The sequence below is a fragment of the Actinoplanes sp. NPDC051388 genome (assembly GCF_055586225.1).
Genome location: NZ_JBVJIP010000005.1, coordinates 110,514 through 295,497 on the forward strand (window position 1 = coordinate 110,514; position 184,984 = coordinate 295,497).

At 72.5% G+C, this 184,984-nt stretch carries 157 protein-coding genes and 3 pseudogenes (1 of these 160 running past the window's edge); 80 read left to right on the forward strand and 80 right to left on the reverse strand.

Annotated elements, in window-relative coordinates; translation table 11 throughout:
• The 7 genes from ACZ6TI_RS14770 to ACZ6TI_RS14800 all read left to right on the forward strand — a co-directional run.
• On the forward strand, positions 1-972 hold the 3' portion of the coding sequence (locus tag ACZ6TI_RS14770; RefSeq protein ID WP_465345560.1) for a GTP-binding protein. 852 nt of this gene lie to the left of the window's left edge; 972 of the gene's 1,824 nt are visible here — the last part of the coding sequence; its start codon lies beyond the left edge, outside the window; it ends in the stop codon at positions 970-972.
• Positions 969-1,496, forward strand: coding sequence for a maleylpyruvate isomerase family mycothiol-dependent enzyme (locus ACZ6TI_RS14775; protein ID WP_465345561.1), 528 nt, complete (start codon positions 969-971; stop codon positions 1,494-1,496). Before ACZ6TI_RS14770 ends, ACZ6TI_RS14775 begins: the two co-directional genes overlap by 4 nt.
• Positions 1,497-1,564: 68 nt before the next feature.
• On the forward strand, positions 1,565-2,488 hold the full coding sequence (locus ACZ6TI_RS14780; RefSeq protein ID WP_465345562.1) for an ABC transporter ATP-binding protein: 924 nt from the start codon (positions 1,565-1,567) through the stop codon (positions 2,486-2,488).
• Complete coding sequence (locus ACZ6TI_RS14785) at positions 2,488-3,264, forward strand: ABC transporter permease (protein ID WP_465345563.1); 777 nt, start codon at positions 2,488-2,490, stop codon at positions 3,262-3,264. Before ACZ6TI_RS14780 ends, ACZ6TI_RS14785 begins: the two co-directional genes overlap by 1 nt.
• Before the next feature lie 21 nt (positions 3,265-3,285).
• Positions 3,286-4,362 (forward strand): sensor histidine kinase, encoded by a 1,077-nt coding sequence (locus tag ACZ6TI_RS14790; protein WP_465345564.1) that lies wholly within the window; start codon positions 3,286-3,288, stop codon positions 4,360-4,362.
• Positions 4,359-4,970 carry a response regulator transcription factor gene (locus ACZ6TI_RS14795; RefSeq protein WP_465345565.1) on the forward strand — a complete coding sequence of 204 codons (612 nt, stop codon included), beginning with the start codon at positions 4,359-4,361 and terminating at the stop codon, positions 4,968-4,970. The genes ACZ6TI_RS14790 and ACZ6TI_RS14795 overlap by 4 nt, the downstream gene beginning before the upstream one ends.
• A 128-nt stretch (positions 4,971-5,098) precedes the next feature.
• Positions 5,099-5,968, forward strand: a complete 870-nt coding sequence (locus ACZ6TI_RS14800; RefSeq protein WP_465345566.1) for a sigma-70 family RNA polymerase sigma factor — start codon at positions 5,099-5,101, stop codon at positions 5,966-5,968.
• Positions 5,969-5,977: 9 nt separating this feature from the next.
• Here the strand turns inward: ACZ6TI_RS14800 and ACZ6TI_RS14805 are convergent, their stop codons facing one another.
• Positions 5,978-6,454, reverse strand: coding sequence for a heme-degrading domain-containing protein (locus tag ACZ6TI_RS14805; protein ID WP_465345567.1), 477 nt, complete (start codon positions 6,452-6,454; stop codon positions 5,978-5,980).
• A 45-nt stretch (positions 6,455-6,499) separates the two neighbouring features.
• On the opposite strand from ACZ6TI_RS14805, the gene ACZ6TI_RS14810 reads away from it, so the two are divergent.
• Entirely contained in the window at positions 6,500-7,282 is a 783-nt protein-coding gene (locus tag ACZ6TI_RS14810) for an endonuclease/exonuclease/phosphatase family protein (RefSeq protein ID WP_465345568.1), read from the forward strand.
• On the opposite strand, the gene ACZ6TI_RS14815 is transcribed toward ACZ6TI_RS14810, so the two are convergent.
• On the reverse strand, positions 7,283-7,744 hold the full coding sequence (locus tag ACZ6TI_RS14815; RefSeq protein ID WP_465345569.1) for a GNAT family N-acetyltransferase: 462 nt from the start codon (positions 7,742-7,744) through the stop codon (positions 7,283-7,285). It lies immediately after the preceding gene.
• 118 nt (positions 7,745-7,862) lie between these two features.
• On the opposite strand from ACZ6TI_RS14815, the gene ACZ6TI_RS14820 reads away from it, so the two are divergent.
• Positions 7,863-8,303: a MarR family winged helix-turn-helix transcriptional regulator gene (locus tag ACZ6TI_RS14820; protein WP_465345570.1), complete on the forward strand. Its 441-nt coding sequence runs from the start codon at positions 7,863-7,865 to the stop codon at positions 8,301-8,303.
• 14 nt (positions 8,304-8,317) lie between these two features.
• The gene (locus ACZ6TI_RS14825; RefSeq protein WP_465345905.1) at positions 8,318-8,737 is read left to right on the forward strand and encodes an organic hydroperoxide resistance protein; all 420 of its coding nucleotides are present in this window, start codon (positions 8,318-8,320) and stop codon (positions 8,735-8,737) included.
• 1 nt (position 8,738) lies between these two features.
• On the opposite strand, the gene ACZ6TI_RS14830 is transcribed toward ACZ6TI_RS14825, so the two are convergent.
• The 3 genes from ACZ6TI_RS14830 to ACZ6TI_RS14840 form a co-directional block, all read right to left on the reverse strand.
• A complete protein-coding gene (locus tag ACZ6TI_RS14830) occupies positions 8,739-9,719 on the reverse strand; it encodes a tyrosine-type recombinase/integrase (protein WP_465345571.1) in 981 nt (326 codons plus the stop codon).
• 22 nt (positions 9,720-9,741) lie between these two features.
• On the reverse strand, positions 9,742-10,089 hold the full coding sequence (locus ACZ6TI_RS14835; protein ID WP_465345572.1) for a TfoX/Sxy family protein: 348 nt from the start codon (positions 10,087-10,089) through the stop codon (positions 9,742-9,744).
• Positions 10,090-10,230: 141 nt separating this feature from the next.
• Positions 10,231-10,845, reverse strand: a complete 615-nt coding sequence (locus ACZ6TI_RS14840) for a hypothetical protein (RefSeq protein ID WP_465345573.1) — start codon at positions 10,843-10,845, stop codon at positions 10,231-10,233.
• A gap of 42 nt (positions 10,846-10,887) precedes the next feature.
• Between ACZ6TI_RS14840 and ACZ6TI_RS14845 the strand changes: the two genes are divergently transcribed.
• Both ACZ6TI_RS14845 and ACZ6TI_RS14850 read left to right on the forward strand, forming a co-directional pair.
• Positions 10,888-11,439: a cadmium resistance transporter gene (locus tag ACZ6TI_RS14845; protein WP_465345574.1), complete on the forward strand. Its 552-nt coding sequence runs from the start codon at positions 10,888-10,890 to the stop codon at positions 11,437-11,439.
• A gap of 278 nt (positions 11,440-11,717) precedes the next feature.
• Positions 11,718-12,404, forward strand: a complete 687-nt coding sequence (locus tag ACZ6TI_RS14850; protein ID WP_465345575.1) for a VOC family protein — start codon at positions 11,718-11,720, stop codon at positions 12,402-12,404.
• Here ACZ6TI_RS14850 and ACZ6TI_RS14855 read toward each other — a convergent pair.
• Positions 12,382-12,834 (reverse strand): P-loop nucleotide/nucleoside kinase family protein, encoded by a 453-nt coding sequence (locus tag ACZ6TI_RS14855; protein ID WP_465345576.1) that lies wholly within the window; start codon positions 12,832-12,834, stop codon positions 12,382-12,384. The genes ACZ6TI_RS14850 and ACZ6TI_RS14855 overlap by 23 nt on opposite strands.
• 105 nt (positions 12,835-12,939) lie before the next feature.
• On the opposite strand from ACZ6TI_RS14855, the gene ACZ6TI_RS14860 reads away from it, so the two are divergent.
• A complete protein-coding gene (locus ACZ6TI_RS14860; RefSeq protein WP_465345906.1) occupies positions 12,940-13,593 on the forward strand; it encodes a hypothetical protein in 654 nt (217 codons plus the stop codon).
• Positions 13,580-14,344 (forward strand): annotated as a pseudogene (locus tag ACZ6TI_RS14865) (lysophospholipid acyltransferase family protein); the annotation flags it as partial. The gene ACZ6TI_RS14860 and the pseudogene ACZ6TI_RS14865, both read left to right, overlap by 14 nt.
• Before the next feature lie 15 nt (positions 14,345-14,359).
• Here the strand turns inward: ACZ6TI_RS14865 and ACZ6TI_RS14870 are convergent.
• The 10 genes from ACZ6TI_RS14870 to ACZ6TI_RS14915 form a co-directional block, all read right to left on the reverse strand.
• On the reverse strand, positions 14,360-14,824 hold the full coding sequence (locus tag ACZ6TI_RS14870) for an AtzH-like domain-containing protein (protein WP_465345577.1): 465 nt from the start codon (positions 14,822-14,824) through the stop codon (positions 14,360-14,362).
• Positions 14,825-14,826: 2 nt separating this feature from the next.
• Positions 14,827-16,431, reverse strand: a complete 1,605-nt coding sequence (locus ACZ6TI_RS14875; protein ID WP_465345578.1) for a regulator — start codon at positions 16,429-16,431, stop codon at positions 14,827-14,829.
• Complete coding sequence (locus ACZ6TI_RS14880) at positions 16,428-17,111, reverse strand: cysteine hydrolase family protein (RefSeq protein WP_465345579.1); 684 nt, start codon at positions 17,109-17,111, stop codon at positions 16,428-16,430. The genes ACZ6TI_RS14875 and ACZ6TI_RS14880 overlap by 4 nt, the downstream gene beginning before the upstream one ends.
• A 2-nt stretch (positions 17,112-17,113) precedes the next feature.
• Positions 17,114-17,806, reverse strand: coding sequence for a biuret amidohydrolase (gene biuH, locus ACZ6TI_RS14885; protein WP_465345580.1), 693 nt, complete (start codon positions 17,804-17,806; stop codon positions 17,114-17,116).
• Complete coding sequence (locus ACZ6TI_RS14890) at positions 17,803-19,350, reverse strand: allophanate hydrolase (RefSeq protein ID WP_465345581.1); 1,548 nt, start codon at positions 19,348-19,350, stop codon at positions 17,803-17,805. Before ACZ6TI_RS14890 ends, biuH begins: the two co-directional genes overlap by 4 nt.
• A gap of 61 nt (positions 19,351-19,411) precedes the next feature.
• The gene (locus tag ACZ6TI_RS14895) at positions 19,412-20,038 is read right to left on the reverse strand and encodes a GntR family transcriptional regulator (protein ID WP_465345582.1); all 627 of its coding nucleotides are present in this window, start codon (positions 20,036-20,038) and stop codon (positions 19,412-19,414) included.
• A gap of 70 nt (positions 20,039-20,108) precedes the next feature.
• A complete protein-coding gene (locus tag ACZ6TI_RS14900; protein WP_465345583.1) occupies positions 20,109-21,293 on the reverse strand; it encodes a neprosin family prolyl endopeptidase in 1,185 nt (394 codons plus the stop codon).
• A gap of 128 nt (positions 21,294-21,421) precedes the next feature.
• Positions 21,422-22,255, reverse strand: coding sequence for a phosphotransferase (locus ACZ6TI_RS14905; protein ID WP_465345584.1), 834 nt, complete (start codon positions 22,253-22,255; stop codon positions 21,422-21,424).
• Between the two features lie 2 nt (positions 22,256-22,257).
• Entirely contained in the window at positions 22,258-22,788 is a 531-nt protein-coding gene (locus tag ACZ6TI_RS14910) for a LuxR family transcriptional regulator (RefSeq protein ID WP_465345585.1), read from the reverse strand.
• On the reverse strand, positions 22,785-25,187 hold the full coding sequence (locus ACZ6TI_RS14915) for a LuxR C-terminal-related transcriptional regulator (RefSeq protein WP_465345586.1): 2,403 nt from the start codon (positions 25,185-25,187) through the stop codon (positions 22,785-22,787). The genes ACZ6TI_RS14910 and ACZ6TI_RS14915 overlap by 4 nt, the downstream gene beginning before the upstream one ends.
• Positions 25,188-25,373: 186 nt before the next feature.
• Here ACZ6TI_RS14915 and ACZ6TI_RS14920 point away from each other — a divergent pair, with 186 nt between their 5' ends.
• From ACZ6TI_RS14920 to ACZ6TI_RS14940, 5 genes are read left to right on the forward strand one after another with little or no spacing between them, the layout of a single operon-like run.
• Positions 25,374-26,864: a dynamin family protein gene (locus tag ACZ6TI_RS14920; protein WP_465345587.1), complete on the forward strand. Its 1,491-nt coding sequence runs from the start codon at positions 25,374-25,376 to the stop codon at positions 26,862-26,864.
• On the forward strand, positions 26,861-28,645 hold the full coding sequence (locus ACZ6TI_RS14925) for a dynamin family protein (protein WP_465345588.1): 1,785 nt from the start codon (positions 26,861-26,863) through the stop codon (positions 28,643-28,645). The genes ACZ6TI_RS14920 and ACZ6TI_RS14925 overlap by 4 nt, the downstream gene beginning before the upstream one ends.
• Positions 28,642-29,175 (forward strand): hypothetical protein, encoded by a 534-nt coding sequence (locus ACZ6TI_RS14930; RefSeq protein ID WP_465345589.1) that lies wholly within the window; start codon positions 28,642-28,644, stop codon positions 29,173-29,175. The genes ACZ6TI_RS14925 and ACZ6TI_RS14930 overlap by 4 nt, the downstream gene beginning before the upstream one ends.
• Positions 29,176-29,197: 22 nt before the next feature.
• A complete protein-coding gene (locus ACZ6TI_RS14935; protein WP_465345590.1) occupies positions 29,198-30,580 on the forward strand; it encodes an MFS transporter in 1,383 nt (460 codons plus the stop codon).
• Positions 30,580-30,945: a GntR family transcriptional regulator gene (locus tag ACZ6TI_RS14940; RefSeq protein ID WP_465345591.1), complete on the forward strand. Its 366-nt coding sequence runs from the start codon at positions 30,580-30,582 to the stop codon at positions 30,943-30,945. Before ACZ6TI_RS14935 ends, ACZ6TI_RS14940 begins: the two co-directional genes overlap by 1 nt.
• 15 nt (positions 30,946-30,960) lie before the next feature.
• On the opposite strand, the gene ACZ6TI_RS14945 is transcribed toward ACZ6TI_RS14940, so the two are convergent.
• The 4 genes from ACZ6TI_RS14945 to ACZ6TI_RS14960 form a co-directional block, all read right to left on the reverse strand.
• Positions 30,961-31,860 (reverse strand): DUF3626 domain-containing protein, encoded by a 900-nt coding sequence (locus tag ACZ6TI_RS14945; RefSeq protein ID WP_465345592.1) that lies wholly within the window; start codon positions 31,858-31,860, stop codon positions 30,961-30,963.
• A gap of 68 nt (positions 31,861-31,928) precedes the next feature.
• Positions 31,929-32,765 carry an undecaprenyl-diphosphate phosphatase gene (locus ACZ6TI_RS14950; protein WP_465345593.1) on the reverse strand — a complete coding sequence of 279 codons (837 nt, stop codon included), beginning with the start codon at positions 32,763-32,765 and terminating at the stop codon, positions 31,929-31,931.
• Positions 32,766-32,821: 56 nt separating this feature from the next.
• Positions 32,822-33,736, reverse strand: coding sequence for a tyrosine-type recombinase/integrase (locus ACZ6TI_RS14955; RefSeq protein WP_465345907.1), 915 nt, complete (start codon positions 33,734-33,736; stop codon positions 32,822-32,824).
• Positions 33,737-33,755: 19 nt separating this feature from the next.
• Positions 33,756-35,282, reverse strand: a complete 1,527-nt coding sequence (locus ACZ6TI_RS14960) for an ABC-F family ATP-binding cassette domain-containing protein (protein ID WP_465345594.1) — start codon at positions 35,280-35,282, stop codon at positions 33,756-33,758.
• Positions 35,283-35,488: 206 nt separating this feature from the next.
• On the opposite strand from ACZ6TI_RS14960, the gene ACZ6TI_RS14965 reads away from it, so the two are divergent.
• Positions 35,489-36,466, forward strand: coding sequence for an NAD-dependent epimerase/dehydratase family protein (locus ACZ6TI_RS14965; RefSeq protein WP_465345595.1), 978 nt, complete (start codon positions 35,489-35,491; stop codon positions 36,464-36,466).
• Positions 36,463-37,413 carry an NAD(P)/FAD-dependent oxidoreductase gene (locus tag ACZ6TI_RS14970; protein ID WP_465345596.1) on the forward strand — a complete coding sequence of 317 codons (951 nt, stop codon included), beginning with the start codon at positions 36,463-36,465 and terminating at the stop codon, positions 37,411-37,413. The genes ACZ6TI_RS14965 and ACZ6TI_RS14970 overlap by 4 nt, the downstream gene beginning before the upstream one ends.
• Here ACZ6TI_RS14970 and ACZ6TI_RS14975 read toward each other — a convergent pair.
• The gene (locus ACZ6TI_RS14975) at positions 37,406-38,695 is read right to left on the reverse strand and encodes a pyridoxal-phosphate dependent enzyme (RefSeq protein ID WP_465345597.1); all 1,290 of its coding nucleotides are present in this window, start codon (positions 38,693-38,695) and stop codon (positions 37,406-37,408) included. The two genes, ACZ6TI_RS14970 and ACZ6TI_RS14975, sit on opposite strands and share 8 nt — an antisense overlap.
• Before the next feature lie 326 nt (positions 38,696-39,021).
• Here ACZ6TI_RS14975 and ACZ6TI_RS14980 point away from each other — a divergent pair, with 326 nt between their 5' ends.
• Entirely contained in the window at positions 39,022-39,966 is a 945-nt protein-coding gene (locus ACZ6TI_RS14980; RefSeq protein WP_465345598.1) for a phosphotransferase family protein, read from the forward strand.
• Positions 39,967-40,223: 257 nt separating this feature from the next.
• Positions 40,224-40,772: pseudogene (locus ACZ6TI_RS14985) on the forward strand (DUF4158 domain-containing protein); the annotation flags it as partial.
• Between the two features lie 145 nt (positions 40,773-40,917).
• Here ACZ6TI_RS14985 and ACZ6TI_RS14990 read toward each other — a convergent pair.
• A complete protein-coding gene (locus tag ACZ6TI_RS14990) occupies positions 40,918-41,619 on the reverse strand; it encodes a FadR/GntR family transcriptional regulator (RefSeq protein ID WP_465345599.1) in 702 nt (233 codons plus the stop codon).
• A 121-nt stretch (positions 41,620-41,740) separates the two neighbouring features.
• On the opposite strand from ACZ6TI_RS14990, the gene ACZ6TI_RS14995 reads away from it, so the two are divergent.
• Genes ACZ6TI_RS14995 through ACZ6TI_RS15005 form a run of 3 tightly spaced genes read left to right on the forward strand, consistent with a single transcriptional unit; the run spans position 41,741 to position 45,812 of the window.
• Entirely contained in the window at positions 41,741-43,048 is a 1,308-nt protein-coding gene (locus tag ACZ6TI_RS14995) for an SLC13 family permease (RefSeq protein ID WP_465345600.1), read from the forward strand.
• Between the two features lie 6 nt (positions 43,049-43,054).
• Positions 43,055-44,464, forward strand: a complete 1,410-nt coding sequence (locus ACZ6TI_RS15000; RefSeq protein WP_465345601.1) for an acyl-CoA synthetase — start codon at positions 43,055-43,057, stop codon at positions 44,462-44,464.
• A gap of 25 nt (positions 44,465-44,489) precedes the next feature.
• Positions 44,490-45,812 carry a carboxyl transferase domain-containing protein gene (locus ACZ6TI_RS15005; protein ID WP_465345602.1) on the forward strand — a complete coding sequence of 441 codons (1,323 nt, stop codon included), beginning with the start codon at positions 44,490-44,492 and terminating at the stop codon, positions 45,810-45,812.
• A 244-nt stretch (positions 45,813-46,056) separates the two neighbouring features.
• Here the strand turns inward: ACZ6TI_RS15005 and ACZ6TI_RS15010 are convergent, their stop codons facing one another.
• The gene (locus ACZ6TI_RS15010; protein WP_465345603.1) at positions 46,057-46,839 is read right to left on the reverse strand and encodes a class I SAM-dependent methyltransferase; all 783 of its coding nucleotides are present in this window, start codon (positions 46,837-46,839) and stop codon (positions 46,057-46,059) included.
• A gap of 224 nt (positions 46,840-47,063) precedes the next feature.
• Between ACZ6TI_RS15010 and ACZ6TI_RS15015 the strand changes: the two genes are divergently transcribed.
• Genes ACZ6TI_RS15015 through ACZ6TI_RS15025 form a run of 3 tightly spaced genes read left to right on the forward strand, consistent with a single transcriptional unit; the run spans position 47,064 to position 51,470 of the window.
• Entirely contained in the window at positions 47,064-48,761 is a 1,698-nt protein-coding gene (locus ACZ6TI_RS15015) for an IucA/IucC family protein (protein WP_465345604.1), read from the forward strand.
• A complete protein-coding gene (locus tag ACZ6TI_RS15020) occupies positions 48,758-50,362 on the forward strand; it encodes an IucA/IucC family protein (RefSeq protein ID WP_465345605.1) in 1,605 nt (534 codons plus the stop codon). The genes ACZ6TI_RS15015 and ACZ6TI_RS15020 overlap by 4 nt, the downstream gene beginning before the upstream one ends.
• Positions 50,349-51,470 carry a type III PLP-dependent enzyme domain-containing protein gene (locus tag ACZ6TI_RS15025; protein WP_465345606.1) on the forward strand — a complete coding sequence of 374 codons (1,122 nt, stop codon included), beginning with the start codon at positions 50,349-50,351 and terminating at the stop codon, positions 51,468-51,470. The genes ACZ6TI_RS15020 and ACZ6TI_RS15025 overlap by 14 nt, the downstream gene beginning before the upstream one ends.
• On the opposite strand, the gene ACZ6TI_RS15030 is transcribed toward ACZ6TI_RS15025, so the two are convergent.
• The 12 genes from ACZ6TI_RS15030 to iolC all read right to left on the reverse strand — a co-directional run bounded on the left by ACZ6TI_RS15030 (position 51,457) and on the right by iolC (position 63,920).
• Positions 51,457-52,110, reverse strand: coding sequence for a class I SAM-dependent methyltransferase (locus ACZ6TI_RS15030; RefSeq protein WP_465345607.1), 654 nt, complete (start codon positions 52,108-52,110; stop codon positions 51,457-51,459). The genes ACZ6TI_RS15025 and ACZ6TI_RS15030 overlap by 14 nt on opposite strands.
• Positions 52,103-52,960, reverse strand: coding sequence for a sugar phosphate isomerase/epimerase family protein (locus tag ACZ6TI_RS15035; RefSeq protein ID WP_465345608.1), 858 nt, complete (start codon positions 52,958-52,960; stop codon positions 52,103-52,105). Before ACZ6TI_RS15035 ends, ACZ6TI_RS15030 begins: the two co-directional genes overlap by 8 nt.
• On the reverse strand, positions 52,957-53,967 hold the full coding sequence (locus ACZ6TI_RS15040; RefSeq protein WP_465345609.1) for a Gfo/Idh/MocA family oxidoreductase: 1,011 nt from the start codon (positions 53,965-53,967) through the stop codon (positions 52,957-52,959). Before ACZ6TI_RS15040 ends, ACZ6TI_RS15035 begins: the two co-directional genes overlap by 4 nt.
• 2 nt (positions 53,968-53,969) lie before the next feature.
• Positions 53,970-54,785 carry an ATP-binding cassette domain-containing protein gene (locus tag ACZ6TI_RS15045; RefSeq protein WP_465345610.1) on the reverse strand — a complete coding sequence of 272 codons (816 nt, stop codon included), beginning with the start codon at positions 54,783-54,785 and terminating at the stop codon, positions 53,970-53,972.
• Between the two features lie 6 nt (positions 54,786-54,791).
• Positions 54,792-55,856: an ABC transporter permease gene (locus ACZ6TI_RS15050; protein ID WP_465345611.1), complete on the reverse strand. Its 1,065-nt coding sequence runs from the start codon at positions 55,854-55,856 to the stop codon at positions 54,792-54,794.
• A 68-nt stretch (positions 55,857-55,924) separates the two neighbouring features.
• Entirely contained in the window at positions 55,925-56,920 is a 996-nt protein-coding gene (locus tag ACZ6TI_RS15055) for a sugar ABC transporter substrate-binding protein (protein WP_465345612.1), read from the reverse strand.
• Positions 56,921-56,953: 33 nt separating this feature from the next.
• Positions 56,954-57,853, reverse strand: coding sequence for a TIM barrel protein (locus tag ACZ6TI_RS15060; protein WP_465345613.1), 900 nt, complete (start codon positions 57,851-57,853; stop codon positions 56,954-56,956).
• Entirely contained in the window at positions 57,853-59,349 is a 1,497-nt protein-coding gene (locus ACZ6TI_RS15065) for a CoA-acylating methylmalonate-semialdehyde dehydrogenase (protein WP_465345614.1), read from the reverse strand. The genes ACZ6TI_RS15060 and ACZ6TI_RS15065 overlap by 1 nt, the downstream gene beginning before the upstream one ends.
• A gap of 18 nt (positions 59,350-59,367) precedes the next feature.
• Positions 59,368-61,218 carry a 3D-(3,5/4)-trihydroxycyclohexane-1,2-dione acylhydrolase (decyclizing) gene (gene iolD / locus ACZ6TI_RS15070; protein WP_465345615.1) on the reverse strand — a complete coding sequence of 617 codons (1,851 nt, stop codon included), beginning with the start codon at positions 61,216-61,218 and terminating at the stop codon, positions 59,368-59,370.
• Entirely contained in the window at positions 61,215-62,111 is an 897-nt protein-coding gene (iolB, locus tag ACZ6TI_RS15075; RefSeq protein WP_465345616.1) for a 5-deoxy-glucuronate isomerase, read from the reverse strand. The genes iolD and iolB overlap by 4 nt, the downstream gene beginning before the upstream one ends.
• Positions 62,108-62,977: a Cgl0159 family (beta/alpha)8-fold protein gene (locus ACZ6TI_RS15080; protein ID WP_465345617.1), complete on the reverse strand. Its 870-nt coding sequence runs from the start codon at positions 62,975-62,977 to the stop codon at positions 62,108-62,110. The genes iolB and ACZ6TI_RS15080 overlap by 4 nt, the downstream gene beginning before the upstream one ends.
• Positions 62,970-63,920 carry a 5-dehydro-2-deoxygluconokinase gene (iolC, locus tag ACZ6TI_RS15085; RefSeq protein ID WP_465345618.1) on the reverse strand — a complete coding sequence of 317 codons (951 nt, stop codon included), beginning with the start codon at positions 63,918-63,920 and terminating at the stop codon, positions 62,970-62,972. The genes ACZ6TI_RS15080 and iolC overlap by 8 nt, the downstream gene beginning before the upstream one ends.
• Positions 63,921-64,045: 125 nt before the next feature.
• Here iolC and ACZ6TI_RS15090 point away from each other — a divergent pair, with 125 nt between their 5' ends.
• The 5 genes from ACZ6TI_RS15090 to ACZ6TI_RS15110 all read left to right on the forward strand — a co-directional run bounded on the left by ACZ6TI_RS15090 (position 64,046) and on the right by ACZ6TI_RS15110 (position 69,277).
• Positions 64,046-64,810: a GntR family transcriptional regulator gene (locus tag ACZ6TI_RS15090; protein WP_465345619.1), complete on the forward strand. Its 765-nt coding sequence runs from the start codon at positions 64,046-64,048 to the stop codon at positions 64,808-64,810.
• A 46-nt stretch (positions 64,811-64,856) separates the two neighbouring features.
• A complete protein-coding gene (locus tag ACZ6TI_RS15095) occupies positions 64,857-66,116 on the forward strand; it encodes a DUF1800 domain-containing protein (RefSeq protein ID WP_465345620.1) in 1,260 nt (419 codons plus the stop codon).
• Positions 66,117-66,126: 10 nt separating this feature from the next.
• Positions 66,127-67,362 carry a DUF1501 domain-containing protein gene (locus ACZ6TI_RS15100; RefSeq protein ID WP_465345621.1) on the forward strand — a complete coding sequence of 412 codons (1,236 nt, stop codon included), beginning with the start codon at positions 66,127-66,129 and terminating at the stop codon, positions 67,360-67,362.
• Positions 67,363-67,412: 50 nt separating this feature from the next.
• Entirely contained in the window at positions 67,413-68,183 is a 771-nt protein-coding gene (locus ACZ6TI_RS15105) for a dioxygenase family protein (protein ID WP_465345622.1), read from the forward strand.
• A gap of 83 nt (positions 68,184-68,266) precedes the next feature.
• A complete protein-coding gene (locus ACZ6TI_RS15110) occupies positions 68,267-69,277 on the forward strand; it encodes a TerC family protein (RefSeq protein ID WP_465345623.1) in 1,011 nt (336 codons plus the stop codon).
• 65 nt (positions 69,278-69,342) lie between these two features.
• On the opposite strand, the gene ACZ6TI_RS15115 is transcribed toward ACZ6TI_RS15110, so the two are convergent.
• The 7 genes from ACZ6TI_RS15115 to ACZ6TI_RS15145 all read right to left on the reverse strand — a co-directional run bounded on the left by ACZ6TI_RS15115 (position 69,343) and on the right by ACZ6TI_RS15145 (position 79,475).
• Positions 69,343-69,582 carry a hypothetical protein gene (locus tag ACZ6TI_RS15115; RefSeq protein WP_465345624.1) on the reverse strand — a complete coding sequence of 80 codons (240 nt, stop codon included), beginning with the start codon at positions 69,580-69,582 and terminating at the stop codon, positions 69,343-69,345.
• 206 nt (positions 69,583-69,788) lie between these two features.
• Positions 69,789-71,699 (reverse strand): M4 family metallopeptidase, encoded by a 1,911-nt coding sequence (locus tag ACZ6TI_RS15120; protein WP_465345625.1) that lies wholly within the window; start codon positions 71,697-71,699, stop codon positions 69,789-69,791.
• 67 nt (positions 71,700-71,766) lie between these two features.
• Positions 71,767-74,511: a helix-turn-helix transcriptional regulator gene (locus tag ACZ6TI_RS15125; RefSeq protein WP_465345626.1), complete on the reverse strand. Its 2,745-nt coding sequence runs from the start codon at positions 74,509-74,511 to the stop codon at positions 71,767-71,769.
• 97 nt (positions 74,512-74,608) lie between these two features.
• A complete protein-coding gene (locus tag ACZ6TI_RS15130) occupies positions 74,609-75,025 on the reverse strand; it encodes a hypothetical protein (protein ID WP_465345627.1) in 417 nt (138 codons plus the stop codon).
• Positions 75,026-75,162: 137 nt separating this feature from the next.
• Positions 75,163-76,239, reverse strand: coding sequence for a class I SAM-dependent methyltransferase (locus ACZ6TI_RS15135; RefSeq protein ID WP_465345628.1), 1,077 nt, complete (start codon positions 76,237-76,239; stop codon positions 75,163-75,165).
• Between the two features lie 55 nt (positions 76,240-76,294).
• The gene (locus tag ACZ6TI_RS15140; protein ID WP_465345629.1) at positions 76,295-79,069 is read right to left on the reverse strand and encodes an AfsR/SARP family transcriptional regulator; all 2,775 of its coding nucleotides are present in this window, start codon (positions 79,067-79,069) and stop codon (positions 76,295-76,297) included.
• A gap of 40 nt (positions 79,070-79,109) precedes the next feature.
• Positions 79,110-79,475 (reverse strand): hypothetical protein, encoded by a 366-nt coding sequence (locus ACZ6TI_RS15145; protein ID WP_465345630.1) that lies wholly within the window; start codon positions 79,473-79,475, stop codon positions 79,110-79,112.
• Positions 79,476-79,614: 139 nt separating this feature from the next.
• Here ACZ6TI_RS15145 and ACZ6TI_RS15150 point away from each other — a divergent pair, with 139 nt between their 5' ends.
• The gene (locus tag ACZ6TI_RS15150) at positions 79,615-81,597 is read left to right on the forward strand and encodes a sensor histidine kinase (RefSeq protein ID WP_465345631.1); all 1,983 of its coding nucleotides are present in this window, start codon (positions 79,615-79,617) and stop codon (positions 81,595-81,597) included.
• Positions 81,588-82,244 (forward strand): response regulator transcription factor, encoded by a 657-nt coding sequence (locus ACZ6TI_RS15155; protein WP_465345632.1) that lies wholly within the window; start codon positions 81,588-81,590, stop codon positions 82,242-82,244. Before ACZ6TI_RS15150 ends, ACZ6TI_RS15155 begins: the two co-directional genes overlap by 10 nt.
• 21 nt (positions 82,245-82,265) lie before the next feature.
• Here ACZ6TI_RS15155 and ACZ6TI_RS15160 read toward each other — a convergent pair whose 3' ends face one another.
• Entirely contained in the window at positions 82,266-83,258 is a 993-nt protein-coding gene (locus ACZ6TI_RS15160; RefSeq protein ID WP_465345633.1) for a LacI family DNA-binding transcriptional regulator, read from the reverse strand.
• Between the two features lie 94 nt (positions 83,259-83,352).
• Here ACZ6TI_RS15160 and ACZ6TI_RS15165 point away from each other — a divergent pair, with 94 nt between their 5' ends.
• Positions 83,353-85,779, forward strand: a complete 2,427-nt coding sequence (locus tag ACZ6TI_RS15165; RefSeq protein WP_465345634.1) for a beta-glucosidase — start codon at positions 83,353-83,355, stop codon at positions 85,777-85,779.
• Here the strand turns inward: ACZ6TI_RS15165 and ACZ6TI_RS15170 are convergent.
• Positions 85,754-86,638: a LysR family transcriptional regulator gene (locus ACZ6TI_RS15170; RefSeq protein WP_465345635.1), complete on the reverse strand. Its 885-nt coding sequence runs from the start codon at positions 86,636-86,638 to the stop codon at positions 85,754-85,756. The genes ACZ6TI_RS15165 and ACZ6TI_RS15170 overlap by 26 nt on opposite strands.
• 92 nt (positions 86,639-86,730) lie before the next feature.
• On the opposite strand from ACZ6TI_RS15170, the gene ACZ6TI_RS15175 reads away from it, so the two are divergent.
• Complete coding sequence (locus tag ACZ6TI_RS15175) at positions 86,731-87,618, forward strand: SDR family oxidoreductase (protein WP_465345636.1); 888 nt, start codon at positions 86,731-86,733, stop codon at positions 87,616-87,618.
• Here ACZ6TI_RS15175 and ACZ6TI_RS15180 read toward each other — a convergent pair.
• The 9 genes from ACZ6TI_RS15180 to ACZ6TI_RS15220 all read right to left on the reverse strand — a co-directional run bounded on the left by ACZ6TI_RS15180 (position 87,615) and on the right by ACZ6TI_RS15220 (position 98,147).
• The gene (locus tag ACZ6TI_RS15180; protein ID WP_465345637.1) at positions 87,615-88,184 is read right to left on the reverse strand and encodes a histidine phosphatase family protein; all 570 of its coding nucleotides are present in this window, start codon (positions 88,182-88,184) and stop codon (positions 87,615-87,617) included. The genes ACZ6TI_RS15175 and ACZ6TI_RS15180 overlap by 4 nt on opposite strands.
• A gap of 28 nt (positions 88,185-88,212) precedes the next feature.
• A complete protein-coding gene (locus ACZ6TI_RS15185; protein WP_465345638.1) occupies positions 88,213-88,791 on the reverse strand; it encodes an FMN reductase in 579 nt (192 codons plus the stop codon).
• Positions 88,788-89,873 (reverse strand): LLM class flavin-dependent oxidoreductase, encoded by a 1,086-nt coding sequence (locus ACZ6TI_RS15190; RefSeq protein ID WP_465345639.1) that lies wholly within the window; start codon positions 89,871-89,873, stop codon positions 88,788-88,790. Before ACZ6TI_RS15190 ends, ACZ6TI_RS15185 begins: the two co-directional genes overlap by 4 nt.
• 82 nt (positions 89,874-89,955) lie before the next feature.
• Entirely contained in the window at positions 89,956-91,782 is a 1,827-nt protein-coding gene (locus ACZ6TI_RS15195; RefSeq protein ID WP_465345640.1) for a glycoside hydrolase family 76 protein, read from the reverse strand.
• A 27-nt stretch (positions 91,783-91,809) separates the two neighbouring features.
• Entirely contained in the window at positions 91,810-93,654 is a 1,845-nt protein-coding gene (locus tag ACZ6TI_RS15200) for a CehA/McbA family metallohydrolase (RefSeq protein WP_465345641.1), read from the reverse strand.
• Positions 93,655-93,664: 10 nt separating this feature from the next.
• A complete protein-coding gene (locus tag ACZ6TI_RS15205; protein WP_465345642.1) occupies positions 93,665-94,984 on the reverse strand; it encodes a carbohydrate-binding protein in 1,320 nt (439 codons plus the stop codon).
• A gap of 31 nt (positions 94,985-95,015) precedes the next feature.
• Complete coding sequence (locus tag ACZ6TI_RS15210; protein ID WP_465345643.1) at positions 95,016-95,789, reverse strand: alpha/beta fold hydrolase; 774 nt, start codon at positions 95,787-95,789, stop codon at positions 95,016-95,018.
• 40 nt (positions 95,790-95,829) lie between these two features.
• Positions 95,830-96,453 carry a response regulator gene (locus ACZ6TI_RS15215; RefSeq protein WP_465345644.1) on the reverse strand — a complete coding sequence of 208 codons (624 nt, stop codon included), beginning with the start codon at positions 96,451-96,453 and terminating at the stop codon, positions 95,830-95,832.
• The gene (locus ACZ6TI_RS15220; RefSeq protein WP_465345645.1) at positions 96,450-98,147 is read right to left on the reverse strand and encodes a sensor histidine kinase; all 1,698 of its coding nucleotides are present in this window, start codon (positions 98,145-98,147) and stop codon (positions 96,450-96,452) included. Before ACZ6TI_RS15220 ends, ACZ6TI_RS15215 begins: the two co-directional genes overlap by 4 nt.
• Before the next feature lie 168 nt (positions 98,148-98,315).
• Between ACZ6TI_RS15220 and ACZ6TI_RS15225 the strand changes: the two genes are divergently transcribed.
• The 3 genes from ACZ6TI_RS15225 (at position 98,316) to ACZ6TI_RS15235 (ending at position 100,433) form a co-directional block, all read left to right on the forward strand.
• Complete coding sequence (locus ACZ6TI_RS15225; protein ID WP_465345646.1) at positions 98,316-98,801, forward strand: hypothetical protein; 486 nt, start codon at positions 98,316-98,318, stop codon at positions 98,799-98,801.
• A gap of 64 nt (positions 98,802-98,865) precedes the next feature.
• Positions 98,866-99,204 (forward strand): YciI family protein, encoded by a 339-nt coding sequence (locus ACZ6TI_RS15230; RefSeq protein WP_465345647.1) that lies wholly within the window; start codon positions 98,866-98,868, stop codon positions 99,202-99,204.
• Positions 99,204-100,433 carry an RNA polymerase sigma factor gene (locus ACZ6TI_RS15235; protein ID WP_465345648.1) on the forward strand — a complete coding sequence of 410 codons (1,230 nt, stop codon included), beginning with the start codon at positions 99,204-99,206 and terminating at the stop codon, positions 100,431-100,433. The genes ACZ6TI_RS15230 and ACZ6TI_RS15235 overlap by 1 nt, the downstream gene beginning before the upstream one ends.
• On the opposite strand, the gene ACZ6TI_RS15240 is transcribed toward ACZ6TI_RS15235, so the two are convergent.
• From ACZ6TI_RS15240 to ACZ6TI_RS15250, 3 genes are read right to left on the reverse strand one after another with little or no spacing between them, the layout of a single operon-like run.
• Positions 100,378-101,295 (reverse strand): hypothetical protein, encoded by a 918-nt coding sequence (locus tag ACZ6TI_RS15240; RefSeq protein WP_465345649.1) that lies wholly within the window; start codon positions 101,293-101,295, stop codon positions 100,378-100,380. The genes ACZ6TI_RS15235 and ACZ6TI_RS15240 overlap by 56 nt on opposite strands.
• Positions 101,296-101,354: 59 nt before the next feature.
• A complete protein-coding gene (locus ACZ6TI_RS15245; protein WP_465345650.1) occupies positions 101,355-103,562 on the reverse strand; it encodes an ABC transporter permease in 2,208 nt (735 codons plus the stop codon).
• Positions 103,556-104,281 carry an ABC transporter ATP-binding protein gene (locus ACZ6TI_RS15250; RefSeq protein ID WP_465345651.1) on the reverse strand — a complete coding sequence of 242 codons (726 nt, stop codon included), beginning with the start codon at positions 104,279-104,281 and terminating at the stop codon, positions 103,556-103,558. Before ACZ6TI_RS15250 ends, ACZ6TI_RS15245 begins: the two co-directional genes overlap by 7 nt.
• Before the next feature lie 156 nt (positions 104,282-104,437).
• Between ACZ6TI_RS15250 and ACZ6TI_RS15255 the strand changes: the two genes are divergently transcribed.
• Both ACZ6TI_RS15255 and ACZ6TI_RS15260 read left to right on the forward strand, forming a co-directional pair.
• On the forward strand, positions 104,438-105,574 hold the full coding sequence (locus tag ACZ6TI_RS15255; RefSeq protein ID WP_465345652.1) for a sensor histidine kinase: 1,137 nt from the start codon (positions 104,438-104,440) through the stop codon (positions 105,572-105,574).
• A complete protein-coding gene (locus tag ACZ6TI_RS15260) occupies positions 105,571-106,275 on the forward strand; it encodes a response regulator (RefSeq protein WP_465345653.1) in 705 nt (234 codons plus the stop codon). Before ACZ6TI_RS15255 ends, ACZ6TI_RS15260 begins: the two co-directional genes overlap by 4 nt.
• Here ACZ6TI_RS15260 and ACZ6TI_RS15265 read toward each other — a convergent pair.
• The 3 genes from ACZ6TI_RS15265 to ACZ6TI_RS15275 form a co-directional block, all read right to left on the reverse strand.
• The gene (locus ACZ6TI_RS15265; protein ID WP_465345654.1) at positions 106,242-107,315 is read right to left on the reverse strand and encodes a winged helix DNA-binding domain-containing protein; all 1,074 of its coding nucleotides are present in this window, start codon (positions 107,313-107,315) and stop codon (positions 106,242-106,244) included. The genes ACZ6TI_RS15260 and ACZ6TI_RS15265 overlap by 34 nt on opposite strands.
• Positions 107,302-108,927 carry a glucose-6-phosphate isomerase gene (gene pgi, locus ACZ6TI_RS15270; RefSeq protein WP_465345655.1) on the reverse strand — a complete coding sequence of 542 codons (1,626 nt, stop codon included), beginning with the start codon at positions 108,925-108,927 and terminating at the stop codon, positions 107,302-107,304. The genes ACZ6TI_RS15265 and pgi overlap by 14 nt, the downstream gene beginning before the upstream one ends.
• Positions 108,928-109,277: 350 nt before the next feature.
• On the reverse strand, positions 109,278-110,213 hold the full coding sequence (locus tag ACZ6TI_RS15275) for an SDR family NAD(P)-dependent oxidoreductase (protein WP_465345656.1): 936 nt from the start codon (positions 110,211-110,213) through the stop codon (positions 109,278-109,280).
• A gap of 103 nt (positions 110,214-110,316) precedes the next feature.
• Between ACZ6TI_RS15275 and ACZ6TI_RS15280 the strand changes: the two genes are divergently transcribed.
• Positions 110,317-110,868 carry a TetR/AcrR family transcriptional regulator gene (locus tag ACZ6TI_RS15280; RefSeq protein WP_465345657.1) on the forward strand — a complete coding sequence of 184 codons (552 nt, stop codon included), beginning with the start codon at positions 110,317-110,319 and terminating at the stop codon, positions 110,866-110,868.
• A 64-nt stretch (positions 110,869-110,932) separates the two neighbouring features.
• Here the strand turns inward: ACZ6TI_RS15280 and ACZ6TI_RS15285 are convergent, their stop codons facing one another.
• A complete protein-coding gene (locus tag ACZ6TI_RS15285; RefSeq protein ID WP_465345658.1) occupies positions 110,933-112,600 on the reverse strand; it encodes a CBM96 family carbohydrate-binding protein in 1,668 nt (555 codons plus the stop codon).
• 160 nt (positions 112,601-112,760) lie between these two features.
• Between ACZ6TI_RS15285 and ACZ6TI_RS15290 the strand changes: the two genes are divergently transcribed.
• Positions 112,761-113,957, forward strand: coding sequence for a dipeptidase (locus ACZ6TI_RS15290; RefSeq protein ID WP_465345659.1), 1,197 nt, complete (start codon positions 112,761-112,763; stop codon positions 113,955-113,957).
• Positions 113,958-113,965: 8 nt separating this feature from the next.
• On the opposite strand, the gene ACZ6TI_RS15295 is transcribed toward ACZ6TI_RS15290, so the two are convergent.
• The 4 genes from ACZ6TI_RS15295 to ACZ6TI_RS15310 all read right to left on the reverse strand — a co-directional run bounded on the left by ACZ6TI_RS15295 (position 113,966) and on the right by ACZ6TI_RS15310 (position 120,507).
• Positions 113,966-115,696, reverse strand: a complete 1,731-nt coding sequence (locus ACZ6TI_RS15295) for a substrate-binding domain-containing protein (protein ID WP_465345660.1) — start codon at positions 115,694-115,696, stop codon at positions 113,966-113,968.
• Positions 115,697-116,409: 713 nt separating this feature from the next.
• Positions 116,410-117,579 carry an AI-2E family transporter gene (locus tag ACZ6TI_RS15300; RefSeq protein ID WP_465345661.1) on the reverse strand — a complete coding sequence of 390 codons (1,170 nt, stop codon included), beginning with the start codon at positions 117,577-117,579 and terminating at the stop codon, positions 116,410-116,412.
• A 271-nt stretch (positions 117,580-117,850) separates the two neighbouring features.
• Entirely contained in the window at positions 117,851-118,552 is a 702-nt protein-coding gene (locus tag ACZ6TI_RS15305; protein ID WP_465345908.1) for a response regulator transcription factor, read from the reverse strand.
• Between the two features lie 707 nt (positions 118,553-119,259).
• A complete protein-coding gene (locus tag ACZ6TI_RS15310; RefSeq protein ID WP_465345662.1) occupies positions 119,260-120,507 on the reverse strand; it encodes a sensor histidine kinase in 1,248 nt (415 codons plus the stop codon).
• A gap of 131 nt (positions 120,508-120,638) precedes the next feature.
• Between ACZ6TI_RS15310 and ACZ6TI_RS15315 the strand changes: the two genes are divergently transcribed.
• From ACZ6TI_RS15315 to ACZ6TI_RS15325, 3 genes are all read left to right on the forward strand, one after another.
• A complete protein-coding gene (locus ACZ6TI_RS15315) occupies positions 120,639-121,538 on the forward strand; it encodes an ABC transporter ATP-binding protein (RefSeq protein WP_465345663.1) in 900 nt (299 codons plus the stop codon).
• Positions 121,535-122,341, forward strand: a complete 807-nt coding sequence (locus tag ACZ6TI_RS15320) for an ABC transporter permease (protein ID WP_465345664.1) — start codon at positions 121,535-121,537, stop codon at positions 122,339-122,341. Before ACZ6TI_RS15315 ends, ACZ6TI_RS15320 begins: the two co-directional genes overlap by 4 nt.
• A gap of 1,135 nt (positions 122,342-123,476) precedes the next feature.
• Positions 123,477-125,390: a peptidase M6 immune inhibitor A gene (locus ACZ6TI_RS15325; protein ID WP_465345665.1), complete on the forward strand. Its 1,914-nt coding sequence runs from the start codon at positions 123,477-123,479 to the stop codon at positions 125,388-125,390.
• On the opposite strand, the gene ACZ6TI_RS15330 is transcribed toward ACZ6TI_RS15325, so the two are convergent.
• On the reverse strand, positions 125,387-126,082 hold the full coding sequence (locus tag ACZ6TI_RS15330; RefSeq protein WP_465345666.1) for a cyclase family protein: 696 nt from the start codon (positions 126,080-126,082) through the stop codon (positions 125,387-125,389). The genes ACZ6TI_RS15325 and ACZ6TI_RS15330 overlap by 4 nt on opposite strands.
• 62 nt (positions 126,083-126,144) lie before the next feature.
• Between ACZ6TI_RS15330 and ACZ6TI_RS15335 the strand changes: the two genes are divergently transcribed.
• A complete protein-coding gene (locus ACZ6TI_RS15335) occupies positions 126,145-126,789 on the forward strand; it encodes a MerR family transcriptional regulator (protein ID WP_465345667.1) in 645 nt (214 codons plus the stop codon).
• Positions 126,786-129,212 carry a VIT domain-containing protein gene (locus ACZ6TI_RS15340; RefSeq protein WP_465345668.1) on the forward strand — a complete coding sequence of 809 codons (2,427 nt, stop codon included), beginning with the start codon at positions 126,786-126,788 and terminating at the stop codon, positions 129,210-129,212. Before ACZ6TI_RS15335 ends, ACZ6TI_RS15340 begins: the two co-directional genes overlap by 4 nt.
• Before the next feature lie 75 nt (positions 129,213-129,287).
• On the opposite strand, the gene ACZ6TI_RS15345 is transcribed toward ACZ6TI_RS15340, so the two are convergent.
• On the reverse strand, positions 129,288-131,006 hold the full coding sequence (locus tag ACZ6TI_RS15345) for an alpha/beta hydrolase (protein ID WP_465345669.1): 1,719 nt from the start codon (positions 131,004-131,006) through the stop codon (positions 129,288-129,290).
• 60 nt (positions 131,007-131,066) lie between these two features.
• On the reverse strand, positions 131,067-131,333 hold the full coding sequence (locus ACZ6TI_RS15350; RefSeq protein WP_465345917.1) for a hypothetical protein: 267 nt from the start codon (positions 131,331-131,333) through the stop codon (positions 131,067-131,069).
• On the opposite strand from ACZ6TI_RS15350, the gene ACZ6TI_RS15355 reads away from it, so the two are divergent.
• The 4 genes from ACZ6TI_RS15355 to ACZ6TI_RS15370 all read left to right on the forward strand — a co-directional run bounded on the left by ACZ6TI_RS15355 (position 131,220) and on the right by ACZ6TI_RS15370 (position 133,966).
• The gene (locus ACZ6TI_RS15355) at positions 131,220-131,720 is read left to right on the forward strand and encodes a GGDEF domain-containing protein (protein ID WP_465345909.1); all 501 of its coding nucleotides are present in this window, start codon (positions 131,220-131,222) and stop codon (positions 131,718-131,720) included. The two genes, ACZ6TI_RS15350 and ACZ6TI_RS15355, sit on opposite strands and share 114 nt — an antisense overlap.
• The gene (locus ACZ6TI_RS15360) at positions 131,624-132,103 is read left to right on the forward strand and encodes a hypothetical protein (protein WP_465345670.1); all 480 of its coding nucleotides are present in this window, start codon (positions 131,624-131,626) and stop codon (positions 132,101-132,103) included. The genes ACZ6TI_RS15355 and ACZ6TI_RS15360 overlap by 97 nt, the downstream gene beginning before the upstream one ends.
• Before the next feature lie 18 nt (positions 132,104-132,121).
• Complete coding sequence (locus tag ACZ6TI_RS15365) at positions 132,122-132,967, forward strand: DUF4097 family beta strand repeat-containing protein (RefSeq protein WP_465345671.1); 846 nt, start codon at positions 132,122-132,124, stop codon at positions 132,965-132,967.
• Positions 132,968-133,087: 120 nt separating this feature from the next.
• On the forward strand, positions 133,088-133,966 hold the full coding sequence (locus ACZ6TI_RS15370) for an alpha/beta hydrolase family protein (protein WP_465345672.1): 879 nt from the start codon (positions 133,088-133,090) through the stop codon (positions 133,964-133,966).
• A gap of 13 nt (positions 133,967-133,979) precedes the next feature.
• On the opposite strand, the gene ACZ6TI_RS15375 is transcribed toward ACZ6TI_RS15370, so the two are convergent.
• The gene (locus ACZ6TI_RS15375; RefSeq protein WP_465345673.1) at positions 133,980-134,417 is read right to left on the reverse strand and encodes a CBS domain-containing protein; all 438 of its coding nucleotides are present in this window, start codon (positions 134,415-134,417) and stop codon (positions 133,980-133,982) included.
• 139 nt (positions 134,418-134,556) lie between these two features.
• Between ACZ6TI_RS15375 and ACZ6TI_RS15380 the strand changes: the two genes are divergently transcribed.
• Positions 134,557-135,678 (forward strand): lipase family protein, encoded by a 1,122-nt coding sequence (locus ACZ6TI_RS15380; protein ID WP_465345674.1) that lies wholly within the window; start codon positions 134,557-134,559, stop codon positions 135,676-135,678.
• Here the strand turns inward: ACZ6TI_RS15380 and ACZ6TI_RS15385 are convergent.
• Positions 135,668-136,174: a class I SAM-dependent methyltransferase gene (locus ACZ6TI_RS15385; RefSeq protein ID WP_465345910.1), complete on the reverse strand. Its 507-nt coding sequence runs from the start codon at positions 136,172-136,174 to the stop codon at positions 135,668-135,670. The genes ACZ6TI_RS15380 and ACZ6TI_RS15385 overlap by 11 nt on opposite strands.
• Positions 136,175-136,337: 163 nt before the next feature.
• Between ACZ6TI_RS15385 and ACZ6TI_RS15390 the strand changes: the two genes are divergently transcribed.
• Complete coding sequence (locus ACZ6TI_RS15390) at positions 136,338-137,264, forward strand: ricin-type beta-trefoil lectin domain protein (RefSeq protein ID WP_465345675.1); 927 nt, start codon at positions 136,338-136,340, stop codon at positions 137,262-137,264.
• 15 nt (positions 137,265-137,279) lie between these two features.
• Here the strand turns inward: ACZ6TI_RS15390 and ACZ6TI_RS15395 are convergent, their stop codons facing one another.
• The 6 genes from ACZ6TI_RS15395 to ACZ6TI_RS15420 form a co-directional block, all read right to left on the reverse strand.
• Entirely contained in the window at positions 137,280-138,539 is a 1,260-nt protein-coding gene (locus ACZ6TI_RS15395; RefSeq protein WP_465345676.1) for an ABC transporter permease, read from the reverse strand.
• Positions 138,536-139,225 carry an ABC transporter ATP-binding protein gene (locus ACZ6TI_RS15400; protein ID WP_465345677.1) on the reverse strand — a complete coding sequence of 230 codons (690 nt, stop codon included), beginning with the start codon at positions 139,223-139,225 and terminating at the stop codon, positions 138,536-138,538. The genes ACZ6TI_RS15395 and ACZ6TI_RS15400 overlap by 4 nt, the downstream gene beginning before the upstream one ends.
• Entirely contained in the window at positions 139,222-140,220 is a 999-nt protein-coding gene (locus ACZ6TI_RS15405) for an efflux RND transporter periplasmic adaptor subunit (protein WP_465345678.1), read from the reverse strand. The genes ACZ6TI_RS15400 and ACZ6TI_RS15405 overlap by 4 nt, the downstream gene beginning before the upstream one ends.
• 86 nt (positions 140,221-140,306) lie before the next feature.
• Positions 140,307-142,406, reverse strand: a complete 2,100-nt coding sequence (locus ACZ6TI_RS15410; RefSeq protein WP_465345679.1) for a ricin-type beta-trefoil lectin domain protein — start codon at positions 142,404-142,406, stop codon at positions 140,307-140,309.
• A 68-nt stretch (positions 142,407-142,474) separates the two neighbouring features.
• Complete coding sequence (locus ACZ6TI_RS15415) at positions 142,475-143,650, reverse strand: alginate lyase family protein (protein ID WP_465345680.1); 1,176 nt, start codon at positions 143,648-143,650, stop codon at positions 142,475-142,477.
• 136 nt (positions 143,651-143,786) lie between these two features.
• The gene (locus ACZ6TI_RS15420) at positions 143,787-144,161 is read right to left on the reverse strand and encodes a YciI family protein (protein WP_465345681.1); all 375 of its coding nucleotides are present in this window, start codon (positions 144,159-144,161) and stop codon (positions 143,787-143,789) included.
• Positions 144,162-144,339: 178 nt separating this feature from the next.
• Between ACZ6TI_RS15420 and ACZ6TI_RS15425 the strand changes: the two genes are divergently transcribed.
• From ACZ6TI_RS15425 to ACZ6TI_RS15465, 9 genes and pseudogenes are all read left to right on the forward strand, one after another.
• Complete coding sequence (locus tag ACZ6TI_RS15425) at positions 144,340-146,547, forward strand: ATP-binding protein (protein WP_465345682.1); 2,208 nt, start codon at positions 144,340-144,342, stop codon at positions 146,545-146,547.
• A 281-nt stretch (positions 146,548-146,828) separates the two neighbouring features.
• Positions 146,829-147,512 (forward strand): nucleotidyltransferase domain-containing protein, encoded by a 684-nt coding sequence (locus ACZ6TI_RS15430; RefSeq protein WP_465345683.1) that lies wholly within the window; start codon positions 146,829-146,831, stop codon positions 147,510-147,512.
• A 20-nt stretch (positions 147,513-147,532) separates the two neighbouring features.
• Entirely contained in the window at positions 147,533-148,531 is a 999-nt protein-coding gene (locus tag ACZ6TI_RS15435; protein ID WP_465345684.1) for an alpha/beta fold hydrolase, read from the forward strand.
• Between the two features lie 25 nt (positions 148,532-148,556).
• Positions 148,557-150,176 (forward strand): hypothetical protein, encoded by a 1,620-nt coding sequence (locus ACZ6TI_RS15440; protein WP_465345685.1) that lies wholly within the window; start codon positions 148,557-148,559, stop codon positions 150,174-150,176.
• Between the two features lie 57 nt (positions 150,177-150,233).
• A complete protein-coding gene (locus ACZ6TI_RS15445) occupies positions 150,234-151,040 on the forward strand; it encodes an FAD binding domain-containing protein (protein ID WP_465345686.1) in 807 nt (268 codons plus the stop codon).
• Positions 151,037-153,649, forward strand: coding sequence for a molybdopterin-dependent oxidoreductase (locus tag ACZ6TI_RS15450; RefSeq protein ID WP_465345687.1), 2,613 nt, complete (start codon positions 151,037-151,039; stop codon positions 153,647-153,649). The genes ACZ6TI_RS15445 and ACZ6TI_RS15450 overlap by 4 nt, the downstream gene beginning before the upstream one ends.
• Positions 153,650-153,857: 208 nt before the next feature.
• Positions 153,858-155,039 (forward strand): annotated as a pseudogene (rho, locus tag ACZ6TI_RS15455) (transcription termination factor Rho); the annotation flags it as partial.
• A gap of 100 nt (positions 155,040-155,139) precedes the next feature.
• Positions 155,140-155,370, forward strand: a complete 231-nt coding sequence (locus ACZ6TI_RS15460) for a PspC domain-containing protein (protein ID WP_465345688.1) — start codon at positions 155,140-155,142, stop codon at positions 155,368-155,370.
• Between the two features lie 85 nt (positions 155,371-155,455).
• Positions 155,456-157,432 carry a HelD family protein gene (locus ACZ6TI_RS15465; RefSeq protein WP_465345689.1) on the forward strand — a complete coding sequence of 659 codons (1,977 nt, stop codon included), beginning with the start codon at positions 155,456-155,458 and terminating at the stop codon, positions 157,430-157,432.
• Here ACZ6TI_RS15465 and ACZ6TI_RS15470 read toward each other — a convergent pair.
• Entirely contained in the window at positions 157,344-157,616 is a 273-nt protein-coding gene (locus ACZ6TI_RS15470) for a hypothetical protein (protein WP_465345690.1), read from the reverse strand. The two genes, ACZ6TI_RS15465 and ACZ6TI_RS15470, sit on opposite strands and share 89 nt — an antisense overlap.
• Before the next feature lie 615 nt (positions 157,617-158,231).
• On the opposite strand from ACZ6TI_RS15470, the gene ACZ6TI_RS15475 reads away from it, so the two are divergent.
• A complete protein-coding gene (locus ACZ6TI_RS15475; protein ID WP_465345691.1) occupies positions 158,232-160,811 on the forward strand; it encodes an AfsR/SARP family transcriptional regulator in 2,580 nt (859 codons plus the stop codon).
• On the opposite strand, the gene ACZ6TI_RS15480 is transcribed toward ACZ6TI_RS15475, so the two are convergent.
• On the reverse strand, positions 160,784-162,022 hold the full coding sequence (locus tag ACZ6TI_RS15480) for an ATP-grasp domain-containing protein (RefSeq protein WP_465345692.1): 1,239 nt from the start codon (positions 162,020-162,022) through the stop codon (positions 160,784-160,786). The two genes, ACZ6TI_RS15475 and ACZ6TI_RS15480, sit on opposite strands and share 28 nt — an antisense overlap.
• Positions 162,022-163,263 carry an ATP-grasp domain-containing protein gene (locus ACZ6TI_RS15485; RefSeq protein ID WP_465345693.1) on the reverse strand — a complete coding sequence of 414 codons (1,242 nt, stop codon included), beginning with the start codon at positions 163,261-163,263 and terminating at the stop codon, positions 162,022-162,024. The genes ACZ6TI_RS15480 and ACZ6TI_RS15485 overlap by 1 nt, the downstream gene beginning before the upstream one ends.
• 125 nt (positions 163,264-163,388) lie before the next feature.
• On the opposite strand from ACZ6TI_RS15485, the gene ACZ6TI_RS15490 reads away from it, so the two are divergent.
• The 10 genes from ACZ6TI_RS15490 (at position 163,389) to pulA (ending at position 178,703) form a co-directional block, all read left to right on the forward strand.
• Entirely contained in the window at positions 163,389-164,360 is a 972-nt protein-coding gene (locus ACZ6TI_RS15490) for an ATP-grasp domain-containing protein (RefSeq protein WP_465345694.1), read from the forward strand.
• Positions 164,361-164,370: 10 nt separating this feature from the next.
• The gene (locus ACZ6TI_RS15495; protein ID WP_465345695.1) at positions 164,371-165,591 is read left to right on the forward strand and encodes an AMP-binding protein; all 1,221 of its coding nucleotides are present in this window, start codon (positions 164,371-164,373) and stop codon (positions 165,589-165,591) included.
• The gene (locus ACZ6TI_RS15500) at positions 165,588-166,844 is read left to right on the forward strand and encodes an MFS transporter (RefSeq protein WP_465345696.1); all 1,257 of its coding nucleotides are present in this window, start codon (positions 165,588-165,590) and stop codon (positions 166,842-166,844) included. The genes ACZ6TI_RS15495 and ACZ6TI_RS15500 overlap by 4 nt, the downstream gene beginning before the upstream one ends.
• A complete protein-coding gene (locus ACZ6TI_RS15505; RefSeq protein WP_465345697.1) occupies positions 166,841-167,617 on the forward strand; it encodes an SDR family NAD(P)-dependent oxidoreductase in 777 nt (258 codons plus the stop codon). The genes ACZ6TI_RS15500 and ACZ6TI_RS15505 overlap by 4 nt, the downstream gene beginning before the upstream one ends.
• Positions 167,618-167,686: 69 nt before the next feature.
• Entirely contained in the window at positions 167,687-169,090 is a 1,404-nt protein-coding gene (locus ACZ6TI_RS15510) for an amino acid adenylation domain-containing protein (protein WP_465345698.1), read from the forward strand.
• Entirely contained in the window at positions 169,087-169,308 is a 222-nt protein-coding gene (locus tag ACZ6TI_RS15515; RefSeq protein ID WP_465345699.1) for a phosphopantetheine-binding protein, read from the forward strand. The genes ACZ6TI_RS15510 and ACZ6TI_RS15515 overlap by 4 nt, the downstream gene beginning before the upstream one ends.
• Positions 169,305-170,687 (forward strand): flavin monoamine oxidase family protein, encoded by a 1,383-nt coding sequence (locus ACZ6TI_RS15520; RefSeq protein WP_465345700.1) that lies wholly within the window; start codon positions 169,305-169,307, stop codon positions 170,685-170,687. The genes ACZ6TI_RS15515 and ACZ6TI_RS15520 overlap by 4 nt, the downstream gene beginning before the upstream one ends.
• On the forward strand, positions 170,684-172,390 hold the full coding sequence (locus ACZ6TI_RS15525; RefSeq protein ID WP_465345701.1) for a class I adenylate-forming enzyme family protein: 1,707 nt from the start codon (positions 170,684-170,686) through the stop codon (positions 172,388-172,390). Before ACZ6TI_RS15520 ends, ACZ6TI_RS15525 begins: the two co-directional genes overlap by 4 nt.
• Complete coding sequence (locus ACZ6TI_RS15530; protein WP_465345702.1) at positions 172,377-173,162, forward strand: DUF3050 domain-containing protein; 786 nt, start codon at positions 172,377-172,379, stop codon at positions 173,160-173,162. Before ACZ6TI_RS15525 ends, ACZ6TI_RS15530 begins: the two co-directional genes overlap by 14 nt.
• Positions 173,163-173,252: 90 nt before the next feature.
• Positions 173,253-178,703, forward strand: a complete 5,451-nt coding sequence (gene pulA / locus ACZ6TI_RS15535) for a pullulanase-type alpha-1,6-glucosidase (RefSeq protein ID WP_465345703.1) — start codon at positions 173,253-173,255, stop codon at positions 178,701-178,703.
• A gap of 166 nt (positions 178,704-178,869) precedes the next feature.
• On the opposite strand, the gene ACZ6TI_RS15540 is transcribed toward pulA, so the two are convergent.
• Complete coding sequence (locus ACZ6TI_RS15540; RefSeq protein WP_465345704.1) at positions 178,870-180,480, reverse strand: FAD-dependent monooxygenase; 1,611 nt, start codon at positions 180,478-180,480, stop codon at positions 178,870-178,872.
• A gap of 105 nt (positions 180,481-180,585) precedes the next feature.
• On the opposite strand from ACZ6TI_RS15540, the gene ACZ6TI_RS15545 reads away from it, so the two are divergent.
• Positions 180,586-180,999, forward strand: coding sequence for a hypothetical protein (locus tag ACZ6TI_RS15545; RefSeq protein WP_465345705.1), 414 nt, complete (start codon positions 180,586-180,588; stop codon positions 180,997-180,999).
• 23 nt (positions 181,000-181,022) lie between these two features.
• Positions 181,023-181,601 (forward strand): TetR/AcrR family transcriptional regulator, encoded by a 579-nt coding sequence (locus ACZ6TI_RS15550; protein WP_465345706.1) that lies wholly within the window; start codon positions 181,023-181,025, stop codon positions 181,599-181,601.
• Positions 181,602-181,633: 32 nt separating this feature from the next.
• On the opposite strand, the gene ACZ6TI_RS15555 is transcribed toward ACZ6TI_RS15550, so the two are convergent.
• A complete protein-coding gene (locus ACZ6TI_RS15555; protein WP_465345707.1) occupies positions 181,634-182,533 on the reverse strand; it encodes a dioxygenase family protein in 900 nt (299 codons plus the stop codon).
• Between the two features lie 122 nt (positions 182,534-182,655).
• Between ACZ6TI_RS15555 and ACZ6TI_RS15560 the strand changes: the two genes are divergently transcribed.
• Together ACZ6TI_RS15560 and ACZ6TI_RS15565 are read left to right on the forward strand one after the other, a co-directional pair.
• On the forward strand, positions 182,656-184,014 hold the full coding sequence (locus ACZ6TI_RS15560) for a cytochrome P450 (RefSeq protein ID WP_465345708.1): 1,359 nt from the start codon (positions 182,656-182,658) through the stop codon (positions 184,012-184,014).
• Positions 184,014-184,859, forward strand: coding sequence for an LLM class flavin-dependent oxidoreductase (locus ACZ6TI_RS15565; RefSeq protein ID WP_465345709.1), 846 nt, complete (start codon positions 184,014-184,016; stop codon positions 184,857-184,859). Before ACZ6TI_RS15560 ends, ACZ6TI_RS15565 begins: the two co-directional genes overlap by 1 nt.
• Positions 184,860-184,984: the final 125 nt, after the last annotated feature.

Here is a 184,984-nt window from a genome sequence, read left to right on the forward strand (position 1 = left end):
GGCATCGCGGTGTTCGGCGGCGGCGCGGCGACCCGGCGGCCGGAGCTGACGGCCGGTGAGATCGGGCTGGTGCGCGGGCTGACCGCGGCGCGGATCGGCGATCCGGTCGGCGCCGCGCGAACCGGCCGGCAGGAACATTTCTCGCCGCCGTCGCTGGCCGCGGTCGTGGAGGCGGTGGACCCCGCGCAGAAGGGTGCGATGCACGCGGCGCTGGCCCAGCTCGCCGAGCAGGATCCGCTGATCGACCTGCGGCCGGACGACACCGTCTCGCTCTACGGCGAGGTGCAGAAGGAGGTCATCCAGGCCACCCTCGCCGACGAGTACGGCGTGCGCGTCACCTTCCGGGACAGCACCACGATCTGCATCGAGAGGCCGGTTGCGGGCGGGGCCGCGTACCGGATGATCGGGGTTGATCCGAATCCCTATCTCGCGACCGTCGGTCTGCGGGTGGAGCCGCTGCCGCCCGGTTCCGGGGTGACCTTCGCGCTCGGGGTGGAGCTGGGGTCGATGCCTTATTCGTTCTTCCGGGCGGTGCAGGAGACCATCCCGCTCGCCTTGCGGGACGGGCTGCACGGCTGGGAGGTGACCGACTGCGCGGTGACGATGACGCATTCCGGGTATTGGGCGCGGCAGAGTCACGCGCACGGCACGTTCGACAAGAGCATGTCGAGCACGGCCGGGGACTTCCGCCACCTGACGCCGCTGGTGCTGCACGAGGCGCTGGTGGCGGCCGGGACGCGGGTGTGCGAGCCGATCCACGCGCTGCGGCTGGAGGTGCCGGCGGACACGGTGACCGCGGTGCTGCCGGTGCTGGGTCAGCTGCGCGGGGTGCCGCTGGCGACTTCGTCGCGCGGGGTGATCGACGGTGAGGTGCCGGCGGCGAAGGTGCACGAATTGCGGTTGCGGCTGCCGGGGCTGACCCGCGGCGAGGGTGTGCTGGAGAGCGTGTTCGAACGATGGGAGCCGGTGTGATCCGTGAAGCCGCAGGCGAGATCTCGGCGGTGCTGCGCCCGCTGACCGGCCGGGACTGGTCGGTGCGCGCCGGGAAGCTGGAGTGGACGTGCCGGGCGACGGGCATCCACATCGCCCACGACCTGATCGCCTATGCGCATCAGGTGGCCGGGCGGGTGACCGGCGAATACCTGCCGCTGGACCTGACCGTGCGCGACGAGGCGACGCCGGCGCAGATCGTCACGATCATCGAGGCGAGCGCCGAGCTGCTGGCCCGCGCGGTCGACGCCGCGGATCCGGCGGACCGGGGCTGGCACTGGGGGCCGACCGACGCGGGCGGGTTCGCCGCGCTGGGCGTCAACGAGATGCTGGTGCACACCTGGGACATCACCCAGGGCCTGGGCGTGCCGTGGGAGCTGCCGGCCGCGTTGTCGGAGGCGGTGCTGGCGCGGCTGTTCCCGGACCAGCCGGCGGATCTGCTGTGGTGCACCGGCCGCACCGAGCCGGGCCGCGAGAACTGGATCGTCAAGGCCGCCCGCACCTGACAGATGTCATGGGCGAGTCGTGACGACCGGACCAGCCCGGCGGGCCCGGCGCGGCTGACCATCGATACATGACCCTTACAGCTATCTCTCCGGCGACGACCGCCGGTCAGCTCGCCGTCGACCTGGACGGCGTGGTCAAGCGGTTCGGCGCGGTCACCGCCGTGGACGGGATCAGCCTGACCATCCGCCCCGGCGAGGTGGTCGCCCTGCTCGGCCCGAACGGCGCCGGCAAGACCAGCACCGTCGACATGCTGCTCGGCCTGTCCCGGCCCACCGACGGGCAGGTGCACGTCTATGGCCGCGCCCCGCAGGAAGCGGTCGCGCTCGGCCTGGTGTCCGCCGTGATGCAGACCGGCGGGCTGCTCAAGGACTACACGGTCGAGGAGACCGTGCGGGTGACCGCGGTGTTGTTCGGCCGTGGGCCCGCCGAGGTGTCCGCCGCGCTCGAGCGGGCCGGGCTCACCGAGATCCGCAAGCGGCTGGTCGGCAAGTGCTCGGGCGGGCAGCAGCAGCGGCTGCGGTTCGCGATGGCGCTGTTGCCCGACCCGGAGCTGCTGATCCTGGACGAGCCGACCACCGGCATGGACGTCAGCGGCCGGCACGACTTCTGGACCGCGATCCGGCAGGACGCGGGCGGCGGCCGCACCGTCATCTTCGCCACGCACTACCTGGAGGAGGCCGACGCGTACGCGGACCGGGTGGTGTTCGTGCGCAAGGGCCGGGTGGTCGCGGACGGCACCGCGGCCGAGGTCAAGGCGCTGGCCAGCGGCCGGACGATCCGGGCCACCTGGCCGGGGGCGTCGACCGAGATCCTGTCGAGAATCGAGGGGGTCGAATCCGCCGAGGTTCGCGGCGACACCGTCTATCTGCACGCGCGGGACACCGACCCGGTCGCCCGGCACCTGCTCACGTCGACACCGGCGCGAGATCTTGAAATCACGTCGCGGAACCTCGAAGAGGCCTTCCTGACGCTGACCGCCGAGGAGGCGTGATGACCGTTCTGCCCGCACGGACCCTGCCGAGAGCCGGGGGCTTCTCGCCCGCCCTGATCAGACTCGAACTGCGCCGGATGATCCGCAACCGGCGCACCGTGATCTTCACGCTGGTCATGCCGGCGGTGTTCTTCCTGCTGTTCGGCACCAACGCCTCATCGCGGGCGGAACGGGTCGGCGGCGGCAACGTCACCGGCTACATCCTGGTCAGCATGGCCGTCTACGGCGCGATGCTGGCCACCACCAGCGGCGGCGCGATGGTCTCCATCGAACGGGCGGCCGGCTGGTCGCGGCAGCTGCGGCTGACTCCGCTGCGCCCGGTCGCGTACATCGCGGTCAAGCTGGTGCTGGCCATGGTGATCGGCCTGGTGTCGGTGGTGGTGGCGTTCGCGGTGGGTGCGCTGGCCGGCGCCGAGCTGCCCGCGGCCGCGTGGGTCGAGTGTGGCGTGCTGGCCTGGGTGTGCGCACTGGTGTTCGCGGCGTTCGGCCTGTTCATGGGCTACCTGCTGCCGAGCGAGAACGTGATGCAGATCCTGGGCCCGGTGCTCGCCGTGCTGTCCTTCGCCGGTGGCCTGTTCGTGCCGGTCGACTCGCTCGGGCACACGTTCGCGACGATCGCGAAGTTCACCCCGGTGTACGGGGTCGGCGAGATCGCCCGCTACCCGCTGACCCACGACGGCAACCTGTGGCTCGCGGCGCTGAACGTGGTGGTGTGGACCGGGTTGTTCGCCGCCGGCGCGATGTGGCGCTTCCGCCGCGACACCGCCCGGGTCTGAGCGCTTGTAGGTTCTGTAGACATGCGCGAGTTCCGCTACGGCTGGCTCTTCGCGGCGGTGTGGCTGTTCTATCTGAACGAGAGCCTCTCCGCGCTGCTGCGCCGCCCGGACGGCTGGGAGCGGGACGTCGGGCTGGTGGCGCTGGCCGGGTTCGCGGTGGCGTACCTGGGCGGGCTGGTCGTGCTGCGCTCGGTGCGCCGCGGTGCTCCCCGGTCCCGGGTGGGGCTGGTGCTGCTGGTGCAGCTGGCGTTGTTCGGGGCGCAGGTCCCCGGCGCCGGCTTCCACGCGCTGACCTGCATCACCTACATCTCGGCGACCGCCGTGGCGTCGCTGCCGCTGGCGGTCGCCGCGCCGTTCGCCGGTGTCCTGGTGATCGGCACCGAGCTGCTGTCGCGGTTCGTGCCGGGCTGGGAGGACAACGGCTACGGCCTGGCCGCCCTGCTCGGCGCGCTGGCGACCTACGGCATCCGGCTGGCCGGCGAACGGCAGCGGCGGCTGATGGTCGCGCAGGAGGAACTCGCCACCCTGGCCGTGCAAAATGAGCGCGCCCGGATCGCCGCCGACCTGCACGACATCCTCGGCCACTCGCTGACCGTGGTGACCGTCAAGGCCGAGCTCGCCCAGCGGCTGCTCGACGTCGACCTGGACCGCGCCCGCATCGAATTGCGTGACCTGGAGGGCCTGGCCCGCGACGCCCTCGCCGACGTGCGGGCCACCGCGCTGGGCGTGCGCGGCATCTCGCTGCCCGGGGAGATCGCCGCCGCCCGCGAGGCCCTCGCCGCGGCGAACGTCGAGGCGGACCTGCCGGGCGCGGCCGACGAGGTGCCGACCCGGGTGCGCGAGCTGTTCGCCTGGACCATCCGGGAGGCGGTCACCAACATCGTCCGGCACGCCCGCGCCACCCGCGCCGAGGTGCGTCTCGGCCCGGGCAGCGTGGAGATCCTCGACGACGGCGTGGGTTCCGGCGCGGACAAGAACGACGGCCAGGGCCTGACCGGCCTGCGGCGCCGTGCGGAAGAGCTGGGCGGCACCCTCACGGTGGGCGCCCGCAAGGACAAACCCGGTTTCCGGGTACGCGTGGAGGTGCCGTCATCGTGATCCGCCTGCTGCTCGCCGACGACCAGGCCCTGGTCCGGGGCGCGATGGCCGCCCTGCTGGACATGGAACCCGACCTGCAGGTGGTCGCCGAGGTCGGCCGTGGCGACGAGGTGGTCGCCGCCGCGCAGGCCGGCGCCGTCGACGTCGCCCTGCTCGACGTCCAGATGCCCGGCCTGGACGGGGTGGCCGCCGCCCGCGCGCTCAAGGCCGCCGCCCCGGCCGTGCGGATCCTGATGGTCACCACCTTCGGCCGGGCCGGCTACCTGCGACAGGCGATGGCCGCCGGGGCGGGTGGGTTCATCGTGAAGGACACCCCGGCCCGACAGCTCGCGGACGCCGTCCGCCGCGTCCACGAGGGCCTGCGGGTGGTCGACCCGGCGCTGGCCGCCCAGTCCCTGGCCCAGGGCGACTCCCCGCTGACCGAGCGCGAGGCCGACGTGCTGCGCTCCGCGTCGGACGGCGGCACGGTCGCCGACATCGCCCGTGACCTGCACCTGTCCGAGGGCACCGTGCGCAATCACCTGTCCTCGGCGATCGGCAAGACCGGCGCCCGCACCCGGGCCGAAGCGGTCCGCCTGGCCGGCGACAACGGCTGGCTCCTCGCTTAAGAACTTCTGCTCGGCAATTTCGAGTGCAACCAACCGGCAACCATCCGTAACCGGTAGCTGCACCCTGCGCAACGAAAAGTTCCCTCCGTCAGCCGGACAGCGGCGACGACCACGAGGGGGAACCAGCCATGACCGCAACGACCGCCACCGCCAGGACCGTCACCCGCGAGCAGGAGACCCTGATCCGCGACAACATGGCTCTGGTCGGCCACATGGTCCGCGAGATGCTGTTCAAGGTTCCCGCCCACGTGCACCGCGACGACCTCGCCTCGGCCGGCTACGCCGCCCTGGTCACCGCCGCCCAGGGCTTCGACCCGCAGCGCGGCATCCCGTTCGGCCGCTTCGCCGCCATGCGGGTCCGCGGGGGCCTGCTCGACGAGCTGCGCTCGATGGACTGGGCCACCCGCTCGGTCCGGGCCCGCGCCCGCCGCGCCGACACCGCCCGCCAGGAGCTCACCACCAAGCTGGGCCGCACCCCCACCCAGGAGGAGCTCGCCGAGCTGCTCGGCGTCGGGGTCAACGAGCTGGCCGGCGTCGACGACGACGTGCAGCGCGCCGCCGTCCTGTCCCTGCAGGGCTTCACCACCGGCGCCGCCGAGGACATGGTCACCGACGCCTCCATGAACCCGGAGGAGATGCTGCTGCACCGCGAGCGCATCGGCTACCTGCACGACGCCGTCGCCGTGCTGCCCGAGCGGCTGCGCTTCGTGGTCGAGGCCTCCTTCCTGCAGGAGCGCCCGCTCTCCGAGGTCGCCGGCGAGCTCGGCGTCACCGAGTCACGCGTGTCGCAGCTGCGCACCGAGGCCCTCGCCCTGCTCAAGGACGGCCTCACCACCCACATGGAGCAGCAGGAGAACGACGCCGCCAAGAACGACGGCTGCGTCGCCCGCCGCCGCGCCGCCTACGCCGCCCAGATCGCCGGCCGCAGCACGATGGCCTCCCGCCTCGCCGTCACCGACGTGCAGGGCGCCAAGCTCTCCCAGGCCTACGCCGCCTGACCCACGGGGTCAGTCGTCCGACAGGTACGCCTCGATCGCCTCCACCACCAGGGCGTGATCGTCGGCCTGCGGCAACCCCGACACGGTCACCACACCGACCACACCCACATGCGGCACCCGGATCGGGAACGCGCCACCGTGCGCCGCGTAGTCCGCCGGATCCACGCCCATGCCGGCATCGAGATCCTTGCCCTGCGCGGCCAGCCGCCGCCCGACCAGATAGGACGACGCCCCGTACCGCTCCACCACCCGCACCTTGCGCCGGATCCACTCGTCGTTGTCCGCCACACTGCCCGGCAACCCGGCATGGAACAGTTGCTGAGCGCCCCGGCGGATGTCCACCGCGACCGGCAGGTCCCGCCCGGTCGCCAGGTCCACCAGCAGGCAACCCAGCGCCCACGCGTCGCCGTTGTCGAAGCGGTCGAACGTCAGCCGACGCTCCTGCTCCGCCAGCCGCCCGATCAACTCCGCCAGCTCGTCACTCATGCGCCCATTCTTACCCCTGGATCCGCAACCGCTAGGGTCGAGGCCGTGCGCCTGGCGACCTTCAACCTGCTGCACGGCAGATCCCTCTCCGACGGCGCCGTGCACGCCGAGCGTGTCGCCGCAGCGGTCGCCGGCCTCGACGCCGACATCCTCGCCCTGCAGGAGGTCGACCGCGCCCAGCCCCGCAGCGGCCACCTCGACCTGACCGCGATCGCCGCCGAAGCCCTCGGCGCGCCCGTGCACCGCTTCGCCGCCGCCGTGGTCGGCACGCCGGGGGAGACCTGGCAGCCCTGGCGCAGCGACGACGACAACGCCCACCCGCTCTACGGCATCGCCCTGGTCAGCCGCTGGCCGGTGCGCCGCTGGCAGGTCACCCAGCTGCCCGCCGCGCCGGTCCGGTCACCGGTCTACATCCCCGGCCGCGGCCTGGTGCTGCTCAAGGACGAGCCACGGGTGCTGATCGCGGCCGTGGTGGACAGCCCCGCCGGGCCGGTCACCGTGGCGTCCACCCACCTGTCCTTCGTGCCCGGGTGGAACGTGCGCCAGCTGCGCGCGGCCGTCCGCGCACTGCGGATGCTGCCCGCGCCCCGGGTGCTGCTCGGCGACCTGAACATGCCCTCCGGGCCGGTGCGGGCGTTCACCGGCTGGAAGCCACTCGGGCGGCTGCCCACGTACCCGAGCACCACGCCGAAGGCGCAACTCGACCACGTGCTCGTGGACCCGCGCGGCGCGAAAGCGCTCGGCGAGGTCATCGACGTGCGCAACCCGGAGGCCGGCATCTCCGACCACCGGCCCCTGGTCGTGCACGTCCGCCAGCCCGGCCTGTAATCACGCGGGCCGCTGGAAGACGTGCTCCAGGCCGTCCTCCGGATCCCACTGCTCACCGATCTTGCGGAACCCGAACCGGGCGATCGTGGCCAGCGACCCCACGTTGTCCGGCCGGATGCTGGCCCGCACGAGCCGCACCCGCGGATCCGCCTCCGCCCGCGCCAGCAGCGCCGCCAGCATCGCCCTGGCATAACCGCGCCGCCGGAACGCCGGATCGACCGTGTACGCCACCTCCACCGTCCCGTCCGCCTCGGGCGGCCCGTGGAACCCGGCATGCCCGACCACCACACCCGTGGCGGCGTCCTGCACCGCCCGCGCGACCCACTCGGCGGCCGTGGGATCCCGGGCGATGTCACCACGGCGGATCCGCCACAGCCACGCCTCGTCCACCAGAAAGGGGGAGAGGGGAGTGCCGGCCGCGGCGCTCGCGGCGGCCAGGTCACCGTTGATCAGGGCGGTCATGGCGGCAGGGTCCAGCTGCACAAATCGGATGTCCGGCACAAACGGATGATCACATGCCCCTGTGTCTCGCGCCACCGTTCAGTTGTGCACAACTGAATTGCGGACTACCGTTCCCGTCATGGCCACCGACACCACCGGACTCGAACGGATGGTCTGCTTCGACCTCTACGCCGCCTCCCGAGCCATGACCGCGCTCTACCGGCCCGCCCTCGACACCCTCGGCCTCACCTACCCGCAATACGTCGCCATGACCGTCATCTGGCACCGCGCCACCATCACCGTCCGCGACCTCGGCCACGCCCTGCACCTCGACAGCGGCACCCTCTCACCCCTGCTCAAACGCCTCGAAACCCAAGGCCTCGTGCACCGCACCCGCGGCACCCACGACGAACGCACCGTCTGGATCGCACCCACCGAACAGGGCCGCCAACTCCAGCGCCAGGTCGCCGACCTCCCCGCACGCCTGGCCTGCGCCGTCGACCTCACCATCGACGAATTCACCCAACTGCACCACCTGCTCAGCCGCATCCGCGACTCCGCGGACACCAACTCCCTGTGAAAGGGGACCTCACCATGCAGGTCGTCTACACCGCCTCAGCCACCGCCACCGGCGACGGCCGCAGCGGGCACGTCCGCTCCAGCGACGGCGTCCTCGACTTCGACCTCGCCGTCCCCAAGCAGATGGGCGGCCCCGGCGGCGCCCTGCCCAACCCCGAGGAACTCTTCGCGGCCGGCTACGCCGCCTGCTTCCACAGCGCCCTCAAACTCGTCGCCCGCAGCAAGAAGATCGAACTCACCGACACCGCCATCACCGTCGACGTCGGCATCGGCCCCAACGGCCAGGGCGGCTTCGGCCTCACCGCCACCATCGAAGCCGAACTCCCCGGCGTCACCCCCGAGCAGGGCCGCGAACTCCTCGAAGCCGCCCACCAGGTCTGCCCCTACTCCAACGCCACCCGCGGCAACATCGACGTCGCCCTCAATCTGGCCTGACTCAATCCGGCCTGACCCCACCCAGACCACCCAGCGCGCGGTTGGTGCGGTTCGCCCGCACCGCCGCGCGCTGCTGCTCCGAGGTCACCTCGATGTAGTTCTGCGACGTCGTCAACGACGCATGCCCCAGCAACCGCATGATCTCCGACGCGTTCGCACCGTCCTCCGCCAACCGCGTCGCGAACGTGTGCCGCAACGCGTGCAACTGCGCACCCCGCGGCACCCGATCACCGATCCCCGCCCGCCGATAACACGACGACACCAGATATTGCAGCCCACCCCGCCGCAACGGCTCACCACGACGATCCACCAGCAACGCGTCCGTGCCCCGCCCGGCCCGCAACCGCCGGCTCGCCAGATAAACCTCCACCACCGCGTCCAGCTCCGGCTCCACCGGCACCGACCGCGGCCGCCCACCCTTGCCGGCCACCTCCACCCGCCGCTCACCGGGCCGCCCCTGAAACGACCCCACCCGCAACGCCAGCAACTCCGACAACCGCAACCCCGCACACAGGCCCAGCGCCAGCACCACCAGATCCCGCTCCGGCCACGGATCACGCACGCGCTCGTCGGCCGCCGCCACCGCACTGAGCAACCGCTCCGGCGTGTCCTCACCCCGCAACGGCTTGGGGGAGTGCGCCGCCACCCGCGGCTTGTCCACCGCCGACATCGGGTTGCCCGGCAGCACCCCGTCGGTCACCAGGAACGTGAAGAACGCGTTCCAGCTCGACCAGGCCCGGTGCACCGACGCCGGCGCCCGGTCCGCCGCGAATCGGGCGAAAGCCGCCCGGAGCACGCGAGGGGAGAGGTCGGCCAGGGGGAGTGCCGCGGCGTCCCGCCCGTCGGCGACCAGGTCAAGGATCAAATGCAGATCCCGCCGGTACGCCTGCAGCGTGTGCACCGACGGCTTGCGCGTCGCCCGGGCCGCCAGAAACTCACCGATCAGGCCGGCCACCGTCTCGTCGCCTGTTTCATGCTGCATAAGACATATTATGCAGTAAATGTCACCTTGGGGTAATATCGTCCAGATAGCGATATGCCTCGTCGAGCAGTTCGCGCCAGGCGGGCTCACCGGCTTCATATGGCATCGCGACCCATTCGCGCATGACCCGTCCGGCCATCTCGACGCGTTCCAGGGAACCGCCGGCGACCAGCTGGTCCGCCCGGGCCGCGGGGATCTTGACCATGAGCTGTCCCGAGTGGTTGACCAGACCGAAAATCTTTCCCCGCACGCGCAGGCCGACGGTGGAGAACATCCGGCCCCAGTCGACGCCGTCCTTCTTCAGATAGTCCACGGCGATGGCGTCCAGGCGGATGTCACCGCGTTCCATCGCTTTCGCGTCCTTGGCCATGCCCACCCGCTTTACTTGACATAATGTTGATTATCGACCTGGAAGATGGTCGATGCGATGCACGACCTCATCGTCTCTGCGCAGCTCGCCCGAGAGCAGCACGCTGATCGTGCCGCACCGACACCGGCAGCGGAACCACATCTATTGCTGCCAGAGGAACTTCGCGGTGCTGTGTTCGGTGCAGCGGAAGGCGTAGCCCAGGCCGCCGCCGAAGTTCATCGCCGTCTTGTGGTCGTGGCCTTCTTCGAGGTGTGCCACGAAGGTCATCGGGGGCCCGTCGTCGGCGCACTGCCCGCACTCCGGTGTCTCGTCCATCTGGATCCACGCGGGTTCGCCGCCGAGGCTGCCGAGCACCGTGCGGCCGGATGCACCGCCGCCGATCCAGGCGGCGCGGGCCTGGTTGTAGTCCTCCTGGTCGACCTCGTGCCGGTCGATTCTGGAGACCTCTTCGAGCCGGGTCTCGCCGTGCTCGGGAACGGTGGCCGGGGTGAGGTCGCCGTGGAAGACGTAGGCGCGGTTGCCGCCGGCGTCCGGGTCCCATTCCTCGCAGAGGCCGGGGTCGTTCTGGCACATGAACACCGACAGCAGTGCCGCGTCGTCGTCGAGGGCGAGCTGCCCGAGGAACTGCATGTTGCCGTCGCACACCGAGCAGACCGGCCAGGTGAAGCCGGCGGGCGCCAGGGGTGTGCCGCCGGTGCGGGTGCCCCCGGCGTCGGGTGCCGTTTCGCCGCCGTAGATCATCAGCACGGTTGTCATGCCGGGGAGATTATCGGCCGCCCGCCACCGGAGGTAGTCGCCATGTCGTGGTCGCTGGTGGGTCAGGCGGTGGGCATGTTCGCGGTGACGAACGTCGACGATCTGCTGGTGCTGGCGGTCTTCTTCGCTCAGGGCGGCCGGTGGCGGGTGGTGGCCGGTCAGTATCTGGGGTTCCTGGGCATTCTGGTGGCGGCGGTCGCCGGGGCGCTGGGCGCGGGCTTGCTGCCGGAGTCGGTCATCCCGTTTCTGGGGCTACTCCCCCTGGCGCTCGGCATAAAAGCCGCGTTTCGTCGCTCGGACGGTTCGGTGGAGGCGGCGGGTTCGCCGGGGATTCTTCAGGTCGCGGCGGTGACGTTCGCGAACGGCGGGGACAACGTCGGCGTCTACGTGCCGGTGTTCACGGTGGCCGGCGTGGGTGGCATGGCGGTGTTCGTGACCGTCTTCCTGATCGGGGTGGCGGTGTGGTGTGCGGCGGGCTGGTTCCTGGCGACGCGGCCGCCGATCGCCCGGACGTTGTCCCGCTGGGGTCATGTGGTGCTGCCGGTGGTGCTGATCGGGATCGGTCTGGTCATTCTGGCGCCAGCAGTGCTGTGAGGGTGTCGTGGGCGGTGGCGGCCATCCGGGGGTTGGTGCGCTGGCAGTACCAGAGGGCGCCGATGCCTGCACGAGGGTCCAGCCGCGGCCGCGTTGCCAGGCGGTCCAGTATCCGGCGTACCCCTCCCCTGGCTCGCCGAGGGCGAGTGGTTCGGGGGCCTGGACCGGCACGTGGGGTGCGATGCGGCGGGATGTCGACCTGGTCGTCGTGCATCTTCACGGGTGGGGCATCCTCAGGGACTCGGCCTCGGGTTTCGGGAGGGAACATGCTCGCATGGGTGACCGGTTTCATCGACTCGCCGGACCGCGGCGCTGAGGGGTTCTGGCAGGCGGTGACGGGGTCGTCGTTGTCGGCGCGGCGTGACGAGGGCCGGTTCGCGACGCTGGTGCCGGCGGACGGTGACGCGTTCCTGCGGGTGCAGGTGGTCGGGGACGGTCCCCCGCGCAATCACCTGGATCTGCATGTGGATGACGTGGTGGCGGCGGCCGCGGCGGCGCGGGAGCTGGGTGCGGTGGTGGTGCTCGCGGAGGACGGTCTGGTGGTGTTGCGCTCCCCCGCCGGTCTGCCGTTCTGCCTGGTGCGGTGGCACGGCGAGCACGTTCGGCCGCGGCCGGTGCGCGACAGCGTGGTGGATCAGGCGTGCCTGGACATCCCGGAGGCGGTGTTCGACGGTGAGACGGGCTTCTGGGCGGCGTTGACGGGGTGGGCGCGGCGGCCGGTGGATCGTCCGGAGTTCGAGGGTCTGGTCCGCGGTGCGGGTCAGCCGTTGCGGTTGTTGTTCCAGCGCACGGGCGGCGCGGTGGCGGGCGTGCATCTGGATCTGGCGGCGGCCAATCCGGCCGCGACGGTGGCGTGGCACGAGTCGCTGGGTGCTGAGGTGGTGCGCCGGGTGCCGGGCAACTGGACAACGTTGCGGGATCCGTCGGGCCGAGAGTATTGCGTCACCCACCGATGGCCGGGCTAGGCAGCGGGTCGTAGGTGCCGAGCTCTGCCGCGGTGGGCGCCTCGAACATGGTGGTGAACTCGTCGATCAGGGCCGGGTCGAGCCGGTGCCGGACGCGTTCCTTGAGGGTGTGGGCCGGCGCGTCGAGGTAGACGAGACTGACGCGTGCGTGCAGGGTGCGGGCGGTGTCGCGGTAGTGGTCGCGTTCGGCGGCGGACCAGAAGCCGTTCTCCAGGATGACGGTCTGCCCCAGTCGCAGGAGTTCCTGGGCGTGCTGCCACAGTTTCTGTTCCGTGCGTTCTCGGGCGGGACCGTCGAAGATGCTCATGCCGAGTGCGGTGAGCCATTCGTCGGGGCTGAGCCGCACGGCGGGCAGGGTGTCGGCGAGTTCGCGGGCGGTGGTGGTTTTGCCGGCGCCGGGCAGTCCGCACATCAGGATCAGGTGGGTCATCGGGTTCCTGTCGGTGGGTGCTGATAGAAAGACCACAGCATTGATACAGACGTTCGAACGTAGGGGGTTGTGGTGGCCGGCTTGTCCGAGGGTGACGTGGCGACGATGCGCGAGGGGCTGGCGGCGGGGCGCAGGCCCAAGGTGGTGTTCACCGATTCGGCGGGGCAGATCGCGGGGCAGCTCGGGCAGGTGGTGGGGCTGACCGATCCGGCGGAGTCCGACGAGTGGGTGGTGGTGAAGTTCGGGCGTGACGAGTTGCCGTTCGCCCCCGCCGATCTTCGGGTGGCGCCGCGGGGTGCGACGGCGGCGTCGCGGCGTAAGCCGGAGCCGCCGCCGGTGCCGGAGCCGCGGGTGGAGCCGGAGTTCGTGATCGACAAGCCGCCGCCCGCGCGTCGTCCGTCGCCGCCGGTGCCTTCCGGGCAGGCTGAGGTGGTGACCGAGGAGAAGCCGCCGCCGCGCAAGCAGGCGCGGCCGGCAAAGGCGAAGACGCCGCCGGGTTTGACCGTGACGCTGGCCTATGCCGAGGGTGAGTGGACGGTGTCCGCCGCGCAGGGTTCGAAGACGCTGGCGAAGCCCTATGTGATTCGCCCGGCCGAGGCGATGCGGATGGTGTCGCTGGTCGACGTGCCGGGGGTGCAGGAGGCGGTGGAGCACATCGTGTCGGCCGAGCGGGCCGAGGCGGAGCAGGAGGCGGAGCGGCTGCGTGCGCAGCTGGCCGAGATCGAGTCGCGGCTGGCGGAGTTGCGTGACGCCGGCTGACGACGCGGTCTGGCGGGCACCGCGGGTGTGGCGGTTCCTGTTGTCGATCGCGCCGGGGCTGGTGTTCCCGTTCTGCCGGCTGCGGGTGTCCGGGTCGGTGCCCGAGGCGTTGCGGCGTGGCCCGCTGATCCTGGCGGCCAACCACGTGAGCCCGGTGGATCCGGCGATCGTGTCGGCGGCGTGCCGGCGGCTGGGTCTGCAGCCGCGGTTCATGGCCACGGGTGGGGTGTTCCGGGCGCCGGTCGCGGGGTCGATCATGCGCCGGTCCGGGCACATCCGGGTGGATCGAAACACGTCTCGGGTGGCGGAGGCGTTGCCGGCCGCGGCGGCGGCGCTGCGGGAGCGGTCGATCGTGGTGGTCTATCCGGAGGGGCGGATCGGCCTGGATCCGTGGATGTGGCCGGAGCGCGGCAAGACCGGGGCGGCGCGGCTGGCGGCGTTGTCGGGGGCGCCGGTGCTGCCGGTGGCGCAGTGGGGCACCCATGCGGTGATGCCCTACACGGCGCCGAAGGGGTCGTTGCGGGCGCTGGCGCGGGCGTTGCTGCGCCGGCCGGTGGTGCACGTGCGGTTCGGGGAGGTGCTGGATCTGTCCGGGGTGTCCGGCACATCGGGCGCGCAGGCGTTGCAGGCGACCCGGCTGATCATGGAGGGCATCGACCGCACGCTGGCGCCGTTGCGGGCGACGGAGATGCGGGAGCCGCATTTCGTGGACCGCACCCGGGCGGTGGACATGTCCCGGGTGCGGTCCAGGTCTGACGGGTTCGGCTCAGCGCTGGGGTCCGGTGAGGTGCTCGGGTCCGGCGAGGTGCTCGGGTCCGGCGAGGTGCTCGGGTCCGGCGAGGTGCTCGGGTCCGGCGAGGTGCTGGGGCTCGGAGACGTGGGCGGTGACGATGCGCCAGCCGGTCGGGGCCAGGCGGACCCAGGTCTGTGACTGGCGTCCGAGCACGTCGGCGCCGGGGTAGCCGAAGAGGGTGGTGACCACGGCGAGGTCGGTGCCGAAGGTCTGCACGAGGGTGTCCTTGAGGCGGCGGCCGGGTGGCAGCGGGTCCTGGGCGTGCCGCCACCGGGCCTGTTCGGCGAGGCCGTTCTGCTGGTCGGCGATGCCGTAACGCACCGCGTCTCCGGTGAAGAACCCGAGGATGCGGTCCACGTCGTTGGTGACCAGCGCGTGCTCGTAGGCCTCGAACGCGCTGGTCACCTCCGCGACGACCGAGGGCATGTCGCGTTCCATGGTCAGGACGCCGCCGCGGTGGCCGGGACCTTGGCGTCGGGGGCGGGCTCGTCCTCGCCTTCGAAGGACGGCGGCTCGCCGGGCTCGGGCACCCGCGGGGTGGGCTTGCCGAGGGCGAAGAGCACGCAGACCACGGTGAGGAAGAGATATCCGAGGGTGACCTGCCCGTCGGCGTTCCACTGGACCTTCTCGGCGTGGATGAGCCCGACGAAGGTGAGCAGCGCCCCGGTGGCGGAGAAGATCGCGGCGCGCCAGAACCGTTTGTCGATGATGAAGACGACGATCGCGCCGAGCACGAGTCCGGCGAGGATGGCGCCGGAGCCGAGCACTTTGAGGCCGTCGTAGACGACGCCGGCGCCGGCCAGCGCTTCGTTGCCGACGGCGGCGGCTGTGGTGCCGGCGGCGGCGAGGGTGTTGTCCATCTGCCCGGTGGCCCAGGCGGCGATGTTGGGTATCAGCGCGGCGACGACGGCGGCGGCGTGTGCTCGTGGGGTGGCCTGGAACGCCTGGGCGCCGATGAGCAGGCCGATGTAGAGCAGGATGGGCACGATCGCGGGGGTCGGGAAGATCGCGCCGAGCAGGCCGAACATTCCGAAGAAGCAGAGCAGGGCGATGACCGCGCCGGTTGCCAGGGAGTAGCCGGTGCGGCCGCCGGCGGCCTTCCAGCCGGGGTGCCCGACGTAGACGGCGGGCGGGAAAGGCGAGCCGAGGCAGGAGCCGATGACCGCGCCGGCGCCGTCGGCGAGCAGGACGCTGCGCAGGTTGTAGCGGTCGCCGGCGGTGGCGGCGCTTTCCACGTTGGTCATCGCCTCGGTGAAGTTGTAGACGCCGAGGGGGATGGCGGTGGCCAGCAGGGGCGCCATGTCGCGCAGTCCGTCGAAGAGCAGGTCGAATTTGAGGTGCGGGAAGGCGAAGGCGATGTCGCGGGCGGCGGCGGTGACGTCCGGCACGGACATGGCGCCGCCGATCCAGCCGATCGCGGTGCCGACGAGCAGCGCGGCGAGGCCGATCGGGATGTTGTAGGGCAGTTTGACGTCGGTGAGCAGGCCGACGAGCAGCATGCCGAAGACGGGCAGGGCGATCCAGGCGGCTCGCCACATGTTGCCGGCCGGGTTCATCGAGATGAACGTGATGGAGATGCCGGCGAGGGTGCCGAGCAGTGCGGCGCGGGGGGCGTATTTGCGGATGTAGGGGCCGACGAACGCGCCGATGAGCACGATGACGCCGATGATGAACGCCCAGGCGATGCCGGCCGTCCAGGCCCGGAGGGGGTCCTTGGTGGTGAGGTAGATCGGCAGCATGATCACGAAGATGACGATGAACATGTGCGGGACGCTGGGCCCGTACGGCATGGCGGTGACGTCGTCGCGGTTCTCCTTCTTGGCGAGCCGCCGGGCCAGGTGGGTGTAGTAGAGGTTGCCGAGCACCAGGGCGATGCCGAGGGCGGGCAGGATGACGCCGAAGACGTCGGACGCCGGCATGTTGATCACGCCGATGCACAGTCCGGTGAGGGTGAGGACGTTGACCAGCACGTTCACGCCGAAGCCGAAGAACGCGTTGGTGTCGCCGCGCACCCAGTAAGGCAGTTTGGCTGCTTCTACGCTCATTTCTTCTCCTGGGAGGCGAGCTGGAGGGCTTCGATCACTGCGGGTGATTCCGCGATCCAGCCGAAGATGCCGCCCTGCGCGGCGATCATCTCCAGCCCGACGCGCTGGAACTCGGGGAAGTAGGAGCCGACGCAGTCGGCCGGCACGAGGCATTCGTAGCCGCGGTCGTTGGCCTCGCGGACCGTGGTGTGCACGCACACCTCGGTGGTGACGCCGGTGACGATCAGGCTGGTGATGCCGTCCTTGTCGAGCAGGTTCTGCAGTTCGGTGGCGTAGAAGGCGCCCTTGCCGGGTTTGTCGACGACGGCTTCGCCGGGCAGCGGCTGGAGTTCGTCGACGATGTCGTGGCCGTATTCGCCGCGGATCAGGATGCGGCCGAACGCGCCGGGGTCGCCGATGCGTTTGCTGGGGGCGCCGCGGTGGAGTTTGGCGGGCGGGCAGTCGGAGAGGTCGGGCAGGTGGCCTTCGCGGGTGTGGATCAGCGGCAGGCCGGCGGCCCGCCAGGCGGTCATCAGGGCGGCGAGCGGCTCGATGGTGCGGCGCAACCGGCCGACGTCGTTGCCGAGGCTTTCGCCGAAGCCGCCGGGCAGCAGGAAGTCGCGTTGCATGTCGATCACGACCAGGGCGGTCGTGGCGGGGTCGAAGGTGAAGGGTCCGGGTGTGGCGTCGATGGTCGGCATCGCTATTCCTCCGTGGCCGCGATGACGTCGTCCGAGGTGGCGACGCATCCGAAGACGCCGCCCTGCATGGTGACCATGTGCAGGGCGGCGGTGTGGTTGGACGGGTCGGTGGCGCCGGTGCAGTCGCTCAGGATCAGGCATTCGTAGCCGCGGTCGTTGGCTTCGCGCATGGTCGTGTGGACGCACACGTCGGTGGTGATCCCGGTGAGGATCAAGTGCGTGATCCCATGGGTACGCAGGACGAGGTCGAGGTTGGTGGCATAGAAGGCGCCTTTGCCGGGCTTGTCGACGATCACCTCTCCGGCGACGGGGGCGACCTCGGGCACGATCTCCCAGCCCGGCTCCCCCTTGACCAGGATCCGGCCGCACGGTCCCTGTCCGCCGATCTCCGCGCCGATCTGGGCGGAGCGCCAGCGTTTGTTGGCGGGCAGGTCGGACAGGTCGGGGTCGTGGCCTTCGCGGGTGTGGACGACCAGCATGCCGAGCCGGCGGGCGTGGGCGAGCAGGCGCTGGGTGGCGGGCAGCCCGGCGCGGGTGAGGCCGATGTCGTAGCCCATCGACTCGACGTAGCCGCCGGGTCCGCAGAAGTCGGTCTGCCAGTCGATGCAGAGCAGGGCGGTGCGCTCGACCGGCGCCGTGCCGTCGTAGGGCCAGAGGTAGGGGGTGGCTTTGACCGGGCCGATGCTGACTGTCATGGGCGTCCTTCCAGGTGGTTGCGCCAGCCGCCGCTGGCGGTGATGTCCTCGGCGCCGTCGGTCGCGTACGCCTCGCAGAGGAAGCCGGTGACCGCGGTGCCGTCGGCGAGGGCGACCCGGCCGAGTGTCAGCGGGGCCGGGATGCCGGTCATGAATCCGCCGACCCGGCCGGCCGGGATGGTCCACAGTTCGACGGCGATGCCGTGGTCGGGCCGGTCCGGTCCGTCGGGGTGCCGGACGAGGCCGGGGGTGCCGCCGGGGAGCCGGTAGAGCCGGTAGCAGGGCGCGGTGACGGCCTCGCGGACGAAGCGGGCGCCGCGTGACACGAGTTCGGTGTTGCGGGGTTGCCCGCGCAGGTGCAGCCCGACGACGGCGACGGTGACCGGCTCGTGGAGTGACGCGGCGAGCAGGGCGAGGGTCTCGTCGCTGAACGCGGGTCCGAACAGGGTGAGGCTGGCCGGGCGGCCGTCGGCGGTGAACCCGTTGGGCACGGTCACCGCGGCGAGGTCGAGCAGGTTGGTGAACTGGGTGTAGCGGCCGAGGTCGAGGTTGCGGCCGATCGGGTCGGCGGCGATCTCGTCGTGCGTGTAGGTGGTGCCGACGGTGGGCAGGACCAGCACGTCGATGGTTGCGAACAGCCGCTCGGTGAAGGCTTTGAGCTCCTGCAGCCGGTGCTGGGCGCGCCACGCGTCGACCGCGGTGAACCGGCGCCCGCTCTCGAGCACGGCCCGGGTGACCGGCAGCACCGAGTGCGGGTGGGTGGTGAGGAAGTCGTCGAGGTCGGCGAGCCGCTCGGCCACCCACGGCCCCCGGTAGAGCAGGTCACCGGCTTCCAGCAGTGGCCCGGCCTCGACGGTGGTCGCGCCGGGGAATCGGGAGCGGGCGGCGGCGTACGCCTTCTCCTGCCCGGCGTCGCCGAAGAAGTCCAGCCCGTCGGGCAGCCCGATCCGCGGCGCGGTCTGCACGGCCATCGGCGCGGATCGGCCCCACGGGTCGCCGGGCGCCCGGCCGCGGGCGATGCGGGCGACTTGCGCGGCCAGGGTGACGTCGCCGGCGAACACGGACACGCAGTCCAGGGATCTGCAGGCGGGCACGACGCCGAGGGTGCTGAGCAGGCCGCGGGTGGGTTTGACGCCGGTGATGCCGTTGAACGCGGCGGGCACCCGCCCGGACCCGGCGGTGTCGGTGCCCAGCGAGAAGTCGACCTCGCCGGTGGCGACCGCGACCGCGGACCCGGAGGACGAGCCGCCGGAGATGAGGCCGCCGCCGAAGACGCTTTCCGGTGTGCCGTAGGGCGAGCGGGCGCCGGTGAGGCCGGTGGCGAACTGGTCGAGGTTGGTCTTGCCGGTGAGCACCGCCCCGGCGTCGAGCAGCCGCTGCACGACCGGCGCGGTGGCGGTGGGCAGGTAGGCGAAGTCGGGGCAGGCCGCGGTGGTCGGCACGCCGGCCACGTCGATGTTGTCCTTCACCGCGAACCGCAGGCCGGACAACGGGCCGGCCGAGCCCTCCCGCTCGGGGATTCTGCTGATCCAGACACCACTCATTCTGTCGATTGTCGACAGAATCGTTACGGCGGAGGGCGGGAATGATTACAGGCTGATGTCGTCAGCTGAGGTAGGTGCGGGCGCCGTGCGCGCTCAGCGCCTCGCCGGCCCGCCCGGACTCGACGGCGGCGAGGACCTGCGCGTGGCGGTGCACGGCGTCGGCCGCGTCGGCGATGTCGGCCTCGCGTTGCAGGTTCACCGCCATGTACAGCTGCAGGCGTACCAGGATCGACTCGTACAGGGCGGTGAGCTGCCGGTTGCCGCTGCGGGCCACCACCTCCACGTGGAAGCGGCGGTGCGCGTCGGCCACCGCGAGCCGGTCACCCGACTCGGTGGCCGTGCGCAGCTGGTCGAGGGCGGCGCGCAGCCCGGTCAGGTCGGCGTCCGGCGTGGTGATCGACACGGCGTGGCGTTCGAGGACGTCGCGCACCTCGTACAGCTCCTGGACGTCCACGTCGGACAGCGTCGCCACCCGCACCCCGCGGCGTGGGGTGTGCTCGACCAGGCCCTGCTGGGCGAGCAGCCGCAACGCCTCGCGCAGCGGGCCGCGGCTGATGCCGAGCTGCCGGGTGAGCTGCTCCTCGACCAGGCGCTCCCCCGGCTCGGTGCGGCCGCTCAGGATCTCCCGGCTCAGCCGCTCGACGGCGAGCTCGACGAGGCTGTAGGTGGTCAGTTCCCCGTCTCTCACGTGACGAGTGTGCCAGGAGAGCGCGCGTCGCCCTCCTGGCACACCGGTTCGTTGCGAAAGTCGGCCGGGATCAGCCCGCCTCGGGGACCGGCAGGCGGCCCTTCGGCGGCTCGACACCGTTCGGCACGGCCGGGTCGCCGGCCGTCTTGCAGTTGGCGCCGCCGCCACCCCAGCGGAACGCGGGCGTCTCCGCTTCCAGCTTGGTCGCGTTGTAGAACGTCGGCGTCGGCGCGGTCATCTCGGGTTCGGCGTCGACGTGCTCGGACGGCTTGGCGCCCGTCGCGTGGTATTGCACCTGGTCCATCTTCGCCGCGCCGGTGGCCGGCGGCAGCGCCCCGGAGCCCATGTCGGTGCACGGGGCGGAGGAGGTCGAGGCGACCTCGCCGAACCACTGCGCCAGGCCGACCTGGTTGAAGTCCTTGACGCCCTCGTCGATCCAGCGGCTCTCCGGGAAGTAGCCGAGCCAGTCGCCGGGCGCGTCGTCCTTGAGGTCCGCGTCGAGCCACAGCCACCACGCGCCGGAGCCGCTGCTGGCGTCGTAGAGGATGCGCATCTCGGTCTGGGTGCCGGAGTCGAACGCCGTGCCCAGGTCGACGGGGTTCTTCGCATAGTCGACGAAGCCGACCCCGTATCCCTGCTGGACGCCGTTGATCCAGTGGTAGCCGAACAGGCACGACCTGCTGGTGTCCTTGCAGACGTTGGCGTTCTTGGTCCAGCCGATCTCGACGATCTGCCGGCCGTCGGTGGACTGCGCGGCCAGCTCGCCGAGCGAGTGGAAGTCGTAGGCGGACACGTACGGGTTGTTGACCCCGACGTTCGCCCGGATGCCGTCGGAGGTCCCGTCGCGGAAGTACTGGAACCCGCCGGAGTAGTAGTAGTTCACCGGCATCTGGTAGCTGGACGCCCAGTTGTTGTTGGCGGCGGGCAGGTTCGCTCCGCGCTTGAGGCTCTGCGCGACGCTGTAGGACGTGCCCTTGCAGGCGACGTCCTGGTAGAGGGTGATGAAGTAGCCGGTGTTGTTGACGACCGAGGAGGCCAGGTCGTTGAAGTTCGGCTTTGTGGTGGTCAGGTTGATGCAGCGGCCGACCGGCGCGAGGTCGACCCGGTCACCGGTGCCGTCAGCGCCGTCGAACAGGCAGATCTTGTTCTCCGGACACTCCGAGTATGCGGCGTCCGCGCGCGCGGCGGTCAGGCCGACCACGGTGAGGGCCACCACCACGGTGGCGGCCAGCAGGGAGCGGGTCCTCTTGCCCACGGACGGTCCTTTCCTCATGGGTCGCCGGCACGCGCGAGCAGCTCTCGGCTGTGACGACGGTGGAGCTTAACCTGCTCATCCGGATCGATACAGCTGCTCATGTGGATAGATGCGGCTGGCCGAAAGGGTCAGTGCATGCCCGGCTCGGCGACATCGAGCCAGCGCTCCACGAGGGACGCGTCGTGGTGGCGGATGCACCAGTCGACCTGGCGCAGGCTCATGTGCGCCCAGAACGCGCGCAGCCGGTCGGGTTCGATGCCGGTCAGCGCCTCGTCCACCGGGCGGGTCAGCGCGGGCGCCAGCAGACCCAGGGTGAAACGCAGCGTGACCAGGTCGAACCGTCCGTCGTAGCGGCCCGCGCCGTCCCAGTCGATCACGCCGGTGACGACGCCCCGCTCGGTGAGCACGTTGCCCGGGTGGTAGTCGAAGTGGACCAGGTCGTCGCCGCTGATCGGCAGGGTGGCGGTGCCGACCTCGTGCACCCAGTCGAGCAGGCGGGCGGCCCGCCCGCCGTACTCGCGCAGTGGCTTGTGGAGGCAGAAGCCCGGACCGTCGGTGTTCAGGTGGAGTTCGACGGGTTTGCTCGGCCGGGCCCCGGCGAGCAGACCGGCGAGGCGGGCGTTGATCGCGATCATCTGGGCGACCACCCGTGCGTCCGGCGGCGCGGGCGGGTGGCCGGGCAGCCGCTGCTGCACGATCACCCGTTCCCCGTCGACGTGCGCGGCCAGCTCCTGCCGGGCGGTCGGCACCCCGGCCGCGCGGGCCAGGTCGACCAGCGGGCCGGTGCGGGAGTGGCCCTGGCTGAGCACCGACCGGCGCCCGTCCGGCCAGCGCACATAGGCGGCGCCGACCTCACCGCCCGGGCACGGCCCTTCGACCACCAGCCGCACGCCGGTGATGTCGGCGATCCGGTCGACCAGGTGGGGCGCGTCGAGCCGGGCGCTGCGCGGCCAGTCGGTCATGGCTATTTCTGGGCGCGTTGCCGCAGGTAGGCCAGGACCGCCTCACGGGTGGTGCGGACCCCGAAGATGGCGCGGGCCTCGGCGATCCGCCGGTTCGCGGTGCGCAGGGACAGGAACTCGGCGGCCGCCGCGGCCGCGATGGTGTCGCCGGCGGCCAGCCGGTCGAGCAGCGCCCGCTGCTCGGGCACCAGGTCGGCGAGCGCGTCGCCGGGCTCCTCCGGGCCGCCCGGGCCGTGACTGACCGGTCCCAGCCGGGCCAGGTCGTCGACCAGCGCCCGGCCCAGTGTGGACTCGGTGTCGCAGACCGCCACGATGCCGGCCCCGCGGGCCGCGGCCAGCACCGCCAGCTGCAGATTCTCCTCGTCCGCGATGCGGCCGTGCAGCACCAGCCGGGGTGGCGCGCTCCAGCCCTGCACGGGCAGCGCGAACCCTTCCTGGGTGTCCCAGCCGTCGCGGACCAGCCGGCGCAGCACGGTCTCCGCGTCGGTGCTGGACGCGACGACGTGGCGGGGGGCGTCGGGCTGCCGGGTCACGGGGTCACCTCCGCGGCGTCGGCGTTCGCGACCCCCAGCGCCGCCGCCTCGGTGCGGGTGCGCGCGCCGAGCTTGCGCATGCCGGCCCGGATGTGGGTGTCCACGGTCTCCGCGGAGATGCCGAGCTGCCCGGCGATCCGGCGGGTCGGTTCGCCCGCCGCGACCAGCCGCAACACGTCGGTCTCCCGATTCGTCAGCGTGTTTCCGGACCGCGGGCTGCGGCTGTCCCGGTGCACGTGGTGTTTACGCAGGCCGCGCCGGGCCCGTCCGGCGAGCACGGTCAGCCCGGCCGTGTCGGCGAGCTGCTCCGCGGCCAGCAGGGCGTCGACCGCCCGGGCGGGATCGTGGTCGTAGAGCCCGGCGGCGAGCAGGCAGCGGATCTGCTCGCGCAGCGCGGTGCTCGCCCACGCGTCCGCGGCGGCCGGGAAGCCGGTGCCGGTGGCCCAGGCGAGCAGGGTGCGCCGGGCCGCGTCCGGGATGCCGGCCGGGATCGGGTCGGCGCCGGCGGTGCCCAGGTCGTGCGCGGCCCACCGGGCGGTGATGTGGTCCAGCCCGGCCAGCAGGCCGGCGCCGGCGCCGGTCGCTCCGGTGGCCCGGTCGGGTTGCCCGTCCAGCCAGGCGGCTTCGCGAGCCACCCAGGTGGTGGCGGGGTGCCCCGGCGCGGCGGCCGACAGCCGCCCGCGGGCGGCGGCGAGCAGCCCGGTGTCGGCCTCGACCAGGGCGGTCGCCGCGGTCGCGTAGGCCCGCGCCTCCGCCGGCAGGGACCGGTCGGCCAGGTTCGCCGCGCGCCGCTGCACGTCGTCCGCGGGGTCGGCGGTGGTGGCGCCGTGCAACGCGAGGGCCCAGTCGGCGGCGGCCAGGAAGCGGGTCTGCCAGCCGTAGGACAGGTCCTGCGCGCACACCGCGGCGGCGGCCGTGGCGGCCTGCGCGGACTCGGTGAGCAGGCCGTCCGCGGCCAGGGTCTCCACCAGCAGCCACGCGGCGGCCCGGGCGGCCGGCCGGTCGCCGGCGTCGGCGGCCGCCGCGGTCAGGGCCTGCGCCCAGCCCGGGCGGCGGTGGGCGGCGGCGACGGTGGCCAGCGCGGCGGCCACCCCGGCCGGCGGCTGCGGATAGGCGGCCGCCACCTTCGCCGCGGTGTCCAGGGCGGTGTCCGGGTCGTCGGCGAGTTCGGCGAGCAGCAGCACCCGGTCGCGGGCCGCCACCACCGACGGTGGCGCCGCGTCGGGCACCGGCTGCACGGCGGCGCGGGCCTGGCCGGGCAGACCGGCCTGCAGCAGGGCTTCGCCGCGCAGCACGTCGGCCTCGACGCCGAGCGGGGACGGCGAGGTCAGCACCGCCGCGGCGGCGCGGGGCCGGCCGGCGGTGAGGGCGGCGTCGGCGGCGGCGAGCCGCACCCGCGGGTCCACCGGGACGGGCAGTTCACAGGCGAACAGCAGGATCGCCGCGCGGTCGCCGCCGGTGGACCGGTCGGCGGCGCTCAGGGCCTGCCGGAACGCGCCCGGGTGGTCGCCGGCCGCGGCCAGGTGCCGGGCCGCCTCCGCGGGCGGGGTCAGCTCGGCGAGGCGTTTGTGCAGGTCGGTGCGGGCGGGCGCGTCGAGCAGGCCGGCCGCGGTCTCGGCCACATAGGTGGAGGTGGGCAGCAGCCCGTCGCCGGCGTCCATCACCAGGCCGGCGGCGAGCAGGTCACTCGCGCCGGCGCCGAGCAGCTCCGCCGTCGCCGGCCGGCCGAGCAGCCCGAGGGCGGCCAGGGCGGTGCGGGCCGGGCGGGGCAGGTCGGACAGGGCGGTCGCGATCGCGTACGCCACCTGGTCGATGTCGTGCCCGGGGGTGCCGCGGCCGGCGCCGGCCTGGCGGGCCAGCGCGGTGACCGCCAGGGGGTTGCCGCCGGCCCGGTCCACGACCGCCGCCAGCGTGGCCGGGTCGAGCTGCGCGGCGGTGGAGCGGGCCAGCTCGAGCGCGGCGTCGCGGCTCAGCGGCGGCACCTCCAGCACGGTCGCGTCGCCGAGAGCGGCCGGATCGAGCCGGTGCGGGGTGCGCAGCGCGGCCAGGACCCGGCAGTGCGCGGCGATCAGCGGCAGCGCGGCCAGCGTCGCCGGGTCCGCGTATTGCACGTCGTCGAGCAGCAGCAGGCCGGCCCGGACGCGGGATCGGACCGCCTCGGCCAGCAGGTGCACATCGTGACCCGGCAGCCTCGCCCGCACCGCGCGTGACAGCGCCAGCGCGGGCACCGTCCGCAACATCGCCAGTCCCCCGCCGGCGTGCACCGGTCCGCGGAACTGCCCGGCGACGGCGTGCAGCAGACTGCTGCGGCCCGCGCCGGGCGGCCCGGTGACGATCACCAGGCCGGGCGTCTGCAACTGTGCGGCGGCGGTGGCTGCCAGGTCGTACGCGTCCGCCAACGCGCACCTCCCTCTCCCCCGTCGTGGCACGAACACGGGATCCCTCGCCCCGCACCCGGCCGTAGTCTTTGCTGCGGCAGGCGTCCCGCCTGCCCGAGCCCACCTCGGAAGGCGAGCGCAGAGCATGTGGACCCCGGCCACGGTCAGGCCATTGTCGCTGACAGTGTGCTCGACTGACGAGTCGTCGTGACCGGACCGCTATCGTCGCGGCTCGCCACCCTGTGTGACGAGATCGTCGCCAGGGTCGGTCCCGAGGTCGGTGGCCAGGTACGGAACATCGGCGACCGTCTTCATGAGCCGTTGCGGGTGGCCATCGCGGGACGCCTGAAAGCCGGAAAGTCGACACTCGTCAACGCACTGATCGGCCGCCGGGTGGCGCCCACCGCGGTCGGTGAGTGCACCCGCGTCGTCACCCGGTTCCGCTATGGGCCGGCCGACCGGGTCGACGTGGTGTGCCGCGACGGCTCGACGCACAGCCTGCCGCTGGACGCGGACGGCATGATCCCGCAGCGGCTCGGCGTCCCGGCGTCCACGGTCGCCTGGGTCGACGTCACCCTCACCAGCGACAAGCTGCGGGAGCTCACGGTCGTGGACACGCCCGGGCTGGCGTCCACCGACACCGCCGTCTCGGCCCGCGCCGAGGAGGCCGTGGGCACCTCCACCGCACCGTTCGACCAGGACATCGACGAGGACTCCGCGCACGAGGTCGCCGCCGCCGAGGCCGTGGTCTACGTGTTCACCCAGGCGGTCCGCGCCGACGACGTCCGCGCCCTGGAGGCGTTCCGCGCCTCGTCGGCGCGGCTGTCGTCGAGCCCGATCAACGCGCTCGGCGTGTTCGGCAAGGTCGACACGCTGGTCGGCGGCGCCGGCGATCCGTGGCCGGTCGCCGGGCCCCTAGCCGAGCAGCAGGCCGGGCTGCTGGCGCGCACCGTCAGTGAGGTCGTCCCGGTCGCCGGGCTGCTCGCCGAGACCGGCGAGACCGGCAGGCTGACCAGCGCCGACTGCGAAGCGTTACGCACCCTCGCGGCCGCACCCGACCTGGGGGTGCTGCTCGCCTCGGTCGACCTGTTCCGCAGCCGGCCCAGCGCCGTCTCCGCCGAGCACCGCGAACGGCTGCTCGGCCTGCTCGACCTCTACGGCCTCGGCTACGCCATCGCCCAGCTGCACGCCGACCCGCAGATGGGCGCCGGTGAGCTGGTCAAACGGCTGCTCGCCGCGTCCGGGTTCCCGCGGCTGCGGCGCACCCTCGACGACGTGATGCGCTGGCGGTCCGACGCGATCAAGGCCGGCTGGGCCCTCGCCCGGCTCGAGCGTCTCGCCGGGCACACCACCGACCCGCACGACCGGGAGGCGGTCCGCGACGCCGTCGAGCAGCTGCTCCGCGAACCCGGCTACCACCGGCTGCGGCTGCTGGAGGTGGCCCAGAAGGTCGCCACCGGCGCGGTGCCGATGCCGGTCGAATGGGAGCAGGAGCTGATCCGGCTGGCCACCTCCGACGACGCGTCGTGGATCCTGCGGCTCCCGCACGCCGGGCCGGACGAGCTCGCCGACGCCGCCCTCGCCGCGGCGAACCGGTGGCGGGTCTATGCGGTGGCCGGCGCCGGGCCCGCCCAGTCCCGCGTCGCGCAGGTCGCCACCCGCGGCTTCTTCCTGCTCAGCAAGCAGGTGCGGCCGTGAAGGACCTGGACAAGACGGTCGCGGACGTGCTGGCGTTCGTGCGGACGAAGGACCCGGACGCCGGTGCGGAACTGGCCGAACTGCGCCGCCGCAAGGTGACCCGCCCGTCGATCGTGCTGGTCGGCGAGACCAAACGCGGCAAGTCGTCGCTGATCAACGCGCTGCTCGGGGTGCCCGGCCTGTCCCCGGTCGACGCCGCGGTCGCCACCAACACCTATCTGAGCTTCATCCCGGGCCCGGTCGCCGGCGCGCGGGCGGTGCTGCCCGGCGGCGAGATCGTGGACGTCGAAGACCTGACCGCGTGGGCCACCGGCGAGCAGCGGGCCCGCCGCATCGAGGTCACCCACCCGGCGCCGCTGCTGCAATATGTGGGGCTGCTCGACACCCCCGGCGTCGGCGGCCTCGACCCGGCGCACACCGCGGTCGCCCTGGACGCCGTGGACCGGGCCACCGCGCTGCTGTTCGTCGCCGACGCGTCCGCGCCGCTGTCCCGGCCCGAGCTGGGGTTCCTGGTGGCCGCCAGCGAACGGGTCAACAACGTGGTGTTCGCGTTGACGAAGGTCGACGCGTACCCGGGGTGGCGCCGGATCTGCGACGACAACCGTGCCCTGCTGCAGGCGCACGCGCCGCGGTTCGCCGCGGCGCCCTGGTTCCCGGTCAGCGCGCGCCTCGCCGAGCTGGCCCTGACCGTGCCGCCGGCCGACCAGGCCGCCCTGGTCGAGGCCTCACACATCGCCGGCCTGCAGCACGCGCTGGTCGACCTGGCCGGCCGCGGCCACCAGCTGCAACTGGCGAACGTGCTGCGCGCCGCCCGCGGCGAGCTGGCCCGCCTGGAGGCCGCAGCGCACGTGCGGGTGGAGGCCGCCGAAGCCGACCCGGCGCAGGTCGCGAAGGTCCGCGCCGACCGGGCCGCGCTGGCCGCCCGCAAACGCACCGAGTCGCGGCACTGGACGCTGCTGCTGGCCAGCGAGACCCAGCGGGCCCGGGTCGAGGTGGTCGGCAAGCTCCGCACCCGCATCTCCGGCGTCCAGCAGGACCTGAGCGCCCGCATCGACGCGGCCCGCCGCGACGGCCTGAACGCGCTGCCGCAGCAACTCGACGCCGAACTGCAGGCGGTCGCGGTCGGGCTGTCGCAGGACCTGGAGGTCACCTTCCGCCAGGTCGGCGAGAACGTGCTGTCGGAGGTGTTCGACGACGCGGAACTGGCCGACATCCTGGGCCGGCTGAACGCGACGCTGCGGCACACCCTGGAGTCGTCGCCGCCGCGCGACTCCTCGTCCGACAACGCGCTGATCGCGCTGTCCGCGGGCGGCATCGCGTTCATGGCCGGCCGCGGCGCGATGCTCGGCGCGTCCGTCCTCGGCGCCGCCGCGGGCGGGCTGCTGGTGCCGGTCGCCGGGATCGGCCTCGGCCTCGCCGCCGGCGGGTACGTGCTGTACCGGCGGCGGGTCCAGTCGGACCGGCAGCAGGCGCGGACCTGGCTGCGGGACGTGCTCGGCGAGGCCCGGGCGGCGCTGTCCGACGAGATCTCGTACCGGTTCACCGACCTGCACCACGCGCTGTCGGTGGCGGTGGACGACGCGGTCGAGCGGCGGCTGCGGGAACTCGACGCGCACATCGCCGACATCGACGCGGCGGCCGCCGAGGACGCCGCCGGACGGGCGAAGAGACGAGCCGGCGCACAGCAGGAGCGCGACGCGGTGCGGCAGCGGCTGACCCGGGTCGACGAGGTTCTGAGCCGGGCGGCGGCACTGTCCCCCGTCCCTAAGGAGCAGTCATGAGCGAGCACGGCTGGCCGCACGACGACCACCACGACGACGGGCACCTCCCCGACGGGGAACAACCGATCGACGACCTCGGCACGCCCGAGGAGTCGCTGGACGTGCCGCCGCACGAGTGGGACGAGCCCGGCGACGATCACCAGCCGACGTGGCAGGACGCCGAGCACCACGAGCAACCGGCCGCCCCGACGGCCGCGGACGCCGCCTTCGAACCGCAGCACGACGAGGTCGCGGCGGACGAGGAGCAGGCGCCGGTCTCCGACGAACCGGCCGACCTGTTCCCGCCGCCGGTCGACGTCGGCCCGCTGCCCGAGCCGGTCGACGGGTTCCCGTGGATCGACACCGGCAGCCTCGGCCTGGCCCACGCCGGCATCGTCGAAGCCCTCGACAACGACCCGGAACCGGCCGAACTCGCCGAATACGCCGCCGAGGAACTGCCCCCCGCGGTGGATCCGTGGGCCGCTCTCGCCGAGTCGGAGGACCCGGCCACCGCCGCACTCGCTAAGTTCTACCGGCCGGATCAGATCTGATACCCGCTGGGAGCACAACCGCATGGCCGCAACCGAGACGACGCCCGCGGGCAGCACCCGCCGGGAACGCACGGGCTGGTACTTCTACGACTGGGCGAACTCGGCCTTCTCGACCACCGTCATCACGGTCTTCCTCGGCCCGTTCCTGACCACCGTCACCGAACTCGCGGCCGGATGCGAGCTCGGCGCGGACACCTGCGACGGGCGGGTCCACCCGCTCGGCATCACCATCGCCGCCGGGTCCTACTACCCCTACCTGGTGTCGCTGTCGGTGTTCCTGACCGTGTTCGTGCTGCCGATCACCGGCGCCATCGCCGACCGGGCGCCCCGCAAGAAGCCGCTGCTGGCCGCGACCGCGTTCACCGGCGCCGCGGCGACCATCGCGATGGCGTTCGTGACCGGCGACCGCTACCTGCTCGGCGGGCTGCTGTTCCTGATCGCGAACATCTCCGGCGGCGCGTCCATCGTCATCTACAACTCGTTCCTGCCGCGCCTGGCCGGCCCGGACGACCGGGACAAGGTGTCGTCCCGCGGCTGGGCGCTCGGCTACCTGGGCGGCGGGCTGCTGCTCGCGCTGAACCTCGTCGTCGTCACCAGCCTCACCGTCGACGGCGACCCGCAGCGCACCCTCGACCTGGCCCGCTGGTGCATCGTGTCGGCCGGCGTGTGGTGGGGGCTGTTCACCCTGGTGCCGCTTGCCTGGCTGAAGGAACACCCGGCGGCGGCCGTCGCCGACGATGCGCGGCCGGGCGGCAACGTCCTCACCGACGGGTTCAAACAGCTCGGGCACACCATCCGCGGGCTCCGGGCGTACCCGATGACCCTGTATTTCCTGCTCGCCTACCTGGTCTACAACGACGGCATTCAGACCGTGATCGCCCTGGCCAGCCAGTTCGGCACCGAGGAACTCAACCTCGGCCAGTCCACCCTGATCGTCACCATCCTGATCGTGCAGTTCCTGGCCTTCGGCGGGGCGCTGCTGCTCGGCGCGCTCGCCACCCGCATCGGCGCCCGCAAGACCATCCTGCTGTCACTGGTGCTGTGGCTCGGCGTGGTGCTGGCCGCGTTCTGGCTGCCCGAAGGCAAACCGATCCCGTTCATGCTGCTCGGCGTCGCCATCGGCCTGGTGCTCGGCGGCAGCCAGGCCCTGTCCCGCAGCCTGTTCTCGCAACTCATCCCGGCCGGCAAGGAAGGCGAGTACTACGGCTTCTACGAGATCAGCGACAAGGGCACCAGCTGGCTCGGCCCACTGCTGTTCGGCCTGGTGTTCCAGCTGACCAGCAGCTACCGCATCGGCATCGTCTCACTGGTGATCTTCTTCGTGGTCGGCGCGATCCTGCTCGCCCTCGTCCCGGTCCGGCAGGGCATCATCGCGGCCGGCAACAAACCCCCCAAACTCATCTGATGGACCACATCGCCATCGACCACGACTCGCCGGTCCCGCCCTACGAGCAGGTCCGGCTGCGGATCGCCGAACTCGCCGCCGCCGGAGAACTCGCCGCCGGGCACCGCCTGCCACCGGTCCGCACCCTCGCCACCGACCTCGGCCTGGCCGCCAACACGGTGGCCCGCGCCTACCGCGAACTGGAACAGGCCGGCCTCGTCGAAACCCGCGGCCGGGCCGGCACAGTGATCACCGCACGCGCCGCGAAAACCCCGGCCGAAGCCCAGAAAGCCGCCGAACGGTACGCGGACACGATCCAAAAACTCGGCTTGCCGCTCAGCACGGCCCTCGACCTGGTCAAGGCCGCACTGCGGCCGCCGGGCTGACCCGACCGGCCCGGTTCACCGCCGCGCCGCGCCGCCCCGCAGCACCAGGATGTGCCACACATACTTGAGCAGCTGCAGCACCTCCGGGGTCGAACCGAAGCGGGACCACTCACCCGGGTCGCGGATCGCCGCCACCGTGGCCCGGCCGACCACCTCGGCGTGCAAGGCGTCGACGCCGAACCGGGACGCCACGAACGCCGCGATCCGCGGAGTGTCCGGGCCACGGAGCTCGTCGGGAAACGCGGCCGGCTCCAGCGCGAAACCCTGGTGGTACTCCAGCCTCGGGGCCAGACGAGACAACAGGGCCGCGGTCGGCGTACCGATGAAGGACGGGTCGGCGACCACGGCCTGAACGTCCGCGCCCAGCGCGACACCCCCGTGCACCTGGGTCTCGACATAGCCGTCCAGGCACCGACCCGCGGCCGTGCGCGGCTCGCCGAGCGCCGCCACCCACGCGGCCGGCGACGACGCCGGCAGACGCAGCGCCGACCCGGTGCGCCCCACCTCATCCAGCAACGCCGCCCAAATCCCACCGAACGTGTCGATCGTCCCCACCACCGTGGGTTCCGTGACACTGTCACCGTGACTGAACGTGGCCCGCGCCGACACCGCCGGCGCCAGCCGCAGATGACAACTCCCGAACCGCGGCGACGCCCCATCCGGGTGCCCCGCCAGGTTCAACGCCCCATACACCGGCCGATCCACCCGCACCCGGGACGGGTACGCCCCGGCGAACATCCGCTGCTCCCACACATCCCGATCACCACCCGGAAACGCGGTCAGCCCACCGTTGGAGATCCCCGTCTCGAACTGGCTGCGATACCGGCCCTCCGCCACCAGACGCTCCGCCACCGTCGTCCCGTCCGCCAGCAACCGATCCGGGTGGAAACTCACCGTGATCGACGCGGCATGCACGAGAGGTGGCACCTCACCGGCGACACCGAGCGACCGCACATGCGCGAGCGCCCGATCGGCCGGCGACGTCACTGCGGCTCGAGGATGTTCGTCGCCAGCAACACCATCAGCAGCGCACCCAGCACCAGCCGGTAACCGATGAACAAACTGTACGAATGCTTCGAGATGAACCGCAGCAGCCACGCCACCGCCGCATAACCCACCACGAACGACACCAGCGTCGCCACGATCGTGTTGGCCCAGCCCACCCCGCCGGAGATGTTGTCATATTCGGTCACCGACTGCAGCACCGTCGCACCCAGCAATGCCGGGATCGACAGGAAGAACGACAACTTCGTGACTGTCACCCGATCGAGGTCACGCAACAGGCCGGCGGACATCGTCGCCCCCGACCGAGACACCCCGGGAATCAGCGCCAACGACTGCACCACCCCGATGATCAACGTGTCCTTCCAGGTCACATCGTCCTCATGACGGATCTGCGTGGCCGCCCGATCGGCGAACCACATCACCCCCGACCACAGGATCAACGCCGATGCCACGAACCACAGACTGCGCAGCGTCGTCTCGATCGCATCCTGGAACAACAACCCGACGACACCGATCGGAATCGACCCCAGGATGATCGCCCACCCGTACCGCCAATCCGGGTTCTGCCGCGCCTGCGCGTTGAACAACCCCCGCAACCACGCCGGCACGATCCGCGCGATGTCCTTCCGCAGGAAGATCACCGTGGCGATCACCGCACCCGACTGGATGATCGCGGTGAACGCCGTGATGTCCGGATCGTCGATCGAATAACCCAGCAGCTTCTCCGCGATGGTCAGGTGACCGGTGCTGGAGATCGGCAGGAACTCCGTAACCCCCTCGATCGCACCCAGCAGCACCGCTTCGAAGATGTTCAACCTGACCCCTGATCCCATCCGTGATCGACCCGCGGCGTCCGACAATAGGCGGTCGGTCAGCCCGCCCGGCGCCTGGCCCGCGCCGCCGCGATCGTGTACGCCGGATCCCGGTCCAGGTTGTGCCGATCCCGGTCATAGCGGCGCGTCGTCCGCGGGTCCGCGTGGCCCATCGCGTCCTGCACGTCCTCCAGCGCCACCCCCTCGTCCCGGGCCGCGGTCGCGAACGCGTGCCGCAGCGAATGCGGCGACAACCGCGCCCACGACTCGATGCCGGCCTCCTTCGCCAGCCGCCGGACCAGCCGGAACACCGCATGCCGGTCCACCCGGCCACCGGTCGACGTGACGAACAACGGCCCGTCCTCACGACCCTGCAGATAGGCGTCGACCGCCGCACCGGTCCCCGCCGTGAGGACCCGGCGCCGATGCCGGCCACCCTTACCGACGAACCGGATGCTGCGGTGCCCGCGCTCCCAGCCGAGATCCGCCACATCCAGACCGACCAGCTCACCCACCCGCAAACCGAGATCGGCCAGCATGGTGATCATCGCCCGGGTCCGCGGCGTGTCCGCCGCCTCGATCAAGGCGTCCACCTCGTCCGGAGTGAGGCCCACCGTGGCCGAGTGATCGCGACCCACCGCCGGCCGGTCCGCGCCGCCGACCGGATTCACCTCGACCGCCCGCAACTTGACCAGAAAGTCGTACCAGCTCGAGATGCCCGACAACTTCCGCGCCACCGTGGTCGCGGCCAGCTCATCCGCCTCCAGCGACCGGGCATAAGCGTTCACATCCAGGAACGTCGCCCGCAACGGATCCAGGTCCCGCCGCACACACCACGCCAGCCACCCACGCACATCACGCCGATACGCCGCCCGGGTGTGCTCCGACAACCGCCTATTCGCCAGCCACGCCTCAACGACCTGCTCGGCAGGCCGCAACACGTCGAGCGCGGCAGCCGTCTGCCGCGGAACCAGGGACACCCCACCGATCTTGTCAGGCAGCCGTCACTTCACCGTCCACGACATGCCAGCGGCCGGTCAATCCGGCCGCCTTCGCGAAATACCGGTCATGCGTCACCACCAGCAACGTCCCCCGATAACGCCGCAACGCCTCCTCCAGCACGTCCAAAGCGTCGAAATCCAGAAAATTCGTCGGCTCGTCCAGCAACAACACCCGCTGCGGGCTGTTCACCATCACGGCCAGCAACAACCGGCGCAACTCACCCGCCGACAGCGTGTGCAACGGCGCGTCCCACATCTCCTCGTCGAACTGATGCCCGGCCAGCAGACGCTCCGCGTCATCCACATAGACCGGCACCTGCGACCGGAAGAACTCCACCACCGACGCATCCGTCCGCAAACCGTCCGACGTCTGCGGCAACAACCGCGTACCCTCACCCGCCAACCGATGCAGCAACGTCGTCTTCCCCGCACCGTTACGACCGGTCACCAGAATCCGATCCCCGCGCCGCACCCCCGGCAACACCAACTCGCCACGATCACCGTCGTCATCCGGAAACGCCAGCGTCAACGCCGGCCGAGTCCGCGGCTCCGCCACCCACCGCATCGACTCCATCTGCCGGCGCAACCGCCGCTCCCGCACCTTCGCCTTCCGCGCCACCTTCCGCGCGATCCGCCGCAGATGCGGCGCCTCCGCCCCAGACCGCACCGTCAACTCGACACTCAACGACTGCCGCTTGGTCAACTCGATGTCCTGCTCCCAGCGCACCCGGTCCTTCTCCTGCGCCTCGAAATCGAGCACCCACCGGCGCCACCGCCGCGCCTTCTCCTCCCGATAGGCCGAATAACCACCACCCGGGAAATCCTGCGGCACGTCATGCACACCATCGAGCTCGATCACCCGCGACACCGTGGCATCCAGAAACGCCCGATCGTGGCTGACCGCCAGCACCGCACCCGCGAACTCCGCCAGCCACCCCTGCAACCAGGCGGCGCCCTCCTCATCCAGATGATTCGTCGGCTCATCCAGCAACAACACATCCGGCGCGGCCAGCAACGCCCGGGCCAGCAACAAACGCGCCTGCTCGCCACCACTGACCCGGTTGAGCGGCCGCTCGTCCGGCAGCTGAACCAGCCCCAGCCGCTGCCGCACCTCGGCCAGCCGCGACTCCGCGGTCCAGCCCTCCAGCGCCGTCCACCGCTCCTGCACCCGGCCGTACTCGTCCAGCACCCCGGAATCACGGGTCAGCTGCTCCTCCAGCGCACGCATCCGCCGGGTCACCTCGGCCAGCTCACCGAGACCCCCGAGCAGGAAATCACCGACCGTGCCCTCCGGATCCGGCACCTGCTGCGGCACATGAGCCACCCGCGTCCCCGGGCCACGCGTGACCACACCCGACGACGGCGCCAGCTCACCGGCGAGCACACGCAACAACGTGGTCTTCCCGGCGCCGTTGGGACCCACCACACCGATCCGGTCACCGTCACCCAGCACCAGATCGAAACCCTCGAACAGCAGGTCACCGTCGTGGGCACAACCGACAGAAACAGCCTTGAGCACGGAAAACCTCCAGAGGACACACCGACATCGGGACGCACACACAAGTCGGCAGTCACATCACATGGAGGCAGACACTCCCAGCATCGACAACAGATCCGCCCGCAACCCTGCCCCCACACCAACGCGCCCGCAACCCCAATACCGGTTACGCCCCCCGCGTAACCGAGAACATTGCCGCGCCCACCGGCGGACGGCATCGTCAGAGCATGCGTCTACTCCTGCTCGGCGGCAGCGGATTCGTCGGCCGCACCATCGCCGAACTCGCCGTCACCGACGGCCACCACGTCACCGCACTCAACCGCGGCCGGCGACCCGCACCGGACGGCGTACACACCCTCACCGGCGACCGCACCACCACCGCCGGCCTCGCCACCCTCGCCGGACAGGACTACGACGCCGTCATCGACACCTGGTCCGCCGCACCCACCGTCGTCCGCGAAGCCGCCCGCGCACTCTCCGGACACGCCGGGCACTACACCTACATCTCCAGCCGCTCCGTCTACGCCGACGGCGAATTCCTCAACGAGGACGCGCCACTGGTCGACGGCGACCCCGACGCCCCCGCCACCGACTACGCCGCCGACAAACGCGGCGGAGAACTCGCCGCCGACCAATTCGACGGACCCGTCCTGCACGCCCGCGCCGGACTCATCCTCGGCCCCCACGAAGACATCGGCCGGCTCCCCTGGTGGCTCAACCGCCTCCACCGCGGCGGACCCACCCTCGCCCCCGGCCCCGCCGACCTCCCCCTGCAATACATCGACGCCCGCGACCTCGCCGCCTTCATCCTCCACGCCGCCACCCACCGGCACACCGGCCCGTTCAACCTGGTCGGACCACGCGGCCAAACCACCACCGGCGAACTCCTCACCACCGCCAACGACATCACCGGCAACCACGCCCAACTGCACTGGACCGACCCCGAAACCATCCTCGCCGCCGGCATCCAACCCTGGACCGACCTGCCCATCTGGCTCCCACCAGGCCCCGTGCACACCCAACTCCACCAAGGCGACATCACCCGCGCCCTCACCGCCGGCCTCACCATCCGGCCCACCCACGACACCATCGCCGACACCTGGACCTGGCTCACCGCCATCGGCGGCACCGCACCCCAGCGCACCGACCGCCCCACCGTCGGCCTCGACCCCGCCCTCGAACAAAAAGTCCTCCGAGCCTCATGACCGACATCGCGGTGGTCGGCGCCGGCATCGTCGGAGCCGCCATCGCCAACTACGCCACCCGCAGCGGCGCCACCGTCACCCTCATCGACCCCGCACCACCCGGCTCCGGCGTCACCAGCCGCTCCTTCGCCTGGATCGGCGAATCCGTGCTCCCCGGCGGCGTCATGCACGAATGGCAACGACTCGAAAAAACCGTCCTCGGGGTACGCGTGCGATGGACCGGATCGATCACCTGGGGAAACGCCGACCGCCCCCACGGCGGCCACGTCATCACCGCCGACCGGATCGCCGCCCTCGAACCCCACCTGCGCCGGCCCCCCGACCACGCCGTCCACCGGCCCGACGACGCCGCCGTCGACCCCGTCGCCACCACCCGCGCCCTCGCCGCCGGCATCCCCTACCAGCAGGCCGCCGTCACCTCCGTGCACACCGGCGGCGTCGAGACCACCGCCGGATTCATCGCCGCCGACACCGTCGTGGTCGCCGCCGGCACCCGCACACCGGCACTGTGCGGACCCCTGCCCGTCACGTCCTCACCCGCCGTGCTGCTCCGCTACCAAGCACCACCCGGCCTCGTCAACACCGTCATCGCCGGCCCCGACATCGAAGTCCGCGAAACCGGCGACGGAGAACTCCTCGCCGCCGCCACCCTGGTGACCCGCGACCTCGACCACATCGCCCACCGAGCCACCGCCGCCATCAAAGCCTCACTGCGCGGCGCCGACACCATCCGCCTGCGCACCATCGACATCGGCGACCGACCCATGCCCGCCGACGGCAAACCCATCATCGGATTCCTCCGACCAGGGCTCTACGTCGCCGTCATGCACTCCGCCGTGACCCTCGCCCCGATCGTCGCCCGCCTCGTCACCGCGGAACTCTCCGGAACCGGACCGATGGCCGCACTCGACGCCTTCCGCCCCGCCCGCTTCGACAGGCTCAACTGACCAACTCCGCGAAACGCCGCCAGCCGACATTGCCACCCGACAGAATCACACCCACCCGCGCCCCCGCCGGCACCTCCACCCGCCCCGCCAGCAACGCCGCCAGACCCGACCCGCCACTCGGCTCCAGCACCGACTTCAACCGATCGAACGCGAACCGCAGACCCGCCACGATCTCCTCATCCGACACCAGCACGATCTCGTCCACCAACTCCCGGTTGATCGAGAACGTGAGCTCCCCCGGAACGCTCGCCGCCTGCCCGTCCGCGATCGTCCTCGGCACCGGGATCGACACCCGCTCCCCCGCCGCCAGCGACCGGCGTGTGTCATCACCCGCCACCGGCTCCACGCCGACCACCCGCACCCGATCACTCAACCCCTTGGCGACGGTCGCCGAACCAGCCATCAGACCACCACCACCCACCGGCACCACCAGCACGTCCAGATCGCCGACATCCTCGAACAACTCCAACGCCGCCGTGCCCTGACCGGCGATCACATGCGGATGCTCATAGGGCGGAATCAGAGCCAGACCACGATCGGCCGCCAGCTCCGCGCCGATAGCCTCACGATCCCCGGTGTACCGGTCGTAGAAGACGATCTCGGCGCCATAACCGGCCACCGCGTCGAGCTTCGACCTCGGCGTGTCCTCCGGCATCACGATCACCGCGGTCGAACCGAGCTCCGCGGCCGCCAGCGCCACCGCCTGCGCGTGGTTGCCCGACGAATAGGCCGCGATGCCCTTGGCCCGCTGCTCATCGGACAGACGCGACACCGCGTTGTAGGCGCCACGGAACTTGAACGCCCCGACGCGCTGCAGGTTTTCGCACTTCAGGAACACCGAACCGCCGACCAGGGCGTCCAACGTCCGCGAGGTGACGACCGGCGTGCGATGCGCCACCCCGGCGATGCGCACCGCCGCCGACCGTACGTCATCGAGCCCGACCCGAACGTCCCCGGACACGGTCACCCCTTCCCGCCGGCTCACACCGGCCGTCGCCTTCACGCCCCCGCCATCCTCCCCTGCCCCGGCCTGCCGAAGCCCGGTGACTTGACCGGCGTCACATCTGATTTCGGGGATGTCGTTGATTCCTTTTTGGTTTTGGGGTGATGCGTGCGCGGAGCCAGGTGGCGCACACCCTGTAAGGCGTCCTAGGATGTTTGTGGTGACTGCGGGACACGACTGTTTCGTGCAGATCGGCGCCGTCTGGCGAAGGTCGCCGAGAGCACCCTGGTGGCTTCGATGCCGGCCTGGGCGATCGCGAACTGGCTGGTCAATGCTCACCCTCCCCGGACTGTGCATCGGCGTGGTCAACCTGGCAGCGGCGCCACATGCCGCGCTGCACGACGGAGCGCGCTTGGAAGCCTGGGCCGAGGCGATGAGCGGCGTCACCGAGAAGTCGGCCCTTTGCCTCCGGTCGACCGCGCGATCTGTGGAGAGCCAGAGAGACGGCCGATCCTTGGGAGGCCGACAATGTGCGAGCCGCCTCGAAAAGGCTGCAGCGGAAGGCCGCGGCCGGCAGCCCCTCCCCCGAGGCGCTCACGATCCTTCCTAGCGGGCGGCCTTCGGCTGCTCGGCGGGCCATCGGCTGGATGGGTCATCCTGATCGGATGGGACTGGGTTGGCTGAGCGAGCCGACTGTGGACGCGTTGCGGGGCGCGCTGCGCACGGTGGCGCCGGACCTGGCCGACGGCACGATCGAGCCCCGCGGGCTCGAGCCGAGCGACGACCCCGAGTGGTGCGCGGCCACCGCCGTGGTCGACGGCCGGTTCGTGGTGAAGTTCGCCTGGGCCGAGCCGCCCGCACTGCGAATCTGCCATCAGGCGCGGCTGATGGACGCGCTGCGCGCGGCCGCGGCGCCGTTGCCGCTGCCCGAGGTGGTCGCGGTGTCCCGTGACCCGGCGATGCTGATCACGCGCCGGGCCGACGCGGTGCCGTTCTTCGAGGCGCGGCACCTGATCGCTCCGGACGATCGGGAGCCGGCCGCGCGTGACCTGGCCGCGGTTCTGGCGGGTCTGCACCAACCGCACGTCCTGAAGTCCGTGTCCGACACGATGGGACGGTTGCCCGGACCGACGGCCGACGCCACGACGGACGCCCTGCGGGACCGGTTCGGGGCACTGATCAGATCCGACCAGCGGGCCCGGGTGTCGTCCTGGTGCGACTGGGCCGACCGGGCACTCGCGACGCCGGGCCGGACCGTTCTGGTCCACGGCGACTTCCACGGCGACAACCACCTCTGGGACCGGAAGTCACTGCGGCTGAGCCTGGTCGTCGACTGGGAGACGGCGGGCACCGGCGAACCCGAGTTCGACCTGCGATGCCTGCCCGCGGACTGCGGCATCGAACTGTTCACCGCCACGGTGGCTCACTATGAGCGGATGTCCGGCACCACCCTGGACGTGGACCGGATCATGGCCTGGCACCTGCGGACCGTTCTGGGCGACGCGCTCTGGCGGACCGTGGCCGGGTTCCCGTTGCCGGACCATCGCACCCCGGCGGAATGGGTCGATGACCTGGACGCCAGATTCACCACGCTGGGGACTTTCGGCTGATGGGTGTCGCCACACCCAACCACCAAGCCCTCCGCCGGCGAACCGGCTCGGCTGCCCACGCCACCACATCCCTCACGACGAAGCACCGCCCGGCCGGGTGGGCCGGCTGGGTGGGCCGGCCGGGTGCTCACCACCGATAGGGCCGGCTGTAGCTTCCAGCGAAAAAACAACGCTAAGAACCTGGCATTGAATCTTGGTCTGACCGGCCCGTAACCTGCCGTCCGTTTGGTGACGGTCGATGGCGGGGTGGTGAGTTCGTGGCGACTCGGGATGTGTTCTCCGAGGACGAGATGGCGCGGTTGCGGTCGTTCCCGGAGATCGGCCGGGTGGAGTTGATTCGGCATTTCACGCTCACGGACGCGGACGAGGCGTTCCTGCGCAAGTTCCGGACGGGCCGCAACGTGCTCGGCGCGGCGGTTCAGCTGTGCGCGTTGCCGTGGCTGGGTTACGTCGATGGGCGAGCTGCGCGATTACGGCGCCCGCCGTCAGACCCGTACCGATCATCTGCGGGAGATCGCCGCGTACGCGGGGTGGCGTAGACGGATGCCGCCGGGTGGAAGGAACTGGACGAGTTCCTGTTCGCCCGGGCGATGCAGCACGACTCCCCGAAGCTGTTGTTCCGGCGCCGCCTCGACGCGCACACGATGGACCTGTCGGACCTGCCCGCAGAACGGCGCCGGTTCCTCGCCGGGGTCGGGCGCCGGCTGACTCCGCAGGCGTTGCAGCACCGGGAGCCACAACGGCGGTACCCGATCCTGCTGACGGTGCTGGCGCAGTCCGCCGTTGACGTCCTGGACGAGACCATCGGCGCCGACGTGCCCGGCGGCTACCGCCAACGCGGGGTGTGCGAGCACGTCACCACGGTGGTGACATCACCGCGGAATCCGTTGGGCTGGGCAAGGGGGCAACTTTCACCCTGCGCCTACCGTAGGTGGCGCGACCCGATTCGGCTCAGGCCTCTGGCTCCCAGGTCAGCAGCCGCACCTTCGCGACGGTGCGGACGTGTTTGCGCATGGCGGCGGCCGCCTTTTTCGGCTCGCCTGCGGCGATGGCCTCGTAGATGGCTGTGTGCTGGGCGAGCGAACGGGGCGGGCGGCCGGGCTGGCGCAGTGACTCGGTGCGGCTCTCGGTGATCTGGCCGGCGATCGACTTCATGAACTCCGCGAGCAACGAGCTGTGCGCGGCTGCCGTGACCGCGGCGTGGAACCGCCGGTCGCCCTCCATGCCGAAACCGCCCTCGGCGACCTCGTCGCGCATGAAGTCGAGTGCCTGCCGGATGTCCTCCAGTTCGTCCGCGGTGCGGCGTTCGGCGGCGAGTTCGGCGAGTTTTGTTTCCAGCGCCTCCCGCGCCTCCAGCACGTCCGGGAGGCGTTTGCGGCGTTCGACAAGCTGCTCGACCGGTTCCACGTCGAGGGTGCCGCGCACCAGGTAGGTCCCGCCGCCGTGGCGCGTTTCGATGAGGCCTTGGACCTCGAGCACCACGATCGCCTGTTTCACCGACGCGCGGCTCACCCTGAGGCGAGCGGCCAGATCGCGCTCGGCGGGCAGGCGGTCGCCCGCGCGCAGGCCCGCCTCCGCCACGTGTGCGCGCAGGCGTTCCAGGACCTGCTCGTACAGGCGGGGCTTGGCCATCGGCCGAAGTGCCTCTGACATCGGTCCATCGTATCCCGTGAAGTGGCTCAGCCATTAGACCACCTCTTGACAGTTCCCGGGCCGCAGAGGGAAAGTGGCTGAGCCACTGCGCCACTGGGATCCCCAACGACGGGAGCGCCCGATGTCCCCCGAACTGATTTCGATACTCGTGCTGGTCGTGGTGTTCGTGATCGCCACGACCCGGTCGATCAACATGGGCGCGCTCGCGTTCGCCGCGGCCTTCGGTGTCGGCACGCTCGTCGCGGACATGGAGACCGACGACATCTTCGAGGGCTTCCCCGGCTCGTTGTTCGTCGTGCTGGTCGGCGTGACGTTCCTGTTCGCCATCGCGAGGGCCAACGGCACCACCGACTGGTTGGTGCACATGGCGATCCGGCTGGTCGGTGGGCGGATCGCATTGATGCCGTGGGTGATGTTCGCGATCACCGGTCTGCTGACCGCGATCGGTGCGGTGAGCCCGGCGGCGGTCGCGATCGTCGCGCCGATCGCGATGGGCTTCGCCGCGAAATACAAGATCAGCCCGCTGCTGATGGGCGTGATGGTGGTGCACGGCGCGCAGGCGGGCGGGTTCTCCCCCATCAGCATTTACGGCACGATCGTCAACGGCATCGTCGCCGAGGAGGGCCTGCCGGGCAACGAGATCGTGCTGTTCCTCGCAAGCGCCGTGGTGAACCTGGTGATCGCGGCCGTGGTGTACGTGGTACTCGGTGGCCTGAAACTGGCCAGGCATCCCCTGGACGCGCCCGCGCTCGTCCGCACCGGCGGCGGAGGCGACGGCAACGGCGACGCGGCCGAGACCGAGGCCGAGACCGAGGCCGAGGAGCGCGTCACCCTGACCGCACCGCGCATCGCCACCTTGGCCGGCCTGGCCGCGCTGGTGGCGGCGACGCTGGTGTTCGACCTCGACGTCGGCCTCGCCGCCATCACGGTGGCGGTGCTGCTCAGCGTGGTGTGGCCGGAGCAGAGCAAGCAGGCGATCACCCAGATCACCTGGCCCACCGTGCTGCTGATCTGCGGCATCCTCACCTACGTCGGCGTGCTGCAGACGATGGGCACGATCAAGTGGGCGGGCAACTCCGTCGCCGACGTCGGTGCCCCGCTGATCGCCGCGCTGCTGATCTGCTACATCGGCGCCATCGTGTCCGCGTTCGCCTCGTCGGTCGGCATCATGGGCGCGCTCATCCCGCTCGCCGTGCCGTTCCTGCTGCGTGGTGACGTCAGCGCGGTCGGGCTGATCGCGGCGCTCGCGGTGTCGGCAACGGTGGTCGACGTGAGCCCGTTCTCCACCAACGGCGCGCTGGTGCTGGCCAGTGCGCAGGACGTCGACCGCGACCGGTTCTTCAAGCAGCTCATGGTCTACGGCGGGATCGTGGTGGCGGCGGCGCCGCCGCTGGTGTGGCTCGCCCTTGTCGTCCCCGGAGTCTGGTGAGCCGTCTTGCTTCTCGCATCGCCTTCGAACCGCGTCGCGCTTCGCTTCGGCGATCGCACCCTCACCCACGCCGAGTTGGCATCCTGCGCGGGAGCCCTGGCACAGCAGTTGGTGGGGCTGCCTCGGGTGGCGGTCTGGGCGACGCCGTCCCTCGAGACGTGCGTGGCGGTCGTCGCCGCCTGGTTCGCCGGGGTGCCCGCCGTGCCGATCAACCCGAGAATCGGGGAACGGGAACTCGCGCACATCGTGGCGGACAGCGCGCCCGCCGGTGTGCTCGCGGCTCCCGGCACACGACTGCCGGAAGGCCTGCTGCCGGTGGCCCGCCGGGATGTCACGCTCGACCCGGGAGGGGCCGAGCTGCCACCGGAGCCGGATGCCGGGGCACCCGCGTTGATCGTCTACACCTCAGGCACCACGGGAGCGCCGAAGGGCGTCGTGCTGCCGCGCCGAGCGATCGTATCCACATTGGACTCAGTGGCGCAGGCATGGCAGTGGACCGGGGACGACGTGCTGGTGCACGCGTTGCCGTTGTTCCACGTGCACGGGCTCATCCTCGGCGTGCTCGGTCCGCTGCGCCGCGGAGGCACGCTGCACCACCTCGGCGGTTTCTCCACAGATCAGGTGGCACGGGCGCTCGCGGACGGGGGCACGATGCTGTTCGGCGTGCCGACGATGTACCACCGCATCGCGGACGAGGTGAACGGCAACCCGAAACTCGTCGCGGCGCTGCGGCAGGCACGGCTGCTCGTGTCGGGTTCGGCGGCGTTGCCGGCGACCGACCACGAGCGCATCGCCGCGGCGACCAGCCAACTGGTCGTGGAGCGGTACGGCATGACCGAGACACTGATGAACACCAGCACCCGCGCGGACGGCGACCGCAAGCCCGGCTCGATCGGCGTCCCGCTGCCGGGAGTCGAGGTGCGGCTCGTCGACGACAGCGGTTCGCCGATCCAGGAATCCGGTGCGATTGGCGAGATCCAGGTACGCGGACCGAACCTCTTCACCGAGTACCTCAACCAGCCCGGCGCCACAGCCGAGGCGTTCGTCGACGGCTGGTTCCGCACCGGGGACATCGGCATGCGCGACCCCGACAGCCACTACCGAATCGTCGGCCGCAAAGCCACCGACATCATCAAGAGCGGCGGATACAAGATCGGTGCGGGCGAGATCGAGAACGCGCTGCTGGAGCATCCGGGCGTAGCGGAAGCGGCGGTGACCGGCGAGCCGGACGACGACCTCGGTGAGCGGATCGTCGCCTGGGTCGTGCCGGTCGGCGCCGCGCCGGAGGAACGCGAGCTCGTCGACCACGTCGCACGACTACTCACCCCGCACAAGCGCCCCAGAATCGTCCGTTTCGTCGAATCCTTGCCGCGCAACGAGATGGGCAAGGTCGTGAAGCGAGCGCTCCGTGCGTGAGCCCGCACGCGCCATGATCAGTCGAGTGGCCAGGGCGTTCACCGAACTACCCGACGCGAGTGAACCGCCCGCAGTGGACGGCCCGCTCGGCTGGCCCGGCTACGACGAGGCGCTGGCACGCGCGCGCGATCGCACCGGCGAACCCGAGTCGGTCGTCTGCGGTGTCGCCGACATCGGCGGTGTCACAGCCGTACTGGTGGCATTCGAATTCGGTTTCCTCGGCGGCTCGCTCGGCACCCGGACCGGCCGGCGGATCGAGCAGGCGTTCACCAGGGCGCGCGAGCTCACCGTGCCGGTGGTGTCGTTGATCGCGACCGGCGGCAGCCGGATGCAGGAGGGCACGCCGGCGCTGACCCAGCTGCAACGCATCGCCCGTCAGCTCGCTCTCACCCGTGACGCAGGGCTTCCGCACATCGCAGTACTGCGCGACCCGGCGACCGGCGGTGGCTGGGCCACGCTCGGCGCCGGCGCGGACGTCATCATCGGACTGAACGGAGCGCAGGTCGGCTTCGCCGGATCGCGGGTGCGTCCGCCCGGGTACACCGTCGCGGAGCAATTCGCTGCGGGGCAGGTCGACCAGGTCGTATCCCACCCTGAGTTGAGGGGCCGGCTGGAGCGCTGGCTGCGGCTGCTGACAACGCCCTCGGCAGCGCCCGCCTTCGTGCCGGGTGCGCTGGGCTCGGCGACGCTGCCCGAGACCGGCTGGGATGCCGTACGACGCGCACGCGCACCCGATCGTCCGCGCGCGCAGGCGTACCTCGACGAGTGTTTCGACTGGCGCGAATCGATCAGCGGTGACCGGTGCGGCGGCGTCGACCCCGGAGTGCTCTGCGGGTTCGGCCATCGTGACGGCGTCACCGTCGCCTATGCCGCGCAATGCGGAACGGTGACGCGGCCCGCCGGGTTCCGCACGGCGGCACGGCTGGTCCGCCTGGCCGACAGAATGGGCATCCCCGTGCTGACCCTGGTCGACACGCCGGGCGCGGCCAACGACCGGGAAGCCGAGCAGACCGCTGCGGGCGCCGCCATCGCGGACATGTTCACCGCGATCGCGTCAGCCACCATGCCGGTCACCACAATGCTGATCGGCGAGGGCGGCTCCGGCGGTGCGCTCGCGTTCGCCGCCCCGGGCCGGATGTGGGTCACGCCGGACAGCTACTTCGCGGTGATCTCACCCGAGGCGGCCACGGCCATCCTCAAGCGGCCGCCGTCCGAGGTGCGGGTGACCACCGAGCGATTGCGGCTGCGGCCCCAGGACCTGGTGGAGCTCGGCATCGCGCGGGGAATCGCCGAGAGCGCAGATCTCGATCGCCCTCCGCGCGACACCTCAGGATCTGCCCGGCAGTGAGAGCGCCGGAACGGTCAGTCGTGGCGCGGGCGGTGGCGTTCTCGGCGGCGCGTTGTGCGCAGGTGCCGCAGATGGTCACGCGGGGGCCGCGGACCAGGGGCCGGGCGGGGTGTCGGCGGCGCCGCAGAACGAGCAGGCCTTAGATCAACTTCTTAGCGTTGTTTTTCGCGGGAAGCTACAGCCGGCCCCGATACGCCACCACCGGCCGGCCCTCGAGAACAACTGGCGGCGAACGAGCGGGCCGTCAGCCCACCGACGCGGAGCCCAGCCGTCCGGCGCCGTCGCGATAGGCGGCGGTGAGCCGTTCGAACTCCTGCCGGATGCGGGCGAGCAGGTGCGGCGGCTGGTGTTCCATCAGCATTCCCAGGGCGCCGATGCCGTTCGCGGGTCCACTCCACCAGTCCTCGGGGTCGGTGCGGTGGGTCCAGCTGAGGGTCTCGCAGCGGGCGTCGGTGAGGCCGGCCCGGGTCAGCAGGCCGCAGAGTCCGTCGGGAGTGCGCGGGAAGTCCTTGTCCGCGTCCAGCCGCGGTGTCTCGGCCGGGCGTTCGGCCCCGGACGCGTCGAAGATCTCCCCCCACAGCCGTTGCAGGGGCGGTTGGGGGTAGGGCCAGATGGTGACGGCCACGCGTCCGCCGGGCCGAACGACCCGCCGCAGCTCGGCGATGGCGGCCGCGGGATCTCCGACGTGATTGATCACGAAGTTGGCCACCGCCGCGTCGAAGGAGCGATCGGCGAAGGGCAGCCTCGGCAACGTCGCCTGGTGAAACTCGGCCGGAACCCGTCGGCGTGCCACGTCGAGCATGTCGGGTTCGGCATCGACCGCCACGACGTCGGCGCCGCGGCGGCACGCCAGGGCGGCGACGGTGCCGGGTCCGGTGCCCGCGTCCAGCACGCGGTCGCGCGCTTCGACACCTGCCGCGTCGAGGAGGGCGTCGGCGGGATGCGCGCACAACGTGGCGAAGCTGCGCTGATACGCCGCCGCGCGCCCGGCCCACCGCGACCGCTCGTGGTCGTCGAAAGATGTCATCGGCCCCCGCCCGATCGCCCGAGCGGCAAAGGTAGCGGACCCGCTCGATCAGGCGTCGTTGATTCCTGTTTGTCTTTGACCTCAGCCGGCCGGAGGGAGGTCGCGCACACCCTGTAAAGCATCCTAGGATGTTGCCTGTCGTCGCCGAGTCCGAGCCGAGCGGCGCACACCGCCTGGCGCGTCCTAGGATGATGGTCATCCCGCGGTCGCCGGACAATGGTCGGATGGCACCGTCCCTGAGCCGGTTCGTGAGCGCGACCGGAACCCTCCCGGACGTCGCGCAGACCCGCGCCGATGTCGCTCGCCTGCGGCCCGACCTGCTGGAACGCCTGGACACCGCGGTCCCGGAAGCGACCGCGGCCGTGCTCGGCCGGCTTCTCGGCGCGCTCGATCGCGAACCGCTCCCCGGCCTGGTGAATCGCGAACCAGGCGGCGGGCTCGGTCTCCTGCGGGTGACCTTCGCCGACGGATCGGAGGTGATCTTCCCCACCGACGCCGCGCGGCCGTTCGCGACGCCGCTGCTCGCGGAGGTGCGGGTGCGCAGGCCGGGTGAGCCGGCGGGCACCCACCTCACCGATCCCGGTGCGCTGGCGCGAATGCTCTGGCCCGACGCCGCCCTGGCCGCCGAACTGGACAACAGCGTCGCCAACCTCGCCCTCGCCCTGGCGAGAGGACAGGCCCAGCCGAAAGTCAAAGCCCGGCCCAAAGAGGAAGCCCGGCCCAAAGAAGAGGCCGGGCTGGACGAAGACGCCCGGCGGAAAGCCGGCGAGCCCACCCGCCCGGAGACCGGCTGGACCCTGGCCGGCGCCGAAGGCGACCCCGACGGCCTGGCCCGCCTGGAACAACTGGTCCTCGACGGACACCCCCTGCACCCGTGCTGCCGCACCCGCGAGGGCATGACCACCGCCGACGTGCTGGCCTACGCCCCGGAGCACCGCCCCCACCTCCAACTCCACAAGCTGGCCGTCCCCCCGGACCGGTGGATCGGCGACGGCCCACCGGTCCTCTACGCCCACCCGTGGCAGTCCGCCCGCCTGCGCGCCGAACACCCCTGGCTCACCGACGCCGGCCGCACCGCCCCCGGCCGCCCCCTCATGTCCCTGCGCACGATCGCGATCCCCGGCGAGCACATCAAAACCGCTGTCGACGTGCGGATGACCTCCGCGATCCGCACCGTCTCCCCCGCCGCCATCCACAACGGACCCCGGCTGTCCGCCCTGCTCACCGAGCTGACCCGCGACCTGCCGCTGGACATCCTGGCCGAGCACGGCGCCGGCGCCGTGCTGGTCGGCGGCGAGCCGCAACGCCGGATGGCACACCTGCGCCGGGCCGCGCCACGCCCGGCGCGGGACGAGGCGATCGTCCCGCTCGGCGCCTTGAAGGCCGGCACGCCGCCGCTGATCAGCCAGGCCGTCGCGCGGGCGGGCGGGGACCCGTACCGGTGGTTGGCGGATCTTGCGAAGATCCTCTGGCCATCGCTGATGGTGGTCCTGGACCGCGGGGTCGCGCTCGAGGCGCACGGGCAGAACACGCTGGTCGGGCTGACCAGGGGCCGGCCGACGCGGATCCTCTATCGCGACCTGGGCGGGGTGCGGGTCCGCAGGGCGCGGGCCGACGACACGGATCTGCGCGGTGACCTGCCCTGCGACGACCCCGCCGAGCTGCGCGCCAAGCTGGCCGCCGCGTGCCTGGGCACGGTGGCCGCCGAACTGGTCGCCCTGCTCGGCGAGCACCACGACGCCGACCCCTTGCGGCTGTGGGGAATCATCGCGGAGTCGATCACACGGACCGGGACGGAGGACGCCGAGGCGATGCTGCGCGAACCGCTGCCGCTCAAGGCGACCACCGCCATGCGGCTCGCCGCCGATCCGCTCGACGACGTGTGGTGCCACCTGGACAACCCGATGGCGGGAGCCCGATGACCTACAGCCTGACCGGCGGACGGCTGGCCGTGTCCGCCGCGCACGCCGAGGCGGCCCTGGCCGTGCACGCTCCGGAGCTGGTGAGCGCCTATGCCGCGGCGCTGCCCCGGGCGGCCGACACGGTGGGCCGCAGACTGCGCGGCGCGCTCGTCCGCGAGGACATCGGGGATGCCCGGGCGCGCCATGCCGGGCAGGGGGTGGCGCACGGTTTCGACCGGGTGGAGTTCGCCGAGGCGGGCGCCGACGACCCGGTCGACCTGCTGGCCGGCCTGGACGCGCCGGGGTTCGCCCAGGAGCTGCGCAACGCGGTGGTGAACCTGGCGATCGCGATGGCCCGGCAGCGCCGCGGCGACCTCGCGACCGACGCGGACGAGCGGGCCATCCAGCTCGAGCGGCTGGCCGTGGCCGGGCACAACCTGCATCCGTGCGGGCGCACCCGGCTGGGATGGGACACCACCGACGTGCTCGCGCACGACCTCGAGGCCGGGTACACCACGATCGGTTTCGTCGCGGTCCGCGACGACGGGCATGTCGGCGACGACGTCGGGGCGGCGCTGACCGCGGTCTACCCGTGGCTGCCGGACCCGCCGCCGGGCTACCGCCTGCAGCCCGTGCACGAGTGGCAGCGCGACACGATTCTGCCCACCCGCTACCGGGACCTGCTGCGCGACGGCGCCCTGCGGATCGTCGACGGCACTCTGGACGCGGTGCCCACGGCCGCGCTGCGCACCCTGCTGCTGCCGCCGGGAGCGGACGGCCGCCGCCGCTACCTGAAGGTTTCGCTGGACATCCAGGTGACCTCGACGCGGCGCAGCATCAGCGTGGCCAGCACCCGCAACGGCCCGGCCGTGTCGACCCTGCTGCACCGGCTCGCCGCCGACGACCCGGAAGGCCACCGGCTGATCCTGCTCGCCGAGACCGCGGGAGCCGCGGTGCCCGCCGGTTCGGGGCGCGACCTGTCGGCGATCCTGCGCGACGGGCTGACCGGGCGGCTCGCCGACGGCGAGGAGGCGATCCCGGGCGGGGCGATCGGAGCGCGGCTGCCGGAGTTGCTCGCCGCGTCCGGGCTGACGCCGGCGACCTGGCTCGAGGCCTATGCGCGGCTGCTGCTGCCCCCGCTGCTGCGGCTGACGACCAAAGGTGTCGCGTTCGAGGCGCACCTGCAGAACTGCCTGCCCACCTTCGTCGGTGGCGCGCCGGCCCGGCTGGTGCTGCGGGACTTCGCCGGGCTGCGCCTGCACCTGCCGCGGCTGGCGGCGGCCGGCTTCGCGGTCAACCTCTGGCCGGGCTCGGTGGTCGGCACCGACGACGAGAGGGTGCTGCGCGCCAAGATCGGTTACACCGCCCTGCAGGCGCACCTCGGCGAACTGGTGATCCGGCTCGGTGAGACGCACGGCCTGGACGAGGCGACGGCCTGGCGGGCCGTGCGGAGGGTGATCGACGAGACGTATGACGCGCTCGGCGGCAATCCGGCCGCACGCCGCGACCGGGCCGCCTTCACCGCGCCGATGGTGCCCCACAAAGCCCTGGTCCGGATGCGTCTGGGCGGCGACGGCGACGCCTATCTGCCGGTGCGGAACCCGCTGCATGCGCCCGCCTGACGCGATCGCCGCGGCGCTGCTGGCGGTGCCGCGACCACGCTGCGCGTTCGTCTACGACACCTCCGCGTTGCGCGAGCAGGCAGTCCGGGTCCGGGCCGCGTTCCCCGCGAAAACCATCCTGCTGTACGCGGTGAAGGCGAACAGCCACCCCTCGGTGGTCCGCACCCTGGCCGCCACCTGCGACGGCCTGGACGTGGCCTCCCGCGGGGAGCTCGATCTCGCCGTGGCCTCCGGCGCCCGCCGCATCGTGGTGAGCGGCCCGGCCAAGACCGACGACCTACTCGCCGCGGCAGTGGCGGCGGGCGCCCAGATCAACGTGGAGAGCCTGCACGAGCTGCGCCGGCTGCCCGCGGACGCGCGCATCGCGATCCGGGTGAACCGTCGCTCCGCCACCCTTCCCGGCTCGCACACGATGACCGGCGCACCGACGCCCTTCGGCGTCGACGAGTCGGATCTGGCCGATCTGCTCCGGACCGGCCGCCGCATCGAGGGCTTCCACCTGCACGCCGTCTCGAACAACCTGGACGCCGCCGCGCACGCCGCCTTCATCGCCGACAGCCTCGACTGGTCCCGGCGGACCGCCGCCGCGCACGACATCGACCTGCGCCTGGTCAACGTCGGCGGCGGCCTCGGCGTCGACTACCTGAGCGACGACACCATCGACCTGGACGCTCTGCGCGCGGCCGTCCCCGATCCGCCGCCCGGCGTCGAACTGCTCACCGAACCGGGCCGCATCCTCGCCGCCGACGCCGGCTGGTACGCCGCCGAGGTGCTCGACCTGAAACGGACGCACGGCCGCTGGTTCGCGGTGCTGCGCGGCGGCACCCACCACTTCCGGCTCCCGGCGGCGTGGGGCTACAGCCACCCGTTCACCGTGCTGCCGGTGGACGAGTGGCCGCACCCGTGGCCGCGCCCCGAGGTGGTGGACGCCGAGGTGGACGCGGTCGGTGAGCTGTGCACCCCGCGCGACGTGCTGGCCCGGGCCCGGCGGGTCGACCGGCTCCGGATCGGCGACCTGCTGGTGTTCGGCCGGGCCGGCGCCTACGGCTGGGACATCTCGCACCACGACTTCCTGCGGCACGAACCACCGGCGTTCATCGTCGTGTGAACACCGCACGCCAGCGCAGGCTCAGCGGGTCGTCCGCCGCGGGATGCTCCTCCAGCGACTCGCGGATCAGGCCGCCGGTGGCGAACGCGGCGACCTCGTCGCGGGTCAGCGGCCACGGCGGCCCCTCGTCGCTGGGCTCGGCGATCGCGGCGGCCAGCACGAGCAGCGTGCCGCCCGGCGCCACCAGGGTGCCGACCGAGGCGATCGCCCGCGCCCGCAGCTCGCGCGGCAGCGCCTGCACGTTGTTGCTCTCCACCACCAGGTCGTAGCCGTGCCGCCAGGACACCGGCGGGTCGAGCAGGTCGGCGACCACGTAGGTCACCGGCGAACCGGCGTGCCGCGCGCGGGCCGTGCGTACCGCGGTCGGGGAGATGTCGAAAGCGGTGGTCGCGAAGCCCAGCCCGGCCACGAACTCGGCGTCGCGGCCCAGCCCGCAGCCGACCACCAGGGCGCGCCGGCCCTCCCCCTTCAGCCCGAGGTCGGCCGCCCAGGCGGAGAGCAGCGGCGTCGCCGCCGGGCGGTCCCACGGCACCTCGGCGACGCCCTGCTCGGCCTCGGCATAGAGCCGGTCGAACCAGCCGGTCGGGTCGCCCGCCGACAACGATTCCCTGGCCAGTCTGTTCGCGTCCTGCTCACCCATGCTTCTGACGATATTCGTTGATCCGGGTCAGGTTGACGCGGGCGCTGTCCTCGGCGCGTTCCTCCCAGGCGAAGACGCACACCGTGGCGATGCCGTCGAAGCCGACCTCGGTGAGCGTGCGGAAGAACAGGTCCCAGTCCACCTCGCCCTGGCCGATGTCCAGGTGCTGGTGGATCCGGGCGGCCGAGCCGGGCGGGTTGACGATGTAGCGCAGGCCGGACGAGCCGCGGTGGTCGAACGAGTCGGCCAGGTGCAGCTGGGTCAGCAGCGGCCCGGCGTGCTTCATCACCGCGGCCAGGTCACCGCCCTGGTGGAAGGTGTGCGGCGCGCAGTAGAGGAAGCTGACCAGGTCGGAGTTGATGCCCCGGACCATGTTCACGCCGGCGATGCCGTCCTCGATGAAGTCGTCCGGGTGCGGCTCGAGCACCAGCCGCACGCCCTCGCGCTCGAAGATAGGCAGCAGCTCCTCCATCGAGCGCCAGAACTGGGACTCGCTGCGGGCGGCCTGCTCGGGGCGGCCGTTGAACTCGGAGTTCATCACTGTCACACCGAGGTCGACGGTGATCTCGATGGCCCGCTTCCAGTAGCGGACCGCCGCCTGCCGCTCGTCCTCGTCCGGGCCGGACCACCGGTAGAGCGGCAGCACCGACGCCACCTCGACCTCGGCGTCGGCGAGGGCCTTCTTGAACGCCGCCACCCCGGCCCGGTCCACCCGCGGATGCAGGAAGAATGGCAGGAAGTCGTCGCGCGGCGACATCTCGATGTGCCGGTAGCCGAGGTCGGCGACCAGGCGCGGCAATTCGAGCAGCGGCACCTTGCGCATCATGTAGGGGTCGAGCGCGATCTTCACGACGCCTCCAGATAGAGCTTCGGCTTCTCGGCCAGGGTGGCGGCGACCCGGTCGCCCGAGAGAAGTGCCGCCACCGCCGCGTCCGACACCACCGCGGCGGCGTAGCCGTCCCAGGCGCTCGGCCCGACCGGCGCGCCGCCGCCGCTGATCGACGCGATCCACTCCTGGAACTCCACGTCGTAGGCGGCCAGGAACCGTTCCCGCCAGTCCACCGGCACCGGGGTCGCGTGCCGGCCGGCCGCGCGCACCGACACCGGGCTCAGCTCGCCCAGCGCCGCGGTGCCGCTCTCGCCCACGACCTCGCCGCGGATGTCGTAGCCGTAGCGGATGTTCACCGAGATCTCGACGTCGACCAGCGCGCCACTCGCCATCTCGAGGATCAGGAACAGCGGATCCTGCAGCTCGCCGCCGTTCGCGCTGCGCCGGGGCACCAGCACCCGAGCCGCGGTGATCTCCTCGCCGAACATCCACCGCACCATGTCGATCTCGTGCACCGCGGTGTCGGTGATCGCCATGTCCTTGGTGTAGTGCGGCGGCACGGACGCGTTGCGGTGCGCGCAGTGCATCATCAACGGCGCGCCGAGCTCGCCCGAGTCGACCACCCTCTTCAAGGCCCGGTACGCCGCGTCGTACCGCCGCATGTAACCCACCTGGACCAGCCGGCTGCCGTGCGCGACCTCCGCCTCGACGATCCGCAGGCAGGCCTCCTGCGTGGTGGCCAGGGGCTTCTCGCAGAAGACCGGCTTGCCGGCCGCGATCGAGGCGAGCACGTACTGCTCGTGGGTCGGCCCCCACGAGCAGACCACCACCGCGTCCACCTCCGGGTCGAGGATCAGCTCCTCACCGGTGGCGTGCACGGTCGCGCCGATGGGGGCCGCGACGGCCGCCGCGGCACCGGCGTTGACGTCGGTGACCGCCGTGACCCGCACTCCGGCGAGCACGTGTGTCATGCGCCGGATGTGGTCCTGACCGATCATGCCGGTGCCGATGACTCCCACTCGCACCATGGCTACCGCTTCAGCTCGTGGGACAGTTCGGCCAGTTCGTCGGCGCCGGCCATCTGGGCGGTCAGCTCGTCGAGCGTGACGTCGTCGCGCTTGCGGTCGAGCGTGGTGCGGCCCAGCTTGAGGATCACGAAGTGGTCGCCGACCAGGAACGCGTGGTGCGGGTTGTGGGTGATGAACACGACGCCGAGGCCGGCGTCCCGGGCGGCCGCGACGTACTTGAGCACCACGCCGGACTGCTTGACGCCGAGCGCCGCGGTGGGCTCGTCGAGGATCAGCACACGCGCGCCGAAGTAGACCGCGCGGGCGATGGCGACACACTGGCGCTGGCCGCCGGAGAGCGTGCCGATGGGCTGGTCGATGTTCTTGACGACGATGCCCATCTTGCGCAGTTCCTCGTCGGCGATCCGCTTCATCTCCTTGACCTTGAGCGCGGCCAGCGGATACTTGCCGGCCCGCAGCTCGGAGCCGAGGAAGAAGTTGCGCCAGACCTCCATCAGCGGCACCACGGCGAGGTCCTGGTACACGGTCGCGATGCCGTGGTCCAGGGCCTCTCGCGGGGACGAGAAGTGCTGGTCGGCGCCGTCCACCTTGAGGCTGCCCTCGTTGTGCGCGTGCAGCCCCGAGATGATCTTGATGAGGGTGGACTTGCCGGCGCCGTTGTCGCCGAGCACGCAGGTCACCTCGCCCGCGTTGACCCGCAGGTTGATGCCGCGCAGGGCGCGGATCGCGCCGTACGACTTGCCGACCTCGGTCATCTCGACCAGCGGCTCGCCTTTGACCAGTTGGCTGTCGGCGTGGTCCGCAAGGGTGTCAGTCATCGCCGATCAGCCCACTTTCCGGGTCGTGGAGAGCCGCTTGATGTAGAGGTTGACCAGCACGGCGAGCAGCAGCATCACGCCGAGGAAGGCCTTGAACCAGTTCGGGTCCCAGCCGGCGTAGACGATGCCGAGGCTGGTCATGCCGAAGATGAAGGCGCCGATCGCGACGCCGATCGCGTTGCCGAAGCCACCGGTGAGCAGCGTGCCACCCACCACCGCGGCGATGATGTAGAGGAACTCGTTGCCCACACCGTTGCCGGCCTGCAGCGTGTTGAACCGGTAGAGGGTGTGCATGCCGACGAACCAGCCGAGGAACGACACCGTCATGAACAGGCCGATCTTGGTCTTGATCACCGGGACGCCGACCGCGCGGGCGCTGTCCACCGCTCCGCCGACCGCGTAGAACCAGTTGCCGGTGCGGGTGCGGGTGAGGATCCAGGCGGCCAGCGCCACGAACAGCACCCACCAGATGACCGTGCCCCAGACCGTCACGCCGCCGATCTTGAAGCTGGAGGCGAACAGCGACTGCAGCGAGCTGAACCCGTCGATGTCGGAGATCGAGGGGGTGGACACCTGGTTGGTGACCAGCTTGGTGACGCCGAGGTTGGCGCCCTGCAGCACGAAGAAGGTGCCCAGCGTGATCAGGAAGCTGGGGATGCCGGTCTTCATCACCAGGTAGCCGTTCAGGAACCCGATGGCCAGGCAGAAGATCAGCGAGACGATCGCGCCGATCCAGAGATTCATGCCGAAGTACCAGCACATCATCGAGTTGACCAGGCCCGCGGTGGTGACGATGACGCCGGCCGACAGGTCGAACTCGCCGCCGATCATCAGCAGGCCGACGGCGACCGCGACGATGCCGATGGTGGACGACTGGTAGAGCACGGTGAAGAACGACTCGGTCGAGCGGAACGCGGGGGCGACCGCCAGGAAGAAGATGAAGATGATGATCGCCGCGACCAGGGCGCCCACCTCGGGGCGCGCCAGGATCCGGTTCGAGAGACCGAGTTTGACGCGGTTCGACGGCTCCGAGGGGGCAGCTGCCGGAGCCGTCTGGACGGTTTGGCTCATGGCTGGAACTCCGATCACTGCTGCCGGTGGCCGCCGGCCCGGGGGTGGGCCGGCGACCGCCGAGGGGACTACCGGGTGTTGTTCTTGGTGAACGGGAGGATCGTGGCGATGTTGTTGGCGTCGACGATGGACGGGCCGGTCAGCACCGCCTTGCCGCCGCCGATGTCGTTGCCGTTCTTGAGGTTCAGGTAGAGCGACGTGACCGCCATGTAGCCCTGGACGTACGGCTGCTGGTCGATGGAGAACTCGATCTTCTTGTCCGAGATGCTCTGCGCGACCTCGGCGTTCAGGTCGAAGGTGACCACCTTGGCCTGGCTGCCGGCCGCGTCGATGGCCTTCAGGGCGTCGACGGCGATCGGGGCGCCCAGGGTGACGATGTAGTCGATCGACTTGTCCGCCGCGAGCTTGGCCTGCAGCGTCGACACGACGGCCGCGTCGTCGGCGCCGTTCACCTGGAGGTTCTCGGTGGCGGCGGCGCCGGTCTTCACGCCGGCGCAGCGCGCCTCGAGGGCGACCGAGCCCTGCGCCTGGATGACGCAGAGCGGCTTCTTGCCGCCCGCCGTGGTGATCTTCTCACCGGCGGTCTGCCCGGCCAGGGTCTCGTCGGAGCCGAAGTACATCAGGGCGCCGAGCTGCTTGTACTGGTCGATGCCGGAGTTGAAGCCGACCACCGGGATCTTCGCGTCGCTGGCCGCCTTCACCGAGCCGGCCAGCGCGTCCGGGGTGACCAGGGTGGTGGCGATGCCGTTCACCTTGGAGTCGACCGCGCTCTGGATCAGCTGGGCCTGCTTGGTGGCGTCCGGGTCGTTGGAGTACTTCAACGTGACGCCGGTGTCCTTGGCGGCCTGCTGGGCGCCGTTCTTCACCTTGTCCCAGAACGTGTCGCCCGGGGTCTCGTGGGTGATGAAGGCGATGGTGTAACCGGAGCTGCCGGCCGCGTTGCCGCCGCCGGTGGTGGAGTCGTCGGTCTCTTCCCGGCCGCCGCCGCTGCAGGCGGTGACCGCGAGGGTCACCACCGCCGCCACGGCGAGGAGCTTGGCTCCCCGGCTGCGATTGATCGTCATTACGGTTCCTTCCAATGGGGGCGGGTCAGACCGTCAGCGCGAGTGCAGGCCGACGGAATTGAGGTACTGCCGGGTGCGTGTGGCGATCGGCAGGGGAAGATCGAAGCCGACGGGATACATGTCCTGTTCGACCACGACGAAGAGTTCGGCGTCCAGCTCGCTGAGCGCCTCGAGGACTGCGGGGACATCGGGCCGGCCGGCCGGTGGCTCGACGCTCGCGCCCCGCGCCACGGCCTGCCCGAACGGCAGGTCCTCCCGGACGGCCAGATCCGCGATCGCCGGGTCCATCTGCTTGATGTGGACATAGCCGATGCGGGACGGATATTTGCGGATGATCGCCGGGACGTCCGCGCCGCGGTAGGCGAGGTGCCCGGTGTCGAGGCAGAGCGACACGAAGGCCGGGTCGGTCTCCTCCAGAAAGAGCGAAGTCTGCGCCTGGGTCTCGACGTGGTAGTCGGCGTGCGGGTGGAAGCGCATCGCCAGGCCGTACTCCTCGGCGAGCATCCGGCCCAGGGTGTTGCTGTTGGCGATCAACTCCGCCCACTGGACGGGGTCCAGCTCGGCCGGCTGGTGGTAGGCGCCGGTGACATCGTCGCGGTAGCCGGGCACCGGCACGAAGATCAGATTCTTCGCTCCCAGCGCGGCGGTCAGCTCGGCCACCTTCCGGGTCTCGGCCATGACCGCGGCGAAGTCCTTGTGCGGGCCGCCGACGCCGGCGACGGTGCCGCCGGCGCAGGTCAGCTCGCGCTTCGCGAGCTCATCCTTCAGCTGCGAGGGGTCGGTCGGCAGGTAGCCGTACGGGCCCAGCTCGAGCCAGCGGTAACCGGCCCCGGCCAGCTCGTCCAGGAACCGCTGCCAGGGCGTCTGCCGCGGGTCGTCGGCGAACCAGACGCCCCACGAGTCGGGGCAGCTGCCCAGTTGGAGGTGCCGCATCAGGACGCCGTCGGGAAGTGCAGGCTGGCGCCGTGCGCCTGCTCGACGTGCGGCCACCGGGAGGTGACCACCTTGGCGCGGGTGTAGAACGAGACGCCCTCCGGACCGTGGATGTGCTTGTCGCCGAAGAGTGAGTCCTTCCAGCCGCCGAACGAGTAGTAGGCCATCGGCACCGGGATCGGCACGTTGATGCCGATCATGCCGACGTTCACGCCGCGCTGGAACCGCCGGGCCGCCTCGCCGCTGCTGGTGAAGATCGCCGTGCCGTTGCCGTACGGGTTGGCGTTGATCAGGTCGATCGCCGCGTCCACCGAGTCGCTGCGGACGACCGACAGCACCGGGCCGAAGATCTCCTCGGTGTAGACGTCCATCTCGGCGCCGACCTGGTCGATCACCGTCGGGCCGACGAAGAACCCGTCCTCGAAGCCGGGGACCTTGAGCCCGCGCCCGTCGACGGTGACCTTCGCGCCCTGCCGCTCGCCGGAGCCGATCAGCGACTCGATGCGCTCCTTCGCGGCGGCGGTGACCACCGGGCCCATCTCGCTCTTCGGGTCCCGGCCCGAGCCGACCACGACCTCGCTCGCCTTGCGGTTGACCAGCTCCATCAGCGGGTCGCCGGCGCCGCCCACGGCGACCGCCGCGGAGATCGCCATGCACCGCTCGCCGGCCGAGCCGAACGCCGCCGCGGCCAGGTGGTTGGCGGCGAACTCGAGGTCGGCGTCGGGCAGGATGATCGCGTGGTTCTTGGCGCCGCCGAGCGCCTGCACCCGCTTGCCGTTCGCGGTGCCGCGGGTGTGGATGTACTTCGCGATCGGCGTGGAGCCGACGAAGGAGACCGCGGCGATGTCCGGGTGGTCCAGGATCGCGTCGACCGCCACCTTGTCGCCGTGCACCACGTTGAAGACGCCGTCCGGCAGCCCGGCGCGCTGCCACAGCTTCGCCACGAAGTTCGACGCCGACGGGTCGCGCTCGCTGGGCTTGAGCACGAAGGTGTTGCCGCAGGCGATGGCCACCGGATGCATCCACATCGGCACCATCGCGGGGAAGTTGAACGGGGTGATGCCGGCGACCACGCCGAGCGGCTCGCGGAAGCTGAACACGTCCACCCCGGTGGACGCCTGGTTGGAGAAGCCGCCCTGCAGCAGCGTCGGGATGCCGCAGGCGAACTCGATCACCTCGAGGCCGCGCTGCACCTCCCCCGCCGCGTCCGACAGCACCTTGCCGTGCTCGTCGGAGATGATCTCCGCGAGTTCCTTCACGTTGGCGTTGACCAGCTCCCGAAAGGCGAACAGCACCTTGGTACGCGCGCTGAGCGACGCGTCGCCCCAGGTCTGGAACGCCTCCTTCGCGGTCGCCACGGCGGCGTCCACGTCGGCGATCTCGGCCAGCACCACCTCGTGCTGGGCCCGCCCGGTGGCGGGGTTGAAGACGGTGCCGCGCCGGCTGGAAGTCCCGGCAGTCGTGCTGCCGCCGATCCAGTGCTCGATGGTTGCCACGGTGCTGTTCCTTCTCCCTCAGAGGTAGTCGCGCTGGGCGCGCTTCGCGTCGTCGTACGCGGCCCGGGCCGCCCTGGTGCTGTCGAGCGTCGAGACCTCCGACACCGGCACGTCCCACCAGCTCTCGCTGGACGGCACCGGGCTGAGCGGGTCGGTCTCGATGTGCACGACGGTGAGCCGATCGGCGTCGCGGGCCTGCTTGAGCCCCTCGGTCAGCTCGGCGATGCTCCGGCAGCGGATCACCGCGGCGCCTAGGCTCTCCGCGTTGGCCGCCAGGTCGATCGGCAGCTTCCCGCCGTCGTAGTCGTCGTCCGCGCCCCGGAACTGGTAGCTGGTCCCGAAGCGCTGCGAGCCGAGCGACTCGGACAGCGCGCCGATCGAGGCGAAGCCGTGGTTCTGCACCAGCACGATGATCAGCTTGATCCGTTCCGAGACCGCGGTCACGATCTCCTGGCTCATCATCAGGTACGAACCGTCTCCGACCAGGGCGAACACCTCACGACTGGGGTCGGCCATGCGGATACCGAGCGCGCCGGCCACCTCGAAGCCCATGCACGAGTAGCCGTACTCGACGTGGTACTGCTTCGGATCCCGCGCGCGCCACAGCAGCTGCAGGTCGCCGGGCATGCTGCCGGCCGCCTGCACCACCACGTCCCGCTCGCCACAGGCGTCGTTGACCGCCCCGATGACCTCGGCCTGCGACGGCAGCGGCCCGTGCCCGGAGTGGTAGGCCCGCTCGACCGTGCGCTGCCAGGCGGCCACGTCCTCGGCGTACGAATTGTCCCATTCGCGCTTGATCGTGGCCGTGAGGGCGGCGATCCCCTCGCGGGCGTCGGCGACCACCGCCGTGGCGCTCTGCTTCGCCGCGTCGAAGGACGCCACGTTGAGGTTCACGAACCTGACGTCCGGGTTCTGGAACTGGGTGCGCGACGCGGTGGTGAAGTCGCTGTAACGGGTGCCGATGCCGATCACCACGTCCGCCTCGCGGGCCAGGCGGTTGGCCACCGGGGTGCCGGTCGAGCCGACGCCGCCGACCGAGTTCGGGTGGTCCCAGGACAGCGCGCCCTTGCCGGCATGGGTGTCCGCGACCGGGATGCCGGTTGCCCGGGCCAGCGCGTCCAGCTCGGCCGCGGCCTCGGAATAGACGACTCCGCCGCCGACCACGATCAGCGGGCGCTCGGCGGCCCGGATCACCTCGACCGCGCGGCCCAGAGCGGCCGGCTCCGGCACCGGGCGGGCCACGTGCCACACCCGCCTGCGGAACAGCTCGTCCGGGAAGTCCCACGCCTCGGCCTGCACGTCCTGCGGCAGGCAGATGGTCACCGCGCCGGTCTCCACCGGATCGGTGAGCACCCGCATCGCGCCGAGCAGCGCGGACGGCAGCTGCTCGGGCCGCCAGACCCGGTCGAAGAACCGCGACAGCGGCCGGAACGCGTCGTTCACGCTGACGTCGTAGGACCGCGGGTCCTCCAGCTCCTGCAGCACCGGCGCGGCCACCCGGGTGGCGAAGACGTCGCTGGGCAGCAGCAGCACCGGCAGCCGGTTGACGGTGGCCAGCGCGGCGCCGGTCAGCATGTTGGTCGAGCCGGGCCCGATCGACGCGGTGCAGGCCATCGTGGACAGCCGGTTCTTCATCTTGGCGTAGCCGCTGGCGGCGTGCACCATGCCCTGCTCGTTGCGGGCCAGGTGGTAGGGCAGGTCGTCCGATCCGGTCCGCTGCGCCTGCAGCAGGGCCTGGCCGAGGCCCGCGACGTTGCCGTGCCCGAAGATGCCGAAGCAGCCGGCGATGGTGCGCTGCTCGCCGCCGTCGCGCTCGGTCCACTGGTTGGCCAGGAACTTCACGACGGCCTGGGCGACTGTCAGCCTCACGAGCGCTTTCCTTCCGTTACGGAGGTCATCGGGAGCCGCGGATCCATCTGCTGATTGGCCCACAGGCCGCGGACCCAGCCGTGCGCCGGGTCGTCGCGGATCAGCCAGGCGCGGTCGCCCGGACCGGCCATCACGTTCAGGTAGTAGAGGTCGTAGCCGGGCGCCGCCATCGAGGGGCCGTGCCAGCCGTACGGGATCAGCACCACGTCGCCGCTGCGCACCTCGGCGCAGACGTCGATCGGGCGGTCCGCGTGGCCGTACACGCGCTGGTAGGCCGAGCCCGGCGTGCCGGCCGGCGCGGACGCCACCTCGAAGTAGTAGATCTCCTCGAGGGACGACTCGCCGTCGGACTCCTCGTCGTGCTTGTGCGGTGGGTAGGACGACCAGTTGCCGCCCGGGGTGAGCACCTCGCAGGCGATCAGCTTGTCGCAGTCGAAGGTGTCCGGGGTGCAGAAGTTGTTGACCTGACGGCTGGCCTGCCCGGCGCCGCGCAACTCGACCGGCACGTCCTCGGCCGGGCCGTAGCGGAACGGCAGCCTGCGGGTGGCCCGCGCGGAGGGCAGCGCGAACCGGCCGCCGCTGGGCGCGCGCACCGTCACCTTGGCGTCGCGGGGCACGTAGGCGAAGTCGGTCACCCGGCTGAACACCGAGCGCCGGCCGGTCAGCGTCATCCGCTCGTCGTCGCAGGTCACGTCGCAGCCGCCGGACAGCGGCAGGACCAGCATCTCGTCCTCGCCGGTGTGGAAGGTGGCCCGCGACCCGATCGGCAGGTCCAGCACGCGCAGGCCGCTGTATCCCCAGCCCGCGTTCTCCGGCGTCACCACCAGCTCGAACGGCTTGTCCGCGGTGCTGCCCTTCGGCATCAGCGGGTTCACCCGCGCAGTCGGATTCACAGCAGGCTCACCGCCCGGTCCACCGCGTCCGCCACGTCACCGTTCGGCGGGTAGAGCAGGCTCCGGCCGATCACCAGGCCCTGCACGGTCGGCAGATCAAGAGCCTTCGACCACTGCGCGTACGCCGCGTCGGCATCCGCCGTGACCTCACCGCCGAGGATGAGCGCGGGCAGCGTGGTGGCCGCCATGACCCGTTCCATGTCCTGCACCACCGGCACCTTGAGCCAGGTGTAGGCGGACGTGGTGCCGAGCCCGGCGGCGACCGTCATGGCCCGGATCATCGCCTCGGCGGACAGCTCGTTGCGCACCCGGCCGTCGACCCGGTGCGAGATGAACGGCTCGACCATCGCCATCAGGTGCTCGCCCGCGAGCTCGCCGACCGCCCGCCCGCAGGCCTCGAGCGTGGTCACCGTGCCGGCGTCGTCCGGGTCGATGCGCAGCAGCATCTTGCCGCCCTCGAACCCGGCCGCGGCCAGCGACGGCGCGTCATATGCGGTGAACCGGTCGTCCATCTCGAACGTGGTGCCGGCCAGCCCGCCGCGGTTCATCGAGCCGATCACCACCTTGTCGTCGAGCACGCCGAGCAGCAGCAGGTCATCGAGGATGTCCGGGGTGCCGAGCACGCCGTTCACGCCGGGCCGGGCCAGCGCGGTGCAGATCCGGTCCAGCAGGTCCGCCCGGTTCGCCATGGCCAGGGGGTCGTTGCCGGCCCGCAGCGCGCCGCGCGCCGGGTGGTCGGCGGCGATGATCATCAGCCGGCCGTGGTCGCCGAGCAGGGAGGACGGGCGCCGGCGGGCGGCGGCGGCGTCCGCGATCGCGTGCGGCCGCCGGATCCGGGCCTCGACGAGGTCCCCGATGTCAGGCACGGGACGGTCCTTCCAGCAGGGCGCGAACCTCGGCCTCGGTGGGCATGGCGTCGGCGCAGGAGAGCCGGGACGCGACGATCGCGCCGGCCGCGTTGCAGAAGCGCATCAACGGCTCGAGGTCCCAGCCGCTGAGCAGGCCGTGACAGAGCGCGCCGCCGAACGCGTCGCCCGCGCCCAGCCCGTTGACCACCTCGACCGGCTGCGGCGGCACCTCCACCTCGACGCCGTTTCCGGAGGCGAGCACGCCCTTGGGACCCTGCTTGATCACGGCCAGCTCGATGCCCGCGTCGTGCAGGGCGGCGGCCGCCTTGCGGGGTTCGTTGGCGCCGACCGCGGTGAAGCACTCGTCGAGGTTGCCGACCGCGACCGTGGCATAGGGCAGCGCACGCTGGTACCACTCGCGGGCCACCTCGCGGGACTCCCAGAACATCGGCCGGTAGTCCAGGTCGAAGATCGTGATTCCACGCCTGCCGCGGGCTTCCAGCGCGGCGAGCGTGGCCGAGCGGGACGGCTCCTGGCACAGCCCGGTGCCGGTGACCCAGAAGATGTCCGCGTCCCGGATCGCGTCCAGGTCCAGCTCCTCGGTGTTGATCACCAGGTCCGGTGCCTTGGGGAAGCGGTAGAAGTAGAGCGGGAAGTCGTCCGGTGGGAAGATCTCGCAGAACGTGACCGGGGTCGGCAGGCCGGGCACCGGGGTGACGAACCGGTCGTCCACCCCGAAGCCGCGCAGCGCGTCGTGCAGGAACTCACCGAATGGATCGGCGCCGGTGCGCGAGACGATCGCGGCCCGCCGGCCGTAGCGGGCGGCGGCCACGGTCACGTTGGCTGCGCTGCCGCCGAGGAACTTGGCGAAGGTACGGACTTCCCGCAACGACACACCGACCTGCTCGGGATACAGGTCGACGCCGAGGCGTCCCATGGTCAGTACCTCGTCCGCTGGCATGCGGTTCCTTCCTCGGGCCGTGTTCATTTGTTAACGACTGTGGATGAGTTCGTTTCGATGTAATAACGTGAGGGCTTCCACGTCAATACTTTGTCATGACAAACTATCGGCTCGAAGGAGGTGCCATGACATCCGATCTCTCTCCCCCGCGCAGCCCGGTCCGCCCCGTTGAGGTCGACCGCACCAGCCCGGTGCCGCTGTACTTCCAGGTGGCGACCCGTCTGCAGGAGCTCATCGAGAAGGGTGAGATCGGGGTCGGCGCCCGGATCGAGAACGAGGTGGATCTGGCCGAGCGGCTCGGTGTGTCCCGGCCCACCACCCGGCGGGCCATCCAATATCTGGTCGAGCGCGGCATGCTGGTGCGCAAACGCGGCGTCGGCACCCAGGTCGTGCACCCCAAGGTGCGCCGCCCGGTCGAGCTGTCCAGCCTCTACGACGACCTGGTCACCGCGGACCGCCGGCCGCGCACCGAGGTGCTCGCCTTCCAGGTGATCCCGGCGACCAGCGAGATCGCGACCGCGCTGGAGATTCCGGCCGGCACCGAGGTGACCTGGTTCGAGCGGCTGCGTTATGCGGGCGGGGAGCCGCTCGCGCTGATGCACAACGCGATCCCGCTCGACCTGATCCGGATCACCCGGGAAGACCTGGCCGGGCACGGACTCTACGAATTGTTGCGGCAGGCTGGTTTCGTGCCGCGGATCGCGACGCAGGTGATCGGCGCCCGGTCGGCCGGCGCCGCCGAGGCCCGCATCCTGGCCGAGAAGCGCGGCGCCTCGCTGCTGACCATGAGCCGCACGGCCTGGGACGCGAGCGGCCGCGCCCTGGAGTACGGCAGCCACGTCTACCGGGCCAGCCGCTACTCGTTCGAGCTGAACCTTTCGGCGGGCTGACCCGGCTCTTACACAATCCTGACCTTCGATGCCTAGCTTGGCGGTCATGACGGATCGCCAAGCCGTCTCCCACCTGCTGCGCCGGGTGACGTTCGGCCCCACCGAGGCCGAGGTCGACGCCGCCGCGCGGGAGACGACGGAGACCACGCTCGCCCGGCTGTTCGCCGCCTCGGAACAACCCGGCCTGCCGGACATCGGGCCGGATCCCTTCGGCGCGCTGGCCAAGGGCGCCACCCGGGAGGAACGGCAGCAGGCGCGCCGGTCGGTGCGGCCGCAGATCGCCGAGGCCACCTGGTGGTGGCTGAGCCGGATGGCCACCGGCAGCGCCGCCGAGAAGCTGACCTTCTTCTGGCACGGGCACTGGGCGACCAGCGCGCAGAAGGTGCGCTCGGCCCAGCTGATGCTGGCCCAGCAGCAGACCTTCCGCCGCTACGGCACGCACGACACCGCTCCCCTGGTGCGCGCGATGCTCCGCGACCCGGCGCTGATCCTGTGGCTGGACGGCCAGCGCAACACCCGCCGGGCGCCGAACGAGAACCTGGCCCGCGAGCTGATGGAGCTGTTCACGCTCGGGGTCGGCAACTACACCGAGGACGACGTGAAGGCCGGCGCCAAGGTGCTCACCGGCTGGCAGGTCGACCGGGCGGCGGGAACGGCCACCCTCCAGGCGGGACGGCACGACAGGGCGGCGGTCACCCTGCTCGGCCAGGCGGGCGTGGACGATGTGGACGCCTACGCCGGCCTGCTCGTGCGGCACCCGGCGCACCTGCCCTTCATCACCGCCCGGCTCTGGCTGCGCTACGGCTCGACCGACCAGCCGGCGCCGGCGCCGATCGGTCAGCGGGACGTCACCGCGATGCTGCGGGCGTTGGTTTCCACGCCGGAGTTCGCCGGCACCCGCGGCCACCTGGTGAAGCAGCCGGTGGAGTGGCTGGTCGGCGCGATCCGGCAGCTCGGCGTCGACCCGGCGAAGCTCGACGTCGAGCAGCGCAACCAGGTGCTCGGCATGCTGCGCTCGCTCGGCCAGGTGCCGTTCCGGCCGCCGAGCGTGGGCGGCTGGCCGTCCGGCACGGCCTGGCTCACCACCTCGTCGGCGCAGGCCCGGCTCAAGGCCGGCCAGCAACTCGTCGCACTCGCCCCGGGCGCCGCCGACCGGCTCGAGGGCGGCGACCGGCTCGACGTGCTGGCCCGGATGCTCGTCGTCGACGCCTGGACCGACCGCACCCGCGCCGCGCTCACCCCGATCAGGGAACCCGCGCGGCTGCTCGCGCTGGCCCTGGCCACCCCCGAATACACCGTCCACTGAGGAGAAACGCATGGACACCCTGACCCGGCGACGGTTCCTCACCGCCAGCGGCGTGGTGGCCGGCGGCGCGCTCGCGCTCGGCGGCACGGCCTACGGGCTGCGCGACATCCTGGACTTCCGCGACGAGTCGCGCCCGTCCGGCGCCAAGACCCTGGTGCTGGTCACCCTCTACGGCGGCAACGACGGCCTCAACACCGTCATCCCGTACGCCGACCCGGCCTACGCCCAGAACCGGCCCGGACTCACCTACGACCCCGGCCAGGTGCTCGAGCTGGACGACGCATTCGGACTGAACCCGGGACTCGAGGGCCTGCACGGGCTTTACGGCCAGGACCGGCTGGCGATCGTCCGTGGCGTCGGCTACCCCAAGCCGGACCGCAGCCACTTCCGCTCGATGGACATCTGGCAGACCGGGCAGCCGGACCGCCCGGGCACCACCGGCTGGCTCGGCCGCTGGCTGGACGCGGCCGGCGGCGACCCGCGGCTGGCGGTGTCCTTCGAGCCGGTGCTGCCGCCGCTGCTGGCCGGCGCGACCAGCGCGGGCGCGACCGTGCCCGGCGGCGCCCTGAAGCTGCCCAAGGCGATCACCCCGCAGGTACTGAAGGCGCTGGCCGGCACCGAGCAGGGCGAGACCGCCGCGCAGGCCCGGGCGGCGGCCTGCTTCGCCGACCTGATCCGGGTGCAGGACCTGATGGCCGACGTGGACGCGGCCGATCACGAGGAAGGCGCGGACGAGGCGCAGGGCACGGCCACCGGCGGCGCGGCTCCCCCACTGGACACTCAGCTCGCGCTGGTCACCAGGTGCATCGAGGCGGGCGCGGCGACCCGGGTCTACTCGGTCTCGCTGGGCGGCTTCGACCTGCACGCCGACGAGAAGAGCGCGCAGGAGGCGCTGCTCGCCAAGTTGGACGAACCGCTGGCGGCGTTCGCCGAACGGATGAAGGATCGGGACGTGGTGATCGCGGTGTATTCCGAGTTCGGCCGCCGGGTGAAGGCGAACGCCTCGGACGGCACCGACCACGGCACCGCCTCCTCGATGTTCCTGCTCGGCCGGGGCGTCAACGGCGGCATGTTCGGCGACCCGCCCAGCCTCACCGACCTGGACGACGGCGACCTCGCGCACACCGTGGACTTCCGCGACGTCTACGGCACGCTGCTCGGCGAGGTGCTGGGCGCCGATCCCGAGCGGATCCTCGGCGGGTGGCGGGGCCGGGTCGCGGATTTAGTTGACGGGACAACTAATTAGGCGTACGTTGGGTCTTGTTTGTTGAAGTCTCAACCGCCGGAGGCCCTCCCATGAGCCGCATGCCCGCCCTCTTCCTCAGCCATGGCGCTCCGCCGCTGGTGGACAACGCGCAGTGGGTGGCGCAGCTGAAGGACCTCGCCGCCGAGCTGCCCAGGCCGAAGGCGATCCTGATGGCCTCGGCGCACTGGGAGTCGGCGCCGATGATGCTCGGCGCCACCGAGACGGTGCCGCTGGTCTACGACTTCGGCGGCTTCCCCCAGCATTACTACGAGGTGAAATACCCGGCGCCCGGCGCGCCCGAGCTGGCCCTGACGATCGAGAAGCTGATGCCGGACGGCGAGCGGGTGACCCGCACCGACCGGGGCCTCGACCACGGCGCCTACGTGCCGCTGACCGTGATGTACCCGGACGCCGACATCCCGGTGCTGCAGATGTCGCTGCCCACCCTCGAGCCCGACCGGCTGCTCGAGATCGGCCGCCGGCTCGCCCCGCTGCGGGACGAGGACGTGCTGGTGGTCGGCTCCGGCTTCACCACCCACGGGCTGCCGTTCCTGCGCGACTGGCGAGAGGACGCGCCCGCCCCCGGCTGGTCCCGGGAGTTCGACGCCTGGGCCGCCGAGGCGCTGGCCCGAGGCGCGGTCGACGAGCTCGCCGACTTCCGCGACCGCGCGCCCGGCATGCCCTATGCGCACCCGACCATCGAGCATTTCGCGCCGATGTTCCTCACCCTCGGCGCGGGCGAGGACCCCGAGCGGGCGCCCGAGCAGCCGATCGACGGGTTCTGGATGGGGCTGGCGAAGCGGTCGTTCCTCGTTTCGTGATTTCTCAGCAGACGTTCAGGCAGCTCAGGGACCCTGTTAAGGAAGCTCGCGCCAAATCCTGACGCCTGGAAGGTCTCTCACCCATGCCCCTGGAGGTCTCCGCGCTCGGCTGGACGCTGACCATCGCGGTCATCGTCGCCCTGCTCGCCCTCGACCTGACCCTCGGCGTGCTCCGGCCGCACGCCGTCGGCTTCCGCGAAGCGGCGGCCTGGTCAATCTTCTACATCGCCGTCGCGGTCGCGTTCGGTGTGGTCTTCGCCTCGATCGCCGGCTGGAACTTCGGCACCGAGTACTTCGCCGGCTACATCGTCGAGAAGAGCCTGTCGGTCGACAACCTCTTCGTCTTCGTGATCATCATGACCACCTTCGCGGTGCCGGAGAAATACCAGCAGGAGGTGCTCACCTTCGGCATCATCATCGCGCTGGTGCTGCGGGTCATCTTCATCGCGCTGGGCGCGACCCTGCTGTCGCTGTTCTCGTTCATGTTCCTGATCTTCGGCCTGCTGCTGATCTGGACCGCCGTGCAGCTCTTCCGGCATCGCGACGAGGATCCCGACGTCGACGACAACGCGCTGGTCAAGGCCGGCCGCAAGCTGCTGCCGGTGACCGACGACTACGTCGACGGCAAGATGATCACCCGGGTGGACGGCAAGCGGATGGTCACGCCGCTGTTCATCGTGCTGATCGCGATCGGCAGCTCCGACCTGCTGTTCGCGCTCGACTCGATCCCGGCGGTGTTCGGCGTGACCGAGGAGGCGTACATCGTCTTCGTCGCCAACGCCTTCGCCCTGCTCGGGCTTCGCGCGCTGTTCTTCCTGGTGAAGGGCCTGCTCGACCGCCTGGTCTATCTCTCCACCGGGCTGTCGATCATCCTCGCCTTCATCGGCGTCAAGCTGGTGCTGCACTGGTTGCACGAGGACGTCTGGCACGATGCGCCGCAGATCAGCACCCCGGTCTCGCTGGCCGTCATCCTCGGCGTGCTGGCGATCACCACGATCGCGAGCCTGGTCAAGGTCCGGACGAATCCGACACTCACCGCGCACGCCGGCAGCATCCGGGGGCGGTCGCGCGACGAGAAGCCGGCGGACCGCTAGAAACGAGAACCGCCCCGGCAACGGCGCCGGGGCGGTTCTTCATCTTCGCTGTTCATCGCGGGTGCTCAGGCGGCGCGGTGTCCGCCGATGCCGGACGCGAAACGCTGCCGCTCGTAGTCCTGCTGCTGCAGGATCTGCCGGATGAGGACGGTCTCCTCGGGGCTGTGCCGGCCGATCAGCTCGTCGAGCTCGGCCCGCTCCGCCGGGGTCTGGAACGCCGCCAGCTCCTGGCCCAGCTGCCGGATCTCCCGGCGCTCGACCAGCCGGTGCGCGACCGCGGTGCGGATCCTCTTGACGAAAGCCATTTCTACTCCCCTGTGCGCTTACGCTCTGTCATGGCGAAAGCGTCGTTGCTTCCGTGTTCCATGCTCCGCACCGAGGGCTAAAACTACAAATCAACCAGGTAAAACTCTGACGAGGAAAGTGACTCGCGCCACCGGAAATCTGTAGCGCGAGTCACTCTCCGTGGACTATTGGCTGGTCATTGCCACCCTGTTAGTCCGATCACGATCTAGACCGTCAGCGTCCAGGTGTTGATGTACCCGGTGTCCACCCGGTACACGTCCCTGACCTGCAGCTTCCACGCGCCGTCGGCGGCCTCGCCGGACAGGTTCGCGGTGTAGGTGGTGTTGACATTGTCGGTGCCGTCGGAGCTGCTGCTGTTCTTCAGCCGGAAGGACGTGCCGTCCGGGGCGATCAGGTCGACCACCAGGTCACCGCGGTACGTGTGCACGATGTTCACCGCCGCCGTCGAGGTCGACGAGGCGCTGCGCCCGCAGCCGCTGATCGTGATCGTGCTGGTCACCGCGGACCCGGCGTCCGGGATGGACACGTCGGTCCCGTTGGTGCCGGTGCAGCCGGTCGGCTCCGGGTCGGGGCCGCCACCGCAGGTCGGGTCGCCGCTCTGGGCGGGCACGCTGATCGCGTCCCAGGCCGCCTTGACCGTGTTGAACTCGGTGCAGCCGCTCGGGTAGAGGTTCTTCGCCGCGTTCAACGAGGCGGTGCGGATGTTCGCGTACCGCCAGCTGGAGGTCTTGGACTGCAGGGCGTTGTAGTAGATCTCGCCGGCCTTGCGGATCGAGATGCCGGTGACCGAGGAGCCGTTGCAGGTCAGGCTGGACGGCTGGCCGTTGGTCGGGCTGGAGCCCTCGGCGACCAGGTAGAACCAGTGGTTCAGCGGGCCGGCCGCGGCGTGCACCTCGGTGCTCGGGATGCCGGTCGACCAGCAGTTCGGGTCGCCCGCCAGGGACGGCTGGTACATGTAGCGGATCGGGCCGTCACCGACCAGGTCCACCTCCTCGCCGACCTGGTAGTCCGGCGGGTCCAGCGGGTTGTTCGTGTACGCCTCGGTGAGCGCCCCGAAGATGTCCCCGGTGGACTCGTTGATGCCGCCGTTCTCGTTGCCGCTGCCCGCGCCGCCCGGGGTGTTCTGGAAGATCGCGTGGCCCATCTCGTGCGCCACCACGTCGATCGGCGTGGCCTGCCGGTTGTTGGCCTGGTTGTGGCCGAAGTTCGTGTACGAGCCGTTCCAGTAGGCGTTGACGTCGTTCAGGCCGACCCGCACCGGCGGCGTGTTGCCGTTGCCGGTGATCCCGTTGCGGCCGAACCAGTCGCGCACCATGTCGGCCTCGCGCTGCACGCCGTAGAGCGCGTCCACGCAGGCGGTCTCCAGGTTGGTGCCCGCCCCGGTGCCCCACGCGTCGTCCGTGCCGGTGTACGCGGACCCGTTCTGCCCGCCGCACTTGAGCCCCGGCCGGGTGGTGTCGGTCATCGAGAACGACGAGCCGGACCCGGACGTGGTGATCGAGACGCTGCCGTAGTAGTACCCGTTGCCGCTGCCCTCGCGGACCAGGTCCACGCTGTCCACGACCTTGCCGGTCACCGCGTCCACGAAGATGTGCTGGTTGCTCGGCCGGTTCGCGGCCGTGCGCCCGGTGACGGTGACCTCGTGCACGAGCTTCGGCGTGCCCCAGGCGAGCACCTTGAGCGTGGCGCCCGACGCGGTTTCCACGCTGGCCAGTTGCGCCTTGGCGGTGGCCACGGCCTGCGCCGCGGTGACCTTGGCGGTGGTGCCGACGGTGATCGCCGCGGACTGCGCGACCGCGGTGTCCTTGACCTTGCCCGCCGCGTCGGTGGTGACGACCACGTCGCCGCCGACCACCGGCAGGCCCTGGTAGGTGCGGGCGTAGGTCACGTACTGCAGGCCGCGGGTGCCCGGCACGACGCCGGTCCGCTGCAGGGTGTCGCCGGCGCCGCGGAACAGCTCGGCGCTCGTGGCGGCGTTGTCGATGAGCTGGTCGGCCGCGGTGGCGGCCCGGCTCGCGGGCGCGGGAACGGGGTCGGGGGCCGCTTGTGCCGCGGCCGGCGCCAGGGTCAGGGAGGCGCCGGTGGCCAGGGCCAGGAACAGATGTGGTCGTCGCACGCTCGTACTCCTTTGCTCCACCCGGTAGGGCAGGCTGCTTGGGCAGAACGCTAGGCATCGACGAGCGTCACCGAATCAGGGAAACCCCTTGCAGGCGGGAGGCCAGTTGGGTGCGCGAGCGCACGCCCAGCCGGCGGTAGACCCGGGTCAGCGTCGCCTCCACGGTCTTCACGCTGAGATAGAGCTGGGCGGCGATCTCGCGGTTGCTGGCGCCGTCGCGCACCAGCGCGGCGATCCGAGCCTCGGTGGAGGTCAGCCCGAATCCGGCGGCCGGCGGCGCGGCGCCGGCCTCGGTGCCGGCCAGCGCGCGCTCGGTCTGCTCGGTCCACGGGCGGGCCTCGGCGGCCAGGAAGATGGCCAGCGCCGCGCCGATCGCCACCCGGGCCGCCGCGTAGCGCCGGCGGCGACGCTCGGCGCCGCCCTGCACCAGCAGCGAGTGGGCCTGCTCGATCGGCTGGTGCAGCTGCTCGAAGTGCAGCGCGGCGGCGGCCGAGAGGATCACCGCGGTGTCCGCCTGGCCGTTCTCCGACAGCACCACCGCGGAGGCCCGGTCCAGATAGCCGACCATGCCGGGCGACGAGCCCAGCCGGTGCGCCGCGTCCCGGGCGGCGGAGAGCGTGGCGGCGGCCTCGGCGTGCTCGCCCAGCGCCGCCAGGCCGCCGGCCAGGTCACCGCGCCAGCGCACGATCATCGGGTCCGCGGTGCCGTAGGACGCCTCCAGGTCGCGCAGCCGGCGCAGCGCCGCCACGCCCGCGCGGGTGTCGCCCGAGCGCAGCCCGGCCTGGCCCAGGGCGTGCAGGTTGCGGCGCAGATAGATGCTGTCGCCCTCCTGCTCGGAGGCGCGGACGCCGCGGCGGGCGTACCCGGCGGCCGCGGCCAGGCTGCCACCGGCGAGCTCGGCCACCGCGGCGGTGTACCAGGTCGGGCCGGGGCTGAGCCCGGCCCGCTGCGCGGCGTCCACCGCCCGGTGCGCATAGCGCAGCGCGTCCCGGCACCGGCCCGCGCGGGTGGCCACTTCGGACAGACTGCGCAGCACCTCGACCAGCGCCTCGCCGGTGCGGTCCTGCTCGGCCACGGCGAGCAGCCGCAGCAGCTCGTCGCGGGACTCGTCGAGCCGGTCGTCGACCATCGCGAACCGGGCCGCCATGTAGCGCGGGCCCAGGTGCAGCCAGCCCGGCACCTGGTCGGCGGGCAGCGCGAGCGCCGCGCCCAGCGTGCGGGTCCACTGCCCGTCGCCGCGCATCCGCTGCACCTGCGCCAGCGCGCTGAGCGCCATCGCCTCGGTGGTCGGATCGCCGGCCAGCCGGGCGTCGTGCATCGTGCGCTCGGCCTCCGCCGCGGCCGCGTCCGGATCGCCGGCCACGAACGCCGCCCAGGTGCGCCGCAGCCGCACCGGCGCCCGCAGCGCCGGGTCGTCGCCCGCCTCGACCAGCGCCGCCGCGAACATCTCCCCCATCTCGGCGAGCGCCTGCCCGGCCAGGTCGATCAGCACCACCCGGGCCCGCACCCGGTGCCCGGCGGGCGCGCCGGAACTGGCCAGCACCGCCTCGGCGGCCTGCCCGGCCAGCGCCGGGGCGCCCCCGGCGGCGGCCGCGCGGGCGGCGTCGAGCAGCCAGTCCAGCCGGTCCGCCGCCAGGTCCGCCGGGCACCGCGCGGCGGCCAGCAGATAGAGCTCGGCGGCGGTCAGCCCGGCCTGCGCCGAGGCCGCCCGCGCCGCGGCCGCCGCCAGCGACCGGGCCACCCCGGCGTCCGGCAGCCCGCTGCGCAACGCCCGGTGCCGCAGCGCGCCGATCGGCTCGACCGCGGCCGCCGCCAGGGCGTCGTGGATCCGGGCGCGGGTGGCCGCGTCGGTGTCGTCGGCGAGCACCGCGCCCAGCGCCGGCGGCGTGAAGCGGAGCACGTCTCCCTCGCGGGCCACCAGCCCGGCGGCCTCGGCCAGCCGCACCTCGCGGGCGGCGTCCTCGCGCCCGGCCCGGATGAGCAGGCCGACGGCGGGTTCGGCGGCGAGCGCGGCGACGGTCAGGGTGATCGCGACCCCCTCGGGCAGCGCGCCGACCCGGTCGCGCAGCAGCGCCCGGGCCGGTTCCGGCAGCTTCGCCGGTCGCCAGGCCGGGCCGGCCGGCGTCTCCGCGCCCAGGGCGAGGGCCAGGAACGGGTTGCCGCCGCTCGCCTCGTGCAGCCGGCTCGCGGTGCGGCAGGGCAGGCCGCGGGCCTCCAGCAGGTCGGTGAGGTCGTCCGCGTCCAGCGGCGGCACCTCGGCCTCGAGCACCGGCGACGGACACAGCCGGGCGGCGCGGCGCAGGCCCGCCGGGTCCGGGCGGCGCTGGGCGGCGATCACCCGGATCCGCGGCCCAGGGCGGCGGCGCATGGCGAAGGCGATCAGCTCGGCCGACTCCGGATCGAGCCACTGCGCATCGTCCAGGACGAGCAGCACCCGCCGGCTCCGCGCGCAGTGGGCGAGCAGCAGCGGGAGGACCAGGCGGCGGGCCAGGGCGGGACTGCCGGCGCGCGGCGGAAGGCCCTGGCGCAGGGCGGTCAGGGCCGCGCGCTGGGCGGGTGGCAGGGCGACCGTGGCGTCCGCCGGGATCTGGGTGAGCAGGTCGGCGATTCCCGCGTACGGCAGCGCGCGCTCGCCACGCTCGGGGCGCAGCCGCAGGACCAGCTCGCCGGCCGCGCTCGCGTCGTCGGCCACCGCGTGGAGAAGCGCGCTCTTGCCGATGCCGGGCGGCCCGTGCAGTGCCACGCCCCCGCCCTGGGCGAGCCGGCTCTCGATCGTGGCGCGCAGATCGGCGCGGCCGAAGAGCGTGTCCACGTCCCCCGGCACCCCCTCAGCTGCGCGACCAGCCTAGGGACGCCGGGGGAAAGCATCAATAGTTATGCATGTGACCTATTTCTAGATCACATTGTTTCTAGATCACATTGCGCAGCGAGGACCAGCGGTCCGCGAGCTGCCGCCGCCGGCAGGCCACCAGGTGGCTGGCCAGGATCGACGGGGCGCCGCCGCGCACGCACACGTCGGCGCCGGCGGTGAGCACTTCGGCCACTGATTCGGCGGGCGCGTCCGGGTCCACCAGCGCGACCACGGAGACCCGGCGGGGCAGGACCCCGCGAGCCCGTTGCACGTCACGCTCGGTGGCGCCGGCCAGCAGCACGATCTCGTCGGGCCGCACGTCGTCGAGGTCCTCCGCGGCCCGCAGCCGCCAGCCTCCGGGCAGGTGCGCGGCCAGGCCGGCGACCCGTCCGACGCGCCCGAGCACCGCCACCACCGGACTCGAAGTCTTGGTGTAGGCCGAGTTCACCGGCAGGTCATGTGTGGTGGCAAGCATTTCGGGTCCCCCTCGATCGGCTGTCTGTCCCCTACCTTTCGCCATCCGCCTGTAGCGGCCGTGTGCGCTGCCTGTGTGTTGGTTGTAAGGCCGTCCGGCAGTCGCCCCCGCCCTGGTGGGGCGGGGACGCAGCGTGATCAGCCGGCCGGTTTGGTGGCCGAGATCACCAGGTTGTGACCGGTGTCGGCGGACACCCGGGCGTTCTCGAAACCGGCCGCCCGCAGCAGCTCGATGCGCTTCGCCGGGCCGCCGCAGGTGCCCAGGCCGAACGCGCCGGGCTGGCTCAGCGAGGTGGGCGTGCAGAGCGCGGTCGACGCGACGTAGTCCAGCCGCACGATCGGGTTGCCGATGCCGTCCTCGATCCGGTCGGTGGAGTACGGCTCCACGGCGACCAGGATGCCGCCCGGGGTCAGCCGGTCGAACGCCGCGCGCAGCGACGCGGCCGGGTCGCCCAGGTCGTGCAGGGCGTCGAAGTAGCAGACCACGTCGAACGTCCCCTCGCCCAGATCGGCGGCGTCGGCCACCTGGAACGTCACGCCGGCCGGGGCGTCGTCCTCGACCGCCTTGGCGCGGGCGACGGCGATCGACGGGGCGTGGTCGTCGAACCCGGCCACCGTGCTGTTCGGCCAGGTGCGGGCGACCAGGCGGGTGGCGAAGCCGTGGCCACAGCCGATGTCGGCCACCCGGGCGCCCCGCTCGAGCCGCTCGACCAGGCCGGGCACCGCGGGGAACCAGGTCTGGGCGAGCTGGTTCACGTACGCGGTCCGGAAGAACCGCTCGATGCCGTGGAAGACGCCGGCCGGCATGTCCGCGTAGGCGATCCCGCCGTCCGTCCGGAACGCGTTCTCCAGCAGCCCGAGCGCGCTGAAGTAGCCCGCGATGATCTCGCCGCCGCCGACGATGTACACGGGCGAGTCCACCACGGACAGCGCCAGCGCGTGCTCGATGGGCAGTTCGAAGGTGTCGCCGTCGACCGTCACATAGCCGGAGACCGCCTGCGCGCCCAGCCATTCGGCGACCAGCCGCGGGTGCAGTCCGGTGGTGGCGGCGAGCTTCGCCGCGGTGACCGGGCCGGCGCCGGTCATCGCCCGGTAGAGGCCGAGCCGGTCGCCGATCACGGTCATGGCGGTGCTCGCCGCGCCGGCGATGTCGGTGATGAGCTGTCCGACGAAGGCCTCGGCCCTCGCCTCGTCGATGTGCATCTCGTTCGTCATGCGCCAACCGTGCCGGGGAGCTCTTGCCGGGCCCTTGCCCACGCCTTGCCGAGGCTCAACCGCGGCGCTCGTGATGTTCCCGCAGCCTGGCCAGAGCGAAGGCGATCACGGTGGCGGTGTCTCCGCCGCCGGGCGGTGGCGTGCCCGGGATGCGCAGCCGGGCCTGCCGCTCGACGTCCGCGCCCATCACGGCCGGCGCCAGCGGTTCGGCGTCGGCCGCCGCCATGATCGCCGCGCCGGCCCGCGGGTCGCCGACGTCCGCGAGCAGCTCGGCGGCCAGCCGCAGCGAGGTCCACACCTGGGCGGTCATGCCCGCCGCCCGCACCCGATCGAGCACGTCGTGGCAGGCAGCGGCCGCGTCGGCGGTCCGGCCCAGCCGGATCAGCACCGCGGCCCGGGCGACCCGGGCCAGATTCCCGATGTACGCCTGCCGCAACCCGTCGCTGACCCGGGTGGACGTCTCGAAGAAGGCCAGCGCCGCCGCCGGATCGGTGTCCGCGGCCAACTCCCCCCGGGTGTAGGGGACGAAGCCGTCCAGGTTGCCCGCGGTCAGCATCGCCTCGTGCTCGTCCAGCCACCGCCGGGCGCCCGCCCGATCGCCGGTGTAGAGGTCCATCAGCGCCGCGCAGCACACCCCGAGCGCGGCGGCCCACGGCGGGCACAGCGGATCGGCGGCCAGCCGCCGGGCGTCCGCCTGCACCTCGGCCACCCGCCCCTCGAACATCTCGTTGGAGATCCGGTAGGTCAGCGCCGACCAGGCCAGCCGATGGCCGTCGCCGAACACGCCGAGCGCGGCGGTGAGCAACCGGTCCGCCTCGGCGAAGTGACTCCGCAGCCACTCGGCGGCACCCGCCGCGAGGGCGAGCAGCGCCTCCCGCTCGGACTCCACCCGGGCCGGGGCGAGCCGGCACAGCTGCTCGGTGGTGCCGGGGTCGGGCGCGTCGGCGCAGAGCACGACGAGCAGCGCGGCGAGCCGGGCGTGCTCGTCCGGTCGCCCGGCGCGGCCCAGCCAGTCCAGCGCCTCCTGCAGGTTGGCCAGCTCACGGCGGAACCCGGGCACCGTGCCGGGCGAGCGCCGGGACTGCGCGGCAACCAGGTCGGTGGCGTGCGCCAGCATCCAGGCGGCGTGCGCGGCGCGGGCCTGCTCCTCGTGCTGCGGTCCGAGATGCGCCAGCCCGACGTGCCGCACCGTCTCGAGCAGCCGGTAGCGCGGCGGTTCCGCGTGCAGGTCGCCGGTCACCAGGGACGCGTCGACCAGCTCGGCGAGCAGCGGCTCGCTGCCGGGCGCGAGCCGGGCCAGCCCGTCCAGGCCGAAGCCGCCGCGGCACACCGAGAGCCGGTCGAGCAGCGCCTGCGCGGCCGGGTCCAGCAGCCGATAGGACCACTCGACGGTGGCCCGGACCGCGTTCGACCGGTCGCCGCCGCGGGCCGGGTCGAGCACGGTCAGCCCGGCGCCGAGCCGGTCCCGCAGCTGGGCCAGCCCGAACACCGCCTCGCGCCGGGCGGCCAGCTCGACCGCCAGCGGCAGGCCGTCGACCAGGTCGCAGATCTCGGCGGCCAGCTCGCGGCTGCGCGGGGTGTCGGCGAAGTCGGCGCGCAGCAGCCCGGCCCGGTCGCAGAACAGGTCCACCCGGTCGGACTCGGGCAGCGGGCCGATCCGCAGCACCCGCTCGCCGGCCACCCGCAGAGGCTGCCGCGAGGTGGCCAGCACCCGCACCCCCGGGCAGCGGTCCAGCACCGCCTCGGTCAGCTCGCGCACCGCGTCGAGCAGGTGCTCGCAGTTGTCCAGCACGAGCACCGCGGGCTGGGCGCCGAGATGCTCGGCCAGCGCCTCCACCCCGCCGCGGGGCGCGGACCGCAACCCCAGGACACCGGCCACCGCGGTCGCCACGTCCGCCGGGACGGCGACCTCGGCCAGCTCGACCACCAGCTCGCCGCCGGTCAGGGACTCGGTCAGCAGCCGGGTCTTGCCGACGCCGCCGGGCCCGACCAGGGTGGTGACCCGCCCGGCGGCCGGCGCGCCGCGGACCGCGGCCAGCTCGGTGGCCCGGCCGAAGAAGTTGTCGGCGCGGCGCCGGGCCGCCGGCGCCGGGCGCGACCGCAGCGACGGGTCCTCGCTGAGGATGCGCCGCTGGAGCTTGTCCAGGGCGGGCGACGGGTCCACGCCGTGCCCGTCGGCGATCCGCTCGCGAAATCGGCGGGCGGCGGCCAGCGCCTCGGCGGTGCGCCCGGTGTGGTGCAGGGCCCGCATCAGCAGCAGGCAGGGGCGTTCGCGCAGCGGCTCGGCGGCGGCCAGCTCCTCGACCTCGGGCAGCGCCGCGGCGGCCTGGCCCGCTTCCAGCCGGCGGTCCAGGAACTCCTCGCGCAGGTGCCGGCGCAGCTCGTTGAGCCGGGCCAGGTCGGGGGCGAAGGCCATCCGGTCGGCCACGTCGGACAGCGAGTCGCCGCGCCACAGCGCCACCGCGTCGGCGAGCGTGGCGGCGGCGTCCTGCGGCCGCTGACCGCGGGCCGCGGCGGCCAGCCGCTCGGCCCGGGTCACGTCGATCCGGTCCGGCGGCAGGTCGAGGCGGTACCCGCCGGGCTCCCGGACGATCACCTCGGCGCCGGTGTGCCGCCGCAGCCGGGACACGTAGCTGTGCAGGTTGCCGACCGCGTTGCCGGGCGGGTCGTCGCCCCAGAGCGCGTCGATCAGGTCGCCGACCGGCACCACCCGGCCGGCCGCGAGGGCCAGCCGGGCCAGCACGATCCGCTGCGGCGCACCGGAAAGGGCTGCCGGGGCGCCGCCGAGCCGCAGCTCAACGGGCCCCAGCAGCCCCACCTCGACACGCACGCGCCCATTCTGATCGGTGGGCGGGCGCGGACGCCATCGGTTACGCGGCCACCGCGACCGGCTTACGCAGGGCGGGCGCGATCAGGGCGACCGAGATCAGCGTGACCACGACCCCGACCCCGGCCGCCGCCGTCGCGGCGCCGGGCACCCCATCCGCGACGAAGGCCGGCAACGCGGTCACCGCGGAGAGCAGCCGGGTCACCACGATCGCGGTGAGCGCGCCGCGGCTGCCCCTCCGCCAGGCCGGCACCAGGGCGACGGCGGTGATCAACCCGAGCCCGGCGCAGATCAGCGCGATCACCATCGGCGGGTGCTCGCCGTCGCTCAGCAGCGGCGTGGCGAGGTCACCGACGGCGAGCAGCGCGGCGATGATCAGGCCGGTGCGGAAGGTCTTGGCAGTGTGCATCGTGTTCTCCTCGAACGGTGCGGTTTCGACGGCCTGAAGTCTTCGGCCCGGCACCCGTCCGGGGCATCGTGGCTGTCGCGGGTGCTTTCTCCGTGCTGGCACGTACCCGTTCCGGCGGTTCTCGCCCTACGGTGAGTCCATGCAGGTCAGAAAGCTCCTCGCGTACGTTCTGGCGGGTTATGCGGCGCTGCTGGCCGCGGCCGGGTGGACGTGGGTGACGATCGGCGCGGACGGCGGCTCCGCGGTCTACATGGCGGTGGCCACGCTGCTCGGCGCGACATCGGTGGCGGTAGGACTGCTGGTCGCGACGAGGCGGCCGGAGAACGTGGTCGGCGCGCTGCTGGTCTGGGTCGGCGTGATGCCGATCGAGATCGGGTCGAGTGACCTCCACGCGGCGGCCTACGAGGCCCGGCCCGACCTGGTGCCGGTGTCGCCGTGGCTGATCAACCTGCAGGTCGGCTCGTGGATGTTCCTGTACGTCGCCCCCGCCCTGCTCGCCCTGGTGTTCCCGGACGGCCGGCTGCCCGCCGGGCGGCGCTGGCGCTGGGTGGCCGGTGGGCTGATCGGCGTGCCGGTGCTGTTCGTGCTGCTGATCGGACTCGACCCGGCGCCCTACCGGGAGCCGTTCGCGGACCTGCCGCACGTGCTGACCGCCGGCGCCGCCACCCCGGTGCTGCTCGGCGTGGGATACGCCCTGCTCCCGGTCTTCCTCGGCCTGCTGATCGCGACCGCGGCGTCGATGGTGGTGCGGCACCGGCGCGAGTCCGATCCGACCCGCCGCGCGCAGGTCAAGTGGTTCGCCCTCGGCGCCCTGTTCGTGCCCGCCACCCTGCTGCTCTGCTGGTTCAGCTACCTGGTGCTGGACGACCCCGACCTGGTGCTCATCGGGCTGGCCGCGACCTATCTGGCGATCCCGGTGGCGACGGCGATCGCGGTGCTGCGGCACGACCTCTACGACGTGGACCGGGCGTTCAGCGCGGCCGTCACCTATGGCATCGTCACCACCGTCCTGCTCGGCTTCTACACGGTCGCCACCGGGCTGGCCGGGGTGGCGCTCGGGCGGGGGTCGGTGGTCGCCGCGGCCACCGCGACCGCGATCTGCGCCGCCGCGCTCGCCCCGCTGCGGGTCCGGCTGCAGCGCTGGGTGGACCGCCGGTTCTACCCGCAGCGGCAGGCCGCGCTGTCGGCGATCGAGGACCTCCGAGCCCGCACGCACGCCGGCACCGCCCGGCCCGAGCAGCTCGAGGAGACGCTGCGCGCGGCGCTGCGCGATCCCGGGCTGCGGCTCGGTTACCGGGTGCCGGGCCGGGAGGCGCTGGTGGACAGCGCCGGCGCGGGCCTGGCACTGCCGGATGCCACGCCGGTGCGGCTGGGCGGCGCCGAGATCGGGGCGCTGACCGGGCGGGGCAGCCGCGAGCTGATGCGCGAGGTGGCGACCGCGGCGGCGCTGCTGGTCGAAGTGGTGCGCGTGCGGATCGAGCTGGCCGGCGCCCTGCATGAAGTCGAGTCCAGCCGCGCCCGTCTGCTCACCGTCTCCTACCAGGAGCGCCGCCGCCTCGAACGCGATCTGCACGACGGCGCCCAGCAGCGGCTGGTGGCCCTGGGCATGCGGCTCCGGCTGGGCCAGCGCCACCTGCACGACGGCACGGTCGACCTGGGCGCTCTGCTGGACGGCGCGGTGGACGAACTGGGCGCCGCGGTCGCCGAGCTGCGGCAGATCGCGCACGGCCTGCGCCCGAGCAGCCTGGACGACGGCCTGGTGAACGCGTTGACCATGCTCTGCGGGCGGACGCCGGTGCCGATCACCCTGGATGTCCCGCCGGCGCTGCACCGGGACGGGCTGCCGGACGTGGTCGCCACCACGGCCTACTACGTGGCCAGCGAGGCGGTGGTGAACGCGGTCCGGCACGCCCGCGCCGACGCGATCGACCTGCGGCTGTCCCGCGACGACACGGCGCTCACCGTGCGGGTGCGGGACAACGGGCCGGGCGGCGCGGTGCTGCGGCCGGGCGCCGGCCTGGCCGGGCTGGCCGACCGGGTGGCCGCGGCGGGCGGCGGGTTGCGCCTGATCAGCGCCATCGGCGCGGGCACCACGGTGGAGGCGGTGCTGCCGTGCGGATAGTCATCGGCGAGGACTCGGCGCTGTTCCGCGAGGGGCTGGCCAGCCTGCTCGCCGACGCCGGCCACGAGATCGTGGCCAAGGCCGCCGACGCGCCGGCGCTGGTCCGGGCCGTCGACGAGGCCGGGCCGGACCTGGCCATCGTCGACATCCGGATGCCGCCGGACCACACCGATGACGGCGCCCGCGCCGCCCGGACGATCCGCGGCACCCACCCGCGGCTGGGCATCGTGCTGCTGTCCCAGCACGTGGAGACCCGGCACTCGGTGGAGCTGGTGGCCGGCGGCCGGTTCGGCTACCTGCTCAAGGACCGGGTGTTCGACGTGGACGACTTCCTGGACTCGCTGCGCCGGGTGGCGGCCGGCGGGTCGGCGCTGGATCCCGAGGTGGTGTCCCGGCTGCTCGGCGCCCGCCGGGCCGACGATCCCCTCGACACGCTGACCGCCCGGGAACGCGAGGTGCTGGCCGCGATGGCCGAGGGCCGCACCAACGTCGGCATCGCCCGCCGGCTCTGGCTCACCGACCGCACGGTGGAGACGCACATCGGCTCGATCATGGCCAAGCTCGGGCTGCCCGCCGACGACGAAACCCATCGGCGGGTGCAGGCCGTGCTGCTCTACCTGGGCCGCTCGACCTCGACCTCAGGTTGACCCTCAAGCTCAACTGGAGGGTTAGACCGAGGCGCGGCCGACCACGCGGACCACGTCCAGCGGCGGGCCGCCCGGCACCGACCGACCCATGATCGCCTCCAGCACCGTGCCGGCCAGGTGCGCGGCGACCGCGGCCTGGTCGGTGGTCACCGTCGTCAGCGGCGGATCGGCCAGCTGGGCGGCCGGGATGTCGTCGACCCCGATCACCGCCAGGTCGTCCGGCGCGCGCAGGCCGAGCCGGCGCACCCCGGCCAGCACGGCGAGCGCGACGACGTCGTTGTAGGCGCAGACCGCGGTCACCCCGGCCGACCGCCAGGCGGACACCGCGGCGGCGGCCAGGGCCGGGTCGAGCGGCACGGTCAGCACCTGCGGGGCGGGCAGCGACAGGGCGCGCAGGCCGGCGCGGGCGCCTTCGAGGCGGGGGTCGGCGAAGAACCGGAGGCGTTCGTCGTCCGGGTAGGCGTACCCCAGGGATCGGTGTCCGAGGCCGGCCAGGTGCGCGGCCTGCAGCCGGCCGACCAGCTGCTGGGCCGGGTCGAGCCGGGCCGAGCGGTGGCCGCCGGCCAGCGGCACCACCGGCGCCACCCCGGCGGCGCGCATCGCGATCAGCTCCGCCTCGGTCAGGTCCGCGAAGTCGCCGAAGGCCAGCACGGCGGCCGGGGTCAGCGCCTTCCACAGGTCCGAGATCGGGCGGTCGTCGCGGCTCGCCGGGTGCACCACGAAGGTCAGGCCGCGGCGGGCGAACGCGCTGGACAGGTGACTGAGCAGGGCGCCGACCTCGTCGCCGATCGGCCAGTCGGGCAGCAGGCAGAGCACCACGTCGGAGCGGCCGGTGCGCAGGGTGCGGGCGGCCGCGGAGGGCGCGTAGCCCAGGGCGGCGGCGGCAGAAAGGACACGTCCCCGCGTACCGGCAGAAATGGTCTGACGGGGTGTGTCGTTGAGCACGTAACTGACCGTGGCCCGGGACACCCCGGCCATTTTGGCCACGTCGGCGCTCGTCACCCGCCGGCTCATGCACGCCCCTCCCCGCAGGGCTTGCTCCCGGCCCGCCCCGCGTTTACGTTCGGACATGCGGCAACTTACACGTTTAACCGGCTTGGAGGCCACCTTGTCCGAGCACGACGCGCTGATCAAGTCTCTCGACCTGCCCACCAAGGTCGCCCTGCTCACCGGCGCGACGATGTTCACGCTGGCCCCCGAGCCCGGCATCGGCCTGCGCGAGATGCGCCTGTCGGACGGCCCGACCGGGGTGCGCGGGCTGAAGTTCCACGGTGGCCGGGTGGTGTCCCTGCTGCCCAACGCCACCCTGCTGTCCTCGGCGTGGAGCGCCGACACCGCCCATGAGGTGGGCCGGCTGCTCGCCGAGGAGGCCCAGGCCCAGCGGATCCACGTGGTCCTCGGCCCGACCATCAACCTGCACCGCACCCCGCTCGGCGGCCGGCTGTTCGAGGCCTATTCCGAGGATCCGCTGCTCACCGGCAAGATCGCGGCGGCCTACGTGCGCGGCATGCAGGACCAGGGGGTGGCCGCCTGCCTCAAGCACCTGGTGGCCAACGAGTCGGAGACCGACCGCAACACGGTGGACAGCATCGTCGACGAGGCCACCTTGCGCGAGCTTTATCTGCTGCCGTTCGAGATCGCCATCGCCGAGGCCGACGCGTGGACGCTGATGGCCGCGTACAACGACGTCAACGGGCAGGCCGCGACCGAGCAGCAGCACGTGAACAACGAGATCGTGAAGGGCGAGTGGGGTTACCGCGGGCTGCTGATGTCCGACTGGTTCGCGACCAAGACCGCGGCCCCGGCGGCGAACGGCGGCCTCGACCTGGTGATGCCCGGCCCGCACGGTCCGTGGGGCGAGGCGCTGGTGGCGGCCGTCCGGGACGGTTCGGTCGACGAGGCCGTGATCGACGACCACCTGGCCCGGCTGTTGCTGCTGGCCCAGCGCACCGGGGTGCTCGGCGAGGAGCGCGCCTACGGCACCTATCCGGAGCCGGCCGAGCGGCGCGAGCAGCTCACCCGGCTGGCCGCGCGGGGCATGACGGTGCTGCAGAACGAGAACGGGGCGCTGCCGCTGGCCGAGGGCGGCACGGTCGCGCTGATCGGCCGGCACGCGCTCGAAACGGTGTGCATGGGCGGTGGCTCGGCCAAGGTGCGGGCGCCCTATCAGGTGAGCGTGGCCGAGGGGCTGACCGAGCGGCTCGGCGACCGGGTCACCGTGGTGGACGGGGTCGAGGTGCGGACCCGGCCGGTGCCGGCCCGCGGCGGCTTCCTCACCGACCCGGACACCGGCGCGGCGGGCATCGCGGTCGCGCTCTTCGGCGCCGACGGCGCCGAGCTCGACACCCGGCACGAGGACGATGCGACCAGCATGGTCGGGGTGGACGACGAGTTGCCGGCCCAGGTGGCGACCGTCCGGCTGCGCGGCCGGATCACCGCCGGCGGGCCGGTCGAGCTGGGCGGCATGGGCGTCGGCGACTGGGTGGTCCAGGTCGGCGACCACACCCTGCGGTACGCGCTGAGCGTCTCCGGCGCCAACATGGGCGAGGAGATCCTGGCGCCGCCGACCCACACCGACATCCTCGAGGTGTCCGAGGGCGCCGTCATCGACGCCACGGTCACGTTGCGGGCCGGCAGCGGCCCGGCCGGCGAGCTGTTCACCGGCATCGGCCTGTTCGGCCTGATCGCCCGCGCGGCCTCCCGCGAGACCGTGGACGTGATCGACGACGCGGTGCGCGCCGCGGCCGCCGCCGACGTGGCGGTCGTGGTCGTCGGCCTCACCGAGGAGCAGGAGACCGAGTCCGTCGACAAGGCCACCCTGCACCTGCCCGGCGCCCAGGACGCGCTGGTCGAGGCGGTGGCCGGCGCGGCCGCCAAGACGGTCGTGGTGGTCAACGCGGCGACCCCGGTGATCATGCCGTGGCTGGCCCGGGTGGACGCGGTGATCTGGGCCGGGCTGCCCGGCCAGGAGGGCGGGCACGCGGTGGCGGCCGCGCTGCTCGGCGACATCGAGCCGGCCGGCCGGCTGGTCACCTCGTTCCCCACCGAGGACGGCAAGACGCCGGCCTGGTCGGTGAGCCCGAGCGAGGGCCGGCTGCGCTACGACGAGGGCACGTTCATCGGCTATCGCGGGCACTTCGCCGGCCGCGCGCCCGATCCGCAGTTCTGGCTGGGCCACGGCCTGGGCTACGCGACCTGGGAGTACACCGACGCCCGGCTGGTCACCACCGACCACTCCCCCGGCGTGGTGGTCACCGTGCGGAACACCGGCGAGCGGCCCAGCCGCGAGGTCGTGCAGGTCTACTTCCGCCCGTCCGAGCTGGACGAGCCGATCCGCCTGGCCGGATGGGCCGGCGTCACGGTCGCCCCGGGCGAGTCGGCCCGCGTGGTGGTCGAGACCGACGCCCGCATGTGGCGCCGCTGGGACACCGAGGCCGGCGCCTGGGCGCAGCTGGGGGCCGGCGGGGAGCTGCTGGTGGCCCGCGGCCTGGGCGACATCCGCGCCACCCTCACGCTGCGGAAGACGGTGGCTTGAGATAGGCCCGCAGGATCCTGCGGGCCGCGGTGACCAGGGGGCGGCGGTCGCCGGTTCTGGTCGCCATCGCGACGTGGCTGGGCTCGACGCCGGTCAGCGGGATGGTGACCAGGCGGGGGCGGCCGCCCGGTTGCCGGCCGACATCCGGGATGATCGCCACCGCCTCGCCGGCCGCGATCACCTCGAACTTGTCCTCGATCGCCTCGACCACCGGGCCGCCCGGCGCCGGGCGGCCGTCCGGCCGGGGATCGACGCGCCAGAACGCGTTCCAGGCCGAGTCCTGCGCGAGCCGGGGCAGCGGCTCGTCGGCGATGTCGTCGATGTCGACCGACTCCTTGCCGGCCAGGCGGTGGTCGTCGCGCACCAGCAGCATCCGCCGCTCGTCGTAGAGCACGATCACGTCCAGGTCGTCGGTGGCGAACGGCAGCCGGCCGACCACCACGTCGACCCGGCGGTCGAGCAGGGCGGTGCGCGGCTCGTCGTACGGGACGTGCAGGGTGTGCACCTCGGCGTCCGGGTGCAGCCGGCGCAGCTCGCGGACCGCGTCGGTGACCAGCACGTTGGTGTAGCCGACGGTGATCCGGCTGGGCTCGGCGGCGGCCCGGGCGGTGGCCACGGCCCGGTCGGCGTCACGCAGCAGCGCGGCGGCCAGCGGCCGGAACGCCTCGCCCGCCTCGGTCAGATCCGTGCCGCGCGGGGTGCGGTCCAGCAACCGAGCGCCGACCTGATGCTCGAGGGCCCGGATCTGCCGGCTCAGCGACGGCTGGGTGATGTGCAGGGCCGCCGCCGCGCGGCCGAAGTGCCGATGCTCGGCGACCGCCACGAAGTACCGCACCAGCCGCAGATCAAGGTCGCTCACACGGCAAACATACTGCGGTGATGCCCGAAACGTATTGCGCGGTGCGGAACAGGCTTTGGACGGCGGACACCCCCCGGCCGCACGGTGGAGGCATGCGAATCTTCCTGACCGGGGCGAGCGGATTCATCGGCTCCGCCGTCACCCGAGAGCTCATCGGCGCCGGGCACCAGGTCATCGGCCTGGCCCGCTCGGACGCCTCCGCGGCGGCGCTGACCGCGGCCGGCGCGGACGTGCACCGCGGCGACCTGACCGACCCGGACAGCCTGCGGACCGGCGCGGCCGCCTCCGACGGCGTGATCCACTGCGCGTTCGTGCACGACTTCTCGGACATGGCGGCGACCGCCGCGCTGGACCGGGCCGCGATCACCGCGATCGGCGACACCCTCACCGGGTCGGACCGGCCGTTCGTGGTCACCGGCGGCACCGCGCTGCTCGCGCCGGGCCGGGTCGGCACCGAGGAGGACGGCTTCGAAGGAGACTTCCCGCGGACCGCGTCCGGGCCGCTCGCGCTGGCCTTCGCGGACCGCGGCGTGCGCGTCTCGGTGCTGCGCCTGCCGCCGTCCGTGCACGGCGAGGGCGACCACGGCTTCGTCCCGGCGATGATCGCGGCCGACCGCGACAAGGCCGTGGCCGCCTATGTCGGCGACGGGTCGAACCGCTGGGCGGCCGTGCACCGGCTGGACGCCGCGCGGCTGTACCGGCTGGCCGTGGAGTCGGCGCCGGCCGGCTCGGTGCTGCACGCGATCGGCGACGAGGGCGTGCCGACCCGGAATGTGGCCGAGGTGATCGGCCGTCACCTGGGCGTGCCGGCCGCCTCGATCGGCCCGGACGACGCGCCCGCGCACTTCGGCTGGCTGGCCACCTTCGCCGGGCTGGACACCCCGGCGTCCAGCGTGCTGACGCAGAAGCTGCTGGGCTGGGAGCCGGTGCGGCCCGGCCTGATCGAAGACCTGGACGCCGGGCACTACTTCCCGATCTAGGGAGCGTTCCAGCGGTCGATCACCGGGTCGACCTCGTGCTCGAAACCCAGCACGGAGAGCGTCGCGGTGTCCAGCTTGAGCAGCCTGCCGTCCCGCGGGGGCAGGCCGACCCAGCGGGCGCCGCAGACGCGCAGCGAGTGGCCGTGCGCCACCAGCGCCACATCGCCGCCGGCGAGCAGCGGGCGGGCGCGCCCCAGCACCCGGTCCAGCCTTTCGCCGACCTGCTCGGGAGACTCGCCGCCGGGGCAGCCGTCCGTCCACAGCGACCAGTCCGGGCGCGTCTCGCGGATCTCCTTCGTGCGGATGCCCTCGTAGTCGCCGTAGTTCCACTCGGCGAGGTCCTCGGTGGTCTCGGTGATGGAGATCCCGGCGAGCTCGGCGGTGCGCAGGGCCCGCTTGCGCGGGCTGGACAGCACCGCCACGAACTCGCGCCCGCGCAGTTTGGCGCCGACCGCGCGGGCCTGGTCCTCGCCGGTCCGCGTCAGGTCCAGATCGGTGTACGAGGTGTGCCGGCCGTTCGCGCTCCACTCGGTCTGTCCGTGCCGGATGAGCACGATCTCTCCCACGACGGGCCCCTCTCCTCGGCGTCGATGCCTACCCGGAGAGTAGATCCTCGAACGACGTGGTGAGAGCGAACGGATCGGCGACCGTGGCCGGCGGGCGGCGGCCGATCTCCCGGGCCAGCTCGTCGGCGGCCCGGTCGATCCGGCCGCGCAAACCGGCGTCGGCGAAGTCGGCGGTGGCCGCGTAGACCGACGTCGGCACGGTCGCCGCGCGCAGATAGGCGAACAGCGGTCGCAGCCCGTGCTCCAGCGCCAGCGAGTGCCGCGCGGTGCCGCCGGTGGCGGCGAGCAGCACCGGCTTGTCGGTCAGGGCGTCCTTGTCGAGCACGTCGAAGAACGACTTGAACAGCCCGCTGTACGACCCGGTGAAGATCGGGGTGACCACGATCAGCCCGTCCGCGCCGGCCACCGCGTCCAAGGCGTCGGACAGGGCGGCCGGCGCGAACCCGGTGAGCAGGTGGTCGGTGATCTCGTGGGCGAGGTCGCGCAGCTCGATCACCTGAGTTTCGAAACCGCCCTGGGCCGAGACCGCCGTCGCCAGCCGGTCCGCCAGCAGGCGGGTCGACGACGGCTTGCTCAGCCCGGCGGTGACGACGACGAGCTTCCTCATGCGGACACCTGCTGGCGCTTCCTGAGCAGCGAAGCGTGAGTCGGCGCATCCGGCACGTGCGCGGGCTTGAGCGCCGCGAACTCCTTGCGCAGCACCGGGACGACCTCTTCGCCGAGCAGGTCGAGCTGCTCGAGCACGGTCTTCAGCGGCAGGCCGGCGTGGTCCAGCAGGAAGAGCTGGCGCTGGTAGTCGCCGACGTACTCGCGGAAGCCCAGGGTGCGGTCGATGACCTGCTGCGGGCTGCCGACGGTCAGCGGCGTCTCGCGGGTGAAGTCCTCCATCGCCGGCCCGTGGCCGTAGACCGGGGCGTTGTCGAAGTAGGGCCGGAACTCGTTGACCGCGTCCTGCGAGTTCTTCCGCATGAACACCTGGCCGCCGAGTCCGACGATGGCCTGGTCGGGGTCGCCGTGGCCGTAGTGCGCGAACCGCTCGCGATAGAGGGCGACCATGCGCTGGGTGTGCGACGCGGGCCAGAAGATGTGGTTCGCGAAGAAGCCGTCGCCGTAGTAGGCGGCCTGCTCGGCGATCTCCGGGCTGCGGATCGAGCCGTGCCAGACGAACGGCGGGAGGTCGTCCAGCGGGCGCGGGGTGGAGGTGAACGACTGCAGCGGCGTGCGGAACTTCCCGGACCAGTCGACGGTGTGCTCGCGCCACAGCCGGTGCAGCAGCGCGTAGTTCTCGATGGCGAGCGGGATGCCGGCCCGGATGTCCTTGCCGAACCACGGGTAGACCGGGCCGGTGTTGCCGCGGCCCATCATCAGGTCGACCCGACCGCCGGAGAGGTGCTGCAGCATCGCGTAGTCCTCGGCGATCTTCACCGGGTCGTTGGTGGTGATCAGCGTGGTCGACGTGCTGAGCAGCAGCTTCTCGGTCTGGGCGGCGATGAAGCCGAGCATGGTGGTGGGCGAGGACGGGACGAACGGCTCGTTGTGGTGCTCACCGGTCGCGAACACGTCCAGGCCGACCTCTTCGGCCTTCTTGGCGATGGTGACCATCGCGGTGATGCGCTCGTGCTCAGTCGGCGTCCGCCCGTTCGTGGGGTCGGGTGTTACGTCGCCGACGGTGAAGATCCCGAACTGCATGACGCGCTCCTGAGTCTCAGCGGCGGGACCGATCGTCCCGGACTACCCGCACAACTTCTTTGACGCGTCAATTATTTCATAGTCAGATACCGGCGATGAAGGCCCCCAGGCCACTGGCCTGCGTGCGCCAGTCCCGCGGGTTCGGGTTGCCGCCGGCCCACTTCTGCCCGACCCGGTTGAACGAGTCCCGGCTGCTCCCCCAGATCACGTCGCCCTGCGCGGTGATGTAGCCGCGATAGCTCCCGGTGACCGTCGACAGGTCGCTCAGGTAGCGCATGAAGATGCCCTTGAACTGCTTGCCGTTGTCGTCACAGGTGCGGTCCGGCGCATCACACGACTCGGTGAGCACGCCGTTCTTGGTCAGCACCGGCGAGGCGATCGCGGCGTCGGCCAGCATCCGGCCGGAGTTGAGCACCCCGGCGTTCCCGGTGGCCCGCCAGACCTCGACGGCCGCGCCGATCGCCAGCCCCTGGTTGTACGTGTAGACGGTCTGCCCGTTGTTCTGGCAGTTGCCGTTCAACCCGTCGTTGACCAGCCCGGACGAGTTCACCAGTCCGCTGCGGGCGAACCAGTTCCAGCCGGTGACCGCCCGGTTGAGCCAGGTCGTGTCGCCGGGCAGCCGGTTGTGCAGCACCGCGGTGAGCCGGATGTAGAGCCCGATGGTGACCGCGTTCTTGTACGTGCGCTCCCGGTCCCACCACACGCCGCCACCGCACGTCGAGGTGTCCCAGTACTGGTGCACGTAGTTGGCGATGATCACCGCCTCGTCCAGGTATTTCCGGTCGCCGGTCAGGTCGTACGCCTGCAGCCAGGCGATGCCCCACCAGGCCACGTCGTCGATCGCCCGGCTGATGAAGTGGCCCTCGATCGGGTCGCTGCTCTTCACCCCGGCCGGGAACACGCCCCTGTTCCGCTCGAACGTGTTGTCCACCACCCAGCGGTAGTCGGTACGCCCGGTACGCTTCATCCAGTCCATCAGCGTGGTCAACGCGACCGCCGAGTTCCACCAGCTCGACGGCCACCACGCGGTGTCCGGCCGGTAGGAGAACATCAGCGCGTCCGCGGCGGCCGCCGCCCGGTCGTGCCCGGGCCGCGCCCACGCCGTGCAGCTGCCGGCGCTGCCGGAGACGGCCCGCCCGCAGGCCCGCAGCGCGCCGCCGTAGAGATATGACTTCGGGTCGCGGGAGGCGTAGAGCACCGTGCGGGCGCCGGTGGCCCCGGCCGGGGTGCTGGTGCGTCCCAGCGAGGAGCCGGCGGGCCAGCTCGCGCCCTCGTCCCAGCTGCGGTCCAGCCAGATCTCGTCGCCCTGGGCGCCGTTCGCGATGGTGGCCCAGGCCATGCCGCGGTCGTCCAGGTGCAGCGCGATGGTGCGCCCGGCGAGCGTGGTCGGCCCGACCGGCTGACGGTCGCCGACCGGCGTGGTCTCGCCGTCGCAGCCGACGTCACAGGCTCGGACCCGCACCCAGTCGGTGCACTGCACGCCGCCGGCGTCACCGCAGGCCCGGACCATGCCGCGGCGGTGGGCGACCGGGTCGGCCAGGTTGTACATCAGCGTCCGGGTGCCGGTCCAGGAGCCCGGGATGGTGGCCCGGCCGAGCAGCGGCTCCCAGGTCGGCCCGCCGTCCCAGCTGCGGTCCAGCCAGACCGCGTTGCCGGCGGTGCCGTTGTCGATGCTGGCCCAGGCCATCGCGTCGGCCTCGGAGTAGTGCAGGGCGATGCGGCGGCCGTTCTGGATGCGGTCCGGCACCGGGAAGGTGTCCTGCCGGGCCTGGCTCGGGTCGCGGGTGTCGCAGTGCACCGAGCAAACCGTCGCCTGCACCAGATAGAAGGGCTCCTCCGCCGCCGCCGGGGCGGCGTGCAGAAACGTTCCGAAGAGGACGGTGGCGAGCAGCGCGGCAACTCGGACCATGCCTCACATAGTGAGCCCCGTCGATGATTACAGCAAGGTTTGATAACGGATTCGCGCCCGTTCGAGCACCGTGTCCAGGTCAATGCGCTGGTGATCGTGGGAGAAGCGGCCGTGCTCGGCGACGTACGCCCGCAGCCGCTCGAGGTAGTCCAGGCACCAGCGGACATCGCGCTCGCGGATCGCCCGCCGCCCGGCGACGTCCACGAAGACCGGGCTGGTGTGCGCGAACGCGGTCTCGTCGAGCACCCGGCCGCCACCCTCGCCCCGGGCCACGGCGGCGATCCACAGCGGCCGGTCGACGTCGATCGTGTGCCGCCCGGCTCCCGCAGCAAGCTCGCCGTCCGGCCCGACCAGCGTCACCGAGGCGTCGTCCGTGCAGGTCACCTCAACGACCAGCCGGTCACCGGCGGCGCGGTCGAGCACCGCGCCCGGGCCGTCGCCGTCCACGGTCAGCGTGAGCCACGGGCCGTTGGTGACCACGGTGCGGCAGGCCCGGACGGCGTCCTGGAACGCGGCCACCGACAGCGGCTCGGCGCCGAGCCGGGCATAGACGCGGGCCCAGCCGGGCGGGTTGGAGGAGGCGCCGGGGCCGTGCGCGAAGGACAGGAACGCGTCGGTGCCGGCGGTGGCGGCCAGCCGCAGGCCGCAGGACAGCAGCCGGTGATAGAGGAAGGCCGAGCCCTCGCTGTCCGCGGGCGAGAGCAGGTCGACCGAGTCGATCAGGCCGAGCGCGGCGTCGGCGATCAGCTCGCGGGCCTCGACCGAGCGCGGGGTGCCGAAGAACCGGTCGGCCGACCAGTCGTCCGGGAACGCATCCCAGGCCGGGTGCGCGTAGCCGATGGTGGCGCCGAGCTCACGCAACTCCGCGCAGGCGGTCGCGTTGGGCGGCCAGTCGTCCGGCGCGTCCGAACCCTCGTGGCCGGCGTGGTAGCGCGCCGGGGTGCCGGTCGGTCCCAGCGCGTGCACGTGCCCGAGCAGGTCGTTGCGGTATTCCACGCCCATCCGGGCGCCCGGCCACAGGTCCGTGCCGACGGTCGCCTCGAGCAGCTCACGGTCGTAGACGCGGGTGCCGGAGAAGTTGCCGGCCACCAGGTTCATCAGGTGCAGGCCCTCGCCGCGCTGCATGCGGGCGGCGTCCTCCGGCGCGCACACCAGGTCGCCGCTGTAGTTGAGGTGCACGTGTAGGTCACCGCCGTACCACCCGGCCGCGGCCGGATCGAAGAGCCGCGGCGGGTCACTCTCGATCGTCTCGGTCGCCCCCGGCGCCGGATCCCTCCGGTACGCGAGAACGCCGAACTCCAGCCCCCGAGTGCAGGTGATCGTCAGCCCCGCCGCCGGCACCTCGAGCGTGACGTCGTGCCCGTGGAAGTACGGCCGATCGTGCACGTCCCACTTGGGCTGCACGCCGTCCGGGAACCAGGCGCCACCGGTCTCGTCCACCACCGACCAGCGGGCGCAGGTGGGCGACACCAGCCGCAGCGTGGCCGCCGCGCACTCCCGTACGGCGCCGTGGAAGGGCGCCTCCGCCACGTCCACCGTCTCCAGGTCGTCCTCCGTCACCACGTCGATCGGCACGGTCCGCCCCGGGATCAGCAGCCGCGGCGGACCCGCCCGATGCTCGCCGCCCCGGACCACGACCAGGCCCGCCGGCACGTCGTCGCCGACCACCTCGCGCAGCGCGCCGGCCCAGTCGCCGGTCTCCGCGCCGCGTTCCAGCACCGGGCCCAGCCGGCTGAACCGGGCCCAGCGCCAGGACGGCGGCGCGTCGCCACCCCAGTCCCAGCCGTTGCGGCGGCGCAGGTCGTGGTAGTGCGCGAGCATCTCGATGACCGCGGGCGGCAGGTCGAGCACGGCGTCGTGATCACAGCACATGCCGGACAACCTATCGGCCCTGCAGTCCCTTCACGTTGGTGCCGAAGGTCCAGCCGCGCGAGCCGTCCCAGTTCGCCGACCAGGTCATCAGGCCCTTGAGCGAGCCGTTGAAGTGGTTCCAGGACGTGGTGACCTGGCCGGTGGACATGTAGCCGCCACCCGCGCCGGGCTGGGCCGGCAGGCCGGGCACCTGCTTGTCATAGGGGACGCGGATGGTGACGCCCTGGATCACCAGGCCGGTGTTCAGGCACGTGGTCTGCACGATGAAGCCCTGCTCGGTGCCCGCCGGATAAGAGTCGCCGGAACAGCCGTACATCGAGCCGTTGTAGTACTGCTGATTGAGCCACCACAGCCGGCCGTTGTCCGCGTACTTCTTGATGATCGGCAGGTAGGCGCCCCAGATCGAGCCGTAGACCACACTGCCGCCGGTCACGTACGCCGTCTCCGGCGCCATCGTCAGACCGAAGCCGGACGGCATCGCGGCCAGCACCCCGTCGATGATCCGGATCAGGTTGGCCTGCGACGCGGACAGCACAGTGATGTTGCCGCTGCCGGTCAGCCCGGTCTCGATGTCGATGTCGATACCGTCGAAGTTGTAGCGCCGCAGGATCGGCACGATGGTCGCGACGAACCGGTCGGCGACGACGGACGAGCTGAGGTCGATGCCCGCGGTGGCCCCGCCGATCGACATCAGGATGGTGGCGCCGGCCGCCTTGGCCGCGCACATCTCGGCCGGGGTGGCCACCTTGACGCCGGAGTCCATGCCGTCCTGCCAGAGCACCGTGCCGTCGGAAAGGATCACCGGGAAAGCCGCGTTGAGCACGTTGTAGCCGTGCTGCTTGAGCCGCGCGTCGGTGATCGGGATCCAGCCCAGGCCCGGGTGCACGCCGTTCGAGGCGCCGTCCCAGTTCTCCCAGTAGCCCTGCAGCACCTTGCCGGCCGGCTTGCCCTTGAGCGCACAGGTCCCGCCGGGCGGCGGGTCGGTCGGCGGCGGGTCGGTGGGCGGCGGGTCGCTCGGCGGCGGATCCGAGGGTGGCGGGTCGCTGGGCGGCGGTGTCGTGCCGCCTTCGCACGCGCCCAGGTCGCGCCACAGCGACGGGGTCGAGGCCGGGTTCCAGCCGGCGCCCGGCCAGGCGGTGTGCCCGACCAGCGCCTGGTACTGCCGGCTCCGGTAGGTCACCAGAGCGCCGAGCTGATAGGTGTTGCCTTCCGCCCAGGCCGGCGCGGTGCAGGCCACCGCGGCCGAAGCCGGGCCCGCCGCGACGGAGCCGGCGGACACGGCCACCGTCATCGTCGCGGCCAGCAGCAGGACCATCCATCGACGTCGCATAGCGTCATCGTGATACTCACCACGGTAAATATCAAGGGTTCTTTACAGATAGAGCGTCGCGAATCAGGGCGGCCGTCTCCGCGGTGGGCAGGTCGTGGTTGCCGCCGCCCGGCACCTCGACGTGCCGGCCGATCGGGATCATCGCCGCGCCCGCCCGCAGCGCCGGCCAGGTGTCCGCCCCGATCATCACCAGCGTCGGCACGGTCACCGCCGCCATCGCCGGCGTGGGCACGGCGAGTTCGGTGGTCAGGATCGCGTCGTAGACCGTGCTCTGCGCCATCGACACCAGGCCGGGCCACATCGGCGAGCGCCGGATCTGCTCGATGACCGGCGCCGGCAGCCCGATCCCCTCGGCCTGGAAGAGAGCCACCGCGTCGCCCGGGCGGCCGTCGTCGATCAGCGCCTGCTGGCGTGCGGCCAGGCCCGGCTGTGCGCGGCCGAACGGCGCCTCGTACAGGAAAAGGTGGTTGATCTTGATCGTGGTCGCCGCGTGCAGCGCGAGCATCGCGCCCGACGAGAAACCGAAGACCGCGGCCCCTCGGCCCGCGACGCCGATCACGGCCGCGAGATCCTCGATCTCCCGGCCGATCGTGTACGCGGGCGCGTCACCGCTCGCCCCCCGCCCCCGCCGGTCATAGGCGACCACGGTGCAGTCCCGGGCGAGCTCGGCGGCCAGCGAATCGAAGCGCGAGTGATCGTTGAACGCTCCCCCGACGAACACCACGGCCGGCCCGCGGCCCGCCTTCCGATAGGCGATCGTGGTGCCGTCGGCGGACGTGGTCCTCGCCATGCTCATCTCAGTCATGCCCTCAGGACGAACGAGGACCCGCGGTGAGGACGGATGGTCACCGCGGACCGCCGGCGCGCAGCACCGCGATCGCCTCCTCGCGGGTGGCGACGCCGAGCTTGCCCAGCATGTCCGAGACCCGGTTGCGGATGGTCTTCGGTGCGAGGAACAGGCGCGCGGCGACCTGCGAGGTGGGCAGGCCCTGGGCGAGGAGCTCGAGGATCTCCAGGTCCCGCGAGTCCAGTGCGGCGAGCGCGCCGGGCTGCGGTGCGGCGGCCGCCGCGGCCACGACCGCGTGCTGCGCGCCCCGGCCGATCACCAGGCTGCCGCGGGCGGCGGCATGGATCGCGGCCAGCACGTCCTCCGGATCGGAGTCCTTGAGGAGGTAGCCGTCCAGGCCGGAGCCGAGGCTGCGGATCACGAACTGGTCGTCGGCGTGCATGGTGAAGACGACGACCCGCAGCCGCGGCCAGCGCCGCTTGAGCTCGGCGCCCAGCCCGATGCCGTCGCCGTCCGGCAGGTTGAGGTCCAGCAGGGCGACGGCCGGCTCGGCGGACACCGCGAGCGCCTCGGTGGCCGAGCGCGCCGCGGCGACGAGCTCCAGCTCCGGGTCGGATCCGACGAGCGCGGTCAGCCCGCCGAGCACGATCGGATGGTCGTCGACCACCAGCACCCGGATCACGTCGTCACCGCCCGCGCCGGCAGCTCCACGCGCAACCGGGTGCCGGTCGCCTGCGCGGCCACGGTGACCTGCCCACCCAGCTCGTGCGCCCGCCGCCGCAGCGAGGACAGGCCGACGCCCCAGACGATCGGGCCACCGGCGCCGTCGTCGCCCACGTCCACCGCCACGGTCCCGCCGACGCCGCGCACGGACACCGTGACCCGCCCGGCGCCGGCGTGCCGCAGGGCGTTGGTGACGCCCTCGGCGACCGACCGGTAGACCGCCACCGCGATCTCCACGGGCAGGTCGCCGTCCAGGCTGACGTCCAGCACGACGGCCGGGCCGTGACCGGCGAACGATCCGACGAGCCGGCGCAGCGCGGCGGCCAGGTCGCCGTCCTCCAGGCCGGACGGGGTGAGGCCGGCGACGATGCGGCGCAGGTCGCTGCGGCAGGCGGCCAGGTCGGTGGCCAGCGTCGCGAGCACCGGCGTCGGCTCCCGGGTCAGCTCGGCGCGCACCCGCAGGCTCATGCCGACCAGCACCGGGCCGAGCCCGTCGTGCAGGTCGCCGAGGATGCGGGCGCGCTCGGCGTCCCGCTGACGGGCCACGTCCCGGCGGGCGTGGTCGGCCTCGACGGCGAGCCCGACCGCCCTGGCCATCAGCGACACGGTGGGCAGCAACTGCGCGACGATCCGCTGCTGCCGCGGCTCGGGGCCCTCCGGATGGGCGGGCTCGAGCGTCATGGTGCCGACCCGGTCCCCGCCGATCACCAGCGGGCACACCTCCCAGTGCCGGGGCACGTCCGGCGCGTCCGGACCGAGCACCAGGCCGACCTGCCGGTGCCCGCTCGCCGCGGCGACCATCGCGGCGGCCTTTCCGAGCAGCTCGCGGGCGTCGGTCAGGGTGTGCAGGCCGGAGGTGATCTGGGCGACGTCAGCGGCGGAGAGGGTCCCGCGCCCGTAGCGGCGCTGCAGGAACGACCGGCGGACCCACAGCGCCGCCGGGAGGACCACGCCGGCGGTGACCACGGCGGCGAACGCCCCGGACAGGTCCGGTCCCGGTACGCCCGCACGGGCGGCGGCGACCCGGATCACCGTGCCCACCGCCGCCCCGCAGGCGATCGTGGCGGCGGCGATCGCGACGTCGAGCAGCGGCTCGTCGACCGGGCGCAGCTCGCGAATCGTCTCCAGCCGGCAGACCACCGCGGCCATCGCCCACAGGCCGAGCGTGGTCACCACGGCGGTCACCCGCGGGCCGGCGACCACCACGGTCACCGCGATCGTGCCGGTCAGCACGGCGGCGAACACCACCAGCCAGACCAGGCGGCGCCGGGCCATCCGGTCGGCGGCCCGGTCGACGCCCCAGGCGATCACCGCCAGCGCGGCCAGGACCGGCGCGACGCCCAGCCACTCCCACCAGCGTTCCAGCGCCGGCCAGCCGGCCCGGTCGCGCAGCACCACGACGGCCAGGATCGAGACCACGGCCGGGACGACCGCCAGCACCGCGAGCGACCGGCCGAGCCGCGACCGCGGGTCCCGGTCCAGCAGCAGGGCCGCCGCGACGCCGAAGGCCGGCCAACCGAAGGCGTGCACGGCGGCGGCCGGCACCGCGTTCTGGGTGAACCCGAGCAGGCCCGGCGTCACCCCGGCCCCGGTGGCCAGCGCGGCGACCACGACGCCCCGCGACAGGCCACGGGCGGCCATCGAGTTGCTCACGGGTACATACTGCGGCCTGGGGCCCGCACCGGGGCAGACCCGCGGGACCGGCCGGGATCCGCCGGGACGGCCCGGGACACCGGGGTGCTGGTGGCCGGGACGCGGGCGGCCGCACGGTGAAGGCACCTCCCCGGCACCCGACCGGGGCGCTGAACGGAGGCACCCACCATGTCCGCCACCACCACCCCGACCGAGCTCCGCACCAGCCGCGGCCCGTCCGCGCCGATCCTGGTCGGCGGCGCGGTCCTGCTGTCCACCGTCGCGAACATCGCCCTCCAGGCCGCCGACATCGTGTTCACCGACCGGGACCCGAACCGGACGGACGGCCCGATCGACAGCATCGTGAGCATCTCCGTCGCCGGCGGCGTCGCCCTGATCATCGCGCTGGCGATCGCCCTGCCGCTGGTGCGGGAACCGGCCCGGGCCCGGATCGGCGCCATCGTGCTCGGCGCCCTGGCGCTGGTGACGGTGCCGTTCTTCTGGTCCGGCGCGCCGGCCGCGTTCGGCGCTTCGGCGGCCTGGGTCGCCGGGCTGACCAGGGGTGGCCGGCCGCAGACCGGCGTGGCGCGCGGGTTCGGCATCATCGGCTTCGTGGTCGCCGTGCTGACCGTGGTCGCCGTCTTCGTCGGGTCCGTCGGCGCCCTTCTCGGCTGAACGTGTCCTCCGCGGCGGGCGTTGTTCGTCCCTCGACGAGAAGAACGCCTGCTAAGGAGGAACCATGCGATACCTGTTGATGATCAGCGCCGACGAGGCGACCGCCGAGGAGAACTTCGCGACGCGCACGGATCTGCCCGACTTCGACGCCTGGATGGCCGACCTGGAGAAGCGTGGCGTGCTCGAACTGCACGCCGGGCTGGAGATGAGCTCGAACGCCACCACCGTGCGGGTGCGCGACCAGGAGGTGCTGCTCACCGACGGGCCGTTCGCCGAGGGTCGGGAGCAGGTCGGCGGGCTGGCCCTGGTGGACGTGGCCGACCTGGACGAGGCGATCGCGATCGCGGCCGGCCACCCGGCGACCTACTTCGGGCAGGTCGAGATCCGCCCGCTGCGCCCCTGATGACCGACGTCGAGGCGGTGCTCGCCGAGTCGTTCCGCGCCGATTGGGGACGGGTGGTGGCCACCCTGATCGGCGCGCTCGGCGACTGGGATCTGGCCGAGGAGTCGGCCCAGGAGGCGTACGCCGCCGCGCTGCTCGCGTGGCGGCGGGACGGCGTGCCGGACAACCCGCGGGCCTGGCTCACCACCACGGCCCGCAACCGGGCAGTCGACCGGCTCCGGCGCGCCAGGGTCGGCGCGGAGAAGCTGCGTTCCCTCGCCGTCGAGCCGGTCGCCGATCTCGACGTCGACCTGGACGCGCTGGAGAGCGGCATCGAGGACGACCGCCTCCGCCTGCTCTACACCTGCTGCCACCCAGCGCTGTCGCTGGAGTCGCAGGTCACCCTCGCCCTGCGGACGCTGTGCGGGCTGAGCGCGGAGGAGATCGCCCGCACGTTCCTGGTGTCCGAGCCGACCATGGCCAAGCGCCTGGTCCGCACCCGGCAGAAGATCAAGCTGGCGGGCATCCCCTACCGGGTTCCACCGGCGCATCTGCTGCCTTCCCGGACCACCGGCGTGCTGTCCACCATCTATCTGCTCTTCCACCAGGGGTACGCGGACGGCCGCGCCGATCTGCGCGCCCACGCCCGCCATCTGGCGGCCCTCACCGCCGACCTGATGCCGGACCATCCGGAGGCGGGCGGCCTGCACGCGTTGCTGCTGCTGCTCGACGCGCGCGCGGCCGCCCGGGCCCCGGACGGCGTGCTGGTCCCCCTCGACGAGCAGGACCGCTCGCTGTGGGACCGGTCGATGATCCGGTCGGCCGACCGGGTGCTGCGGCGGGCGCTGCGCCGCGAACAGCCCGGGCCATATCAGCTGCAGGCCTTGATCGCGGCCTGCCACGTGCAGGAACGCATCGACTGGGCGCGGGTGGCCGCCCTCTACGACCGCCTGCTCGCCGTGGTGCCGTCGGACACCGTGCGGCTCAACCGGGCGATCGCGCTGTCCCTGCGCGACGGCCCCGACCTGGCCCTGCTGGACGGCATCACCGACCACCCGTTGCTGGCCGCGACCCGCGCCGATTTCCTGCGCCGGGACGGCGACCCGGCCGCCGCGGCGGCGGCCTATCGCGAGGCACTGCCGAACGCGCCGACCGACGCCGACCGCGCCTACCTGGAACGGCGACTGGCCGAGGTCACCGCAGCGGGTTCGGCCAGCGCAGGCGACGCAGCCTGCGGCGGGCGAACGTGATCCCGTCGCGGGCGTTGAGCCGTTCGTAGCGGTGCAGGGCGTCGCGGGTCGCGAGCAGGGCCGCGCCACGGCGCCCGGCGTCGCGGTGCGCCAGGCCGAGGTCCAGCAGGACGGGCGCGACGTAGCGGTCGAGGACGTCTCGGCTGACCTGCAGCCGCCCGAAGACCACCACGGCCTGCTCCAGCGCTCGCAGCGCCGCCTCGCTGTCGCCCGCCGCCCGCAGCCCCACGCCCAACACACCCAGGGCCCGGGCCGTCTCCAGCGTCTGGCCGGCGGCGATGAGTCGTTCGACCGCCTCGCCGCGCATCGCGTGGGCCCGCGGCGCGACCTCCCGCTCGGCCCGTTTCAGCAGCGTCCGGCCGATCAGCAGGTCGGTGTCGGGGCCGGGCGGCAGGGCACGCAGGGCTTCCAGACCGGCGCCGCCGCAATCGGCGCACCAGGCGGGCAGGCGCTGGTGGAGGTGGTCGCGGACGAGCCGGTCCTGCTCGTCGACGGCCGCGGCGTACTGGGCGACGAGGGCGACCGCGATCCGGTCCTCCAGCCGGACCGGGCCCGGCACGCCGGCCAGGACGCGCGCGACCGACGGGGTCTCCAGCGCGGCCGGCGCCACCGGGTCGTCCGGCCCGGATCCGGCGCGGGCCCAGCCTCCGCCGGCGCCGCGCACCAGGTGCGGATTCGTCAGCGCGAAGGCGTTGGCGTCCGCGGCGCCGAGGGTCACCCCGTCCGGCAGCAGGAACGACGCCATGGTCGCCCAGACCGCCGCTGGGAAGCCGGGACCCGCCCAGATCAGGGCGTGACGCAGCGCCTCGTCGTCGCGGTCGCCGAACCGCAGCCGGCGGATCACCTCATCCCGATGCGTCACACCGCCCTCCCGGAGCCCAGGGTAAACGGGTCCGGTTCCGTCCACGGTGGATCGTCCGGTTATGGCCGGGATCTGACCACGCGATAGGCCGGGAGGGTGGCCGCCGCCACCGCCAGCAGCAGGCATGCCGCCACCGCGGCGGCGACGGCCGGCCACGACACCAGGACGGGCACGTGGACGCCGATCTGCGCACCCAGGGAGCGCGCCGAACCGGCCACCGCGAGCACCCCCGCCGTGCCGCCGAGCAGTGCGCCGATCGCCACGACCAGCGCGGACTCCAACGCCACCGCGCCGAGCACCTGCCGGCCGGACGCGCCGGCCAGCCGCAGCACCCGGTAGTCGGGTCCGCGCCGCCGAGCGGTCATGAGCAGCGTGTTGGCGACGGCGAGGGCGCCCGCCCCGGCCGAGACGGCGAGCAGCAGCAGCGTCAACAACGCGACCAGCCGGTCGTCCTCGGCGTCCGCCTGCCGGGCCAGTTCGGCACGGTCGGCCAACCGGGCTCCGTCCACGGCCGGGCCGGGTGGCGCCGCCGGGGCGAGGGCCGACGGGTCGTGCCGGCGCACGGTGTCCCGGGCCAGCACCAGGTCAGCCGGGAACGGGCCGGGCGGCGGGCTGCCGGTCACCCGAAACGTCTCGGGCAGGCCGTCGGCGAAGGTCACCGTGACGGCCGGACCGTTGCCCGGCGGGGCCAGGGCGGTGCCGGCGGCGACCCGGTCCGCCCCGATCGCCTGAACCGCGCTCGCTCCCAGGTAGACGGTCGTGTCCAGCGGCGCCCGGCCCGCGGCCCCGTCGTGCAGGCCGGGAGTCCCGTCCGGCACCAGCACCGCGCCCGCCGGGACGGTCTGCGAACGGCGGGCCGCGAAGGCGGCGGCCGAGGTCTGCGCGGTGCCGGTGACGAAGACCGCGAAGGCCACGGTGAACAGCACCGGCGCGGCGGTGGCGGCGGTCCGGCGGGCGGCGGTGCGGGCGCTCTCCCGGGCGAGGGTGGCAACGATCCCGGTCAGCGGCCCCAGCAGCAGCCGGACCAGGACCGGCACCACCGCGGGCGCGAGCAGGGCGGTCGCGGCGATCAGCGCCATCGCCCCGAGCAGCGCATAGGAACCGAGGTCCCGCAGGTCGCCGGAGGTCGCGGCGGCGACGCCCGCACCGGCCGCGCCGGTCGCCGCCACTGACCCGGCGATCCACCGGGCCCGGCTCATCGCGCGCGGCTCCACCTCGGCGACCCGCAGCGCCTCCATCGGGCTGATCCGGGCCGCCCGTCGCGCCGCCGCGGCCGAACCGGCCAGCGCGATCAGCGGCCCGGCGGCCAGCGCGACGGCGAGCACCCAGGGCTGCCAGCGCACCGCGAAACCGGCCGGTTCGACCCGGGCGCCGACCAGCAGGCGGGCGATCGGGATCGCGACGAGGCCGCCCAGCACCACCCCGGCCAGCGCGGCGGCCGAGCCCAGCAGCGCCGCCGACCGGTAGAGCATCCCGCGGACCTGTCGCGGGGTCGCGCCGACGGCCCGCAGCAGGCCGATCTCGCGGCGCCGCTGGTTCACCGCATAGGCCGACGTGGAGGCGACCAGGAACACGCAGGCGAAGCCGGCCAGGGCGGTCGTCGCGGTGAGCATCTGCATGCCGATCCACCGGGTCCGGGCGTCGGCGCGCGGCTCGGCCCGGCCACGGTCGGCGCCGGTCAGGACGGTTCCGGCGGAGCCGATCACGGCGCGCACCGCTGCCGGGTCCGGGTTTCCGGAGAGGCCGATGACCCGTACGCCGGGGGCCAGCCGCGCGGCGTCCGCGGTGGACAGATGCACCCCGCGCAGGCCGGTGTGCCCGCTGACCCGCCACTCCCCCGGCCCGGCCGCGGTCAGCAGGGTGAGCGTCCCGCCGACCGGCACCCCGAGCGAGCGGCCGGCGATCACCTCACCGGGACCGGGCGGGTCCGCGCCGAGCCACTCGTGACCGGTGACGCTGCCCGGCACCGGGCGTCCGTCGCGCAGCGGCTGGGCATAGAACGTGCGGTCCACGACCACGGTGCCGACGCCCGGGACGGGCCGCAGCCGGTCCGCCAGGGACCGCGCCTCGGTGTCGGACCACGGCCGCGGCTCGGCGAACTCGTCCGGCCGGTTCGCCGCCGCCGGGCTCTGCACCAGCACGGCATAGTCGTCCAGGCGGTCCGGCACGCGCGGCTGCCCGGAGGTGAGCAGCAGCAGGAACGTGGTGACGACGGCGGTGCCGAGCAGCACCGCCAGGAACGTGCCGAGGCGGTCGCGGGTCAGCATGCCGCCTCCAGCGAGGTCAGCCGGTCGGCCACGGCGGCCGCGTCCACGCCGGTCAGCTCGTCGGTGATCCGCCCGTCGACCAGCAGCAGGACCCGGTCGGCGACGGCCGCGGCGACCGGGTCGTGGGTGACCAGCACCACGGTCCGGCCGTGCTCGTCGACCAGGTTTCGCAGCAGCGCGAGCACCTGGCGCGAGGTGCGGTGGTCGAGCGCACCGGTCGGTTCGTCGGCGAAGACCACGGCCGGCCGGGTGAACAACGCCCGGGCGATCGCCACCCGCTGCTGCTGGCCGCCGGAGAGCTCGCGCGGCCGATGCCCGGCCCGATCCTCCAGGCCGACCTCGGCGAGCGCGGCCCGCACCTCGGCCGGCCGGGCCCGGCGGCCGGCCAGGCGCAGCGGCAGGGCCACGTTCTGCGCCGCGGTCAGCGACGACACCAGGTTGAAGTCCTGGAACACGAAACCGATCCGGTCCCGGCGCAACCGGGTGAGCGCGTTGCCGCCGAGGTCGCCGAGCACGGTCCCGCCGATCGTGACCGTGCCCGCCGTGGGCGGTTCCAGGCCCGCGGCGCAGTGCAGCAGGGTGGACTTGCCGGAGCCGGACGGGCCCATGATCGCGGTGCAGGTGCCCTCGGCGAAGGCGGCGCTCACCCCATCGAGGGCGGTCACCTCCCCCGCCGCGGCGGGATAGCGCTTGTGCAGCTCGTGCAGGACGACAGTCATGGCATCACGATCGCGGTGCGCGGCGGCGAAGGCGTCCGGCCCGGGGCTGGATTCCGGCGTCCGTCCCCGGGCGGGCCGGCCGGCGGCGGGTCATCCTCAGGTCTGACCGCCCGCGGGTGGACGCGCCGGCGGGCAACGCTGACTACCCTCGGTCGCGTGACCCTCCCGGCCAAGCTGGTGCGATCGGCGCTGGACCTCCTGCTCGCCGTCGTGGCCGGCCTGTTCGGGCTGTACGCGGCCGCCGAGTCGCCGCTGCCACCGGCCGCCGGCCTGCGGGAACCGGCCTGGGTCACCGCGCTCGCCGCGGTGGCCCTCGGCGCGCCGATGCTGACCCGCCGCCGGTGGCCGGTGCTCAGCGCGTCGACCGTGGGCGCGGCGGCCGGTCTGGTGCTGGCCACCGGCATCGTCCCGGACTACGCCTCGGCCGGCCCGCTGGTCGCCGCCGGCGCGATCATGTACTCCCTCGGCCTGCGCGTCCCGGGGCGCACCGGGACGACGGCCGCGGTGGCCGTGACCGGTCTGCTGCTCGCCGGCGCGGCGACCGGGGATGCCTCCGCCGGTGGACCCGGCCCGGCCGCCGCGGCGCTGGCCACGCTGGTCTGCGGAGCGAGCTGGGCGATCGGCTGGGCGCTGCGCGAGCGCCGCCGGCACGCCGAGCTGACCGCCACCCAGACCACCGCGCGGGCGGTCGCCGAGGAGCGGCTGCGGATCGCGCGGGAGATGCATGACATCGTCGGGCACAGCCTGAGCCTGATCGCGGTGCGCGCGGCAGTCGCCAACCACGTCGCCGGGCAGCGGCCGGAGGAGGCCGTCGCCGCCCTCGAGGTGATCGAGGCGACCAGCAAGGAGGCACTCGCCGAGCTGCGGCGGTCGGTGGGCGCGTTGCGCACCGAGGCGGACTTCGCGGCGCCGCGGACGCTGGCCGATCTGGCCCGGCTCGCGGATCAGGCCGGGTCCGGCGGCGTGACGGTGCGGCTCGACGTGCGCGGTGGTGACGACGCGCCGGACGGGGTGGTGCTGGCCGCATACCGGATCGTGCAGGAGTCCCTGACAAACGTGGTGAAGCACGCGGCGCCGGCGGTCTGCACGGTGGACGTCCTGGGCGGCGACGGCCGGTTGCGGATCGAGGTGACGGACGACGGCACCCGGCGGCCGCCACCGGCCGCCGCCGGCTCCGGTCTCGCCGGGATGCGCGAGCGGGCGGCCGCGCACGGCGGCGACCTGAGTGCCGGGCCGCAGCCCGGTGGGGGCTTCACGGTGGTGGCCACCCTGCCGTACGGGGCGGGCCGATGAGCGGCGACGTCCGGGTGCTGATCGCGGACGACCAGACCCTCCTGCGGGCCAGTTTCCGGCTGCTCGTCGACCTCACGCCCGGCCTGGTCGCGGTCGGCGAGGCGGGCACCGGCGCCGAGGCGGTCGCCCTGGCCCGAAGCGAGCGGCCGGACGTGGTGCTGATGGACATCCGGATGCCCGATCTCGACGGGATCGAGGCGACCCGGCAGATCTGCGGCGACCCGGCGACCCCGGACACCCGCGTTCTCATCCTGACCACGTTCGACTTCGACGAGTACGTGTTCGCCGCCCTCCGCGCCGGCGCCAGCGGCTTCCTGCTCAAGGACGTGGCGCCCGCCGACCTGGTGACCGCCGTGCACGTGGTGGCCGGCGGCGACGCCCTGCTGGCCCCGGCGGTCACCCGCCGCCTGATCGCCCACTACGCCGCCCGCCCCGAGCCGGCCAGCCGCCCGGCGACCGGCCTGCACCAGGTGACCGACCGCGAGCGCGAGGTGCTGACCCTGATCGCCACCGGCCTGTCGAACACGGAGATGGCCGCCCACCTCAGCGTCAGCGTGGCCACGGTGAAGACCCACGTCGGCCGTCTGCTGGCCAAGCTGCACGCCCGGGACCGGGCCCAGCTGGTGATCGTCGCCTACGAGACCGGACTGGTCACCGCCTCGCGGGATCAGGGCCAGCGCAGGTCGAGCGGCAGGCCGTAGAAGTCGGCGAACGGCTGCAGGGCCCCGGCCACGTGTCTGCGGTCGGCCACCTTGACGGTGGTCAGCGGGGTCACGTTGACCACCGCGGCCTTCTTGGTCAGCGTGCGTTTCCAGATCGCCACCACCCGGCCGGCCCGGACGATGGTCGCCTGGAAGACGCCGTTGTTCCCGGGCACCACCGCCTGGAACTGGGAAGGGTCGAGCATCAGCGAGCGGTCCTTGTAGCCCAGCATGTATTCGTCGAAGCCGGGCAGCGCGACCCAGTCGTCCAGGTCCGGCAGGTCGGCGTCGAGCAGTGCCGGGTCGAGCACCGAGCCGTCCACCGTGGTCAGGGCGTCGCCCGCGGCGGCCACCCCGGCGCGGCAGTCGCGGATGGTCAGGCCGGTCCAGCGTTGCAGGTCGGCGACCGTGGCCGGGCCGTGCGAGCGGAAGTAGCGCAGCGCGATGATGCCCAGCGCCTCCTCGCGCGTCGGGGTGTTCGGTTCGGGGGCCCACTCGTCCAGGAGCACGAAGGTCTGCTCCTTGCCGACGTGCGGGGCGATGGCCGTCACGCCGCGCTGGCTCGCGTACCAGAGCATGTGGTAACCCTGCTGACCGCTCACGTCGATGCCCGCCTCGGTGAGCGTGGCCAGGCACTCGGCCCGCGTCAGGCGGCCGCCGCCCTTCAGGGCGAGGGCGAGCGTCTCGACGCCGCGCTCGGCCGCCTGCTCGGAGAGGCCGATGATCTCGCGGCGCTGGGCGGCGCCGGCCAGCGCGCGAACCCCCATCAGGTCGAGCATCCAGCGGGCGTCCTCGGGCGGCACCAGATGCACCGTGCCGCGCATCGGCCAGGTGCGGATCGCCTCGCGGCGCTCCAGGGCGGCGGTCACCGCGGCCACGTCCAGCGCGGGCAGGCGGACGCCGAGCGACCAGAGGCCGCTGGCCATGTCCTGCGCCTGCATCGCCCCGAACCAGCGAACCACCCCGGCGACCGAGTCACCGGAGTGGTTCCTGAGCAGCAGGCTCGTGAGTCTTGCCGCGAGCGGGTCAGAGACGGCCACGAGCGGCACGGTACCGCGCGATCAAGGTGTTCGTGGAGGAGTCGTCGTCGGCGTCGGCCGCCTCGGTGAGCTTCGGCGCGAGCTGGTTGGCCATCTTCTTGCCGAGCTCGACACCCCACTGGTCGAACGAGTTGATCTCCCACACCGTGCCCTGGGTGAAGGTGATGTGCTCGTAGAGGGCGATGAGCTGGCCCAGCGTGGCCGGCGTGAGCTTGTCGGCGACGATCGTGGTGGTCGGGTGGTTGCCCTGCATCACTCGGTGCGGCGCGATCGCCGGGTCGGTGCCCTCGGCCTCGACCTGCTCCAGCGTGCGCCCGAAGGCCAGCGCGCCGGTCTGCGCGAAGAAGTTGGACATGAACAGGTCGTGCATGCCGCCGATGTCGTGGTTGGGCTGGTTGAAGCCGATGAAGTCCGCCGGGATCATCTTCGTGCCCTGGTGGATGAGCTGGTAGAAGGCGTGCTGCCCGTTGGTGCCGGGCTCGCCCCAGAAGACCTCGCCGGTCTGGAAGTCGACCGGGGTGCCGTCCAGCCGGGTCGACTTGCCGTTGCTCTCCATGGTGAGCTGCTGGAGATAGGCGGCGAACCGGTGCAGGTATTGCGAGTAGGGCAGCACGGCGTGCGACTGGGCGCCGAGGAACGTGTCGTACCAGACGTTCAGCAGGCCGAGCAGGGCCGGCACGTTGCGCTCGATCGGCTGGGTCCGGAAGTGCTCGTCGACGGCGTGGAAGCCGGCCAGCATCTCGCGGAAGTGGTCCGGGCCGATCGCGATCATCACCGACAGGCCGACCGCGGACGGCACCGAGTAACGGCCGCCCACCCAGTCCCAGAAGCCGAACATGTTCGCGGTGTCGATGCCGAACGCGGACACCTTCTCCGCGTTGGTGCTGACCGCGACGAAGTGCTTCGCCACGGCGGTGTCGTCCCGCAGCGCCGCCAGCAGCCAGTTGCGTGCCTCGGTGGCGTTGGTCAGCGTCTCCTGCGTGGTGAACGTCTTCGACACGATGATGAACAGCGTCGTCGCCGGGTCGAGGTCGTGGGTCTTGGACCAGAGGTCGGTCGGGTCGATGTTCGACACGAAGCGGCACTCGATCTCGTCGTGCTTGTAGGCCTTCAACGCCTCATAGGCCATCACCGGCCCGAGGTCGGACCCGCCGATGCCGATGTTGACCACGGTGCGGATGCGCTGCCCGGTGGCGCCGACCCACTCGCCGGAGCGCACCTTGTCGCTGAACGCGGCCATCCGGTCGAGCACCTCGTGCACGTCGGCGACCACGTCCTGCCCGTCGACCACCAGCGCGGCGTCGCGCGGCAGGCGCAGCGCGGTGTGCAGCACGGCGCGGTCCTCGGTCACGTTGATGTGCTCGCCGGCGAACATGGCCGCGGTGCGTTCCCGCAGGTGCGCACGCTCGGCGAGGGCGACGAGAGCGCTCAGCGCCTCATCGGTGATCAGGTTCTTGCTGTAGTCCACATAAAGGTCGGCGACCTCGGCGGTGAGCCGCTCCCCGCGCCTCGGGTCGCTGTCGAACAGGTCTCGCAGATGCACCCCGGAGAACTTCTCCGCGTGCCCCTGCACGGCCTGCCACTCGGCGCTGTCGGAAACGTGATCGGTCATTCTGCTCGCCACTCCCGCGTTCGAACCCGGACTCTCGAGCCCATCGTGGCACGAATCCCAGCCGCCCGCCGTCAGAACCCCCTCAGGTCGGAAGCCCACCCGGATACGCGCGCCGTGGCCCCAACCACAACACCGGACCGACGCCGGCCGAGGCGGCCACCACGCCCCCGGACCCGGGGCCGGATCGGCCACCGGAAGCGCCGCATGATCATCTTCAGCTTGATGCCCAACGCCAAGATCGGCGATGGCGGCCATGGCGACGGTGGCGATGTTGGAGAGGTCGCGGGTGCAGATCTCGCCACCGGCGCCGGTGAGCGCGGGTCACTTGAGGAATCGGGTCCGGAGCCCTGCTATGCCACCAGCCTGAGCGACTCGCGCCACAGGCGTTGCGCGGCCTCCGGGTCGAGCGCGTACGCCGCGACGCCCGTCCGAGTGCCCTCGACGTGCGGCACCGCCTCGTTGCAGTCCTCGAAATAGCGGCCGCCCACGCCGTCGACCAGCGGCGACGCCGCCAGTAGCACGGATGTGGCGGCGCCTTGCCCGGTGGTCTTCCAGTTCGGCGCCGCGCTGCCACCGGCGGCCGCCCGCAGCCGGTTGAGGTCCTCCTCGGTGACGTGCCGCTGCAGGTTGGTCCGGATGCCGCCCGGGTGCAGCGCGTTGACCCGGATGCCCTCGTTCGCCCAGCGGCGGGACGCTTCGACCGCGAACAGCACGTTCGCCGTCTTCGACTGGCCGTATGCCGACCAGGGCTCGTACTCCCGCTGCTGGAACATGATGTCGTCGAAGACGACCGGCGAGCGCAGGTGGGCGGCCGAGCTGACCGACACGACCCGGGCGCCGCCGGCCGCGGCCAGGGCGCCGTGCAGGCCGGTGGCCAGCCGGAAGTGACCCAGGTGGTTGGTGGCGAACTGCAGCTCCCAGCCCTCCCGGGTGCGGGTCAGCGGCGCGGCCATCACCCCGGCGTTGCCGACCAGGATGTGCAGCGGGCCCTCCCAGTCCCGCGCGAAGGCGGCGATCGCGCCGGCGTCGGCCAGCTCGATCGGGGCCACGAAGACGCTCTTGTTGCCGGTGGTGGCGGTGATGTCGTCGGCCACTCGCTCGCCCGCGGCGGTGTCGCGGACCGCGAGGGTGACCTCGGCGCCGGCGCCGGCCAGGGCGCGGGCGGTCTCGATGCCGATGCCGGACGCGCCGCCGGTGACGACCGCGCGCTTGCCGGTGAGGTCGATGCCGCCGATGACCTCGGCGGCGGTGGAGGTGGCGCCGAACGGCGTCGTGATGCGGGACATGGTTGATCCCATCTACGATTTGAACCGGAGGGTCCTCCGCTACACCACCGAGCTTAATCGGAGGAGCCTCCGGTTTCCACCGATGTGAGCGAGGAGACTCCGGATGACCGAGGCCCGGCCGCTGCGCGCGGATGCGCGGCGCAACCGTGACCGGCTGCTCGAGGTGGCCGTGGCGGCCTTCGCGCGGGACGGGGCCGAGGCGTCGCTGGAGGGCATCGCCAAGGAGGCGGGGGTCGGCATCGGCACGCTCTATCGCCACTTCCCCACCCGGGGCGAGCTGGTCGAGGCCGCGTACCGGAATGAACTTGATCGGTTGTGCTCGTCGGCCGCGGAACTGCTGGCCGAGGCGCCGCCCGCTGTCGCCCTGCGGGCGTGGATGGACCGTTTCGTCGACTACCTGAGCACCAAGCACGGCATGGCGGACGCGCTGCGGGCGCTGATCGCGTCCGGCGGCAACCCCTATGCGCACAGCCGCGAGCGGTTGCTCGACACGATGACCGCGCTGCTCACGGCGGGGGCGGCGGCCGGCACCATCCGCGGCGACGTGCTCCCGGAGGACGCCCTGGTCAGCCTCAGTGGCGTGACCCTCGCGGCGCGACCGGGCCAGGCCGGCCGGCTGCTCGACCTGCTGATGGACGGGCTGCGCTCCCGGTAACCCACAGAACAGCACGAACCGCCCGGCAGGCCCGCCGGGCGGTTCGTGAGCAATGAGTAACCCTCTACTTGAGCTTGAGGCTCACGTTGAAGATCGGGTCCGCGGCCAGCTTCTTGAACGCGGCCAGGCCGGTCTTGGTGCTGGTGATGCTGATGTCGCGGTCGCCCTCGTCGTCGTGCTCGGTGTCGAAGTGCACGATCGCCTTGATCTGCGAGCGCTTGCCGAGCTCCGGGCGGACGCTGTTGTAGGCCGGGGCCTTGTCGGCCGGCTTGCCGATCCGGTGGTAGGCGCCCCACTCGGCGATCATCAGCGGCTTCGAGGCGTGCTTGGTGGTCGCCCACTCGTAGAAGCCCGGGCCGGTGTTGCCCTTGCGGTCCAGCAGGTCGGCGAACAGGCCGTGGTGGTAGTAGCCCTTCTCGGCGCTCACGTAGGAGTCCAGGCCCATCCAGTCCACCACGTCGTCGCCCGGGTAGATGTCCTTCCACCAGGACTGCGACATCCACTTCTCGTTGCCCATGTAGGCCATCACGTTGATCGCGTTGGTCACGCCCTTGGCGCGCAGGCGCAGGATGGTGTGCCGGTACATCGCCGCGAAGTCCTTGGCCTCCCAGCCGGAGCCGGCCTTGGCGATCACGTCGTTCTCCGGCTCGTGGTTCAGAGCCAGGAAGAACTTCTCCGGGTACGAGGACTTGACCCGCGCCGCGAACGCGTCGATGCGCTTGTCCTGCTCGCCCTTGGCGACCTTGGCCCAGGTCGAGCCGTAGGCGATCTTCCAGTTCAGCAGCAGCACGCGCGGCTTCGCCGCATCGCGCGTCATGGCCATCTCGGCCTTGGTCGGGAACGGCTCGTCACCCTTGTGGTACGTGTGGAAGATGGTGGCCGTGCGGCCGCTGGTCTTCTCCCAGTCCTTCAGCGCCTCATCCCGCGGGGCGCTGGTGAATCCGCCGGCCGCGCCGCCCCAGAGGACGCCGCAGGACGGGACGAGCTTGGCGTCGGTGACGCAGTCCTTGCCGGGCTTGGTCGGCGGGATCGTGGGCTCCGGGGTCGGCTCGACCGTCGGCTCCTGCGTCGGCTCCTGCGTCGGCTCCTGGGTGGGCTGCTGCGTCGGCGTCTGGGTCGGCTCCTGGGTCGGCTCCTGGGTCGGCACCTCGACCGGCGGCTGCGTCGGCTGCTCGGCCACGGCGGTCGTCACGGTCAGGACCGGCGCGCCTGACTTTGCCTCCGACGAGCGGAAACGCGAGGCGTTACCGGACGACTTCACCGCGAACGAGTACGTGCCCGGGCCGGTGATCTCGGCGCCCAGGTCGAACGACACCGCGGCGTCGGTGGACTTCGGCGCGGCCGACGCGACGGTCAGGCCCAGCGCCGGCGCGATCGCCGAGCTCAGCTTGCCCTCGGTCCAGGCGTTGCTCAGCACCCGCTGCACGCTGACCTTGCCGGTCACGTCGCCGACCGTGGTCAGCTTGAGGCGGGCGCCGGTCACCGAGGCGCCGGCCGGCACCACGAACTTCAGGAACGAAGTCTTCACGTCGGCGCCCAGACGGCCGATCACCAGCTTGTCCTCGGCGCCGAACGTGGCGTCCTTGCGGCTGCTCGACGTGTAGGTGTCATCGCTCGCCTTGACGGTGAGGTCCGTGGTCACCGCGGCGCCGGCCCCCACCGGCGCGCTGACCACGGATCCGGCACCGGCCACGACGGCCGCCAGGACGGACACGGACTTTCGAAGCTGCAAGCGCACGATTCTGGATCCCCCCGTTGTCCGGCCGTGTGTTCGGCCGGGCATGCAGAGAAGATTCCGGGGTGCGCGGTGCACCTCCAGTGCCCGTCGAGGTGCCTCCCGGTTGCGGACCCCGGTGATCACTCAAGTGGGCTCGGCGTGGCATTCTTCGGGCATGAATCCGCTGGTGACCGATGTCCTGCGTGCCGCACCGGTGATCGACGGGCACAACGACCTGCCGATGCAGCTGCGAGCGCTGCGCGGCTATTCGGTGGCCGGGCTGGACCGGCCGCAGCCCGACTTCCACACCGACCTGCCGCGGTTGCGGGCCGGCGGGGTCGGCGCCCAGTTCTGGTCGGTCTACGTGCCCTCCGACCTGCCCGAGCCCGAGGCCGTGGTGGCGACCATGGAGCAGGTGGACGCGGTCTACCGGATGGCCGCGGCCTATCCGGCGGACCTGGTCATCGCGTGCACCGCGGGCGACGTGGAGCGGGCCTGGGCGGACGGGCGGATCGCGTCGCTGATCGGCATCGAGGGCGGGCACAGCCTGGCCACCTCGCTGGGCGTGCTGCGCTCGTTCGCTCGGCTCGGCGTCCGTTACGTCACGCTGACCCACAACAACAACACCTCGTGGGCCGACTCGGCGGCGGAGGAGCCCGCGGTCGGTGGCCTGAACGAGGCCGGGCGGGCGATCGTGCGGGAGATGCAGCGCATCGGGGTGCTGGTCGACCTGTCACACGTGGCGCCGGTGACGATGAACGCGGCGCTGGACGTGGCGGTCGCCCCGGTGATCTTCAGCCATTCGTCGGCCCGCGCGGTCACCGACCACCGGCGCAACGTGCCCGACGAGGTGCTGGCCCGGCTGAGCGACAACGGCGGGGTGGTGCAGCTGACCTTCGTGCCGTCCTTCGTGTCGTCCGAGATGCAGGCGTGGTCGGCGGCGATGAGCGCGGAGGCGTCGCGGTTGGGCGTACCGGATGGGCCGGAATCGTGGCCGGCGGCGCCGGCACCCGGCGTGCCACCCACCTCCTCCGCCCCTTCTCCAACGGAGAAGCCCGAGCTGGCCGCCTGGCTGGCCGCCAATCCGCGGCCGACCGCGACGCTCGCGCAGGTGGCCGACCACATCGAGCACGCCCGCGAGGTCGCCGGGGTGGACCATGTCGGGCTCGGCGGGGACTACGACGGGGTCGACGTGCTGCCGGCCGGGCTGGAGGACGTGTCCGGCTATCCGCGGCTGCTCTCCGAGCTGGCCGACCGCGGCTGGAGCGCCGCCGACCTGCAGAAACTCACCGGGCGGAACATGCTGCGAGTGCTGCGCGAGACGGAGGAGCTGGCCGAGGAACCCCTCTGGCCGCCCTCCCCCGCTCGCTGAGCGCTGGTCTAGGCGCCGGACCGGCTGGCGATCGCCTGCAGGAAGATCTCGCCGATCTTGGCCGGGTCGGTGGCGATGAAGACGCCACCGTTGCCGGACGCCTTGGCGATCGTCTCGAGTTCCGTGCGGTCGACGCCGGTGCCGATCCCGATGATGATCATGCGAACCGGCCGCCGCGGGTCGCGCAGCTTGGTCATCTTGCTGACCAGCTCGTCGATGTCCTCCATGCCGCCGGGGTTGTCGTTCTTGCCGTCGGTGTAGATCACCACCGAGTTGCTCAGGCCGGCCTCCCACTCGTCCCGGGACGCCTGGTAGGCCGCCAGCGCGGTCTCGAACAGGCCGGTGTCGCCGCCGTCCTTGGGGATGATCCGGCCGATCGCCTCCCGCAACTGCCCGCGCCCGGTGGCCAGCGACGTGATCGGCACGTTCTCGATGTAGGCCTTCTTGCCGTCCATGTTCGTGGAGAAGGTCCAGTTGCCGACCGCCCAGCGGTCGTCGAGCAGCGCCAGGCCCTGCTCGGCCACCCCCTGGGTGACCTGCGCCCGGGTCATGCCACCGGCGGTCGGCACCTTCTCCTTCATCGAGCCGGACACGTCGAACACGGCCAGCATCCGGCCCGGCTGGGTGATCGCCGTCCAGCTGCCCAGCAGTTGCCCGATCGCGCCGGCCACGGCCTTCGCGTCCTTGGGCGCGGCGGCCGGCGCGACCGTCGCGGGCGCGCCGGACGGGCCGCTGAACCCCTGCCCGGCCCGGCCGTCCGGGGCACGCAGCCCGGCCTTGGCGAGCTCGTTGGTGAAGCCGCTGCCGCCGAGCGCCTGGTGCAGCGCGGCCGCGGCGGCCGACTTCACCGGTTCGACACCGGGCATCACCGCGAACGGGTAGTCCAGCGCGGGCGGGGCCGGCGACGGGTACAGCGCGGCGAGCTCGATCTGCGGCTTGCTCGCGTTGTAGGCGATCACGTCCTCCTCGGACAGCGGCGCCATGCCGATCGCGCTGCTCACGTCCTCGGGTGACCGGGGGAACTTCTGCATCATGTCGGCCCGGATGCTGGAGCTGTTCAGCGCGAACGCCCGCATCGCACCGACCTTGAGCTTGGCTCCGGTCGCGTCGGCGCCGGCCGCGCCACTGAGCGCGAGCAGCCCCGCCAGCCCCGCCGCGTCTCTCGCCGGGTTGACGATCCCCGGCCGCAGCGACTTGTCCGTGGCAACCTTCGCGACAAGATCCTTCAATCCCGGGGTACGCGCGGGCCAGCCCAGCGCCTTCGCGGTCGGGGACGGCACCGCGAGGACGACCGGCGATTCCGCGATCGAGCCGCCGTCGGCCGGCAGGAAGCCGGTGGCCTCGGAGGCGAGCCGCAGCAGCCAGGTCTTGGAGTCCGGAATCCACACGTCCGGCGTGGACGCGACGCCGGACTTGGCGCCGACGCCCAGCAGGCTGACGCCGTGCTCCCCGGCGATGGCGGCGGCCATGGCGGGCGGGTCGGCGACGTCCACCGCGACGGTGACGCAGGAGCCCTGCACCCGGGTGTCGTCGGCGGCGGCCCACTGACCGGCGGCGGCCCGCACGGCGGGTGCGATCTCGGCGGCCGCGGCCACCTTCAGGGCGACGGTGGAGGAGCAGTCCTTGCCGGACAGTTGCCGGTATCCGGCCCACGACCCGGCGACGACGACCAGAACAGCGGCCGCGGCGGCCACGACGAGAAGACCGGAGCGATGAAGTTGACGATGGCGGCCAGGCACCCGGACATCATGATCGGACGGTCCGCAAAGCACCACGGACGATCGGATGAACCCTCATGCCGACTGCATATTGTTACTCCCCTATCCCTTCGTTCCATCGCAAACCGCGGACGGCCGTTGTCGAACAACCGGTCGAACCCGTGCTCCGGCGCCGGGAGAAGGCCAGACCAACCGCATAACCATGCCCCACCAGCGGATCTCCGCGCGCTTCAGTCGTTGGGGGCCGACCACGTGCATTCACTCGGCGCCGAGCCCAGCCATCGCCCCGGCAGCCCACCCACGCCACCGGTCGGTCTCATCCGTTGTCCCAGCCCCAACCTTGATGGCGATCGTCTCCAGCCGACGCAGTCGGCCGGCACGAGGCACTCGTAGCCCGATTGGCCTCGCGGACCCTGGTGTGCACGCACACCTCGGTGGTGCCGTCCGGCCCAGCGATGGGCGCCTCCTCCGGCAGGGACCGGTCGGCCAGGGCCGCGCACGATCTGGGCACCGGCAGCGCCATCCCGACCGCGGCCCGGCCTGCACCATCGCCGAGCCCGCCCATGAGTACCGGTGGCCCTTGCCGATGCGACCACCTATGGCCCGCGGGCTTGCGCCGTGAGTCGGTCTCCGAAGCGGTCGGAGATTCCGACCTCCCAGCCCGACCTTGCGGCCGGCCGGCAGCCCATTGCACCGGCGATCCGCCGGTACTCGTGCCGGGGAGGCTCGCGATGTCAGGCGGTCTTGGGTGTGGTCGGTGAATCCGGCGGCACGGGTCGGTCTTGGTGGTCGGCCGTCGTGGGTGGGCCGTCGGCCGTCGCGAGTGAGGTCGGCGATGGTGGGTCGGTGAGCTGTTCGCGCATGTAGGACCAGATCACGGCGAGGATGGCGGCGACCGGCACGGCGAGGAGGCTGCCGACGATGCCGGCCAGGTTGCCGCCGAGCACGACGGCCAGCAGGACCACCGCGGCGTGCAAGCCCAGCCCGCGGCTCTGCACGATGGGCTGGAAGATGTTCCCTTCCAGCTGCTGCACCAGGATGATCACGCCGAGGATGATCAGCGCATCGGTGAGCCCGTTGGACACCAGCGCGATCAGCACGGCGACGAACCCGGCGAAGAGCGCACCCACGATCGGCACGAACGCCGACACGAAGGTCAGCACGGCCAGCGGCAGCACCAGCGGCACGCCGACGATCCACAGCCCGAGCCCGATGAACACCGCGTCGAGCAGCCCCACGAACGCCTGCGACCGGACGAACGCCCCGAGCGTGTCGAAACTGCGGCCGGCCACCACCGGCACGTGCACGGAGAGCCGGCCGGGAAGCTGCCGGGCGAGCCACGGCAGGAACTTCGGCCCGTCCTTGAGGAAGAAGAACATCAGCAGGATCGCGAGAACAGCGGTGACGACACCGTTGACCACGGTCCCGACCCCGGTGACCGCGGCCGTGGCGATGCTGCCCACACTCCCCTGGATCCGGGCGACCGCCGCATCGAGCGCCGAGCTGATCTGATCGTCACCGAAATTCAGCGGCGGCCCGGCGGCCCATTCCCGCACCTGCTGAATGCCGTTGGCCACCCCGGCGGACAGTTCACCCGACTGTGACGCCACCGGAACCGCGATCAACACCACGATCCCGGCGGCCACCAGCAGAAACACCACAGTCACGACGGACGCGGCGAGCGCCGGATGCCACCCGTGCCGCCGCAGAAACCGGGTGGCCGGCCAGGTCAGCGTCGTGAGCAACAGCGCCACGACGAGCGGCCACACCGCCGTCCACATCCGCCCGAGGATCCACAGCACCACCCCGGCGAAGAGCAGAACCAGCAACGCTTGCAACGAAAGAAAGGCCGACGTACGCAACGCGGACCGCGTCTTGGCGCCGTTCAGGCCGGTGGCAGACATGCCAGCACCATAGATCGCCATCTCCCCGAAGGAGGTGAAGCAACTCCGCGTCGCCCACCCATTTCCTCGAACAGACAGGGTGACGTCAGGCCCGCGCCACCGCCAAGGGCCGGGCAACGTCACCACCCGGGTCGCGGTCCCGATCCAGCGCGGAGGAACCGGCCGCGGTGGTCACGGCGTTCCGCGCGCGTGAAGTCGCTCGGTGCCTGCGGGTTGCCGCTCGCGGGACGACCGGCGGACGGCAGCCGGATCGGCGGCCGAGTGCCGTGGCTCAGGCGAGGCCGGCGTCGTGGACCAGCAGCGCGACCTGAACGCGGTTGTTCATGTCGAGCTTGGTGAGCAGACGCGACACGTGGGCCTTCACCGTGGGCACGCTCAGGTACAGCTCGGCGGAGATCTCCGCGTTGGACTTTCCGTGGCCCAGCGCGATCGCCACCTCCCGCTCGCGCTCGGAGAGCTCGTCGATCCGGCGCCGCGCGAGGTTGTGCGCGGCCGGCCCCGCGGAAGGCGAAGCGACATGCGCGATCAACTGCCGCGTGACCGTCGGCGACAGCGTCGCCTCCCCGGCCGCCACCCGCCGCACCGCATGGATGATCTCCTTGGGCGGCGTGTCCTTGAGCAAAAACCCACTGGCCCCGGCCTGCAACGCCCGCAACACATACTCATCGGTGTCGAACGTCGTCAACACGATCACTTCCGGCGCACCGGCCCGCCGCCGCAACGCTTCAGTAGCGGCCAGCCCGTCCACCCCCGGCATCCGAATATCCATCAGCACAACATCCGGCGCGTGCGCAGCCACCGCATCCGGCACATCCCGCCCGTCGGCCGCCTCGCCCACCACAGCAACGTCCGCAGACCCGGACAGAATCATCGTCAACCCGGCACGCACCAGCGCATCGTCATCGACGATCAACACCCGCACCGGCCCACGCCCGCCGTCCTCACCGGCCCCGCCGACATCAACCCCGTCCACATCAACCCCGTCCACATCAACCCCGTCCACATCAACCCCGCCCGCCGAAGGCCCGTCCGTCACAGCCCCGTCTGTTCCAGAGCCACCAAACCTCTGATCGGCAGCGCCTGTCTCACGCACGCCATCACCGGCCATGCCGAGCGATCGCATTCGGAACACCTCCGGCCGATCCCCCGGACGCGATGCGTCCGAGCCGCCTGCCGAAGTCGGCACCACCCAGCGAATCCCCGCCAGACCTGCTCGCCCCGCGCCTGCCCGGCCCGTCTCCGCCCGGCCCGCCGCTGCCCGGCCCGTCTCCGCCCGGCCCGCCGCTGCCCGGCCCGTCTCCGCCCAGCCCGCCTCCACCTGGCCCGGCGCTGTCCGGCCCGCCGCTGCCCGGCCCGTCTCCGCCCAGCCCGCCTCCACCTGGCCCGGCGCTGTCCGGCCCGTCTCCGCCCAGCCCGCCTCCACCTGGCCCGGCGCTGTCCGGCCCGCCGCTGCCCGGCCCGTCTCCGCCCAGCCCGCCCCCACCTGGCCCGGCGCTGTCCGGCCCGTCTCCGCCCAGCCTGCCCCCACCTGGCCCGCTGCTGCCCGGCCCGCAGCTGCCGGGCCCGCAGCTGTCCGGCCCGCTGCTGCCCGGCGCCCGCCTGCTCCTACCGTCTGGCGCCCGGCTGCGTTGGCCGTTGCGGGCATGGGTGAGCTGGCAGTGGTTGGTGTCGGCGGGGCCGTCATTGCGGCCATGGAAGCCAGGCGGTGAGGGTGAAGTCGCCGTCAGGGGCGCGGCCGTGGCTCAGGCGACCGCCGGCCAGGGTGGCTCGTTCGGCCAGGCCGACCAGGCCCGTGCCGGTGCCGGGGATGGCGGCCGCGTGGCCGGCCACCGGCCACGGGTTTCGGATCTCGACGCTCAGGCCGGAAGCGGGCGATCCGCCGATGGTGACCGTCACCGCCGTGCCGGGCGCGTGCTTGCGGGCGTTGGTCAGGCCCTCCTGAACGATCCGGTAGGCCGTGCGCCCGGTCAGCTCCGGAACCTCGGCGGTCGCCACCTCCAGCTCGAGCCGGACCCGCACACCCGCCGAGCGCGACTCGTCGGCCAGCGCCGACAGCTCGGCGATGGTGGGCTGCGGGCGCTCCGGATCGGTGCCGTCGGACGTGTCGGCCCGGAGCACCCCGATCACCTCGCGCAGGTCCTGCAACGCCTGGTGCGCGCTGGCGCGGATCACTCCGGCCGCGCCGGCGACCTCTTCCGACGGCGCGTCCGGACGGATCTCCAGAGCTCCCGCGTGCAGGCTGAGCAGTGAGATCCGGTGCGCCAGCACGTCGTGCATCTCGCGGGCGATCCGGGTGCGCTCCAGCGTGCGCGCCTGCGCCACCCGCAGCTGCTGCTCGCTCTCCGCCCGCTCGGCGCGGTCACGCAGCGAAACCACCAGCTGGCGTCGGGACCGCACCACCATCCCCCACAGCACGATGATCGCGATGAAGACCGCACTCCACGCCATCGACTCGAGATAGCCGGTGCCGGTCTCCTGCCGGATCGCGGTGAATGCCGTGCTCGACAGCAGATATCCCACCGCTACGACGGCCACGACCGTGAACCGGCGATGCACGGCGACCGAAAACAGAACGATCATGCCGGTGACGGAGCCGGCCACCGTGAACAGGCCGAGCACCATCGTGGCCACGGCCAGCGGCACCGGATGTCGCCGGCGCCACCCAAGCGCGATCGCCATGGCGGTGCCCACCGCGAAGTCGGCCCAGATCAGCCACGTCGGCGTGCTCGACCAGCCGGCCACGACCTTGGGGTCCTCGCTCAGCAGGTCGAAGGTGACCAGCACGGTGAAGCCGAACCCGAGCGCGAAACACAGCGTGTCGATCACCCAGTCACGGGTGGACCGCGGCACCGCGGCATGCTCGTCAGGGTCGGCGACCAGCACCGCGGGCAGCAGCCAGCGGTATTCCGTCGTGGTCAGCGTCCCCATGCCGGTCATCGTATGTGGGGCGCAGTGCGGGCCGATACCGACCAAAGTCGCTGCTCTCCATATACCAAGGTTCGCGGAACTCGACCGCTGACCGACGCGCCGGTCCACCCGTTCCCGACAGGCTTGTCGGCATGATCACGGTCGAACATCTGAGCAAACGGTATGGGGCACACCCCGCCGTTGACGACGTGTCTTTCACCTGCCTGCCGGGCACGGTGACCGGTTTCCTGGGACCCAACGGGGCCGGCAAGTCCACCACCATGCGCATGATCACGGGGCTGACCCCGCCCACGGCGGGTCACGCCACGGTCGACGGCGTGCCCTACAAGCGACTCGGCAATCCCGGGCGGCGGGTGGGCGTGCTGCTTGACGCCGCGGCGCAGCACTCGGGGCGCACGGGGCGTGAGGTGCTGACGCTGGCCGCGACGACGATGGGCATCGAGCGGCGCAGGGTCGACGAGAGCCTGGAGCGGGTCGGGCTCAACAAGACCGCCGCCAAGCGGCGGGTGAAGGCTTACTCACTGGGCATGCGGCAGCGGCTGGGGCTGGCCTATGCGATGCTCGGCGGCCCGCGCGTGCTGATCCTCGACGAGCCGGCGAACGGCCTGGATCCCGAGGGCATCTTCTGGATGCGGGGGCTGCTGCGCGATTTCGCGGACGCGGGCGGCACGGTGCTGCTCTCGTCGCACCTGTTGCGCGAGGTCGAGGCGGTGGCGGACCAGTTGGTCGTCATCGGCGGCGGCCGGGTCGTGGCACAGGGCGACAAAGCGGAGCTGCTTGCCGCTTCCGGCACGGTGGTGAAGGCGCTGGATCCCGGCGCACTCGACCTGGTGCTGCAGCGCGCGGGCCTGTCCGGCAAGCGAGCCACTGACGGCGGGGTGGTCGTGCAGGCCGACGCCGAGACGATCGGCCGGGCGGCGGCGGACGCCGGCCTGGTCCTGCTGGAGCTGCGACCGGCCGGCGGCGGCGGACTCGAGCAGATGTTCCTGACCCTCACCGCTGGTGATTCCGTGAAGGAGGCCGTCCGATGACCGCCGTCGACACCGCACAGCGGCAGGCCGGGCCGGCCGGCACCGCCGAGGAGTCCGCCGAGCGCACCCGAAAGATTCCGCTGCCCCGGTTGGTCGCCGTCGAGTTGCGCAAGCTCGCCGACACCCGCGCGGGTCTGTGGCTGTTGATCGTCATCGCCCTGGCGTCGCTCGCGACGGCGGCAATCCTGTTGTTCGCCGCACCGGGCGAGGAGCAGACGTTCGTCGGGTTCTTCACGTTCGCGCAGTTGCCGGCCGGCGTGTTGCTTCCGGTGCTGGGCATCCTGTCGATGACCGGCGAGTGGTCACAGCGGACCGCGCTGACCACGTTCACGCTGGTGCCCCAGCGCGGCCGGGTGATCGCCGCCAAGCTGATCTCCGCGGTGATCATCGCGGTGCTGGCGACCGCGGCGACCTTCGCCTTCGGGGCGCTGGCCAACCTCGTCGCACAGGCCGGCGACGGCGCGGGCACGTGGACCATCGGCTGGCGCCTGGTGCTGCAATGCTTGGCGTTGCAGGTGCTCTTCGTGCTGATGGGCTCGGCCTTCGGCGCCCTGTTGATGAACACGCCGCTGGCCATCGTGACCTTCTTCGCCCTGCCGATGGTCTGGACCATCCTCGGCGAGACGGTCCGATCGCTGCGCACTGCGGCCGGCTGGCTGGACATCAACCTGACCACCGCTCCCCTGACCGAAGCGGCCATGACTTCGGGTCAATGGGCCCGCGTCGGAGTGTCCGTCGCGGTCTGGGTGGCAGTCCCGCTGATCGCGGGCACGTTCCGCGTCCTGCGACGCGAAGTCTCGTAACGATCGGGGGTGCGCGGCCGGGAGCACTTCTCCCGGCCGCGCATGGGGCGGTCGGCCGCGCCGTCGGCCGAGGCTGGCCGCCCCGCGGACCGAACATGGCACCGCGGACCAACAGCGGCGGCAGCGCGGACCAACGTTGATGGGCTGCGCGGACTGATGGCGGCGGGCGGCGTGGCGGCAGTCGGCACGGCGGTCGGCGGCGGCAGTGAGCAGCAGCGGCGAGCCGCAGCGCGGCGACGGAGGGCGGCAGTCGGCACGGCGGTCGGCGGCGGCAGAAGTGGGCAGCCGTGGGCGGCGGCGGAGGGCGGCAGTGCGGCGGCGGCCGCTGTGGCCGCAGCGACGCGCGGCAGCGCGGCGCGGCGGCGGCCAGCGCGGCGGCGGCCAGCGCGGCGGCGGCCAGCGCGGCGGCGGCCAGCGCGGCGGCGGCCAGCGCGGCGGCGGCCAGCGCGGCGGCGGGCAGCGGGCGGCACGGCGGTCGGCAGCACCAGCACCAGCACCAGCAGTGGGCAGCGGCGAGCGCAGCACGGCGACTGCGGCAGGCCGCAGCACGGCAACGGCCGCTGTGGCCGCAGCGACGGGCGGCAGCGCGGCACGGCGGCGGCACGGCGGTCGGCGGCAGCAGCATTGAGCAGCAACGACGGACGCAGAGAGCGGCGACGGGGGACGATGGCAGCGCGGCGGGTGGCACGGCGGCCGGCGGCGCCAGCAGCGGGCAGCGGCGGGCCGCAGCGCGGCGGCGGGAGCTTATGCCGGTTATGGGTGCTATCTGCGGGTAGCGTCTTCAGGCATGCCACTCGGTTCCGCCAGCGCGTTTGCCTTGATTCTTCCGCTGTTCGCGGCATCGGGAACGGCCATCGCGCCGACGGCTACCGCTAAGGCAGGTGCGCGACCGCCGGCTGCCACGGCACAGACCACAAGCAGGCAGAGCGCCGACGCGGCACCGCCCCAGGCCGCAGCACGACTGGATGCCACAACCCGTGCCGCAGGCACCACGGCCAACGGGAACTTCGCTGCGCGAGGTACCGCCGCCACCCGCGATGCAGGCATCGGAAGCGACGCAAACGCGCAGGGCTCCGCCACCCGGCACGCTTCAGCCAGCGTGAACACCGGCGCGAGCGGCAGTGCGACCGGTCGGGTGACTGTGCTTGATGATGCGCGGGAGCTTTCCCGGCGTATCTATGCCGTGCCGGGTGGGCGGGCGCGCATCGCCGGGAGGAAGGTCCCGCCGGAGGACACGCCCGCGGTGGGGAGCAGCCGCGAGTGGCTCGGGCTCAATGATCTGCAAGGGCGGTTCTACCGGAAGGCCTACAAGCTGCGGGCCGTGGGCGAGCACATCGAGGTGTGGGTCGCCGACGATCTGGCCTTTCCCGCGGGCGACTGCCGCACCGACACCGTCACGGTGACCGACGCGCAGGTGACCAGCCTGGTCAAGGAATTCGACGGGACGATCTACCCGCGGGAGACCCGGGCCTTCAGCACGCCGCCCGGGCGCGACGGGACCGACCCGCTGCTGGACGGGAAGTTCACCGGCGGCGCCGACCGCACCGTCACCCTGATCGACAACATCCGTGACGACAACTACACCTCCTTCCCGGAGGCGTCCACCTACATCGCGGGGTTCTTCTCGGCGCAGCTCAACGATCTGGTCGACCGGAACGTCATGACGATCGACGCCTACGACTGGAAGCACCGGACCGGCGCCAATCCGCCGGACGACGCCAGCGATGATCTCTGCACCAGCCGGCCGGCCAAGCCGCGGATGTACGAGGCGACGTTCGCGCACGAGTGGCAGCACCTGCTGCAGTCGTACACCGATCCGGACGAGGAGACCTGGGTCAACGAGGGCCTGTCCGATTATGCGCAGAGCCTGACCGGCTATGTGGACACCCGGAGGTCGATCTACCGGCGCGGCGCGGACGGCCATCTGACCTGCTTCCAGGGCTTCGGCGTGGTGCGCACCGCGTTCAACACGACGCCGCGTGACTGTGGCGGACCGCAGAACTCGCTCAACCTCTGGGACGAGGGCAAACCCGCCGAGGTGCTCGCCGACTACGGCATCGCCTACCAGTTCATGCTCTACTTGCGCGACCGCTTCGGGCCCGGCGTCCTCTCGGCGATCCACCGCGACGGCAGCCGCCAGGGCCTCGGCGGCGTCGGCGCGGCACTGCCGACCGGCGTGTTCGACGTGCTGCACGACTTCCAGACCATGACGTTGGTCGACAAATACTCCATCGCCGGGGACCCGCGCTTCACGTCCCGTTCGCTGCGGTCGACGGTCAACCTCGACAACCCTTCCGCGTACGCCCGCCCGGGCGCCGCCCCCAACGGCGCCGACTACGTGCGCCTGCCCGTCCGAGGCCGTGACCTGCGCTCCGTACGCTTCACCGGCGCACCCACCCTGCCACCGCTCCCGATGCGGTGGACCCTGCGCGACGGCGCCCTCTTCTCCGGCGACGAATTCGACACCGACGCCTCGGCGGTGATCGAGGTGACCGTCCCGGCCAAGGACCCGCAGCTCCGGATCAGCACCAAGTACGGCGCCGAGACCGAATACGATTACGGCTATGTGACCGTGTCCACCGACGGCGGCAGGACCTACCGGGCGATCCAGGGCGACAACACCGTCGCCGGACCGCTGGGACCGGGCGTCACCGGGGACACCGGCGGCAAGTTCGTCCCGCACGCCTACGACCTTTCCGCGTACGCCGGGAAGAGGGTCTTGCTTGGTTTTCGCTATGTCAGTGACAGTGCCGTGAACGAGGGCGGCTGGTATGTCACCGGCATCGACGTCGGCGGTGTCACGGTGGCGTCGCGACCGGCGCTGTTCCGGTCCTACACGCAGGTCCGGCCGACCCCGGTGCACCATTGGGAGGTCAAGCTGATCGGCCTGGACGCGACGTCGTTCCGACAGGTGGCGCCGGCCGACTTCGCCAAGCTACGGCGGTACGACAAGGTGGTCGCGGTGATCGCCCACGACGACCCGACCGAGCAGGTCACGCAGTATGCCCCCTACACGCTCACGGTGAACGGCGTGCGGCAGACGGGCTAGGGAAGCAGGCCGTAGATCAGAGCGGGTGAGCCGGATCCGCCCCGGTTGATCGCGCCGCCGCACAGGATGTGGGCGCCGGTCGGCGGCAGCGCACCCAGGTTGGTCAGGCATTCCAGGCTGATCCGGTGCTCGCGATAGACCAGCTTGGACACCGGGAAGTCGTCGTCCACGCCGCGGTCGGGGCTGAAGGCGTCCGTGCCGGTGCCGCCGTTGCGACCCAGCCGGCCGGTCTCGATCAGCCACCGCACGGTGTCCGGCGCGAAGCCCGGGTGGTGCAGCGCTCCGGCCTCGTCCCGGCCGGCGAACGCCGGCGTGCCCCACCGCTCGGCCCAGCCGGTCCGGATGATCACCATGGCGTTGTCCGGGATGCGGCTGTGCCGCTCTTCCCAGCCGGTCAGTTCGTCGATCGTGACCGCGTGGTCCGGATCGGGCGCGCACCGGTCGCGGACGTCGACGCACACGGCCGGCAGGTGCAGATCGGCGGGCGACAACTCGTCGGCGAGCGGCTCCCCCGCGTTGAAGTGGCCCGGCGCTCCCCAGTGCGTGCCGGTGTGCTCGCCCTGGTGGACCGCCTGCAGGTGGTAGCCGTCCGCCGCGATCGTCGCCACCGTCGTCAGGCGGAACTCCGGATCGCCCGGGTAGACGCTGGTGGTCGCGGGGTCGTTGACGTGCGACAGGCTGATCAGCCGCATGCGCCGAGCCTAGCCCGCGTCGACGTTGACACTGTCACGCTTACAGTGTCATAGTGGCGGGCATGTGGACGCTGGATGAGTTGGTGGAGCGGGTCGGTCACGCCTTGGCGGCCGAATACTCCGGCGCGCCCAACGGCCGGGTCCGCGACACGCCGGACCGCCGGGCGATCCGGTGGTATACGACGATCGGCCTGGTGGATCGGCCGCTCGGCATGCGTGGCCGGTCCGCGCTCTATGGCCCGCGGCACCTGCTGCAACTGGTCGCGGTCAAGCGCCGGCAGGCCGACGGGCAGTCGCTGGCGGCGATCCAGGCCGAGCTGGCGGGCGCCGACGACGAGACGCTGGCCGAGGTGGCCCGGGTCCCCCAGGGGCTGCTGGCGTCGAACGGCACGACCCCGGACGTACGCCCACCGGCGCGCTTCTGGTCGACACCACCGGCGAGTTCCGCGACCAGGACCGATGACGACGCGACCACGACCGATGGCGAGATGCCATCGACCGAAGTCGAAGAATCCGGCCCGAGGATCGATACCCGGGTAGGTGGTGTGCGGCTGGGCGGCGGGGCCATTCTTGTCCTCCCGGGAGTGCCCACCGAGGACGATCTCACCGCCATCGCGACGGCCGCCGAGCCGTTGCTTCGCACGTTGGCCCGTCGTGGCCTGCTCATGGATCCGTTGCCGAACACCGAGGATGGGAGCCCGTCATGACCTTTTCGATCGCCCCGATGGCGCCTGGCGAGCTGGGCCGCATCCGGATCCTGCCGGACGCCGGGTTCGGCGCGCTGCACACCGACCGCGGCAACCTGCCGCTCGACCGCCTCGACGTGCGCGGCTCCATCGCCGGCCTGACCGCCCGCACGGTGGTAGTCACCGAGTTCCTCAACGCGCACGACACCGCGCTCGAGGCGACGTACATCTTCCCGCTGCCGGACCGGGCCGCGGTGACCGGCATGACGATGACCGCCGACGGCCGCACGGTCGAGGCGGAGCTCCAGGAGCGGGGTGCCGCGCGGGAGACCTACGACCGGGCCAAGGCGGCCGGTCAGCGGGCGTCGATCGCCGAGGAGGACCGGCCCGACGTGTTCAGCATGCGGGTGGGCAACATCTTGCCGGGCGAGCGCGTGACGATCGAGTTGCGGCTGGTCGGTCCGCTGCCGTTCGAGGACGGCGCGGCCACGTTCCGGTTCCCGCTGGTGGTCGCGCCGCGTTACATCCCGGGTCAGCCACTCCCCGGCGACCAGGCCGGCGACGGTCGCGAGTTGGACACCGACGCGGTGCCCGACGCCTCCCGGATCACTCCTCCGGTGCTGCTGCCGGGCTTCCCCAACCCGCTGCGCCTCTCCGTCGAGGTCGACATCGACCCGGCCGGGCTCGAGCTCGGCGAGGTCCGTTCCAGCCTGCACACGGTGGTCGAGGACGAGCGCCGGATCAGCATCAAGCCGGGCGAGCGGGCGGACCGCGACTTCATCTTGAGGCTGGGATATGCGGGCGGCACGCAGAACGCCGTCGCGGTCCCCGACGAGGACGCCGACGACGACGATCGGGAGAGTGGCACCTACCAGGTAACGGTGCTCCCGCCCGCGGCCGCCGACGCGGTCCGGCCCAAGGACGTGGTGCTGCTGCTGGATCGGTCCGGCAGCATGGGCGGCTGGAAGATGGTGGCCGCCCGCCGCGCCGCCGCCCGCGTGGTCGACACGCTCACCACCGACGACCGGTTCGCGGTGCTGACCTTCGACAGCGTCGTGGAGCGTGCTCCCGGTCAGGAGCAGGGCCTGATCGAGGGGACCGACCGGCAGCGGTTCCGCGCGGTCGAGCACCTGTCCAAGGCGACCGCCCGCGGCGGCACCGAGCTGCTCTCGCCGCTGCGCGACGGGTTGCGGCTGCTCGGCGACAGTGAGCGCGACCGGGTCCTGGTGCTGGTCACCGACGGCCAGGTCGGCAACGAGGACCAGATCCTCGGCGAGATCGCGCCGCTGATCGGCACCACCCGGGTGCACACGATCGGCATCGACCGGGCGGTGAACGCGGGCTTCCTGGGCCGGCTGGCGGCGCTCGGCGGCGGGCGCACCGAGCTGGTGGAGAGCGAGGACCGGCTGGACGACGCGATGGAGCACATCCACCGCCGGATCGGCGCGCCGGCGGTCACCGACCTCGTGGTCGGCGCCGAGGGCCTGACGCTGCTGGCGGACACCCGCAGCCCGCACCGGCTGCCGTCGCTCTTCCCGGGCGTGCCGCTGGTCATCACCGGGCGTTATGCCGGGAACGCCGCCGGGACCGTGACGGTCACCGGGCGCACCCGTGACGACCAGGAGTTCCGCGTGACGGTGCCGGTGCAGCGGCGCACCGAGCCGGCGGTGACCGCGCAGTGGGCGAGGGCCCGGCTGCGGGACTTGGAGGACCGATATGCGACCGGCGACCGCACGCTCGAGGAGGCCATCGTCGCCACGTCGCTGCGGTTCGGGGTGCTGTGCCGGTTCACCGCGTTCGTGGCGGTGGACAGCCGGGTGGTGAACGAGAACGGCGAGACCCGCCGGGTGACGCAGCCGGTGGAGCTGCCGTCCGGGTGGGAGTCGCCGGTGGCCGCCGGCGGTGTGGCGATGCCGATGAGCCTGATGTCGCTGTCGGCGCCGGCCGGTCCGCCGCCGCCGATGCCGCAGCGGTTCGGGGCGCCGCGGGCGATGACGGAGGACGTGGCGGCGCCGGGCGCGCCCGGTGGCCGGCGCAGGATGGCCAAGCGCGACGGTCGGCCGCCGGCGGCGGGCGCCATGCCGACCGGCGGCGGTGGCTTCCGGACCGGCGGCGTCGAGATGGCCACGAACCGGTTGCCGGCGGCGGATCTGAAGGCGCTGGCACGGATCGAGGCCGACCGGTTGCGCGCGGCCGAGGGCCGTCCGGACTACGAGCGGAGGGAGATGCTCGACGACCTGGTGACACGACTCGAGGTGCTGCTCGCCGGGACGATCGGCGAGACCCTGCAGAAGCTGCGCGACCTGGTGCAGCGCCTGAAGGGTGACGGCGACCTGGACGCCAGGTGGACCGACGCGCAGACGCTGCTCACCCTGCTCGGCCGGGACGAGCCGGGCGAGCAGCCGCAGCCGCAGCCCGAGCGGAAGGCCTTCTGGAAGCGCTGACGGCCGGGCCGCAGGCAAACGCCGGCCGACCAGGATGGTCGGCCGGCGTCAGCGGCAGGTCGGCGGTGGACCGGGTCAGCGCCGGGTGGCGGCGACCGGGGGCAGCATCTTCGGGGTGCCGGCCGCCGGGAGTCCCTTGGCCACCAGCGCGCTGACCGAGGCCGCGCTCATGTCCAGGGTCAGCAGCGGGGCCTTGACCTCGCCGGTGAAGGGCTGGTCGGCGTCCTTGCAGACCGTTCCCTTGGCGGGGAGCTTCTTGCCGATCAGGTAGCGGTCGACGGCGCCGGTGGCGCAGGCCGAGGTGCCGTAGGCGGTGTGGCCCCAGTTGTCGCTGGACAGCAGGCGGCTGTTCGGCATCTTGCGGGCGGTCTGCACGGCGTCCCGATAGTTTGTCGCCGGGTCCCAGTAGCTGCCGACCACGAGCACGGTGTTCTTCGTCTTCTTGTTGAACGGACCGGTGTAGGCGTCCTCGTCGTGCACGGTCCAGGACTTGCGGGCGCACTGCACGCTGGCCCAGGCCCACGCCCGGCCGAAGTACGGCGCCTTGCGGTCCGCGGCGGCGGCATAGGCCGGCCACTTGGCGGCGTCCTTCGGGTGCTTCCCGTCGGTGCACATGATCGACGCGTAGGCGTCCAGGCTGTTGTCGTAGGGGAACGAGCGGGCCAGACGCTGCTGGACGCCGGTCGCCACCCGGGTGCGGGCGGCCGACAGCGTGATGCCGGGGATGCTGCCGATGCCGGTCAGCACGGTCATGTCGGCGGCCAGCATGGTCACGTCGTCGCCGGCGCTGGGCGAATAGAGGGAGTCGAGCACCATGCCGATGAAGTCCGCGTAGGTGATCTTCGCGGTGATGCCGAGCAGCGGCACCGGGATGCGGATCGGGTTGCGCTGCAGGCGCGCGGTCAGACCGGCGAAGCGGGTCATCGGGTCGCCGCCGGCGTAGGAGCACCGCTTGGCGCCGACCGCCTTGCACCGCTTCATGATCTCGGCGAACGCCTTGTAGGCGCCACCGGCCGAGTCGAGCCGCACGTCCTGCACGGTGTTCTTCGTCTTGTCGGTGCCGACCCAGGCCCGCGGGTTGATCACGCCGTCGATCGCGATCGTCCGGAAGCGCTTCGGGAACATGTTGGCGTAGTACTCGCCGAGCACCGAGCCGTAGCTGAAGCCCAGGTAGTTGAGCTTCTTGTCGCCCACCGCGCGACGCATCACGTCCATGTCCCGGGCCACCTCGGCGGTGGACATCGCGCCGGTCAGCGGCCGCCCGGTGGTCGAGCACGCCTTGCCGAGCTTCTTCGCCGACTTGACGTACGCCTTCTCCTCCTTCTTGCCCATCGGGAAGAGCGGCGTCATGCCCTTGAGCGCGAGTGCCTGCTTGCGGGCCGAGCTGAAGCACTCGACGGTGTCGCTCGATCCGACGCCGCGCGGGTCCATGCCGACGATGTCGAAGCGGTTGAGCAGGCCGTCGCTGAGGAACAGCGGCGACAGCAGCGCGAAGTCGGTGGCCGAGCCGCCCGGCCCGCCGGGGTTCACGAAGAGGCTGCCGATCTTGTGTTTCTGGTCCTTGGCGCGCACCCGGAGCAGCGCGATCTCGACCTTCTGCCCGCGCGGGCGGTCGTAGTCGAGCGGCACCTTCGCGGTGGCGCACTGCGCCCACTCGTAGCACTGGTACCACTTCAGGTGCGGGGTGGGAACCGCGTCGCTGCGGAACGAGGCCGCGGCCGCGGGGACGGCGAGCGGCCCGCTGAGCAGCAGGGCAGCCAGGCCGGCAGTGGCCAGGCGGGACAACAGGCGCATGGGGGGTGGCCTTCCGGACGTCCGACGCGTGATTACGCCGAGTGATAAGAGCATAGTTACTCAGCGTATATCTATGTAATTGTCCGAAAGGCGGGTTTGATCCGGCCGATCAGAAGACCCGTGATCGTCCTGTGTGCGGCCGGCCTGGGCGTCGTGCTCCTGCTGGCCGGCGGGGTCATGTCCCCGTTCAGCGCGTTCGACAGCCTGACCGGCGTGCTGAATCGGCGCGGCTTCGAGGAGCGGTTCGACGCACAGGGTGGCGGTGACCTCCCGATCATCGTGATCGACCTCGACCGCTTCAAGAGGCTCAACGACACGCAGGGTCACGAGGCCGGGGATCAGCTGTTGCAGTGGGTGACCGCAACCCTGCGCCGGCGACTGCGCCCCGAGGACGCGGCCGGCCGGCTCGGCGGCGACGAATTCGTCGTGCTGCTCCCCGGCGGGACGACCCGCTGCCGATTGGCGGCGACCTGCGCGCCGCGCTGGCCGAGCAGACCTCCGTCTCCTACGGCGTCGCCACCCGGAGCCAGAATGGCACCACCTTCGTCGAGCTGTACCACCACGCGGATCGCGCTCCCTATGAAGACAAGGTGCCATGGTGATGCCATAGTGGTGCCATGGACATCACGCCATATGTCACGGCTCTCCGAACCGAACTGGCCAACGCCGCCGAGCTCGGCGGCACGGAGGCCCGCTCGCTCGCCGAGCGGCTGACCGCTCCGATGGAGTCGGCGTTCCGGCTGGCGCTGCTCGACGCGCTGTCCGCCGCCGCCGACGAGATCACCCGTGATCTGGCCCCGGGGTCCGTGCAGGTGCGCCTGCGCGACCGCGAACCCAGCTTCGTGGTCGACCTGCCGCCCACGGAGATCACCCCCCAGCCTCCGCCGGCGCCGGTCAGCGACGACGCCGCCGTCGCGCGCATCAACCTGCGCCTGCCCGACCAGCTGAAGTCCCGGATCGAGGAGGCGGCGGGCCGCGACGGCCTGTCGGTGAACGCCTGGCTGGTCCGGGCCGCCGCGGCCGCCGTCGAACCGCCCCGCACCGCCACCCCCCGGACCTTTCGCGGCTCCGACCGGTTCACCGGCTGGGCACGCTGACCCTCGGAGGAGAACGACATGTCAGAGTTCGACACCACCGGGCCGATCGACGCGACCGTCGAGATCGGCGTCGGCGACCTGCGGGTCAAGGCCGGCGACCGGCCCGGCACCGTCGTGCGGGTGCGGCCCAGCGACCCCGGCAGCGACCTCGACGTGCGCGCCGCCGAGCAGACCCGGGTCGAGTGCGCCGACCGCACGCTGCTGGTCAAGGCGCCGAAGCAGCGCGGGCTCGGCATCTTCGCCCGGCCCGGCTCGATCGACGTCGACATCATCCTGGCGAGCGGCTCACAGCTGGACGCCGAGGCCGGCGTGGCATCGGTGCACACCACCGGGCCGCTCGGCATCACCCGGGTCAAGATCGGCGTCGGCGACATCCGCATCGAGCACGCCGCGACGCTCGAAGCACACACCGGCAGCGGCAGCCTGGCCGTCGAGCGGGTGGACGGCGTGGTGGATGCCAGCACCGGCTCCGGCGCGGTCCGGCTCGGAGCGCTGCACGGCGCCGCCACCGTGAAGAACTCCAACGGGGACACCCGGATCGGCTCGGTCGACGGCGACCTGCGGGCCCGCGCCGCGAACGGCGACGTGCTGATCGGCGACGCCGCCGCGTCGGTCGTCGCGAGCAGCGCCAACGGCCACGTCCGGATCCGCTCGGTGGCCGGCGGCACGGTCTCGATGAAGACCGCCCTGGGCGAGCTCGAGGTCGGCGTGCCGGAGGGCACCGCGGCCTACCTCGACCTGCACACCAGCTTCGGCAAGCTGCACAACCGCCTCGAGGCGGCCGGACCGCCGGCCGGCGACGAGCCGACCGTGCAGATCCACGCCCGCACGTCCTATGGCGACATCATCGTCCGCCGGCCCTGACGAGCGGGTCCATCTTCACGACCATTGAAACAACACTGGCGATTTCACGGATGTGCACTTCAGGTCACGGATCGAACACTGACACCCCGTCGATCCGTCCCACACGAAGGAGTGTCCGACGTGCAGACGTCAACCATCCCCCGCCGCCGCTGGATCGCCACCGCGGCGACCGCGCTGGCAGTCCTCGCCGGCACCGCCGTCGGCGCCACTCCCGCCCAGGCCGCAAGCCCGTACGAGCGCGGCCCGAACCCGACGAACGCGATCCTGGAAGCCTCCAGCGGACCGTTCAGCACCGCCTCGCAGAACGTGCCCAGCTCCGCCTCCGGCTTCGGCGGCGGCGTCGTCTACTACCCGACCACCACCAGTGAGGGCACCTTCGGCGTGGTGGCCATCTCCCCCGGCTTCACCGCCCGGTGGTCGAGCATCTCCTGGCTCGGCCCGCGGATCGCCTCGCACGGCTTCGTGGTGGTCGGCATCGAAACCAACAGCACCTACGACCAGCCCGCCTCCCGCGGCCGCCAGCTCCTGGCGGCGCTGGACTGGGCCACCGGATCGTGGTCCGGGCGCACCCGGATCGACTCCAGCCGGCAGGCCGTGGCCGGTCACTCGATGGGCGGCGGTGGCAGCCTCGAGGCGGCCCGCAGCCGGCCGTCGATCCAGGCGGCGGTGCCACTGGCGCCCTGGAACGGCACCAAGTCGTGGTCCACGCTGCGGGTGCCGACCCTGATCGTGGGCGGTGAGTCGGACACCGTCGCGCCGGTCTCCAGCCACTCGATCCCGTTCTACACCAGCATCCCGGCGGCGTCCGAGAAGGCGTACCTGGAGCTGAACAACGCCAGCCACTTCTTCCCGCAGTCGGTGAACACGCCGACCGCCAAGCAGGCGGTGGCCTGGCTCAAGCGGTACGTCGACGACGACACCCGCTACGACCAGTTCCTCTGCCCGGGACCGTCGACCGGTCTGACGATCTCGGACTTCCGCAACACCTGCCCCGCCTGATCGACGAACGCAGTCAGGGACGCTCGCCGGTGATGTAGCCGGCGAGCTCGCTGCGTTCCGACTCCAGTTCGTCGATCCGCTTCTTCACCACGTCGCCGATGCTGACCACGCCGCCCAGCGCGCCGTCCACCAGCACCGGCACGTGCCGGAACCGGCCGTCGGTCATCAGCCGCTCGACCTCCTCGAGCGAGGCGTCCGGCGACACCGTGCGGACCTCGGCCGTCGCGATCTGGGTCACCGGCTCGGTCAGCACCGCGGCGCCGCGCGCGCCGATGGCCCGCACCACGTCGCGCTCGCTGACGATGCCGGCGATCGCCGAGCCGTCCGGCGAGACGACCACGGCGCCGATCCCGTGTTCGGCCAGGACCCGCAGCAGCCCGGCCACGTCGGTGTCCGGTGTGACGGTGACGACCCGATCACCCTTCACGCGGAGAACATCACTGATGCGCATGCTTCCTCCCGATCGTGTTCCGTCCAGAATCGTCGTTCGCCAGCTACTTCGCTACCCCTGGATCGTCCGAACGGTCCGACGTCGAGACCATCGCACATGCGGTCTAGAAGATGGCACGAACGTCCGTTTGCCTGTCCGGATGCGCAAAGTCGCGATCGTCACCCTGGCCCTGCTCCTACTAATCCTCACTCCCGGCACTCCCGCCCACGCCGCACTGCCGGCGCCCGGTACGGTGCTCACATCGACGGTCGTCACGCTGCCCGGCGATCTGTCCGGCCACGGCACGGCCAAACGCGTCGAGTACGTGACGACCGACGTCACCGGCGCCCGCATCGTCGCCACCGGGCTGATCCTGACCCCGAACAACCAGACCGCCGCCACGAAGAACGTGGTCGTCTGGGGGCACGGCACGACCGGCATCGCCGACCGGTGCACCCCGTCGCTGTATGCGGACGTGTTCTGGCCGGAGGCCCGCAAGGCGGTCCTCGAACTGCTGCGGCGCGGATGGACGGTCGCCGCCCCGGACTATCCCGGGCTGGGCACGTCCGCGCAGCACCCCTATCTGGTGGGCGACAGCGAGGGCCGGGCGATCATCGACAGCGTCCGGGCCGCCCGCTATCTCGACGGGTCGCTGAAGAAGGAGTACGCGGTGGACGGTCACTCGCAGGGCGGCCAGGGCGCGCTGTTCGCGGGTGAGCTGGCGCCTTCCTACGACGGTGATCTGACCCTGAAGGGCGTCGCGGCCATCGCGCCCGCGTCCAACGTCGACGTGCTCGCGCCGGGGATCCCGGGCAGCGGCGGCGAGGGCTACCTGGTGATGGGCGTCTTCGGACTGGCCGCGGTGGACTCCACGGTGCAGCCGGCGGCACTGTTCGCACCGCCGGCCAAGCAGGCCGCACGGATGAACAAACTGCAGAACAAGTGCCTGTACGAGATCCTGGACGCCTTCGCCTTCATGTCCGCCGACGATCTGCTGGTCGGCGGCGAGTTGCCGCCGAGCATCATCAGCAAGCTGGCCGCCCGGGACAACCCCGGCCAGCGGCCGTCCAGCGCGCCGATCCTGATCGTGCAGGGCACCGACGACACCGCCGTGCCCTACGACGTCACGGCCTACGTGCTGATCCCCCAACTGGAGGCCTACGCGCCGCCGGTGACCTTCGTGCCGCTCGAAGGCCGGGACCATGACAGCGCGGTCGTCGACTCCACCGTCACCGTCGCCAACTGGATCCGGGACCGCTTCGCCAACGTGCCTATCCCCTGAACGACGCCACCAGGAAGTCCGCGTCCGGGGTGAACGGGCGCAGGTCCCAGGTGGCGAGCGACAGATCGGACCGGAGGCCGGCCGCGGCCGCGTCGGCGAAGAAGTCGTCGAACGCATAGTCACGGCCGGCCCCGAACCCGATCACCACCCGCCCACCCTCGACCAGGTGCGCCGCCAACCGGCGCAGGATCTTCACCCGGGTGCCCGGCGCCACGAAGGTCATCACGTTGCCCGCCGAGAAGATCAGGTCGAACCGCTCCGGCAGATCGAGCTCGGACAGGTCACCGACCAGCCAGCGTGGCCCGGGATGGTCGGCGACCGCGGCGGCCACCAGTTCCGGGTCGAGATCGACGCCGGTCACGTCGTGGCCGAGCTCGGCGAGTCGCCCGCCGATCCGCCCGGTGCCACAGCCGGCGTCGAGGATGCGGGCGCCGCGCGCGGCCATCGCGTCCAGCAGCCGCGCCTCGCCGTGCAGGTCGGCGCCCTCTTCGGCCATCTTGCGGAAGCGCTCCACGTACCAGCGGGAATGTCCTGGCTTCTCGGCCAGCAGCTTGAGCCAGCCGTTCTCATCGGTCACCCCACCATCATGCGGGAGGGCACGATCATGTCCGATCGGAGGGTTGATCCCCTCACCGGCCCCCTGCGTACGGTGGTCGGCGATGACTTCCTTCGATCCGCACGACAGCGGTGACCCGCTGCTGGTGCGGCCGTTCCTCCACCCCGGCGAGCCGGCGCACACCGACCCGGCGCCGGGCACCCGATGGCCGTCATCCGAATACCGCACCATCAAGTCACACCGCGAGCCGCTGGCGCCGCCCGCCGCGCCCCGGCAGCCGGCCGGGCCGAAGCCGCGGAAGAAGGCTCTTATCCTCGCCGGTGCGGGCGCGGCCACCCTGATCGGCCTCTCCGCCGCGGGATACGTGATGTTCCGGCCGGCGCCCACCTCGCAGAACGTCGCGATCCCGGAGGGCACACTGCCGCCGGTCGCCACCACCTCCCCGGTCGCCACCGGCGGGACCGAGACGCCGGCCACCCCGCCGCAGGCCACGTCACCCCGGCCGCGCGGCACGACCACGACCACGACCCCCGCCACGACCGCGCCCTCGAGTCCGGCGGCCCGGCCGACGGCATCGAGGGCGGCCCCTGCCCCGCCGGCGCCGGCGCCGGAAAGTGGCGCGCCGATGCTGGCCGCGCCCGCCGACCTGGCCGGGCCGCCGGCCGCCGCGCGGGTCGGGCCGATCGGCGGCGTCGGCGGCCTCTGCCTGGACCTGAACGGCGACGTCGCGGTGGACGACAACCACATCCAGGTGTTCACCTGCAACGGCACGCCGGCTCAGCGGTGGACCCTGGCCACCGACGGCACGCTGCGGGTGCGGGACAAGTGCGCCCAGGTGGTCGGCGACGGCACTGTGCACATCATCGGCTGCGACGCCCGCACCGAGTCGCAGTGGCGGGTCGGCGACGACGGCAGCCTGGTCAACGCCGCCACCGGTGGCTGCCTCACCGGCGGCGCCGCCGAGTTCACCAGGGCGCGGGTCGCACCGTGCGGCGACGACCCCGCCCAGGAGTGGGATCTGCCGAACTGAGCCGGCCCACCTGAGCTAAGCCCGCATCACCGTGGCGATCGGGATGCCGGCCGCGCGCAGCGCCGGGATGCCGCCGCCCAGCAGACCCGCGATCAGCCCGGCGATGATCCCCGCCACCCCGGCGTCCCAGGGGAACTGCAAGCCCTCCAGGAACGGCTGGGACGAGCCGAAGAAGGTCACCGCCACCTTCAGCGCGACCACCCCGAACCCGATCGCGGCGGCCGCGGTGAACAGCCCGGTCAGCAGGGTCTCGCTGAGCACGATGCCGGCCAGCAGCAACCGCGGCGTGCCGACCGCACGGCGCAGCGCGAACTCCTCGATCCGCTCGCCGACGCTGGCCAGGCCCACGTTCAGGATGCCGGCCACGCCGATCAGCAGGACCAGCCCGGCCAGACCGAGGAACACCAGCCGCACCAGCATGAGCTCGCGGGCCATGTCCTCCTTGGTGGTGATCGTCTCGAAGCCGGTCTCCAGGCCGATCGCCTTCAGCCGGGTGAGCAGGACCTGCTCGACCGGCGACGACCCGCTGAGCATCACCTGCACGTCGCCGTAACTGGCCTGGTCCGCGCCGGGCTTGCCGGGCTGCCAGGTGGCCAGCTCGTCGTAGCGGGCGTACGCCGCGGGCTGCAGACTGCCGTCGTCGACCACGCCGATGAACCGGGGCACGATCGGATGCGCCATGCCGGGCATCGTCATCGTGGCCGGCACCTGGTAGCGCTCGAACGCCTTGGCGGCCTCCTCGTTGAGCACCAGGCGCGGCGCCAGCGTCGGCATGGTGGAGAAGTCGAGCCAGCTGCCGGCGACCTGCCGGAACGGACGGAACACCCGGATGTCGCCGGTCAGCCCGGTGATCTGCAGGTCGATCGCCTGCCCGGGCGGCGGCGCGTCCGGGCCGGCGTCGTAGCCCCAGTTCTCGTCGATCGGCGAGCCACCCGGGTTGATCGCGGTGGTGCCGGGCTCGCCGATGTGGCCCTGGGTGGTCACCGTCGCCACCGCGTCCGAGCGGCCCTTGACCGTGCTGACCACCACGTCGGTCGCGCTCGGGTTGGAGAAGACGTCGACGTACGCCGTCTTGCTGCCGTCGATCCCGCGGGTGATCTCGGTGTCGGCGAGGAACGCGCTCTGCGCGATGCTGGCCCCGGCCTGCACGACCACGACGGCCAGGACGCCGAGGAACAGGCTCACCATGGACAGCAGGGTGCGCAGCTTGCGGGCCCGGATGCCCTGCAGCCCGATGATCAGCGACGACCGGAACCGGCCGTTGAGCCGCCTCACGCGGGCACCCGCTCGGTGAGCACGCCGTCGGCCAGGTCGAGCGTGCGGCCCATCCGGGCGGCGTGGTCGCGGTCGTGCGTGACGAGCACCAGGCCGCAGCCCTGCTCGGTGGCGCTCTGCAGGGCGTCGATCACCAGGCTGCCGGTCTCCAGGTCGAGGGCGCCGGTCGGCTCGTCGGCCAGCAGCACCTTGGGCTCCCGCACCAGGGCGCGGGCGATCGCCACCCGCTGCTGCTCGCCGCCGGAGAGCTTCACCGGCCGGTTCTTGGCGAGGTGGGCGATGCCGACCCGGTCGAGCGCGGCGAGCACCCGGGCGCGGCGTTCCCGGCGCGGCAGCCAGCCCTGGCCGTTGACCAGGGCCATCGACACGTTCTGCGCCGCGGTCAGGTGCTTGAGCAGGAAGAACCGCTGGAACACGAAGCCGAAGTCGGAGCTGCGCAGCCGGGCCGCCTTGCGCTCCGGGATGCGGCTGATGTCCCGTCCGGACAGCAGGTAGGTGCCCTCGTCCGGACGGTCGAACAGGCCCAGCACGCTGAGCAGGGTGCTCTTGCCGGAACCGGACCGGCCCACGATGGCGACGCTCTCGCCGGCCTCCACCCGCAGGTCGACGCCGCCGAGGATGGTCCGTGGCTCCTTCTGGCCCTTGAGCACCTTGACCACGCCGCTCAGCTCGACCAGCGCGGTCATCCGACCGGTCCCGAGGGGCCGCCGCCGTCGCCCGGCTTGGGCTCGGCCGCCGGGATGTCCGGCGCCGGCACGGCGACCGTCTCGTCGCCCTTGACGCCGGCCTTGATCTCGATGAACCGGCCGTCGGTGAGGCCCAGCGTGACGTCCACGGTGCGCCGGCTCTGGTCGTCGCCGACCAGGTCGATCTTGCCCTTGCCCTGGGTGCCGGCGACCGCCTCGACCGGCAGCACCCACACCTTGGACGCCTTGCCGGTGACCACGTCGAGGGTCACCTCGGCGCCGTTGATCAGCTTGACCTGGCGCGGGGCGGTGCAGACCAGCCGCAGGCCGGTCGGTTCGGAGCCGCCCGCGACCGGCGCCTCGGCCTGCGGGATCTTGTTCGCGTCGGGCTGACCGGACGGGGCCGGGGACGGCGGGGGCGGCTCGGGGATGGTGCCCGCGGGCAGCGCCGCCACGGTGCCGAGCGGCTTGCACGCGAACGGGCCGGGCCCGTTCTTGATCTGGCCCTTCACCGACTGCGCCGCGCCGGAGAGCCGGTACGCCTGCGCGCTGTCGATCTCCGCCACGATGCCGTAGCCGGACTGCTTGGCGGAGATGATCGGCATCCCGGCGGTGACCGTGGCGTGGTCGGCCATCAGCCGGCCGGCCAGCGTCGAGCCTTTGGGGATCTCGACCCGGCTGGGCAGCCCGCTCTTCCAGATCGACGCCACCCAGGTGGGCTCGTCGACCGGCGTCTCGGACGGCTGCCGGTCGACGTAGCGCACCTCGCCGCCGATCGGCGCGACGATGCCGAAGACCGGGTCGATGGTCACCTTGCCGGCCAGGCTGATGCTGTTGGTGATGTCCTGCCGCACCGGCTTCACGGTGGTGAGCACGGTGCCCGGTGCGGCCAGCTCCGGTGTCTCGGCGGCCTCGCCGGATGACGTGCACCCGGCGAGAGCCGCCGCTGCCATCACGGCCGACACGGCCGCGATTGCCGTTCTGCGTCTGGTCACCCGGCGTCTCCTTGTCCGAAACGGCTTCATGATCGGAGCCGCGGAGCGAGAGGGTACCGGGGTGGGGCAAACGCGTGCGAATCCGATTACGGTCCGCTGACCAGTGGCGTCACCCGGTGAGCGGAGTTGGCCGCGTCGCCGGTGTTGTTGATGACGTGGCTGATCGAGCCGGCGCCGTCCAGCGAGACCGTGGTCATGTTCCGGAAGCGCACGCCGGGCTTGACCGGCACCTCGAACGCCCGGGCGTTCACGATCGACCGGTTGACGTTGAAGAAGCAGTAGCTGCCCAGCCCCCACGCCTCGTGGCTGGTCACCGAGTCGGCCACCTTGTACGCCGCCCAGCCCGGCGTCGACCCGTTCAGGTACGCGGCCTGGTTCGGCGGGTCATAGGGCATCTCGTTCTGATAGAAGTACGTTCGCCCGTTATCGCCGTTCCAGATGGTCTGGTACTTCTGGAAGTGCTCGACGAAGAGGCCGTAGAACGTGACCCGGTCGCCGTTGACCACCAGCCCGGTGTCCGCCGGATTCGCCGTCCAGCCCCAGGTCCCGCCGTTGCCGTGGTCGGCCCGCCAGATCCAGGCGTGGTCGCCGATCACGTCGTCGCTGTTGATCCGCAGCGACACCGTGGCCTTCCCGGCGATCGCGCCGCCGATCCGGAAGAACACGTCGTGCAGCGAGATCGGGTCGGCCGCGTGCGAGGCCGCGGATCCGGCCGGCCCGACCTCCATCAGCACCGGCGAGTTCGTGGTGCCGGCGTCGAAGAGCAGCCCGGCGATCTTGATGCCGTCGACGTCCGCGGTGGTCATCGCCACGATGCCGTTCTGTGGCACGAAGGTGGCCAGCCCGAGGCCGAGCACCACGGTCCCCGGCCGATTCACCGCGAGCGTCTGGTTGAGCTGATAGACCCCGGGCGTGACGAGCAGGTTCTTGCCCGCGGCGAGGGCCGCGTTCATGCTCGCCGCGGTGTCGCCGGGCTTGACGATGTGGAAGGTGTCGATCGGCAGCGAGGTGCCGGCCGGCGTGCCCGAGGCCCAGGTGGTGCCGGCCGACGCGGTTCGCAGTGCGGGCACGAACACCTGGTAGGCGCCCGCGCTGTCCACGTACAGGTAGGGCTTCTCGCGGACCACCGGGGTCTGCGCGATCGTGGTGTGCGGCGGGTTCGGGAAGGTGTTGCCCGGCGCGCCCTGGGAGCCGACGAAGACCATGTTCCAGTTCGCGCCCGACCAGCTGCCCATCGTCGAGTTGCGGGTCAGGAACTGCTGCTGCGAGCCGGAACGGATCTGACCGTCCACCTTGGTGTCCGCGATGAAGCCGCCGGAGCTCCAGCCGCCGTCGTCCAGCGCCAGGTGGCCGCGGACGTGCATGCGGCGGTAGGGCGCGGCCTGCGACACCGCCCAGCGGTCGAGGCCGCCGTTCGGATTCACCGACAGGCCCTCGGCCGAGCGCCAGAAGTTGTGCGTGGCGTTCTGCGAGCCGTCCGGCCACCAGTCCGCCTCGGCGTGCACGGCGCCGTTGACGGTGACCGCGTCCGGGCTGAGGCCGAGCCCGGCGACCTGGGTGAAGAAGCCGACGTTCGCGTCCACGTGGTAGCTGCCAGGGCGAAACAGCAGGGCATAACGCTGGTTGCCGAACTGGTTGGTCACCTGCTGGTTGAAGACCTGGTTGAGCCGGCTCTGCACGGTGGCCGCGGACATCGACGGGTCGAAGATCGACACGTTCGGGCCGAGGTCCGGGTTGCCGGTCGAGGGCGGCGGGGTGCCGTCCACCGGCAGTGTCCAGAGCTGGTTCGGGGTGCCGGCGCAGGTCCAGATCTGCAGGCGGGCGCCGTTGGCCGAGCTGTTGCCGGTCACGTCCAGGCACTTGCCGGAGCCGGTGTTGACGAGCTGACCATTCGAGGCGGTCCATTTCTGCGCGTCGGTGCCGTTGCAGTCGTACAGCTGGATCTTGGCGCCGTTGGCGGTCGACGCCGCGGTGACGTCGAGGCATTTGCCGAGCGAGCGCAGGTCGGCGCCGACCGTCCAGGCCTGCGCCGCGCTGCCGTTGCAGTCGTAGAGCTGGATCGCGGTGCCGTTGGCGGTTGCGGCGCCGGCCACGTCCACACACTTGCCGGCCAAGCCGGTGATCGGCCCGGTCGCCGCGGCGGTCGCCGTCCCCGCGACCGACAGGCCGGTGACGATCAAAACCACGACAAGCAATACCCTGGGTACGCGCGGCGCGTGCTTGCTCTGCCTACCCATACGCAACACCGGGCGCCTCATGCCGGGTTGTTCGCGTGCGTCAGCGTTTCCCAGGCCACGAACAGGTTGTTCGAGCCCTGCGGCCGCAGTCCCTCGGTGTACTGCTGGGTGTTGCTCATCGCGATGCCGAGGCGGTTGTGCAGCGCGTTGTAGCCGACCTCGGTGATCGGCCCCAGCCCGAGCGTCACGTCACCGCCGCACACACTGGACGGCACCGCCGTACCGTTCTCGAACTTGGTGTGGAAGCCCAGCGAGTGCCGCAGCCGGTCCTGGAGCACCGGATAGAGGTCGGCGCCCTGGATCCGGGTGGTCTCCGCGACGTGCGCGATGGCCGAGATGCCGTAGCCGGTGTGCACGAAGTCCCGGCAGCTCTCCTGCGCGTGCCCGTCGGTGAAGGTGCGCTGCCCGTGCCAATAGCTGTAGAGCTCCTCCGGGGTGTCCACGGTGCCGACCGGCGGATACTTCGGGCGGGCGCCGTCCGCGGTGATGTAGATGAACGCCTCGGCACGGGCCCGGAAGCGGGTGATCGCGCGGTCGTAGCTGGCCCGGTCCTCGAGGAAGACGGAGATGCCGACCGCGGCCTCCATCATGCTGAGCTCCCAGTTGCCGTTGCTGGAGCTGCCCGCGATGACCACCGGCAGATAGACGTTGCGCAGCATGGTGGCGAACCGGGCCTGGTTGGGCCAGCTGCCGTAGGTGTACTTGATGATCTCGGCGGCCCGCGGCCACACCGAGCCGGCCCAGCCGGTCTGCAGCGGCGCGTTGCTGTTGGTGTGCCGCTGGATGGTGGCCGACCACGCGTCCATCAGCTGGATCGACTTCTGCGCGTACGCCGCGTTGCCGGTGATGTACCAGGCCAGCGCGTCGGTGTACGCGGCGATCGCATCCTCCCGCTCGTCCGTGCAGCCGTAGTTGGGGTTGGAGTAGGAGCCGCACTCCACCGTCGCGCGCGGGGCGGGCACCCGCGACAGCGAGGCGTACCGGCTGCCCATCATCTGGTTGTACGCGGACGTCCAGGGCTGGGCGCCGGCCGCCACCCGGCCCTTCACGAAGTCGAGCTGGGGACGGCTGACCAGGACACCGGGGTGGGCGAACGTGACGGGGGCCGCGTCGGCGCTGAGGTGGACGCCGGCCGCGGCCGCCACGGCGGTGACTGCCGTGGCGGCCGCGAGCAGGGCACGTCTGAGCAACATGGGGACTCCGGGGGGATGGTGTGGGGACGGGTAATCGGCAAGACACTTAACAGTCTTGGTATCCGACCCCACCGCCCGAACCCGGGTCAAGCAGACATCGACATCCTTAAGATTATGATAAAAGTCCGAAATTAAGTCAGGGCGCTGTCAGGATCTGATGCACGGTGATGGCCTGCTGGATCGGCTTGCCACCCTGGCTCGGTGCCGCGCTCATCCGGGCTGCGATCTCCACCGCGCGCTTCTCCGAGTCGACGTCCACCAGCCGGTAGCCGCAGAGCTTGCCGTCCGCGGGCAGCACGTCGGCCGTGGTGCTGTCGCCGTCCGAGACCACCACGGTCACCTCCTGCGCGAACCCCTGCGAGTCGACCAGCTCACCGGCCGCGCCCAGCTCGGCGTCCAGCCCGATCTGGAAGTCGATGTGCGCCCGGATGTCCGCCTGGTCCCACGAGCCCATCGGGGTGTCGCAGCCCCGGCCGCCCTCGTAGTTCATGGTCAGCAGGTACTTCGCCATGGTCTGTCTCCTCTTTCCGCATGCTTCCTGTGCCCGGTGGTCGGAGCCGTCCGGGCCGCCTCGACATGCCCGGCGAAGAAAATTCGTCACGAGACTGACACCGCGCCCGGCCTTCTTCGCAAGGTCGGGAACCGGCACGATGGGTGACGGTCGTCGATGCGCGAGAGGGTGGCACCGCTTGTTCGGGGAAGCACTGCGAACCGCCCGGCGGCTCAGCGGGCTGACCCAGGAGGAGCTCGCCGCGGCGTCCGAGGTCAGCGTGCGCAACATCCGCGATCTGGAGACCGGCCGCATCGCCCGGCCCCGCCCGGCCACCGTCCGCCGTCTCGCCGACGCGCTCGGCCTGCACGCGAACGACCGGTCCGCGTTCCTGGCCGCCGCGCTCTCCGCCGATTCCCCGCCCCGCGTGAGCAGCGTCCGGCCGCGACCGGCGCAGCTGCCGGCGGACACCTCGGTGTTCGTCGGGCGCACCACCGAGCTGTCCATGCTGGACCTGGCCGAGACCGGCGCCGGGCCGGCGGTCTGGGCCGTCACCGGGCCGGCCGGGGTCGGCAAGACCTGCTTCGCGGTGCACTGGGCGCACCGGTCCCAGCAGCGCTTCACGGACGGCTCGCTCTACATGAACATGCGCGGCTACGGGCCGGGCGAGATGGTCACGCCGCAGGAGGCCGTGCGCGGCTTCCTCGATGCGCTCGGGGTGCCGGCCACCTCGGTGCCGACCGATCCGGCCGCGCAGCTCAGCCTCTATCGCAGTGTGCTGGCCGGCAAGCGGGTGCTGATCCTGCTGGACAACGCGCGCGAGGCCGCCCAGGTGCGCCCGCTGCTGCCCGCCTCGCCCGGCTGCGTGGTCGTGGTGACCAGCCGCAACCCGCTGCGTGGGCTGGTCGCGACGGACGGCGCCCGCCCGGTGCGGCTCGAGCTGCTCAGCCCGTCGGACGCGACCCACCTGCTCACCCGCCGGGTCGGCGCGGACCGGCTGCACGGCCACACCACCGCGGTGCGCGCCATCGTCGACCGCTGCCAGCGCCTCCCGCTGGCGCTGGCCGTGGTGGCCGGCCGGCTGGTGTCCGAGCCGCTGCTCACCGCCACCCGGGTGGCCGGGGACCTGGCCGCGGCCGGGATGTCCGCGTTCGCCAGCGACGACGAGCACACCGACCTGCGCAGCGTCTTCTCCTGGTCGTACGAGATCCTGTCGCCCGCGGCCGCCCGGTTGTTCCGGCTGCTCAGCCTCAACCCGGGGCCGGACTGGTCGGCGACCGCGGCCGAGGCGCTGGCCGGCGGCCCGGTGGACGATCTGCTGGCCGAGCTGATGCTGACCCAGCTGCTGGTGGAGAAGACGCCGGGGCGGTTCACTATGCACGACCTGCTGCGGGCGTACGCGGCGGAGCAGGCCGCCCTGGACGACGACGCCGAGGCCATCGCCGCCGCCCGTGGCCGGCTGCTGGACGTCCATCTGACCTGGGCGTCGTCGGCGGCCCAGATGCTCGAGCCGTTCCGCGAGCCGATCGACGAGTGGCCGCCGGAGCTGTTCGCGGACGACGACACGGCCACCGCCTGGCTGGTCGCCGAGCGCGCCAACCTGCTCGCCCTGGTCCGGATGGCCGCGACCGCCGGTTTCCCCGGGCGCGCGTGGCGCCTCGCCTGGCAGCTGACCACCTTCCTGCAGCGCCGCGGCCACTGGTTCGACCTGCTCGACGCGCATCAGGTCGCCCTGGACAGCGCGATCCGGGCCGGCGACGAGCGCGGCCAGATGCACGCCCACCGCGGCCTGTCCCGGGCGCTGTTCCGGCTGGAGCGCTTCGAGGACGCCAAGCAGCACCTGGAGATCGCGCTGGCCCAGGCGGTGCTGCTCGGCGACGTGCTCAGCCAGGCCCGCACCCACCAGGGCCTGGGCTACGCGCATCAGCAGCAGGGCCGGCAGGACTTGGCGTTCGAACAGTTCGGCCTGGCCCGCGACCTGTTCGGCGAATTCGGCAGCATCGAGGGCGTGGCGAACGCGCTGACCAGCATGGCGTGGTGCCACACCCTGGTCGGCGAGCCGGAGGCGGCGCGCGACTCGGCGGCCCGCGCGGTCAAGCTGTTCGTCGAGGTGCGCAACCGGCACGGCGAGGCGGTAGCGCTGGACACGCTCGGCCGGGCCTATGGCGGGCTGGGCGACTTCGCGCGCGCGGTGCGGTTTCACGGGCAGGCCCGGCAGGTGTTCCGCGAGCTCGGCGACCGCTATTCCGAGGCGGAGGCGCTGCGGCACCTGGCCGAGGCGCACGACGGGGCCGGTGACGCGGCCGCGGCGCGCTCGGCCCGGCGGCGCTCCGACTCGATCCTGGCGCGGGTCGACCGCCCGGAGCCGGGCCGCACCGAGCACCGCATCTCCCGCCGGCGCGGCTGATCACCGAGCCTCGAGGGCTGTCACGCCGGCGGTGGAGCCGTAAGTGGGCTCGCCGGAGCCCACCGCCTCGGCCGCCCATCCACCGCCGGCGAGATCGTGGGCGGCGGCCCTGGGGCACAAGGCCGCCGCTCCCATCCATCGGGTCTTCCGCGGCCCCCGCGCGATCCCCCGACCTCGCCCGCGTTCCGCCCGATGTGTGTTCCACTCTGTCCGGTCGCGGCCCGGCGAGACAGGCGGGCGACCGGCGATTCACCGGCGATTGGGGGAAGATGCGGGACCCGGTGGAGGACGCGAGGGCCTTGGTCGGCGAACGGTTTCCGGGCGCCGCCTGGGCGGTGCTGGCCGGCAGCGTGCTCACCGCGCAGCGCACGCCGGGATCGGACCTCGACATCGTGGTGCTGCTCGCGCCCGGCGATCCGGGCCCGGCACACCGGGACTCGCTGCACTTCCGCGACTGGCCGGTCGAGCTCTTCGTGCAGACCGAGGCGTCCCTGGCGCACTACTTCGCGATCGAGGACGAGCAGCGCAAGCCGACCCTGCGGCGGATGGTGGCGACCGGCGTGCCGCTGACCGGCGACCCGGGCGCGCTGCGCGAGGAGTGCGCGGCGGTGCTCGCCGCCGGGCCCGGGTCGCTCACCCCCGCCGAGACCGACCGCATCCGGTACGCCCTGACCGACCTGCTCGACGACCTGACCCACGTGCTCGACCCGGGCGAGCGGATCACGCTCACCGGGACCGGCTGGGTGACCGCCGCCGACGCCGCGCTGCGGCTGCGCGGGCACTGGGTGGGCCGGGGCAAGTGGCTGCTGCGCGAACTGCGCGACCTCGACCCGGTGCTGGCCGGCCAATGGCTGGCTGCGGCCGGCGACCCGGTGCTGGTCTCCGCGGTGCTGCGGCGGGTGCTGGACGACGCCGGCGGGCCTCTGTTCGACGGGTACCGAGCCGAGGGGCGGAAACTGTCGTAGCCGCGATCTATGGTGCAGGCGTGAGGGAATCGATGACCGAGTCGGCGCGGCACCGCACGGTGTGGATCGAGGAGGGTCCCGCCGACGGGCCGCTGATGATCTTCCTGCACGGGTGGCCCGAGCTGGGTGTGGTCTGGCGGGCGCAGCTGGCGCACTTCGCCCGGCTCGGCTGGCGCTGCGTGGCGCCGGACATGCGGGGTTACGGCGGCTCGTCGATCCCGGCCGACCCGGCGGCCTATGCGCTGTCCGAGATCGTCGCCGACATGGTCGAGCTGCACGACGCGCTCGGCGGGCAGCCGGCCGTCTGGGTCGGGCACGACTGGGGTGCGCCGGTGGGGTTCGGGCTGGCCGCGCACCACCCGGAGCGCTGCCGCGCGGTGGCCGGCCTGTGCGTGCCCTATCTGTCCGGTGGCTTCGTGCTCGACGAGCTGGTGGCGCTGGTCGACCGGCGGATCTATCCGGCCGACCGCCATCCCGACGGCCAGTGGAGTTACTACCGGTTCTATTCGTTGGCCTTCGACAGCGTGGTCGCCGAGATGGAGGCCGACGTGCCGGCCACCCTCTCGGTGCTGTTCCGGGCCGGCGTGCCGCAGGCGGTCGGCAGGCCCGCCCGCTCGGCCGACGTGGCGGGCAACGGCGGCTGGTTCCCCGGCGGCCGCGCGCCCGACCTGGGCCGCGACCGGGTGGTGCTGCCGCCGGCCGACTTCGCCGCGGTGGCCGCCGGGCTGCGCCGCAACGGCTTCCGCGGACCGTCTTCGTGGTATGTGAACGATGCCGCCAACGCGGCCTACGCGGGCACCGCCCTCGACGGCGGCCGGTTGTCCCTGCCGGTGCTGTTCGTGCACGCCGCGTGGGACACGATCTGCGACACCGTCAGCTCCCCGCTGGCCGAGCCGATGCGGGCGAGCTGCGCCGATCTCACCGAGGCGACCGTGGACGCCGGCCACCAGATCACCCTCGAGCGGCCGGCCGAGGTCAACGACGCCCTGGCCAAGTGGCTGGAAACCGCCGTGCGCTGAGGCCCCGCCCGCGACAATCAGGACCATGGCCCGATCGGTACGCCCGGAGCACCTGGTCCCGGCCGCCGCCGTGCTCATCCTGCTGCTGGTGGCCGGCGCGGCCGGCGAGTCGTCGCAGCTCGGCGACGTGGCGGCCGGCGGCGCGCTGGCCACCGCGACCCCCACCGACCGCTGGCTCGCGCTCGGCCTGCTCGCCGCGCCGGCCGTCATGGTCTATCTGCACCGCCGCGCGGCGGCCTGGGCGGCGGTGGCGTGCGCGGTCGGCTGGGTGCTCCTGCGCCCGGGCTTCGGCTGGGCCGACCTGCTGCCGTGCGCCTACGCTCTGCTCACCGCCGGCGTGGCCCGGGCCGCCGCGCCGATGCTGCGGCCTCCGCCCGACCGGCACCAGGCCGAGTTCTCCGGCCATCTCGACTACGCGGCGCAGGCCGGCGACCACCGGATCCGGGTGATCGGCCCGGATCTGCCCGAGGAGCACACCGAGGACTGGGCCGAGGCGCCCCCGCCGATCGAGGAGGTGGAGCTCGCCCGCCCGCCGATGCCGGAGTCCTGGCCCGCGGTCGGCGCGGCCGCCACCGCGGTCGCCGTGCTGGCACTGGCCGGCGCGGTCACCGGCCTGATCGTGGCCGGAGTCCGCGGCGAGGCGGCCTGGCTGGCCGCGTCGATCGTCGCCGCGGGTGTGGGCGGCGCCCTGCTGGCCCGGCTGGCCGCGCGGCGGCGGGCCTGGCGCCGGCTCTTCTCCGCCCACCAGCACGTGCGCCCGGCCCGGGTGGTCGACCAGCTCGGCTACCTGCACGTGCTGGTGCCGGCCGCGGACGGGCGGACCGCCGTCGAGTTCGGCATCGACACCGCCGACACCTTCAGCACCGACGACCATCAGCCCGGCGACCCGCGCACCCGGCCGGCCCGGCTCTACGGCGACCCGCGCACCGGCGCCTGGTGCGCGGTCGAGGTGGACGGCCGGATGCACGTGCCGGTCGAGCCGGTCGGCGTGACCACGCTGGTCCCGTACGACCCGGATCACGGGCTGCCGCGCGAGGTGTCCGACGACGAGGAACAGCTGGTCGACCCGGACGTGCTGCTCGGCCGGGACCACCTGGCGCGGCCGGACGAGGTGCACGAGCACCGGGTCGCGCCGGCCCGGGCGTGGTGCACCGTCGCCGTGATCGGGCTCGGCTCGGCGCTCGGCGCGGCCGAGGGCATGCGGCTGCTGGGCCACACCGGGGACTGGCTCGCGATGGCCGTGGTCGCGGTGGTCGCGGCGGCCGGGTTCGAGTTCGGCTGGCGGTCCCAGGTGCGGCCGCGGCTGCGCTGGCACGCGGGCGGAGTGGCGTCGATCGGGTTTCGTGCGGTGGTGCGGGAACCGTGGACGGTGGACAGCGCCGCGGTGCACGACGACGAGGGCGCGGTCACCCTGGCCATCGGCGACTCGGTGCTGACCGTGCCGGCGCCGCCGCCCTGGCCGCGCGGCTCCGGCCAGCGCACCCGCGACGAGCTGGTGGCGGCGCTGCGCGATGCCCGGCTGCAGGCGTTCGCCGGTGGGCCACTGCCGCCACCCCCGCCGGTGGAACTCCCCCGCCGCCCGATGTTGCTGGCCGCCGGCTGGGCCGTCACGGTCGCCGCGGCCGTCGCCCTGTTCGCCAGTTGACCGAGCCCGAACAGCGAAATTCGCCTCTGTGAAACACGGGGCGCGTAACGTCGGGACGTGGACCTGCACACCGTCGCCGAGGTGATCAGCCCGGCCGGCGCCGGGCAGTGGCGTCCCGGGGACGCGTGGCTGGCCGGCGGCACGGCCCTGTTCGCGCAGCCGCAGCCGCACGTCCGGCGCCTGCTCGACCTGTCCGCCGCCGGGTGGCCGCCGCTGACCGTGCGCCCGGACGGCCTGGAGATCGCGGCCACCTGCACGGTCGCCGAGCTCGCCGACTTCACCGGCGCGCCGCAGTTCGAGGCGTTCCACGGCATCACCCGCGGCTGCTGCGGCTCGTTCCTGGCCAGCTTCAAGATCTGGAACGTGGCCACCGTCGGCGGCAACCTGTGCGCGGCGCTGCCGGCCGGGCCGATGATCGCGCTCACCGCTGCCCTGGACGGCGTCTGCCTGTTGCAGGGTCCGGCCGGCGAGCGGCACGTGGCGGTCGCCGACTTCGTCACCGGCGAGGGCGTCACCGTGCTGCGGGAGGGCGAGTTGCTGCGGTCGATCCATTTGCCGGTGGCGGCGTTGACCGGCGTGTCCACGTACCGTCAGGGGTCGCTGCACACGCACGGCCGGTCGGCCGCGCTCCTGGCCGGGCGCCGCGACCCGGGCGGGCGTTTCACGCTGACCGTGACCGGTGCGACCAAGCGCCCGCACCGGCTGGTCTTCGACCGTCCGCCGGAGGCCGAGACGTTGCAGGTGGCGCTGGCCGAGCGGATCTCGGACCAGGACTATGTGGACGACGTGCACGGCCTGCCGGTGTGGCGGCGGCACCTCACCCGGGAGTTCGCCGAGGAGATCCGCTCGGAGCTGGCCGGATGAGCATCACCGTCAACGGCGAGGAGCACACCGAGCCGCCCCGCCCGGGCCAGTGTCTGCGCACCTACCTGCGCGAACAGGGCTGCTTCGGGGTGAAGAAGGGCTGCGACACCGGCGACTGCGGCGCCTGCACGGTGCACGTGGACGGCCGGCCGGTGCACTCGTGCATCTATCCGGCCTTCCGCGCCCGGGGGCACCGGGTCACCACCATCGAGGGGCTGGCCCCGCCGGACGGCCTGCACCCGATGCAGCAGCGGTTCCTGGACGCGCAGGGCTTCCAGTGCGGCTTCTGCACCGCCGGGATGATCATGACGTCCGCCGCGCTGGACGAGCGCCGGATGGCCGACCTGCCACGCTCGCTCAAGGGCAATCTGTGCCGCTGCACCGGATATCGAGTGATCGCCGACGCCCTCGCCGGGGTGCACAACGTGGACGTTCCACCGCCCGGCAAGTCGGTCGGCGCGAGCCTGCCGGCGCCGGCCGGGCCGCAGGTGGTGACCGGCGCCGCGCGCTACACGTTCGACCTGGACGTGCCCGGACTGCTGCATCTCAAGGTGCTGCGCTCGCCGCATCCGCACGCCCGGATCCGGTCGATCGACACCGGCCCGGCGCTGGCCGTCGCGGGCGTGGTCGCGGTGCTGACCCACCACGACTCCCCGGATGTGCTGTTCTCCACCGCGCAGCACGAGCACGCCGAGGAGGATCCGTCCGACACCCGGCTGCTCGACGACGTGATGCGGTTCGCCGGGCAGCGGGTGGCCGCGGTGGTGGCCGAGACCGAGGCCGCGGCCGAGGAGGGCTGCCGGCGGATCGCGGTGGACTGGGAGGTGCTGCCGGCGGTGCTCGACGCCGAGGCCGCCCTCGCCCCGGACGCGCCCAGGGTGCACGGCGACGGCAACGTCGTCGGGCGGCTGGAGGCCGAGCTGGGCGATGTCGCCGCCGGCTTCGCGGCGGCCGAGGCCGTCTTCGAGGCGACCTTCCGTACGCCCCGCGTGCAGCACGCCAGCCTGGAGACGCACGGCTCGGTGGGCTGGCTGGACGAGAACGGGCGGCTCGTGGTGCGATCCAGCACCCAGACGCCGTTCCTGACCCGGCGCAACCTGGCGGTGCTCTTCGACCTGCCCGAGGACCGGGTGCGCGTGCTCACCGGGCGGGTCGGCGGCGGTTTCGGCGGCAAGCAGGAGATGCTCACCGAGGACCTGGTCGCGCTGGCCGTGCTGCGCACCGGCCGGCCTGTGAAGTGGGAGTTCACCCGGGCCGAGCAGTTCACCGCGGCGACCACCCGGCACGGCTTCACGGTGCGGATGAAGGCCGGCGCCCGGCGCGACGGCACCCTGACCGCGATGGACCTGACCGTGCTGTCCGACACCGGCGCCTACGGCAACCACGGCCCCGCGGTGATGCACCACGGCTGCCACGAGTCGCTCGCCGTCTACCGCTGCGCCAACAAGCGCACCGACGCCACCGCGGTCTACACCAACACGGTCCCGGCCGGCGCCTTCCGCGGCTACGGCCTGGGCCAGGTGTCGTTCGCCGTCGAGTCGGCGCTGGACGAGCTGGCCCGGCAGCTCGAGCTGGACCCGGTGACCCTGCGCGAGCGCAACGTGGTGCGGCCCGGCGAGCGGATGACCGCCCCCGGTGGCCACGACGACGACCTGACCATCGCCAGCTACGGCCTGGACCAGTGCCTGGCGCACGTGCGGGCGGCGGCGGCCCGCCCGGTGACCGGCGCTCCGGCGGGCTGGCTGACCGGCGACGGCATGGCGATCACCATGATCGCGGCCGGGCCGCCCGGCGGGCACTTCGCCGACGCTGTCGTCACACTGCTGCCGGACGGCACGTTCGACCTCGCGGTCGGCACCGCCGAGTTCGGCAACGGCAGCACCACCGTGCACGCCCAGATCGCCGCGGACGCGCTGGGCACGACGCCGGACCGGATCGCGATCCGGCAGTCGGACACCGACGTGGTGCGGCACGACACCGGAGCGTTCGCGTCCACCGGTGTCGTGGTGGCCGGGAAAGCCGTGCTGCACGCGGCCCTCGGGCTGCGAGCCTCCATTCTGGACGCTCTGGATGGCAGGGAGCTCACCGAGGACGCGCTCGCGGAGGTGGCCGCGCGGTCCGGGCGCCCGCTCGTCGCGCACGGGCACTGGGGAGGCAGCCCGCGGTCGGTGGCGTTCAACGCGCACTGGTTCCGGGTCGCGGTGTGCCCGCGCACCGGAGAGATCAAGATCTTGGAGAGTGTGCACAGCGCCGATGCCGGCACGGTGCTCAACCCGCTGCAGATCCGCGGGCAGATCGAGGGCGGAGTGGCCCAGGCGCTCGGCGCGGCGCTGGCCGAGCACCTGGACATCGACGCGTCCGGACAGGTCACCACCGCCGGCTTCCGGCAATACCATCTGCCCACCTTCGGCGACGTGCCGCGCACCGAGGTGCACCTGGCCGAGACCGAGGACGCGATCGGGCCGCTCGGGGCCAAGTCGATGAGCGAGAGCCCGTTCAACCCGGTGGCGCCCGCGATGGCCAACGCCCTGCGCGACGCCACCGGCATCCGATTCACCGACCCGCCGTTCACCCGGGACCGGGTGTGGCTAAGCTTGCAGGGCGGTTGATCGCGCGCTATCTTGGCCGCAGCGGGTTCCCCGGTGACCACCTTCCCGGCCCGCTCTCCCAGTTCGACCCTCGTGGTCCCTCCACAGGTCGGCTGCGAATTCAGTGGCCCAGCCACTTCTCTTGCACGCTCCCGGTGAGCGGTGAGCGGCGTTCCTGTATTTCCCTTTTCAGCTAGGAGCACCACACATGCCCGAAACACAGGCGCCGACCCGGCGCCGAAGCACCCGGCGGCCCGCCGGTGACAGACCACACAACCGCCCCGCGGACGGGACGCCGGCGGGCGCACCCACCGACACCCCGATCGACGGGTTCCTCGACATCGTCGACGACCGGGCCTGGATCCGGGCCGAGGGCTACCTGCCCGGCCCCGGCGACGTGCCCATCTCCCCCGCCGCCGTGCGCTCCCTCGGCCTGCGCCGCGGCGACCACGTGGTCGGCGTGGCACACACCACCGGCCGCCGCCCGGCCACCCTGAGCGCCGACCAGATCAACGGCGACGACCCGGACGAGGCGCTGCACCGGCCGGACTTCTACGACCTGACCCCGCTCTACCCGCAGGAGCGACTGCGGATGGAGACCGAGCCCAACCTGCTCGCCACCCGGGTGATCGACCTGGTGATGCCGATCGGCAAGGGCCAGCGCGCGCTCATCGTGGCGCCGCCCAAGGCCGGCAAGACGATGGTCATGCAGGCCATCGCCAACGCCGTGACCCGCAACAACCCCGAGTGCCACCTGATGGTGCTGCTGGTCGACGAGCGGCCTGAGGAGGTCACCGACATGACCCGCTCGGTCAAGGGCGAGGTCATCGCGGCCACCTTCGACCAGACGCCGCACGAGCACACCGCGGTCGCCGAGCTCACCATCGAGCGGGCCAAGCGCCTGGTCGAGATGGGGCGCGACGTGGTGGTGCTGCTCGACTCGATCACCCGGCTCGGGCGGTCGTACAACCTGGCCGTCACCGGGCGCGGGCGCACCCTCTCCGGTGGTCTCGACTCGACCGCGCTCTATCCGCCGAAGCGCTTCCTCGGCGCGGCCCGCAACATCGAGCACGGCGGCTCGCTGACCATCATCGCGACCGCGCTGGTCGAGAACGGCTCGGCGATGGACACGGTGATCTTCGAGGAATACAAGAGCACCGGCAACGCCGAGCTCAAGCTGGACCGCGGCCTGGCCGAGTCCCGGGTCTTCCCGGCGATCGACCCGTCCGGCTCCGGCACCCGGCACGACGAGCTGCTGATGCACCCCGACGAGCTGGCCGTCACACACCGGCTGCGGCGAGCCCTCGGCGACGGGCAGCAGGGCATCCAGCAGCTGCTCGGCCAGCTGCGCGCGACCCCGAGCAACGCCGCCTTCCTGGCCCAGCTCACCAGGGCTCTCCCGGAGCGCTGAGATCAGGGTCCGCACCCGGGCGTTCCCCGATGTGTGCCGGCACCGCCGTGCCGCACCATTTGAGGACAAGCAACGACCGGCTCTACGGAAGCGAGAGAACATGAACGCCGTCCACTCCTCGATGGCAGCGCAAGGCCTCAGCCGCCCGCGCGACGGCCGCATCCTGGGCGGGGTGTGCGCCGGCCTGGCTCGCCGTTTCGGCCTCGACCCCTGGATCGCCCGGCTGGCCTTCGTGGCCGTCCTGCTGGTGCTCCCGGGCAGCCAGTTCCTGGTCTACCCGCTGCTCTGGGTGCTGATGCCGAGCGAGCAGACCTACCCCGCGACCGTCTGACCCGAGCCGGTCTGACCTGGGGCGGCTGACGCGGCCCGGAAGAACAAGACTGTTTCTTCCGCGCCGCCGCCCGCACTCTTGCCGGGTGCGGGACGTTCAGCATCACCTCGACACCCTCTACGCACGGCTGGACGAGCTCCGGGCGGAAGCCTCCGCCCGGGTCGCCCAGGCGCGGGTTGCCCAGACTGGCGACGATCCGGCCGTGCTCCGCGAGCACGCCGCCCGGCTGGCCCGTTACGAGGCCGCCGAGGAGCGGCTGTGCTTCGGCCGGCTGGATCTCGCCGGCGGCGAGACGCGCTACATCGGGCGGCTCGGCCTGACCTCGCCGGACGGCGGCGACCCCCTGCTGATCGACTGGCGGGCGCCCGCCGCCCGGCCGTTCTATGCCGCCACCGCCGCCGAACCGCTCGGCGTCCTGCGGCGCCGCCTGATCTCCACCACCGGCCGCCGGGTGACCGCGGTCGAGGAGGTGTCCTTCGCGGGGCCGCCCGCGGACCTGCGGAACGTGGTGGCCACACTTCGGGCCGAGCAGGACGCGATCATCCGCAGCGACCACAACGGCATCCTGGTGGTGCAGGGCGGGCCCGGCACCGGCAAGACCGTCGTCGCCCTGCACCGGGCCGCCTACCTGCTCTATCACCGGCCCGAACTGGCCGCCCGCGGCGTCCTGGTGGTCGGGCCGTCGGAGATCTTCCTGGACCACATCGGCCGGGTGCTGCCCGGACTGGGCGAGACCGGCGTCGTCACGGCCACCGTCGCCGGCCTGCTGCCCGGCGTCACCGCCACCCGCTCCGAGCCACCGTCGGACGCCCTGCGCAAAGGCGCGCGGGCGATGGCCGATCTGCTGGCCGCGGCGGTCGACTCCCGCCGGGCGGTGGTCCCGGTGAGCGGATTCCACCCCGACGACCTCGGGTACGCGGCCGGACGAGCCCGCGCCTCCGGCCTCCCGCACAACCCCGCTCGCCGCGTCTTCACCGAGGCGCTGGCCGCCCGGCTCACCGATCGCGCGCTCGCCGAGGCCGACCGGCAGGACGCCGAGATCGAGAGCGTGCTGGCCGGCACCGGCGTGGACGACGCGGTGGCCAAGGACCTGGCCGGCCTCGGGCTGACCGGCGCGGCCGGCCCCGACGACTCCCGCCTCGACCCGCAGGCGCTACGCCGGTCGTTCGGGCGGGACCCCGCCGTGCGGGCGGCGGCCGACGCCTGCTGGCCCGCTCTGACCCCCGAGGATCTGGTGCCGTCCACCGGCGGCGGCTGGACCCCGGCCGACATCCCGCTGCTGGACGAGGCGGCCGACCTGCTCGGCCACGACTTCTGCGCACCGGGCCCGGACGGCACCCTCGCCGAACGGGCGGCCCGGGACCGGCGGTGGGCCTATGGGCACGTGATCGTGGACGAGGCGCAGGAGCTGTCGCCGATGGCGTGGCGGATGGTGCTGCGCCGGGCGCCCGGGCGGTCGATGACGGTGGCCGGGGACGTCGGGCAGACCTCCGACCCGGCGGGCACGCACGACTGGGCCGGCGCGCTGCGGCCGCACGTCGGCGACCGGTGGCGGGTGGCCCGGCTGACCGTCAACTACCGCACCCCGGCGGAGATCATGGACGCCGCGGCCGGGCTGCGGCCCGCCGGGGAGGACCAGCCGGTGTCGGTGCGGGCGTCGGGGGTACCGCCGTGGCGGTTGCGGACCACCCGGGGTGAGCTGACCGCCGTGCTGGCGCTGCTGGTCGCGGCGGAGCCGGACGGCGACCGGGTCGCGGTGATCGGGCCGGTGGATCCGATCGAGGGCGCGGTCGTGCTCAGCGCCCGGCAGGCCAAGGGGCTGGAGTTCGACGTGGTGCTGATCGCCGACCCGGCGGCGATCCTGGCCGCCTCGCCGCGCGGCCGCCAGGACCTCTACGTGGCGATGACCAGAGCCACCCGGCGGCTCGGCGTGGTGCACCCCGGAGCGGTGCCGGCGGAACTGGCAGCGCTGACTATTCGTCCAGCGGCACCGCCATCGGCCGGCGCTCCCCCTCGCGCGCCGCGATCTGGGACATCGCCCGCCGATACTGCGGGCGGCTGATCTCGCCGGTCGTGAGCTGGGTGACGAGCACCCCCTCGAGGCTGGCCGGGGACGCGACGATCCGCAGCGGACGGTCCTGCGCGTGCACGCCCTGGCGCCGGCTCATTCCGTCACGCACCGCACACCAAGCCGCGAAGACGACCAGGGCCAGCAGCACCGCGGTCAGCAGCATCAGCACGATCACAACTCCACCTCCGCACGGCAATACGGATGATCGGCGCGCCCGGTTCACCGTCCCGACACGTCCCCGATACGTCACGGGCAGTGACCGTGGCCGGAGAATCGGGACTCGGCGCGGCGGGCACCGTCCACTTCCGGCGCCGGCCTCCGAGCGAGCGTTTCGTGCGGTCGCGCAACTGCGGGAAACGGCAGCTTCCGGTCACCGCCGCCGAGGCGCCCCCGATCATTAATGCAGGTCAGGGCCGCGCCCGGGAAAAGCGCAGAGAATGCAATATGCCCATTCCGAGCACCAAAGGCATAGACATCGCGGAATCTGTCTGATTACGCGATCTGCGAAGATTCGACGGCAGTCCACTAGGGAGCGATCTCCGAATCCCCAGCGTAGCATCGGTGATCAGCCTGACCGGCGATCCCGGGCAGGCGTCGGGAACGGGGTGCCATAAACGTGAAAAGCGCAGAACAGTTCATCTCCCGGTGGGCCGAATTCGCCGAAACCGACTTCGCCCATCAATCGCTATTCGCGTGCCCGACCATTGTCGGGTCGCCGGAATAGCACCGGCGTGCCATCACCCGTTTTCCGATTTCCGGCACGTTTGAGCTCACCCTGGGGATGATCGTAGTGCTGCATATTGTCCTGCTCGGACCGGTGGAAGCGCGACAGCACGTCACGAGCGTGCCACTCGCACCGCTGGAACGGACTCTGCTCGCCCTGCTCGCGCTCGCCGGCGGCGCGGTGCTGTCCACCGAACGGATCATCGACGGGCTCTGGGGCAGCCGCCCGCCGGCCGCGCCGCGCTCCCGGGTGCAGGGCATGGTCTCGTCGCTGCGCCGCAAGATCGGCGACGCGGTCGTGACCCGGGCTCCGGGCTACTTCCTGGACCTGCCGCCGGAGGCGTCCGACCTGCACGAGTGCGAGCGGCTCGCGGCCGCGGCGGCCGCCGCGGACAACCCGGCCGCGGCCGCGGAGGCGCTGCGCGAGGCGCTGGCGCTGTGGCGCGGGGAGCCGCTGGACGGGGTCTCCGCGCCGGGGCTGGAGGCCGACCGGGCCCGGCTGACCGAGCTGCGGGCGGCGCTGCTGGAGGACCGGTTCGAGGCCGAGCTGCGACTCGGCCGGCACGCCGAACTGGTCCGCGAGCTGATGGCCGCCGCGGCCGCGGACCCGCTGCGGGAGCGGCTCACCGGGCAGCTGATGACCGCGCTCTACCGGTCGCACCGGCAGGCCGACGCGTTGCGGGCCTATCAGGGACTGCGCGAGCGGCTGGCCGAGGAGCTGGGCAGCGACCCGTCGGCGGAGCTGCGCGCGCTGCACGCCACCATCCTGCGCGGCGAGGCGCAGGAACGACCGGCGCCCGCACCCGGCACGCCCGTGCGGCAACCGCCCGCGCAGATGCCGGCCCCGGTCGGGCACTTCTTCGGACGCCAGGCCGACCTGGCCGCGCTCACCGCGGCGCTGCCGCACGCCGGCGACGAGGCCCGCGTCGTGGTGGTCACCGGCGCCGGCGGGCTCGGCAAGACCGCGCTGGCCGTGCACTGGGCACACCAGGTCGCCGACCGGTTCCCGGACGGGCAGATCTTCGTCGAGCTGGGCGGCGGCGCCGCGGTGGCCACCGTCCTGGGCATCGTGCTGCTCGCCCTGGGCGTGCCCGCCGCGCAGTTGCCCGCGGGCGCGGAGGAACGCGCCGCGCTCTATCGCACCCGCATGCACCAGCGCCGGATCCTGGTGCTCGCGGACGACGCCGGCGCCGCCGGGCAGGTCCTGCCCCTGGTGCCACCGACCCCGGGCAGCCTGGTCGTCACGACCAGCCGCAGCCGGCTCACCGCGCTGAGCGCCCACCACGCCACCCGGGTGCTGGCCGTGCAGCCACTCGGCCCGGCCGAGTCCCGCGACCTGCTCGGCGCGATCGCCGGCCCGAGCCGGCTGCGCGGCGACGGCGTGTCCGAGATCGTCGACCTGTGCGGCGGCTGGCCGCTCGCGCTGCGGCTGGCCGCCACCACCCTGGCGGCCCGGTCCACCCAGTCCCCCGCGTCGTTCGCGGCCGAGCTGCGCGGCGAGATCATGACCCTGTCGGTGGGCGACGATCCGCGCACGGTGCAGCAGTCGCTGGCCGGCACCCTGGCCGGCCTCGACCCGGCCACCGTCCGGCTCTTCGACCAGCTCGGCCTGCATCCCGGCCGATCGGTGTGCCTGCACCTGGCGGCGGCCACCGCGGGGGTGTCGGTGCTGCGCGCGCGGCGGCTGATCGACGAGCTGATCGACGCCAACCTGGTCTCGGTGACCGGCCCGGACCGATACGGCACCCACGCGATGATCCGGCGGTTCGCCCGCGGCCGCGCCCAGGCGCTCAGCGACCGGCGGCCGATCGAGGACCGGATCGTCCGCTGGTACCTCTCCGTGCTCTCCGCGATGACCCCGCAGGCCGAACCGGACCGGCGGCGGCGACACTCACCGGCCGCCGCCGAATGGATCCCGTTCCGCGGCGACCTGGAGGCGGCCCGGTTCCTGGAGACCGAGGAGGCCGGCCTGCCCGCGGTGCTGTCCTGGGCGGCGACCCGCTGCACGGCCGAGACCACCTGGCAGCTCGCCGCCCTGATGTGCACGGTGTGCCCGGCGCTGCCGCCGGCCGCCGGGCGCATCGCGCTGGCCGCGGCCGAGCAGGTGCGGGACCCGCGGGCGGTCGGCGCGGCCCGGGCGCATCTGGGCGCGCAGCTGCTGCGCGACCCGCTGCAGGCGGACGAGGCGGCCGAGCACCTGACCCTGGCGGCCGAACTGCTCGAGCCGGAGGCCGGGCGGCTGGCCTGCACGGCGTCCTTCGGCCTGGGCTCGCTGCTGGCGCGGCAGGGCCGGCCGGCCGAGGCCCGGGCGCACCTGGAACGCGCGCTGGCGCTGCTGGATCCGAGCCGGGAGCCGATGTCCTGCGCGGTGTCGCTGTTCGCGTACGCGAAGGTGCTCCTGCTCTCCGGCAGCGGCGAGCGGGGGCAGGAGCGGTTCGCGCAGTCGCTGATCCTGGCCGAGGCCACGGTCGGCCGGTTGTGCGACAGCTGGCTGGACCTGAGCCGGCAGCTGGGCGACGAGTTCCTCGGCTACCTCGCCGACGCGCTGCAGTCGCCCCGGGTGGCGGCGCCGGACCGGATGCTGGCCCGGTCCCTCCTCGGCCTCAGCGCCGGCACCCCTCACCTGCAGCAGCTCGCGGTCGGCTGACCCAACGGCTCGGCGAAGACCCGGAAGTCCCGGGCGGTCGCCTCGATCGCGGCCTGGACCTCGGCCGACGTCCGGCCACGGAACCGGAACCGGCCGCCGACGTGCTCGTAGTAGGCGTCCGCGGCGGGCAGGATCTCGCCGGGCGCGAGCACCACCTCGGCGTAGGGGCCCGGGGTGCGGCCGGTCATCGGGGTAGCCGCGGTGATCCGGCACGGGCGGGCGGCCGGCGCCGGGGCGAGCAGCCAGCCGGCCACCCCTTCCCCGGCCACCCCGTCTCCGGAGGGCGGATCGGTCGGCGCGGGCTCGCCGAGGGACAGGCGGAAGGCGGCGGCCATCAGGTCGTACCCGTGGATCTCGCGCCAGAGGAACGGGATCTCCGCGCCGCCCACCCGCGCGCCCACCTCGAGGAACGCGCAGCCCGCGGCGGAGACGAAGAGCTCGAGGTGGAACGGGGTCGGCCGTGCGGTGAGGGCGGCCAGCGCGCGGGTCGCGTAGTCCCCGATCGCCGCGCACACCGCCGGGTCGTCCTCCTCGACCGAGCCGAGGAAGTCGCCGGACCGGAAACCGAGGCAGGTGTTCAGATACCGGGAGGCGCGCCACGGGCCCAGCGCACGGCCGTCGAACAGGCCGTCCACGTGGTAGATCGGGCGTGGATCGAAGGCCTGCACCAGGAACGGGCCGCCACGGCCGTCCAGCTCGTCCACCGCGGCCGGACCGTCCAGCTTGGACACGAAGGCGCTGGAGCTGCCGATCCGCGGCTTCACCACCACCGGCCACCCGTGGGTGCGCCCGAAGGCAAGCACCGCGTCGGCGTCCGGCGCGGGGGCGAAGGCGGGCAGCAGCAGCCCGACGTCGCGCACCCGGCCGGCCATCAGCAACTTGTCCCGGAACGGCAGCAGCTCGTCCGGCGCCGGGCCCGGGCAGCCCCACTCGCGGCGCAGCTCGGCGGCGACCAGCAGGTCGTCCTCCTTCAGGCCGACGATGCCGGCCGGCGGCCCGTGCTTCTCGGCGAGCCGGGCCACCGCGTCGCGCACCGCGGGCAGGTTGTCGGTGGCCGGCACCAGGGTCAGGTCGGCGGCGTTCGGCGGCACCCCGTCCTGGCCGACGGCGGTGGTCACATAGGTCACCGCATCGGCGTCATGGTCGGCGTAGCGGGCGTATTCCGCGTAGCGGGCCCGCCAGCGGTGGATCACCACGAGGTGCCGGCGCATCACGCGGCCACCTCGTAGAAGCCGGGGCCGTCCAGGTGGCGGATGGTGCCGTAGTCGCGCTCGGCGATCTCCTCCACCGGGTGCACCAGCTGGACCATCAGCGGCCAGGTCATGTCGTCCACCGTGCGGCGCAGCCGGTCCCCCGGCCGGACCATCGGCTTCACCTCGTGCAGGCTTTCCAGACCTTCGATCAAACCCATCTCCGGGTACGCCGTGAGCACGCCCTCGACGGTGCTGGCCGGCAGCGCGATGCGCGCGTGCCGGCCGATCACGTAGTCGTCCTTCCACCGGTCGGCGAACCGGTCCGGCCGCACATAGGCGTCCACCAGCCACTCCACCTGCGCCTCGCCCAGGCACACCGCGGCCAGATGCGGCATGTCCAATCCGGCGAGGCGCGCGCCGACCTCGACCAGGCACGGCCCGTCCGGGGTCAGCTTCAGCTCCAGATGCGCGGCGCCGTAGCCGATGCCGAGCGCGTCCAGCACCTGGGCGGCGTACCCGCAGATCACCTCCTGCACCTCGCCGCGGCGGGGCAGCAGCCGCACCCCGGTGGTCAGGTCGGGCACCCCGTTCGCGCTGATCTTGTCGTACTTCCACAGGTCGGTGACGTGGTGCCGGCCCTCGGAGCTGACCGTGTTCACCACGTACTCGCCGCCGATCAGGTACTCCTGGGCGACCACGGCGTCGTTGCGGGCCGAGAAGATGTTCTCCGCGCCGAGCAGCCGGTGGTAGGCGGCGACCGACTCGGCCGGGGTGTCGCAGAACGAGACACCGTCGCCGGCCGCGCTGCGCACCGGTTTCACCACCACGCGACCGCCGCGGGCCCGGTGCCACGCGGCCAGGTGGTCGGGGCTCTCCACCCGCACCGATGAGGGGACGCGCAGGCCGGCCGCGCGTACCGCGGAGATCTGGATCTGCTTGTCGCGCCGGGCCGCGCTCAGGGTGGTGCCGTTGGAGGGCAGGTCCAGGGACGAGCTCAGCAGGTCGGCGAACTCCACGCCGCTCTCGCCCGCGGCCACCACCGCGACCGGCCGGTGCGCCACCACCGCGTCCAGGGTCGCGCCGAGATCGCCGTCGTGCCGGATGGTCGCGGCGAACGCCGACTCGTCGAACGCCGTCCGGTAGACCAGCGGCGGTTCGGGCGTGCTGAGCACCCGGACCACGTCGCAGCCGGCGGACCGGAACGCGGGCGCCAGCCGCCGGGTGGGCGCATAGGCGTCCACGATCACCACAGTCGTCATGCGCCGAAGCCTCACCGCGGTCGCTACAGATCGGCTATGCGGCCGCTACAGATCGTCATGCGGCGGATCTGCAGCGCGGGTCCCGAGAATCCGGGACACCTGTGCCCGCGACGAGAGGTAAACCGATGCTGCGACGAATGTGCTGGATCTTCCCGGACCGGGAGTCCACCCGGACGGCGGCCAAGTGGGACGCCGCCTTCTGGCACACCTACGAGGAGGTGGCCAAGGACCTCGACCTGACCTGGGAGCGCACCGCGCCGGAGGCGGTGACCGTGGACGCCCTGGACCCCCGGCACCCGGCGTTCTATGTGAACGGTGAGCGGGTCACCCCGGCCGACACCCTGTTCGTCACCTCGCCGTACACCCTGCCCTACCAGTCCGCCGACGTGTTCCCGCAGTTCACCCTCTATGCGGTGCTCGAGCAGGCCGGGTTCTACCTGCCGCACCCGCCGGCCTTCGCGGCCATCCAGAACGACAAGATGGCCAGCCTGCTGTTCCTCAAGGACAGCCCGATCCCGCCGATCCCGACGATCCGCATCGGGGCCGGCCGCGACCTGCTCTGGGACGAGTTCCTGCCGGCCGTCCGCGACCTGACCTACCCGGCGGTGGTGAAGCCGGCCGGGTGGTGCGCCTCCCGCGGCATCAACGTGGCCCGCGACGTCGCCGACGTGCGCGGGCTGCTGAGCCTGGCGCAGGGCGGCGACACCACCCTGGTGCTGCAGCCCGACCTGGGCCGGCGCACGGTCGACTACCGGGTCTACGTGATCGACGGGACGGCCCGCGGCACGCTGGTCCGCCGGCCCGGCGACGGCGAGGTGTACCCGCAGTTCACCACCGGCGCTCAGGTGTCCTTCGCGGAGACCACGCCCGCGGAGCTGCAGCCCGCCATCGAGCACCTGGCCGCCAAGCTGCCGATCCCCTATTTCTGCGCCGACTTCCTGCACGACGGCGAGCGGTTCTGGCTCTCCGAGATCGAGCTGGACGGCACGGTCATGTGCCCCGATCCCAACTCGCCCGAGGCGGTGCGCACCCAGCGCGAGCTGATCAAGGCCCGCTTCCAGGCGTACCGCCAGGCCCACTCGCACGCCAACCTCTAGGAGCCCGACGATGACCGACTTCTCCGCGGACGCGCCGCACGCCCTGGATACCGCCCGGGACACCCTCGCCCGGCTGCGCTCGGTGCCGGCGCTGTCCGCCCGCTATGCCGACGTGCTGGCCCTGGACAGCCTCCAGGACCTGGTGCACGTGCCGACCATGCGCAAGGACGACTTCAACCTCGCGATCGAGCACCTCGAGCCGCGCTCGGCGACCGGCGCCACCTGGACCTTCCAGAGCGGCGGCAGCACCGGGCAGCCCAAGCTCGGCTACGCGCCGACCGGGTTCTACATGGCCGAGGTGCACGAGCACTGGAAGGCGCTCGGCCCGGACGACATCTTCGTCAACACCTGGGGCGCGGGCCGGCTGTGGGGCGCGCACTACCTGATGTCCGCCTATGCCGACCTGGCCCGCTGCGTCGGCATCGGGCTGGGCACGGTGAGCCGCAACGAGTACGACGTGTGGCTGCAGTTCTTCGCCGACCGGCAGGTGACCGCGGTCGGCGGCACCCCGGGCGTGCTGCGGCTGATGTTCGCCCGCGCCCGGGAGGCCGGGATCAAGCTGCCCGACCTGCGCCGGGTGCTGTTCCTCGGCGAGGCCTGGCATCCGACGCTGGACGCCGACCTGGCCATGGTGGCGCCGGACGCGCGGCGCTGGGGTCTCTACGGCAGCACCGAGACCTGGGTGGTGGGCACCAACACGCCGGACTGCGCGGTGGACGTGTGGCACCCGCTGCCGTCCCAGCTGGTGCACGTCGGCGCGGACCAGATGCTCGACTTCACCTCGCTCAAGCCGCACGGCCTCAACCCGGTGCTGCGCTATCAGACCGGGGACGCCGGCGAATGGACCACCTGCCCGTGCGGGGTGCCGGACCGGGCGCTGCGGATCTTCGGCCGGCGGGACGGGCAGATCAAGTTCAACGGCATGCCGATCGAGGTGGACGCCCTGATCGCGGACATCCTGGCCCGGCCCGGGGTGGCCGACGCGCAGCTCGTGGTGACCGAGTACGAGGCACGCCGCAGCACCATGGAGATCCTGGTGATCCCGGCTCAGGGCGCGCCGATGGACCTGGCCGCGCAGGTCCGCGCGCACCTGCTGACCGCGATCTTCGGCGGGCCGGGCGCGGCCTTCCAGCGCGACCCCGAGTCGATGTCGGTGCGGGTGGTGGACGCGCCGGTCGCCAACCCGCGCACCGGCAAGGTGTCCGCCCTCGTGCAACGGCGCGAGCCGTGACCGCGACCCTGCCGTCCACGGTCGCGCGCGGGCTGGGCCGGGACTTCAACCTGCTCTGGCTCGGGCAGAGCGTCAGCTACGTCGGCGACAAGATCAACCTGTTCGTGGTGCCGACCGTGATGATCCTGCTGCTGCAGGCGTCGTCGTTCCAGGTCGGCCTGGTCGGGATGGCGCAGTGGCTGGCCATCCCGCTGCTCAGCCTGGTGGCCGGCATGCTGGTCGACCGCTGGGACCTGCGCGCCACGCTGATCTGGTGCGACCTGGTCCGGGCCGCGGCGATCGCGGTGATCCCGCTGGCCTGGTGGCTGGGCATGCTCTCGGTGCCGCTGGTCTTCGTCTGCGTGACGGTGGCCAGCGCGGCCTCGGTGTTCTTCAACATCGGCTACACCGCGACGATCGCCGCGGTGGTGCCGGCCGAGGGCCGGGTCAAGGCCTACTCGCACATGGAGAGCAGCCGCACGGTGTCCGAGGTGGTCGGCCCGGCGGTGGCCGGCGGCCTCTACGCGATCAGCGGGGTCTGGTCCCTGCTGATCGACGCGGTCACCTTCCTGTTCTCCGGCGCGACGGTCAAGGCCATGCGACGGTACGGGCTCCCGCGCACGAACACCGACGGCATGATCGCCCGGCTCCGGGCCGGCGTCCGGCTCAACTGGGACGACCCGATCCTGCGCAGCACCGTCATCGGCGTCACGCTGATGAACCTCGGCGGCCCGATCTTCGTGACCGTGCTGCCGATCCTGGCGTACCGCGGGTTCGGGCTGTCGGCCGGGACGCTGGGCGCGGTGATGTCCGCCGCCGCCGTGGTCGCCGTGCTCGGCGCCCTGGTGGCGCCGCGGGTCAGCAAGCGGCTCGAGGCGGCCCGGCTGATGCCCTGGTCGGCGTTCGGGCACAGCGTGGTGGGGCTGGGCGTGCTGGCCGCGCCCGCCTTGCCGCCGGCGCTGGTGCTCGGCGTGACGCTGTCGGCCTACGGCCTGTTCATGGTCTGGTTCAACGTCAGCACCGCGGCCATCCGGCAGGCCCGGGTCGACCCGGCCGACCAGGCCGTCTCGCACGCCGCGTTCCGCACCATCACGTGGGGCGTGATCCCGTTCGCGGCGCTGTTCGGCGGCTGGCTCGTCGAGGCGCTCACCCCCGGGCAGGGCGTGCAGCACGCGGCCCAGATCGCGATGGCCGGCGGCACCCTGATCGGCACCCTCTTCGCCTGGATCCCGTTGGCGCCCACCCGTTCCCGGCTTCTCCAGGAGGCATCGTGAACCCCGTCCTGCTCGTCACCGGCGCATCGTCCGGCCTGGGCGAACAGATCGCCGCCGCAGCGGCCGCGGCCGGATACACGGTCGTCGGCGCGAGCCGGGCGACCGGCCTGGACGTCACCGACGACGACTCGGTGGACCGCTGCGTCAAGTCCGTCATCGCCACCCACGGCCGCCTCGACGTGCTCGTCAACAACGCCGGGCAGGCCAACAACTTCGCCACCGTCGAGACGTCGAGCATGGACGCCTTCCGGGCCGGCATCGCGGTGAACTTCCTCGGCGTGGTCGCGATGACCCGGGCCGCGCTGCCGCACCTGCGGGCGACCGGCGGCCGGGTGGTCACCGTCGGCAGCACCCGCGGCCTGATCGGTCAGCCGTTCAACGAGGGCTACTCGGCGGCCAAGTTCGCGGTCGAGGGCTTCATGGAATCCCTCGCCCCGGTCGCCGCCGCGATGGGCGTCACGATCACCATGATCGAGCCCGGCCCGGTGCTCGGCACCCGCTTCGGCGCCGGGATGACCCGCGAGGGCCTGCTCGCCGAGGCCGGCCCCTACGCCGAGGTGCTCACCCGCTATCTGGACTGGGTCCGAGACGGCGGGCACCCGGGCGCCCAGCCGGCCGCCGAGGTGGCCGATCTGCTGGTCCGGTCGCTGGCCGACCCGGCGCCACCGTTCCGCCTGCTGACCAGCTCCTGGGCCGCCGGATACGCCCGTCACAAGCTGGCCGACCCGGACGGCACCGCGGTCCGCGCCATGACCACGTCCTGGGTCTCCTGAGCTTCCGCCACACGGCACGTGCGGCGGATCCACACCGGATCCGTAGCGGCCTCGAGAAGGGTTGTCGCCATGACCGAACTGGTAGTCACGCCGGCCGGTGTGCTGGACGACTTCCGGGCCACCGCCCGGGTCGCTCCGGACCGGCCGGCGGTGGTCTGCAACGGCCACGAACTCACCTACGCGGAGCTTTCGACCCTGGCCGAGGCGACCGCCCGGCGCCTCGGCGACCGGCCCGGCGTGGTCGGGGTGCACGCCACCCACTCGGTGTCCACGATCGTCGCGCTGCTCGGGATCTGGGCGGCCGGCGGCACCTACTGCCCGATCGACCCTTCGTTTCCGGAGCCGCGACGGGCCGAAATGGCCGCCGCGGCCGGCGTCCGGGTGCTGCTCGACGGCGGCTGGCCGGCCGTCTTCGACGGCGTCCCGGCGCCCCCCAGCGAGGCCGCCTACATCCTGTTCACCTCGGGGTCGACCGGGGCGCCGAAGCCGGTGGAGACCCCGCACCCGGCGATCGCCGCGACCGTGGCGTCGCTGCGGGACCTCTTCGCGATCACACCGGCCGACCGGGTGCTGCAGTTCGCGTCGCTCAACTGGGACACCTGCTTCGAGGAGATCCTGCCGGCGCTCACCGCGGGCGCGGCGCTGGTGTTCCACGACGACGCCTACGCCGGGTCGTTCGGCCGATTCCTGCGGATGGTCGAGCGCGAGCGGATCAGCGTGCTCGACCTGCCGACCGCGTTCTGGCACGAGCTGGTCGTGCACCTCGCCGACGAGCGGGCCGGGCTGCCGGACGGCGTGCGGCTGGTGATCATCGGGGGCGAGGCGGCGAACCCGGCCCGGCTGGCCGCCTGGCACACGCTGCCGCACCGCTCGCGGTTGCTGAACACCTACGGCTGCACCGAGACCACCCTGATCACACACGCCGCCGAGCTGACCGGACCGGGAAACGCGCCGATCGGGCACGCCCTGCCGCACGTGGTCGAGCACGTCACCGCGGACGGCGAGCTGCTGATCGGCGGGCCCGGCCTGGCACTCGGCTACCGCGGGCTGCCGGCCGAGACCGCCGAACGGTTCGTGGAGCTCGGCGGGCAACGGTTCTACCGCACCCGCGACCGCGTGGAGCGGCTGCCCGGCGGCGCGCTGATGCACCGCGGGCGGGCCGACCAGGAGCTGAAGATCCGCGGCATCCGGGTCGACCCGGCCGAGGTGGAGGCGCACATCGCCGGGCATCCGGAAGTGGGCGCGGTGGTGGTCACCGGCGAACGGGCCGGCGGGCGGACCGTGCTGGCCGCCTACGTGGTCGCGCACCGCCCGATCGCCGACACCGCCCAGCTCGGCGCCCGGATCGTGGCGCACCTGCGCGGCCGCGTGCCCGCACATCTGATCCCGTCCCGCATCACCGTCGTCGACGCGCTCGCCCGCACGGCGAGCGGCAAGCTCGACCGCCGACAGATCCAGGAGACCTCACGATGACCCCTGACGCCCTGTCCGTGCTGTTCGCCCGGGTGCTCGAGGTGCCCGCCGTGGACGCCGACGCCGACTTCTTCGACCTCGGCGGCGACTCGCTGCTGGCCACCCGGGTGATCAGCGCGATCGCCCGGGAGACCGGCGTCGAGCTGGACTTCGCCGACGTCTGGGAAGCGGCCACGCCGGCCCTGCTGGCGGCCCGGATCGTCAAGGTCCGACGATGAGGATCGTCGTCGCCGGGGCGGGACTCGCCGGGCTGACCGCGGCCCGGGACCTGGTCGCGGCGGGGCACGAGATGACCGTGCTCGAGGCTCGGGAGCGGGTCGGTGGCCGTACCCATGGTGTTGAAGTCGCTCCGGGGGCCTGGGCCGACGCGGGCGCGGCCTATCTCGGGCATCGGCACACCGCCCTGGCCGCGCTGCTCGCCGAGCTGGACCTCAAGACCACCCCCACCCGGATGGACGGTGACGCGCGGTTCGAGCTGGGCCCGCGAGGGCCCGGGTTCTCCGCCAGGGCCGGAGGCACCCCGGCCGGTAGCGGCACAGTGACCGTCGCGGGGCGGTTCCCGCCGCTGAAGGCGGTCGCGCTGGGCGAACTCTTCGACCGGCTGGACGAGGTGGTCAACGCGGTGGCCGGGCACGCGCCGTGGCTGTCGCCCGGACTCGAGTCCTGGGATCGGATCACCGCCGCCGAGTGGGCCGCGCTGACCCTGAAGCACCCGGACGCGCGGCTGTTCTTCCCGCTCTTCCTGGGCGAGATGATGGCCGCCGACCCGGCCGACGTCTCAGTCCTGCACATGGCCTTCTACCTGCGCTCCGGCGGCGGCGTGAGCTATCTCAACGCGTTCGAGGGCGGCGCCCAGGAGGACCGCGTCGACGGCGGCGCCCACCAGCTCTGCGAGCGCCTGGCGGCTTCGCTCGGGGACCGGGTCCGGCTCGGCGAGCCGGTGCGGGCGATCCGGCAGGACCGGCACGGCGCGATGGTACGCACCACCGCCGGCCACCACCCCTGCGACGTCGTCGTGGTCGCCCTGCCACCGCTGCTGGCCGACCGGATCGACTACCAGCCGCAGCTCCCGGTGCGCCGGGCCGGCCCGCTCACCGGCCGGGGCAGCGCGGTCAAGGTGCACCTGGTCTATCCGTCGCCGCTGTGGCGCGCGCAGGGCCTCTCCGGCTGGTCGGTCAGCGCCACCGGCCCGCTGATGTCCACCGTGGACGACTCGCACGGCGACGCGGGCATCCTGACCGGCTTCGTCACCGGCGCCGAAGCCCGGCGCTTCTCCGAGCTGACCCCGGGCGAGCAGCGCGCGGCGGTGCTCGACCAGGTGGCCCGCCTGTTCCCGGACCTGCCCGCGCCGACGGCGGTGCACATCACCGACTGGCGCACCGAGGAGCACAGCCGCGGCTGCTACGCGGCGCTGTTCGGCCCCGGCGACTGGGCCCGGCTCGGCCCGAACCTGACCACCGCGCACCTGCGCGTGCACTGGGCCGGCACCGAGACGAGCACCGACTTCTTCGGCCTGATGGAGGGCGCGATCCGCTCCGGACATCGGGTGGCCGAGGAGATCCAGTTCCGCTACGGAAGTCAGAGGAGATCCCGTTGACCGACAGCTCGATCGCGCCGCTCGAGGTGCGCCGACAGTTCATGACCGAGCCGGACCTGGGCGCCGGCAACTTCCTGGATTTCGCCCTGCGGCACAACCCGAACCCGGATGTCCCGTTCGTCTTCAGCCACACCGTCGACCACCGTGGCGAGGTGGCCCTGCGCGGCCACAGCCTGACCGACCTGGCCGCGCTCCGCGACCGGTACGCGAAGTGGTACCACGCCAACGGGGTGCGGGCCGGTGAGCCGGTCGGCATCGTGGTGGCCGAGGGCCTCGAGCCGCTGCTGCACTACCTGGCCCTGACCGCGCTGGGCGCCATCCCGGCGATGATCAACGACGCCATGCGCCCGGACGTGATGCAGCGGTTCCTCGACTACCTCGGGGTGGTCGGCATCGTCGCCGACGACACCACGCGGCTGGCCGCGGCGTACCGGTCGGATCCGGCTCGAAGGCCGCGCTTCATCGCCCTGGCCGCGGAGGTGCAGGCCTTCGATGCCGGGACGGCGTCGTTGCCGGCGGAGTTCCCGCACCGGCACGCGCCGGAGGACATCGTCGCGCTGATCCACTCGTCCGGGACCACCGGCACGCCGAAGGCGACGATGCTCGGCCACCGCAGCTTCTGGGACGGCAAGCAGCCGCGGATGGAACGCTTCCCGTGCCAGCCCTACGACCGGCTGATGTCGCTGATGCCGCACACGCACGCCGGCGGGCTCAGCTACTTCCTCACCGCGGTGCTGCTCGGCCTGCCCACCGTGGTCATGGGCGACTGGCGGCGGAGCACGGTGGAACCGGTGATGGAGGCGTTCCAGCCGACCATGCTGGCCTCCTTCCCGCGCACCTTCGTGGAGCTGGCGACCGGCGAGCTGCCGGTCGCCGGGGCGGCCAAGGTGCACTCCTGGTTCAACACCGGCGACTCCGCGCACTACGGGCACATCCGGCGGCTGGTGCGGCTCGGCGAGCGTCCGGCGGGCCTGATCCCGGCCTGGCTGCTGCCGCCCGGACAGGCCGCCGACCAGGCGCTGCCCGGCTCCCAGTTCGTCGACGGGCTGGGCAGCTCGGAGATGGGCATGGCGCTGTTCGGCGGCCTCACCACGCCGGAGACGCCGCGCAACGACCGCTGCGTCGGGCCGGCCCAGCAGGCCGTGCTCAAGGCGGCGGTGCTGGACGACTCGGGCGCCGAGGTGCCGGACGGCACGGTCGGCCTGCTCGGTGTGATCACGCCGTCCCGGACCCCCGGCTACTGGCACAACCCGCGGCTCACCGCGAGCTTCGAGCTGAACGGCTTCTGGCTCACCGGCGACGTGGCCCGGCGCGACGCGGACGGCAACTTCTATCACCTGGATCGCACGGTCGACGTGATCGACACCGCGGACGGGCCGGTCTACAGCCTCGAGCTGGAGGAGGTGCTGATCGCCGACTGCTCGGACATGGTGCTGGACGCCTCGGTGATCGGGGTGCCGGGCGACGGCGGGCAGGTGCCGATCGCGGTGGTGAAGCTGCAGGCCGACGCGGCGGACACCACGCCGGAGACCCTGCTGGAGAAGGCGAACAAGGAACTGGCGGCGGTGGGCCGGGCGACCCTCGGCGCGGTGCTGCTGACCGACGAGTTTCCGCTCGGGCCTACCGGCAAGGTCCTGAAGCGCGAGTTGCGTACCCGTCATGCCGGTCTTTTCACAACGGAGGAAGCTCATGTCACGGTATGACTGGGGCGACACGCACCCCGGCATCGAGCGGCTCAAGGCGCAGATCACGCCGGCCCGCGACCGCGTGGTGCAGCATCCGCTCTATGCGGCGCTGGACAGCCACGAGGCGATCACCACGTTCATGGCCCACCACGTCTACGCGGTGTGGGACTTCATGTCCCTGCTGAAGTCGCTGCAGCGGCAGCTGACCTGCGTGGAGCTGCCGTGGGTGCCGACCGGGCCGACCGGCAGCCGGCGGCTGATCAACGACATCACGCTCGTGGAGGAGAGTGACGAGTTGCGGGGTGGGTTCATCAGCCACTTCGAGCTGTATCTGGAGGGGATGAGCCTCGCCGACGCGGATCGGTCCACGATCGACCCGTTCATCTCGTTGCTCCGCTCGGGATCTTCGGTGCCGGCCGCTCTGGACGCGGCGGGCGCTCCGGACTGCTCTGCCGACTTTGTGCGGACCACCTGGGACTTCATCGCGACCGCGCCGGTGCACTGCCAGGCGGCGGCGTTCGCGTTCGGGCGGGAGGACCTGATTCCGGACATGTTCGAGCAGGTGGTGAAGGTCAACGCGGACGCCGGCGGCAAGTTGGACACGTTCGTCGACTACCTGGCCCGGCACATCGAGGTGGACGGTGAGGAGCACACCCCGATGGCGATGCAGATGCTGGCCGATCTGTGTGGAGACTCGTCTTCGAAGTGGGCCTCCGCTGCCGAGACGGTGAACGCGGCTTTGGAGGCCCGGGTGCGGCTGTGGGACGGGATCCTCGCGGCGATCCGCTAGTTGTCCACAGCGGATACCTTCGTCGGTTGCCCCGCCGGTGAGCAGGCCGTTAGCGTCGGTCCACCACCGCTTCCGGAGGGCTCAATGTCGATGTCCGTTCCGTTGTCCACGAGGCGGCGCAGCTTCCTTGCCTGCGCCGCCTCGCTCGCCCTGCTGATCCCGGCCGCTCCCGCCTCGGCCGCCCCTGCTCCTTCGGCTGCCGAACCCAGCGCCGCGTCCGTCATCGCGCAGTGGGGCTCCGACCGGCCGGCGAAGGCCGAGCAGTTCTACTTCGTGCTGCCCGACCGGCTCGCCAACGGCTCCGCGGCCAACGACAGCGGCGGGCTCTCCGGGGACCGGCTCGCCACCGGGCTCGACCCGGCCGACAAGGGCTTCTACCACGGCGGCGACATCCGGGGCGTGATCGACAAGCTCGACTACATCCAGGGCCTCGGCACCACCGCGATCTGGCTCGCGCCGGTGTTCAAGAACCGACCGGTGCAGGGCAGCGGCGCCGACGTCTCGGCCGGCTACCACGGCTACTGGATCACCGACTTCACCCAGGTCGATCCGCACTTCGGCACGAACGCCGACCTGAAGCGGCTGGTCTCGCTCGCGCACGACCGCGGGCTGAAGATCTATCTGGACATCATCGTCAACCACACCGCTGACGTGATCCGCTACGCGGAGGACACGTATTCGTATGTGGACAAGGCGACCGAGCCCTACCGGGACGCGCAGGGGCGGCCGTTCGAGGACCGCAACTACGCCGACGGCACCCGCGCCTTCCCGCGGACGACTTTCCCGTACACGCCGGTCTTTCCCACCGCGGCCGATCGCACGGTCAAGGTGCCGGCCTGGCTCAACGACCCGCAGCTCTACCACAACCGCGGCGACTCGACGTTCGTCGGCGAGAACAGCGAGTACGGCGACTTCTTCGGCCTCGACGACCTGGCCACCGAGCGGCCCGAGGTGGTCCGCGGGATGGCGAAGATCTATGGCGACTGGATCGCGGACACCGGCATCGACGGCTACCGGCTGGACACCGTCAAGCACAGCAACCTGGACTTCTGGGAGCGTTTCAGCCCGGCCATCGCCCAGGCGGCGAAGCGGGCCGGCAAGCCGGACTTCTTCATGTTCGGCGAGGTCTACAGCGCCGACCAGGAGGTCGAGTCGACCTATGTGCGGCGCGGCGGGCTGCCGGCCACGCTGGACTTCTCGTTCCAGGACGCGGCGAAGAACTACGTGGCGGGCGGCGGCTCGGCCCAGCTGATGGCCGGCGTCTACGCCAAGGACGACCTCTACACCGCGCGCGACACCGGCGCCGGACGGCTGCCCACCTTCCTGGGCAACCACGACATGGGCCGGATCGGCTCCTTCGTCGCGGGCGGCGGCACCGACCCGGCCACCCATTTGCGCCGCGACCAGCTTGCGCACGAGCTGATGTTCCTCACCCGCGGTCAGCCGGTGGTCTATTCCGGCGACGAGCAGGGCTTCACCGGGCCGGGCGGGGACAAGGACGCGCGGCAGGACATGTTCGCCAGCCGCACCGCGGACTATCTGGACGACGACCTGCTCGGCACCGACCGCACGCACGCGGTGGACAACTACGAGACCACGCATCCGGTCTACCGCACCATCGCCGCGCTGGGCGCGCTGCGCGAGGCCCATCCGGCATTGCGCGACGGCATCCAGGTCACGCGCTACGCGGCGGACGGCGCCGGTGTCTTCGCCGCCTCCCGCATCGACCCGGGCGAGCGGCGGGAATACCTGGTCGCCACCAACAACGCGACCACCCCGCAGACGGTCACGCTGGACACCTGGACGCCGGGCAGCACGTTCGCGGGCGTCTACGGCGCCACCGGCACCGTCCCGTCGGCGGCGGACGGCAAGGTCACGCTGACCGTGCCCGCGCTGTCCGCGGTCGCCTATCGCACCGCGGTCAAGGTGGCCGTCCCAGCCGCAAAACCGGCCGTCACGATCACGACGCCCGCGGCGGGGGCGCTGGTGCCGACCCGCACCGAGATCAACGCCGAGGTCACCGGCGACCCGCTGGCCACGGTCACCTTCGCGGCGAAGGTCGGCGACGGCCCGTGGCAGCCGCTGGGCACCGCGCACCGGGCGCCCTACCGCGTCCATCACGACCTCGAGGGGCTGGCCGGGGCGACGCCACTGACATATAAGGCGGTCGTGCGGGACAGCCGCGGGCGGCTCGCCTCCTCGACCGTGGCGGCGAAGGTCGGCACTCCGGAGACCAACGCGAGCCCGGACTTCATGGTGGTGCACTACCAGCGGGCGGCCGGCGACTACGACGACTGGAACCTGTATCCCTTCGGCGACATCGATCCGAGCATGCAGACCCCGTTCCCGCAGGGGCAGCCGTTCGCCGGCGAGGACGCGTTCGGCCGGTTCGCCTGGGTCAAGCTCAAGCCGGGCGCGAAGAGCATGGGCTTCATCGTGGTCGACGACGACGGCGTGAAGGACGTCGCGGCGGACCGGTTCGCCGACCCGTCACGCACCCCGGAGATCTGGCTCAAGCAGGGCGATCCGACGATCTACGAGTCGCCGCCGGTCGCGCAGCCGGCCCCCGAACCGGACACCGTGCTGCTGCACTACCGCCGCGCCGACGGCGACTACACCGGCTGGGGACTGCACGTCTGGGACGGCGCCGCGTCGCCGACCGACTGGGCCACTCCCCTGGCGCCGGCCTCGACCGACGCGTTCGGGGTGACCTTCCGGGTGCCGCTCGCGGCCGGGGCGACCGGGCTCAGCTACATCATCCACCGGGGCGACACCAAGGATCTGCCGGACGACCAGCGACTCGACTTCGCCACCGCGGGCCGCGAAGCCTGGCTGCTGGCCGGCGTCTCGCCACGGCTGCTGCCGGTGGTGCGCAAAACCGGCGGCGGCGTCGGGGTCGACCTGACCACGTCGTCGGCGGTCTGGATGGACCGCGGCTCGCTGGCCTGGCAGGTCGGCGGCGGCGGATCGCTCGCCCCCGCCGGGGCGGGCACCGACGGCAAGATCTACGACCTGGTGTACGCGGCGGACGGCGGCGTCACCGTGGTCGACGGCGAGCTGGCCGGGGCGTACCAGAGCCTGCGCCTGACCGCGCAACGCAACGGGCTGACCGAGGCCCAGCGCGACAAGTACCCGCACCTGTGGCAGTACGCCGCCTTTGATGTCGCCCGCAAGGACCGGGCCAAGGTGGCCGAGGCGCTGCGCGGGCAGGTGATCGTCACCGAGCGGGACGCGGCGGGCAAACTGCTCTCCGCGACCGGCACTCAGGTGGCCGGCGCGCTCGACGACCTCTATGCGGGCGCCACCCGGACGGCGCTTGGACCGGTGTTCGCCGGTGGCCGGCCTACGCTCTCGGTCTGGGCGCCGACCGCCCGGAACGTGACGCTGGAACTGTCCGGCTCGTCCGCGGCCCTCGCGATGCGGCGCGACGACGCCACCGGCGTGTGGTCGGTGTCCGGGCCGCCGGGGTGGGAGGGGCGCGACTACCGGTTCAACGTCACGGCGTGGCAGCCGGCGGCGGGCCGGATCGTCACCGCGGCGGTCACCGACCCCTACTCGGTGGCGCTGTCCGCCGACTCGTTGCGCAGCCGGATCGTCGACCTGGCCGATCCGAGCCTGGCCCCGGACGGCTGGGCCGGGCTGCGGAAACCGCGGTCGGTGCCAGCGTCGAAAGCACAAGTGTCGGAACTGTCGGTGCGGGACTTCTCGATCGCCGACGCCACGGTGCCGGCCGGTTCGCGCGGCACCTATGAGGCGTTCACCAGGCCGGGCACGGCCGGGATGCGGCACCTGCGGTCACTCGCCGGCGCCGGGGTGACGCACCTGCACCTGCTGCCCGCGTTCGACTTCGCCACCATTCCGGAGCGCCGGGCCGACCAGCAGCAGCCGCCGTGCGACCTGCCGTCCCTGCCGCCGGACTCCGCGCAGCAGCAGGCGTGCATCGCCCAGGTGGCCGCGACCGACGGCTACAACTGGGGCTACGACCCGCTGCACTACACCGTGCCCGAGGGCGGATACGCGGTGCGGCCGGACGGCGCCGCCCGCACGAAGGAGTTCCGGCAGATGGTGGCCGGGGTCAACGGCGCCGGGCTGCGGGTCGTGATGGACGTCGTCTACAACCACACGTCGGCGGCCGGCACCGATCCGAAGAGCGTGCTCGACCAGATCGTGCCGGGCTACTACCAGCGCCTGCTCGCCGACGGCACGGTCGCCAACTCCACCTGCTGCGCGAACACGGCGCCGGAGAACGCGATGATGGGCAAACTGGTGGTCGACTCGATCGTCACCTGGGCCCGGGCGTACAAGGTGGACGGGTTCCGGTTCGACCTGATGGGCCACCACCCCAAGGCGAACATCCTCGCGGTGCGGGCGGCGCTGGACCGGCTCACCGTGGCCCGCGACGGCATCGACGGGAAGAGCATCATGCTCTACGGCGAGGGCTGGAACTTCGGCGAGATCGCGGACGGCGCCCGGTTCGTGCAGGCCACCCAGGCGAACATGGCCGGCACCGGGATCGGCACGTTCAACGACCGGCTGCGCGACGCGGTCCGGGGCGGCGGGCCGTTCGACGACAACCCGCGGATCCAGGGCTTCGCCTCCGGGCTGTTCACCGACCCGAACGGCGACCCGGTGAACGGCTCGGCGGCCGAGCAGCGGGCCCGGCTGCTGCGCTACCACGACCAGATCAAGGTCGGGCTGAGCGGCAACCTGGCGGCCTATCGCTTCACCAGCACGTCGGGATCGCAGGTCACCGGGGCCCAGGTGGACTACAACGGCTCGCCGGCCGGATACACCGCCGCGCCCGGCGAGGCGGTCACCTATGTCGACGCGCACGACAACGAGATCCTGTACGACGCGTTCGCCTTCAAGCTGCCGCAGGGCACGTCGGCGGCGGACCGCGGGCGGATGCAGACGGTGGCGCTGGCCACCACCGCGCTCGGCCAGGGCACCGGGTTCGTGACCGCGGGCAGCGAGCGGCTGCGGTCGAAGTCGCTGGACCGCAACTCGTTCAACTCGGGCGACTGGTTCAACCAGATCTCCTGGGACTGCGCGGCCGGCAACGGCTTCGGGCGCGGGCTGCCGCCGGCGGCGGACAACGAGAGCAAGTGGCCGTTCGCGCGGCCGCTGCTCGCGGACCCGGCGCTGGTGCCGGACTGCGCGGCGGTCGGCCTGACCGACGCGCGCTACCGGGAACTGCTCGAGGTGCGGCGGTCGTCGCCGGTCTTCGGGCTGGCGACCCGGGCCGAGGTGCAGCAACGGCTGACGTTCCCGCTGGCCGGCGCCGGTGAGACGCCGGGCGTGCTGACCATGAAGCTGGACGGGCGCGGGCTGGACCGGCGGTGGCGATCGGTGACGGTGGTGTTCAACGCGACGCCGTCGGCGGTCACGCAGACCGTGCCGGCGTTGCGCGGGCGGTCGGTGGCGCTGCATCCGGTGCTGCGGTCGTCGGCGGATCCGGTGGTGCGGACGGCGTCCGCCAACCGGGCCACCGGCGGTCTTACGGTGCCGGGCCGGACGGTGGCGGTGTTCGTGGAGAGCTGATCGCTCGGGCGGGGATGCCGCGCCGGCAGTCCGGCGCGACATCCCCTCCCCCACCCGGCTACCGACAAAGTGGCGGCCGGGCCTCCGGGCCCGCCCGGTCGCTGTGTTTCGGCGGTCCAGCCCCCCGGCTCGGACCGCCGGCGACCTCCCTTCGGGCCCGGAGCGGTCAGCCCGCGGCGGCCCGCGCCTGGCCGCGGTCATGGTGGCCGGTCGGGCGGCCGGTCCAGCGCGCCAGGGCCTCGGCCCAGCCTCCGCCGACGCTGTCGCCGGCCCAGGCCACGTAGCCGTCCGGCCGGACCAGCAGCGCCGGTCCGTCGTCGATGCGCTCGGCCTGAGCCAGGCCCACGGCCGCGCTCGGATCGGCGGCCGGGCCAAGGCCCGCGGTAGCCGCCGCCACGGTGCCGTCCAGGCCTGCGGTCGCCGCCGTGGCGGTGCTGTTCGGGCCTGCGCCCGCCGCAGTGGCGGTGGTCTGGCGCAGATCCACCGCCACGGTCGCGGCGGCGCCACGCTCGCGGACCAGCACGAAGCCGGGCGTGCGCAGCAGTTCGGCGAGCGTGATCCCGGCCAGCGGCACCTGCTCGGCCCGGGTGCCGACCAGCCGGTGCTCGCCGCGCCGCCGCCCATAGCGCAACCCGACGCCGGTGAAGCTCCCGGCGATCACCCGGGACGGCTTGGCCGCGCCGAGCACCAGCGGCGCCACGTGGTCACGCAGCCATCGGGCCGGCGGCGGCTTCAGCGTCACCGCCCGCATCATCGCGCCGGACTGCCGCAGCACCCGCTTGCCGATCGGGTGCCGTTCCTCGTGATACGTGTCCAGCACCGCGTCCGGCGCCCCGCCGAGCACCGCGTCCAGCTTCCAGGCCAGGTTGACCGCGTCCTGGATGCCGGTGTTCATGCCCTGCCCGCCCATCGGCGAATGCACGTGCGCGGCGTCCCCGGCCAGGAAGACCCGCCCCCGGCGGTAGTCCGTCGCCTGCCGCTCGTCGCAATGGAATCGGGACCGCCAGGTGATCTCCGCGACCCCGACGTCTCGGCCCATCGCCCGGCGCAGCACCCCGGTCACCTCCGCGTCCGCGACCGGCGTCTCGTCCGGCACCTGGTGCCGCCGGTCCCAGGTCATCGCGCGGAACATCCCGTCCCGGCCGTAGGGCGCGAGGAACCCGAACGCGTCCGGGATGCTGCCGAGGGTCAGCCCGCCGCCGGTCGGGCCGTCGGTCAGCCGCACGTCGGCGAGCACCACCGAGGCGAGCACCCGCTTGCCCGGGAACGGCACGCCCAGCAGCTCGCGGACCGTGCTGTGCGCGCCGTCGGCGCCGACCAGATAGGACGCCCGGTAGACCGAGTCGGCGCCGCCGCTTCGCGGCCGTGCGGTCACCGTGACCCCGGTGTCGTCCTGCGTCACGGCGACCACCTCGAGGCCGCGACGGATGACCGCACCCTGGTCCGCCGCATAGCCGCCGAGCGCCCGGTCGACGTTGGTCTGCGGCGTGATCAGCGCGAACTGGTAGCGGGACGGCAGCGTGGTCAGGTCCAGCGCGGCGCCGCGGAACAGCCGCACCGCGGGAGTCCGGCTGCCCAGCGCCAGCAGGCCGTCGGCGACCCCGCGGTGGTCGAGCAGTTCCAGGGTGCGGGCCATCGTGGCGAAGGCGCGGCTGGACGGGTTCAGCTCGGGCCAGCGCTCCAGCACCACCACCGAGCGGCCGGCCCGGGCCAGGTCCCCGGCCACGGTCATGCCGGTCGGACCACCCCCGGCCACGACGACATCGACGTGCTCCATGATCGTTCCTTCCGCTCGCCGGTCAACGTCTGTTGACTTCTACGGTAGGAATCGGGCACCGTGGAGTCAACACCTGTTGATTTGTTGACGGAAGGAAGCCGCGCCATGACCGTCCGCGTGCTGCAGACCGGCCTGGACCCCGACCTGATCGACTTCACGTCGCCGGACTTCGCGGCGTTCCCCGGCCTGACCCGCGAGAAGCTGCGCAGGGCGAACGACGACAACGTGGCGATGCTGCGCGAGGCCGGCTACGCGGTGGACAACATCCTGATCGACTTCGGCGCGACGGCGGTCGAGGTGATCCGGGACGCGATCAAACGCACGCCGTACGACGCGGTGCTGATCGGCGCCGGCGTGCGTCTGGTGGCCCGCAACACGCTGCTCTTCGAGGCACTGATCAACCTGGTGCACACCGAACTGCCCGGCGCCCGGTTCGTGTTCAACTCGGCGCCGCAGCCCACCCCGGACGACATCCGGCGCTGGTTCGACGGGCCCGAGGCGACCGCGCCGTTGCGCTGACCGGCGGGCACTACGGTGGTGGCATGAGCATCACCCCGCGCACCCGGTCGGCGTCACGCACCCGGGAGACGATCCGGGCCGCCGCCCGCGACCTGTTCGCGCGGGACGGTTTCGAGCGCACCACGATCCGGGCGGTGGCCGCCGCCGCGGGCGTCGACCCGGCGCTGGTGATCCGCTATTTCGACAACAAGGTCGGCCTGCTCGCCGAGGCGGCCGCCCTCGAACTGGCCCTGCCCGACCTGACCGGCCTCGGCCCGGAGGAGATCGCGTCCGCGCTGATCACCCGGTTCTTCGAGGTGTGGGAGGAGGACGGCACGTTCCTCGCGCTGCTGCGCGCGTCGGCGACCAGTGAGGTCGCCGCCGAGCGGATGCGCCGGGTGTTCCAGGAGCAGGCCGGACCGGCGCTGGCCCGCGGCGCGATCGACCGCCCGGAGCGCCGGGCCGCGCTGGCCGGCTCCCAGGTGATCGGTTTCGCGTACGCCCGTTATGTGCTGCGCGCCCCCGCCCTGGCCGCGATGGACCACGACGACGTGCTGCACTGGCTCGGCCCGACCCTGGTCCGCTACCTGCGCGACCCCGACCCCGAGCGCATCGCGCCCTAGTCGGATCGCGCCCTGGTCGGATCGCGCCCGGGTCAGTTCGACGGCGGCGCGCCACCCGGGCCACCGCCGCCGGCCGGCGCCTCGCCGCCGCCCTCCTCCTCGCCGGACGGGTCGATCGCGATGGTCAGCGTCGCCCGGTAGCCGTCCGACACGCTGCCGCTCATCGTGGCCAGCTCGGTCACCGCCGAATCGTCGCCGAACACGTTGTCCGTGGCCAGGCTGACCTGGCTCAGATTCGAGACGCTCCTGGTGTAGCCGTCGGTGGCGTACACCGCGTCGGCGGCATCTTCCGGAAGGGCGATCTGCGAGGTCTTGACGATCGGGCCGTCGCCGCCGGTCGCGTTCTCCAGCGAGCCGTAGACCTCGAAGTGGATGTGCGGCCAGCGCCCCGAGTAGCAGGCCGGGAAGATGCTGGTGAAGGTGACCGTGCCGGAGTCGTCGGTGACCTGGATGCCGCGCAGGTAGTTCTGGTCGGTGATCGCGCTGGAATAGAGCGAGTAGTCGCCGTTGCGGTCGCAGTGCCACGCATAGATCGCGGCGCCGGCCACCGGCTGACCGCTGAGGTCCCGCACGACCAGCGAGAAGTCCAGCGGGATCCCCTCGGCGGTGCCGCTCGCGTCACCGAAGGACGTCCGGATGTCGGAGCGGACAACCCCGTCGAGGGTACGCACGTCCGGTCCGTTCGAGCCGTCCGCCGGAAAGGGACCGGCCGTCTCCGACTCGACCTCGGCCAGTGAGCCGGTGGACGCGCCGGTGGACGCGGTGGCCGACGTGGTGCCGCCGGACGATTCGCCGGTGCCGCACGCGGCCAGCACGGCCAGGGTGCCGGCGCCACCGAGCGCGGCGAGCAGACGGCGCCGGTCGAACCCCAGCCCCTTGTCGTGTACGCGCCGCACGTACGCCGCGTTGTCCTGGTCTTGGTCGTTTCTCATGTGACCAGATAACCGGCGCTGGCTGTGCGTGGTCTGTGACGTGCCTGTGCGGCCGATATATCCCGACAGGAGCCTTCCGCCCGCCCCGCCCGGCTGATACCAAAGTGGATGGAGGTGACGCCGTGCTTCAGCAACCGCCCTTGGTGCCCGGCTCGTTCCTGCTCGGTTCGGCCGGAGAGTTGCGCCGCGACATCCTGTCCACGATGTCGCGGGCGTTCCACGCCCACGGCGACGTGGTGCGGATGCGCCTCGGCCCGCCGGGCATCGGCCGCGAGCTGATCTTCTCGTTCCACCCGGACGGCACCCACCGGCTGCTGGCCGGCCACGTCGCCAACTACCGCAAGGACAGCGCGAACTACGTCGAGGTGCGCGCGGCGCTCGGCGACGGCCTGCTGACCAGCCAGGACGAGATTTGGACCAGGCAGAAGCGCTTCCTCCAGCCGCTGTTCACGCAGCGCCGGGTGGCCGGTTATGCGACCACCATGGCGGCCGAGACCCGCGCGCTGGTGAAGCAGTGGCATGACCACCCGGCCGAGGTGCGCGACCTGCATGACGCGATGACCACGCTGACCCTGTTCATCGTGTGCCGGGTGTTGTTCGGTGAGGACGCCGGACTGGCGCTGCCGGTGGTGCAGCGGTGGTTCGACCCGATGAGCCACGCGATATTGCGACGCGGGATGGCCGCCATCCGGTTGCCGCGCACCTGGCCGACGCCGGTGAACCGGACCGTCGCCGGCGGGCAGGCGGCGCTCTTCGGGCTGTGCGACCAGATCATCGCCCGCCGCCGGGCCGCGGGCGGAGGCGGCGACGAGGACATGCTCGGCATGCTGGTGGACACCCGCGAGGGCGGAGTGCCGCTGAGCGACGCCGAGATCCGCGAGCAGGTGCTGATCTTCCTGCTGGCCGGGCACGAGACCACGGCCACCGCGCTGACCTTCGCGCTGTTCCTCCTCGGGCAACATCCGGAGATGCAGGAGCGGGTGCGCGCCGAGGCGGACACGGTCGGCGGCTCGCCGACCGCGGAACAGGCGGCGGCGCTGGCGTACACGATGATGGTTTTGAAGGAGACCATGCGTCTCTATCCGTCGGCGCCGATGATCGGCCGCCGCGCGGTCGAGGACGACGAGATCAGCGGCCGGCTGATCAAGGCCGGCACCGATGTGATCACGGCGCCGTGGGTGACCCACCGGCATCCGGAGTTCTGGACCGATCCGGAGACCTTCGACCCGGAGCGCTTCACCCCGGCCGCGGAGAAGGCCCGTCACCGCTACGCGTGGCACCCCTTCGGCGGCGGCCCGCGGGCGTGCATCGGCCAGCACTTCTCGATGCTGGAGGGCGCGATCATCCTGGCCGGCCTGGTGCACGACTTCGAGTTCGAGAGCCCGGCCGAGATCCCGCCGTTCTCCAGCGACATCACCCTGCGTCCCACCGCGGGCGCGCCGGTCCGCGTCTCGGCCAGGAGGGCAGTAATCTCCGGTTGATGAAGATCGGTGTGATGCTGCCCATGAGCGCGTCGGACGGGCCCGGCCGGCTGCCCACCTGGCCCGAGATCCTCGCGACGGTGACCCACGCCGAGCAGATCGGGCTGGACTCGGTCTGGGCCTGCGACCACTTCCTGTCCGGGCCGCCCGGCGCGCCGCCGGAGGGCATCCACGAGGCCTGGACGGTGATCGCCGCGCTGGCCGCCACGACCACCCGCATCGAGCTGGGCCAGCTCGTGATGTGCGTGTCGTTCCGCAGCCCGGCGCTGCTCGCCAAGATGGCGGTCACCGCCGACAGCATCAGCGCCGGCCGGCTCACCCTCGGCGTCGGAGCCGGCTGGTTCGACCTGGAGTACGAGTCCCTCGGCCTGCCGACCGACCACCGGGTCTCGCGCTTCGACGAGGCGCTGCAAATCATGGTGCCGCTGCTGCGCGGCGAGCGGGTGACCTTCGAAGGTGAGTACCACCGGGCCGGCGACGCGGCGCTGGAACCACCGCCGGAGCGGCCCATCCCGATCCTGATCGCCGGGGTGAAGCCGCGGATGCTGCGGCTCACCGCCCGCTGGGCCGACGCCTGGAACACCGCCTGGTACAAGGAGCCCGACGAGCGCCTGAACCGGCAACTGGCCGACATGGACGCCGCGCTCGAGGCCGAGGACCGCGACCCGGCGACCCTGCGCCGCACGGTCGGCATGGACTGCGACCTGACCGACCCGGGCGAGCTGGCCCGCCGGCTGGACGCCTTCGACGAGCTCGGCATCGACGACCTGATCGTCGGCTTCGAACCGGTCACCCGCGAGAAGCTCGACCTGCTGGCCCGAGCGACCGAACTCCGCGGAGCCTGATCACCGGCCAGGGGGGGGGGGGGGGGGGGGGGGGGGGGGCGGTGCGACCGGCCCACCCACAGCCGCACACCACAGACCCGATCGGCAGTCCCGACACTCGGTTTCTTTATTGCTTTCCCGTCGCT

Bases quoted from the DNA above. Each gene is read 5' to 3' on its own strand.
- ACZ6TI_RS14780 (WP_465345562.1), top strand. From the start codon at position 1,565: ATGACCCTTACAGCTATCTCTCCGGCGACGACCGCCGGTCAGCTCGCC.
- ACZ6TI_RS14785 (WP_465345563.1), top strand. From the start codon at position 2,488: ATGACCGTTCTGCCCGCACGGACCCTGCCGAGAGCCGGGGGCTTCTCG.
- ACZ6TI_RS14790 (WP_465345564.1), top strand. From the start codon at position 3,286: ATGCGCGAGTTCCGCTACGGCTGGCTCTTCGCGGCGGTGTGGCTGTTC.
- ACZ6TI_RS14800 (WP_465345566.1), top strand. From the start codon at position 5,099: ATGACCGCAACGACCGCCACCGCCAGGACCGTCACCCGCGAGCAGGAG.
- ACZ6TI_RS14805 (WP_465345567.1), bottom strand. From the start codon at position 6,454: ATGAGTGACGAGCTGGCGGAGTTGATCGGGCGGCTGGCGGAGCAGGAG.
- ACZ6TI_RS14815 (WP_465345569.1), bottom strand. From the start codon at position 7,744: ATGACCGCCCTGATCAACGGTGACCTGGCCGCCGCGAGCGCCGCGGCC.
- ACZ6TI_RS14820 (WP_465345570.1), top strand. From the start codon at position 7,863: ATGGCCACCGACACCACCGGACTCGAACGGATGGTCTGCTTCGACCTC.
- ACZ6TI_RS14825 (WP_465345905.1), top strand. From the start codon at position 8,318: ATGCAGGTCGTCTACACCGCCTCAGCCACCGCCACCGGCGACGGCCGC.
- ACZ6TI_RS14830 (WP_465345571.1), bottom strand. From the start codon at position 9,719: ATGCAGCATGAAACAGGCGACGAGACGGTGGCCGGCCTGATCGGTGAG.
- ACZ6TI_RS14835 (WP_465345572.1), bottom strand. From the start codon at position 10,089: ATGGCCAAGGACGCGAAAGCGATGGAACGCGGTGACATCCGCCTGGAC.
- ACZ6TI_RS14840 (WP_465345573.1), bottom strand. From the start codon at position 10,845: ATGACAACCGTGCTGATGATCTACGGCGGCGAAACGGCACCCGACGCC.
- ACZ6TI_RS14845 (WP_465345574.1), top strand. From the start codon at position 10,888: ATGTCGTGGTCGCTGGTGGGTCAGGCGGTGGGCATGTTCGCGGTGACG.
- ACZ6TI_RS14855 (WP_465345576.1), bottom strand. From the start codon at position 12,834: ATGACCCACCTGATCCTGATGTGCGGACTGCCCGGCGCCGGCAAAACC.
- ACZ6TI_RS14860 (WP_465345906.1), top strand. From the start codon at position 12,940: ATGCGCGAGGGGCTGGCGGCGGGGCGCAGGCCCAAGGTGGTGTTCACC.
- ACZ6TI_RS14870 (WP_465345577.1), bottom strand. From the start codon at position 14,824: ATGGAACGCGACATGCCCTCGGTCGTCGCGGAGGTGACCAGCGCGTTC.
- ACZ6TI_RS14875 (WP_465345578.1), bottom strand. From the start codon at position 16,431: ATGAGCGTAGAAGCAGCCAAACTGCCTTACTGGGTGCGCGGCGACACC.
- ACZ6TI_RS14880 (WP_465345579.1), bottom strand. From the start codon at position 17,111: ATGCCGACCATCGACGCCACACCCGGACCCTTCACCTTCGACCCCGCC.
- biuH (WP_465345580.1), bottom strand. From the start codon at position 17,806: ATGACAGTCAGCATCGGCCCGGTCAAAGCCACCCCCTACCTCTGGCCC.
- ACZ6TI_RS14890 (WP_465345581.1), bottom strand. From the start codon at position 19,350: ATGAGTGGTGTCTGGATCAGCAGAATCCCCGAGCGGGAGGGCTCGGCC.
- ACZ6TI_RS14905 (WP_465345584.1), bottom strand. From the start codon at position 22,255: ATGACCGACTGGCCGCGCAGCGCCCGGCTCGACGCGCCCCACCTGGTC.
- ACZ6TI_RS14930 (WP_465345589.1), top strand. From the start codon at position 28,642: ATGAGCGAGCACGGCTGGCCGCACGACGACCACCACGACGACGGGCAC.
- ACZ6TI_RS14935 (WP_465345590.1), top strand. From the start codon at position 29,198: ATGGCCGCAACCGAGACGACGCCCGCGGGCAGCACCCGCCGGGAACGC.
- ACZ6TI_RS14940 (WP_465345591.1), top strand. From the start codon at position 30,580: ATGGACCACATCGCCATCGACCACGACTCGCCGGTCCCGCCCTACGAG.
- ACZ6TI_RS14965 (WP_465345595.1), top strand. From the start codon at position 35,489: ATGCGTCTACTCCTGCTCGGCGGCAGCGGATTCGTCGGCCGCACCATC.
- ACZ6TI_RS14970 (WP_465345596.1), top strand. From the start codon at position 36,463: ATGACCGACATCGCGGTGGTCGGCGCCGGCATCGTCGGAGCCGCCATC.
- ACZ6TI_RS14980 (WP_465345598.1), top strand. From the start codon at position 39,022: ATGGGACTGGGTTGGCTGAGCGAGCCGACTGTGGACGCGTTGCGGGGC.
- ACZ6TI_RS14990 (WP_465345599.1), bottom strand. From the start codon at position 41,619: ATGTCAGAGGCACTTCGGCCGATGGCCAAGCCCCGCCTGTACGAGCAG.
- ACZ6TI_RS14995 (WP_465345600.1), top strand. From the start codon at position 41,741: ATGTCCCCCGAACTGATTTCGATACTCGTGCTGGTCGTGGTGTTCGTG.
- ACZ6TI_RS15010 (WP_465345603.1), bottom strand. From the start codon at position 46,839: ATGACATCTTTCGACGACCACGAGCGGTCGCGGTGGGCCGGGCGCGCG.
- ACZ6TI_RS15015 (WP_465345604.1), top strand. From the start codon at position 47,064: ATGGCACCGTCCCTGAGCCGGTTCGTGAGCGCGACCGGAACCCTCCCG.
- ACZ6TI_RS15020 (WP_465345605.1), top strand. From the start codon at position 48,758: ATGACCTACAGCCTGACCGGCGGACGGCTGGCCGTGTCCGCCGCGCAC.
- ACZ6TI_RS15025 (WP_465345606.1), top strand. From the start codon at position 50,349: ATGCGCCCGCCTGACGCGATCGCCGCGGCGCTGCTGGCGGTGCCGCGA.
- ACZ6TI_RS15030 (WP_465345607.1), bottom strand. From the start codon at position 52,110: ATGGGTGAGCAGGACGCGAACAGACTGGCCAGGGAATCGTTGTCGGCG.
- ACZ6TI_RS15040 (WP_465345609.1), bottom strand. From the start codon at position 53,967: ATGGTGCGAGTGGGAGTCATCGGCACCGGCATGATCGGTCAGGACCAC.
- ACZ6TI_RS15045 (WP_465345610.1), bottom strand. From the start codon at position 54,785: ATGACTGACACCCTTGCGGACCACGCCGACAGCCAACTGGTCAAAGGC.
- ACZ6TI_RS15050 (WP_465345611.1), bottom strand. From the start codon at position 55,856: ATGAGCCAAACCGTCCAGACGGCTCCGGCAGCTGCCCCCTCGGAGCCG.
- ACZ6TI_RS15055 (WP_465345612.1), bottom strand. From the start codon at position 56,920: ATGACGATCAATCGCAGCCGGGGAGCCAAGCTCCTCGCCGTGGCGGCG.
- ACZ6TI_RS15060 (WP_465345613.1), bottom strand. From the start codon at position 57,853: ATGCGGCACCTCCAACTGGGCAGCTGCCCCGACTCGTGGGGCGTCTGG.
- iolC (WP_465345618.1), bottom strand. From the start codon at position 63,920: ATGCCAGCGGACGAGGTACTGACCATGGGACGCCTCGGCGTCGACCTG.
- ACZ6TI_RS15090 (WP_465345619.1), top strand. From the start codon at position 64,046: ATGACATCCGATCTCTCTCCCCCGCGCAGCCCGGTCCGCCCCGTTGAG.
- ACZ6TI_RS15095 (WP_465345620.1), top strand. From the start codon at position 64,857: ATGACGGATCGCCAAGCCGTCTCCCACCTGCTGCGCCGGGTGACGTTC.
- ACZ6TI_RS15100 (WP_465345621.1), top strand. From the start codon at position 66,127: ATGGACACCCTGACCCGGCGACGGTTCCTCACCGCCAGCGGCGTGGTG.
- ACZ6TI_RS15105 (WP_465345622.1), top strand. From the start codon at position 67,413: ATGAGCCGCATGCCCGCCCTCTTCCTCAGCCATGGCGCTCCGCCGCTG.
- ACZ6TI_RS15110 (WP_465345623.1), top strand. From the start codon at position 68,267: ATGCCCCTGGAGGTCTCCGCGCTCGGCTGGACGCTGACCATCGCGGTC.
- ACZ6TI_RS15115 (WP_465345624.1), bottom strand. From the start codon at position 69,582: ATGGCTTTCGTCAAGAGGATCCGCACCGCGGTCGCGCACCGGCTGGTC.
- ACZ6TI_RS15130 (WP_465345627.1), bottom strand. From the start codon at position 75,025: ATGCTTGCCACCACACATGACCTGCCGGTGAACTCGGCCTACACCAAG.
- ACZ6TI_RS15135 (WP_465345628.1), bottom strand. From the start codon at position 76,239: ATGACGAACGAGATGCACATCGACGAGGCGAGGGCCGAGGCCTTCGTC.
- ACZ6TI_RS15145 (WP_465345630.1), bottom strand. From the start codon at position 79,475: ATGCACACTGCCAAGACCTTCCGCACCGGCCTGATCATCGCCGCGCTG.
- ACZ6TI_RS15150 (WP_465345631.1), top strand. From the start codon at position 79,615: ATGCAGGTCAGAAAGCTCCTCGCGTACGTTCTGGCGGGTTATGCGGCG.
- ACZ6TI_RS15160 (WP_465345633.1), bottom strand. From the start codon at position 83,258: ATGAGCCGGCGGGTGACGAGCGCCGACGTGGCCAAAATGGCCGGGGTG.
- ACZ6TI_RS15175 (WP_465345636.1), top strand. From the start codon at position 86,731: ATGCGAATCTTCCTGACCGGGGCGAGCGGATTCATCGGCTCCGCCGTC.
- ACZ6TI_RS15185 (WP_465345638.1), bottom strand. From the start codon at position 88,791: ATGAGGAAGCTCGTCGTCGTCACCGCCGGGCTGAGCAAGCCGTCGTCG.
- ACZ6TI_RS15190 (WP_465345639.1), bottom strand. From the start codon at position 89,873: ATGCAGTTCGGGATCTTCACCGTCGGCGACGTAACACCCGACCCCACG.
- ACZ6TI_RS15195 (WP_465345640.1), bottom strand. From the start codon at position 91,782: ATGGTCCGAGTTGCCGCGCTGCTCGCCACCGTCCTCTTCGGAACGTTT.
- ACZ6TI_RS15200 (WP_465345641.1), bottom strand. From the start codon at position 93,654: ATGTGCTGTGATCACGACGCCGTGCTCGACCTGCCGCCCGCGGTCATC.
- ACZ6TI_RS15205 (WP_465345642.1), bottom strand. From the start codon at position 94,984: ATGCGACGTCGATGGATGGTCCTGCTGCTGGCCGCGACGATGACGGTG.
- ACZ6TI_RS15210 (WP_465345643.1), bottom strand. From the start codon at position 95,789: ATGACTGAGATGAGCATGGCGAGGACCACGTCCGCCGACGGCACCACG.
- ACZ6TI_RS15225 (WP_465345646.1), top strand. From the start codon at position 98,316: ATGTCCGCCACCACCACCCCGACCGAGCTCCGCACCAGCCGCGGCCCG.
- ACZ6TI_RS15230 (WP_465345647.1), top strand. From the start codon at position 98,866: ATGCGATACCTGTTGATGATCAGCGCCGACGAGGCGACCGCCGAGGAG.
- ACZ6TI_RS15235 (WP_465345648.1), top strand. From the start codon at position 99,204: ATGACCGACGTCGAGGCGGTGCTCGCCGAGTCGTTCCGCGCCGATTGG.
- ACZ6TI_RS15245 (WP_465345650.1), bottom strand. From the start codon at position 103,562: ATGCTGACCCGCGACCGCCTCGGCACGTTCCTGGCGGTGCTGCTCGGC.
- ACZ6TI_RS15250 (WP_465345651.1), bottom strand. From the start codon at position 104,281: ATGACTGTCGTCCTGCACGAGCTGCACAAGCGCTATCCCGCCGCGGCG.
- ACZ6TI_RS15260 (WP_465345653.1), top strand. From the start codon at position 105,571: ATGAGCGGCGACGTCCGGGTGCTGATCGCGGACGACCAGACCCTCCTG.
- pgi (WP_465345655.1), bottom strand. From the start codon at position 108,927: ATGACCGATCACGTTTCCGACAGCGCCGAGTGGCAGGCCGTGCAGGGG.
- ACZ6TI_RS15275 (WP_465345656.1), bottom strand. From the start codon at position 110,213: ATGTCCCGCATCACGACGCCGTTCGGCGCCACCTCCACCGCCGCCGAG.
- ACZ6TI_RS15280 (WP_465345657.1), top strand. From the start codon at position 110,317: ATGACCGAGGCCCGGCCGCTGCGCGCGGATGCGCGGCGCAACCGTGAC.
- ACZ6TI_RS15290 (WP_465345659.1), top strand. From the start codon at position 112,761: ATGAATCCGCTGGTGACCGATGTCCTGCGTGCCGCACCGGTGATCGAC.
- ACZ6TI_RS15300 (WP_465345661.1), bottom strand. From the start codon at position 117,579: ATGTCTGCCACCGGCCTGAACGGCGCCAAGACGCGGTCCGCGTTGCGT.
- ACZ6TI_RS15310 (WP_465345662.1), bottom strand. From the start codon at position 120,507: ATGGGGACGCTGACCACGACGGAATACCGCTGGCTGCTGCCCGCGGTG.
- ACZ6TI_RS15315 (WP_465345663.1), top strand. From the start codon at position 120,639: ATGATCACGGTCGAACATCTGAGCAAACGGTATGGGGCACACCCCGCC.
- ACZ6TI_RS15320 (WP_465345664.1), top strand. From the start codon at position 121,535: ATGACCGCCGTCGACACCGCACAGCGGCAGGCCGGGCCGGCCGGCACC.
- ACZ6TI_RS15330 (WP_465345666.1), bottom strand. From the start codon at position 126,082: ATGCGGCTGATCAGCCTGTCGCACGTCAACGACCCCGCGACCACCAGC.
- ACZ6TI_RS15335 (WP_465345667.1), top strand. From the start codon at position 126,145: ATGTGGACGCTGGATGAGTTGGTGGAGCGGGTCGGTCACGCCTTGGCG.
- ACZ6TI_RS15340 (WP_465345668.1), top strand. From the start codon at position 126,786: ATGACCTTTTCGATCGCCCCGATGGCGCCTGGCGAGCTGGGCCGCATC.
- ACZ6TI_RS15345 (WP_465345669.1), bottom strand. From the start codon at position 131,006: ATGCGCCTGTTGTCCCGCCTGGCCACTGCCGGCCTGGCTGCCCTGCTG.
- ACZ6TI_RS15360 (WP_465345670.1), top strand. From the start codon at position 131,624: ATGGACATCACGCCATATGTCACGGCTCTCCGAACCGAACTGGCCAAC.
- ACZ6TI_RS15365 (WP_465345671.1), top strand. From the start codon at position 132,122: ATGTCAGAGTTCGACACCACCGGGCCGATCGACGCGACCGTCGAGATC.
- ACZ6TI_RS15375 (WP_465345673.1), bottom strand. From the start codon at position 134,417: ATGCGCATCAGTGATGTTCTCCGCGTGAAGGGTGATCGGGTCGTCACC.
- ACZ6TI_RS15380 (WP_465345674.1), top strand. From the start codon at position 134,557: ATGCGCAAAGTCGCGATCGTCACCCTGGCCCTGCTCCTACTAATCCTC.
- ACZ6TI_RS15385 (WP_465345910.1), bottom strand. From the start codon at position 136,174: ATGGCCGAAGAGGGCGCCGACCTGCACGGCGAGGCGCGGCTGCTGGAC.
- ACZ6TI_RS15390 (WP_465345675.1), top strand. From the start codon at position 136,338: ATGACTTCCTTCGATCCGCACGACAGCGGTGACCCGCTGCTGGTGCGG.
- ACZ6TI_RS15400 (WP_465345677.1), bottom strand. From the start codon at position 139,225: ATGACCGCGCTGGTCGAGCTGAGCGGCGTGGTCAAGGTGCTCAAGGGC.
- ACZ6TI_RS15415 (WP_465345680.1), bottom strand. From the start codon at position 143,650: ATGTTGCTCAGACGTGCCCTGCTCGCGGCCGCCACGGCAGTCACCGCC.
- ACZ6TI_RS15420 (WP_465345681.1), bottom strand. From the start codon at position 144,161: ATGGCGAAGTACCTGCTGACCATGAACTACGAGGGCGGCCGGGGCTGC.
- ACZ6TI_RS15440 (WP_465345685.1), top strand. From the start codon at position 148,557: ATGGCCCGATCGGTACGCCCGGAGCACCTGGTCCCGGCCGCCGCCGTG.
- ACZ6TI_RS15450 (WP_465345687.1), top strand. From the start codon at position 151,037: ATGAGCATCACCGTCAACGGCGAGGAGCACACCGAGCCGCCCCGCCCG.
- ACZ6TI_RS15460 (WP_465345688.1), top strand. From the start codon at position 155,140: ATGAACGCCGTCCACTCCTCGATGGCAGCGCAAGGCCTCAGCCGCCCG.
- ACZ6TI_RS15480 (WP_465345692.1), bottom strand. From the start codon at position 162,022: ATGCGCCGGCACCTCGTGGTGATCCACCGCTGGCGGGCCCGCTACGCG.
- ACZ6TI_RS15485 (WP_465345693.1), bottom strand. From the start codon at position 163,263: ATGACGACTGTGGTGATCGTGGACGCCTATGCGCCCACCCGGCGGCTG.
- ACZ6TI_RS15490 (WP_465345694.1), top strand. From the start codon at position 163,389: ATGCTGCGACGAATGTGCTGGATCTTCCCGGACCGGGAGTCCACCCGG.
- ACZ6TI_RS15495 (WP_465345695.1), top strand. From the start codon at position 164,371: ATGACCGACTTCTCCGCGGACGCGCCGCACGCCCTGGATACCGCCCGG.
- ACZ6TI_RS15510 (WP_465345698.1), top strand. From the start codon at position 167,687: ATGACCGAACTGGTAGTCACGCCGGCCGGTGTGCTGGACGACTTCCGG.
- ACZ6TI_RS15515 (WP_465345699.1), top strand. From the start codon at position 169,087: ATGACCCCTGACGCCCTGTCCGTGCTGTTCGCCCGGGTGCTCGAGGTG.
- ACZ6TI_RS15520 (WP_465345700.1), top strand. From the start codon at position 169,305: ATGAGGATCGTCGTCGCCGGGGCGGGACTCGCCGGGCTGACCGCGGCC.
- ACZ6TI_RS15530 (WP_465345702.1), top strand. From the start codon at position 172,377: ATGTCACGGTATGACTGGGGCGACACGCACCCCGGCATCGAGCGGCTC.
- pulA (WP_465345703.1), top strand. From the start codon at position 173,253: ATGTCCGTTCCGTTGTCCACGAGGCGGCGCAGCTTCCTTGCCTGCGCC.
- ACZ6TI_RS15540 (WP_465345704.1), bottom strand. From the start codon at position 180,480: ATGGAGCACGTCGATGTCGTCGTGGCCGGGGGTGGTCCGACCGGCATG.
- ACZ6TI_RS15545 (WP_465345705.1), top strand. From the start codon at position 180,586: ATGACCGTCCGCGTGCTGCAGACCGGCCTGGACCCCGACCTGATCGAC.
- ACZ6TI_RS15550 (WP_465345706.1), top strand. From the start codon at position 181,023: ATGAGCATCACCCCGCGCACCCGGTCGGCGTCACGCACCCGGGAGACG.
- ACZ6TI_RS15555 (WP_465345707.1), bottom strand. From the start codon at position 182,533: ATGAGAAACGACCAAGACCAGGACAACGCGGCGTACGTGCGGCGCGTA.
- ACZ6TI_RS15565 (WP_465345709.1), top strand. From the start codon at position 184,014: ATGAAGATCGGTGTGATGCTGCCCATGAGCGCGTCGGACGGGCCCGGC.